Raw genomic sequence first — 192948 nt, forward strand, 5'->3', positions numbered from 1 at the left:
AGCCATGTCGTTCTGTGAGCCAAGGAGTTGAGTGTTATAGTTGTCTTCCTAAGACCGCTTGGCCTCCGACTTGTTCGGATTTGGCATCAACGGATTCTGGACCAATCCGGCGATCTACGACTATTTCAACCAGAACCACGGCTGGGTGCTCGACAATTATCACAACGGCTATATCGCCATTCTCGTCGAGACCGGATTCCTAGGCTATTTCCTGTTCACGGCGAGCGTGTTCCTGTTTTCCTACAAGGTGCTCTGCCTGATCGCAGGGCGGGCGATCGACCGTCTGCACTGCGCGTTGATCATCGGGTTCGTCTTCCTCAACTGCCAAACCAATTTCACCGAGACGGTCTTCCTTCGCTCGACGATGTTCACGTCGGTGCTGCTGATCGCCTTCTTCCTCGCCATTTGCCGGCCGGTGCCGTCATCGCGCGTAGAGCCGCGCGAGTTGGAGCAGCCATGACCGCGTTCCGATTGCTTCTGCAAAGAGCCTTCGTCATGCTGGCGGCGGCACTTGCTCTCCCGCTGATCGCGCCGGCGAACGCTGCGGGGCAGGGGGCATCGCCGGTCGCCGCGGCATTGGGGCGCGGCATCAATATTCTCGGCTATGACGGCATCTGGGAAGGCTACCGGAACGCGCCGTTCCGCCTGGAAAACCTCGCCGCGATTCGCAGGGCTGGCTTTTCCCATGTCCGGATCAACTTCTTCGGCTTCAGGCATATGGAGTCCGGCAACATCCTCGATGATGCCGTCCTGCGGCGCCTCGATGCCGTGATCGAGCAGGTGCTGGCAAACAGGCTGGTTCCGATCCTCGATGAGCACGACACCGATCTCTGCCAGCGCGACGTGGCGGAATGCGGCGTGAAGCTCAAGGCATTCTGGCGCCAGATCGCATCGCGCTATGCGGGGAAATACCCGGCGCTGGTGTTCGAGATACTGAACGAGCCCGGCGGCAACATGACCTCGGCCGAATGGAATGCGCTGCTCGGCGATTGCCTTGCCATCATCCGGGATACCAACCCGAAGCGCAATGTCGTGGTCGCGATCCTGAACATCGAGGAGCTGCCGATCGATCAGCTGGTGCTGCCGGCCGGCGACCGAAACCTCATCGTCACATTCCACTATTACCTGCCGCTGCAATTCACCCATCAGGGCGCGCCGTGGTCGCCGACCTTCTCGAAGATCGGTCCGTTGCGCTGGGGCTCTGCGGAAGACGAAGCCAGGGCCTCGGCCGATTTCGACAAGATCCGCTCCTGGTCCGAGAAGGAACAGCGCCCGATCTATCTTGGCGAGTTCGGTGTCTATGAACGTGCGCCCGCGGAGAGCCGCGCGACGTATCTGTCGTTCATGGCGCGACACGCGGAACGCAATGGCTGGGCGTGGGCGTACTGGCAGTTCGACCACGATTTTGCGGCATTCGACGGCGCCCGGCAACGCTGGAAGGCGGACATCCTCCGCGCGATCATCCCTCCGGGCCGCTAAGCCGTTCGATTGGACGCAGCGTTCGATTCAGGATTGGCCGGCGGCCTTGACGACGCGATTGTCCCGCGCAACGAGCACGCCACCCTTGTAGACTGAACGCCCGGACGGCCGCGCCACCACGGCCTCCTGGATATGCACGGCGTTCAAGGTTACGAAATCGGCCTTGGCGCCCACATGCAGGCCGTAGTCCTCGAGCCTGAGCGCCTTGGCGCCGGCCACGGTGATCATGTCGAACGCGATCGCGAGCTCCTCATCGGTGTAGAAGCCCGAGCGGTATCCGATCATCATGGCACGGCCCAGCATGTCGCCGTCGCCATAGGGCCACCAGGAGTCGCGGATGTTGTCGTTGCCGCTGAACACCGTGACGCCGGCTTTCCGCAACAGCGCGACCGGCGGGAACGGCCGGCTGCCCGGGGCATTCGTCATGATCGCCACGCCCGAACGCGCCAGACTGTCGGCGGTCTTCTTCAGCGCATCGGCAGGAATGTCGCCGAGCCCGTAAGCGTGGCTGACGGTGACGCGGCCCGCCATGCCGAGCGCGCGCGTTCGCGCCGCGATCTGCTCGACCTCGAAGGCACCGAGCATGCCGCCGTCATGAAGATGGATATCGACATCGACGCCGTGCTTTTGCGCAACGCCGAACACGACGTCGAGATGGCCCTCGACATCCCGGTCGAAGCTTGCGGGATCGAGCCCGCCGACGGCGTTGGCGCCGAGCTTGACGGCCTCGTCGAGCAGTTGCGGCGTGCGGGGGCTGGTGAGGATCCCGTTCTGCGGGAACGCCACGAGCTGGATATCGATCAAGTCGCTGTATTCCTCGCGAACCCCGAGGATGGTCTCCAGCGACTTCAGTCCCACTGAGCCGTCGACCATGACGTGGCTGCGCATCTGCGTCGTGCCATGGCCGATGCAGAGGTCGAGCTGGTTCCGCGCGCGCACGTCCATCGGCGCGGCGGCGGCAAGGTTCTTGGCCTGAAACGCCACCCGCTCATGGACGTCGAATCCGTCGGTGCAGGGACGGTGTGGCCGCCAGGTATCGCCGTAAAAACTGGTGTCGAGATGGATGTGGCCTTCGACGAAGCCGGGCACGACCAGCGCATTGCCGAGATCGACGATCTCGACCCCGCTGGGGCGTTCGCCCTTCGCCTCAATCGCAACGATGCGGCCGCCACGAACCAGCATATCGCGGCTGGCGCCGTCACCGAACCTGGCATTGATGAAGAGTTTGTCGGCTGGCATCGGATCTGTTCCTCTTGTCGCTTGCGTCGCATGCAGATCGCGCGGCTCTCCATGCCTTGCCTAACATGGTCGGAGGAATAATACTCCGCTCGCATAAGCAGACAAGGAACCGAGAGCGTTGCCGGAGATTGCAAGCGGGGAACAGTTCGATGTCAAGCGCGCAGCCCTTGCCGCGACCATCGGCAACATGCTGGAGTTCTACGACTTCATCACGTACAGCTTCTTTGCGACCGAGATCGGCCGCACCTTCTTTCCCGCGCACAGCGAATACGGCAGCCTCATGCTGTCGCTTGCGACCTTCGGCGCCGGTTTCCTGACGCGGCCGATCGGCGGCATCGTGCTCGGCGTCTTCTCCGACCGGGTCGGACGGCGGCCGGCGATGCTGCTGAGTTTCGCGCTGATGGGCGGCGCGATCCTGACCATCGCGCTGACGCCGTCCTATGCCGCGATCGGCATTGTGGCGCCGATCATCGTGATCCTGGCGCGGATGGTGCAAGGATTTGCGCTGGGCGGCGAGGTCGGGCCGACCACGGCCTATCTGATCGAGATCGCTGCACCGAGGAACCGCGGCCTCGTGGTCGCCTGGCAGCCTGCCAGCCAGGAGATCGCGGCGACGGTGGGCGCGCTTGTCGGTGTCATCCTGAGCAGCGCGATGGCGCCCGACATGCTGCAGGCCTATGGATGGCGCATCGCGTTCCTGCTAGGCGCCGTCTGCCTGCCGTTCGGCATCTGGATGCGCCGCACGCTGCCGGAAACCGTCTCGCACGGCGAGCACGTCGCCGGGCAGATCGAACGCTCGAGCCATGTGGCGCTGGCGCGGCGGCATCTTCGCGTCATCGTGCTGGCGGTGATGATCCTGGCCAGCGGCACGATCTCGACTTATGTGACGCAATACATGACGACCTACGCCAAGAATACGCTGCATGTGTCGCCGTCTCTGGCGTTCACGGTATCGCTGGTCAGCAACGGACTGCAGATCATCGGCGCGGTGCTGGGCGGCTGGCTTGCCGACCGGCTCGGGCGCAAGCCGATCATGATCTGGCCGCAGCTGGTCGTGCTGGTGCTGACCTATCCGGCCTTCCTGTGGATCGTCCAGGACCCCGGCGCGTGGTCGCTGCTGTTCGGCTTCGGCATCCTGTCGTTCATCGGATCGCTGCCGTTCACCGCGTTCTATGCCGCCTTCACCGAAGCGCTGCCGCAGAGCATTCGCGGCGGCGTGTTCGCCACGATCTACGCGGTCGCCATCGCGACGTTCGGCGGCACCGCGCAACTCGTGGTCACGTGGCTGCTGCACGTGTCAGGCGATCCGCTGGCGCCGTCCTGGTATCTTCTGCTCGCGGCGGCGGTCGGCATCGTGGCCATGAGCCTGATGCCCGAGACCGCCCCGGTGAAGGTCGGCGAGAAATAACGCCGGCAGACGCGCTCAATCCATGTCGCGAAAGGCGTGGCCGTTGGCCTCGATTTCCTTCACGAGCTGCGGCGGCAGATTGGCCTGCGCCGAGGTGCCGTCGAACACCCAGTCCTTGGCGTCGGCAAGGTCGGGAAGGCCGGCGCCCTTGCGGACGTAGAGACCGACCGATGCCTTCTTCGGATTGATGTAGAGATCGTAGTCCATTGCGCGCCTCCTCTCCGTTTCACGTTTGGCGGAAGCTCCGGCAACGGCCGGAGACTTCCCGGATAGGTCAACGCCGGCAAGACTAGGCGGGTTTCTTCGCCTCCGGCGCAAGCACCACCGACGCTTCGCTCGTCAGCATCAGGAAGGTGATGGTCTCCTGGAAATACAGCTGAACCGATTTCGCCGAGTGGCTGAGATAGCCGATCGAAAGATCCTGGCCGATCGAGAGCTGGAAATCGCCGCCGCGGGTGGTCAGCAGGACGCCACCCTCGATCGCGGGCGCCCAGATGATCTTGCCGTCGATCAGGCGCTGGATGTGCTGCAGCACCGGATAGCCGTCGTCGGTCGCCCCGCCGATGGCGGTATAGGGCTCGGTGCCGAGCAGCAGCGTATAGGGACCGTTGACGCCGGCAAGCCGCAACTGGCTGACCGCCTGCGCGACCACGGCGGGATAGTTCTTGACGCTCGGCGGCAGCGTCAGCACCGGGTTGCTGGTGCCCTGACGGATACCTTCGATGCCGGCGGCCGCGTAGCCGTCGAACACCGTGCGATCCTCGGCGAAGGCAATCTTGCGCGCCGCTTCCTTGAGCGGATCCCAGTCGGAATCATTCGCGCCGCGCTCGACATCGTCGATCGCCTGGCGCGAGAGCTCGAACGGCACGCGCAGTTCGACCAGCGCGCGAACGTCGCGTTGCGTCGCCTCGACCCCGTCGCCGGGCGCCGCAATCTTCTTGAGATGACCGGTGCCGACCGCGGAGAAATCCGTTCCCTTCGGACCGTCGACGTCGACGACACGGCGCGCCGCCAGATGGCGCTTCAACGTGCGCGAGGCCTCCTCTTCGATCTGGGCCCATGCCGCGTCCGAGATAGGGGCGAGTCCCCGATGAAGATTATTCATGTCCAGCCTCTCCTTTCAGTGAGCCGATCCCGAGCGAGCCGTCGGACGGCGGTATTCCTGGTGCAGGTGTGTCGCGAGCCCCGGCGTCATCCGGAGACGGCTCGGCGGGCGAAGGTGCCGGCGCCTCGCTCGCGACATCCTCCAGGAAGGTCGCCGACGGGACGAAGAACAGCATGCCGGTGACGGCGCGGCTGAAGTCGAGCAGGCGGTCGTAATTGCCCGGCGGCTTGCCGACGAACATGTTCTCGAGCATCTGCTCGATCCGCTGCGGGGACTTGGCATAGCCGATGAAATAGGTGCCGAACTCGCCCTCGCTGATATTGCCGAACGGCATGTTGTCGCGGACGATATCGAGCTCCTCGCCATTCTCGACGATCGTGGTCAGCGCGTTATGCGCGTAGCTCGGCTTCACCGCATCGTCGAGCTCGATGTCGGACAGCTTGGTTCGGCCGATGATCTTTTCCTGCATCTCGACCGGCAGCTCGTTCCACTTCTTCAGATCGTGCAGGTATTTTTGCACGATCACATAGCTGCCGCCGGCGAACGCCGCGTCCTCGTCGCCGATGATGGTGGCGTCGGCGGCCGCCTGGTCCTCCGGATTCTCCGTGCCGTCGACGAAGCCGAGCAGGTCGCGTTCGTCGAAATATTTGAAGCCGTGCACCTCGTCGGAGGTCGCAACCGCATCGCCGAGCCGCGTCATGATCTGGGTCGCCAGCTCGAAGCACAGGTCCATCGGCACGGCGCGGATGTGAAACAGCAGGTCGCCCGGCGTTGCGACGGCGTGGTGGACGCCGTCGATCTCGCGGAACGGATGCAGGCCTTTCGGCTTCGGCGCGCCGAACAGCCGGTCCCATGCGTCGGAGCCGATGCCCATGACGCATGACAGCCGGCCCTCGAGATCGCGGAAGCCCACCGCACGCAGCAGCGCGCCCAGATCGGCGCACAGCGACCGCACCACCGCGTCATATTCCGGATTGGGCTTGATCGTGACCGCAAGGAAGATGGCCGCGCGCGTCAGCTTCGCAGCGACCGGTTGCGGAACGGCTGATGGCACGCATGTCTCCTTGACTAAACGGCACTTCCACGAGGACAAAAGGCAGGCGCTGGACGCCGGATCGGCGTCCAGACAGGGTCAGAGGAGCATGCCGCTGGAACCTTTACAAGGGCTCGAATGGCTTACGCTCTTGCAGAGGTGCCTGTCTCAATCGACGGGCTTGCCGGACTTCTCTTCCTCGAGGGTCACCGCGATCGCGGCGTTGGCCGAGAGCCGAACCTTGGAGCCTTCGACACCCGCCACGAAGCCGAGCTCGATGAAGTGGTGATGGCCCTTGTGGAAGCCGTCGCTCTCGCTCTTCTTGAGCTTGATGCGGTTGCCCTCGACGTGATCGACGGTGCCGACATGCACGCCATCGGCGCCGATGACCTCCATGTTGTCCTTGATCTTGTGCTGCGTCATGGCGCTCTCCTGGTTGCAGGTCAGCTTGTATATTCGGCTTGCATATGATGCCGGCAGACGACGCGGCGATGACAGCGCGTCGTTGGCGATCCGGCCTGTCTCACACCGGTTCGAATTCGTCCGCCGCCGCGTTCTCCGGCTTCTTGCCGTTGAAGGTGAGGCCGGCCTTGGTGGCCGAGAGTTTTACCTCTGAGCCGTCGCGCACATCGCCGGAAAGGATCATCTCCGCCAGCGGATCCTGCACGCTGCGCTGGATCACCCGCTTCAGCGGGCGGGCGCCGTAAGCCGGATCCCAACCCTTCTCGGCGAGCCAGTCCCGCGCCTTCGGGTCGAGCTCCAGCTCGATCTTGCGATCCTCGAGCAGCTTGCGCAGCCGCGAGAACTGGATCTCGACGATGCGGCCCATGTCGCTCTTCTGCAGCCGGTGAAACAGGATGATCTCGTCGATCCGGTTGAGGAATTCGGGCCGGAAGTGCGCCCGTACCATGTTCATCACCTGCTCGCGCACCGCGCTCGTGCTCTGGCCTTCCGGCTGGTTGACCAGATACTCGGCGCCGATGTTCGAGGTCATGATGATCAGCGTGTTGCGGAAATCGACGGTGCGGCCCTGGCCGTCGGTGAGACGGCCGTCGTCGAGCACCTGCAGCAGTACGTTGAAGACGTCGGGATGCGCCTTCTCGATCTCGTCGAACAGCACCACCTGATAAGGCCGCCGCCGCACCGCTTCGGTCAGGGCACCGCCCTCGTCATAGCCGACATAACCGGGAGGCGCGCCGATCAGCCGCGAGACCGAATGCTTTTCCATGTATTCGGACATGTCGAGGCGGATCATCGCGGTCTCGTCATCGAACAGATATTCGGCAAGCGCTTTCGCAAGCTCGGTCTTGCCGACGCCGGTGGGACCTAAGAACATGAACGAGCCGATCGGCCGGTTGGGGTCCTGCAGGCCGGCGCGGGCGCGGCGCACCGCGGTCGACACCGCGCGGACCGCCTCGGCCTGGCCGACGACGCGCTTGCCGAGCATCTCCTCCATGCGCAGCAGCTTGTCCTTCTCGCCTTCCAGCATCTTGTCGACCGGCACGCCGGTCCAGCGCGACACCACCTGCGCGATGTTGTCGGCGGTCACGGTCTCGCTGGCGGACGAGGTCTCGCTGGCTTCGACCGCCGCGAGCTTCTTCTCGAGCTCGGGAATCCGGCCATAGGCCAGCTCACCGGCCTTCTGGAATTCTCCCTTGCGCTGCGCATTGGCAAGCTCGGTACGCAACTGCTCGAGTTCGCCCTTCATCTTCTGCGCATCGGAGAGCTTGCTCTTTTCCGACCGCCATTTCGAAGTCATGTCCGCCGATTTCTTTTCCAGGTCGGTGAGATCCTTCTCGAGCGTCTGCAGGCGGCTCTTGGAGCCGAGATCGGTCTCCTTCTTCAGCGCCTCCTGCTCGATCTTCAGCCGGATGATCTCGCGGTCGAGCGAGTCGAGTTCTTCCGGCTTGGAATCGACCTGCATCTTCAGCCGGGCGGCCGCTTCGTCCATCAGGTCGATGGCCTTGTCGGGCAGGAAGCGGTCGGTGATGTAGCGGTTCGACAGCGTCGCGGCTGCAACCAGCGCCGAATCCGCGATGCGCACGCCGTGATGTTGCTCGTATTTGTCCTTCAAGCCGCGCAGGATCGAGATGGTGTCCTCGACCGTCGGCTCGGAGACGAACACCGGCTGGAAGCGCCGCGCCAGCGCTGCATCCTTCTCGACATGCTTGCGGTATTCGTCGAGCGTGGTGGCGCCGATGCAATGCAGCTCGCCGCGAGCGAGCGCGGGCTTCAACAGGTTGGATGCGTCCATCGCGCCGTCGCCCTTGCCGGCGCCGATCAGCGTGTGCATCTCGTCGATGAACAGGATGATGCCGCCCTCGGCCGAGGTCACTTCCTGCAGCACTGCCTTGAGCCGTTCCTCGAACTCGCCGCGATACTTTGCGCCGGCGATCAGCGCGCCGAGATCGAGCGCGAGCAGCGCCTTGTCCTGCAGGCTTTCCGGCACGTCGCCGTTGACGATGCGCAGCGCGAGGCCCTCGACGATCGCGGTCTTGCCGACACCGGGCTCGCCGATCAGCACAGGATTGTTCTTGGTCCGCCGCGACAGCACCTGGATGGTGCGGCGGATCTCCTCGTCGCGGCCGATCACCGGGTCGAGCTTGCCGTCGCGCGCGGCCTGGGTGAGGTCGCGGGCGTATTTCTTCAGCGCGTCATAGGCGTTCTCGGCCGATGCGCTGTGGGCGGTGCGGCCCTTGCGCAGCGCGTTGATGGCCGCATTCAGGTTCTGCGGATTGACACCGCCCTTGGCGAGCAGTTTGCCGGCCTCGCTGTCCTTGTCGGCTGCGAGCGCCTGCAGCAGGCGCTCGACGGAGACGAAACTGTCGCCGGCCTTGTCGGCGGCCTGTTCCGCCGCCGCGAAGGCGCGCGCGGTCTCGGGCGCCAGATAGATCTGTCCGGAGCCGGCGCCGCTGACCTTCGGTATCTTCGCCAGCGCGTCTTCGGTCGCCTTGAGGATCGCGCGCGAATTGCCGCCGGCGCGGTCGATCAGGCCGGCCGCGAGGCCCTCATTGTCGTCGAGCAGCACCTTCAGGATGTGCAGCGTCGAGAACTGCTGATGCCCCTCGCGCATCGCGAGCGATTGCGCCGACTGAATGAAACCGCGAACGCGATCGGTATATTTTTCTATGTTCATCGTGGCACCTCAAGGCAACGCAGGCTCGTCGAGATCCATTATGCCACGCAGTTCCGTCGGCGACAGATGGCGGAACGATGACATCCATCATGCAACAGCCCCGTGCAATTGCGCCGGCGGAAAACCGCGGGCCAAAGGCTGCCGCATCTCGCATCGTGTGGTCCTTTCAGGGGAGTGTCAATCGCGCAGCGCGCTCGCTGGGATGCTTCGGTTAAGCCGTTGTGAGGGCTGATGTTCGTCGCTGGCACTCATCCGGGGGCACTGCTACGGCCGCGCGGGCAAGCCGGGTGCACGCGTCGCGCTGATTGCGGTTCGATGGATCGGCGGGCTCGCGAAGCGAGTGCTGGATGAGCATGGATCGCCGTGATCGTACAAAGGCCAAAGGCATGATCGGGACACGCTATCGGAATCGATCACGTCGCGTTTCGCGTAGCTCGCCCGATGATGCAGAGAAGCAACGCGCGATGTTCCACTGCATCGCGCAACGTTGCATCACGGCGCGCTCTGAACCGACCATGAATAGCCGGATGAGCGCGTTTCCGTTTGCGTCGATGCGTTTCAGCCTGGTGTAAGGTCAAGGCGCTAGCGATGAAGTGTGTCGGTGCATTGCCGATGCACGGAACCTTTGTTCCGTCTCACGTTGAACGTGCTCATCGAAGAGGCTCCCAATGACAACTCGTCTCCTTTCGACCGCGTCGTGTGCAGCGATTGCCACGGCGCTGTTCTATGCGACCGCGGTGCCCGCAATCGCGCAGGATGCGGCATGCGCGCCGGTCTCTGCCGTCGAGACCGCGCCGCCGCCGTTGCCGACCTACGATCAGCCGCCGGTGCCTGGTCCCGGCTATATGTGGTCGCCGGGCAACTGGTCGTGGGATGAGGATCGCGGCGATTACTACTGGGTGCCGGGCACCTGGGTGCAGCCGCCGCGGGTCGGGCTGCTGTGGACACCTGGTTATTGGGGCGCGTTCGGCGGCGGCTTCATCTTCCATCAGGGCTACTGGGGTGATCGCGTCGGCTTCTACGGTGGCATCAATTACGGCTTCGGCTACGGCGGGTCGGGCTATGAAGGCGGCCGCTGGGATCACGGCAACTTCTTCTACAATCGGACCGTGAACAATCTGCAGGGTGCGCGGATCACCAACGTCTACGAGAAGAACGTCACGATCAATCAGACCACCGTCAACAACGTCAGCTACAATGGCGGCCGCGGCGGCATCGAGGTGCGGCCGACGCCGGCCGAGCGCGCGGTCGCCAAGGAGCAGCACTTCGCGGCGACGCCGTTGCAACGCAAGCAGGTCGAGACCGCAAGCCAGGATCCGAGCCTGTTCAAGCGGACCAACAATGGCGTGCCCGCAGTCGCCGCAACGGCGCGTCCTGGCGAATTGAAGGGACCGGGCGTGGTTCGCGCGCGGCCGCTCGGCGAGGCGGTGCCTGCCAACGCCGCACGGCCGGCGGCCGGGGAGCCGGGGCACCCGGGAGCCGCACCCGCACCCGCAGCAGCACCGGCTGCCTCCCATGCGCTCTCGGTCCCGGGAAAGGAGCTTCCGGCGGCGCATCCGCCCGCCGAGGCGAACAAGCCCGCGGCGGAGGAGAAGCGCGCGGCACCTGCTCCCGAGACCAAGGCCGAGCCGCATCCTGCCGCGCCGGCGCCTGCCGGATCCCACGCGCTTCCGGTTCCCGAGAAGGGCGTTGCGGCGCATCCGCCCGCCGAAGCGAACAGGCCCACGGTCGAAGAGAAGCGCGCGGCGCCTGCCGCCGAGCCGAAGCTTGAGCCGCATCCTGCAGAAGCGACGCGGCCTGCCGTGCAGGAGAAGCGGCCCGAAGAGGTGCGCAAGGAAGAGCCGCGTCCCGAGCCTGCCGCGAAGCCCGTCGCGCGGCCCGAGCCAGCGAGGCCCGAAGCGCGACCGGAGCCAGCAGCGAAGCCGCAAGCGCACCCGGAGACGATGGCGCGCCCTGAGCCGCATCCGCAGCCGCAGGCCGCCCATCCCCAGCCGGCGGCACGGCCGGAGCCGCACGCCGCTCCGCACGCCGCTCCGCATGCTGCGCCTGCGGCAGGTCATCCCGCAGAGGAGAAGCGGCAGGAGCAACACTAAGGCACGTCCGCGCTCCGCTGGCTCGTTCCGGCGGAGCGCGGTATTGTTCCGCCTGTGCAAGCGATCATCACGGGAGGTTGGTCATGGCACAGAGTCATGGCGGCGATGGACAGCTCGACGATGGCAAGCCGCGTTTGAGCGAGGACGATATGCAGCGCGCCCTGCTCGGTCCGCGGGGCGTGCCAGGCAAGGCGGATACCGCCAAGATGACGCCGCAGCAGCAAAAGAACATGCCCACTTATCTGGACCCCGGACATACATCCTAACTTGTCATGTCACGTGAGCGCATGCTGCGTCGGCCGCTTCCGGGCGGCGCGCCTGCGCACTTGCAAATCGCCTGCTTTTGCGCCCTCATGATTGCAGGTGCACTCACGGTGTTGCGGAGCAGGTTGTGAGAAATCCGTACGAGGTTCTTGGCGTTGCCCCGACGGCGTCTGCGGCCGATATCCAGAAGGCCTATCGCAAGCTGGCGAAGAAGCTGCACCCGGACCTCAATCCGGGTGACAAGGCGGCCGAAGACAAATTCAAGGAAGTCGCTGCTGCGAACGATCTGCTCTCGGATGCCGAGAAGCGCAAGCGCTTCGATGCCGGCGAGATCGATGCTGATGGCGTCGAGCGGCCGCAGCATCGCTACTACAGGGATTTCGCCACCGCGGATGCGGGGCATCCCTATGCCGACAGTTCCGGCTATGCCGACTACATGGACCAGGACGACGCCTTCGCCGAATTGCTCCGGCGCAGCGAGCAGGCGCGCGCCAACCGGCGCGGCCGCGATTTGCATTACGCTCTCGCGATCGACTTCGCGGAATCGATCACCGGTGCGAGCAAGCGGCTGACGCTTCCCGACGGCGGTACGCTCGATGTGACGATCCCACCGGGGCTCGTCGATGGCCAGATCATTCGTCTGCGCGGCAAGGGCATGCCCGGCAGCGGCAAGGGCGGTCCCGGCGATGCGCTGATCGAGGTGGAAGTTCGCCCCGACCCGCGCTTCACCCGCGAGGGTGACGACATTACGCTGGAACTGCCGATCTCGCTGTCCGAGGCGGTGCTCGGCGGAAAAGTCCGCGTTCCGACGCCGACCGGTGCCGTGACCATGACGATTCCGAAGGGATCGAACACCGGCACGACCATGCGGTTGCGCGGCAAGGGTGCGCCCCGCGTCGGCGGAGGCCATGGCGACGAGCTCGTCAAGCTCAAGGTGGTCCTGCCCAAGGGACCCGATCCCGAGCTCGAGGCGTTTGTGTCGAACTGGGATCGAAAGGCATTCGATCCGCGCGAGGATGGTTCATCATGAACAAGCAGCAGTTCCTCATCGATGCGGGTCTGGAGGTGCAGACCCTGGAGTTCTGGATCGAGCAGCAATGGCTGGTGCCGGACGAGACCGCCAGCGAGATCAGCTTCTCCGACACCGACGTGGCGCGCGCGCATCTGATCCGCGACCTGAAGGGCGACTTCGGCGTCAACGACGAGGGCATCGACGTCATCCTTCATCTGGTCGATCAGCTGCACGGCCTGCGCCGCGCGTTCGAACAATTGCACAAGGACATGGCGTCACCACCGCGCTAGGCGCCTCACTTGCGATGAACCTCAGCCTTGGGACTCAGCCTTGGGATCAGCCTGGGAGACGATCATGACGGACAAGCCGACGCCGCTGGCGCATGGCGAGATCGACGTTCTTATCCTGCAGGCGCTGGTGCGCAAGCTGATCGCGAAAGGCGTGCTGACGCCGGACGACGTCCGGTCGATGCTGTTCGAGGCCGCCAAGAATCTTGACCTGGTCGGCAGCGAACTGACGACGGAAGCCGCCAACATCATCGTGCAGGAGGATCTCGCGCCGGCATTCCTTGGCGGCTAGTGTCCCGAATCCGAAGTTCGCATCATTTGCCGCACCTTCGGGGCGAACTTCGGATTCGATAAGGACACTAGCAAACTTCTGATTCTAGTGTGCTTTATGAATGCGAAGTTCGTGAAAGTGGCTGCCGCGAAGTTGCACGAACTTCGCATTCAGCACACTAGCGCATGATCCGGAAAAGTGGAAGCCGGTTTTCCCTCGCGACAGACGCAAAGCGTTTGCGCGGTGATCACGCTCAAACAAAGAGCTCAAATAATGAGGCTTCAGGTCTGGCCGCCGCGGGTGGAGACCAGTCGGATCCGGGTGACCTGGCCGGCGTTGCCGGCGAGATAGGCTTGTGCGTCACGCACCAGCCGCTCCACGGCGGCCGCGTCATAGCTCGGATGACGGGTGTTCAGATGCAAGTCGGTCTCGATCTGCATGACGTTTGTCGTGTCCGCGGCGCCGATCTCGACCGAGAACGACACCAGCGATACGTGCGGGCTCTTGAAGGCCATCGCTCGATCTCCCTCATCGCGTGACGCGCGGCGCGCATCTGTACGGTGGGTGCAGTCTATCTCAAGCTGCCGAATCCTGCTCGGCCGTTCGCATAGCAGCCGGAGGCGCCCTGTCGAGCTCCTCGATCATGCCGCGGGCGATCTCGCGCTCGCCCATGATCACGATGTCGGCGCCAAGTGCTTTGAGATGATCGACCTCGGCGTCGGAATGTGCACGGGCGATGATCTGGATATCGGCATTCGCGGCGCGCGCCTGTTCGACGATCTGGCCGGCCTCGAAGGCTTCGGGAATGGCGATGACCAGCGATCGCGCGCCGGCCGGATTGGTCGCGCGCAGCACGCTGGCGCGCGCGGCGTTGCCCATCAGCGCTTCGATGCCACGCTCCTTGAGCTTGGCGACCATGTCGTCGGACGCCTCGACCGCGAGAAACGGCGCGCTGCGTTGATGCAGCGCATCGCCGACGATGCTGCCGACCCGGCCGTAGCCGACCAGGATGGTGTGATCCTGCAATTCAGTGACCGGGATTGGTTCAGAAGCTGCGGCAGTTGGCGAGGAGGTCTGCGGCTTCTCGAGCCGCGACGTCAGCCAGTCGACGACCGCGAACACCAGCGGGTTGAGCATGATCGAGAAGATCGCGCCCGCCAGGATCAGGTCGCGGCCGGCCTTCGGCAGCAGATTGAGCGCAACGCCGAGTTCGGCCAGGATGAAGGAGAATTCGCCGATCTGGGCGAGGCTCGCCGAGATCATCAGGGCGGTTGCCATCGGATGACGGAACAGCACGACGATCAGAAGGGCTGCGATCGACTTGCCGACCACGATGACGAACAGCGTCGCGACGAATGGCCAGGGCTCGCGGACCACGCTCATCGGGTCGAACAGCATGCCGACGGAGACGAAGAACAGCACCGCGAACGCATCGCGCAGCGGCAAGGTCTCCTGGGCCGCGCGCTGGCTGAGCGGCGATTCCCGCAGCATCATTCCGGCGAAGAAGGCGCCGAGCGCCAGCGAGACGCCGAACAGCTTGGTCGCGCCGAACGCGATGCAGAGCGCGATCGCGAGCACGGTCAGCCGGAACAGCTCGCGCGAGCCGGTATGCGCGATGTAGTGCAGGACCCACGGGATCAGCCGGCGTCCGACCACCAGCATCAGCGCGATAAACACGGCGATCTTGATCAGCGTCAGCACCAGCACGCCGGTGAGCCCGAGACCGAAACGGGCGGCGAGGGGGTCGGAGGTGAGCGCCGCGCCATCGCCGCCCTGCAAGCTCGCCACCGCCGGGAACAGCACCAGCGCCAGCACCATGGCGAGGTCTTCAACGATCAGCCAGCCGACCGCGATCTTGCCGCGTTCGGTGTCCATCAGGCGGCGCTCCTGCAGCGCGCGCAACAGCACGACGGTACTTGCGACCGACAGCGCGAGGCCGAACACCAGACCCGCGCCGACGGTCCAGCCCATCAAGAGCGCGAGGCCGAGGCCCATCAATGTGGCGACCGCAATCTGCGCAATCGCGCCGGGCACCGCGATCGCCCGCACCGACAACAGATCGTTTAGCGAGAAATGCAGGCCGACGCCGAACATCAGGAGAATGATACCGAGCTCCGCCAGCTCGGTTGCCAGCGCCTGATCGGCAACGAAGCCGGGCGTGAAGGGACCGACGGCCACGCCCGCGAGCAGATAACCGACCAGTGGCGGAACCCGAAAGCGCTGGGCGATGGTTCCGAAGACAAAAGCGAGGCCGAGGCCCGCGACGACGGTCGCGATCAGAGGTGTGTCATGCGGCATTTCGCCTTGTCGCACAGCATCCCTGGCGGTGCACCGCGACCATTTGAGGCGCGGCATTCCGCGCGGAAACCGTGATCTATTGCTCATGGCGTGAGCATATGATCTCATGTCGGGATGGATCCGCGGCTTCCCGAGACTGATCTCGTCATCTTCGACTGCGACGGCGTGCTCGTCGACAGCGAGGAACTGAGCTGCCGCTGTCTTGCCGAGGCGATGGTTCGGGCCGGCATCGGGATGAGCACCGAGCGGGCGCTCGAGCTCTTCCTCGGCCGCAGCACCGCGGCCCTGGTCGACTACTGCCGGGGCGTGGGAAAGCCGTTGCCCGAGACGTTTCTGCCTGACCTTGCGCTGCAGGTCCGTGAGACCTTCCGCTCCCGGCTGAAGCCGATCGCCGGCATCGCGGCGGTGCTCAAGGAATTGCGGCTGCCATATTGTGTCGCCTCATCGAGCGATCTCGAGCGGGTGAAGTTTTCGCTGGAGCTGACCGGCCTCGCTGCCAGCTTCGGGCCGCGGCTCTACACCGCGCAGATGGTCAAGCGCGGCAAGCCGGCCCCGGATCTGTTCTTGCATGCGGCAAGCGCAATGGGCGCCGCGTCGCGCCGCACGCTCGTGATCGAGGACAGCGTCAGCGGTGTGATGGCCGCGAAGGCGGCGGGCATGAAAGTGTGGGGATTTGTCGGCGGCGCCCACTATCGGTTGGCGGATGGCAGTGCTCTGCTGCGGCAAGCGGGGGCGGATCGAATCTTCGCCGCGATGACGGATTTCTGGATGGAAGGCTGACGCAAGACGATGGCTGCGCCCGACAACGAAAAGTCTCGCCTCGACGATGCGGCGCGCGCCGGCTGGCTGTATTTCATCGCGGGCCACACCCAGGATGAGATTGCGAAAATGCTGCAGGTGTCGCGCGCCTCCGCGCAGCGTCTGGTGTCGCTGTGCCTGGCGGAGCGGCTGATCACGTTTCGCCTCGAACACCCCATCGCGGCCTGCATGGAGCTGGCCTCCCGGCTGAAGGCGCGGTTCGATCTGGTGCATTGCGACGTCGTGCCGACCGATCCGGCGGCGCCGCTGTCCAATGCAGGGATCGCCGAGCGCAGCGCCAATCTGCTGGAGACGACGCTGCGCTCGGAGACGCCTGTGATCGTGGCGCTCGGCACCGGCCGCGCGGTGCGCGCCGCGGTCGAGCGGGTCTCGCCGATCGAGCGGCCCGATCACCAGATCGTCTCGCTGGTCGGCAACATCTCCGCCGACGGCTCGGCGAGCTTCTACGACACGGTGGGACGGCTCGCCGACCGCACCGGCGCGCGCCATTACCCGATGCCGCTGCCGTTCCTGATGTCGAGCGAGGACGAGCGCAACCGCATGGTGCGCATCGACCCGATCGCGCGGGTGAGGGCGGTCGCCGCCAAGGCCGATCTGCGGCTGATCGGCATCGGCCAGATGGACCAGAAGGCCCAGGTCCATGTCGACGGCTTCGTCACCCGCGAGGAGCTGCTGGAGATGATGCGGCTCGGCGCGGTCGGCGAGGTGACCGGCTGGGCCTATGACGCCAAGGGCCGCCTGATCAAGGGCGGCACCAACAAGCGGCTGACCAGCATCCCGCCGCAGATCCCCGCGGAAGCGACCACGATCGCCGCGGCGGTCGGCGCCGCCAAGGTGCCCTCGATCAAGGCCGCATTGGCGGGCCGGGTGATCAACGGCCTCATCACCGATGAGGCCACCGCGCGCGCGGTGCTGGATCGTTAGGCGCCACGAGTCGTACTTCACCTCGCCCCGCTTGCGGGGAGAGGTCGGATCGCATCGGAGATGCGATCCGGGTGAGGGGGAGTCTCCGCGCATTCGTCCGCTTCGTATGCGCGGAAAGAGCCCCTCACCCCAACCCTCTCCCCGTAAGAACGGGGCGAGGGAGCGCAGTCCCGCTGTGGCCGCAAATCAAGTTGCCTTCTGGGTCTCAGCGCCCTTCTTCATCTCCGCAAACACCTCCATTCCAGCGTGCAGTGGAACCCGCAAACGCGCGGGACGGCGCTCCCGCGTGCTTGACAAAGTTTGGCGACGGAGTGAACATACGCTCAACACGTGGGCATATGCTCAACGTGACATAAGGGAGGTCACCTTGAAAAACGTCCTTTGCGCCGTTGCGGGCGCGGCTGCTGTTTTGATCTCTGCCCCCTCGATCGCCCAGACCACGCTGACGGTGGCGACCGTCAACAATGGCGACATGATCCGCATGCAGGGGCTCACCAGCGAATTCACCGCGAAGAATCCCGACATCACCGTCAAATGGGTGACGCTCGAGGAGAACGTGCTGCGCCAGCGCGTGACCACCGACATCGCCACCAAGGGCGGCCAGTTCGACGTGCTCACCATCGGCACCTATGAGGTGCCGATCTGGGCCAAGAAGAACTGGCTGGTGCCGCTCGACAAGCTCGGCGCCGATTACGACGTCGGCGACCTCCTGCCCAAGATCAAGGATGCGGTCTCGGTCGACGGCAAGCTCTATGCCGCGCCGTTCTACGGCGAAAGCTCGATGGTGATGTATCGCACCGACCTGTTCGACAAGGCCGGCCTGAAGATGCCGGAGAGCCCGACCTGGGACTTCGTGGTCGACGCCGCCAAGAAGTTGACCGACAAGTCGGGCGGCGTCTATGGCATCTGCCTGCGCGGCAAGGCCGGCTGGGGCGAGAACATGGCGTTCCTGACCGCGATGGCCAATTCCTACGGTGCGCGCTGGTTCGACGAGAAGTGGGAGCCGCAATTCACCTCGCCGGAATGGAAGAAGACGCTGACGACCTATGTCGACCTGATGAAGCAGGCCGGCCCTCCCGGCGCCTCTTCCAACGGCTTCAACGAGAACCTCGCACTGTTCAACGCCGGCAAATGCGCGATGTGGATCGATGCCACCGTGGCGGCGTCGTTCGTCAGCAATCCGAAGGAATCCACGGTCGCCGACAAGGTCGGCTTTGCGCTGGCGCCGAACACCGGGCTCGGCAAGAACGCTAACTGGCTGTGGGCGTGGAGTCTCGCGGTCCCCGCCGGCTCGAAGAAGGTCGAGGCGGCCGAGAAGTTCATCGCCTGGGCGACCAGCAAGGATTACACCAAGCTCGTCGCCGCGAAGGAAGGCTGGGCCAACGTGCCGCCGGGCACGCGCACCTCGCTGTACAAGAACCCCGACTATCTGAAGGTCGCCCCCTTCGCCAAGCTGACCTTGGCCTCGATCGATGCCGCCGATCCGAACAAGCCGACGGTGAAGCCGGTGCCTTACGTCGGCGTGCAGTACGCGGCGATCCCTGAATTCCAGGGTATCGGCACCCAGGTGGGCCAGCAGTTCTCCGCGGCGCTCTCAGGCTCGACCACCGTCGATGCGGCGCTCACCGCTGCCCAGTCCGTGACCGAGCGCGAAATGAAGCGCGCGGGCTACATCAAGTAGAGCACGCCTGAAACAAAGCCGGGGCGCGACAGCCGCCTTGGCCGCCCGACCAGCTTAGACCTCCCGAGCTGGGCCACTTGCGACCATCCTGTCCCGCAGCGGGATGGTCGCTCCTTTCCTTGAGAAGGAGGCGGGGATGGCGACCCAGCAGACCCAACTGCTTGCACGCACGCTGCTCACGCCCGCGGTGGCGCTGCTGTTCATCTGGATGATCGTGCCGCTGGCGCTCACGATCTATTTCGCGACCCTGCATTACAATCTGCTCGATCCCGGCTCTGAATCATTCGTTGGGCTGGAGAATTTCCGCTACTTCCTGACCGATCCGGCCTTCCTCGCCTCGTTGCAGAACACGTTGGTGCTGGTCGGCTCGGTGCTCGCGATCACGATCATCCTCGGCGTGCCGCTGGCGCTGCTGCTCGACCAGCAGGTGGTCGGGCTCTCGATCGTCCGCCTGATGGTGATCGCGCCGTTCTTCGTGATGCCGACGGTGAGCGCGCTGGTCTGGAAGAACCTGTTGATGCATCCGGTGTCGGGCCTGTTCGCCTGGATCGCGCATCTGTTCAGGCTGCCGGCGATCGACTGGTTCAACGACGCGCCGCTGTTTTCGGTGATCCTGATCATCTCCTGGCAATGGCTGCCGTTCGCAACCCTGATCCTGCTCACCGCGCTGCAATCGCTCGACGAGGAGCAGAAGGAGGCGGCCGAGATGGACGGCGCGAGCGCGATCTCGACCTTCATCTACATCACGCTGCCGCATTTGGCGCGCCCGATCACCGTGGTGATCCTGATCGAAACCATCTTCCTGCTCACGGTGTTCGCGGAGATCTTCGTCACCACCGGCGGCGGCCCCGGCCTGCAGACCACCAACATCGCCTTCCTGATCTATTCGCAGGCGCTGATCCAGTACGATGTCGGCAGCGCCTCGGCGGGTGGCCTGGTCGCGGTGGTCCTCGCCAACATCGTCGCCTTCTTCCTCGTTCGTATCGTCGGCCGGAATCTGGAGGCGTAACGTCATGGCGCGGATGGTCACGACACGGCGCAAGGTGATCTCGACGGCGGCGGCCTGGCTGGTCGGCTTCCTGATCTTCTTCCCGATCCTCTGGATGGTGCTGGCGAGCTTCAAGACCGAGCTCGAGGCGTTCGCGATCCCACCCTCGTTCCTGTTCTTTCACTGGACCACCGAGAACTATGCCACGGTGCAGGAGCGCAGCGACTATTTCCACCACGCGCTCAACTCGATCATCATTGCCGGCGGCTCGACCTTGATCGCGATGCTGATCGCGATCCCGGCGGCGTGGTCGATGGCGTTCTCGCCGACCAAGCGGACCAAGGACGTGCTGCTCTGGATGCTGTCTACCAAGATGATGCCGCCGGTCGGCGTGCTGGTGCCGATCTATCTGATCTACCGCACCTTCGGTCTGCTCGACACCCGCTCTGGCCTGATCTTCATCCTGTGCCTCGGCAATCTGCCGATCGTGATCTGGATGCTGTTCACCTATTTCAAGGAGATCCCGAAGGACATCCTCGAGGCGGCGCGAATGGACGGCGCCACGATCGGGCGCGAGCTGATCTATGTGCTGACGCCGATGGCGGTGCCGGGGCTGGCCTCGACGTTGCTGCTCAATCTGATCCTGGCGTGGAACGAGGCGTTCTGGACCCTCAATCTGTCGACGCTCGAGGCGGCGCCGCTCACCGTCTTCATCGCGTCCTATTCCAGCCCGGAAGGATTGTTCTGGGCGAAATTGTCGGCGGCGTCGACGCTCGCGATCGCGCCCATTCTCGTGCTCGGCTGGTTCAGTCAGCGGCAGCTCGTCCGCGGACTGACCTTCGGCGCGGTCAAGTAGCAGAAAGGCTTTTGCCATGGGTCAGATTACGCTGCAGGGTGTGCAAAAATCGTTCGGGCCGGTCCACATCATCAAGGGCGCCGATCTCGACATCGCCGACGGCTCCTTCGTCGTGTTCGTCGGTCCGTCCGGCTGCGGCAAGACCACGCTGCTGCGGCTGATCGCAGGGCTCGAGGATGTCACCGGCGGCGCCATCCTGATCGATGGACGCAACGTGGTCGACGTGCCGCCGGCCAAGCGCGGGCTGTCGATGGTGTTCCAGTCCTACGCGCTCTATCCGCATATGAGCGTGCGCGGCAACATCGCGTTCGGCCTGAAGATGGCCGGGATCGCCAGGGACGAGATCAACCGCAAGGTCGAGGCCGCCGCGGCGACGCTCAACCTGACGCCCTATCTCGACCGCAAGCCGCGCGAGCTCTCCGGCGGCCAGCGCCAGCGCGTCGCGATCGGGCGCGCCATCGTGCGCGAGCCGAAGGCGTTCCTGTTCGACGAGCCGCTGTCCAATCTCGATGCCGCGCTGCGCGTGCAGATGCGGCTCGAGGTGACGCGGTTGCAGAAGCAGCTCGGCACCACGGCGATCTACGTCACGCACGACCAGGTCGAGGCCATGACCATGGCGGACAAGATCGTGGTGCTGAACGGCGGCAAGATCGAGCAATACGGATCGCCGCTCGAGCTCTATGAGAAGCCTGCCAACCTGTTCGTCGCCGGCTTCATCGGCTCGCCGAAGATGAATTTCGTCACCGGTGAGATCGCCAAGCAGCAGGGCGCCGCGACCATCGGGGTACGGCCCGAGCATCTGAAGGTCGAGCGCGACGGGCAGGGCGGCTGGCACGGCACCGTCTCGGTCGCCGAGCATCTCGGCAGCGACACCTTCCTCTATGTCGACGCCGGACCGCTGGGAATGCTGACCGCGCGCTATGTCGGCGAGCTCGACCTGCATCCCGGCGACCGGGTGTCGCTGATCCCGGATCCGGCGCGCATCCACCGTTTCGACGACAGCGGAAAATCGATTCACGCGTAGAGCATGATCCGGACCCGGAGGGCCGCGTTAGTGCAAAGCGTGAAGCGGCTTTCCGAACAGATCATGCTCAAAGAGAAGCTAAGGAAGAAGAAAATGTATCTCGAAAAATTCAGGCTCGGCGGCAAGACCGCCATCATCACCGGCGCGGGTCAGGGCATCGGGCTCGCCTGCGCCGAGGCGCTCGCCGAAGCCGGCGCCAAGGTCATCATCGGCGATCGCGACGCCAAGGTTGCCAATGACGCGCAGGCGGCGCTGAAGGCCAAGGGCTTTGACGCCGACATCGCGCTGATGGACGTGACGGATTCCGGTCGCGTCGCTGCGGTCGCCGACGAACTGGTCGGCAAGTACGGCAAGGTCGACATTCTCGTCAACAATGCAGGCATCGCCCGCAGCGAGACGCCGGCGGAAACCGTGACCGACGAGCACTGGCTCAACGTCATCGACGTCAACCTGAACGGCACCTTCTGGTGCTGCCGCGCCTTCGGCAATCACATGCTGAAGGCGAAGTCCGGCACCATCGTCAATGTCGGCTCGATGTCCGGTTTCATCGTCAACAAGCCGCAGGAACAGTGCTTCTACAACGCTTCCAAGGCCGCGGTGCATCACCTGACCAAATCGCTCGCCGCCGAATGGGGCGCGCGCGGGGTTCGCGTCAACGCCGTGGCGCCGACCTATATCGAGACGCCGCTGAACGCCTTCGTGAAGAACAGCCCCAGAATGTACGACGCCTGGATCGGTGGAACCCCGATGGCGCGGATGGGGCAGGTTGACGAGATCGCCTCCGTGGTGCTGTTCCTGGCGTCCGAGGCGGCGAGCCTGATGACCGGAAGCATCGTTCTGGTCGATGGCGGCTACACTTGCTGGTAGGCTTGCGCCCGGGGATCGTGCTCAACGGAAGATAGAGCGGTCATGCGGCAAGCCTTTATTGGGGTGGACGTCGGCAGCACCAGCGCCCGGGCGGGCGTGTTCGACGAGTCGGGGAAGCTGCTCGGGTCGGCCCGGCATCCGATCCGAGTCTGGCACGAGCCCGGCGATATCGTGGAGCAATCGTCCGATGACATCTGGGCGGCCTGCGTCGCCTCCGTGCGCGGTGCGATGCGGGAGGCTGCGGTTGCCGCCGAACACGTCAAAGGCATCGGCTTCGACGCGACCTGTTCGCTGGTTGTGCTGGATGGGGAAGGCCGGCCGCTCACCGTCAGCCCGTCGGGCGATCCCGTACGCAATGTCGTGGTCTGGATGGACCACCGCGCGATGGACGAAACCGAATTCGTCAACGCGACCGGCGACAAGGTGCTGCGCTATGTCGGCGGCGCCATCTCGCCGGAGATGGAGATCCCGAAGATCCTCTGGCTGAAGCGGCATCTGCCCGCGACCTTCGAGGCCGCCGGGCATTTCTTCGATCTTGCCGACTATCTCTCATTCCGCGCGTCCGGCTCGCTGGGGCGCTCGACCTGCACGGTCACCTGCAAATGGACCTATGTCGCCGGCGAGGGCGGCTGGAGCGAATCCTTTTTCAAGCGGGTCGGGCTCGAGGCGCTCGCGGCCGACCGTTTTGGGCGGATCGGCAGCGAGATCGTGCCGCCCGGCTCGCCGCTCGGTCGCGGGCTGTCCGAGGATGCCGCGCGCGATCTCGGCCTGCTGCCGGGAACCGCGGTCGGTGCCTCCCTGATCGATGCCCATGCCGGCGGCGTCGGCGCGATCGGCGGCCGCGATGGCTCCGGCGCCGAGGTCGATGTCTGCCAACGGCTCGCCTACATCATGGGAACGTCGGCCTGCATCATGGCGACGACGGTCGATCCCTGCTTCGTGCCCGGCGTCTGGGGCCCGTATTTCGAAGGCATGGTGCCGGGCTTCTGGCTGAACGAGGGCGGCCAATCGGCGGCGGGCGCCGCGATCGATCACCTGCTCAAGTCGCATCCGGCGCATGCCGAGGTTGCGCTCGCGGCGAAGACCGACGGCGTCGACGTCATCGAATATCTCGAGAGGCGCATCCTGGCGCGCAGCGGCAATGCCGGTGCTGCGGCGTTGCTCGCGCGCAACGTTCACGTTCTGCCGGAGTTCCTCGGCAACCGTTCGCCCTATGCCGATCCCGGCTCGCGCGCGGTGATCGCGGGGCTCGATCTCGACACCGACGTGTCGGCGCTGGAGCGGCTGTTCATCGCCGGTCTGTGCGGGCTGGCCTATGGCCTTGCCGACGTCATCGACGCCTTGCAGGCGCATGGCCTCAACGGCAAGACCATCGTGATCGGCGGCGGCGCGAGTCGCAGCCCCCTGGTGCGCCAGATCATGGCCGACACGACAGGCTACACGGTGGCACTGCCGCAGACCCAAGAACCCGTCTTGCTCGGCGCCGCGATGCTGGGCGCGGTCGCCAGCGGCGCGCACAACTCGATCAATGCGGCGATGGCCGGCATGTCGGCGCTTGGACGGTTGAGCGAGCCGACCAGGCCGGAGCTCGCCGAGTTCCACCGCAAGAAGCGCGGCGTGCACAAGATGCTGCGAGAGCTTGACCGCGACAGCCGCGAGGCGATGAGGCGGGTGCCCGGCGAAGCGCCGACGTAAGGTTTGCCCCATGCTGCTGAGTTGCGGAGATGCGCTGATCGATTTCCTGCCGTCGAAGACGGCGGACGGACGTGAGGCCTTGACGCCCGCCGTCGGCGGCTCCTGCCTCAACATCGCGATTGGCAGCGCCCGGCTCGATGTTCCCACCGGCTTTGTCGGCGGCATCTCGACCGACATCTTCGGCAGGATGATCGCCGATCATGCCGCGGCGTCCGGCGTCGATCTTCGTCGCGCCACGCGGAGCAATCGCCAGGCCACGCTGGCCTTTGCGCGCGTTACCGGCACCGAGACGCAATACGCCTTCTATGACGCCGACACCGCGTCGCGGAACTGGACCTATCGGCGCGATGCGGTCGCTCTTGACGGCGTCACCTGCGTGCACACCGGCTCGACCACGCTGGTCCATGACAAGGGTGCGGCGGAGACGCTGGCCTTGATCGAGGATGCGCGTCCGAACGTGACGATCTCGCTCGATCCGAACTGCCGACCGAACCTCGTCAAGGACAAGGACGCCTATCGCGCGCGCATGCTGGCGTTCTGCGGCAAGGCCGACATCGTAAAGATGTCCGACGTCGACTTCGCCTATCTGTTCGGTGACGAGGCCCATGCTGCGCGGGCCGAGACGCTGCTGTCGGGCGGCGCATCGCTCGTCGTCATTACGCGCGGCAATGATGGCGCTTGCGCCTGGCATCGCAAGGCAGGACCGATCGCGGCCGAAGCGCCGGTGGTCAACGTCGTCGATACGATCGGCGCCGGGGACAGCTTTCAGGCGGCGCTGCTCGCCGCGTTGCATCGGTTGGACCGGATCGCGCAGCCGCAGTTGCGCGACGTCTCCGCAGCCGAGCTGACCCGTGCGTTGTCCTTTGCCTGCAAATGCGCCGCTTTCACCTGCACGCGGCCCGGCGCCGATCCGCCGCGCAGCCGGGAGTTGCCGGCCGACTATTGGTAAGCCATGCAGGGCCTCAGCCGGCGCGGCCTCCCGCGCGATGCCGTCGCTTGACGCTTAGTCTCATTTTGCGTGCTGCGCCTGCGAAGGCAAATCTGCCCGGCGATGCGTGAAAGCGTCCGAAGCACCCGATATCGCTCGGATTTGATGCCAACCCGCGATCGCTGCATTTCGATCGTGCGAAGTCATGCTGCTTCGGCTTCGCATTGAGCGCATCGGTTGTCTTTGTGAAAGACCGCGCTAACATGGAATCCATCCATCGATACCTGTCTTCGTCCTTTTTTGATCGTCTATTGCAGCGCAACCAGGCCACGCAACGGGTTGCGGGCTCGCCAGGGCGACCGGGCCTCGAAGGGAAGTAGCAGACACGCATCCCTAATATTGCCAAGAAACAACGGGGGAAGATATGTATGTGAGAGGGATTGCGGCATTCGCCGCCGCGCTCGGCGTTGGCCTGTTGTCGGGCGCCGCCATCGCGCAGGAAGTCAAGCAGGAGAAGCAGTCGGTCCTCGGCAACGCCAATGTTTCTCCGGTAACCCAGGAGCAGCTCAACGCCGCCGACAAGAACAGCAGGGATTTCCTGCTCACCAACGGCAACTATGCCCAGACGCGATTCTATCCGGGCAAGCAGATCAGCCGGGACAATGTGAAGGACCTGCACGTCGCATGGATCTTCCAGACCGACGTCAAGGAATCGCTTGAGACATCTCCAATCGTCGTCGATGGCGTGATGTTCGTCACGACGTCGTTCAGCCATGTCTATGCGCTCGACGCCAAGACCGGTCAGCAGCTCTGGCACTACGCCCACAAGATGGGCCCGATCACGGTTTATTGCTGCGGTCCCAACAATCGCGGCGTCCAGGTGCTCGGCGACCGGGTCTATCTGGCGACGCTCGATTCCAAGCTGATGGCGCTGAACGCCAAGACCGGCGAGGTGGTCTGGACCACCAACATCGCCGATCCCGAGCTCGGCTACAGCGAGACGATGGCGCCGACCGTGGTTAAGGACAAGGTGCTGATCGGAACCAATGGCGGCGAATACGGCATCCGCGGCTTCGTGCGCGCCTATGACGCCAAGACCGGCAAGCAGCTCTGGAATTTCCACACCATTCCGGAGAACTCCGTCGGTGTCTGGGCGACCAAGGATGCCACCGGCCGTGACATGCATCGCAATATCCAGGCCGAGAAGGACATGCTCGCCAAGATCGGCGATCCCTATGCCAAGCTCGGTGGCGGCGTGTGGCAGAACCCGTCGGTCGATCTCGCGACCAACCGGATCTACTTCGTCGTCGGCAACCCGTCGCCCGACCTCGACGGGTCGAACCGGCCCGGCGACAACCTCTACACCAATTCGCTGGTCTCGCTCGATCTCGACACCGGCAAGTATGTCTGCCACTTCCAGTACATCGCCCATGACGTCTGGGACCTCGACGCGGTCAGCCCGACGGTGCTGGTCAACGTCAAGGACAAGAGCGGCAAGACGATTCCCGGCGTCATCCATGCCGGCAAGACCGGGCACATCTATGTGCACGATCGCAAGGATTGCAGCCTGATCCGCTTCTCCGAGGCGATGGTGCCGCAGGAGAACATGTGGGTGCTGCCGACCAAGGAAGGCGCGCGCATGCTGCCCGGCGCCAATGGCGGCGTCGAATGGTCGCCGATCGCAACCGATCCGGGACAGGAGCTGGCCTACGCGATCAATCTGCACCAGCCGATGACCTACCACGTCGAAAGCTCGGCCTATCCGAACGGCAAGCTTTGGCTGGGCGGCGCCTTCAAGGTGATCCCGGGCGAGAAGCAGGCAGGCAACATCACCGCGGTGAACTACAACAACGGCAAGATCAAATGGCAGGTCAACACGCCCGAGCCGATGATCGGCGGCATCCTCGCCACCGCCGGCGGCCTGGTCTTCACCGGCGAAGGCAACGGCAAGTTCGCGGCCTACAATTCGTCGAACGGCAAGGAGCTGTGGAGCTTCCGCGCCGGCGCCGGCGTCAACGCGCCGCCGTCGAGCTACATGGTCGGCGGCAAGCAATATATCGTGGTCGGCGCGGGCGGTAACACCCAGCTCGACTACAAGCGTGGCAACAACATCATCGCCTTCACGCTCGACTGAGCCGGGCCTGATGCATCATCACGCGTGCAAACATTGACGGCGAGGCGGGACCGGTTCGGTCCCGCCTCTGTTTTGGTCGGATAAAAGGTCCAGCCACGTCATTGCGAGCGAAGCGAAGCAATCCATTGTGCCGCGTTTGTGGAAGCATGGATTGCTTCGTCGCTCCAGCGCAAAATTGCTTTGCAATTTTGTCGCGAGCTCCTCGCAATGACGGAGGTGGACCGATACTGCGCCTCAGGATCAGCCAATGTTCGGTAAATTGATGATTTGCGGCGTCGCGCTGTTGCTGATGGCAGCGCAGGCGCGCGCAGAGACGATTGAGGAAAAAGTACAGGTCTGCGCCGGCTGCCATGGCGAGAACGGCAAGCCCGTCGACAAGACCATTCCGACGATCTGGGGCCAGCAGGCCGGCTATCTCTACATCCAGCTGCGCGATTTCAAGCGCGGTGATCGCAAGAACGAGATCATGCAGCCGATCGCGGCGCAGTTCGAGCGCGACGATATGCTGGCGATCGCGGAATATTTTTCGCAGAAGCCGTGGCCTGACCTCGGCCAGCCGCGCGCGCCCAAGGACGTGGCGGAGAAGGCGGTCAGCGCCAGCCGCTCGGTCGGTTGCCCGGCTTGCCATCTCGATCGCTTCCAGGGCGACGGCACGGTGCCGCGGCTTGCCGGCATGGGACGGGATTATCTCGCCAAGACCATCGCCGATTTCCGCACCCGTGCGCGCGGCAACAATCCCGGCATGTCCGACCTGATGCTGGCAACGTCGCGCGACGACCTTGCCGCATTGGTGGACTATCTGGCGGGGCTGTGAGCGGCGGGCACTCGTCATGCCCAGGCTTGTCCCGGGCATCCGCGTCTTGGTATCCAGGCAAAAGAAGACGTGGATGGCCGGGACAAGCCCGGCCATGACGTCCGAGCAAGTCGCCTCAACGCGGCGTCAGCTCTTCGCGCAGCACTGAGAGGATGGTGAGATCGGCGGCGTGCTTGCCGGCCTTGTCGGCCAGCGCAGGGTCGGCACCGTGCGCCAGCAGTGTCCTGGCAATCGCCGGATGATTGCCTTCGGCGGCGATCATCAGCGCGGTGCGGCCGCGCGCATCGCGGTCGTCGACCTTGGCGCCGCCTTCCAGCAGGTACGAGACGACCTCCAGTGCTTGCGCCTCCGGCACGGTCTCGTCAGGGCCGGCGGCCCACATCAGGAGCGTCAGATCGTTGGCGTAGCGCGCGTTGATGTCGATCTCGTGCGCGAGCAGCTGCTTGACGATGCCGAGCTGGCCGCCCGCCGCGGCGTAGACGACCGGCGGCTTGCCGGTGTCGTCTGCCTTGCGGCCGTCGGCGCCGTGCGCCAGCAGCATGCGCACCACCATGTCCCTGCCGGCATAGGCGGCGGCCGCGACCGGGGAGGCGCCGCTACGTCCGGTGAGATTGACGTCGGCGCCGCGGTCGATCAGCCGCTGCACGATCGCGACATGGCCGCGCTCGGCGGCAAAATACAGCGCGGTCGATCCCGCGAGGTTGCGTGCATCGAGCGGCGCGCCGCGTGCCAGCAGCAGGTCGACCATGGCAAGATGGCCGGAGCGGGCGGCGTGGCTCAGCGGCCTTGCGCCCAGCCGGTCCCGCGCGTCGACCGAGGCGCCGTGATCGAGCAGCTCGGTGGCAAGGTTGATGCAATCGGCATTGGCGGCCGCAAATAGCGACAGCGAGATCTCGATCGCGCTGAGCTGGGCCTTGTCGGTTTCGTATTTGCGGATCAGCTCGCGGCATCGCGCCGGATCGAGCGCCGCGAGGCTGCCGTGCACGCTGCCGGCAACGATCAGCGCGGCGAGGGGGATGCGGCGATACAAGGCGTGGTCCTCCGTCATGCTGACAGCAGCGCCATTCGGTCGAGCGTCGCATGATCCTCCGTCGCTGCCAAGCCGCGCGGCCGGGAAGGGCCCGCCGCGCCGGCAGGCCATGCGCCGTCGCGGCTCCGTGGCCTTTCGCCATGCGTCCGAGCCGATGGACTTGCCGCTTGCAGCGCGGCACGATGCGGGCGTCGACCCTATCTGACGCGAGTCCTTGCCCAAATGAGCGACGATCTGTGTCTGCTGTCTGCCGTTGAGCTTCGTGGGCGCATCGCCCGCAAGGAGGTTTCGCCTGTCGAGGTTACGCGCGCGGTGCTCGCCCGTGCCGAGCGGCTGCAACCCGAATTGAACTGCTTCATCACGCTGTGCGGTGACGCGGCGATGGCGCAGGCGAAAGCTGCCGAGCGGCAAATCACGGCTGGCGAGCCGGCCGGTCTGCTCCACGGCATCCCCTTCACCGTGAAGGACATCGTCAACACCAAAGACGTCCGGACGACCTTCGGCGCGGTGCCGTACCGGGACAACGTGCCCGACAATGACGCCGTCGCGGTGGCCCGCCTCCGTGCCCAGGGCGGCATATTGATCGGCAAGACCACGACGCCGGAGTTCGGCAGCAAGTGCCTGACCGACTCGCCGCTGTTCGGGCGGACCCGCAATGCATGGAGTGCCGAGCGGTCCAGTGGCGGCTCCAGCGGCGGCGCGGCGGTGGCCGTCGCGAGCGGCATCGCGCCGCTGGCGGTTGCGACCGATGGCGGCGGCTCCACCCGGATTCCCGCCGCCTGCAACGGTGTGGTCGGAATCAAGCAGAGCAACGGGGTGATCCCGCATAGCCAGGTGCAGGACGCTTTCGGCAACCAGACCTATGTCACGCCGACCACGCGCACCGTTGCGGATACGGCGCTGATGATGCAGGCGATGGCGGGAGAGGATCCGTCGGACCCCTGGTCGATCGGGGTGCCGGTGCCTGACTATCTCGGGCTTGCCGCCCCGCGCGGCGACCTCAAGGGCCGGCGGGTGCTGTTCTGCGTGTCGCCGCCGCGGCGTCCGGTCACGTCCGATGTGGCTGACGCGTTCAAGGCAAGCCTCGACCGTCTGGCGAGCCTCGGCGCCGAGCTCGAAGAGTTTTCCGGCGACGGCTTTGACATCGAGCCGATCTGGCGTGCGATCAATCACACCGTCTGGCGCACCCGCTTCGAGAAGCTCGCGGCCGATCATCCGGATGATCTCAGCGCAACCTTCCTGAAGCAGCTCGCGCTGGCGGCCCAGGTCAGCGGTGTCGACTACCAGCGGGCGATGTTCGAGCGCACCGCGCTCTTCCGCCGGGTGCAGTCGCTGTTCGCGCGCGGCGATCTCCTGGCGATGCCGACCTTGACCCGGTCGGCGCTGCCGATCGACCAGGACCTGTTCGGCACGATCGAGATCGACGGCCGGAGTTTCGACAGCGTGCGGCCGCACTGGTTTCCCTGGACCATGCTGTTCAACATGACCGGGCATCCCGCCGTCAGCATCCCCGCAGGTTTCGGCCGCGACGGCCTGCCGATCGGACTGCACCTGGTCGGCCGCTTCCGGGCCGATGCCGAACTATTGCGCGTTGCAGCGTTGTTCGAGGCGGCGAGCGACTTGCTTGGTCGCTGGCCGGCCTGATGTTGTCGGCGCCGCCGGTCGCGGCGTCGCCGGTTTAGCCGGTCTGCCCGGTGCTCGCATTGGCGACGGCGCGCGCGACATTGGCGATCACCTCGTTGCACTTCTCGATGGGAGCACTTGCCCCGGTCAGGTAAGCCGTCACCACGATCGGCTTGCGGCCGGGCGGCCAGAACACGCCGATGTCGTTGTAGGTGCCGCGCTCGCCGGTGCCGGTCTTGTCGGCAACCCGCCAGTCGCGGGGCACGCCGGCACGCAGCCTTGCGTCGCCGGTTTTGTTGGCGACCATCCAATCGATCAGTTTCTGGCGCGAGGCCGCGGACAGGACATCGCCGAGCACGACGCGCTGCAAGTCCTTCAGCATCGCCACCGGGCTCGTGGTGTCGCGCGGATCGCCTGATACCGCCTCGTTCAGCGCCAGCTCCCAGCGATCGAGCCGGCTCACATTGTCGCCGATGGTGCGGAAGAAGCCGGTCAGGCCGGCTGGCCCGCCGATCTCGCGGAGGATCATGTTGCCCGCAGTGTTGTCGCTCCCTGTGATGGCGGCCTCGCAAAGCTCGGCAAGCGTCATGCCCGAGGCGACGTGCTCCTTGGTGACGGGCGAGTTGGCCAAGATATCCTTGGCCTCGAACCGGATTTGCTGATCGAGGCTGGATTCGCCGCGGTCGATCCGGTGCAGCACCGCGGCCGAGGCCAACGCCTTGAAGGTGCTGCACATCGGGAACCGCTCGTCGCCGCGCCGGCTCGCGCGCAATCCCGTCTCCATGTCGAGCGCGGCGACGCCGAGCCGGCCGCTGGTTGCCAGCTCGATGCGCGCAAACTCCTGCTGCAGCCGCTGCGCCGGCTCGCCTGGTCCTGCCGCTGCGCCTTGCCGCGGCAAAGTGCAGGACACCGCAAGGCCCAGCGCGCGCAATCCAAATGTCCGTCTCGTCAGCATGTCGAGTCTCCCGTTGGCGGCGCGAACCTGCCGGGCGGCGTGACGGCGCACAAACAATCATTTATACAGCGAGACATGAGGAAAACTTGGTCATGACGCCGTGCGCCGGCATCTCCCGCTGAACGCGCTGCGCGCCTTCGAGGCCTCCGCGCGGCTGCTCAGCTTCACCCGCGCCGGGCTGGAGCTGCGCGTGACGCAGACTGCGATCAGCCATCAGGTCAAGCAGCTCGAGGATCTCCTGGGCACGAGCCTGTTCCGCCGGCTGCCGCGCGGGCTGGTGCTCACCGACGAGGGGCTGGCGCTGCTGCCGGTGCTGTCAGACGCGCTCGACCGGATCGGCGCCGCGATCGACCGCATCGAGGCCAAGGGCACGCGCGAGGTCGTGACCGTCGGCTGCGTCACGACGTTCGCGACCGGATGGCTCTTGCAAAGGGTCGACCGCTTCAAGCGCGCGCATCCCTATATCGATTTGCGTCTGCTCACCAACAACAACCGCGTCGACATCGCGGGCGACGGGCTCGATCTCGCGCTGCGCTTCGGCGACGGCTCGTGGCACGGCACCGAGGCGATCCATCTGTTGTCCGCACCGCTCTCGCCGGTGTGCTGCCCCGACGCGGCGGACCGGCTGCGCAAGCCGTCCGATCTCGCGCAGGAATTCCTGCTGCGGTCCTACCGCGCCGAGGAATGGCCGCTATGGTTTGCGGTCGCCGGCGCGCCGTGTCCGAAAATCCAGGGGCCGATCTTCGACAGTTCGGTCGCGATGGCCGAGGCCGCCGCGCGCGGCGTCGGCGTCGGGCTGGTGCCGATCGCGATGTTCGAAAATGAGCTGGCCACCGGCCGGCTCAAGCGTCCGTTCGCGGCCGAGGTCCCGGCGGGATCCTATTGGCTGACCTGGCTGAAGTCGCGCGAGGTGACGCCGGGCATGCGCGCGTTTCGCGACTGGCTGCTCGAGACGCTGCGGACGGAGGTGAATGAGGTGGAGGACGCCGTCGCGCCTGCACCGCGGCGGAAGATCAAGACAAAGGCCGGACCGAAGCCGCGGACCAAGACCAAGCGGCGTTAACGTCTGACGACGTGATTCAACTATCGTCGCCATTATTTCGGAATTATCGAATGATGCCGCTGATTTGCCCGACATGTCAAGTGCCGTGTCGAACGCCCGCAGCCGCCGGCTACTTTGCATGGGGTTGTTTTCGATATTTTAGGCGGTGCGCTCCCGCGCCGGCTGGCTATCGCATCTGGCGCGCGACCTACGCCAGATGGCACGCCACGGAATGCCCGTTCCTGCCTTCCAGCAACTCCGGCGCGCTCTGCCGGCAGCGCTCCTCGGCGATTGGACACCTCGTGTGGAAGTGGCAGCCCTTGGGCGGATTCATCGGGCTCGGCACGTCGCCCTTCAGGCGGATGCGGTCGCGCTTCGCCTTGGGATCCGGCACCGGCACCGCCGAGAGCAGTGCCTTGGTGTAGGGGTGCTGCGGGTTGCGGTAGAGATCGCTGGCCTTGGCGAGTTCGACGATGCGGCCGAGATACATCACCGCGACTCGGTCGGAGATGTGCTCCACGACCGAGAGATCGTGGGCGACGAACAGATAGGTCAGGTTCAGCTCGGCCTGCAGATCCTCGAGCAGGTTGATGACCTGGGCCTGGATCGAGACGTCGAGCGCGGAGACCGGCTCGTCGCACACGATCAGCTTCGGCTCCAGCGTCAGCGCGCGGGCGATCGCGATGCGCTGGCGCTGGCCGCCGGAGAATTCGTGCGGGTAGCGGCGCATGTGCTCGGCCTTCAGCCCGACCTTGACCAGGAGGCTCGCGACGCGGTCCTCGCGCTCGCTGGCCGAGCTCACGAGGTTATGGATGATGAAGGGCTCGCCGAGGATCGCGCCGACCGTCATGCGCGGATTGAGCGAGGCGAACGGGTCCTGGAACACGAGCTGCATGTTCCGCCGCATGGCGCGCAGGTCGCCGCCGCCGAGGCCGGTGACGCTCCGGCCGTCGAACACGACCTCGCCCGAGGTCGGCTCGATCAGCCGCAGCACGCAGCGGCCGGTGGTCGACTTGCCGCAGCCGGATTCACCGACCAGCCCCAGTGTCTCGCCGCGATTGACCGAGAACGACACGCCGTCGACCGCATAGACCTGGCCGACCTCGCGCGAGAGCAGGCCGCCCAGCACCGGAAAATGCTTCTTCAGATTGGAAACGCGCAGCAGCGGCTCGGTCATGACGCGTCTCCGAGGTGGCAGGCCATGCGGTGGCCGGGCGCGATCTCGCGCAGCCGCGGCTCCTTTTCGGTGCAGATGCTCATGGCGTATTTGCAGCGGGCGGCAAAGCGGCAGCCGGGCAGCGGATTGATCAGGATCGGCACCGAGCCGCCGATCGCCTCCAGCCGCGTCTTGTGCGCGGCGTCGAGATCGATGCGCGGGATCGAGCGGATCAGGCCCTGAGTGTAGGGATGGCCGGGATTGCCGAACAGTTCGTCGACCGGCGCCTCCTCCACCACCTTGCCGGCGTACATCACGACGACGCGCTGCGCGGTCTCGGCGACGACGCCCATCGCGTGCGTGATCAGCATCACCGCCATGCCGAAGCGTTCCTTCATGTCCTGCAACAAGTCGAGGATCTGCGCCTGGATGGTGACGTCGAGCGCGGTGGTCGGCTCGTCTGCGATCACAAGCTTGGGCCGGCAGGCCAGCGCCATCGCGATCATCACGCGCTGGCGCATGCCGCCGGAGAACTGGTGCGGATAATGATGCACGCGGCCCGCGGCGTTGGGGATCTGCACCAGCTTCAGCATCTCGATGGTGCGCTCGAGCGCCTGCTTCTTGGTCACCGCCTCGTGGCGGCGCAGGCTCTCGGCGATCTGCTCGCCGATGGTCAGCACCGGATTGAGCGAGGTCATCGGCTCCTGGAAGATGAAGCCGATCTCCTTGGCCCTGATGTCGTCGAGCTGGTGGCTGGTCAGCGGCACCAGGTCGCGGCCCTCGAAGATGATCTCGCCTTCGACGATCTTGCCCGGCGGCATGGCGATCAGCTTCAGGATCGACATCGCGGTGACGGTCTTGCCGCAGCCGGATTCGCCGACCACGCACAGCGTCTCGCCGCGGTTGATGCTGATGTCGACGCCGTCGACCGCCTGCAGGATGCCGTCGTCGGTGGTGAAATGGGTTTTCAGGCCCTTGATGTCGAGCAGCGCCATCAGATCACCTTGCGCGCGTCGAGCGCGTCGCGCAGCCCGTCGCCGATGAAGTTGATGGCGACCACCGCGATGAAGATCGCGCCGCCCGGAAACAGCGCCCAATGCGGGCCGATGTCGAGAAAGTCCTTGGCGTCATAGAGGATGCGGCCCCAGGTCGGCGTATCCGGCGGGAAGCCGAGGCCGAGGAACGACAGCGTCGATTCGGCGATGATGGCGGCGGCGACGTCGATCGTGCCGGCGATGATTACGGGGCCCAGCGCGTTGGGCAGGATGTGGCGCACCACCTGGCGCACCGGGCTTGCGCCGAGTGCGCGCGCCGCCTCGACGAATTCCTTCTCGCGCAGCGACAGGAACTGGGCGCGCACCAGGCGCGCGACCGGCATCCAGCGCAAGCCGCCGATCACCAGCACGATCAGGATGAAGATGCCGCCCTCCGGGCCGAACATCGCCTTCAGCCCGTCGCGGAACAGATAGATCAGCATCAACAGCAGCGGCAATTGCGGCAGCGACAGGAACAAGTCGGTCAGCCACATCAGCGCGTAGCCGAGCGCGCCGCGCGACATGCCGGCGAGCGCGCCGATCAGCGTGCCGACGAACACCGAGACCAGCATCGCGGCGAGACCGACCGCGAGCGAGATGCGCCCGCCATAGATCATGCGGGCGAGCAGGTCCTGGCCGAGATCGTCGGTGCCGAACGGGTGCGCCAGCGAGGGGCCCTGCAGGCCGGCCACGACGTCCATGTCGCTGATCGAGACGCGCCAGACGAACGGGCCGATCACGACGGCTGCGATCAGCAGCAGCAGCAGCACGGCGCTGACCACGGCGGGCCGGTGCCGGCGGTAGCGCCGCCAGGTTTCGCGCCAGGGCGAATAGCCGCGCCGCTCAGCGGAAGGAGATGCGAGGGTCAAGCCAGCCATAGAGGACATCTGCGATCAGGTTGAACAGCACCACGAGACACGCGAAGACGAAGGTCACGGCCATCACGACCGGCGTGTCATTGGCGAGGATGGAGGAAATCAGCAGCGAGCCGATGCCGGGAATCCGGAAGATCTGCTCGGTGACGATGGCGCCGCCGAACACGGCAGGCATTTGCAGCGCAATCAGCGTGACGACCGGGATCATCGCGTTGCGCATCACGTGCTTGACGATCACCTTGGCCTGCCCGAGTCCCTTGGCGCGGGCCGTGGTGACATAGTCGAGCCGGATCACGTCGAGCATCGCCGAGCGCACGAAGCGGGTCATCGACGCCGCCTGGAACAGGCCGAGCACCATCACCGGCATGATCGCCTGCCGGATCATCTCAAGCAGCCAGGGAATGCCGCTGCCCGGCACGTCGGTGTAGACGAAGGGCAGCCAGTCCAGCTTCACCGAGAACACCAGGATGAACAGGATGCCGGTGAAGAAGGTTGGCAGCGAGAAGCCAATGAAGGCGAAGGTGTTGGCGAGCTGGTCGAAGATCGAATACGGCCGGGTGGCGGCATAGACGCCGACCGGGATCGCGATCAGCAGCGCCAGCAGCTGCGCCGAGCCGATCACGTAGAGCGTGGTCGGCAGCCGCTGTAGGATCAGCGTGTCGACATTGATCCGGCTGACAAAGGAAAAGCCCCAGTCACCTTGCGCCATCGCCGCGAGCCAGTGCAGGTAGCGAAGATAGATCGGGTCGTCGAGGCCGAACTTGGCTCGCAGCGCGGCCTGCACCTCGGGCGGCACGTTCGGATTGGTCGCGAGCTCGCTGAACGGATCGCCCGGCGCGAGCGCCAGCACGACGAACAGCACGAGCGAGATCCCGAGCAGGCTCGGGATCGCGATCATCAGGCGACGCAGGATATATTGACTCATCGAGAGATCATCTAACTAACGCTCGCACCTTGAGCACGTTGATCTTGCTTCCAGTCGAAAGGCGAGCTTCACCTCGCCCCGCGTGCGGGGAGAGGTCGGAATTCAAGCACGGCTTGAATTCCGGGTGAGGGGGAGTCTCCACGAACTCATCTTTCACGGTGTTTGCTGCGAAAGCCCCTCACCCCAACCCTCCAAGAGCGAGCTCCGCTCGTCTCGACCCCGTAAGAACGGGGAGAGGGAGAAGATGCACCTACTCAAACTCCGAACCTGTCCCCGTGTCTCAGGTTTCACGATACCAGTCTTGCAGATTGTCGGTCTGGTTGGCCCAGCCGGAGAGCGCGGGCCGCACCGTGTTGGAGCAGGCTTCCACCGCGAGGCGGTGCATCACCGGGATCACCACCGTGTCCTGCCACATCAGATCGTTGCACTTGATGTAGAGCTCGGCCCGCTTGATCGGATCGGTCTCGGTATCGGCCGCCTCGATCGCGGCGTCGAAATCCTTGTTGACCCAGCGCGGGAAGTTCTGCCCTTGCCACTTGTTCTCCTTGGTCGCGACATTGCGCGACAGATAGCGGCGCATGTGCAGGCCCGGGTCGGGTTGTGTCATCGGGATCTGGAACATCTCGATGTCGGCGTAGAACTTGGAATAGGTGTCGGGGTTGGCGACGTCGGAGGAGAAGAACACCGAGGCCACCACCGACTTCAGCTCGACGTCGATGCCGGCCTTCTGGCAGGCCTGCTTGACGATCGCCTGGGTCTTCTGCCGCGGGCCGTTGATCGAGGTCTGGTACAGCAGCTTCAGCTTCTTGCCGTCCTTCTCGCGGATGCCGTCGGAGCCGACCTTCCAGCCGGCCTGTTCGAGCAGCGCGCTCGCCTTCTCGACCGAGAACTCCCATCTGGTGTTCTTGGAAACGAACTCCTCGGGGCCGTTGAGATAATTGGCGGTGGCGCGGCCGGCGCGGCCGTAGATCACCTTCTTGACGGAGTCGCGGTCGACCAGCAGCGCCAGCGCCTTGCGCACCGCCGGATCCGACAGGATCGGATGCTTGGTCTTGATCGACGAGCGTTCACCGTCGACCTCGGTGTTCGGGTCGGTGAAGTTGATGGCGATGAATTCGATGTCGCCGCCGACGGCATAGAGCGTCTTGCCCTTGCCGCCCTTTTCCAGCCGCAGCAGCACCTCGTCCTCGACCTGGATGTTCCAGGCGAAATCATATTCGCCGGTCTGGATCACCGCGCGCGCCGCCGACACCGCATCGCCGCCGCCCTTCATTTCGATCGTGTCGAAATAGGGCCGGTTCGGCATATGGTAATCGGGATTAATTTCGCCGCGCACCAGATCGCCCGGCTTGAACTCGACGAACTTGTAGGGGCTGGTGCCGACCGGCTTCAGATTGTTCGGCGCCTCGCGCGACTTGCTGCCCTTGTACTCCGCGAAGAGATGTTTTGGGATGATGCAGCCATAGGCGCCGACGAACGCATTGGCCCAGAACGGCGTCGGATCCTTGAACTTGATGCGGACCGTGAGGTCGTCGACCTTCTCCACGGTCACGCCGGAATAGGTCCCGCTCGAGACGGCTGCGGTCGCGGGGTCGGTAGCATATTCCCAGTTGAACACGACGTCGTCGGCGGTGAAGGGTTTGCCGTCATGCCATTTGACGCCGGGCTTGAGTTTCCAGACCACCGACATGGCGTCTTTGGAAAGCCCGCCGTTCTGTATCGAGGGGATTTCGGCGGCGAGGATCGGGTTGAGATGGCCGTCGACGTCCCAGCTTGCCAGCGGTTCGTAGAACAGCCGCGAGCCGTCCTGGTCCTTGGTGCCGGTGGCGAAGTGCGGATTGAGCAGGGTGGGGCCCTGCCACCACAACAGCTTCAGCGGACCGCCGCCGCCGCGCTTGGTCGGCTTGTAGGGATTCGGGCTCTGCGCCATCGCGACGCCGCCGATCGCAAGGATCTGGTTGGCCATCGGCGCGGTGAGGCCGACGGCAATCATTCGCTTGACGAAGGCGCGGCGATCCATCCGCCCGTCCTTCACGTCGTCGATCATGCCACGCAGATTCCTGTCGAACATTGTCCCCTCGGTCCGGCTCAATTGGTTATTGCGGCGGGCCGTGGAACCGGCCGCCGTGTTGGCGGCAGGATGGCACACCGAATGACCGCGAAGGTCAACGCCTCCCGCCCTTCAGCGCCTAGGTCTTTTGGCTATCGCTTGTGCAGAACCTCCCCTTGCCGCACACCGGTTCAGCAGATCGACGCCAAAGCACGCCCTTGCGCGCCTCGCAGTGCGGAAAATTTGTTCGTTATCCTTTGTTCCGAGATGCTTTTTTGCCACGCAGGCCGGAGTTCGCGTCTGAAGCGATCCGTCCACAAACTCGTCATGCCCGGCCTTCTGCCGGGCATCCACGTCTCCGTTTTCGCGTGAGAAAGTCGTGGTTGGCCGGGACAAGCCCGGCCATGACGATGGGGATATGCGATCGCTTGATCCCGGAGAGCAGGTCCGGCCCGCACACGCGGTTCTCAGGCGATCGACATGTCCAACGGCGGTGCAACATTCGCCGGCAGCGGACTGACATAGGGCGTTCTTGTGGTCCGCTTCTTGAGGTCGGCCTTGGCGGCCGCGATCAGCTCCGGCTCCATCAGCGCCTTGACGCCGAGGCCGGCCATCGCCTTGGCGGCCTGCACCATCGCCTTGTGCGCGGCCGGCGTCTTGCCCTGCGCCACAACCTGCCAGGTGTGGAACGGCGTGCCGATTGCAACCGTCGGTGCATGGACCTGCACGGTCGGCACCACCCAGCTGACGTCGCCGACGTCGGTCGAGCCGATCAGCGGATTGCGCTTGGCGTCGATCGGCACCAGGAAGTCGGCGAGCGGCCGGTCGGTCGGCTCCATGCCGATCGCGTAATAGACCGAGGCGATGTCCTTGTCGGTCAGGGTTGCGCGGATCCTGCCGGCGAAATCCTTGTCGGCATCGTCGAAATGCGGCGGGCCGAGCTCTTCCATGATCCGGTGCAGCGTCTGTTCCAGCGGCGTGTTGGGCAGGATGTTGGAGACCGCGGAGATGATCTTCATCTCCACCTTGGTCTCGGTCATCAGCGCCGCGCCCTGCGCGATCTTGTGCACGCGCTCGACCAGCTCGTTCATGCCGGGCAGGTCGCGGGCGCGGATCGAATAGCGCACCCGGGCATGGGCCTGCACCACGTTGGGCGCGATGCCGCCGGTGTCGAGCAGCGCGTAGTGCACCCGCGCGTCGCTCGGCATGTGCTCGCGCATGTAGTTGACGCCGACATTCATCAATTCCACCGCATCGAGCGCGCTGCGGCCGAGATGAGGCGAGGCTGCCGCATGCGAGGTGCGCCCGGTGAAGATGAAATCGGCGCGGGTGTTGGCGAGCGACGGCGTCACCGCCACCTCCCAGAAGCTGTGCGGATGCCAGGTGATGGCGATGTCGGCGTCCTCGAACGCGCCACAGCGCACCATGAAGGCCTTTGCCGCGCCGCCTTCCTCGGCAGGACATCCGTAATAGCGCACGCGGCCCGGCACCTTGTTGGCCGCAAGCCAGTCCTTCACCGCGGTCGCGGCGAGCAGCGCGGAGGAGCCGAGCAGATTATGTCCGCAGCCATGGCCGTGGCCGCCGCTCTCGACCGGGCGATGCTCGGCGATTCCGGCCTCCTGGCTGAGACCGGGCAGGGCGTCATACTCGCCGAGGAAGGCAATCACCGGGCCGCCTTCGCCCCATTCGCCCATCACCGCGGTCGGGATGTCGGCGACGTTCTCGGTGATGCGAAAACCCTGATGGCGCAGTTCGGCCAGATGTTCGGCGGATGAGCGCGCCTCTGTGTAGCAGACCTCGGGCATCGCCCAGACCCGGTCGCTCAATTCGATGAAACGCGGCTTGATCGCGTCGACGCCGCGCCAAACATCACTACGGTTGTCCATTTGCTCCGATCCCTTAACGCTAGAGCATGATCCGGAAAAGTGTGAAGCGGTTTTCCGAAAAGATCATGCTCAGACAATGAGCCGAAGCGCGATGATCTCATCGCGCTTTGGGCAATCTGAAGCGCGAAACGCTAGCAGCTTGTCGCGACGCCGCCTAGCGCGCGCCGGCAGACCTGCATTTCCGAATGTCACGTCTTGGTGTGCAGAAATGTTTCTGCGTCAGGCGACGCTGAGCCGCTGAAGGCCTTTCCAGTCGAAGGCGATGCCGTGCCCCGGGCGATGATCGGGCGCGATCGCCATGCCCTGCTCCAGAACCAGCGGGTGCTCGATATAGCGGTCGAGGCCGAAGCCGTGCGCCTCGAGATACGACCGGTTCGGGCACGCAGCCAGCAGATGCACGGTGATGTCATGCGCGCCATGGCTGGTGACGGGAATATTGAAGGCCTCGGCGAGCCGGGCGATCTTCATGAAGCTGGTCACGCCGCCGCAATTGGTGACGTCGGGCTCGGCATAGGACAGCGCGCCGCCGGCGATATACGGCTTGAACTCCCACAGGCTGCGCAGGTTCTCGCCGGCCGCGATCGGCACGCCGCCGGCCTGCACGATGCGGGCGTGTCCCGCGACGTCGTCCGGAATCGTCGGCTCCTCGATCCAGGTCAGGTCGAAGGGTTGCAGGGCGCGCGCGGCGCGGATCGCTTCTTCGACGGTCCATTTCATGTTGGCGTCGGCCATCAGCGGAAACTCGTCGCCGAGATGGCCGCGCATCGCCTTCACGCGCGCCACGTCGGACGCAAGGCTCGGCCGGCCGACCTTCATCTTGATGGCGCGAAAGCCCTTGGCCAGATTGTCGTCGGTCTGCTTGAGCAGGCCATCGAGCGGCAGATCGAGATCGATGCCGCCGGCATAGCAGGGCACGCGGCGGTCGAAGCCACCGAGCAGCCGCCACAGCGGCAGCGATGCCCGCCGCGCCTTGAGGTCCCACAACGCGATGTCGAGCGCGGACAGCGCCAGCACCGCCGGGCCGCCGCGGCCGCCATAATGCAGCGCCCACCACACCTTGTGCCAAAGCTGCTCGGTGTCGTCGGCCTCCATCTCGCGCGAGATCTCGGTGATTTCGCGGCCCAGGATATCGGCGATGGCGCCGCCATTGCGGCCGACCGTGTAGGTGTAGCCGGTGCCTTCCGCGCCGTCGGCATCGCGGGCGCGGATCGTGACGAGCTCGAACGCCTTGATCTCGCCATGCGTGCTGTCGCTCAGCACCACCGGGAGCGGGATCTTGTAGAATCCGATGCTGAGGTCCTTGAGGATGGCCACGCCGGAACTCCTTGTCATGGGACGAATGCAATGCGTGACACACGATCTCAAAAGCCCCGGCTGCCTGCAACCTTGCGCCTGCGAATGTCTGCCTTGAGCGATTAGTCTGCCTTCCTTTATGATGTGGCTCGCGAGGACGTGGTCCGACCATGGATGATGCAATTCCGGCTCTGTTACCGAGATATTCGGGCCACCAGTTCGTGATCTATGCCGATGCCTGCTCGGGCGTTCCGGGCGCGCTGCATGAGCGCACCTTCGCATCGGTGAACGATGTGGTGCGCCGGCTGCATCCTGCGCCCGAATTCATTCTGTTCCCCGGCGACGAGATCATCGGCCTCACCGCCGATGCCGACGCGCTGCGCGCGCAATGGCGGCATTGGTTCGAGGTCGAGATGTCTTGGTTCGACCGGCGCGCGGTGCCGCTGTGGCACACGACCGGCAACCACACCACCTATGACGAGATGAGCGAGGCGGTGTTCCGCGAGGTGCTGCAGCTGCCGCGCAACGGCCCGCCCGGTCAGGAGGGGCTGTCCTACTGGGTTCGCCGCGACGATCTCGTGATGGTGTTCGTGCACACGCTGTGGAGCGGCCTCGGCGGCGAGGGGCATGTCGAGACCGACTGGCTGCAAGCGGTCCTCGCACAGCACAAGGACGCCAGGCACAAGCTGGTGCTGGGCCATCATCCCGTGTACCCCATCAACGGCTACAGCGGCAGCTATCAGCGCGAGATCGGCCACGAATACCGCGAGCGCTTCTGGGATATCCTCGTCCGCGCCGATGTCACCGCCTATCTGTGCAGCCACATTCTCGCATTCGACGTCCAGGTTCATCGTGGTGTGCTGCAGGTCTGCACGGCGGGCGCCGGCACTGCGCACCGGATGCCCGAAGGCGTCGAGTATCTGCATTGCGTGCAGGCCGCGCTCGATCAGGATGGGTTCCGCTATCAGGTGCTCGATACCGAAGGTGTGGCGCGCGAGCAGCTGGCATGGCCGCTGCCATCGCTGGACCAGGCCGCGTGGTCGCCGCTGCCGCGCGGGACCAGCCCTGCACCGCTGTCGGGGACATTGGCGCCCGCGGCGGTCATCGCGCTGAAACTGGCGGGCCGCACCGCCGCGGGAACCGCCGCGCCACAAACGCTGCTCTGCACGCCCGCGCCCGGCGTGATCGCACCGCTCTGGCTTGGCTTGCGCGGGCCGAATCAGACGCTCACCTTGATCCTTGGACGCGAGCGTGGACGCAGTCCCTATTACTGGATCGGTCCCGATCTCGGTGCCAACAGCGATTTCAACCTCGACATCGCCTTCTATCCGGACATGGGACCGGGCGGCGTGCTGTGGCGACGCAGCGGTGACACGCGCTGGACGTCGTGCGCGGCGATATCGGCAACGGGGCTGGAGCGGTTCGCATGGCCGGCGGTCTGGAACGTCGGGTGCGGCGAGGGTGGGCCGGATGACAGGCGCTATGCCGGACCACGGTTCGAGATCGCTATTTCCGTCATCGCATTGTAGTTAATCGCGCCCGGGGCCGACGCGCTGGACGTCGGCGCTGCGGCTGATGCGGGCTTCGACGCCCGCATTGCGGTCGCATTGGCTCCAATGAATGGCCATGGAAAAATCAGACGTCAGCCAAACTTCGCGCGTAGGTTTTATCGCTTGCTGACCTCGAAAAGGAATCGACCATGCGCAATCTCACAGCATTCGTCACTGTTGCCGCGCTCGTCCTCGGAACGCCCGCCTTGGTGCAAGCGCAAGGCACGCAACCCAATGCGCCGCCGCAGTCATCTGATCAGTCCACCGTCATCCGGAGCATACAGGTCGTCGACATCAAGGACCTCAAGCCCGAGATGCGATCGAAGATCGAGGATGCGATGGCAAAGACCAAGGAAGACGACATCCAGTCGCTTCGGAAGTCGATTGACGCGACACCGCAGGCGGTCTCCGCGCTCAAGGCCAAGGGCCTGACTTCGTCGCAGGTCGTCGCTATCAACATTGCCGATGGCGTGCTGACGATGTTCGCCAAAACAGCCTGACCAGGGTCAGCGAATGTCGGTATCGGTGGTTGGACCTCCCCGCGGCCATTGATGCCAACAACTCCCGCAGCCGACGCTGCGGGAGTTTTCATTTCTGATAGGCGCGGCCTGTCCAATGGACGTTCACCGGGGAGAGCGATCAGTCAGGCTCGTTGGGCCTGGTACGTTCCGCGCGTTTCAATTCGCGATCGATCAGCGTGCAGACGCGCCGCCGCGCCAGCAGGTCGAGCCGCGCGCGCGTGGTGCCTTGCCTGGTCTTGCCGTTGATGTCGAACGACCAGGCCCAGAGGTCGGGTTCGATGTTGGTGAGTGTGTATTGAATGTCCCGATGACGACCGATCAGCTTCTTCATGCCGTTTCTTCTTGTTGGCTGAAGATTGCATAGCCAGATCGTGAAGGCGTCTGTATCCGGTCGAATACTGAGTCGGGTGTCCGCAGGGCGGAATTTTCCAAATCACTGATTTGGGGTCGCTGTGCAGTGGCTGCGTGCAACTGACGAGTGCGCACGAAGATTCGCAGTCGTCCTGGCGAAGGCCAGGACCCATTACCCCAAGTGCGCAATGTTGCGCGACGCTAGGGCCACGATCTCGTTCACTGTCAAATGCGGTGGTTATGGTCCTGGCTTTCGCCAGGACGACAATGACGAGTCCTGCCTGCAACATCCGCCGCAGCGTACGGGTCCCTGCTTTCGCAGGAACGACGGGTGGAGAAATCTCAGCTCAGCGTCACTGCAACAGTCATCCCACCCCTCACAAATTTATCACCCCGCGCCGCGCGGCATGGGCGACGGCGTCGGTGCGGCCGGTGGCGTCGAGCTTGTCGAGCAGCGAGCCGACATGAAACTTGGCGGTGTGGACGGAAATCCCGAGCCGCTGTGCGATCATCTTGTTGGACGCGCCTTCCGCCAGCAGCGCCAGCACGTCGAGCTCGCGCGGCGTCAGCTCGAAGTCGCCGCCCGCGGCCTCGCGGTTGCGTGCGACGACCGCAGCCGTGGCCTGTTCGCCCGGCGCGGCGAGCCGCAGGCCGGCGACGCTGCCGAGCAGGGTCGCCAGCCGGTCGGCGAGGACGGCGTCGTCGACCTCGAGCGCGATGACGATGTCGTTGGCCGGCTCACCGCTCACGTCTCGGGCCTCTCGCCGACTGTCACCTTGAAGTTCAGCGGCTCGCCGCCGCGATGCATGGTGAGCTCGACCACCGTGCCGACGCTCTGCGGTCCGAGGCCGCGCGACAGCGCGCGCACGCCGTACAGCTTCTCGCCATTCACGGCAATGATCACGTCGCCTTGCCGGATGCCGGCGGCGGCCGAGGGGCCGGCCTTGTCGACGTTCATCACCATCGCGCCGAGGCCGTCGTCGAGACGGACCGGCTGCAATCCGACGCCAAGATATCCGCGTGCGATGCGGCCGCTCTTCTCGAGCTGGCCTGCGACCCGCTCGATGGTCGTCGCCGGGATCGTCAGCACGCGGCGCGGGCCGAGCACGGCCATGCCGAACGGCTCGCCCGCGGCGTTCAGCGCGAGGCCACCCTGCTGGCTGTGCCGCAGCCGGACGTCGAGCTCGATCCGTGCATCGATTTCGCCGCCGCGCAGGCTGCGCCAGGCCGGGCCGGACAGTGCGACCATGCCGAGCCGCGCGGTCGGCGCGCCGCGGTCGGCGGCGACGATCACCGCGAGCGATCCCAACGCGGGGTTCTCGGTCGAGAGCTTGACGGGGGCAACGTCGCCTTCGACGCGCAGCAGCGCGACGTCGGTGGTGTGGTCGCGTCCGACGACGGTCGCTGGCCCGCGGCTGCCGTCGGCGAACTGGATTTCGATCTCGCCCTCGTCGGCCAGCGCTTCGTCGGCGGTGACGACGAGGCCTACCTTCCAGACAAAGCCGGAGGCGCGCGCGCGATGCGAATGCACGGAGACGATGGCGGGCGCAGCGCGTGCAATGGTCTCCGCAAGGGCAGATGACAGCGATGACAGGATATTCGGTTCGGTCATGGGAAACTCCGTTGGCTTCCCTCAATCTGGGATGTCGCGGCTGACGGCGATACTGGCCGGATGGGCAGGGCGTGGCCGGGCCGCCCGGAACTGCCGCTCAGCTCAGCCGCTGCAGGGTCGCCTTCGGGCTCTCGCCGAACTTAGCGCGGTAGGCGCTCGCCATCCGGCTCAGATGGGTAAAGCCGAGGTCGAATGCAATATCGACGATGCGCTCGCCCGGCCGCGCCGTCTTGAGGCGGGCGTTGAGATGGGCGAGGCGGATGTCGAGCAGCATCTCGGACACGGTGGTGCCGAAGTGACGGCGGAAGCCGAGTTGCAGCGCGCGGATGCCGGTGCCCGCGATCTCCGCGAGCTCGGCGAGGTCCATCGGCTCGGTCGCGCGGCTCTCCAGATAGGCGCGCACGCGTTTCAAGGCGGCCGGCTGGGCCTCGGTGCGGCCGTTGAAGACATCGATCGCCGAACTCAGGCTGTGCCGCTGCTCGTTGAGCAGCACATTGAGAAACGACTCGCGCCAATCGGCCGCCGCGACCGCCGACAAAGCCTTGCGCGGCCCGAGCTGCTCGGCGGCCGTGACAAGCTGCTCGATCTTGGCCGAGAGCGTCTGCCCGAGTGGCCCGCTCAGCGCGACGGCCGGATCGAACTCGACCGGCCTCACCGCCACGCCGCCAAGCGCCGCGGCGCGATGCTCGACCAGCTTGCGGTCGAGCAGCAAGATCAGCTGAGCGCAGTCGCCGCGCCAGGTCATCTCGGTCGGAATGGTCGGCGACAGCAGCGAGGCCGTGTGCCGTGGTCCGGTGGTGAGCTCGCGCGCGGCGGTCCGCACCGCGGCCGAGCCGGACAGCGGCATCTGCAGCAGGAAGAAGCGGTCGAGGCAGCCGGGATTGATCGCGACCGATCCGCCATAGGCGACATAGTTGATGGAGAAGCCGTCGAAGTCGGCGCAATTGTGATGCGCGGAGAAATCGCTCGCGGAATGATCGACCGGCGTCAGATCGTGCGGACAGAAGATGCGGCCGATCGCTTCCGCCGCGTCATCGACGCGCGCCGTCGCGACGCGTGCGAAATCCTTGAGCCTTGCGCTTGCCGGATTTGCGCTTGCCGAAACCTCGTTGCCAACAGCAGTCACGCCGGCCGTCCGGAGTTGTTTGAGGTCTAAAACATCAGGCAGCCTAGAGCATCCCGCGGCAAAGGGGAACGCCGTTTCGTCGTGCAATCTGCCTGATCGGCGGTCAGGACGATGCGACGGCATTGGGCAGCAGCCGGCCGGCGCAATGCTCCCGCATTGCAGCATGAAGGTGCCGGGTGTGGATTCGTTTATCGGCTAGACAGCCTCACCGGCCGGCGACAGGCTCCGTGCCGGCACTGCGCATCAAAACTGGAGAGGCTGACATGGGCACGCTCGAAAAAGGCATTACCCGAACCGGCACCGGCTACGGCGGCAAGACCTGGAATATCCTGGGCCAAATCTACTATCCGAAGGCGGTCACCGACTCGACCTTCGCGTTCGAAACCAACAGCGATCCCGGCCAGTTCGTGCCGGTGCACATCCACCCGACCCAGGACGAGTTCATCCTGGTGCAGGAAGGCGTGCTCGACCTCAAGCTCGACGGCGTCTGGGTGCAGGCCAAGGCCGGCGACCTCGTGCGCATGCCGCGCGGCATCCCGCACGGCTATTTCAACAAGTCGGACAAGCCGGCGCGGGCGCTGTTCTGGGTGTCGCCGATGCAGAAGCTCGAGGCGCTGTTCGAGAAGCTGCACAATCTGCAGGACCCCGCCGAAGTGGTGCGTATCTCCGCCGAGCACGAGGTGGACTTCCTGCCGCCGGAAGCCAACGACTAGCCCGGCGGTCAAACAGACAATACGCACACGAGGCGGCAATCGCCGGAGCTGGACTCCGGCGATGACGGGGACGCGTGCGCTTAACGAAATTGGACCTGTTCATTCAATTCGGAGCGGTTTCATGGTCAAGCAGAAGCATGTGTGCGTCATCGGCGCCGGCATTTCCGGGCTCGCAGCCGGCAAGGCCTTTGCCGGTCGCGGCCACAAGGTGACCATCATCGAGCGCAGCGGCGATCTCGGCGGCGTTTGGGAGCCGGCGCGCTCCTATCCCGACGTGCAGACCCAGAGCCCGAAGGAGCTCTATCGCTACACCGACAAGGCGATGCCGGAGTCCTATCCGGAATGGCCGAAGGGTCCGCAGGTTCATGCCTACTTGCGCGACTATGCCCGCAGCCACGGGCTCGACGGCGCGATGCGGTTCGACACCAAGGTCGAGACCATGACGCGTCGCACTGACGGCAGGCCGGGCTGGACGCTGGCGCTGCGCTCGACCGACGGCGCCACCGGCCACGAGGATTTCGACTTCGTCGCGGTCTGCACCGGGCAATTCAACGAGCCGCAGGCCCTGCCGCTGGCCGGCGAGGACGGCTTCAAGGCGCAGGGCGGGCAGATCCTGCATTCATCGCAATACGGCGATCCAACGCTTGCCAAGGGCCGCAAGGTGGTGGTGCTCGGCGGCTCCAAATCGGCGACCGACATCGCGGTGAATGCGGTCAATTCCGGCGCCAGCGAAGTCACCATCGTGTTTCGCGAGCCGGTCTGGCGGATTCCCTATTTCGTCGGCGGCCTCGTCAACTTCAAGCGCATCCTCTACATCCGCGCGCAGGAGCAGATGTTTGCCAGCTGGGGCATCGGGCCGATGGCGCGCCTTGCGCATGTCGTGGCAAAGCCGTTCGTGTGGGCGAACTGGCGCGGGCTCGAAAGCATGCTGAAGATGCAGCTCAAGCTGAAGCAATGCGGCATGGTGCCGAAGGAGCGGATCGAGGATGGCGTCAACTGCTCGGTGCCGATCGCAACCCCCGGCTTCTATCCGATGGTCGCCGACGGCCGGATCAAGGCAGTGCGCGGCACCTTTGACCATTACGACGGCAAGACCATCGTGATGAGCGGCGGCCAGCGCGTCGCGGCCGACGTCGCGGTGCTCGCGATCGGCTACAAGCTCGGCGTGCCGTTCCTGCCCGAGGAGTATCAGAACAAGCTGGTCGAGCCCGACGGGCAGTACCGGCTGTACCGGCTGATCGCCAATCCCGATCTGCCCGACATGGGCTTCGTCGGTTTCAATTCGAGCTTCTGCACCGTGCTGTGCGCCGATCTCGCCGCGAACTGGCTGGTGCGCTACGCCGACGGCCAGCTGGCACGGCAGCCGAGCGCGGCCGAGATGAATAGCAACATCGCGATGATGCTGAACTTCAAGCGCGTCGAGCGTCCGGCAGCGGGCGTCTATGGCGGGCTGTGCGTCGCGCCGTACCACTTCAAGCATTTCGACGAACTGCTGGCGGATATCGGCACCAAGGCGTCGCGCCGCAACCCGCTCGTCGAAAAGTTCATGCCGCCGGACGCCGACGCCTATGCCCGCTTCCTCGCGACTGCGCCAGCATACAGAGCGGTGGCGTAGAGCATCACGGGATTGGGGCGAGCAGCAAGGGCGCTGCGCTCCCTCTCCCCGTTCTTACGGGGAGAGGGTTGGGGTGAGGGGCCGTCCCCGCATCTGCGGTGATGGCTGCGTTTGTGGAGACTCCCCCTCACCCGGAACGCATCTAATGATGCGTTCCGACCTCTCCCCGCACGCGGGGCGAGGTGAAGCGGAGGCCGCTAATCGCGGCCGGCGTCGAGGAAGGCCTGCGCCAGCCGCTCGGGGTTGGAGAAGCACAGCTCGTGGCTGCCCGGCACCTGGACCAGGCGGAACAGTCCGAGCTTCTCCGACAACCGTGGATACCAGGGCAGGCTGTGCGGCATCGCGGTGTCCTCCGTGCAGTTCACGTAGGACTTTGCGATCGGCATCTCGGCCGGATTGGTGCGCAGCGCGATCTTGTCCTGGAAGGTCTTCAACGGGTGCGGGTTGAGCTTGTCATAGGTGCGCTGCGCCGTCTCGAGATCGGCGTCGTTGATGAAGGCCTCGCGCCAGATCGGGAACGGCAGCACCACCGAGCCGTCGCCCCGCTCGGCATGAATGGCGTCGAACAGGCCGCGATAGTGCGGCGGCACCATGTCGTTGAGGCATTCGCCATTGTTCGGGACAAAGGCGTTCCAGTAGACGAGGCGGCGGATGCGGTTCGCGGCGGCGTCGGCAACGCCGGTGATGACCATGCCGCCATAGCTGTGGCCGACCAGGACGATGTCCTTGAGGTCATGCTCGGCGAGATAATCCACGATCGACTGGATCGCCTCGGCGAGCCCGGAGTCCTTCCGGTCGCCGGGCCGGTTGCCCCTGATGGTCGGGGTGTGGACGACATGGCCGGCCTTGCGGATGGCAGCCGCAACCGGCTCAAACTCGGCGCCGGTATGCCAGGCGCCATGGACGAGAACATAGGTCGACATGTTGTACCTCCCTGTCTGGATTGCCGCGTCCGGACGGCCCGGAATACGCGCAAGTTTCATCCGCTTCCTGATGGATATTGACCTGGATATTGACCTGGACCCGCGGAACGCGCTTGGCTGTGAGCGAACCGGACTGGGCTCGGAGTGAACTGATGCAGCAAATCGCCGCCGCGGATCGCTCGCGCAGGCTGAGCTGGAATACCGCGGACACGAGGCCCGGCGAGCAGTTCGCGTATTACCGCGAGGCGATCTGCCAGGCCTTCATGAACCTGACGCCGGAGCCGCCGGCGACGCCGGGCTTCCTCGCCCGCGTCGAGACCGTTGGGCTCGGGGATGGCGCGGTCAACCGGGTCAGCTTCCCGGAGCATGTCGTGCGGCGCTCCGCTGCCGACATCGCCGCGTCCAGCCGGCGCTGCTACTACCTCAATCTGAAGCTTGCCGGCCGCTGCCGCATCCAGCAGGCGGGACGCGAGATCAGCCTGTCGCCGGGGCAGGTCGGAATCTTCGACAGCGGCCAGCGCTTCGCGCTGCTGCACGACCGCGGCCCGGCGCTGCAGGTCGCCTCGTTCTGGGTGCCGGCCGAGGCGCTCGATGAACGGCTGCCGTCGGCGCCCGAGGTCGCGCCGGCGCGGGTTTCGGATGATCCCTTCGTCGGCCATCTCATCGCCGAGACGGCGCAGGTTCTGAACACATCCGCCCTCCGTGCTTCGGATGCGGACAACGCGCGGCTGTTTGGCGTGCTGCTCGATCTGGTCGCGCTCAGCCTGTCGCGCAGTGGTCGCGCAGGCGTCGGGGAGAGCGCAAGCCTTGCCGATGCGACCTGGCTTGCGCTGCGCCGTGCCGTGGACCGCAGGCTGCGCGAGCCCGGCCTCGGCGTTGCCGCCATTGCGGCTGCGATCGGCATCAGCGAGCGCTATGTCCACAAACTGTTCAAGCGCGCCGGCACGACATTCGCCAGCCATGTGATGGACCGCCGTCTCGACGGCGCCGCGCGCGATCTGAGGGATCCCGCGGTCGCCGGGCGCGCGATCGGCGACATCGCGTTCGACTGGGGCTTCTCCGACCTGTCGCATTTCACGCGGCGCTTCAGGCACCGCTTCGGCTGCACGCCGCGCGACTGGCGCCGCGGCTGACCAACGCTTCGGAAATCGCCATGGCGCAGCCGTTCACCTACCAGGTCAGCCCGATGCGGGTCGTGTTTGGGGTCGGCACCGTCGCGCAGCTGGCGGACGAGCTCGACCGGCTCGGCATCAATCGCGCGCTGGTGCTGGCGAGCCGGCGGCAGCAGGCCGAGCTCGGCGATCTTGCTGACCTGACCGGCGGCCGTGTGGCCGGATTGTTCGACGGTGCAGTGGTGCACACGCCGGTCGCGGTGACCGAACATGCGATGGAGATCGTCCGCGAGCTCAAGCCGGACGGCGTGGTTGCGATCGGCGCCGGTGCCGCGACCGGCCTCAGCAAGGCGATTGCGCTGCGCACTGACCTGCCGCAACTGATCGTGCCGACCAGTTATGCCGGCTCCGAGATGACGCCGGTACTCGGCGAGACCGTCGACGGCGTCAAGACCACGCAATCATCGCCGAAGATCCTGCCCGAGGCCGTGATCTACGACGTCAACCTGACCGTCTCGATGCCGGCCAAATTCTCGGCGATCTCCGGCCTCAACGCGATCGCGCATGCGGCCGAGGCGCTGTACGCGCGGGACGGCAACCCGATCACCTCGCTGATGGCGGAAGAGGCGATCGCAAAGCTCGCATCGTCGCTGCCGGACGTGAACGCACGGCCGCGCGATCTCGATGCGCGCGCGGACGCGCTCTATGGCGCGTGGCTGTGCGCGGTCTGTCTCGGCACCGTCGGCATGGCGCTGCATCACAAGCTCTGCCACACCGTCGGCGCGCTGTTCGACCCGCCGCATGCCGAGACCCATGCGGTGCTGCTGCCGCACACCATCGCCTACAACACGCCGGCCGCGCGCGATCCAGTCAGCCGCGCGGCGAGGGCGCTTGGGGCTGCTGACGCCGCCGATGGCCTGTTCGATCTGTCGGCAAGGCTCGGCGCGCCGCGCTCGCTCGCCGAGATCGGCATGCCCGACGACGGCATCGCAAAGGCCGCCGCGCTCGCCAGCAAGAACCCTTACTGGAATCCGCGGCCGATCGAGGAGAGCGGCATCCGCGACCTGCTGAAGCGCGCGTGGTCCGGCGCGCGCCCGCAGGCCGGATAGATCAGACGCCGATCGCGTTGCGCGCGATCACGTCGCGATAGAACGCCGCGCTCAATTTCGGCACCCGGGCCTGGGTCTCGAAATCCACCCGGTAGAGGCCAAAGCGCTTCTCGTAGCCGAAGATCCATTCGAAATTGTCCATCAGGCTCCACAGGAAATAGCCGTGGACCGGGACCCCGTCGGCGGTCGCGCGCTGCAATTGGGCGAGATAGTTGCGCAGGAACATGATGCGGTCGAGATCGTAGATCTGCCCGTCCGGATGCACCTTGTCCTCACCGGACGTGCCGTTCTCGCTGATATAGATGCTCTTGATGTTCCACAGCTTGGCGGCGATCCGCGGCGCCCAATAGATCGTCTCTGGCGCGATCCGCAGCCATTCCGAGCTCATGTGCGGGAAGGAGGCCGGCATCGGCAGCGGCTTCCAGCCGGGGGCATGGTCGGTGGCAAGGATGTAGCATTGCGGCGCGTAGATGTTCAGGCCGACGAAATCATTGGGCTGCGAGATGATCTTCAGTTCGTCAGCGGTAAATTTGGGCGCATCCGCGTCGGCATATTGCAGGAAGCCTTCGGTGTACCTGCCTTCGAGGACGACACCGAGAAAACCTGCATTGAGCTCGCGCGTCGCGATCTCGGTAGCGCGGATGTTCTCCGGCGTGTTGAAGGCGGGCACGCAGGCGGTGATGTTCTCGGCCGGCCCGACCCGCGTGCCGGCACGGCCTTTGGCGCGGATCGCCTGCACTGCAAGGCCATGCGCAAGCGCCACATGATGGCGCGCCTGGTTCACCTCGCCAGCCGGCAGCTTCAGCCCCGGGGCGTCGACGCCGAGCGCATAGCCGAACGGGAGGAAACGTCCGACCTCGTTGAGGGTGAAGACGTTCTTCACGCGGTCGGTCAGTCGCTGCGCCACGTAGCCGGCATAGTCGCCGAACGCCTTCGAAGTGTCCCGCGAGCGCCAGCCGCCGACGCGGTCCTGCAGCGCCTGGGGCAGGTCCCAGTGATAGAGCGTGGCGTAGGGCTCGATGCCGTTCGCCAGCAGCTCGTCGACCAGGCGGTTGTAGAAGTCGAGGCCCTTCGGGTTCGGCGTGCCGGTGCCATCGGGAAATACCCGAGGCCAGGCGATCGAGAAGCGATAGGCCTTGGCGCCGAGATCCTTGATGAGGCGGACGTCCTCCTTGTAGCGGTGATAGTGATCGTTGGCGCGGTCGCCGGTCGAGCCGTCCTCGATCTTGCCCGATGTATGGGTGAAAGTGTCCCAGATCGATGGGCCGCGGCCGTCCTCATTGACCGCGCCCTCGACCTGGTAGGACGAGGTTGCTGTGCCCCAGACGAAGCCGGTGGGAAAGTTCGTGCCGTCCGGCCGTGACGCACGGTTTGCAGCCTCGGCAGGGCCGGTCAAACCGAGCGCCGAGAGGCCTGCAAGGCCCGCAAACTGCCGGCGCGAGAACTTTCCGAACATTGCTGTCTCCCGTCGCCGAACGTTGCGGCTGGAATGCGGGCCGTAGGTTAACCTTCCATCCCGCCGTTGAGCAACAAGGGCCGGCGGGCCAAAGCGCCGTGGCGAGCGGCGTACCAATCAATGCGAACCATTGTGATGTCAATGTCGCGGAGTTGTCAGTTTTGTGGCGACATTTTCTCTACTAGATTGCCTGCTACGTCATTCCGCAATGACATCCGAATATCCCCGAGATTCCCGTGAGCTGCGCGCGATGAACAAGCCTGCAACCCATGTCCGAACGGCGCTGCTGCGTCGTCTTGCCACTGCGATCGGCTTGGCTTTGGCGATGGCCGCAAGCGCGCAGGCCGAGCAGACATTTTCGTTCGACCGCACGCCCGGAAAGCTACCGAAGACGGTCGTCCCGTTGCATTACGCGATCGAGCTGACGCCTGATATCACGAGCCTCGCTCTGCCAGGCGTCGAGACCGTCGACATCGAGGTACGCGAGGCGACCGCGCAGCTGACGCTGAACGCGGTCAACACGACATTCGCAGAGGTTACGATCGATGACGGCGCCCAGCGCGCGGAGATCGCGACCGACGCCACCGCGCAGACCGCAACGCTGACCTTCGCCAGGCCGCTTGCGGCCGGCCGCCACAAGCTACGCATCGCCTTCACAGCGCAGATCAACAAATTCGGCACCGGCCTGTTCTCGGTCGACTACCCGACCAGGACCGGGATCAAGCGGATGATCTCCAGCAAGCTGGAGCCGGCCGATGCCAGGCGGATCTTCCCGTGCTGGGACGAGCCGTCGTTCAAGGCGAGCTTCGCGCTGACCGTCGTCATTCCGCGCAATCTGCTCGCGGTCGGCAACATGCCCGTGACCAGCGAAGAGCCGGTCGCCGGCGATCTCAAGAAGGTTGCGTTCGCGCCGACGCCGAAGATGTCGAGCTATCTGTTCGTGCTCACGGTCGGCGAGCTCGAGCACGTCACAGCGGATGCCGGCGGCGTCACGGTCGGCGTGGTGACGACGGAGGGCAAGGGCGGCCAGGGCCGGTTCGCGCTCGACAGCGCGGTGAAGCTGCTCGCCTATTACAACGACTATTTCGGCGTCAAATATCCGTTGCCGAAGCTCGACCTGATCGCCGTTCCCGGCGGGTTCGGCGGCGCGATGGAGAATTGGGGCGGCATCACCTTCTTCGAGAGCCGGCTGCTGTTCGATCCCGCGACGTCCGCCGAGACCGCGCGGCGTGGCATCTTCGCCATCATCGCGCACGAGATGGCGCATATGTGGTTCGGCGATCTCGTCACCATGGCGTGGTGGGACAATCTCTGGCTCAACGAGGGCTTTGCCAGCTGGATGGCAACCAAGGCCTCGGAGCAGTTCTATCCGCAATGGCAGGGCTGGCTGAACGGCTACGGCGCGAAGCAGTTCGCCATGGCGCTCGATGCGCGGCGCACCTCGCATCCCGTGCAGCAGCCGATTGCCGATCACAGCGAAGCGGTCACGGCATTCGACGCCATCACCTACAACAAGGGGCAGGCGCTGATCCGCATGCTCGAGACCTATCTCGGCGAACCGGCGTTCCGCGACGGCATCCGCAGATACATGGCCGCGCATGCCTACAGCAACGCGACGACCGCTGATCTCTGGCAGGCGCTCGAGAGTAGCGCCGGCAAGACCATCACCGGTATCGCCGCCTCCTTCTCCGAGCAGGACGGCGTGCCGCTGGTCGTGGCCGAGGCGGCCTGCGATGGCGTGGCGCAACGTCTGACCCTGCGGCAGGATCGCTTCGTGGTCGCGCCGGCCAACAATCCGCCGCTGCCGGCCCGCAACTGGCAGATTCCCGTTGCGGTCGGACCGGCGCATGGCAAGCCGTTTGACGAGATATTGCTGAAGGGGAGCACCGATATCCCGGCCGGTGCCTGCGGCGATGCGATCAAGGTCAACCTCGGCGACGTCGGCTACTTCAGGGTCGAGTACGGCCCGAAGAACCGTGCGGCGTTGCTGAACGCATTCCCGCAAATGCAGGTCGCCGACCGTCTCAATGTCGTTACCGACAGCTGGGCGCTGGTGCAGGCGGGCCGCGCGGAGGCGCCGTCCTATCTCGCGCTGCTCGATGCCCTCGATGCCGGTGACCATCGCGCGGTGTGGGACCAGGTGATCTCGACATTCGCGGCGCTGAACCGGCTGTCGCGCGGCCGCACCGAGCGGCCGGTGATCCAGGCCTATGCCCGCGCCAAGCTGCGCCCGGTGTTCGATCGGGTCGGATGGGACGGCGCCGGTTCAGGCGACGATGACACTGCGTTGTTGCGTGCAAGCCTGATCTCGACGCTTGGCGATCTCGGGGATGCAGCTATTGTGGCGGAAGCGAGGCGGCGCTTTGCGGGATTCGTCGATGATCCCAATTCGCTTCCGACCGCATTGCGCGATGCCGTCACGCATGTTGTCGGTGTGACCGCCGATCGGGCGACCTACGACCAGCTGCTGGCGCTCGCGCGCAACAGCACGGCGACCAATGAACGGCTGCGCTATTATCTCGCGGCGGCAAGCGCCCGCGATGCCGAACTGGCGCGGGCGACGCTGGCGTTGACGCTGACCAACGAATTGCCCGACACGATCGTGACGGGGATGATCAACGCGGTTGCGTCTTCAGGCGAGCAGCCGCAGCTCGCCTGGGACTTCGTCCGGACTAATTTCGATACGTTGCTGGCAAGGCAGGGGCCGAACTTCCGCGACCAGTTCGTGCCGAACTTCATGACCAATTTTACCGATGAGGACCATGCGGCGGAACTGGCCGCGTTTGCTCCGTCGCAATCGACCACCGGCGGACGGGTGATGGTGGCGCGATCCGTGCAGGCGATCGCGATCTCGGCCGATCTCGCCGCGCGCGTGCTGCCCGCCGCCGACGGCTGGATCAGGGCGCGCAAACCGTGAGATCGCGAAGCAGTTTCCGGCGGCGCGCGATGCGGCTATGCTCCGTGCGCGGCATGCAATCAACGATGCGAGGCTGAGATGGTCAAAGGTTCCGATTTGCTGGTCGCGGCCCTCGAGAATGAGGGCGTGGAGCGGGTATTCGGCGTCCCCGGCGAGGAGAACCTCGACGTGGTCGAGAGCCTGCGCAAATCCTCGATCAAACTGATCGTGACCCGCCACGAGCAGGCCGCGGCGTTCATGGCGGCGACCTATGGCCGGCTGACCGGAAGGCCCGGCGTCTGCATGACGACGCTTGGCCCCGGCGCGCTCAACCTCACGACAGGCGCCGCCTATGCGCTGCTCGGCGCGATGCCGATGGTGATGCTGACCGGACAGAAGGGCATCTTGAGCAGTCGGCAGGCCAAGTTCCAGATTGTCGACATCGTCAACACGTTTCGCCCGCTGACCAAATTGTCGCTGCAGATCGTCAGCGGCGCGACCATTCCGACCCTGGTCCGTGACGCCTTCCGCATTGCGACGCAGGAACGGCCGGGGCCGGTACTGCTCGAACTGCCGGAAGATATCGCTGGCGAGGAGATTGCGCCGGTCGAAATGATACCGCCGCATCCGATCGAGATTCCCATCGCGCACGCCGCCGCGCTCGACCGCGCCGCCGACATGATCCTGAAGGCGCAGCGCCCGCTGATCATGCTTGGTGCTGCGGCATCGCGTCCGCGTTCGACTGCCGGGATCGGCGATTTCGTGCGGCGCACGAAAATCCCGTTCATCACCACGCAGATGGGCAAGGGCACGGTGTCGGGCGGCACCAATCAGTATATGGGAACCGCCGCGCTGAGCGAGCGCGACTACGTGCACGAGGCGATCGACCGCGCCGACCTCATCATCGCGATCGGTCACGACACGGTCGAGAAGCCGCCTTTCATCATGGGCCCGAAGGGGCCGCAGGTGATCCATGTCAGCTACATGCCGGCAACGGTCGAGCAGGTCTATTTCCCGCAATGCGAGGTGATCGGCGACGTCGGTCCGAGCCTTGAATTGCTGGCCGATCGGGTCGAGGGAAAGCTGCCGCATGCCAGCGCGCTGCTCAGCCTGCGCCAAAGCATTCTGGCCAAGATCACCGATCGCGCCACCGAGGGCCGCTGGCCGCCGACGCCGCAGCGCATCGTGCACGATGTGCGGCAGGTCATTCCCGAGGACGGCATCGTCGCGCTCGACAACGGCATGTACAAGATCTGGTTCGCGCGCAATTACCGCACGCTGCTCGCGAACTCGCTGCTGCTCGACAACGCGCTCGCGACCATGGGCGCCGGCCTGCCGTCGGCGATGATGGCGGCGATGCTGTATCCGAAGAACCGCGTGCTCGCGGTCTGTGGCGATGGCGGCTTCATGATGAACTCGCAGGAGCTCGAGACCGCCGTCCGCCTCAATCTCAATCTGGTAATCCTGATCCTGGAGGATTCCGCCTACGGCATGATCCGCTGGAAGCAGGCGGTCGACAATTTCCCGGATTTCGGCCTGACCTTCGGCAATCCGGATTTCGTCAAATACGCCGAAAGCTACGGCGCCAAGGGTTCGCGGATCGCGAGCACGGATGCGATCGTTCCGACCCTGGAACGGGCGTTTTCCGGCGGCGGCGTGCATCTTGTCGTGGTGCCGATCGACTATACCGAGAACAAGCGGGTGCTGGTCGACGAATTGCGCGAGAAGGTGCAGCAGATCGATGTGTCGTAGAGCATGATCCGGACCCGAAGGGCCGCGTTAGCGCAAAGTGCGAAGCGGCTTTCCTCGCGACAAACGCAAAGCGTTTGCGCGGAGATCATGCTCAAACAAGACGCTAAAGCACGGTTGCGGTGGGCAAGGAACGAAAAGCCCTCGGCTTGATTGAACGTAAGCCGCCATGGTAGCACGCCACTGCATCACCATTGCGCAGATGGTCGGCGATACCAGATCTGAGAGGTCACGTGACTGCACCAAATCCTGCCGCCGGCAAACCCATCGATCCCGCCGCGCTCGCCAATGTGCCGCGGCTGGTCACGGCCTATTTTGCCGGCAAGCCCGACGCCGGCGATCCCGCCCAGCGGGTTGCGTTCGGCACCTCGGGCCATCGCGGCTCGTCGCTGAAGAATTCCTTCAACGAGGACCATATCCTCGCCACCACGCAGGCGATCTGCGATTACCGGCGCGAGAAGGGCCTCACCGGACCGCTGTTCATCGGCATCGACACCCATGCGCTGGCTGAGCCGGCGCTGGCCAGCGCGGTCGAGGTGTTCGCGGCCAACGGCGTCGAGATCATGATCGACGCGCAGGCCGGCTACACCCCGACGCCGGTGATCTCGCATGCGATTCTGAGCTACAACAAGGGCCGTAGCGCGGGCCTCGCCGACGGCGTCGTCATCACGCCGTCACACAACCCGCCGGAGGACGGCGGCTACAAGTACAATCCACCGCATGGTGGTCCGGCCGACACCGACGTCACCGCCGTGGTCGAGAAGAACGCCAACCGCTACATCGAGGCCGGCCTCAAGGGCGTCGCGCGGCTGTCCTATGATCGCGCGCGCAAGGCGGCGACCACGCATCTGCACGATTATATCACGCCCTATGTCGCCGATCTCGGCAACACCGTCGATCTCGCGCTGATCAAGTCTGCCGGCGTCAAGATCGGCATCGACCCGCTCGGCGGCGCGGCGGTGCACTACTGGCAGCCGATCATCGCGCGCTACGGCATCAACGCGTCAGTCGTCAACGAGGCGGTCGATCCGACCTTCCGCTTCATGACCGCGGACTGGGACGGCAAGATCCGGATGGACTGCTCGTCGCCTTATGCGATGGCGAGCCTGATCGGGATGCGCGACCGTTTCGACGTCGCTTTCGCCAACGACACCGACGCCGACCGCCACGGCATCGTGATCCGCTCGAACGGGCTGATGAACCCGAACCACTTCCTTGCCACCGCGATCGCCTATCTGTTCGCGCACCGGCCGCAATGGAGCAAGGACGCCGCGATCGGCAAGACCATCGTGTCGAGCTCGATCATCGATCGCGTGGCGAAGAAGCTGGGCCGCAAGCTGGTCGAGACGCCGGTCGGCTTCAAATGGTTCGTCGACGGGCTCGGCAGCGGCGGCTTCGGCTTTGCCGGCGAGGAGAGCGCGGGCGCTTCGTTCCTGAAGCGCGACGGCTCGGTGTGGACCACCGACAAGGACGGCATCATCCTCGGCCTCTTGGCAGCCGAGATCATCGCCAGGACCGGCCGCGATCCGAGCGAATTGTTCGGCGAGCTGACCGCCGAACTCGGCGTTCCCTATTACGAGCGCATCGATGTGGCGGCGACGCCGAAGCAGAAGAACGCGCTGAAGGCGCTCGGGCCCGAGCAGCTCAACATGACGCAGCTCGCCGGCGATGCCGTGCGCGCGGTCAGGACCAAGGCGCCGGGCAACGACCAGCCGTTCGGCGGCATCAAGGTCGAGAGCGAGGCGGGCTGGTTCGCCGCGCGTCCCTCCGGCACCGAGGATGTCTACAAGATCTACGCCGAGAGCTTCCGCGGGCCGGATCATCTGAAGCAGATCCAGGGCGATGCGCAGGCCGCGATCGCCAAGGTGTTCTGAAAGGCGCGGGCCGGGCAGAATTCATGCGAATATTGTTGACCGGCTCCTCCGGCTGGCTCGGCCGTTTCCTCGCGCCGCGGCTTCGACAGGCCGGCCATGACGTGGTCGGCCTCGACGTCGTCCCGGGTGAGGCGACCGATGTCACAGGCTCGGTAGCCGAACGGTCGGTGGTCGAGCGTGTGTTCGCCGATCACGGCATCGAGGCCGTGATCCATGGCGGGGCGCTGCACAAGCCTGATATCGCGCGGTTCGCGCCGCTGGCCTTTGTCGACGTCAACGTCACAGGCACGCTCAATTTGCTGCAGGCGGCAGTGGCTGCCGGCCACGACCGTTTCGTCTTCACCTCGACGACCTCGCTGATGATTTCGCAGGCGATCCGCGACGAGGAAGGCCATGCTGCGGTATGGCTCGACGAGACGACAGGACCGCTCGAGCCGCGCAACATTTACGGAGTGACAAAACTTGCCGCTGAAGGGCTGTGCCGTCTGTACAGCCGCGAGCACGGGCTGAACTGCGCGGTGCTGCGCACCAGCCGCTTCTTCCCCGAGGATGACGACACCATCCGTGACATCCACGGCGAGAACCTGAAGGCGACCGAGCTGTTGTACCGCCGCCTCACGGTCGAGGACGCCGCCGATGCCCATGTCGTGGCGCTCGACAAGATCCGCGGCTTCGAGGTCTTCGTGATCAGCGCGCCGACGCCGTTCAAGCGTGGCGATGTCGCCGACCTGAAGACGGACGCGGCCGGGGTCATCGCGCGCACATTCCCCGATGCGCCGGCGCTGTTCGCGCGGCGTGGCTGGCGCCTGCCGAAATCGATCGGCCGGATCTACGATGCCGGCAAGGCCGAACGGCTGCTCGGCTTCCGCGCCGGCACGGATTTCGCAGCGGTGCTCGGCGCCTTGCGCAGCGGCGCGCCGCTTCCCTTTGCGCACGATCCCGATTATGTCTCGCCGTCAACGAGGCTCGCAAATGGCTGATTTCCACGGCGTCTTTCCGTACCTGGTGTCCCCGGTCGACCCTGCCGGCCATGTCCGCACCGAGGTGCTGGGCCGGCTCTGCGACGATCTGGTCAAGGCCGGCGTCCACGGCCTGACGCCGCTCGGCTCGACCGGCGAATTCGCCTATCTCAACAATGCGCAGCGCATGCAGGTGGTGGCGACCACGATCGAGGCCGCGCAGGGCCGCGTGCCGGTGGTCGCCGGCGTCGCCTCGACCTCGACGGCGGATGCGGTGGCGCAGGCCAAGGCCTACCAGAAGCGCGGCGCGACCGGCATCCTCGCTATCCTGGAGGCCTATTTCCCGGTCGCCGATGCGCAGGTCGAATCCTATTTCCGCGCCATCGCCGATGCCGTCGACATTCCGGTCGTGATCTACACCAATTCGAATTTCCAGCGCTCCGACCTCACGCTCGACGTCATCGCGCGGCTCGCCGGGCATCCGCGCATCGGCTACATCAAGGACGCCTCGACCAACACCGGGCGGCTGCTGTCGATCATGAACCGCTGCGGCGACGGCCTGAAAGTGTTCTCGGCCTCCGCCCATATTCCGGCCGCGGTGATGCTGATCGGCGGCCACGGCTGGATGGCGGGCCCGGCCTGCATCATCCCGCGGCAGAGCGTCGAGCTCTACAATCTGTGCCGCCGCACCCGCTGGGATGAGGCGATGGCCCTGCAGCGCAAGCTGTGGCGCATCAACGAGGCGTTTGCCCGCTTCAACCTCGCCGCCTGCATCAAGGCCGGGCTCGCGAGCCAGGGCTACGACGTCGGCGATCCCGTGCCGCCGCAGGCGCCGCTCACGGCCGAGCAGCGCAAGGTGGTCGAGGCGGCGTTGCGCGATCTGGGCTGAGGCCGTCGGGGGGCTGCGCGGCAAAATGCCGGGCAATCCGCCTTGGCCATGCCGGAAACCTCCGCTTGGTCAGCGCGTTTGTTGCGTGGAGCACACCAATGAATCGGCGTACCGTCCTTGTCCTGGCCGTGATCGCGGCCATTCTGCTGATCTTCGCGGCCGGCAGCATCCGTCAGGCGCCGTGGAGCGGCCCGGCTGCCCGCGCGGTCACCGAGCGCGGCGCGCTGTCGGATGCCGAAAAGGCCAATGTCGAGATCTTCGAGAAGGTCTCGCCGTCGGTCGTGCAGGTGGTGACGCAAACCGCCGCCAATCCGTTGAGCGAGGAGCAGGAGGGCGGCGCGGCGTCGGGCACCGGCATTGTCTGGGACAATGACGGCCACGTCGTCACCAACAACCACGTGGTGCAGAACGCAAGCCAGGTCGCCATCCGCTTTGCCTCCGGCGAAGCGGTGCGAGCCGAAATCGTCGGCACGGCGCCGAACTACGATCTGGCGGTGCTGCGCATCCGCAGCGCGCGCAAGCTGCCGCCGTCACTGGCGCTCGGCAGCTCGGCCGATCTCAAGGTCGGCCAGTTTGCCTATGCGATCGGCAACCCGTTCGGGCTCGATCAATCGATGTCCAGCGGCATCATCAGCGCGCTCAAGCGCCGGCTGCCGACCTCGAGCGGGCGCGAGATCTCCAATGTGATCCAGACCGACACCGCGATCAATCCGGGCAATTCGGGCGGCCCGTTGCTCGATTCCGCCGGCCGGCTGATCGGCGTGACCACGGCGATCCTGTCGCCGTCGGGCTCGAATGCCGGCATCGGCTTTGCGATCCCGGTCGACATCGTCAATCGCGTGGTGCCAGACCTGATCCGCAACGGCCGCGTGCCGACGCCGGGGATCGGCATCGTGACCGCGAATGAGGCGGTCGCCACGCGTATCGGTGCCGAAGGATTGATCGTGGTGCGCACGACACCGGGGTCGCCGGCCGAGCGCGCCGGGATACGCGGGGTCGACATGTCGACCGGTGAGCTCGGCGACGTGATCACCGCGGTCGACGGCAAGCCGGTGCACCGGCTCTCCGATCTGGCCGACCAGCTCGAGCAGATCGGGGTCGGCAAGAAAGTGCGGCTCAGCGTGAACCGCGACGGCTCGGCGCGCGATGTCGAGGTCGCCATCGTCGATATCGGCCGGGCGCAATGATGTCGTCACTGGCCTGACGCGTGCCACCGGATTGTGCTTCCGCGCGCCGCGCGACGACACGCCTGTCCTCTGGCCGGCGCTGTGGTTGTCAGGCCGCCAAAATCCGCTAAAACCCCCGCCAAATTCTCTGGAAATTCTTGGAAGCTCGAAGGACCCTCTGATGAACATTCTTCCCGGCAGTATGCGTTTTGGTGCGGGCCAGCCAGTCAAGCGTCTGGAGGACCAGCGGCTGGTCACCGGGAAGGGGCATTTCATCGACGACAAGCCGCAGGACGGCGCGCTCTGGCTGCACGTGCTGCGCTCGCCGCACGCCCATGCCAACATCAAGTCGATCGACGCCAGGGCGGCGCTGGAGATGCCGGGCGTCAAGGCCGTCTATACCGGCGCCGACCTCGTCAAGGACGATATCGGCACGCTGCCGACGCTTGCGATCTTCAAGCGGCCCGACGGCTCGCCGATGACCGTGCCGCCACGGCGCCTGCTGGCGCATGATGTGGTGCGTTACGCGGGCGAGGGCGTCGCGGCTGTGGTCGCGACCTCGCGGGTGCTGGCGCAGACCGCGGCCGAGGCGATCGAGATCGATTACGAGGTGCTGCCCTCGGTGGTTGATCCGGTCGAGGCGATCAAGCCCGGTGCGCCGGCGGTCTGGCCGGAGGCGCCCGACAACATCGTGGCCGCGATGAGCTATGGCGATGCCGCCAAGGTCGAGGAAGCCTTCGCCAACGCCGCGCACAAGGTGTCGCTCGACCTGGTCAGCCAGCGCCTGGTGCCGTCGGCGATGGAGCCGCGCTCGACCATTGCCGAGATCGAGAAGAAGACCGGCCGGCTGATTCTGCACGTGCAGTCGCAGGCTCCGGGTTCGACCCGCGACCTCTTGGCGGAATCGATCCTGAAGCGGCCGAAGGACAGCGTGCGCGTGCTGGTCGGCGACATCGGCGGCGGCTTCGGCCAGAAGACCAGCCTGTATCCGGAAGACGGCATCGTCGCCTATGCCGCGACCAAGCTGAACGAGAAGATCCGCTGGCGCGGCGACCGCACCGACGAGTTCGTCGGCGGCACCCATGGCCGCGACCTGACCTCGACCGGCGAGTTCGCGCTCGATGCCAAGGGCCGCGTGCTAGCCTACCGGGTGCGCTCGATAGGCGGCACCGGGGCCTATTCGTCGGGCACCGCCAACATCATTCCGCTGGTGCTCGGCCCGTTCGTGCAGACCGGCGTCTACGACCTGCCGCTGGTGCATTTCGAGGTGAAGTCGGTGATGACCCACACCGCGCCGGTCGGCGCCTATCGCGGCGCCGGCAGGCCCGAGGCGGTGTTCATCGTCGAGCGGCTGTTCGACGCCGCCGCGCGCCAGATCGGCATGGACCCGCGCACCATCCGCAAGGTCAACTACATCAAGCCGGCACAGCTGCCCTACACCAACGCGGTTGGGCAGGTGTACGATTCCGGTGCCTTCGCGCACATGCTGGAGCGCGCGTCTGATTTGGCCGACTGGAACGGCTTTGCCGCACGCAAGAAGGCGGCGAAGAAGAAGGGCCTGCTCTACGGCCGCGGTCTCACCAGCTACATCGAATGGACCGGCGGCCGCGCCCACACCGAGAACGTCTCGCTGCACGCGACCGCCGAGGGCCGCGTCATCCTGCATTCCGGCACGATGGCGATGGGGCAGGGCCTCGCCACCACCTACACCCAGATGATCGCTGATACGCTCGGCATCGCGATGGACAAGATCGACGTGATCCAGGGCGACACGGACCTCGCCACCGGCTTCGGCAGCGTCGGCTCGCGTTCGCTGTTCGTCGGCGGCACCGCGGTTGCGGTCTCCAGCAACGATATGATCAACAAGGCGCGCGACAAGGCCTCCAATTTGCTGGAGGCCTCCGTCGAGGACATCGAATATCGCGACGGCTTCCTCACCGTGGTCGGCACCGACAGGCGCATCAGCCTGTTCGAGATCGCGGCGAAGGAAAACGGCGCAAAGCTCTCGGTCGAGAGCGAGGGCAATGTCGACGGGCCGAGCTGGCCGAACGGCACGCATATCTGCGAGGTCGAGATCGATCCGGAGACCGGCGTCACGCGGGTGGTGCGCTACACCACGGTCGACGACGTCGGCGTCGCCGTCAATCCGATGCTGGTGACCGGGCAGGTGCATGGCGGCGTTGTCCAGGGCATCGGCCAGGCGCTGTACGAAGGTGTGGCCTATAGCGAGGAAGGCCAGCTGCTGACCGCGAGCTATCAGGACTATTGCATCCCGCGCGCGGATGACGTTCCGCCGATCACGGTGACGCTCGATGGCTCCGCGCCGTGCAAGACCAACCCGCTAGGCGCCAAGGGCTGCGGCGAGTCCGGCGCGATCGGCGGGCCGCCCTGCATCACCAACGGCGTGATGGATGCGCTGAGCGAGGTCGGAATCAAGCAGCTGAACACGCCGCTGACGCCGTCGAAGATCTGGCAGGCGATCCGCGACGCCAAGGCGACGGCCGTTTAGCCGTCATTCCGGGGCGACGCGCAGCGTCGAACCCGGAAGCTCGCGCCACAACATCGAGGTTCCCCGGTGCGCAATTGCGCACCTGAGGTTCATCGCTTTGCGATGCCCCGGAACGAGGTGCCCTACAGTCCCAGCACCATCTTCGCGATGATGTCGCGCTGGATCTCGGATGATCCGCCGAAGATCGTATAGGCGCGGCCGTTGAGATATTCCGGTACCACCGGCAGCAGTTCTTCGGGGATCGCCGGCTCGTGGTTGAGCCGGTAGAACGGCCGCGCCGGCTCGACGGCAAGTCCGTCCTGGCCGATCACGTCGACGCCGAGCCGCGTCACCGCCTGGCGGATCTCGCTGACGCGGAGCTTGATCAGCGACGACACCGCGCCCGGATTCTGCCCGGTCTGCAGCGCCGACAGCACCCTGAGCTCGGTCATCTCGAGCGCGTCGATATCGACCTCGACCTCCGACATCCGGATCGCGATGTCGGGATCCTCGATGGCGCGGCCGGTGACCTCGGAGTCTGCGAGATCGGTGATCGTCTTCAGCGCCTCGCGCAGCTTGGCCGACGCGATGCCGGAGCCGCGCTCGAATTCGAGCAGATATTTGCCGTAGGTCCAGCCCTTGCCTTCCTCGCCGACGCGGTTGACGACGGGCACGCGGACGTCGTCGAAGAACACCTGGTTGACCTCGTGGTCGCCGCCGATGGTCAGGATCGGGCGCGTGGCGATGCCCGGCGTCTTCATGTCGATCAGGATGAAGCTGATGCCGTCCTGCTGCCGCTCGCCGTCATTGGTGCGCACCAGCGCGAACATGCGGTTGGCGTGGTGCGCATGCGTGGTCCAGATCTTGGTGCCGTTGATGATGTATTCGTCGCCGTCGCGCACCGCGCGGGTCTTCAGCGAGGCGAGGTCGGAGCCCGAGCCCGGCTCGGAATAGCCCTGGCACCAGTAATCCTCGCCGGAGAGAATCCGCGGCAGATAGAAATTCTGCTGCTCGGGCGAGCCGAACCCGATGATGACGGGGCCGACCATCTTCACGCCCATCACGTTGACATTGGGCACGCCGGCGCGCGCGCATTCGGCCTCGAAGATCCAGCGCTGTGCCGGTGTCCAGTCCGGTCCGCCATGCTCCACCGGCCAGCCCGGCGCACCCCAGCCCTTCTTGTGCAGCGCGCGCTGCCAGGCCATGCCGATGTCGGGGTCGGAGAACACCGACGGCGTCAGCGCGGTGGCGCGCTTCATCTCCGGCGTCAGGCTGCCGGCAATGAAATCGCGGACTTCCTGCTCGAACGCGCGTTCCTCGGCACTGAAGGTGAGATCCATGGTGCGCTCTCCGTTAGGTGTGGGCGCGGCCGCTGAGCGCGGCGTGGCGGCGATAATGATGGGCGCTGTTGCCGAACAGCGTGTCGAAGGCGAGCAGCCGCTTGAAATAGGCGCCGATGTCGAGCTCCTCAGTGACGCCCATGGCGCCGTGCAGCTGCACCGCCTGCTCGGCGACGAAGCGCGCGCATTTGCCGATCTTCGCCTTGGCGCCGGACGCCGCACGGCTGCGGGCCACAGGCTCGGCATTGGCCATCAGCGCGGCGCGCAACGCCATCGAGCGCGCCTCGTCGACCTGCATCGCCACGTCGGCGAGGCGATGGCGGATCACCTGGTTGCTCGATAGCGGCCGGCCGAACTGCTTGCGGATCTTGGTATATTCGAGCGTGGTGTCGAGCAGCGTCTGCATGATGCCGACCGCCTCCGCGCCGAGCGCGGCCATCGCGCGGTCGACCACGGTTTCGATCGCGGGTAGCGCATCGCTGCCGTCGCCGAGCAGCGCATCGGCGGGCAATTGCACATCCCTGAGATCAAGATTACAGCCGCGCCCGCCGCCGAGCCGCGCGTAGTCGCGCAGCGTGAGCCCGGGCGTTTTCGCCGGCACCAGGAACAGGCCAAGCTTGCCCGATGCACCATTGGCGTTGGCGATACGGGCCGAGACGATGATCTGGTTGGCTGAAGCGCCGTCGAGTACGGCGATCTTGCTGCCGTTCAGGCGCCACCCGTCGGCGGTCTTGCTGGCCGTGGTGTCGACATGGGCGAGATCGAAGCGCGCGGCGCGCTCCGAATGCGCGAAGGTGAGCGTAAGCTTGCCCTCGGCAACATCAGGCAGGATCGCCTGCTTCTGCGCCTCGGTGCCGCACTCGGCGACCAGCGCGGCGCCGATCACGACCGTGGAGAGGAACGGCTCGGACACCAGTCCGCGGCCGAACGCTTCCATCAGCAGTCCGATCTCGATCGCGCCGCCGCCGAGCCCGCCATTGGCTTCACTGATCGGCAGCGCCAGCCAGCCGAGCTCGGCGAACTGTTTCCAGATCGCGGGCGAATAGCCCAGCGGATCGTTCGCCGCTTTCCTGCGATGCTCGGGGCTGAAGGTTTCCGCCACGAAGCGGTCGGCACTTTCGCGCAGCAGGCGCTGCTCGTCGCTGAGGGTGAGGTCCATCTGGCTTGCTACACGTTGGCGGTTTTCTTGACGGAGGGATGCAGACCCGCGGGGTCCACCACCATGCCGAATTCCTGAAGGTTGTGGGCGTGGCAGAGCTGATGCAGCGCGAAGGCCTGATCGATCGCGGCAGGCTGCCCCATGATGTCTATCGAGCGGTTCACCGCCTCCTTGGAAAGCTTCAGCGCAAAGGCGGGCTTTGCGGCAATCCGCCGCGCCAGCGCCAGCGTGAACGACGAGAGATCGCCGCGCGCCACCACGTGATTGACCATGCCGAGGCGATGCGCCTCGTCGGCGTTCCAGACGTCGGCGGTGAACAGCATCTCCTTGGCCTTGCGCGCGCCGAGCTCCCAGGGATGCACGAACCACTCGACGCCACAGACGCCCATCGTCACCACGGGGTCGCAGAACTCGGCATCGTTGCTGGCAACGATCAGGTCGCAGGCCCAGGCCAGCATCAGTCCGCCGGCGATGCACTTGCCGTGCACCTCGGCGATCGTCGGCTTTGCCAGATTGCGCCAGCGCCTTGTGATCTGCAGGTAGATCTCCTGCTCGCGCGCGAAGCGGCCATGGGCGTTCGGCTCGGCGAAGCCGCCCCAATTTCCGACTGGCGGGAAATCGGCACCGGCCTGGTTCTTGGCCCCTGGCCGCAGATCGTGACCGGCCGAGAAATGCGGGCCGTTGCCGGCGAGGATGATGACCTTGACCGCGTCGTCCTGCACCGCTCGGTCGAAGGCGGCGTTGAGGTCGTAGGTCATTTGCAGGTTCTGGGCGTTGCGGGCCTCGGGGCGGTTCATCACGATCCGCGCGATCGCGGGCTCGGGCCGTTCGACAACAATCGTCTCGAATTGTTCAGACGCCAATGGATCCTCCCGCGATCGATTTTTTTGCCATGATGAACGGCGCGGGCAGGGATAGGCAAGCGTCATCATCCGCAAAAGAAGCCGCGAAATCCGCCGCACGGGATTATCCGGCGAAAATCTGTTACGCTGACGCAGAATCCACCCGGGGAGGACCATCTTCATGCGCAAGCTTTGGACCGTGCTCGCAGCGCTGGCGACATTGAGCCTGACCAACTGCGGCTACAACGCGATCCAGACCAGTGACGAGCAGGTCAAGTCGAGCTGGTCGGAGGTGGTGAACCAGTACCAGCGGCGCGCCGATCTCGTGCCCAACCTGGTCAACTCCGTGAAGGGCTTTGCGCAGCAGGAGAAGGACGTGCTGCTCGGCGTCACCAACGCGCGCGCCAAGGTCGGCAGCATCCAGGCAACCCCCGAGGTGCTCAACGACCCGGCCGCGTTCCAGAAGTTCACGCAGGCGCAGGGCGAACTGACCAGCGCGCTGTCGCGGCTGCTGGTCGTCACCGAAAACTATCCGCAGCTGAAATCGGACGCGCTGTTCCGCGACCTGATGGCGCAACTCGAGGGCACCGAGAACCGCATCACGGTGGCGCGCAATCGCTACATCAAGGCAGTGCAGGACTACAACGTCGGCATCCGCACCTTCCCGAACAATCTGACCGCGATGGCGTTCGGCTACAAGGAGAAGCCCAACTTCACGGTCGACAATGAAAAGGAAATATCGACTGCGCCGAAGGTCGATTTCAATAATCCGTCGCCGGCCCCTGCGCCGTCGAAATAGCGCCGGCGTGCGCACATCGCGATGACCGCCGCACGCGTCATCCTGCTCGGCTTCCTGCTGGGCTTCGTGTGCCCGGCGTGGGCCGAGGTCGCGGTGCCTCCGCTCACCGGCCGCGTCGTCGACCAGACCGGGACGCTGTCGGCGAGCGATGTCGCGACGCTGACCGACCGGCTGAAGGATCTGGAGGCCCGCAAGGGCAGCCAGATCGCGGTCTTGATCGTGCCGACCACGGGCGAGGAAACCATCGAGCAGTTCTCGATGCGCGTGGCCGAGGCCTGGAAGATCGGGCGCAAGAAGGTCGACGACGGTGCGCTCCTTGTCGTCGCCAAGAACGACCGGCACTTGCGCATCGAGGTCGGCTATGGCCTCGAAGGCGTGCTGAGCGATGCCGTCACCCACCGCATCATCGACGAAGACATCACGCCGAAATTCAAGGCCGGCGATTTCGCTGGCGGCATCTCGGCCGGCGTCGACCGGATGATCCGCCTGATCAATGGCGAGAAATTGCCGGCGCCGGAGCCCGAGCATTGGCAAGGGCCGAACCTGGTCGACTTCGCCAATCCGGTGACGATCTTTATCGTCATCATCGTGGCCGGCGTGTTGCGCGGGATACTGGGGCGGTTGCTGGGCTCGGTCGCGACCGGCGGTGTTGTCGGCGTCTTCACCTGGATGGTGGCCGGCTCGCTCGCCACTGCGCTGGTGGTCGGCCTGTTCGCCGCCGTCGCGGCGCTGATCTTCGGCGGATTGAACTTCGGCGGTCCGACGGCAGGCTCGGGACCGTACCGGCGCGGCGGCGGTTATTCCGGCGGCTGGTCCGGCGGCGGGGGCTGGAGCAGCGGTTCGAGCTCGAGCGACAGCGGCGGCTTCAGCGGCGGAGGCGGCAGCTTCGGCGGCGGCGGCGCCTCGGGGAGCTGGTAGGCATGGGCATCAAGCGCATCGGCAAGCATCTGCTCGAGCACCGCTGGCGGGTGCGGCGTGATTTTCCGCCGCGCGTGCTCGACGCCATCGAGCGGGCGATCAAGGCCGGTGAGGCCACTCATTCCGGCCAGATCCGTTTCGTCGTCGAGGGCGCGCTCGACGGCGTGCCGCTGTTCCGCAATCAGCCTGCGCGGGAGCGCGCGCTCGACGTGTTCTCGCATTTGCGGATCTGGGACACCGATCACAACAATGGCGTCCTGATCTATCTGTTGCTCGCCGACCGCGACGTCGAGATCGTCGCCGATCGCGGCATCGACGCGAAGGTCGGCCATGCCGGCTGGGAGGCGATCTGCCGCACGATGGAAACGGATTTCCGGGCCGGCCGGTTCGAGCAGGGCGTGATCAAGGGGATCGAGGCGGTGTCGCGCGAGCTGGCAAAGCATTTCCCGCCACCGGCCGGCCCGAACGAGCTGCCGGACAAGCCGGTGGTGATTTAGGGACTGAGTGGTCGGGTGCTCTTCATCCTCCCCTGGAGGGGGAGGATCGACGCGAATGCAATGAGCGGCGAGGTGGGTGAAGGTCTCTCCGCGTGAACGCTACCCGAGGGGAGAGATCACCCCACCTCGGTTCGCATTGCGCTACGCTTCATGCGAACCGATCCTCCCCCTCGAGGGGAGGATAAGACGACCGCCTTTTACGCCTTCACCGATGGCCGCGCGCCGACGCGGTTGAACCAGGCGACGATGTTGGCGTTCGACTGGTCCAGCGGCTGGCCGACCTGGTTGCCGAAATCGAGCCAGCAATAGAGCAGCATGTCGGCGAGCGTGAAGCGCTTGCCGCAGATGTAGTCGCGGCCGTCGGCCATCTGGTCATTCAGCCATTTGATGCGGTTGGCGGCGATCATCTTCAGGCCGGGCGAGGCTTCGGGCGCAACGGGAATGCGCTTCTCGAAGAATTTCAGCGCTTCGCCGAAGCGGTAGCCGTTGGCGAGCGGCTCGGCGATGTTGAGATCGACGCGGCGCGTCCACATCCGGCATTCCGCGCGCTCTTCCGGCGTGGTGCCGATCATCGCGGGCGAGGGATGCTTCTCCTCGAGATATTCGCAGATCGCCGTGATCTCGGAGAGGTAGTTGCCGCAGTCGAGCTCGAGCGCCGGCATCTGGCCGTGCGGATTGCGCTTCAGGTGTTCCGTCTCGCGGTTCTCGCCCTTGCGCAGGTCGACGGCCTGTTTGGGTATCTCGATGCCCTTCTCCGCCATGAACATGCGCACGATGCGCGGATTGGGTCCGATCGAGTCGTAAAGCTTCATGATCCTCGCTCCCTGTTTCTTCAACGTTGTTGTTGCCGCTGTTGAACAGACCGGGCGCGGATTTGTCAAATGTGAAGGCGCTCGGTCGCCCGAACGTCATTGCGACCCGTTGGCTCGCAACGACGGGGAGGAACTGAGCTCAATCGTCGAGCTTGTTGAGGTCGCGCACCGACTGCATGATCGGCTCGAAATTCGAGCGCGCATCGAGTGCATCGAACAGTTGCGCGGTGTCCTCGAGCAGGCCGTGCGAGCGCTGCAGCGCGATCCGCACATCGTCCTGCGGCGTGTCGGACAGCCGGCCATGTCCCGACAGCAGGATCTTCGAGTTGAGGCCCTTCAGCCGCTCCAGCGACTGGATATAGTCGGCGATCGAGCCGGAGCCGAACACGCCGCCCATCACGCCGCCGGGCATCAGCGTGTCGGCGGCGAACAGCAGGCCCTTGTCCTGGTCGAACAGCGTGATGCAGGCCGAGGTGTGGCCGGGCGTGTACATCACGTTGAGGCGAAAATTGCCGAGGTCGATCAGGTTGCCTTCCTCGAGCCAGATGTCGATATCGATCGGCACGTTCGGCTCGTTGAACATCTTGCGCAGCATCGAGAAATCGTCGCGCAGCATGATCTTGTTGGCGGCGAGCCGGTGCGCGGCGACGTAGGCGCTGCCGTGGAAATGGTACGCCGCGCCGATGTGGTCGAGATGCTCATGGCTCAGCACCACCATGTCGACCATCTCGGGCGTCACCCCGAGATGGTTGAGACAGGCGACGAGCGACGGATAATTGCTCGACAGTCCGACGTCGATCATGATGGTCCGTTTGCTGCCGCGCACCAGATAGGCGTTCGCCGCACGGTTCTTGAAGCGGATCTGATAGACGTCGTCGGCGGCCTGGATCAGCGTTGCGACCTCGGCGTCGAACAGCGTCTTGAACGGGCTTGGCTTGCGGTCGCTCATGGGGTTGCCGCCGTCCGGTAAGTGACCGCGTTGGATGCGCGCAGGCGCTTCGAGAGCGCATCCATCACCATCAGCGCGAACGCCGGCTGCTGGCTGACCAGATAGACGAAGCGGGCGTGGTTGATCCGCATCACCCGCGTTGCGGGCGCGGAGGCGATGGCGGTCGCCGAGCGCGCCGAGCCGTCGATCACGGCCATCTCGCCGAAGAACTCGCCCTTGCCAAGGCTGACGATAACAGTCTTGTTTCCGCGATCGATCTTGGCGATGTCGACCTTGCCGTCGAGCACGACAAACAGCTCGCGGCCGGTCGAGCCTTCCTCAAAGATGACGTCATCGACACCAAATTCCTTGATGCATTTCTCGATCGTCATGGCGCTCTCCTGCCTTCTGGCTGAAGATGGCGGTATGTTAATCGGGAAAGCGCCGCGCGCAAACGGAAGCGGCGCAGATTGCCGCAGGGCAGCATCGCCCAAATCCGGCCCGGAAAACTCCCTAAAATTTAGGTAATGGCGGAGCGGGGTAACCATTTCGCAAGCAATAAAAGTTACCGAATTGTCAACCTAGTCTGGAGACTTTGAACGTGAGTGAGCAGCAGAGCGAGCCGGTCAGCGGTCAAACTGGTGCCGAAATGGCGGCGAAAAGCGAGCCCGTGATGGCCGCGACCGGTGTCGAAGCTCCCCGGCTTGCGCCCGAGCAGGAAGAGACGTCGCCAAAGGCGGACGCGCCCCGTATGGACGCGCCCAAGGTTGAACCCTCAAAGGTTGAACCCTCAAAGGTTGAACCGCCCAAGATCGAGTCCATGATCGAGCCGAAGGTCGAGGCCAAGGTCGAGCCGACCAATATGGACGTGCCCAGGGTCGCGACCGGCAAGCGGGAAGAGCCGCATTTTCCGGGCAAGCTGATGATCATGGCGCCGGGTGACCGCACCTGGGACCATGAGGCGACCGCATCCAGGCCAGGCGCCGAACAGGCGGCCAAGGCGGCAGGCAAGCCGGCCGGCACGCGCCGGATCGGCGCGATGGCCGCGGTGATCGCGCTGGCGACCGTGGCCGGCGCCATCGGCGGTGCGCTCGCGACCGCGGGGCTCGGCCATCTCGCCGCCCCCGCTGCTGCCTCCGTCAGGGATGTGGCTGCCAAGGACGCCACCGCCAACAAGGAGGCGGCCGATGCCGCGCTCGCCCGGATCGAATCCGAGGTCGCCGCGCTGAAGGCCAGCGTCGAGCAGACCGCCAAGGCCGGCCAGGCCCAGTTCAGCAAGACCAATGACCGGATCGAGAAGGTCGAGAAGGCCCAGGCCGAGCCGATGGCCAAGCTCAACAAGCTCAGCGAGGCGGTCGACAAGCTCCGCGCCGCGCCGCAGACCGCCGTCGCCGCGGCGACGCCCGCCCGCGAGGTCACGGGCTCGATCACCCCGGCGACTGCCGCGGCGGCGCCGGCCGCCCCCAGGCCAGAGGTCGGCCGCCTGCCGGTGGTCGACGGCTGGTCGCTGCGCGACGTCGGCAATGGCGGCGCGCTGATCGAAGGCCGCGGCGGCATCTACGAGGTTTACGCGGGCGACCCCGTCCCCGGTCTCGGCCGCGTCGATGCCATCCGCAAGCAGGACGGCCGTTGGGTGGTCGTCACCAGCAAGGGCCTGATCGTTTCGCGCTGATCTCCGCAACCCGACAACACCAAGGCGCTTCACCACGATGTGAAGCGCCTTTTTTCTTGAATAGGGTTTGCCGCGCGGTGTTAGTGGGGGCATGAGCCGCGCGCTGAAATGCCTTCTGGTGATGTACGTTCTGCTCTGCGGCGCCGCGCCTGGACGTGCCGCCGAGGATCGCGCGCTCGAGCGCGGCGCGGCGGCGATCGATCCCGCTATCCTGCGCGAGCTCGATCACGGCCGCTTCAGCCTCGGCCGGATGCTCGCGCCGGAGCGTTCCGCCGACACGCCGCTGTCCAACCGCGATCTGTTCGCCTTGCCTGCGATGGTTCCGGTGCGCGAGACGCTGGATCGCGAGTTCGATCGTTATGTCGCAAAGCATAAGGCAAGCCTGCCGAATGAGAGCATTGGCGTCGGCGACGGCTTTGCGTTTCAGCTGTTCGACCGCGCGCTGCTCGAGTCCCCCGATGTTCGGTTCGTGCTTGCCGGCATCGTCAACCGCATGGACCGCGCCTATGTGGCGCCGAAAGATTGCGGCGAGATCCGGTTGATCTACCGGCTGACCCGTACCGATGTGTCGCCGATCGGCGAGAACGCGGTGTCGCAGAGGCTGCCGATGACGCTGAACCTCGTGCTGAAGGCGAAAGGCGACGGCAACGACGCATCGCTCGGCTGCCGCGAAATCGCGCGGCGCTGGCTCGCGACCGGCAGCGCGCCGCCGGCGATGGAGAAGTTGCTCGGCAAGGATGGTCCGCTCGACCTGATCGATGCGCGCAATATCGATCGTATCGAGACCAATCTGCAGATCGCGCACGCGCCGAAATCCGCGGTGCGCGATTTCCGCACCGACTATCTGCTCAAAGTGTTCGATTATGACGGCGTGGCAAAACGGTTTGCCGAAGCACCGCTGGAGAACCAGATCGATCGCGACCGCATTCTGGCGGACGGGGCACTGAGGCGCGACTTCAAGGCGTGGTTGCTCGATCCCAAACATCTTGCCGAGCTCGATCGCGGCACCTTGCTGATCCCCGATCGCTTCCTCGCGACCGTAGCGGTCGCGCCGACGCCGACTGGTTTCGATGTCAGCGAGCTGGAGCCCGAATTCGGCATGGTGCAGGGTGAGGGCACGGCCGGCAATGCGGTGTTCTCCGATGGTGACGTCGTCGGCGCCCTGCAGAAGGCTGCGGCCGACGGAACGAAGCTGCAAAACATCCAGTCGCTGGCCGGCTTCGAGCGGCGCCTCAACGATGTCACCTGCGCGGGCTGTCACCAGACCCGCGGCATCGGCGGCTTCCATTTCCCCGGCGTCGACTGGATGGCGGCAAAGCCGTCGAACTCCACCGTGGTGCCGGCCTCGCCGCATTTCTTCGGCGACCAGCCTCGCCGCCGCGATATCCTCGCAAGCTTCCGCGACGGCAAGGCGCCGGACTTTTCGCGCGGCTTCTCCAACCGGCCGCAGCTGCGCGGCAGCGCGGAACTTGCCGGCACCGAATACAGCGACGGCTGGGGCGCGCATTGCTATCTGCCGGGCGCGAGGCCCGCCGAGACCGACCGCAGCTTCCGCGGCTGGACCTGCGCCGACGGCCTTGCCTGCCAGGTGGCCGGGAAGGCCTCGCGCATCGGCATGTGCTTCGTGAAGGGCCGGTGATTTCCGCCGGAACCGGAGCGGCTGCGCGTCATTATTCGATGCTACATTCCACGTCGCGACCATGCCCCGAACAGCCAGCCTTGAGCGGAGACCGGCCGATGAGTGCTCCCGAGGACGACAAGCAGCGCGACCGCGAGATCGCGGCCAACGAGGCCGAGCATCAGGCGGTCAGCGCCGTCCGCGTCAGCAGCTGGGCGATCGGGCTCGCGGTCATCCTCGGCATCATCGTTGTGGCCATCGTCTGGGCCTGGATGAAAAGATAGCTTCCTAGGCGTCGGATGCCTGCGATGGAATGCCCGCTGACCTCGTAGCCCGGATGGAGCGAAGCGAAATCCGGGATTGCGTGATCCGATTGCGAGACTTGTCCCGGATTTCGCTTCGCTCCATCCGGGCTACTCACGAAGGTGGTTAGTTCGCTACGCCACCGCGCCCGACGCGCGCAGCTTCTGGATCGTGGCCTCGTCGTAGCCGGCCTGGCGCAGGATCTCGTCGGAATGCTCGCCGACCTCGGGCGGTTTGCGCGGCTGCACCTTCCTCGCGCCGTCGATGAAGATCGGGCTGTTGACGGTCAGCATGGTGTCGTTCTCGAAGCGCACCAGCACCTCGTTCTCGATCATCTGCTTGTCGTTCGGGATGTCGTCGAGGATGCCGACGACGCCGAACACGAGACCGTTGCCGTCGAGGATCTTGCGCCATTCGGCGAGGTCCTTGCCGGCGAACACCTCGTCGAAGATCTTGATCAGCTCGACCGAGCGCGCATGGCGGTCCGCCTTGGTGGCGAAGCGCGGATCGGCGACGAGATCCTCGCGGCCCATGCAGCGCGCCAGCGTTGGCCATTGCCGGTCTTCGTTGAGCAGCGACAGGATCAGCCAGCGGCCGTCCTTGCACTTATAGTGGTTGGTGACCGCGTTCAGCGCCTCCTCGCGCGGCTTGCGCTTCTTGAACTTGGCGCCGGCGAGCTTGGCCTGCGCCAGCACGCCATTGGCCCAGACGCCGTTGGCCATCAGATTGGTCGAGACGTGCGAGCCCTTGCCGGTCTTCTCGCGCTGGAACAGCGCGGTGACGATCGCGCCGTAGAACGCCATCGCGCAGGGGTGATCGCCCATGCCGGCGACCGAACGGGCCGGAGTGGTCTCCTCGTCGGCGCGCACCAGATCCATCAGGCCGGAGCGGGCCCAATAGGCGTTGGAGTCGAAGCCGGGCTTGTTGGCCTCTTCGCCCTTCTCGCCATAGCCGGTGAAGGACGCGTAGATCAGCCGGTCGTTGAGATGGGCAAGATGGTCGTAGGTGATGCCGAGCTTTGCGCGCACCTGCGGCGGCATGTTGGTGATGAACACGTCGGCCTCGGCGACGAGCTTGTACAGCACCTGCTGCGCGTCAGGCTTGGTGAGGTCGAGCGCGAGGCTCTTCTTGTTGCGGGCCTCCAGCATCCACGCGAAATTGTGCTCGCTCGATGGATAGCCGGGCAGATTGGGCAGATTGCGATAGGGATCGCCGGCGCCGGGCGGCTCGATCTTGATGACGTCGGCGCCGAAGTCGGACAGCACGGTGGCGGCCGCGGGTGCCGCGATGAAGCTCGCGCAGTCCAGGACCTTGAGCCCGTCAAAAATGCCTTTTTCCATCGTGCCGTCGCTCCCGTGGCGCTTGTTGGTGTTTTTCCGGTAGCTGGAATTATCGCAAGCAATGATCCCGATCGGACCGCCATTTGACCCATCTGGGGGGCACGATGCAACCAAGTCATTCCGGACCTGGCGCCCATGCACCATGCCGGAATGACATGTCGGTGATGAGTATTACTCCACCCCCGCCATCAGCGCCGCATTGCCGCCCGCGGCGGCGGTGTTGATGGTGATCGTCTGCTCGGTGGCGAAGCGCGCGAGGTAATGCGGGCCGCCGGCCTTGGGGCCGGTGCCGGACAGGCCGCTGCCGCCGAACGGCTGCACGCCGACCACCGCGCCGATCATGTTGCGGTTGACATAGATATTGCCGACCTGGAGGCGGTCGATCACGTGCTCGATCGTGTCGTCGATGCGGGAATGGATGCCGAGCGTCAGCCCGAACCCGGTCGCCTCGATCGCACTCAGCACCTCGCCGAGCTTGTCGGCGCGGTAGCGCACCACATGCAGGATCGGGCCGAACACCTCTTCCTTCAATTGCCCGGCCGCCGACAGTTCGAAGATGTGCGGCGCGACGAAATTGCCTGATGGCGCCTCGCCGGCGAGATGCACGCGCGCCTCCTGCTTCATTTGCGCGATATGCGCATCGAGCCGCTGCTTGGCGTCGGCATCGATCACCGGTCCGATATGCGTCGACGGTTCGGAGGGATCGCCGATCTTCAATTCGCGCGCGGCGCCCGCGATCATCTCGATCATGCGGTCGGCGACGTCGTCCTGCACGAACAGCAGCCGCAGCGCCGAGCAGCGCTGGCCGGCGGAGCGGAACGCCGAGGTCACGACGTCATCCGCGACCTGCTCGGGCAGCGCGGTGGCGTCGACGATCATGGCATTGATGCCGCCGGTTTCGGCGATCAGCGGCACGATCGGGCCGTCCTTGGCGGCGAGCGTGCGGTTGATCGACCGCGCGACCTCCGTCGAGCCGGTGAAGACGACCCCGGCGATGGTGGGATGCGCCACCAGCGCGGCGCCGACCGCGCCGTCGCCCTGGATCAGATGCAGCGCCGATGGCGGCACGCCGGCCTGATGCAGCATGGCAACGGCTTCGGCTGCGATGCGCGGCGTCTGCTCGGCCGGCTTTGCGATCACCGCATTGCCCGCCATCAATGCCGCCGTCACCTGGCCGAGGAAGATCGCGAGCGGGAAATTCCACGGCGAGATCGCGACGAACGCGCCGCGGCCGTGCAGCTCCAGCACATTGCTTTCGCCGGTCGGGCCCGGCATCGTCTCGCCTTCGCCGAACAGCTTTTGCCCCAGCGCGGCATAGTAGCGGCAGAAGTCGATCGCCTCGCGTACTTCCGATAGCGCATCATCGAGCGTCTTGCCGCCCTCGCTTTGCAGCAGAGCGAGGAAGTGGGCGCGGCGCTGCTCGAGCAGCTCCGCGGCCTTGTCCAGGATCGCCGCACGCTTTATGGCCGGCGTGGCGTTCCAGGCCTTGAAGCCGCGGCGCGCCGCGGCAACGGCGGCATTCGCCTGCTCGGTGGTTGATGGCGTGACGGAAGGCGAAGCCTTCCGTTCGGCCGCGATCGCCGACGTCAGCGCGCCGAGCGCCTTGCGTTCGCCGAATTCGATGCCGTGCGAGTTCTCGCGCTGCGGCCAATAAAGCTCGGCCGGCAACGGAATCGCGGAGTGCGACGCCTTGTCGTCGGTGCCGACGATCTCGGCCGGGCGGCGCAGCAGGTCCACGATGGACACGCGATTGTCGGCGGCCAGCGCCACGAAGGACGAGTTGGCGCCGTTCTCGAGCAGCCGCCGCACCAGATAGGCGAGCAGGTCGCGGTGGCTGCCGACCGGCGCATAGGTGCGGTGGGCGATCTCGGGCCTGTCCTCGCCGAGCTGGGCGTAGAGCGCTTCGCCCATGCCGTGCAGCCGCTGGAATTCGAAGCTTGAGGGATCGTCGGCGAGTTCGAGGATGGTTGCGATCGTCAGCGCGTTGTGGGTGGCGAATTGCGGAAACAGCCGAGGCCGCAGCGCCAGCAGCTTGCGCGCGCAGGCGACGTAGTTCAGGTCGGTCATCGCCTTGCGGGTGAACACCGGATAGCCGTCGAGCCCACGCTCCTGCGCGCGCTTGATCTCGGTGTCCCAATAGGCGCCCTTGACCAGGCGCACCATCATCCTGCGATCCAGCGCACGCGTCAGCGCATCGACATAGTCGATGACGTCGGCGGCGCGCTTCTGATAGGCCTGGATCGCGAGGCCAAAGCCGCTCCAGCCGGCGAGCGAGGGGTCGGCGAATGCGGCGGCGATGACGTCGAGCGACAGCTCCAGCCGGTCGGCCTCCTCGGCATCGACGGTGAAGTTGAGGTCGAACGCCTTGGCGCGGCGCGCGAGATCGATCAGCTGCGGCACCAGCTCGGTCATCACCCGCGCGTGGCTCACCGCCTCGAAGCGCGGATGCAGCGCGGAGAGTTTCACCGAGATGCCGGGCCGGTCGGGCAGGGGCTGATCGCCGGCCGCCTTGCCGATCGCATCGATGGCGCGGGCGTAGGATTCGAAATAGCGATGGGCATCGTCGGCGGTGCGCGCACCCTCGCCGAGCATGTCGAACGAATAGCGCGAGCCGCGCGCCGTGTGCGATTGCGCGCGCGACAGCGCCGCCTCGATGGTCTCGCCGAGCACGAAATGGCTGCCCATCAGCCGCATCGCCTGCCGTGTCGCGGCGCGCACCGCCGGCGCACCGAGTCGCTTCGTCAGCCGCCCGATCGTGCCCTGCGGCGTCTCGCCGGGCTGGATCACGCGCGCCGACATGCCGAGCGCCCAGGCCGAGGCGTTGACCAGGAACGCGCTCGATCTGGTCTCGTGGTTGACGAAGTCGCCCTGACCGAGCTTGTCCTCGATGAACTGGTCGGCGGTACGCGCGTCCGGCACCCGCAGCAGCGCCTCCGCCAGCACCATCAGCGCCAGCCCTTCCTTGGTCGACAGCGCGAACTCCCGCAACATGTCCTCGATCCCGCCGAGCGGATCGTCATTGGCCCGGATCGCCTCGATCAGGCGCGTCGCGGTGCGGTCGATCCGTGCCTCCGCCTCCGCGCCGAGCGTCGCGTCCTGGCGCAGGCGGGCGGCGATGGCGCTGTCGTCTGGCGCATACGGCGCGCTGAACGGGGGCGGGAGCGGCAACGGGTCTGGCATGGCGGTTCCTTGAGATTGTGTGGGAACACGTACGCGCTAGTGAACCGTAGTTCGATAGACAAATTAGCAGATTTGCCTTAAAAAATCAGGATCAATTCGAGAATTACCGTAGATATGACAGAAATCGACAAGACTGACCGCAAAATCCTCTCGATCCTGCAAGGGGATGGCCGGATTGCCAATGTGGAGTTGGCGGAAAGGATCGGCCTGTCGCCGACCTCGGTCGGCGAACGGTTGAAGCGGCTGCAGCGCGACGGCTTCGTCGAGGGCTATGGCGCCCGGCTCAATCCGCACCGGCTCGGGCTTGGTCTGCTGGTGTTTGTCGAGGTGTTGCTCGACAAGACCACGCCCGATGTATTCGAGAAGTTCGCCAGGGCGGTCCAGACCGCGCCGGAAGTGCTCGAGTGTCACATGGTGGCCGGCGGCTTCGACTATCTGGTCAAGGCGCGGGTCGCCAACATGACCGCCTATCGCAGGTTTCTCGGCGAGACCCTGCTGGCGCTGCCGGGCGTGCGGGAAACGCGAACCTACGCGGTGATGGAGGAAGTCAAGCGCGACGCGCCGCTGCCGGTCTGATCCACAGCCATGCGCCGGATGTCTTGGCATCGCGACACGCCCGCGATAATCCTTTGGTCGAGTTGGGGCGGTGGTTCATGAAAGACGCTGATCAGCCGATACGAATGAAGCGGGCCGGATTTGCCGGCGCGCTTGCTGTGCTCATGCTGTCGTTGCCGTCGGCCATGCCGGCCCGCGCGGCCGAGCTCAGCTCCGGCATCCTGCAGCTCTACACCTCGGTCTCGATCTATCCGCCGTCGGCGACGGGGATGACCGTCTGTTACGGCTTCGTCTGCCGGCGTCGCGAGATGCTCGACTTCAGCGCAGCCGACCGGGCGGCTCTGGCCAAGATCATGGCCACGGGCCGCGCCAATGCCGCCGCCGAACGCGCGGCCGTGCAAAAGGCCGTGATCTGGTTCGACCGGCGCATGGGGCCGATCCTCGGCACCGACAAGCGCGTGGCGAAAGCGGATTTCCGCGCCAACGACGACAAACACAATTATGATTGCTGGGACACGACGCGGAACACGACCAGCCTGATGCTGGTGATGCAGGCGTGGAACCTGTTCAGGTTTCATGACGTTGGGGATCCCCACTACCGCGGATTTTCGTTGGCGCAAACACCGCACAACACCGCCGTTCTCGTCGAGCGCGCGACCAAGGTGGAATGGGCGGTCGATCTCTGGCCCCGCGGCTATCTGCAACCGCCTGATGTCATGACCGTCGCCAAATGGGTGACGGAAGATTGAACGGCTGAGCGTCGCAGCTGCGCGTTTCGCGCTGTTCCATCATTGATCGCAGGGATAGCGTCCGCGCGACGCTGGGAACCGAATGCCAGGATTCGAACAATAGCTTCGCACGATATGGTTCCAAAAAATACGTTCAGTGCCGATCACCATAAGAACCAAGTGACGCGTTAACACCGGCAGCATTCGGTCAACCCGAGGCTACCACATGCGTTCACGTTCGATCTGCATTGATGCCGCCACCCGCGGCGTTCGTTTCCCACAGCTGCTGGCGCTTGCGCTGCTACTTTGGCCCGTGCTCGCCGGTCCGGCCCGCGCGGGCGATGTCGAGGATTGCAGCGGGCCGCCGACGGACAAGGCCGAGGCGGCGTGCTCGGGCATCATCAACGATACCGCACGCTCCACGGAGGACCGCACCAAGGCCTTCACCGGCCGCTCGCGATTTGGCATCGCGCGCGGCAAGATCGATCAGGCGCTCAGCGATGCCGATGCAGCGGTGCAGCTGAATGGACAATTCGTGCCGGCGCTGATCGCGCGCGGCTATGTCCAGCAACGCAAGGGCAGCTTGGATGAGGCCCGCGCCGATTTCGATCGCGCGATCGAGCTCGAGCCGAAGAACCCGTTCGGCTTCCTGGCGCGCGGCAATCTGCGCGCCGACCAGCACGCCTGGAGCGATGCGATCTCGGATTACGACCAGGCGATCACGTTGCGGCAGGATCTTCCCGCTGCCCGTGTCGGGCGCGCGCGGGCCTATGTCGAAACCGGACAGCCCGATGCGGCGGTGGCCGACGCCAACACCGCGATTGCCGTCAACGCCGGCACGCCGAATGCATTCTACTGGCGAGGTCAGGCCCATCGCCGCAAGGGCGACATGGATAAAGCGATCGAGGATTTCTCGCGTGCGATCGCGCAGGCGCCGCAGGCCGAGCGCAACGCCTATTTCGCCCGTGCCCAGCTCTACAGCGCCAAGGGTGACTATGCCCGCGCGATTGCCGACTTCGACCGGTTGTTGGCGGTGCTTCCCGACAACAAGGAGATACAGCAGCAGCGCCAGCAGGCGGTCACGATGCAGGCCGAACTCGCCAAGGCAGCAGGCGGCGCCGCGCCGCCGCAGGCCGCACCGGCTCCAGGCGCGCCGCCGGCGCGGCCAGCCGGGCCGGCGGCGGGTAACCAGCAGGTCGAGCAGGCCAAGCAGCTCGTCGCACAGGGCAACTACGCGGGCGCCGTTGCCAATCTCACCCAGGTGCTGGGCGGCGATCCCCGCAACGAGGCTGCGCTGCGCCTGCGTGCACTGGCCTATTCAAAGCTCGGCCGGTCGGCGGACGCGCGCAACGATCTCAATGCCCTGCTCAAGGTCAAGCCGGACGATCCGCAGCTGCTGGCGGCCCGCGCGCTCAATGCCGCCGGCACGCGGCAGTTCGATCAAGCGATGGCCGACGCCGGCCGTGCCATCACGCTCGATCAGAACAATTCGTTGGCGTATCTGGCGCGTGGCCTCGTCAAGGCCGGCACCGGCAAGGTGCAGGACGCGCTCGCCGACTACGATCATTCGATCTCGCTCAATCCCAAGGAGACGCTCGCTTTCACCGAACGTGGGCTCGCCCATATCGGCCTCAATCAGCTCGACAAGGCGCTGCTGGATTTCGATCAGGCCCTGGCGCTGGTGCCGACCAATCTGATCGCCAAATCGTGGCGCGGCCTCGCGTTGATGCTCAAGGGCCGCGCAGATGAGGGACTGGTCGATATCGACGCTGTGCTGGAGCGAAGCCCGAACAATCCGACGGCACAGCTCGGCCGCGGGCTCGCGATGCTGACTTCCTCCCAGTACGACCGCGCCATCGCCGCCTTCGACCAGATCATCACGCGGGCGCCCAACGATGCTTTCCCGCATGTGCTGCGCGCCCGGGCCTATCTCGGGCTGAAGAAGCCGGACAACGCGATGAAGGATCTCAACTTCATCCTCTCTGCGCGGCCCGATTATCAGCCGGCGCTGACATTGCGCGGCATCACCTGGTCGGCGTTGCGCAACTACGACAAGGCGGTCGAGGATCTCGACCGGGCGATCGCGCAGAAGGAGACGGTTGAGGGCCTGTTCGCCCGCGCCAAGGCGCATGAGGCGCTCAACCATGTCGACAAGGCGACCGAGGACTTCCGCAAGGCCACGCAGCTCACCCCGTCAAGCGTGTTCGACGTGCTGGCGCAGGCCGAGTCGAAGCGCAAGGTTCAGCAGCTGTCGAAGCGGGTGCCGTGCGGCAACGGCCAGAGCGGCACGTGCCTGTGATGCTGCAATGCGCAGCCGCGCGCTTCCCGGCGCAAAAGGCAGTCGTCGGCGCGCGAGCGGTGGCCGCCGAAATAGTTCAACGCCATATAGTTCAACGCCATGGCGCGCGGGCATCGTGCCCGCCCCGCCGAACGTCACGTTGTCTGGTGTGTGGATCGGCCCCCACTCCCGGATGGCGTCCGAGAGTGCGCCGCCGGATCTGGCGCTGTGACGCTAGACCTTGAGATTTTCGGCTGACGTCTTGCCGCGATTTGCAATCTCTTCGTATTCAACCGACTGACCTTCGTTGAGGGTCTGAAGGCCAGCCTTCTGAACTGCTGAAATATGAACGAAAATGTCCTTGCCGCCCGATGCGGGCTGGATGAATCCATAACCCTTGGTCGGGTTGAACCACTTCACTGTACCTTTGGGCATTCCAGTCGTCTCCGCGGAATCAATCGAAAACAGACCAGTCGGTCCCCGCAAAAACCGGCTTGTCCGCAACGACAGGATAGCAGTTTGAAAAAAGCTGGGTAGATCAAACGACGGTGTGTTTTTGACCGGAAACAACCCGCTTTGCGGGGGTTTTACGCCGGATTGCCCGTTTCGTGGTCAATTGATGCGCTGCAAAAACGGATCGGTTCCGGTGTACCGAACTGGATCGATCGTCCCGCGCGCTGCCTTTTCGGCCGGCGCGCGGGGATCGATCGGCGGCGTCTCAATAGGTCGCGGAGAGGTATTCGACGATCTTGCCGACGTCGGCTTCGTCGATCGGCGCACCGTAGACCTTGATCATCTTGGTCACCTCGGCCTGCCAAAAATCCTTCTTGAACTTCTCGCCCTGCGGTTGGGTCTTGATGTAGTCGGCCGAGTGGCAGGCGGTGCAGTTGTTTTGCACCACCTCGAGGTTGGGACCTGGCTTGAAGGCCGCGGTTTCCTCGGGGACCGTGTAGTTCACGGGCGCGGCGATGGCGGCGCCGATCGACAGCGCGGCGATCGCGGCGAGGGATGGAAGCAGCTTGCTGGTCATGATGCTTCTCCTCACGCTGCGGTGACGCGCACGGTTTCGACGACGTTGCGCAGATAGCCGGCCGGATTCCACAACGGATCCACCGGCTGGGTGTCGCCGGCATTGTTGGTGGCGCGCACCTTCAGCTCTGCGGGACCGGCCGCGAGCTTCACCGGCAACTTCCATTCGCGGAAGGCGTATTTGCCGAGGTCCTTGCCGAGCTTGGCCGGCGTCCAGCTCTTGCCGCCGTCGGTCGAGACCATCACCTCCTTGATGCCTTTACCGCCGTCGAAGGCAATGCCGCGCAGCATGGTGCGGTCGGCCTTCAGCTTGGCGCCGTCGGCAACGCTGGTGATGAACGAGCGCACCGTGAAGCGATTGATCGGGATCGTCGCCTTCGGTGCGGTGCCGGGCTCGACCGCATTGTTCGGCGTATCCGGTATCCGGTAGGCGGACTTCATCCAGAAGCCCTCGAACACGTTGTCGATCACGGTGATCTCGTTGAGGTGCTTCACCCAATAGGTGCCGTAATAGCCGGGCACCACGAGGCGGAGCGGGAAGCCGTTGAGGAAGGGCAGGTCCTCGCCGTTCATGCCCCAGGCCAGCATCACCTCGCCGTCGCGTGCGTGGTCGATGTCGAGTGCCTTGACGAAATCCGGCGTCTTGTCGCTGACTGGACCATCCATGCCGTTGAAGGTGACCTGCTTGGCTCCGGCCTGCACGCCGGCCATGTCGAGCACGGTCTTCAGCGGCACGCCGTGCCAGCGCGCGCAGCCCATCGCGCCGTTGCCGAGCTGGCCGCCGGCGACGCGCGGACTGAAGAAGCCGCGGCTGTTGCCGGAGCACTGGTTGACGGCAACGATATCGGTCGCCTTCAGCTTCCTGATGTCCTTCAGCGACAGCTTCAGCGGCTTGTCGACCTTGCCCTTGATCTCCAGCGTGAACTTGTCCGGATCGAGATTGTAGGGGAGGTCTGCCAGATGATAGCGCACGAAGAACGCATTGTTCGGCGTGATCGGGCCGTCGTTGAAGACCGCAAACGGCGTTTCCAGCTGCGGCGGGCGGGCGGTCAGGCCGATCATCGGGCGCTTTTGCGGGTAGCGCACCAGCGGGCGCTCGCCATTGCCAAAGGGCAGCGTCACGGTGTCGAGGGCGAATGCACCCCTTGATCCCAGCCCCGTCACCAAAGCGGCCAATCCGGCGCGCTTCATCAAGTCTCGTCGATCGAGCATTCCGCTTCCTCCGAAGCTGTTCTGTCGTGAGCCGGTCATCACCAGGCCCAGATTGCCTTGCGCGCCTTCGCATCGCGGAATGCGCGCTGTCCAAATGTCGCACCGGGGAACGGCAAGTCAATTGAGCTTTCGCAGCGTTGCGTCGCAACAACGAAAAGCCCCGGTCGCGTGGACGACCGGGGCGTTTCCATCCAAGTAGAACGTTCGATCAGTAGCAGACGTTCACGGTGCGATAGCGATAGCCATAGGGCGTCAGCACCAGGCGGGTGGCGTAGCAGCCGGAGTCGACGAAGCCGACGGCAATGCCCGGGCCACCCCAGAAGTGATGGTGATGCGGATGCCAGAAGAACGGCTTGGCGGAAGCTGCGGTCGGCGCCAGCGCGGCGGCGCCGAGGGTTGCGGCAGTGGCGAGAGCGAGCGTGACTTTGTGAAACATGGTCTTCTCCTTCAGGTGCGCGTTGAGCTCTGTCGCGGCGCGGTTGCAGTGTTACCCATCGCCAGTCAGTCGCATCCGGCACCGGGCACGTTCGAGCATCTCTGCTGAACGCACCGGCGGGTGTGCGGCAGGTCACATTGGGCTGAAGCGGAGATGAACCGGTCAGGCCGCGACGGCACGCCGGTCGTCGACCAGCGTCGATAGGAGCTGCGTCTTTTCGACCGTGCGCACGGTCATCGGCTCGTTGCGGCCGCGGATCGCGACCTCCTGCGCCGGCAGGGCATCGTCGGCGAGCCCGGCGGTGACGCGCACCTCGTCCGAGATGATCGCCTCGCAGGCCAGCGCCTTGGTCATGTCCTGCAGCCGTGCCGCGACGTTGACGGCATCGCCGAGCGCGGTGAACACCATGTGGTCGCGATAGCCGATATCGCCGACGATCACCTCGCCGCCATGGATGCCAATGCCGAAGCGGATCGGCTCACGCAGATCGTGGCTCAGGAATTGATTCAGCTCGTCGATATGGGTTGCGATCAGCGCCGCCGCGCGCAACGCCTGGCGGCAGGCCACCTGCCGGTCGGTGGCAAGCCCGAACAGCGCCAGCATGCCGTCGCCGATGAACTGGTTGGGCCGCCCGCCGGCCTCCAGCACCGCCTGCGACACCGCGCCGAGGAAGCGGTTGACGATGAACACGGTGTCGAACGGCAGCCGCTTCTCGGCAAGCTGGGTCGAGCCGCGCATGTCGACGAACATGCTGACCAGATAGCGCTCCTGGCCGACCCGTGCCGGATTGGCGGCGTGGGCGTTGGCCGACGTCGTGCTCGGCAGGAACAGCTGGAAGAAATTCAGGTCGGCGGTCGGCCGCAACTGGCAGGCCAGCCGGATCGACGGATCGTCATTGCCGACCCGGTGCAGCACGAAGGCTTCGCGCGGCGAGGGCTCGGGCAATCCGGCGTGGTCGCCGATGATGCGGATGCGGCAGGTCGAGCAGCGTGCGCGGCCGCCGCAGACGCTCGCATGCGGCACGTTGTAGCGCAGGCTTGCTTCCAGCACGCTCAATCCCTTCGGTACCCGCAGCGTGCGGCCGTTGCCGTAGGACAATGCGATCATGCCGCCGCGACGCTCCAGCAGGGCCCGCGCGCCGCGCGCCAGCAGCACGAGGCCGAGCAGGCCGAGATAGCCGATGGTCAGGCCGTCGGTGATCTTCTCGAGCGTGCTCCCCTGCGCCGCTGTGCCGAGCTTCTGCACCGACAGCTCCTCGCGCCGCCAGTCGGGATCTTGATAATCCGCGACCGTGGCGCGGCCGCCCTGGTAGACGCCGAGCATCGCCAGGGTCGGGATCAGCACGGCTCCGGCGAGCAGGAACGGCGCGGCGCGCTTGAAGAACGGACGCAGCCGCAGCCAGAAATACAGGCCGATGCAGCCATGCACCCAGGCGATCACCAGCACCGCCAGCATCTGCCACAGCCGGTTCGGCGAGGCGATGAAGAAGGTGTACAGCTCCTGGGGGTAGAGCTTCTCGTGCCCGTACAGGGTCTGGCCGAGCCGTACGCCGACGACGTGGGCGACGATCAGCATCGGGATGCTGAGGCCGAGCGTGAGTTGCAGCGGCTCGATCGCCTTCCAGTGGAACTCGCGGCGCTGATAGAGTGCCCAGATGCCGAGCCCGGTATGCACCAGGCAGGCGCTGTAGAACACGATCGCGACCGGCAGGAACTGCCAGAACTCGGTGTGGTAGTAGACCCCGATCGCCAGCGCCTGCGTCGAGATATTGCCGAGCGCGTGGTTGAGGAAATGGCTGGTCAGGTAGGCGAACATGATCGCCCCCGTGACGATGCGGACCTGCCGCAGGCCGATACCGCGGGCCATGTCCTGCAAGTGCTCGCGCGAGGGGGAGGCCATGTGATTCATGATCGGCAAGTCTAGTGGTTAATTCCCGCGCTGAACACCACCGCGGGTCCGGACCAGCCGTGAGAGCGGGCCGCGCGGCACGTTGACACTCCGTTAAGAGTCGAACAAAAAGCGCGCCGTGACGATAGCCCAAGCCGAACCTGGAGCCGATAACAACAGCGTTAAGCCGGCCCGTTCGCGCGCGCCGGACTGGCGGGGCGTCATCGCCGTGATCGTTGCCATGACCGCGATGCGGTTGGTCTACGCCCATGCGCTCGATCTGCGCACCGACGAGGCCTATTACTGGACCTGGTCGAAGGAAAACGTGCTGTCGTTCCTCGACCATCCGCCGATGGTCGCCTGGTTCATCCGCTTCGGCACCGCGATCCTCGGCGACACCAATCTCGGCGTCCGCCTCGGCGGCATCGTCGCGATGCTGGCCACCCAGCTCCTGCTCGCCGACATCGTCCGCCGCGTGACGGCCAACAACGTCCGCGCCGTGATGCTGGCGCTGCTGCTGCCGGAGGCGGCGCTGTATTACGGCCTCTTGATGGCCAAGGTCGCGCCGGATACGGCGCTGATCCCGTTTTCGGTGGCGATGCTGTGGTCGCTGGTGCGGCTTGCGCAAAGCGGTGACGGGCGCTGGTGGCTCGCCGCGGGGCTATTTGCCGGGCTGGCGCTGCTGTCGAAATTCACCGCGATCATGTTCGCGCCGGCGGTGCTCGCCTTTGCGCTGGTGCCGGATTGGCGCTGGCGCTGGCTGCGCAGCCCGTATCCGTATCTTGCCGTGCTGATCGCGATCGTTGTGTTCTCGCCGGTGCTGATCTGGAATGCCGAGCACGACTGGGCCTCGTTCCGCTTCCAGGCGGTGCGCGCCACCGCCGAGCGCGCCTTCACGCTGCGCACCGTCGGCGAATTCGTCGGCATGCAGTTCGGCCTGGTCGGCTTCGTGCTGCTGCCGGTGACGCTGTTCGGCACCGCGCTGACGGCATGGCGTGGCTATCGCAAGCGCGAGCCGGTTGCGATCCTGCTGGCGACCGCGGTCTTGGTGCCGTTCATCTACTTCCTCTGGAAGTCCTTGACGCTGCGGGTCGGCGACACCTGGCCGATGTTTTTGTGGCCAGCCGGATTTGCGGCGGTCGCGATCAACGTCACGCGGATGCCGTTCGAGGGCTGGTCGGTCGAGCTCGTCAAATCGACGGTATATTGGGCGCGGACCGCGATCACATCAGGCATCGTGTTCGTCGTCTGCGTCTTCCTCTACTACATGTTCGCGCCGTGGAATCTGATCGGCCGCACCGATCCGATCGGCACCGAGGCGGGCTACGATGTGGTGGCTGCGCGCACGCTGGCGCAGGTTGAGGCGACCGGCGCGACCTGGGTCGCGACCACGGATTATCGCACCTATGCGATGCTGCGCTGGTTGCTGCGCGGGAAGGTGACGGTCATCGAAATCAACGAACGCGGCCGCTTCCAGGGCTTTGCCGATCCCGGCATGAGCAAGATCCGCGATCACGCCGGCATTTATGTCGGGCGCGAGTCCGAGAACAATCTGCCGCTGTGGAGCGAGACATCAGCGGTGCGCCAGCCGCTGGAGCGCGTGACGCGCAGCTGGCGCGGCATGGTGATGGACACCTATGCGCTGGAGAAGATCAGCGGCTGGACCCCCGATCTGTCGCCGCCGCCGGACACCACCTTCTTCCGCTGGCGCGTGCTGGCCTCCTCCTTCTCCCCGCTTGCGGGGACGAGACGATCAGAGCTCGCTCTGCGAAGGTCGGGATGAGGGGGAGTCTCCACGGGGACGGCGAGAGTTGGTCTCGCGGAGACTCCCCCTCACCCGAAATTTGCGCTTCGCGAAAATTCCGGCCTCTCCCCGCAAGCGGGGCGAGGCAAGCACCTCATTCCTCTTCCTCGCGCTTGCGGATCAGGTCTTTCGCGAGATCCGTCAGCGCCGGGCGCGGCAGGGCGTTGAAGGGAAGCGGGCGGGTGACGTCGATCGCGGCGAGGCCGAGCCGGGCGGTCAACAGGCCGTTGAGCATGCCTTCGCCGAGGCGTTGTGACAGTTTTGCCGCGATGCCGTGACCGAGCATCTGCTGGATCAGGCTGTCGCTGGCCGCCATGCCGCCGGTGATCGCGAGATGCGCGATGACGTGGCGCAGCAGTCGGATCATGCCGAGCGCGCCGGGCCGGCCGCCATAGAGCCGCGCCAGTTGGCGGATCATCCGCAAGCTCGCCACGAACACGAACAGCACGTCGAACAGCGCGCGCGGGCTGACCGCGGTGACGACCGAGACGCGCTGCGCGGCCGTCGACACCAGCCGTCGCGCTTCCTCATCGAGCGGTGTCATCAGCTCGCGCTCGGCGAGGCGGATCATGTCGGCGCCGTCGATGATGTCGTCGGTGTGGCTCTGCAGCTCGCTGCGGGCGCGAGCGAGCTGCGGGGTCTGGTGCGCGAGCTTGAGCAAATCGGCAACGATCGCGCGGCTCGCGGCCCGGTCGTCGCTGATCAGCACCTCGGCGGCGCGCAGATGCAGCTTCTCGATCGTCGCAAGCCTTGCCAGGCCGACGAGCTCGCGCGTGGTCACGACGGCGAGCGCAACCGCGGCGATGACGGCGAGTCCCAGCCCGAGGACGCCGAGGCCTTCATTGCGTGCGAACAGGTCCTCGACCAGGTTGAGGACGCCAAGCCCGGTGCCGAGCACCACGAGGCCCGCGACCGCGCTCCAGAACAGTGTGCCCCAGCGGAAGCCGCGGCGCGCCGGCACCAGCGGCGTATCGACCGGGACCGGGAGCTGCGCGGGCTCGGCCTCGGGCACGATCTGGATCGTGCCGCGGGTGAGGCGGCTGCCGTCGTCCGGATCCATCACGACCACGCCGGGATCGTCGAGCTTGAACGTCGCCGGCCGCCGCGGGGGCGTCTTCTCGTTCATTGCAGTTTGTCTCCGATCAGGAACTGAAGGGCGCGGTCAAGGCGGATGTGAGGCAGCACCGGCTCTGCATCGCCGTTTCGTTCCAGCTTTGGCGGACGGAAGCGCAGGAAGCGGTAGTCTACGGCCTCGGTGTCCGAGCTTGAGAGGCCGCGGAAACCGCCGTTGAACAGCTCCTCCGGATTATCGGGCAGGTCGCCCGGAAAGGTCGCAACTTCCGTCTCGCCGTCGAGCCGCTCGCCATTGGCGACCTCGCCCGGCGCCGGCGTGCCGAGGATCGACGGCAGCCGGTCGCGCCCGCGCTGGACCTGCGCCTCGCGCGTGGCGCGCACCGCGGCGAGCGCGACGACGTCGATATCGGCGCCGGCATATTCGGCGCGCTCGGCGGCCTTGGCCACGATCCGCCGCAGCACGGCCTCCAGCCGGTCGTGGCTCTGGTGGTGCAGATGGTCGGCCTTGGTGGCCGCGAACAGGATGCGGTCGATGCGCGGCCGGAACAGCGCGCTCAGGATCGTGCTGCGGCCGATCCGGAAGCAGTCGAGAATGCCGGCGAGTGCGGCCTCGAGATCGTGCAGCGCCTCGGGGCCGGCATTGAATGCGGCGAGCGCATCGGCCAGCACGATCTGGCGGTCGAGCCGCGCGAAATGGTCGCGGAAGAACGGCCGCACCACGACGTCCTTGTAGGCTTCAAAGCGCCGCCGCATCATCGCCCATAGCGAGCCGTCACCCGCGCTGCCGCCTGCGGGCACGTCGAGCGGCGCAAAGGTGAGTGCCGGCGTGTCGGCGAGATTGCCGGGCATCAGGAAGCGGCCGGGCGGCAACAGGCTCATCGCGAAGCGCTCGTCGCGGCAGGCGCGCAGATAGTCGGTGAACAGGCGTGCTTCGGTGAGCGCGGCCTGCTCGTCCTCTTTGGCTTCGGGCTTCAGCGTCGCGAGATGCGCGTGCCAGGACGTCGCGAGTTTTGCGCGCAGCGGCTCGCGCGACAGCGCAAGGCTCTCCGCCGACCATTGCTCGTAGCTCTTGTTGAGCAGCGGCAGGTCGAGCAGCCACTCGCCGGGATAGTCGACGATATCGAGGGTCAGCGTGCGGTCCGCGCCATTTTGCCGCTGATACTCGATCACGAGACGGAGCTCGGAGATGTCGGTGGTCGAGCTCGGCCAGCGTCGCTCCTCGACCAATGTCCGGACATGGTTCTCATAGGCGAAGCGCGGCACCGCATCGTCGGGCTGCGGGGCGAGATAGGCGCTCGCGATCCGCCCCGAGGCATAGGCCTCGAACACCGGGAAGCGGCCGCCGCGGGTCAGGCCGTGCACCAGCGCGGTGATGAACACGGTCTTGCCGGCGCGCGACAGGCCGGTGACCCCGAGCCGCACCGTCGGGTTGAAGAAGCCCTCGCCATAGTCGAGCAGCGCCCGCGCCGAGAGACGGGCTTCCTCGACGATATCAGTGAAGCTGGGGGGCATGGAGGGTTAACGAAAACCCGGCAGGAGGGACCAAAAGGGGCGGGCGATCACCCGCAAGGTGGCGATTATCGGGCCAAAATCAAGCTTCACATTTCCGGCGCCTTTGCAGGCGAGGGGTTGTCGGGGGGCAGGGGAATTGAACGCGTCAGACCACCCGCGCTACCCATCGTCCATCGGCCCACGGGAAAGCCTGCATGACGGTCTTCCGCCTGAAGCAACTTGCCTCGACCTCGATCCACGCGGCCGGCGCCGCGCTGTGGAACTACGACCGTGCCGAGCTGATCGCCGACGGCGTCGTCCATCTCGTCGGCGTCGCTTTCGGGCTGGTCGCCGCCACCGCGCTGATCGTGCTGACCGCGGTCTATGCCGGCCCGTTCGACATCGCCGTGGTGTCGGTCTATGTCGCCGGCCTGCTCGCGATGCTGGTGCTGTCGGCGACCTATAATCTGTGGCCGGTGTCGCGCGCCAAATGGGTGCTGCGGCGCTTCGATCATTCCGCGATCTATCTGCTGATCGCCGCGACCTACACGCCGTTCATCGTGGAACTGAAGGACAGCACCTTCGCGATCGCGCTGCTGGTCGGGGTGTGGTGCGTGGCGATCGTCGGGATCTGGCTGAAGTTGCGCTATCCCGGCCGCTTCGACCGGCTCTCGATCGGGCTTTATCTCGCGATGGGCTGGAGCGGCATCATGCTCTACGACCGCGTCGTGAAGGCACTGCCGGCGATGGCGCTCGGCTTCGTGCTGGCCGGCGGCATCCTCTACAGCCTGGGCGTGATCTTCCACTCCTGGCGGCGGCTGCGCTTCCAGAACGCGATCTGGCACTGCTTCGTGCTGCTCGGGGCCGCCTGCCACTACACGGCCGTGTTCGACGTCGTGTTGGCGAGCTGAGCGGTCCGCCAGCGTTACGCACAGGGCCGGGCCGGCCTCGCGAAAAGATCATGCATCGGCAAAAGATGGGATATCATGATCCCTCTGTTTGAACATGAGACCGGCTCTCCGGATCATGCGCTGAAATCAAGATATCGGGAGGATGGCCATGCAGGTGGCAGGTAAGGTTGTGGTGGTCACCGGCGGTGGCAATGGCATCGGCAAGGCGCTGTGCGAGGCGTTCCATGCCGCGGGCACATCGAAGGTCGTGGTCGTCGACCTCGATCATGGCGCGGCCGAGAAGGTCGCGGCCACGGTCGGTGGTGCCGCCTTCAAATGCGACGTCGGGCAGGAGAAGAACATCCTGCATGTGATCGACGAGACCGAGCGCATGTTCGGCCCGATCGCGCTGTTCTGCTCCAATGCCGGCATCGGCGGCGGCTTCGATCCGCTGTCGGTGAACGCCGGCGGCACCTCGGACGAGCCGTGGTCGCGGAGCTGGGCGATCCATGTGATGGCGCATGTCTATGCCGCGCGGCATCTGGTGCCGCGCATGAAGACGCGCGGCGGCGGCTATTTCCTCAACACGATCTCGGCCGCGGGCCTCTTGTCGCAGGTCGGCAGCCCGGCCTATTCGACCACCAAGCACGCCGCGGTCGGCTTTGCGGAAAACCTCGCGATCTCGCACCGCGCCGACAACATCAAGGTCTCGATCCTCTGCCCGCAGGGCGTCGACACCAACATGCTGCGCTCGATCCCGAAGGGCCCGCAATCCGGCGACGGCGATCTTTCCGCCGAGCAGGTCGCGCAGGATGCACTCAAGGGCATCGAGCAGGAGACCTTCCTGATCCTGCCGCATCCGCAGGTGCTCGGCTACATGCGCAAGAAGACCGAGAATTACGACCGCTGGATCGGCGGCATGGCCAAGATCCAGGCCAAGATGCGGGAAGCGCACGGGAAGTGAGACCTGTAGCCCGGATGGTGCGAAACGTAATCCGGGTCGAACGTGCGCGCGTGAATCCCGGATTTCGCTGCGCTTCATCCGAGCTACGATATCGGCCGCGCAACTGAGGCGCCTCACTCCTTTGCGATCTGTGCGATCCTGTCGCGCAGATAGGCATCCATCAAATCGGGTGCCGAGGCGCCGAACATCCTGATGCGGCCGGTGTGCAATAGCAGCAGGAGGCCGGTCGCATGCGCGAAGCAGTCCACCATCACCGTGTTCGCCTTCGACCTGGAGGCGCCGAGCGCCTCTGCGGCTTCGGCGATCGGATGCAGCGCCGCCTCCAGCGCGGCGTTCAGCGCGTGATCGCGGTCATGGCCGAGCCCGGCCGGCTTCATGCCGCCGCGGAACAAGTAGAAGCCGAGATCGAGGTCGCGCGGGTTCTCCGCGTAATAGCGGAAGAAGCCCATGCCTGCTGCGTGCAGCTTCTGCTTGGCGCCGCGCGTCGTCGCGACCGCCGCACTGACGGCTTCGCCGAGCGAGGCCAGCGATTGCCGCAGCACCTCGGCGTAGATCGCCTCCTTGGAATCGAAATGGAAATACAGCGCCGCCGGCGTGTAGCCGGCCCGCGTCGCGATCGCCCGCAGGCTCGCGCCCTCGAGGCCTTCCTCCGCGAACACGCTGCGCGCCGCGTCGAGGATCAGTTCCCGCTTGTGGCGGCTGACCGCTTCCTTCCTGCTCTCGCGCATCTGCATGGCCCGGCAAATCCGTTCTTGACTCAATTCTAACAGCGTTAGATAATTTAACAGTGTTAGAATAAATGAGCAAGGGAGAAGCGCCATGCTGATGACGGCTGCGGACTACCGGGAATCCCTGCGCCGCTACAAACCGCGTGTGTTCATCAACGGCGCGGCCGTTGCGAGCGTCGCGGACGAGCCGTTGCTGGCGCCCGGCGTGGCAGGCGTCGGCGTGACCTATGATTTCGCGCTACAGCCCGAGCATGTGCCGATCATGACGGCGCGGCAGGGTACCTCGGGCAAGACCGTCAACCGCATGCTCCACATCGATCGGAGCTCGCAGGACCTGCTCGACAAGCTCGAGGCGGTGCGGCTGGTGTGCAAGACGTCGGGCTGCGCGCAGCGCTACCTGACCCATGATGCGCTGAACGGTCTCTTTCAGGCGACCAGGCTGACCGACGATCGCCACGGCACCGATTACAGCCAGCGCTTCCTCAACTATCTGCACGAGGTTCAGGACCAGGATCTGACGCTCGGCATCGCCATGACCGATGCGAAGGGCGACCGCTCCAAGCGTCCCGGCCTGCAGGCCAATGCGGACGTCTACGTCCATATCAAGGAGCGCCGGCCCGACGGCATCGTGATCCGCGGCACCAAGGCGATCGTGACCGGCGCGCCTTACATGCACGAATTCCTTGTCATGCCGTGCCGCACCCATGTGCCTGTCGACAAGGATTTTGCCGTCTGTTGCGCCGTGCCGGTCGATGCGCCCGGCGTCACCATCGTCGCGCGTCCGGCCGGCCGGCCCGGCGATGCCGCGGCGAAATTCTCGGCGAAGTACGGTCAGTCGGTCGGCGTCGTGATGTTCGACGACGTGTTCGTGCCGCATGACCGCGTGTTCCTCGCCGGCGAGACCGAGGAGGGCGGCTTCCTCACCACCTCCTACGCGACGCATCACCGGCATTCCTGCATCGGCGCCCGCGCCGGCTTCGGCGATCTCCTGATCGGCGCCGGCGCGCTGATGATCGAGGCCAACGGGCTCGATGCCGAGAAGCATGCGCATATCCGCGAGGCGATGGTCGAGCTGATCACCATCACCGAGAGTTTCTATGCCTGCGGCGTCGCCTCCTCGGTCTACTGCACGAAGGATCCGGCGGGCTCGGTGATGCCGGATGCGGTGTTCTCCAACATCGGCAAGCTGCTGCTGGCGACCAAGATCTACGACATGCACCGCGTCGCGCATTACGTCTCCGGCGGGCTGATCGTCGCGCTGCCGGGTCCCGACGAGGATCACAATCCGGAAACGCGCGCCTCGCTTGCCGCTGTCATGGGCGGACGTCCCGATATCCCGGCCGAGCAGCGCGCCGAGGTGGCGCGGCTGATCGAGGACCTCACCGTCTCGCACGAAGCCGGCTGGTATTCAGTGATCTCGTTGCACGGCGGCGGCTCGCCGGAGGCGATGAAGCGCGAGATCTGGCGCAACTATCCGGTGATGGAGAAGGCCGAGCTGGTCGAGAATTTGCTCGGCCGCGACCTCGTCGACCAGGGACAACGGGTGTCGAAGCAGCCCGGACGCTGCTGCGCCTCCGGCTGCGAGGTGCCGACGCCGTCAGCGGCGCCCATGCTCGGCGATCCAATGCCCTCGTAATAAGGTTGCGAATATATGTCCAGCCGTCATTGCGAGGAGCGGCAGCGACGAAGCAATCCATATCTCCACTTGCCGAAAGATGGATTGCTTCGCTTCGCTCGCAATGACGTGGCGAGATTGCCGCTCAGCTCTTCTGCGTGTAGAGCAGCGGCACCGCGGAATCGACCATCACCTCGATCAGGCTGGTGCCTTGATGCGACAGCGCGCGCTGGTAGGCGCCGGCGAGCTCGGCTGATTTCGTCACCCGCACGGCGTCGCAGCCCAGGCCTTCGGCGAGCTTGACGAAATCGATGCCGGGCAGATCGAGGCCCGGCACGTTGCGCACCTGCATCACCTGGCTGAATGAGCGCATCGCGCCGTAGCCGGAATTGTTCAGCACGACGACCGTCAGCGGCAGCTTGCGCTGCGCCGATGTCCACAGCGCCTGGATCGAATACATCGCCGAGCCGTCGCCGATCAGGCAAACCGTGCGTCCCTGACGTCGACCGAGCGCCATGCCGACCGCTGCCGGCAGGCTGTAGCCGAGGCCGCCGCTCGCCATGGTGTAGAAGCTGTCCTGGCCGTGCATCGGCATCGCCTTCTGCATCAGCGGGCGATGCGACGGTATTTCCTCGACCAGCGCATCATACGGCCCCATCGCGGCCGAGAGCGCATGCAGCGCGTATTCGGCAGGGATCGGGTCGCCGGCGGCCGGAGCCGGCGGCAGGACACGGCCAGCCGGCGCGGTGCGTTTCGTCTCAAGCAGCATCTCGAGCAGCGCTGTCAGCGCGGGCTTCATGGTCGCGACGATGCTGTGGCCGGTCGGCGTCATCGCCGCGGCGTCCGGATCGTCGGTGATCTGGAAGATCGTGGTCGAACCGTCGAAGATCGCGGCATGGCCCTCGACATGGAAGGTGAAGACCGGCGCGCCGACCACGACGACGAGATCGTGATCGCGCAGCGCATCGGAGAGCTGGCCCGGCGCGGCATGCAGGAAGCCGGCAAACTGCGGATGCCGTTCGGGGAACGAGCAGCGCGCCGAGAACGGGCTGGCCCAGACCGCGGCTTTTGATTTCTCGGCGACCTTCACCATGAGATCGACTGCCTCGGCCCGATCGACGGCCGGGCCGACGACGAGGGCAGGGCGCTTGGCCTCGCCGAGCGCGGCCGCCAATGCCTGCATCGCCGACAGGTCGGGGCCGATCTCGCGGCTGACTTGGCGCGCGTCGAGCGGCTGCGTCGCATGCGCCCAGTCGTCGATCGGCACCGAGACGAAGGTCGGCCCGCAGGGCGGCTGCATCGCGACATAATAGGCGCGCGCGATCGCGGCAGGCACGTCCTCGGCGCGCGCCGGCTCGACCGCGAATTTCACGTAAGGCCGCGGGAATTCCGAGGCCCGCTCGGCATAGAGGAAGGCCTGCAGCGGCATGATCGAGCGCGCCTGCTGGCCCGCGGTGATCACCAGCGGGGTCTGGTTGCGATAGGCGTTGTAGATGTTGCCGAGCGCGTTGCCGACGCCGGCCGCCGAATGCAGATTGACGAAACCGGCATTGCGCGTCGCCAGCGCGTAGCCGTCGGCCATGCCGACGACGGATGCCTCCTGCAGGCCGAGCACGTAGTCGATGTCGTCGGGCCAGTCGCTCAGGAACGGCAGCTCGGTCGAGCCGGGATTGCCGAACACCTTCTTGATGCCCCACGCGCGCAGCAGGCCGAAGGTGGCGTCCTTGACGGTGACGGTCGTGCCTTTGCTGGCGGCGGGTTTGCGCGAGGACATCGGGCGGCTCCCATTTCTGTCTTGTTACGTTCCGTCATTGCGGGCGGCAAAAACGGAAAGGCAATCCACCTGTCGATGGATTGCCTGACGATGTCAAGCCGCTGCGCCCATAGTTGCCGCGGCAACGGCTGCAAATTTGCGTAGGCGGCTATCCCGTCATCCTGAGGAGCGCGTAGCGCGCGTCTCGAAGGATCGACGGCCACGGCGGGGCCGTTCATCCTTCGAGACGCGCGCTACGCGCTCCTCAGGATGACGGGGTGACTACCTAATTGGCCTTCTGCAGCGCAGCGGTCTGCTTGGCGAGCTGCTTGTCGAAATCCTGCTCCAGCCCGGCCACGTAGGTGGCATTTTCGCCCGGCTTGACGAACGGGTTCGGCGCGCCGTCCTTCATCTGCGCCCGCTTGGCCTGCATGGCGTAGACCTCCGGATGCGGCCCGAGCAGCACGTCGACCTTCATCGCCTTGACCTTGGTGAAGGTCGAGCGGTAGTCGTCGACGATGCCGGGATAGGTCGGACGGCCGACCAGCCGGTTCAGCGCCACCGTTCCGCTGCAGAAGAACAGCACGTTGCGCGCCTGGCTGCCATCCTTGACCGTGATCTCCCAGCTGGTGCAGCCGGGCGAATGGCCGGGGGTGGTGTGCGCTGTCAGCGTGACATCGCCGAGCGTCACCTTGTCGCCTTCCTTGACGGTGCGGTCGACCTTCACCGGCGTAAAGGCGAGATCGGCGTTGTTCTCGTCGCCCGGATAATAGCCGCCCTCGAGCAGGGGCTTGTCGCGCTCGCCGGCGATCAGTTGCGCGCCGGTCTCCTTCTTGATCTCGGCAAAGCCGCCGGTGTGGTCGAGATGGGCGTGGGTGTTGAGGATGATCTTGATGTCGCCCTCCTTGAAGCCGAGCTTGGCGATGTTGTCCTTGATCATGCCGGTCGACTGCTGCATCGCCGTGTCCATCAGGATCAGCCCTTGCGACGTCTTGATGATGTAGACCGCGATCCCGTCAGTGCCCACGTAGTAGATATTGTCGATGAGCTGGAACGGCTCGAACGGCGCGGTCCATTTCTTCATGACAACAGCCATGAAGTCCTTGAGCGTCTGTGCCTGCGCACCGGTTGCGATCAGCGTGAGCGCGCACAGCGCGGCTGCGATCGTCCTCATGGTTGCCTCCCTGTTTGTTGTTGTTCGTGCACGGGCGGCACTATGCGTGCTGGCGACGCCGGCCGCAAGCTGCGGACGGCAAGCCGCAGGGCTGACGGCCGTCCGTCCGGCGCATTCCTGTTCTGCGTTCAGCTTGCGTATTGGGCGATGCCGTGACCGAACGACCAGTTCTCCTTGGCGACCTCGACGAGGTTGATGACAACATCGTCCGGCCGTCCCTGCAGCTGGCTCTGATAGTCGTCCACGATCCGCTTGTAGAACGCCTTCTTCATCTCGACGGTACGCCCGGCATTCATGGTGATCTGGATGAAGATGAGATCGTCGCTGTAGGTATTGCCGAGATAGTTGTCGGCGTAGTTCAGGTCGCCACGGTCGTGCTCGGTGATGACCTGAAACTTGTCATTCTCGGGCACGTTGATCACCTCGCGCATCGCCTTGTAGACGATCTCGCCCAGCGTCTTGCGATATTCGGCGGACTTGCCGCGCTTCAGGTCGATGCGAACGAATGGCATGGTGGTCTCCTGTGTTGTGCGAGGCTCGGCCGGATCCGGCCCCGTGTGATCGAGACGCTGCGGCGGTGCGAAGGCTCTCGCGTCGTCCGCTTGCGCCGGCGGCGTCGGGGAATTCAGCGGGTCGCCTTGAAGGCCTCCCAGCGCGCATCTCGCTCTCTTTGGTATTTGGGAGTTCGCTCGCCCACCATGTCGGCGCGATGAACCGGCTCGCCGCAGGACTCGCAGACCGGACCGAGCCCGGCCGGCTTGCCGCAGACGCGATGGGTGTAGTTTATTGCGCGGCCTTCCCGCGGTGACTTGCACCAGGTCTCGCCCCAGGCGCGCAGCGCCATCAGCACCGGAAAGAACGCGTCGCCCTTCTCGGTGAGGTGATATTCGTGGCGCAACGGGCGTTTGTTGTAGACGCGCCGCGTCACCAGGCCGTCCGCTTCCAGCTTTTTCAGCCGTGCCGTGATCATCTGCGGCGTGCCGCCGGACTGCGCCTGAATCTCCTCGAAGCGATGATTGCGCGCGAACAGTTCGCGCAGAACCAGTACTGTCCAGCGGTCGCCCACGACGGTTTCGGCGCGAGCGACAGGACAGAGCGTTTGGTCAGCCGTGTTGTCCTTCATTTTCGTCATCACGTTTTCTTCATCAGGCTTGAGACTATGATTTTCATAGTAATATGACCCGACATCATCGCAAATGCAATGGGCCTTCGATGGCCCGATCTGTCATCGCCAAGGAGTGAGCCATGACCACCGAACCGGGGCCGACAGCGGCCAAAGTCGATTTGAAGCTCGAGGTCGTCGTCATCCCCGTCTCGGATGTCGATCGCGCCAAGCGCTTCTATCAGGACCTGGGCTGGCGGCTTGATGCCGACTTCGTCAGGCCCGACGGCTCGCGCGCCGTGCAGCTAACGCCGCCGGGTTCGCCGACGTCGATCCATCTCGGCTCGGGACCCGCGCTGCCGCGCTTCCTGATCGTCAATGATATCGAAGCGGCGCGCGCCGAGCTGATCGCGCGTGGCGCCGATGTCAGCGAGGTGTTTCACCGCGGCGCGGAAGGCCGCATCAAGGGGCCGGACCCGGAGCGGCCGAGTTACGGGTCGCTCGCCACGTTCAATGATCCCGACGGAAACGTCTGGCTGCTGCAGCAGGTGACGCAACGCCTGCCCGGGCGATTCGACGGCAACAGTACGAATTTCTCCTCATCGGCTGATCTTGCTGCCGCGCTGCGCCGCGCGGCTATGGCCCATGGCGAGCACGAGAAGCGAACCGGCGGCCACGAAGCGAACTGGCCCGATTGGTACGCCGAGTACATGGTCCGCGAACAGGCCGGCAAGCCGCTGCCCGAGTGAACGGAGCTCGTCATTGAAGCAAATCCAACCGGCCGCCTGATAGCCAAGGAGCGATCGATGTCCCAGATCACCTATCCACGCGAGCGGACCGCGCTGCTCCTCGTCGATCCTTACAATGATTTCCTCTCCGAGGGCGGCATGGTCTTTCCGCGCATCAAGCCTATCGCCGACGAGGTCGGGCTGCTCGACAATCTGCGCCAGCTCGACGGCGCGGTCCGGGCCGCCGGCATCCAGGTGGTGATCGTCCCGCACCGTCGCTGGGAGCCGGGCGATTATGAGGATTGGGATCATCCCAATCCGACTCAACGCTTGATCATGCAGCGCCATAGCTTTGCGCGCGGCGAATGGGGCGGGGAATGGCATCCGGACCTTGCGCCCAAGCCTGGCGACCTGATCGCCCAAGAGCATTGGGGGCAGAGCGGGTTCGCCAACACCAATCTCGATTTCCTGCTGGAGCAGAAGGGCGTCACGCATGTGATCGTGGTCGGACTGCTGGCCAACACCTGCATCGAATCGACCGCCCGCTTCGCGATGGAGCTCGGCTACCACGTGACGCTGGTGCGCGATGCCACCGCCGCCTTCTCGCACGACATGATGCACGCCGCTCACGAGCTGAATGGCCCGACCTACGCCCATTCCATCCTGACAACCAAGGAGGTGATCGCGGCGTTGCCGGCGGCCTCTCATTCCAAGGAGACTGTCAAATGAGCGCGCCATCGAAGACGCCCGTTGCAATTGCGATAAGCCAATCGACCCAGGAAGCGATCGACCAGGACCGGCGCAGGCTGCTGACGGGCGCGGCGTTGGGCCTGGCTGCTGCCGGTGCTGCCAGCCTGTTCCCCGCGCATCCCGCCGCAGCGGCCACCAGCGATGCGATCCGCCCGTTCCGCGTCGACATTCCCGAGGAAGACCTTGTCGATCTTCGCCGCCGTTTGGCCGCAACCCGATGGTCCGACAAGGAAACCGTCAATGACGACTCCCAGGGCGTCCCGCAGGCGATGCTGCGCGATCTCGTCCGCTACTGGCAGACCGACTACGACTGGCGGAAGGTGGAGGCGCGGCTCAACGCCCTGCCGCAGTTCAACACCGAAATCGACGGGGTGAACATTCACTTCATTCACGTCCGCTCGAAACATGACAATGCGCTGCCGCTGATCGTCACGCATGGCTGGCCGGGTTCGGTCATCGAGCAGATGAAGATCATCGACCCGCTGACCAATCCCACCGCGCATGGCGGCAGTGCGTCGGACGCGTTCCATCTCGTGATCCCGTCGATGCCGGGCTACGGCTTCTCCGGCAAGCCGACCACGGTCGGCTGGGATCCCCAGCGCATCGCACGGGCCTGGGTGCAATTGATGAAACGGCTCGGTTACAGCAAGTTCGTGGCGCAGGGCGGTGACTGGGGTTCGCCGGTCTCCAATGAGATGGCCAAGCTTGGTGCGCCGGAGCTGCTCGGCATCCACGTCAATCTGCCCGGTGTCGTTCCGCCCGAGGTCTTCAAGGCGGTCATCACCGGCGGCCCTGCGCCGGACAATATGTCGGCGGAGGAGCAGCACGCCTTCGACCAGATCAAGCTTCAATTCGCGAAACGGCGGGCCTACGCGCAGATCATGGGCACGCGCCCGCAGACGCTTGCGGCCTTTGCGGATTCGCCGGCCGGCCTCGCCGCCTGGCTGCTCGATCACGGCGACGGCTATGCCCAGCCGGCCTCCGCGATGCAATCAGCTGTGCTCGGGCGCGAGGTCAACGGGCATTCCGCCGGCGCACTGACCCGCGACGACGTGCTCGACAACATCACGCTCTACTGGCTGACCAACACGGCGATCTCTTCGGGCCGCCTGTACTGGGAAAACAAGACCAACCTTTATCTGCCTGCCAATGTCGCGATCCCCGCCGCGGTGACCGCATTTCCCGGCGAGAGCTTCGTGGCGCCGCGGAGCTGGGCGGAGAAGGCCTATCACAAGCTGATCTACTTCCATCAGGCTGAAGCCGGCGGCCACTTCGCCGCATGGGAGCAGCCCGACATCTTCAGCAGGGAAATTCGCGACGCGTTTCGGCCGCTCCGCAGCTGATCTGAACGTGCACAAGAACCGAAGACGGATTCGTCATGTCGAAACTTGCACTGATCGCCACCGTCGAGGTGGCGCCAGAGAAGCGGGAGCAGGCGCTGTCGCTGCTGTCAGCGCATGGCGCCCGGTCGCTCAGGGATGAACCGGGCACACTGAATTTTGAGATCCTGGTGCCGCGCGAGGATGCCGCCAAGCTCTTGATCTACGAGGTCTATCAGGATGACGCCGCGTTCGAGGCGCACCGCAATGCGCGGTCGATCGCGCAGTTCCGCGAGGAGAGCGCAGGGCTCGGCATCAAGATATCAGCGATGCGGTGCACGCCTGCCGCCTAGGGAGCTGCCGCGAGCGGCGTCACGCCTTGAGGCTGGCGCCGCGCTCGGACAAAACCTTCTCGGCCTTCGGCGTCAGCTCGTAGAGGTCGCCGTCCTTGGCGACGTATCCCTCCCTGATGAGCCGGTCGACTTCGCCTTGCACGTCGTCAGCGAAGGCAATGGATTGGGCGATGTCGCAGAGAACCGCGACCTGTTCATCTCTAAGCATGGCGTCCTCCGTCAGGGCGGGGAACGCGCAAGCCGGCATTCGGTTCCAAGGGGCCGGATGATACACCCGGCTTTCACCCGGTGAGCTGTGGCTCCGGGTGTTGCATCTTACCCATGCCGCGCATCGAGTACCGGCGCGTAGCCACCGCCGTCCCGACGAACATGAGCACAGCGCGGGCCGCGGAAGTGGGCGGGTATGACGAGGCGGCCGCTGTCCGCAGCCTCTTCCAGGATCTTCGTCCTCGTCTCGCGCGCGAGCTGCGGGTCGGCACAGGATGATGTCGACAGATCGGGCTGGAAGATCTGCACCGGATTGTGCACGGCATCGCCGCAAAAGATCGCGCGATGTTGTGCGTAGTCTACCATCAGCCCCATCTGGCCGCTGGTGTGGCCCGGCAGCGGTACCAGCCGCAGGCCCGGTCCCAACTGATGGCCATCGTCGACCAGATCGACACGGCCTGCCTCGACGATCGGGATGACGCTCTGCTCCAGGGCGCGGGCGTGGATCGGCGGGGCACGCCCGGCATCATGCTGTGTCATCCAGTCGGCAAGCTCGCGGCGGCCGAACAGATACCGCGCGTTAGGAAAGGTCGGCTGCCAGCGGCCGTTGTCCTGGCGCGTATTCCAGCCGACGTGATCGACATGCAGATGGGTGCAGAATACGACGTCGATGCCGGCCGGGTCGATGCCGGTCGCGCGCAGCCGATCAAGGAAGCCGCTGCCGCGCCGCCGATGCCAGGCGGGAATCTCGGGGATGTCCTTCCGCTCGCCGATGCAAGCGTCGATCAGCAGCGTTCGGCCGCCGGTTCGCACCACAAAACTCTGGATCGCGTGTTTCGCGAGCCCGCGGGCGAGGTCGATGAACACCGGCTCCAGCGTGGCACGATGCGCTTCGATCAAGCCGCGATCGTATCCGGGCAGGAATTCGGCGAGCGGAAGGCCGAAATCGTCGTCGTCGACGATGACGTCGACGGTTGCGTCGCCGATCGCAAATCGCATGACCGCTCCTTCCCGGAGAACCGTGCATCCCAACGCGCGGTCACTATGCAGGGTGGCGCCGTCGATCGCAAGTTGGTGAACGGCTATCAGACCATGCCGCGCAGCAGGCCGAGCAGGCGGCCGCATTCATCGTCGGTGCCGACCGTGATGCGCAAAAAGTCCTCGATCCGCGGCTTCTGGAAATGCCGCACCAGCACGCCGCGCTCGCGCAACCTCGCGGCGAGATCGGCGCCGCGATGGCTGGGATGGCGGGCGAACACAAGTCGGATCGTAGCCATGTCGTTCTGTGAGCCAAGGAGTTGAGTGTTATAGTTGTCTTCCTAAGACCGCTTGGCCTCCGACTTGTCTCCTCGAACCACGCCTCGTCCTCGATGGCGGCGACCGCGCCGGCGATCGCGAAGCAGTCCAGCGGATAGGAGTTGAAGCTGTCCTTGACGCGCTCCAGCGCCTCGATCAGCGGGCGTTGGCCGATGGCGAAGCCGACGCGCAAGCCGGCCAGCGCGCGCGATTTGGAGAGCGTCTGGATGACGAGCAGATTGTCGCGGCGCGCGACCAGCGGTACCGCGCTCTCGGCGCCGAAGTCGACATAGGCCTCGTCGACCACCACGAGCCGGTCGGGATGCTCGGCGAGCAGCGCCTCGATCGCGGCGCGCGGCAGCGCGGTGCCGGTCGGTGCGTTGGGGTTGCACAGCAGGATTGCGCTGCCGGGCCGCCGGTAGTCGGCAAGCTGCACGCGCATCGCGGCGTCGAGCGGCACTTGCTCGCAGCTGACGCCATAGAGGCGGCAATAGACCGGGTAGAAGCTGTAGGTGATGTCGGGAAACAGCAGCGGCGCGTCGTGCTTCAGCAGCGCCGGGAAAGCGTGGGCCAGCACCTCGTCCGAGCCATTGCCGACGAACACCTCGTCCGCCGTGACGCCGTAACGCCTCGCGATCGCCTCGCGCAGCGCGGTTGCGCGTGGGTCCGGATAGAGCCGCAGGCGATCCGTGTTCGCTGTGATCGCCGCCACCGCGCGCGGCGACGGCGGGTAGGGGTTTTCGTTGGTATTGAGCTTGATGAGGCCGTCGATCTTCGGCTGCTCGCCGGGCACGTATGGCGACAGATTGTGGACGACCGAACTCCAGAAGCGACTCATGATCTGCGACCCAGGATTGAACGCGATCAGAATAAGGAATACGAGGCGCTGATGAAAGCGCCTCTTTATTCCCTCGCATTATGACAGGCGTCGTGCTCGCGCGTTACCAGGTCGCCGTGCCCTTCATGGTCGGCTGGCCTTCGGCATTCGCGGTCCACAGCTCCAAGCCGCCGTCCTTGTCGCTGGCATTGATCGAGAACTCGCTGCCCTCGAACAGCGGCTGCACGCCGCGATAGGCGAGCTTCTTCGGCGGCTTGCCGCCGCGCAGCTTGGCGGCGAACTCGACGATGAAGGAAGCCTGCAGCGGGCCGTGGAAGATCAGGCCAGGATAGCCCTCGACCTTGGTGACGTAGTCGCGGTCGTAATGAATGCGATGGCCGTTGAAAGTCAGCGCCGAGTAGCGGAACAAGAGCACCGGGTCGGAGACGTGGCTTTCGCGATGCTGCGCGACCGGGGGAGGCGGCGGCGCCTTGGCGGGCGCTGCGCCTTGTGTGCTCGTCATCTCGCGATAGACGATGTCCTGCCGCTCGCGCACCGCAAGCCCGCGCGAGGTCGTCACCTCGTGATTGACCGAGACGAAGCACAGCGTGCCGGTCGAGCCCGATTTGACCGTGACGTCGACGATCTTCGAGGTGCGTTTGGCCTCATCGCCGATGCGCAAGCTGTCGAAGAATTCGAGCTCGCCGCCGGCCCACATCCGGCGCGGCAGCGGCACCGGCGGCAGGAAGCCGCCGCGGGTCGGGTGGCCGTCGGGGCCGAGCTGCGACATCGGAAACACCGGCTGCGCTAGGCACCAATGCGTGGTCCACGGCGCGGCGTCACCGGCCTTCGGCTCGCCGATCTCCTGGAACAGCGTCGCGCGCAGCCCCATCACGAGATATTTGGTGACGAGGTCGGAGGCCTCCGTGGTCTTGCCGATCCATTGGCGGAGATGATCGAGGTCGAGTTTGTCGCTCATGATTGTGTTGCCCGGGCAGGAGGGATTTCAGGAACGTCTGGTGCGCTCGCCGATCGCGGGCACCTTGCCGTAGTGCCTGTCCTCGCCGACCACGATCGCGGCCGGCGCCGGATAGCTGACCTTGCCGTTCTGCGTGTCGACCTCGATGCGGCGCAGATGCGGATGTTTCGCGAGGTCGTCCATGCTGTTGACCTCGGCAAAGGCGATGTCGGCCTCGGCGAGCTTCGCCAGCAATTCCTCGCGCGTCAATTTACCGAAGCTGTCGTTGACGATTCCGTCGGTCAGCACCCGGTTGCGCACGCGCTCGACCATGTTGGCAAAGCGCGGATCGTCTGGCAGGCCGGGCTGGCCCAGCACCTTGGCGCACAGCGTCTTCCACTCGCGCTCGCTCTGGATCGAGATCAGGATCTCCTTGCCGTCCTTCGAGCGGAACACGCCATAGGGCGCGATCGAGGGGTGGGCGAGGCCGATCCGCTTCGGCGACTTGCCGTCCTCGGCATTGAGCAGCGGCACGGTGAGCCAGTCGGCCATCACGTCGAACATCGAGATCCGGATGTCGGCACCGTCTCCGGTGCGACCGCGGCCGATCAGCGCCTCGAGGATCGCGGCATGCGCGGTGGCGCCGGTTGCGACGTCGACGATCGACATGCCGACGCGCGAGGCGCCTTCCGGGCCGCCGGTGATCGAGGCAAGGCCGCTTTCGGCCTGGATCAACAGGTCATAGGCCTTGCGGTCGGCATAGGGACCGGTGTCGCCATAACCCGTGATCGTGCACATGATCAGCTTCGGGTAATCCTTGCGCAGCCGCTCGCGCGCGAAGCCGAGCTTGTCCATCGAGCCGGGCTTGAGGTTCTGCAGCAGCACGTCGGCGCCCGCAATGAGCTCCTCGAGCTGCGCGCGGCCATGCTTGGTGGCAAGGTCGACCACGGCGGAATCCTTGCCGCGGTTCAGCCAGACGAAGTAGCTGCTCTGGCCCTTCGCCGCGGCGTCGTAGCCGCGGGCGAAATCGCCCTCGGGTCGCTCGATCTTGATGACATGGGCGCCGGCGTCGGCGAGGCGTGACGAGCAGAACGGCGCGGCAACCGCCTGTTCGACGGCGATGACGGTCAATCCCTCAAGCGGCAGCATGATCAAGCAACTCAGTAGGAGCGGGGCATGCCGAGCACGTGCTCGGCGACGTAGGACAGGATCAGATTGGTCGAGATCGGCGCCACTTGGTAGAGCCGGGTCTCGCGGAACTTGCGCTCGACGTCGTATTCCTCGGCAAAGCCGAAGCCGCCATGGGTCTGCACGCAGGCATTGGCCGCTTCCCAGGAGGCATCCGCCGCCAGCATCTTGGCCATGTTGGCCTCGGCGCCGCAATCGAGACCGGCTTCATATTTGCGGGTGGCTTCCTTCACCATCAATTCGGCCGCGCGCATCGAAGCGTAGGCCTTTGCGACCGGGAACTGGATGCCTTGATTCTGCCCGATCGGCCGGCCGAACACGCTGCGCTCCTTGGCGTAATTGGTGGCCTTGGCGATGAACCACTTCGCGTCGCCGACGCATTCGGCGGCGATCAGGATGCGCTCGGCATTCATGCCGGACAGGATGTAGCGAAAACCCTTGCCTTCCTCGCCGATCAGATTCTCCGCCGGCACCTTCATGTCGGTGAAGAACACTTCGGTCGTGGCGTGGTTCATCATGGTGCGGATCGGGCGGATCTCCAGCCCCTTGCCCTTCACCTCCCGCATATCGACGATGAACACCGAGAGACCGTCGGTGCGCTTCTTCGACTGCTCCTTCGGCGTGGTGCGCGCCAGCAGGACCATCAGGTCGGAATATTCGGCGCGGCTGGTCCAGATCTTCTGGCCGTTGACGACGTAATGGTCGCCCTCGCGGCGCGCGAAGGTTTTCAGCGACGAGGTATCGGTGCCGCTGGTCGGCTCGGTGACGCCGAACGCCTGCAGCCGCAACTCGCCGGTCGCGACCTTCGGCAGATACTTCGCCTTTTGCGCGTCATTGCCGTGCCGCAGCACGGTGCCCATCGTGTACATCTGAGCGTGGCAGCCGCCACCATTGCAGCCGGCGCGCTGGATCTCTTCCAGGATCGCCGCCGCCGCCGACAGCTTCAGGCCCGCGCCGCCATATTCCTCGGGGATCAAGACCGAGAGATAGCCGGCCTCCGTCAGCGCATCGACGAACTCCTTCGGATAGGCCATCTGGCGATCGAGCTTGCGCCAGTATTCGCCGGGAAACTGCGCGCAGAGTTTTGCCACCGCGTCGCGGATGTCGGAATGGTCATCGGTGTGTTGTTCGTGTGCGGTCATTGTTTCGTCTTGCCGAGAGGTTGCGCCAGAGCGTGTTCGAGCGAAGCGGAAATCGGTTCGCGTGAAGAAAACGCCCGCTGTTGTGGGGCCCCGGTAAACTCCCTATGCTGTTTTGTTATAGCGTATGAACCTGCCTTCCAGGATTGGCAAGTATGGATTTCCGCCAGCTTAGGACCTTTGCGTGCGTCGCGGAACTCGGGAGCCTGAGCAAGGCATCCGATACCTTGCGGGTCGCGCAGCCGGCGCTGAGCCGGCAGATCAAGCTGCTGGAACACGAGCTGCGCACCGAATTGTTCACGCGCAACGGTCGCGGCATGGTGCTGACCGATGCCGGCCGGCTGCTGCTTGTGCGCACCAGCGGTATCGTGCGGCAGATCGACCAGATCCGCGACGACATCCAGTCCGCCGGCGGTGCACCGTCCGGGCGCGTCGTGCTCGGGCTGGTGCCGACGGTGAGTTGCGTGCTGTCGGCGCGGCTGGCGCGGCGCACGGTGGAGCGCTATCCCGGCATCTCCCTCTGCATCGTCGAGAGCTACAGCGGCCATCTGATCGAGTGGCTGCATCGCGGCGAGATGGACCTTGCCGTGATCTATGGCCCGTCGATCGATCTGCATCTGGCGGTGCAGAGCCTCGGCCGCGACAGCATCGTCGCGGTCGGCCCGCGCGGCAGCGGGCTGAAGCCGAAGAAGCAAGTCGACTTCGGCTGGCTGATGCGCCAGCGCCTGGTGCTGCCAAGTCATTCGCACGGCCTCCGTGCGCTGCTCGAACATGCCGCGGCGAAGAAGAAGATCGATCTCGACGTCAAGCTCGAGGCGGATTCGTTTCGCGTGCTGACCAGCCTGGTCGAGGAGGGGCTCGGATATACCTTGCTGCCGCCGTCCTCGGTGCGCGCCGAGGTGGCGGAGGGCCGGCTCGAGACCGCCGCCATCGCGCGGCCGGCGCCGCGGCGCGAGCTGACCCTGGCCTCGCCGGTCGAGCATCCCGGCTCCAACGCGATGACGCTGATCGCGAAGCTGTTGCGCGACGAGGTCGCCGCGCTGCGCGCCGAGGGGCTCTGGGATATCCAGCTCGCCTGAGCGCGGCTTCGCATCAGCTCACCTTGAAGCCGAGATGGCCGCGGAAGCGGTTCTTCAGGTAGGTGCCGTCGCGCGGCGGCAGCGCGCGCTCGACTTCGCCGGCGGCGATGCGAACGCGCGCCAGCCGCGGGCCGCCGCCGAGATCGCGCAGGCTGGTGCGGAAGTTCTCGATGCCGGCCATGTCGGCGATCTCACAGACATTGCCGATGCCCGCGCCATCAGCGATCACTTCGAGCCGGGCGCCGAGGCCGGAGTGACTCGGCTGCATGCCGGTCTCGCCGAAATGGCCGTTGTCGAGCACCGCGATCGAGAGATTGCCGGGCTGCTTGGCCGCGATCGTCAGCAGGCTGCCGATCCCCATCAGCTGCTCGCCGTCGCCGGTGATCACGAGCACCGGGCGCTTCGGCTGCGCCAGCGCGAGGCCGAGCCCGACCATCGCCGCGCCGCCCATCGCGCCCCACAGATAGAAATTGCCGGGATGCTCGCCGGCGTCGAACACGTCGTAGGACGAGGAGCCGAGCCCGGAGATCGCGAGCAAATCGCCGCGGTCGGCGAGCAGCGCCTTCACGGCGGCGCGGCGGTCGAGAGTGCCTGTTGATGCCGACATCAGTGCGTCTCCCTGGTCCACTTCTTGCGGCCGATCATCCGCTGCGAGATCAGCACCGCGACCTGCTGGTCGCCGTCATAGGCGAGCGAGGCGGCGGCCGAGATCACCTCCTCGGCGTCATCAGGGTTCTCCAGCCGCAGCACCGTGGTGCCCATGATCTCGAACGCCTGCGGCGTCGCCCGGCCCATCGGGATCTGCCAGGGATTGAACTCGGCCCATTCGCCGCGCATGGTCACCAAGGTCAGCAGCGGGAAGCGGCAGCTCGCCATCAGCGACAGCATGTTGACGCAGTTGCCGACGCCGCTCGATTGCATCAACAGCACCGCGCGATCGCCGCCGAGCCAGGCGCCGGCCGAAAGCGCCACGCCCTCTTCCTCTGTCGTCAGCACCGTGGTCTTGATGTCGGCATCCGCGTGCGACAGCTTGATCAACTTGGAATGTCCCGCATCGGGAACGTAGGACACCTGCGTCACGCCAAAGCTCTTCAGCGTGCGGTAGATCGCAACCGGCCAGTCCCGGCTGGTCGCGCTGTCCTGGTGAATGGCAATCTGGTCCATCATGGCCTCGGCGGTAGCGTTTTCGAACGAACCGGGTACCGGTTCGCGAAGAAAAACGCGTCAATACACGGGACACGCATTAGCGCGTCCTCACACCGCTGGCTTTAAGCCAGGTCAGGGGTTTATTCTCTTCGCATCTGGCTCGCCCAGCTATGCCGGAATTTTATAGGGCCAGGGTTTCGTAGGGCCGACGCAAGCGAAATGGCGGCCGGGGCCGACTGCGTCTTTTGGTCGGGTCGAGCAACAGCCCCATTACGGCCAAAAACGACGCTCTATGCTAGAAGATGCCGGTTGGCGGCAGCGCCGGGCTTCATTTTCAAGGCTTCATTTCGCATATCGATATATCCGTCGCATTTTCAGGGATCAGGGCATGATTGTCCGAGATCGGTTTCGCGGCCTCTTCCCAAAGTATTTTCTCGCACTGTTCCTGGCCGTCGCGCTTCCGCTCGTGATCAACGGGTCGATCGAAGCCTGGTTCGGTTACCGCGATCAGCGCGCAAGGCTGGACCAGTTGCTTGGTGTTCAGGCGACTTCCGCGGCCGCTGAAATTCATAACTTCATCTCCGACATCGCAAGCCAGCTTGGCTGGCTGGTCCAGCTTCCGTGGACCGACGAGGCCGATGAGGGGCGCCGAGCCGATGCGTTGCGTCTGTTTCGCCAAGCGCCGGCCGTCGTCAGCCTGACACTCATCGACAACAATGGGTTGGAGCGTCTCTACGTCTCACGGGTCGGCCTCAATCGAATTGAAAGTCGTATCGACCGATCGGCTGAACCTGCGCTGGTCGGCGCCCACGCGCGCCAGGTTTGGTTCAGCGATGTCAGCTACAACAGAGGCTCAGAGCCGTATTTGACCATCGCGCTCGTGGGTAACCGATCCGCGGTCGGCGCAGTCATCGCCGAAGTCAATCTCAAGCTGATCTGGGATGTCGTATCGGCGATCAAGGTGGGAGAGACCGGCCTCGCCTTCGTGCTGGACCGGCCGGGCCGTCTCATTGCCCATCCCGACATCAGCCTTGTCCTCCGCGGGCTGGAGGAAACAACCTCCCAGCCGTTTCGCACCATACGCGATGCGATCGGCCCGGGAGCGGGCTTTGCAACGGGCCGCGACGGACAGGGACGTCCGGTTGCCGCCCGCGCGGCTCCGGTGGCGGGTCCCGATTGGACCGTCGTGGTGGCGCAGCCGCTCTCCGAGGCTTACGCCCCGATCTATGCCGCGTTGCGACGGACCACAGTGCTTCTCGCAGGCAGCACCGTATTTGCAGGGCTGCTCGCCTATGCATTCGCGCACCGGATGACCGAGCCGATCAGGCTGCTCGAGGAGGGGACGGAGCGGATCGGCGCCGGATCGTTCGAGCACCGCATTTCGATCCAGACCGGGGACGAATTTCAGCGTCTGGCAAGCAGCTTCAACAGGATGGCCGGCGAGCTTGCGCTGGCGCAGCAGCACCAGGAGCGGATCGCGAAGCTCAAGCGGTTTCTCGCGCCTCAAGTCGCCGATCTCGTCGATCGTGCCGGCGACGACAGCGTGCTGGATGGCCGCCGCACCGACGTCGTCGTTGTGTTCTGTGACTTGCGCGGGTTCACCGCGTTTTCCGCAGGCGTCGCTCCCGAGGAGGTCATGAGCGTGCTGTCCGAATACTATGAGGTTCTGGGCAGGGTCATTGCGCGGTTCGAAGCAACACTCATCAGCTTCTCGGGAGACGGGCTGATGGTGCTGGTGAACGCACCCGTGCCGGTCGAGGAGCCGGCGCTGAGAGCTGTCGACCTTGCGACCGAAATGCAGAAGCGCGTGCAAGGCTTGATCGGCGGTTGGCGGTCGCGGGGTTACCAGGTTGGCTTTGGAATAGGGCTTGCCAGTGGATCGGCGACGGTTGGGCGGATCGGCTACGAAGACCGGCTCGATTACACGGCCATCGGCAGTGTCGTGAATCTCGCCGCTCGCCTGTGCGCATCTGCCGCAGATCGGGAAATCCTGATGGACGCAGGGACCGCCGCAAGCGTCAGAGGCAAGCGCTCCCTGGAGGATATCGGGAGTCGCCAAATCAAGGGCTTCGATGACGCCATTCCGGTGTTCGGAATATCTTTTTGATGTGCGTTGGCCGATGTAGACCGGAGCGGTTCGGTGCAGTCCATTGGCGACTGGTTTCGGATCGTGGGATATACTTCCGCCGACGGCGAACGCCAGCGGGTCGATAGAGCATGAGTTGCGCTCACTCTCGTGCAGCAACATCCCACGGACGCGGCAGCCGGCGTGAGGTCCTGTTGTTGATGGCCGCCGCCGCGGCCTGGACCACATCCTCGCGGGCGCAGAAGCCGTCGATGCCTGTGATCGGCTATCTTTGTCCGGAATCGCCGGAGTTGTTTGGCAGCCGGCTGAAGGCTTTCCACCAGGGACTTCGTGAAGCCGGCTTTGTCGAGGGCCGCGACGTTGCGATCGAATATCGATGGGCCAATGGGCAATATGCCCGGTTACCTGCACTGGCCGGCGAATTGATCGCGCGCGACGTCGATGTGGTGGTTGCGCCCGGCGGCGCCCCCGTCGCGCTTGCCGCCAAAGCTGCCGGCGTCACCAAGACGATCGTTTTCGAGATGGGCGGCGACCCCGTTCAGCTGGGTGTGGTGGACAGCCTGTCGCGGCCGGGAGGCAACATCACGGGAATCTCGAGCCTGAGCGTCGACGTGTCGCCGAAGCGGCTCGAGTTGATGCACGAACTTCTGCCGGCGGCGAAAACGCTGGGGGTCGTGACCAACCCGACAAGTCCAACGGCCAGCTCGCAACTGCAAAGGCTTCAGGCCGCTGCCGAAACTTTGGGGGTCCATCTGCAGATATCGAGGGCAAGCAAGGAGGAGGAGTTCGAAGCCGTATTCGCTTCCGTAGCGAGAGAGTCGACAAGCGCGCTTGTTTTCACCTCCGATCCCTATTTTGCATTTCGCAGCCGCCGATTGGCCGATCTCGCACTGAAGTATCGTGTTCCCGCAATCACGCAAACCCGGGATTTCCCGACAGCCGGAGGCTTGATGAGCTATGGCGGAGATTTCGTGCAGTCGCATCGACGCGCGGGCGTCTACGCCGGCCGGGTTCTGAAGGGTGAGAAGCCTGCTGATCTTCCGGTCCAGCTGGTCACCAAGGTCGAGTTCGTCATCAACCTGAAGACCGCCAAACTGCTCGGCCACGAGTTCTCTCCTTCAGTTGTCAGCGGCGCAGACGAAGTGATCGAGTGACTAATTCGTTCATGAACCTGGTAGTCCGGCCGGCGTGGACTGAGCGGTCCGGCCGGACCGTGGCATCGCGTGCGCTCACGGGCTCAACTGTTGGGCTGTAGAAACGCGCCGTATTGCTTGCTCGTGGCGACCGCGGCGGCCGCCTGTCCGATGACACGCATTGCCGCCATCATCGGCCACGGTCCAAGGCTCACCCTGCGAACACCGGCACGGGCGAGCTCGCCGATTTCGGGCACGCCTTGCGTCACCATGATGTTGACGGGCAGCGGCGTCAGTTGAACGAACCTCTCGATCAGCGCAAGGTCGGTGAGCCCCGGCACGAAAATTCCGTCAGCGCCGGCATCGGCATAAGCTTCCGCCCGCCTTGCCGCCTCATTCAGGCATTGCTCCGGCGAGCCGAACTTCAGCAGAAACGGATCGGTTCGCGCATTGATGAAGAGGTGAACGCCGAGTTCTTGCGCGGCGTCCCGCACCGCCCTGATCTTCGCGGCATGCTGCTCCGGAGCGACGAGCTGCCGCTTTCCGCCAACAAGCCCGTCCTCGATATTGATGCCGATCGCGCCGGCCTTCAGGATCCTTGCCGCCGAATGCGCGGCGGCATCCGGCGTGTTGCCATATCCCGCCTCCAGATCGATCGACACCGGAACCGGCACCGACGCGGACATCCGCGAGACCAGGCCTTCCACGATGTCGAGCGGGGCATTTTCGCCGTCGGCGTAGCCGAGTGCGGATGCGACCGCGCCGCTGCTGGTCGCCACTGCCGGCGAGGCCTTCGCGATCGCTTTGGCGGTGGCGACGTCCCAGGCGTTGAACAGGACGAGCGGATCGCCCGTCCTGTGCAGAGCGTGAAATGCCTCGGCGTAGTGCTGCTGTGTCGTGGCGTCCATTGCGCGCACTCCTGGTCAGAGAATTCGAAAGATGGTGTGGCCGACGCGGCCGCAGGTGGCGGCGTCAGTTCAGTCGGCAGCATGCGTTGTGAACCAGTCCATGATCAGACCGGTGACCTCGGCCTCACGCTCGAGATGCGGGAAGTGTCCGACATCGGGCAGGACGATGCGCCGATGTGGTCCCTTGAAGAGCGGCTCTTCCTTGATCGAATACCGCGCCGTCGGATCGTTGCCGCCATAGATTGTCAGCGTCGGTGTATGCATGTCGTTGATCGGTAGCCGGCCCGCAACTCCCGCATCGACCAGGCCATTGTAGTATTTCAGCGCCGCCTTCATGGTGCCGGGAGAGCTGAGCGTCTCCTTGACCGAGCGGAGATGCTCGTCGTTCTGCAGGGTTGGCGACCACAGCTTCCAAAGGTAGTCGACGAAGGGAAGTCCCTCGATGTTGACCGCCGAGTGAGCGCCAGGCACCGTGAAGAAATAGACATGGAAAACCGATCGAACGGCATCGGGGTCGCTCCGGAGGCTTGGGATTGTGATCGGGTGCGCGGTGTTCATGACCACCGCGGCCTTGATCGCCGACGGCGCCGTGGCCAGTGCCTGGAAGGTTGACGTACCGCCCCAATCCATGCCGACGACGTATGCTCGTTCGTCGTCGCTCAGCGCCGCGATCAGCGCTTCGAGATCCTGGCCCAGCGCGATTGGATCGAAAATGCCGTCGGCCGGAATCTCGGTCGGCGCATAGCCGCGCAGGAACGGCGCGACCGCGCGATAGCCGGCATCCGCGAACACCTGCAGCTGCTTTCGGTACGACCAGGCGTTGTCGGGAAAGCCATGCATGAACATGACGAGCGGTCCGCTGCCTTGTTCGAGATAGGCAAATCGCACGCCGTTGGCCTGCACGTATTTCAGGGCGGGTTCGCTGCCGGCGGCGTCACGCGTTGCCAGTGCGGTGCTTCGGGTCGTCATCGCTGCTCTCCATTTGTGTCGTCGTTGCGCTCCCGGGCAAATATGTGCGCAGCGCACATATATGGTCAAGTTGTTTTTTGTGCGCAGCGCACATATTGTTCCCGGCATGGAAAACGGAATCGCTAATCTGCTGGGCGCGCTGTCGCTCGCTGTCATGGATCGTATCGAGCAAGGCGCGCGCGAGGTCGTCGGTCGCGGCGGCGAAACGCCCGCGGCGCTGATCGTCATCGGCTATGGCCAGGGCATGACCAACGACAAGCTGAGGCGGATCCTTGGCCTGTCGCACTCCGGAACGGTCCGCCTGGTCGATCGGCTGGTTTCGGATCGGCTTGTCGAACGCCGGGCCGGCAAGGACGGCCGCGAAGTCGCCTTGCACCTGACGGCATCGGGCGCCGCGTCCCGCAACGAACTGCTGGCGTCGCGGATTTCGGCCGTGACGTCGCTGCTGGACGTGCTGTCGGTCGCTGAGCGGAAGCAGCTCGCAACGCTGATCCGCGAGCTGCTGGCAAGGCAGGATACATCAGAGATGGATCGCTTCACGATCTGCCGGATGTGCGACGACCGGGTCTGCACCAATTGCCCGTTGCCGACCAGCAAGGGTCAGCACGCCCGCTAGAGAGGTTACTCTGAATCGAGCGGCCAACTCCGCTCACCTCGCCCCGCGTGCGGGGAGAGGTCGGAACGCATCGCTAGATTCGTTCCGGGTGAGGGGGAGTTTCCGCAAACACAGCTATCACCGCTTATGCGGAGAGTGCCCCTCACCCCAACGCTCTCCCCGTAAGAACGGGGAGAGGGAGCGCGGTGCCATCGCGGCCGCTATTCGACCTCATCTCCTCACGCTCCAGCAGCTTGCCGTCAGCGCGCGTTCTTGCCCGCCATGAACACGTACATGTCCCAGAAAGTCTCGGGATGATCGACCTCGAAGCGGTGCCACTGATCGAGATTGGTCTCGTCGGCCGTGCCCTGAAACTGCTTGCGGAATCGGTCGAGGACCGCCGGATCGTCAAACGGCTCGAACCCCTCGAACGACAGGCCATGCTCGTTCAGGAATGCCGCGATCGCCGGAATCGTCAGGCGGTGTTCCATGACGTTGAACAGCAGATCGCGGCAGCCGCTCATGCTGTAGAAATCCTTGGCGCCGATCAGCGGCTTCCATTTGTCGGCTTCGCGGAAGATGTCCTGCCGGCAGCGTCTGATGTCGTCGGCGGTGGCGCGATAATTGCGCGCCGCGATGCGATCGCGGGCCTCGACGATGACGCGGCGCGCCAGATCGCTGTAGAGCCCGATGCGCATCGTGCCGCCCGGCCGCAGCAGCGAGACCAGCACGCGCCAGCCGGCCAAGGGGTCGGCAAGATGATGCAGCACGCCGACCGACTCGATGCTGTCGAAGCTGCGATCGATCGAGGCCAATTCCAGGATGTCCGCCTGCGCATACTCGATGTTGCGCAAGCCGAGCTCCCGCGTCTTGCGGCGCGCATAGGCAAGGCTGGTCCTGCTGATGTCGACCGCGAGCAGGCGGGCGTTGGGATAGACCTGCGCGATCTGGATCGCGTGCGAGCCGGTGCCGCAGCCGGCAATCAGGATATCCCGTTCGGCTCGCTGGTCCGCGGTTGCGACGGTCCTTCCCCGCGCCCGATCGGCCGCGAAGGCCGTCAACGGGTTGACGGTCCAGCGCGGATAGGGATTTTCCTCGTATTGGCGCATCACCTCGACGGATATGTCGTTCCTGATCGGAGTGAGCGCTGCAATAGCGCTGCGCTCTTCGATCTCCTCGCGCGGCTCGCGAAGCTGCACCCGCAACAGGCCGGCGACGGCCGCGGGCCAATCCCGGCGCAGCAGCGCGTCCGCCGTCGGCAAGGCATGAAGCGGGAAGTAAGCGGCGACAGCGGCGAGCGTGAGCGGCATGATCGCAGCGCCTGATGCCAGGTCCTGCAGCAACCGGTCGCGCAGCGCGCCCGCGCCTTCGCTTTCCGCCCCGGTCTGCGCATAGACATGTTCGTTGATGAAGCACTGCCGCGCGAGCGCGCAGGCAAAGGCTACGATATCGTCGTCGACGTCATCCTGATCCGGCTTGCTCGCGAGCCGCAACAGCTCGGCCCGCGCATATCCGAACAGCACCTCAAGCTGCATGCTCGCCAGCGTGGTGGTTTCCATCGCGCAGCGCAGGAACAGGTCGTTCGCGAGCGGGGCGACACCCTCGCTGCCGAACAATTCGACGCTTGTGACCGGTAGCGGCCACTTGCTTGCAATCCGCCCGGCATAGGTGGTGACGGTCGGGCTCTGCAGGATGAAGCCGACCGCCTTCGCGTCCATGCCGAGCGCCAGCGCCTTGCTGAAATGCGCGGCCGCCTTGCTGCGATTGCTCAGTGCCTGGTAGGAGTTGCCGGCGTTGTAATGGCAGGCGGCATTGACCTCGTCCGAGGCAATCGCCTTGGTGAACATCTTTGCTGCAGCCCGGTGATCGCCGGCAGCCTGCGCCATCAGGCCGAGAAGATTGAGGCTCTGCACATGGCCAGGCTCGCGCGCGAGAAGCTGCCGGCAGATCTCCTGCGCTTCGTTGAAGCGGCGCATCGCGTAGAAGCGGCTGGCCTCGGCGGCGAGGCCGTCAATGCTGACACCCGTGGAACCGAAGGCAGGTGCGTTTTTGCTGGACGCGTCCCGTTGCTTCCCGGCCGCACGCCGCTCTTTTCGGTTCATGTTCCGTCAACTGGCCCAAGCTGCAAGACGCGGTGCATCAACTACCACGCCCGGGAAGACATAGGGCCGATCGTCTTTGTGGCCAAGGACAATCTGGCTTCAGCCCGGGATCCGCACCGGCAGGTTCTCGATGCCGCGGACGAAGCTGGAATAGACCCGCTTCGGCTCGCCGACCACCTCGATGCGGTCGAAGCGCTTCAGCATCTCTTCCCAGACGATCCGAAGCTGCAGCTCGGCGAGCCGCATGCCGACGCAGCGGTGGATGCCGAAGCCGAACGACAGGTGGATGCGCGGCCGCGGGCGGTCGATGATGAACTCGTTCGGACGATCGATCACCTCGTCGTCGCGGTTGCCGGAGACATACCACATCACGACGCGGTCGCCCTTCCTGATCGTCTTGCCGCCGATCTCGGTGTCGACAAGCGCGGTGCGCCGCATATGCGCCAGCGGCGTCTGCCAGCGGATCACCTCCGGCACCATGGTGTCGATCAGTGCGGGATTCTCCTTCAGCTTCCTGAACTGGTCGGGATGCTCGTGCAGCGCCAGCACCGAGCCGCTCATGGTGTTGCGCGTGGTGTCGTTGCCGCCGACGATGAGCAGGATGATGTTGCCCATCAGATTGTCGGGGTCCATGTGCCGCGTGGCGTCGCTATGCGCCATCATCGACAAAAGGTCGTTTCGCGGCGGGGCGTTGACGCGCTCGTTCCAGAGCTTCGAGAAATAGGCGTAGCACTCGTCCATCTCCTGCCGCCGCTGCTCCGGCGAGTTGACGATGCCGCTCTTCGGCAGCGCGGTGGAGACGTCGGACCAGCGCGTCAGCTTGCGCCGCTCCTCCCAGGGGAAGTCGAACAGCGTCGCCAGCATCTGGGTGGTCAATTCGATCGAGACGCGCTCGACGAAGTTGAAGGTCTCGTTGCGCGGCAGATTGTCGAGCACGCTGGCCGAGCGCTGCCGGATCAGCTTTGCCAGCTCGTCGAGATGCGTGGGTGTGAACATCGGCGACACGGTCTTGCGCTGATGGGCGTGCCTCGGCTGGTCCATCGCGATGAAGCTCGGATAGTCGTAGCCGGGCGGCACGTCGCGGATCGAGATGCCGCCGAGCGTGGAGTCCGAGGAGAAGATGCCGTGGGTGGTGTCGACATGCATGATGTCGTTGTACTTCACCACCGACCAGTACGGCTCGATCGGCGCATTGGTGCAGTAGTGCACCGGCTCTTCCTTGCGCAGCCGCTCGAACCACGGCCACAGCGTGTCGTTCTGGAACAGCTTTGGCGCGCCGGGATGAAAATCCCTGAGCGGTGTCGAATACGCTTCCTCGCGGGCCTGGCGCAGCAGCTCGGCCCGGTCGGCACGGATGGCGGTCTGGACGTTCATGTTCCTTGATCCCGGTTGGCTCGCGACGCGTCAGGCGGCGATGCGCACTGGCAGCGTCTCGTAGCCCTTGATGAAGCTGGAATACACCCGCTGCGGCTCCTCCACCACCTCGATGGTGTCGAAGCGCTTGAGGATCTCCTCCCAGATGATCTTGAGCTGCAACTCGGCAAGCCGCAGGCCGACGCAGCGGTGGATGCCGAAGCCGAACGAGATATGGGTGCGCGGCCGGGCGCGGTCGATCAGGAACTCGTAGGGCTTCTCGATCGCTTCCTCGTCGCGGTTGCCCGAGACGTACCACATCACCACCTTGTCGCCCTTCTTGATCTGGCGTCCGCGGAACTCGTAGTCGGCGAGCGCGGTGCGCCGCATATGGGCGAGCGGCGTCTGCCAGCGGATCACCTCGGGCACGAAGCTGTCGATCAGCGCCGGGTTCTCCCGCAGCTTGCGGTACTGCTCCGGATGCTTGCTCAGCGCATAGATGCTGCCGGACAGCGTGTTGCGCGTGGTGTCGTTGCCGCCGACGATCAGCAGGATCAGATTGCCGAGGAAGTTCTTCGGGTCCATGTTCCGCGTGGCGTCGCTGTGCGCCATCATCGAGAGCAGATCGCTCTTCGGCGGCTGGCTCGCGCGCTCCTTCCACAGCCTTGCGAAATAGCTCGCGCATTCCATCAGCTCAGCCTGCCGCTCGTCTTCGGTGGCGACGAGGCCGCCGGCGCCGGGCAGGGTGGTCGCGACGTCGGACCAGCGCGTCAGCTTGCGGCGGTCTTCCCACGGGAAGTCGAACAGCACCGCGAGCATCTGGGTCGTGAGCTCGATCGAGACCTTGTCGACCCAGTCGAACACCTCGCCGCGCGGCAGATTGTCGAGGCACTCGGTCGAGCGCTTGCGGATGTTGGTGGCGAGCTCGTCGAGGTGCGTCGGCGTGAACATCGGCGCCACGGTCTTGCGCTGCGCCGAATGGCGCGGCTGGTCCATCGCGATGAAGCTTTCGCGGCGCAGATCCGGCGGTACGTCGCGGATGGTGATGCCGCCGAGCGAGGCGGCCGAGGAGAACACCGAGTGGTTGGTCTCGATGGCCATGATGTCGTTGTAGCGGGTGATCGACCAGTACGGACCGAACATCGAGTCCTTGCAGTAGTGCACCGGATCCTCGCGGCGCAGCCGGTCGAAATACGGCCAGAAGGTATCGGTCTTGAACAGCTCGGGATTGCCGGGATCGTAGTCCGAAAGCGCAAGCGAATTGGCGCGTTCGCGTGCGGCGTCCAGATTCGTGTTGTCGACGAGATCGATGGTCCCGTGCATGAGCGGCTCCTCAACCGTTTGAGCTGCCGGGGCATGGCCGGCGCGGCATGTTTTACCGAATTACATTCTCATTCCGCGGTTTGCGCAAGGGCTCTCGACGCGCATTTGGCCGCATTGATGTCAGGCCAAAGCGGCCGAATCCGGGCTTTTCCGGCGGGGAGGGGCTGCGGCCGCGACCACGCCCGTTTGAAACGGCGTTTGATTTGGCCGGGCGGCGGCGTGCGAACGGTGCCGGCGCCGTTTATTGACTGCCGGTCTTCTCGCCGGCGGGCTTTTCGCAGGGGTAGGTGTCCTGCATCCCCCACAGCAGCAGGAGAGCGATCACCATCTCACCTTTCGCCGACCGCTTGTCGGCGGACTTGAGCATGATCTCTTCGGTCTGCTCGCTGCTCAGTGCGAGGTCGTCGGGCATGCAGAACAACAATTGGCCGCCATGCCGTTTCAGCCAGGCATTGGACGCCATCAGGCCGCCCCTGACGCCGTCGAGGTACATGTGATTGAAGATGCGCAAATTCTCACTCTTTGGATTGCGATAGGAATCGAGCCGCACGTCGACGGCAGCGGCCGGAGCTGCCGTGAGCGTCAGGAGGCATGCTGACAGGATCCATCTGTTCATCGCTGCGGTTTCCTCGCTTTGCGGCGGCGGCTTCGCCTCCATCGCCTGATCGTTAAGTATGTCATTGCCGCCCGGGGGTTCGACGCCGGCGGTCGATCGAGGACTGCGCGCTTTCCGGCATTGCCGTTAAGGCATGGCCAACCGCATCCCGCCAAAAATCGGCCGGCGATCTCGACCTTGTGTGAAACCTGGATCACACTCGCGACGACAAATCTGTGCTTTTGATACCCAGAGATTGTCCCGCCAGGAGCCATCCCGTGAACGACATGAGCTGGACCCCGCTGGGTCCGCCGCAGCCGCCTCCGCAACCGGCCCCGCCGCCGATGCCGGTGGCGTTTTCAGGGAACCGGAAGGAGTTCTTCCGCCTGGTCGCGCGCGGCGCCGGGCTCGAACTGGTCACGGTCGGCTTCTACCGGTTCTGGCTCACCACCGACATCCGCCGTCATCTGTGGTCGAACAGCCAGATCGATGGCGACGCGCCGGAATATACTGGCCGCGGCAAGGAGCTCCTGATCGGCTTCCTGGTCGCGCTCGCGATCCTGGTGCCGATCTATCTCGGCTATTTCCTGATCGGCATCGAGGCGGAGCATCTCAAGGCGTTCGCCTCGCTGCCGCTGGTCGCCTTCTTCTATTTGTTCGGCCAGTTCGCGATCTATCGCGCGAGGCGTTACCGCCTGACCCGCACGGTGTGGCGCGGCGTCCGCTTCTGGATGAGCGGCTCGGGCTGGGTCTATGCGCTCAAGGCCTCGCTCTGGGGCGTGCTGGTCGTGATCACGCTCGGCCTCGCGCTGCCGTGGCGCGAGGCGGCGCTCGAACGCTACAAGATGCGGCACTCCTATTACGGCGACCTTCAAGGCTCGTTCGACGGCCGCGGCTGGGAGTTCTTCGCGCGGGGCTGGTGGCTCTGGGTCCTGATGCCGTTCGCGCTCTACAGCACGATCTTCGCCCCGTTCGCCTATGCCGCGTTCAAGGCGGTCGAGTGGCGCTGGTGGCTGTCGGGAATCCGCTTCGGCGACGTGAGGCTGGAATCCACGCTCCGCCGCGGCGCGCTGATCGGCCTGTACTGGAAGGTGATCGGCTGGGTCGTGCTGCTCGGCATGGTGTTCGCGGCCTATCTCGCGCTCTGCACCTTGCTGGTCGCCAGCATGGACGGCTCCTCGATCGCGGACTTCTTCAGGACCGAGGCGTTCGCCAAGAGCATTCCGCTGATCGTGCTGCTCGGCATCGGCTACCTCGCGTTTGCGCTGGCGCTGAACGTGGTGTTGCGCGTTTATCTGATGCGCGATCTCTGGGTCCGGGTGCTGTCCTCGACCATCGTGCACAACATCGGCGCGGCCGCCAACGTCACCGCGCGCGGCGAGCTCGCCAACGCGCTCGGCGAAGGCTTTGCCGACGGCCTCGACGTCGGGGGCTTCTAGCTCCATGGAATCCGATTCCGGTCAGACCAATTCCGCGGCGCCGGCTCCCGGCGGCGTCTTCTTCGACGGCCTGTCAAACCGGCGGCGCATCGTCGCACTCAGACTGTCCGACGCACTGGAGATCCGCGAAGACGGCGCACTGCTCGCGCGCTGGGTGTTTCACGACATCCGCCGCGCCGACAGCCCGTCCGGCCTGTTGCGGCTGAGCTGCCTGACCGCACCGCCTTTGGCGCGGCTCGACATCCGCGACGCCGGGCTGATCGCCGCGCTGGTCGCGCGCTGCGATACGCTCGAGGAAGGGCTGCCGAACCGCAGGGGCGTCGCCGCGATCGTCGGCTGGTCGCTCGCGGCCGCGGTGTCGATCGTGCTGGTGGTGCTGTTCGGCGTGCCGCTGGCCGCCGAGCGGCTGACGCCACTGGTGCCCGACTCGTTCGAGCGTCGCATCGGCGATGTCGCGGAGGCGCAGGTCAAGGTGCTGTTCGACGGCAAGCCCTGCAGCAACCCGGCCGGCCAGGCGGCGTTCGCGAAGCTGGTCGGCAAGTTGCGGCAGTCCGCAGGCTTCGATACGTCGGTGCAGTCGGGCGTGCTGGCGACGTCGGTGCCGAACGCCTTCGCGCTGCCCGGCGGCAAGGTCTATCTGTTCGACGGACTCTTGGAGAAAGCCGAGAACCCCGACGAGATCGCCGGCGTGCTGGCGCATGAGCTCGGCCATCTCCGGCACCGCGACAGCATGCGCGAATTGATCCACAACGGCGGCACCTCGTTCCTGATCGGGCTGTTGTTCGGTGACGTCACCGGCTCCGGCGCGCTGATCTTCGCCTCGCGCTCGCTGGTGACGTCGTCCTATTCGCGCGACGCCGAGACCAACGCCGACAGCTTCGCGATCGAGACCATGCACAAGCTCGGCCGTCCGGCCAAGCCGATGGGCGAACTGATGTTCCGCGTCACCGGCAAGGAGGGCGGCAAGGGGCTCTCGCTCGTCTCCAGCCATCCCTTGACCGAGGACCGCCTCGCGCGCATGGACAAGGCCGATGCCGCCAGCCGCCCCGATGGTCCGCCGCTGCTGTCATCGGCCGAATGGCAGGCGCTAAAGGGCATCTGCAGCGGCGCCGGCAAGGTGTGACGGCGCAGCCGCCGACGCTCCCTCGCTACTTCACCAGCCTGAACTTGCCGCCTTCGACCTTGATCAGGAACGCCGAACGCTCGTCATAGCCGTTGTGATCGGTCGGGCTCATGGTCGAGAGGCCGTTGTTCAGGTAGACGTCCTTGCCGCGCTCGAGCTCGTCGCGCAGCGCGGCGCGGAATTCCGCCGTGCCGGGCTTTGCGGTCTTGAGCGCATTCGCCGCCGGCCGCTTGAACAGCGTGACGGCGTCCCACAGATGCGCGCCGAAGATGTTCGGCCTCGAGCCGTTGGCCTTCTCGTAGGACGACACGAACTCGTCGCGCACCTGGCGGAACGGATCGGTCGCCGGCAGATCGTCGGCGATGGTGAAGGCTTCGCCGGTGAAGATCGCGCCCTCGACATTGGCGCCGCCGAGCTTGATGAACTCTTCCGAGGCAACGCCATGGGTCTGGAAGATCTTGCCGGCATAGCCGCGGCTGCGCAGCGCCTCCTGCGGCAGTACGGCGGGCGTGCCGGCGGAGGCGATGAACACCGCTTCCGGATTGGTCGCGATCACCTTGAGCGCCTGGCCCATCGCGCTGGTGTCGGCCCGCGCATAGACCTCATGCGTCGTCACGGTGAGGCCGAGCTGCGGGGCGAGCCGCGACACCTCCTTGTAGTAGCCTTCGCCATAGCCGTCGGAGACGCCGATATAGCCGAGCGTCTTGATGCCGGACTTGGCGATGTATTTCAGGATTGCCGCCGCCATCAGGTCGTCATTGGGCACCACCTTGAACGCCCAGCGGCGGCGGTCGTCCATCGGCTGCACGATCGCGGTCGCCGCCGCGAGCGAGATGATCGGCGTCTTGCTCTCCACGGCGACGTCGAGCATCGGCATGGTCACCGGGGTGAGCGAGGAGCCGATCAGGATATCGACGCCGTCCTGGATCACGAGGCGCCGCGCATTCTGCGTGCCCTTGGTCGGATCGGACTCGTCGTCGAGCGCGATATAGGTCACCTTCTCGCCGCCGATCTCCTTCGGCAGCGCGGCGATGGTGCGCATCTGCGGCTGGCCGAGCGCCGAGCCCGGTCCGGATCCGGACACCACGACGCCGACCTTGATGTCGGCACGCGCGCCCGGCGCAATCAGGATCGCGCTCGCAAATGTCAACAGTCCGGCCATGGCCAGCTTCATTGCAAATCCTCCCAGCAGGTTCTTTTTATCTGCGGCCGATGATAGCCGACCGCCGTCCGGTCGCGCATCATATTGATTCCGCCCGATCCGTCTGTCCCCCTGATTGGGGACACCGGACTGCGCTCGGGCAAGGTTCGCGCGCTCTGCGGCCCGAGGCCTCAAATTGTCCGCGATCGGTTGGGTCGACGGCGCCCGGCCAAATTTCTGACCCAGCTTCGGTTCGGTCCTGAAACTTCGCGTTTACCACTCCCTTAAAGGCCGCGGGAACCAGTTTCCCTAATCGGGCGGCAACGTCTCGCTGTTATTGAAGGATCAGAAAAGGGAGTACGAACATGTCCAGTATTGTTCGGATCCTCGTCTTGATCGCATGTGCACATGCGGGATCCGTGGTTGCGGAAGTGCAGTTGGACGGCGCGCGGTCATCGCCGGCGGTCCACGTCCATGATTGAGCCTCATCCGATTGCGTCCGAGCACGCGCGCGCCATCTGCGAAGAGATTGGCGAACGGCTGCGCCATGCCCTGCGCGGCGATTACGCCGATCTGCCGCCAAGGCTGCGCGAACTGGTCAACGAGCTCGCTCTGCAGGACTGTGAAGCGCCGTCGCTGGTGCCCACGATGGCTGACATGACGAGGCCGCTGGTCGCCGCGGCCTAGGTCATCGCCTCACGACGATCTGCCGATCCGCCGGCGTGCCCTTCAAGAGCGATAATCAATGCACGGAGATCGGACTGAATAACGGTTGGAGAAGCGGTGAAGTCTCCGCTTATTGCACCAGCCTTGCTTTGAAGTAGGGAACAGAAGCCCGCTTACACGTTCTTCGCGACCTTCCGCGTCCGCGTCGGTCCGGCGCCGGCGATCGTCGGCTTGATATTCCATACCGCGCGCACGCTTGCGAAGGCGTGGGCGATCACCGGCTCCTGGCGGCGGGCGGCGAGGCTGGCGAAGGAGAGATCGCAGGTCAGCTTCACCTTGTCGGCGACCACGAACTGATGCGGCCGCGCCATCCGCGGCGCCAGCACGTTGTCGCGTGCGAGGCTGAGGCAGAGGCCGGATTCGACGAAGTCGATCATCGCCTCTTCCTGGTCGGTGTAGCCGATCCGCTTCGGCAATGCGCCGAGCGGACGGAAGATGTCGTCGAGCAGCCGCCGGTGGCCGGAGTGCGGCGGTGTCGCGAGCCAGGGCAGCTCGGCGAGCTCGGCCCAGCCCTTGCCCATCACCCGGTCGCGCCAGGCGATCGGTGCGATTACCCGGTAGTCGTAGCAAAGCAGCGGGGCGAGCTGGTAGCGGCCGTCGACGATGGTCCGTTCGGTGAAGCTGTGATGGACGAGCTGGTCCTGCGGCGTGGCGTCGACATAGTAGCCGACGTCGAGTTCGCCGCGGCCGATCTGCGCCAGCACGTCGTCGCTCACGCCATGACGCAGGAAGACTTCGGTGCGCTGCGAGGACATCGCAAGGCTGCGCACGAACGGCCCGAGCCGGGTGAATTCGGGGTCGAGGATGGTGCCGACGCGCAGCGTGCCGCGCTGTGCCTCGTTCAGCGAGTCCGCCATCGCCTTGAAGTCGGACGCGGCCGCCACTGCCCGGTGCGCCAGCGGCAGCAGCGCGGCGCCGGCCTCGGTCAGGGTGAATCCGGCAGGTGTGCGGTTGAACAGCTGCAGCCCGGTGCTTTCCTCGAGTGCCTTCAGCTGCAGGCTGACCGCGGGCTGGGTCAGCTTCAGCATCGCCGCTGCGCGCGATACCGTGCCTTCACGGGCAACCGTGATGAAGCAACGCAAGGCCTGGGTACGGGGAAGCTCGATCATCGCACGTGCTTATAGCACACTTTTTTGGCGCGCATCCGACCTGAGTCGTGCATTGTCATGCGATTATAATACAACCAATGCGAGAATTCAGGACCGCCACCACGCAACCATGCCTTCGTGCGCGCGGTTCAACAATGACTGTCTCTGGAATACTGGATCGCCCGGTCAAAGCCGGGCGAGGACTACGCAATGACGCTACGTTACGTCGCGCGAGAACCATCCTCGTCGTCCTGGCGAAAGCCGGGACCCATTACCCCAAATGTCAATTGTTGCGCGATGCTGTGGCCGCGATCTCGTTCATCATCAAGTGCGGTGGTCCTGGCTTTCGCCAGGACGACGATTGGGGAGATCGCGCGCTCATTCCATCACCGTCATGCTGAGGAGGCCGCGCAGCGGCCGTCTCGAACCACGACGGCCTGACTGTGGCCGTGTATCCTTCGAGATGCGCGAGTGCGCCTCAGGATGAGGGGACCTGGACTGCTTTCCGACTTCATCGTCGTCCCGGCGAAGGCCGGGACCCATTGCCACCGAAGTTCATTGTTGCGCGATGTCGGAACGACGAGTCCCATCCACAACACCCGCTGCGGCGTATGGGTCCCGGCCTTCGCCGGGACGACGGCTGTGAATGCCGCGAGCGTGTGCGCCGATCGACGGAGGCCGCCACCCTCACTCCAGATGGTTCACCTTCGCCACCCAGGCGCGGACGTCGGCGAGGACGGCGGGCAGCACGGCCTTGACCTCCTGCACGGTCATGCCGGGCTTGATGCGGGGGTCGTAGAGCAGGTTGAGCAGATATTGGTCGTAGACGTCGAAATAGCCCATCGAGACGTTGTCGTTGAACATGGTCCAGGGCACGGTGGCGGTGTCGTTGATCGGGCCGAGCGACTGCAACAGCTCCTCATAGGCGCAGTCGAGGAAGACGAAATCGCCGTTGTCGACGGTGAGGATCACGTCGGAATGCTCGATTTCGTAGTTCTCGTTCTTGCGGAAGCCGGACAGGCATTGCGGGTCGAGCGAGGAGCGGATCTCCCTGGCGCGCTCCTGGCCGTAGAAAGTCGCGATCGTGCGGTACAGCTCGCGGTCGCGCACCAGCTTGACCACGACATTGGCCGCTTCGTTGTTCTCGGTCATCGCGATGTCGAGATGCTGCACCTTGCTGCGGATGTCGGCGACGACCCTGGCGAGCTGGGCCTTGCGGTCGGCGCGGCTGCCGTCGGCGAACACGCGCACCGGACTGTCGTACTTGCGGATCCGGTCGACCCGCCCGGCGAGATGATATTCGGCGCCGAACGCGGTTTTCAGAAAGCCCTCGACGATCTCGGCGTCGGTGAAGACCTTCTTCTCGTTGCGCTGGCGCGCGGCGATCGCCGCCGGTACCTCGGTGGCGGCCGCGGGCACCGCGGCATCTGCGAGGCAAGCGGCGAGCGTTGCGGCGAGAAGGACGAGGATCGAAGGACGGTGCTGGGGCATTGTGACAACGCTGCCGCAAGGTTTGCGGCAGCGCAAGGAGGGATCAAGGCGGCGGGATCAGCGATCTTGCCGAATGGCGGCGCCTGGTTCCGTTGAAATCGACGCGATCAGTTGTTCTTCACCACCACGGTGGTGCCGACCGAGACCCGACCATAGAGATCGGTGACGTCGTCGTTGGTCATGCGGAAGCAGCCCGACGAGACGGCCTGGCCGATCGTCTCCGGCTCGTTCGAGCCGTGGATGCGGTAGAGCGTCGAGCCGAGATACATCGCGCGCGCGCCGAGCGGATTCTCGATGCCGCCGTTCATGTGGCGCGGCAGATCGGGGCGGCGGCGCAGCATCTGCGACGGCGGCGTCCACGACGGCCATTCCTTCTTTGCGGAGATGCGGTGGACACCGCTCCAGCGGAAGCCGTCGCGGCCGACGCCGATGCCGTAGCGCAGCGCCTGGCCGTTCGCCAGCACCAGATAGAGCCGGCGCTCGGCGGTGTTCACCACGATGGTGCCGGGGGCGTAGTTGGTCGGGTAGTTGACGGTGGTGCGCGGGATCGGGCTTGCGCCGCCGCCGCCGAAGAAGCTCGGGGCTTCGGACTGATAGCCGCGGGAGTCGAAGAACTGGGCGTGGGCCTGGCCGGCACCTGCCAGGATCGTGAGCGCGGCAAACATCAAGGCAATCGGGCGCATGGTCGTCGTCCTCGCGAACATATGTAGTCAGAGAGGCCACAATTGCCGGCGTTTCGCAAGCGACGAAGCCGTGACCTCAGGCATTTTCGAACAACACGGTTTAAAAAGGCAACAGATCGGAAGCGATACCTGCATTGTCCGGCCAAGCCTTTGACGAAGCGGCTGAAGAATGGTTGATCTGGAGCGTTTTCGAGCGAAGTGGGTACCGGTTCGCGTCAAGAAAGCGCGACCAAACAAAAGCTGGAGCGTTTTCAAGCGAAGTGGGCACCGGTTCGCGTGAAGAAAATGCGACCAAACAAAAGGATACGAGCATGATCCGATTCAATCGGATCGGATCATACTCTGAGCGACCTCAAGAACATCTCGAAACGGGAGCGAGAGCATGAATGGTGCGGAAAGTCTGGTGCGGACATTGGTCGCAGGCGGCGTGGATGTCTGCTTTACCAATCCCGGCACCTCGGAGATGCATTTCGTCGCGGCGCTGGACAAGGTCCCGGGCATGCGCTGCGTGCTCGGTCTGTTCGAAGGCGTGGTGACCGGTGCGGCCGACGGCTATTTCCGCATGAAGGGAACGCCGGCCTCGACGCTGCTGCATCTCGGGCCCGGCCTCGCCAACGGCCTTGCCAATCTGCACAACGCCAAGAAGGCGCATTCCGGGATCGTCAACATCGTCGGTCAGCATGCCACCTACCACATCGGTTACAATGCGCCGCTGACGTCCGACATCGAGGGCCTGGCGCGGCCGATGTCGTCCTGGGTGCGCACCTCGCCGGATGCCAAGTCGGTTGCGGCCGACGGCGCGGCCGCGATCGCCGCCGCCAGGAGCGCGCCGCCGCAGATCGCAACCCTGATCCTGCCGGCCGACACCGCCTGGAACGAAGCCGACGGCATCGCCGAGGTGCCCGTGGACACGCAGCGCCCGAGCTATTCGCCGCAGGCGGTCGATGCCGCGGCGAAGATCCTGCATGGCGATGCCGCGCATACGCTGCTGCTCGTCACCGGCAGCGCGCTGACCGAGCACGGGCTGGCGCTCGCCGAGCGCATCGCCGGCAAGACCGGCTGCACGGTGATGGGCCAGACCTATCACCCGCGCATGGCGCGCGGCCGCGGCCGCTTCTCGATCAACCGCATTCCCTATGTGATCGAGCAGGCGTTGCCGATCCTGAAGAAATTCCGTCACATCGTGCTGGTCGAGGCCAACGATCCCGTGGCGTTCTTCGCCTATCCGAACAAGCCGAGCATGCTGAAGGCGGAAGGCTGCGAGGTGCATCGCATGACCGCCTGGGGCGAGAATTCGGTCGCGGCGCTCGAGGCGCTCGCGGGCGCGCTGCATGCGACCGCGCAGGACGTCAAGCCGCAGCAATTGCAGGAACTGGTCAAGCCGACCGGTGCGCTCGACCACGCCACGATCGCGCAGGCGATTGCGTGCGCGATCCCCGAGCACGCCATCATGGTCGATGAATCCGTCACCACGGGCCGCGGCTTCTTCCCGCCGACCGCGGCGGCCGCGCCGCATGACTGGCTGCAGAACATGGGCGGCTCGATCGGCTTCTCGACGCCGGTGGCAACCGGCGCGGCGGTCGCCTGTCCGGACCGCAAGGTGATCTGCATGGTCGGCGACGGCAGCGCGATGTACACGATCCAGTCGCTGTGGACCCAGGCGCGCGAAGGGCTCAACGTCGTGACCATTGTGTTCGCCAACCGCATCTATCAGATCCTGCGCGGCGAGTTCGACGGCGTCGGCGCCGGCGAGCCGGGCAAGCGGGCTCAGGACATGCTGAAGATCGACCGGCCGACGCTCGACTTCGTCGCGCTCGCCAGGGGCATGGGGGTACCGGGCAGGGCGGTGACGACGGCCGACGAGTTCAACAAGGCGCTCGCGGAAGCCGTCGCCGAACCGGGACCGCGGCTGATCGAAGTGCAGATGTAGGGGCGTAGCTGAAGGGCCGCGGCGGCGGCCCAGTCCAGTCGGAGGCGTCGATGCAGACCGAGCTGAACAAGGTGATCGCCGCCGTGGAGGAATTCTATGCGCAGGAGATGTTCCTGCTGGAGCGCGATCTTGGCGAGCGAACGCTCACTCACCGGCTGGCGGTCTATGTCGAGCGGCAATTTTCCGGCTGGCAGGTCGATTGCAACTACGACCGGCTCGGCGAGCGCACGCTGCGGCTGCCGCGCGGCTCGGGGAGCTCGACCGACGACCATCTTGGCAAGTCGATCTATCCCGATATCGTCGTGCATCAGCGCGACATCCCGAACAATCTCCTGGCCATCGAACTGCGCAAGGACAGCAATCACCAGCCGATCGAGCACGATCAGCGCAAGCTGCAGGCGCTGACCGATCCGAATGTCTGGTTTGCCTATGCGATGGGCGTGCTGGTGATCGTCGGACAAGGCGGGGTGAGCTTTACCGAGGTCTATGCCGGCGGAGCCATCGATAGCGCGACTTCGCTCTGGTTTGCCGAGCGGCTACGCGAGAGCGGGCTCGCGAACAGGGGCGACGATGGCGCTCCGCATTAAGTCTATCGGTGAATCTTTCCTCGCGTTTGCAGTGATAGCCCGTTTGGATCATGCGTCGCCCCTGCACGCGCGGCACAACAGAAGGTGCGGGAGGTGGAGCAATTCCTGGAGCTGGTGGTCAATTTTCAGAACGATCCGATGGCGGTGCGGATTATCAGCTCCGCAACTCTTTCGCTCCCCCTCCCGCACTTGAATTCGTTGGTCCGACTTTCGCTGGTCCAGCTTGCCCTGATCAAACTTCCACTGCCCCAGCTTCCAACGCGCCAACTTCCACTACCCGAGGTGGTCGGCGCACTTGATTGCGACGCGACGGGCCGAAGCAGCACCCGCACCGACACAGTAAAAAAGGCCGCCTTCGGGCGGCCTTTTCCGTGATCGCCAAGTCCGCGATCGCCAAGTACGTGATCGCCAAGTAGATCACCGAGCGCGATTGTTTCTGTTTATTGCTTGGTGGCATCGCTGCCGGTCGTGGCGGCGCCGGTCTTGGCACCGGTCTTGGCGCTCGATTTCTTGGCGGTCTTCTTCGCTTTCTTCGGCGCCTTGGCCGCCTCGCCCTTGGTCGCGGTGTCGCCGCTTTGCGCAGCGGGGGCCGGGCTCCCGCCCGCCTTGTCCTGCGCGAGCGCGGTGGACGAGACGAAGGCAAGGGCGGTGGCGGCGAGGATCAGTGTTCGCATCGGATGTTCTCCCAAGTTGGTTTCCGGCGAGCCTCAACGGGACAGAATGTCGCAGGGTTCCGCGGCACCGATCAGCAATCCGTGAGCTCTGCGTGAACGGTATGGCCGCCGCGGAACCGGGAACCGGGCGCCGCGTTATCTGGCCCGGCAGGAGTTCCGAGGAGAGACGCCATGCGCTGGCGGTCAATGACGGAAACCACCAATACGGTGCTCGACACCGCCCCCGAGGACACCTTCTACGCGGCGGGCTGGACCATCAGCGGCGTGGCAACGCTGGCCACCATCGTCGCGATCTGGATGTTCGGGATCTGAGAGCGAACGATCGACGACAAGGCAACCGGTGCGCTATCGCCGGCGGCCGGGCCACGGCCTGGGTCGTCCGCTATTTCCGCAGAATTGCCAGCGCTTCCCGATAGAGCTGCGAGAAACAGACCAAGAGCGCGCTCGACAGCAGGAACATCGCCAGGCTGTCATAGTCGCCGGCCGTCGGCCAGCCGAACTCGAAATAGGGCGGCATGAACGCCCACCAGACGATCGGTACCGTGATGATGGTCGCAAACGCGCCGGCGGGCGCGCCGCCCATCAGGCCGGCGATCAGGATCGCCGGCACGAAGCCCGCGAAATAGAACTGCATGCCGAAGCTCGAGAACATCTCCTGGGTCGCGGTGGCCAGCACCACCGCAAGCAGGGCGACGACGAATGTCGACAACGACCAAGGCCGCAGCTTCAAAATGTAGTCGTTGCCCTTGCGCATCCAGACTCCGGCCCCCGCGAGTTCCGGGAAGGTAGCCGAGGAGGCCTGCAAACAAAACCCGTACGATTCCGAGGGGCAGGGTTGTGCTCGATACAGTGAAAAGGAACCGGCCCGGTCAAGCCGCCGCCGCATTGTCGCGCATATTGCATTGCGGCACGGTGATTGGGGGCAACACGATGCTTGAGCTTCTGATTGTCGCTCTCGTCGCCGGGATCGGTTTCATCTCGGGGTACGGCGCACGCGAGCTGATCTCGCGCCGGCGGCGGGGATCCGCCTCGCGCGCTCACGTTCGTGCGCCGCAGGTTCGCGCCGCGAATGACGACAGCTCCGCCTCCGGCTGGTATCGGCGGGCCGGCACGCAGCACGCCGATCACGCCATCCCACCACCCGACGAACTCGACGGCGCCGTTCGCGACCTGCTCGGCGAGCTCAGCCGGCGCAACGCCAAGCCGTCATCCGCACCGCAGCGCCGCCGGCAGTGAGCCGGAATGCCGGGCCGCATCGCCGAGATCGGCGCCGCTGGCCTGCCGGTGTTTTGCGCGACGAGTTAATCAAAATTCGGAAATGGCGTAACCCGTTGATCCGGCTCGCCTCGGCTACTTTGCATGGGGTTGTTTTCGACATTTTTGTGAGGCGGTCCCGGAGGACAGCAGAATGTCGACAATCGTTCGCATCTGGCAGAGTTCAGGAGGCAGGATGGTGGACGCACAAGGGATCGAACCTTGGACCTCTCCCGTGTGAAGGGAACGCTCTCCCGCTGAGCTATGCGTCCGGGATGTGACGTGCCAAAGGCCGCTGGTCGGCGGCCGGTCGATTAAGGCGCTTCGTCAGAGCGTGCGATTTACGAAGTGCCGGGTAGGGGTGTCAAGCCAAACCCTGCGGGAATCAGGCGCCTTGCTGGCGGGCGCGGGAGGCGTGTGACTGCAGCGCCCGGATGCGCTCGGCGAGCGTGCCGCCGCCCTCGGGTAACCCGCTGCCCGGCGAGACGCCGTTGGCGGGCTTGGCAGCCGCCTTGGCCGGCACCGTCGGCTCCGCCGCCAGCATGGCCTCGATCGCCGAATTCGGGCCCTCGAGTTGGATCGCGAGCTTGGCCACCTCGGCGGCAATGTCGTTGATGCGCTCGCGCAACAGCGCATTCTCCATCCGCTCGGTCGCCCAGGAGCTCTCGGCCTGCTGCTGGATCGCGTTGATGTCGCGCTGCAGCTTGCCGCGCTCGTCGCTGACGGTGCGCAGCTGCTCCTCGACTTGAGCCTTCTCCTGCCGCAGCTTGTCGAGCGCGGAGGATTTGCCGCCGCCCGCTGCCGCGATCTCCTCGCGCAGCTCCTGCACGGTCCGCTCGGCGGCGGCGTTGGCCTGCTTCAACTGGCCGTTCTCGAATTCGCGCTCGGCAAGCAGCTTGCCCTGGGTCGCAAGCCGCGTCTCAAGGTCGTTGACCCGGTTGCCGAGCATCTCGGCTTCCTTGACCTGGGCGACGAGCTGGCGGTCGAGATCGGTGACGCGCTGGCTCAGATTTTCGACCCGGCCGCGCGCGTCGGTGAGGTCGCGCGTCGCGGTTTCCGACTGGCTGCGCTCCTGGGCGAGGCGGGCTTCGGTTGCCGCGAATTCCCTGGCGGCATCGCCGACCCGGTTCTTCAGCTCCTCGACCTGGGTCCGCACCGCGACCAGTTCGATCTGGCGGCTGTCGGCGGTCATCGCGCGGTCGTTGAGCTCGGCGTTGATCTTGCCGAGCTCGCCCTGCTTGTCGGTCAGCGCCTGCTCGGCGTTGCGCAACAGCTCGGTCTTGGCCGAGAACTCTTCCTCGGTGGCGCGAAGCTGATCCTTCATCGCCTTTTCGCGCGCTTCCAGCGCGAAGATCGCGGCGTTCTTCTCGCCGAGCTCGATCTTCATGCGGTTGATCGCATCGGTCTTCTTGCCGAGTTCGGCGAGCTGGCTCGTGGTCTTGCTCTTGAGCTGGTCGACGCTCATCTCGAGCCGGCGAGCCGACATGGCGAATTCGGCGCGGAGCTGGTCCTTGTCGGCCTGGATCTCGGCCATCGACAGCGGGGTGGCCGCCTCCATGCGGCGCGTGGTCAGCCGCACCGCCCGGTTGTGCACCAGCGGAACGATCATCAGGCCGCACAGCATCGAGATCAGGAAACCGATCGCCGCGTACATGATCGGCTCGATCATGAAGGGTCACTCCAAGAAAAGAAGGAATTTGTTAATCACAATGCCACGGCGGGCCGGCCAAAGGCCAGCCCGATTGCCGCGTTAACCTGAATTGCTAACCGTGCCGGAGCGCCGGCCTCATCGCCCGATCAGGGCTGCGACCTCGTGCTTCGTTCCGATTGAATCGGAACGAGGCTCTGGATTCTGTCCTGACGCGTTTTCTTGATGCGAACCGGCGTCCGCTTGGCTGGAAACGCTCTAGAACGGGTTCCAGGTCGCGCGCGGGGTGAATTTGAGATAGCCGACGCTGGCGCCGAGCCGCAAGCCGATGCCCGAGCGAATCGGGACCAGCACGATGTTGTTGGCGGTCAGCGCCGTCATGCCGAAGCCGCCGACGATATAGGCCGAGCCGTCGATGCCGACGAAGCGCTGATAGATCGCCTGGGTCGAAGGCAGGTTGTAGACCAGCGTCATGGTCCTCGCGCCGTCGCCGCCCCAGTCGAAGCCGACCGAGGGACCCTGCCAGTAGACCCTGAGGTCGCCGGCGTTCTTGGTGTAGAGCGTGCCTTCGCCATAGCGCAGCCCGGCCACGAAGGCGCCGGAGCCTTCCTCGCCGAGCACATAACCATTGGGCAGGCCCCACTGGCTGACGGCGCGCTCGATGACCGAGGCGAGTCCGCGCGAGACATTGCCGAAGAACTTGTGTCCGGCATTGACCAATTCGTCGGGCCCGTAAGTATACGGGGTCGGCTCACGCTGTGGCGGCGGATATTGCGGTGGCGGGCCCTGCTGCGCGGACGCCCCTGCGCTCCAGCACATCAGCGCGGCAAACGCGACCGCGGCAAGGCGTGATGCGAAAGTCATTAAGAACCCCTGCTATCGAAATCCGGGCGCTGCCCTTTAACCTGATGCCAACAGGCACGGCTCTAGGTTGCGCCCGGTGTCCCCTCGACTCGGATGTTATCGGTATCAACTATGACGGCACAACGGCAGGAAAGATATGGATCGTGCCGGGGGATGGCGTTTTTCGGCCTGTTGGCGGGCATTTTGGCGGCCATCTGGCCGTCCTTGCCTGTTCAGGCCACCACAACCGAGCGCGTGGTGACGAACCGCTACTCCGGATTGGCGATCGAGGGATTCGATCCCGTCGCCTATTTCACCGACGCCGCCGCCACCCAGGGGCGGCCGGAATTCGAGGCGGCGGAGAACGGCGTGGTCTGGCGTTTCCGCAACGAGGGCAACCGCGCTTCGTTCGTGGCGCATCCCGAAATCTATGGCCCGCAATTCGGCGGTTACGATCCGACCGATCTGGTGCGGGGCGTCACCTGCGCGGGCAATCCGCGATTCTGGGCCGTCGTCGGGAACAGGCTTTACCTGTTCAACCGGGAACGCAGCCGTGACGTGTTCGCCGCCGATCCCGCGCGCTTTTTGAAGGAAGCCGCGGCGCGTTGGCCGGAGCTGGAAGACAATCTCGCGCAGTGATCACGGCGCCGCGGCCGGATCGCCCGAGGCAATGAATTCCGGCACCAGGAAGTCTTCGCGGCCGAGCCCGAAATGCAACGGGCTGCCGTTCGAATCGGTGACCTTGCCGCCGGCCGCTACGACGACCGCGTGACCTGCCGCAACATCCCACTCCGATGTCGGCGACAGGCGGGGATAGATATCGACTTCGCCCTCGGCGACACGGCCGAATTTGACCGCCGAGCCCAGCACGGCGCGGACCGCGTTGCCGCGCGCGTCGATGAAGGCTTCGGTGCGCGCATCGCCATGCGAGCGGCTCACTGCCACCGTCCATGGCGCGCCGCGCGGCGGGCAGGGACGGGTCTTGATCGGCACCGCCTGCGAAACCGCGCCGCCCTGCAGCGTCAACCGCTCCGCGCCCTTGCCGACGATGCCGCGCCAGATCAGCCCGAGCGCCGGTGCGCCGACGATGCCGAGCAGCGGCACGCCTTGCGTGACCAGCGCCACATTGACGGTGAATTCATTGCGGCCGGCAACGAACTCCTTGGTGCCGTCGAGCGGATCGATCAGGAAGAAACTGTCTTTATAGGGCGGCGTCGCCAGATGGACGCGCTCCTCGGACAGCAGCGACACCTGCGGCGCGAGCCGCGTCAGCCCTTCGACGATGATGTGGTCGGCGGCGAGATCGGCCTCGGTGACCGGCGACCCATCGTCCTTGCCGGCAACATTCATCGTCGAACGATTGACCGCAAGAATCGCGTCGCCGGCGCGGATCACCAGTTCGGTCAGTGATTCGAGCAGCGTCGCGGCGGCCTCGCAGCCGATCAGGGACGGCTTTGCCTTATTCATGTGCGGGTCTCATGTCAGCGGGTCGCATATCCTGTTTGTGTTCCCTGAGATCATGATGCGATGACGGAGCATCGCATCATGATCTCATCTCCTTGTTTGAGCATGATCTTTTCGGAAAACCGGTTTCCACTTTTCCGGATCATGCTTTATCAGTCCCGCCGCAAGCTGGCAGCATCCGTCTGCGCGGTGTATCAAGCCGACAGGCATGCGTGATTCGCACTCCTCGGTCGGCGTGCGGCTTTCCAGGAAACAATTGATGTCTGGCACTTCGTCTCCCGGTCCCGCTCCCGATGCGCTCGAACTCGCGGCGCTCTTGTGCTCGCGGGTCTGTCACGATCTCATCAGTCCGGTCGGCGCGATCGTCAATGGGCTTGAGGTCCTTGACGACAATCCCAAGCCCGAAGATCGCGACTTCGCGCTCGATCTGATTCGCAAGAGCGCCAAGACCGCTTCGGCGCGGCTGCAGTTCTGCCGGCTGGCGTTCGGCGCGGCCGGTTCCTCCGGCGCGCAGATCGACCTCGGCGATGCCCAGAACATGGCGAAGGGGCATATCGAGGACGGCAAGGTGACGCTGACCTGGAATTTGCCGCGGCTGCTGTTGCCCAAGAACCGGGTCAAGCTGCTCTTGAACATGCTGGTCATCGCGCAGCAGACCATTCCGCGCGGCGGCACGCTCACCATCGACCCGGTCGGCGAAGGCGAGGCGATGAGCTTCCGCATCACGGCTGCGGGCCTCAATGCGCGCGTGCCGCAGAACATCGTCGATCTCCTGAATGCGACCTCGTCGAACACGGTCGATGCGCATGCGGTGCAACCGCACTACACCCGCCTGCTGGCGGAAGCCTGCGGGCTGAAAGTGACGCTCGCGCTCGACGGCGACAAGGTCATCATTGCCGCGTCCTGACCGCGGCCGCGCCGATATCATTAATCAAAGGTTACGACCGGCCGCGCGATTCGATCGCGCGGCCTTATCTCTTTGTTGATCCCGTTCCTTTCCATTTGCTCAACCAAACTTAAACGCTTTGCGGAGAAGCTGACTTGAGTTCCGTCAGGCGCGTCGATGTTGCGCGCCGCTGCGTTTTCGGCGTTTTTCGAAGGTTGGTTTCATGGACGATCTGTTGCGCGAGTTCCTGACGGAGAGCAGCGAGAGCCTGGATACGGTCGACAACCAGCTGGTGCAGTTCGAGCAGGATCCGAACAACGCGAAGATCCTGGATAACATCTTCCGGCTGGTGCACACCATCAAGGGCACCTGCGGCTTCCTCGGGCTGCCGCGGCTCGAGGCGCTGGCGCATGCCGGCGAGACCTTGATGGGCAAATTCCGCGACGGCATGCCGGTGAAGGCGGAAGCCGTGACGCTGATCCTGTCCTCGATCGACCGCATCAAGGAGATCCTCGGCGGCCTCGAGGCAACCGAGGCCGAGCCCGAGGGCAACGACCGTGACCTGATCGATCAGCTGGAAGCGATGGTCGAGCACGGCATGGCGGCGATGTCCGATTCGACGCAGTCGATGCCGGTTGCTGCTGATGAAGATGTGCCTGTCGTCGAAGCTCCGTCGGTGCAGGCGGCAATGACCGAAGGCGCGCTGGTGGTGCAGACGCTGGAGCGTCCGCTGCGTCCGGGCGAGGTCTCGCTCGACGAGCTCGAGCGCGCCTTCCGCGAGACCGAGACCGAAGTCGCCGCACCGGCGCCGGCCGCGAAGCCTGCCGCTGCGGCTCCCGCCGCCGAGCCGGCTGAGGCTGCGAAGAAGCCGGCCCGCAAGGCGGCCGCTGAGGATGTCCAGGAAGGCGACAAGATCGCCAACCAGTCGATCCGGGTCAATGTCGACACCCTCGAACACCTCATGACCATGGTCTCCGAGCTGGTGCTGACCCGCAACCAGCTGCTGGAGATCTCCCGCCGCAACGAGGACACCGAGTTCAAGGTGCCGCTGCAGCGGCTCTCCAACGTCACCGCCGAGCTGCAGGAAGGCGTCATGAAGACGCGCATGCAGCCGATCGGCAATGCCTGGCAGAAGCTGCCGCGCATCGTCCGCGACCTCTCCGGCGAACTCGGCAAGCAGATCGAGCTCGAGATGCACGGTGCCGACACCGAGCTCGACCGCCAGGTGCTCGACCTGATCAAGGATCCGCTGACGCATATGGTGCGCAACTCCGCCGATCACGGGCTCGAGACCACCGCCGAGCGGGTCGCCGCCGGCAAGCCGGAGCAGGGCACCATTCGCCTGTCCGCCTATCACGAGGGCGGCCACATCATCATCTGCATCGCCGACAATGGCCGCGGGCTCAACACCGAGCGGATCAAGGCCAAGGCGCTCCAGAACGGTCTCGTCACCGAGGCCGAGCTGGAGAAGATGACCGAGGCCCAGATCCACAAGTTCATCTTCGCGCCGGGCTTCTCGACCGCCGCGCAAGTGACTTCGGTGTCCGGCCGCGGCGTCGGCATGGACGTGGTGCGCACCAATATCGACCAGATCGGCGGCACCATCGACATCAAGAGCGTGGCCGGCGAGGGCGCCTCGGTCACCATCAAGATCCCGCTGACCTTGGCGATCGTCTCCGCCCTGATCGTGGAAGCCGGCGGCGACCGCTTTGCGATTCCTCAATTGTCTGTCGTCGAGCTGGTGCGGGCCCGCGCCAACTCCGAGCACCGCATCGAGCGGATCAAGGACACCGCAGTCTTGCGCCTGCGCAACAAGCTGCTGCCGCTGATCCACCTCAAGAAGCTCTTGAAGATCGACGACGGCGCGACCACGTCAGACGCCGAGAACGGCTTCATCGTGGTCACGCAAGTCGGCAATCAGACCTTCGGCATCGTGGTCGACGGCGTGTTCCACACCGAGGAGATCGTGGTCAAGCCGATGTCCACAAAACTGCGGCACATCGACATGTTCTCCGGCAACACCATCCTTGGCGATGGCGCCGTCATCATGATCATCGACCCCAACGGGATTGCAAAAGCCCTCGGCGCGTCCGGCTCCTCGGCCCATGACCTCGCCGACGACAATGCGAACGCCCACGCCGCAAGCGGCGAGCAGCTGACCTCGCTCCTGGTGTTCCGCGCCGGCTCCTCGCAGCCCAAGGCGGTGCCGCTCGGCCTCGTCACCCGGCTGGAGGAGATCGCAACCGACAAGATCGAACTCTCGAACGGCCGCTACATGGTGCAGTACCGCGAGCAGCTGATGCCGCTGGTGCAGATGGCCGGCGTCGAGGTGCAGTCGCAGGGCTCGCAGCCGATCCTGGTGTTCGCCGACGACGGCCGCTCGATGGGGCTCGTGGTCGACGAGATCATCGACATCGTCGAGGAGCGGCTCAACATCGAGGTCGCGGGTTCGCAGGACGGCATTTTGGGTTCGGCCGTGATCAAGGGCCAGGCCACCGAGGTGATCGACGTCGGCCACTTCCTGCCGATGGCGTTCGCCGACTGGTTCTCGCGCAAGGAGATGCGGCCGTCGGCCTCGGCGCAGTCGGTGCTGCTGGTCGATGACTCAGCGTTCTTCCGCAACATGCTGGCGCCGGTGCTCAAAGCCGCCGGCTACAAGGTCAGGACCGCGGGCGGCGCGCAGGAGGGGCTCGCCGCGCTGCGTTCGGGACAGAGCTTCGACGTCGTGCTGACCGACATCGAGATGCCCGAGATGAACGGCTTTGAGTTCGCCGAGAACATCCGAAGCGACCACAATCTGATCGGGCTGCCGATCATCGCGCTGTCGGCGATGGTGTCGCCGGCGGCGATCGAGCGCGGCCGGCAGGCCGGCTTCCACGACTATGTCGCCAAGTTTGATCGTCCCGGGCTGATCGCGGCGCTGAAAGAGCAGACCGCCGAACTGCGCCGGGCGGCCTGACACGGGATAAGGACAGGGATCGATGACCAGCAAGACCGAGACAAGCGAAGGCGCGATGGCCGAATACGTCACCGCCGTGATCGGCGGGCAGCTGTTCGGCCTGCCGATCTCGCGGGTGCAGGACGTGTTCATGCCGGAGCGGCTGACGCGGGTGCCGCTGGCCTCCAGCGAGATCGCCGGCGTGCTCAATCTGCGCGGACGTATCGTCACCGTGGTCGACATGCGCGCCCGGCTCGGGCTGCCGAAGGCCGACGACGGTAAGCCTCCGATGGCGGTCGGCGTCGACCAGCGCGGCGAATCCTATGGCCTGCTGATCGACCAGATCGGCGAGGTGCTGCGGCTCTCCGAAAACAGCCGCGAGGACAATCCGGTCAACCTCGATCCCCGCATGGCCAAGCTCGCCGGCGGCGTCCATCGCCTCGACGGCCAGCTCATGGTCGTCCTCGATATCGATCGCGTGCTCGAACTGGTGCCCGATGCCAAAGCGGCGTGAACAGGGCCGCCCGAACTGAAGAACTGAAACATCCCACCGGGGATGAGGAAGTAGAGGTCGCAGATGAGAACCTGTCTTGTTGTCGATGACTCAAGCGTCATTCGCAAGGTCGCCCGCCGCATCCTGGAAGGGCTCGACTTCCAGATCGTCGAGGCCGAGGACGGCGCCAAGGCGCTCGAGGCCTGCAAGCGCGCGATGCCGGAAGCCGTGCTGCTCGACTGGAACATGCCGGTCATGGACGGCTACGAGTTTCTCGGCAATCTCCGCCGCATGCCCGGCGGCGATCAGCCCAAGGTCGTGTTCTGCACCACCGAGAATGACGTCGCGCATATCGCACGCGCGCTGCATGCCGGTGCCAACGAATACATCATGAAGCCGTTCGACCGGGACATCGTCACCGCGAAGTTCCAGGAAGTCGGACTCATTTAGAGCATGATCCGGAAAAGTGGGAACCGGTTTTCCGAGAAGATCATGCTGACTTAGATTCTTCGTTCGATCCGGCGGCAGAAGCCTTCGGCTCAACGGTTGTTGTGCGTCGTGTTGCGTCGCTGGTGAAGTCATGAGTGTTGCGTTGACAAGTACTGCGGTCCCGACATCGACCCGTTCCGACAAGGTGCGGGTGATGGTGGTCGACGATTCCGTGGTGATCCGCGGGATGATCTCGCGCTGGATCGGCGCCGAGCCCGACATGGAAGTCGTCGCCTCGCTGCGCACCGGCCTCGACGCCGTCAACCAGCTCGAACGCATCAACCCCGATGTCGCGGTGCTCGATATCGAGATGCCCGACCTCGACGGCATCTCGGCGCTGCCGCAGCTGCTGGCGAAGAAGCGCGATCTCGTCGTCATCATGGCCTCCACGCTGACCCGCCGCAACGCGGAGATCAGCCTGAAGGCTCTCTCGCTCGGTGCGTCCGACTACATTCCGAAACCGGAAAGCACGCGCGAGGCCACCGCCGCGGAAACCTTCCGCCACGACCTGATCCAGAAGATCCGTCATCTCGGCGCCAAGGCGCGGCGCAACCCGCTGCACTCGATGGCAAGCCCGCCGCTTGCGCCCGGTCATGACAGGCCGCGTCCGCTGGCGCCCGCTGCTGCGCACACAGCGCCGGCCCAGGCCACGCGCCGTTCGTTCGGCCTGCTGCCGCCCAAGGTGCTGCTGATCGGCTCGTCGACCGGCGGCCCGCAGGCGCTGATGACGCTGGTCGCCGAGATCGGCCCGGTGATCGATCGCTTCCCGGTGCTGATCACCCAGCACATGCCGCCGACCTTCACCACCATTCTCGCCGAGCATCTGGCGCGCACCAGCAAGCGGCCGGCGCATGAGGGGATCGACGGCGAGAGCATCAAGCCGGGCCAGATCTATCTGGCACCCGGCGGGCGCCACATGCGCGTCGCCCGCCACGGCGTCGATGCCACGATCGCGCTCGATGACGGGCCGCCGGTCAATTTCTGCAAGCCCGCGGTGGATCCGATGTTCACCTCCGCGATCGATGTCTGGCAGGGCAGCATCATGTCGGTGATCCTGACCGGCATGGGCTCCGACGGCATGCGCGGCGGCAAGGACATCGTCGCCGCCGGCGGCAGCGTGATCGCGCAGGACGAAGCGACCAGCGTGGTGTGGGGCATGCCCGGTGCTGCGGTCAATGCCGGCATCTGCGCCGCGGTGCTGCCGCTCAATCAGATCGCACCGAAGCTTGTTCGGGTATTTGCGGGAGACCGTTCGTGACGCCGCTGGACTACGAGTATCTGCGTAAGCTGCTGAAAGAGCGTTCCGGCCTCGATCTCTCCGCCGACAAGCAATATCTCGTCGAGAGCCGCCTGTTGCCCTTGGCGCGCCGGTCGAACCTCGCCGGGATTCCCGAGCTGGTGCAGCGGATGAAGGGTGGCGCGGAGCTGCTGACATCCGAGGTGGTCGAAGCGATGACCACCAACGAGACCTTCTTCTTTCGCGACAAGATCCCATTCGACCATCTGAAGGAAGCGGTGCTGCCCGCGCTCGCGCAGGCGCGCGCGGCGCGCCGCAGCTTGCGCATCTGGTGCGCGGCGTCGTCGACCGGGCAGGAGCCGTATTCGATCGCGATGCTGCTGAAGGAGATGACTGCGCTGTTTGCCGGCTGGCGGATCGAGATCATCGCCACCGACCTGTCGCAGGCGGTGCTCGAAAAGGCCAAGGCCGGCCTGTTCAGCCAGTTCGAGGTGCAGCGCGGCCTGCCGATCCAGCTGCTGGTCAAGTATTTCGTGCAGAAGGGCGAGCTCTGGCAGCTCAACGCCGATATCCGCGGCATGGTGCAGCACCGCCAGCTCAATCTGCTGCAGGACGTCTCGCATCTCGGCACCTTCGACGTGATCTTCTGCCGCAACGTGCTGATCTATTTCGATCAGCAGACCAAGGCCGGTATCTTCGGCAAGGTAGCCCGGATGCTCGAGCCCGACGGCGTGCTGGCGCTTGGCGCGGCGGAATCCGTGGTCGGCATCACCAATCTGTTAAGGCCCTATCCCGACCGGCGCGGACTGTATCAGCCGAGCGTCGCTCCGGTCGCGCGCGCCGGCGCCGCGCTGCATGTGCTGAAGGCGGTTGCGTCCGCTGCGCGGTGAGACGAGACATCTCGCTTTAACCCCGTCACGCTGAGGAGCCGCGAAGCGGCGTCTCAAAGGGTCGACGGCCACCAGCGGGGCCGTGCAGCCTTCGAGGCTCGCAAGCGCTCGCACCTCAGGATGACGGCGACAGAGCCGCGTTCTTTCAACGTTCATGAACTACAAAATCGCGTGCGGCAGGAAGCGCGAGGTGTTGCCGGTGATCGGATTCTCGTCTTCCCGAATCGAGAGTCCGCAGGGCGTGCCGTCAACCAGCCAGCTGCCGAGCACCGGATACTGCCCGGAAAAATTCGGCAGCGGCGCCAGCGCCTGGCGGATGAAGCCTTCGGCGCCGTAGGGGCCTTGCTCGGCGACCAGCGTGACGCCGGCGCTGACCAGCTCGACATTGGCGCCCTCGCGCGAATAGATCGGCTTGCGCACGAACGACGTGCCGAGCTGGGCGGCCTGCGGGTCGTCCTCGAAATAGGCCGGCAGCAGATTGGGGTGGTTCGGGAACATCTCCCAGAGCAGCGGCAGGATGCCCTTGTTGGAGAGGATCGCCTTCCATGGCGGCTCGATCCACTGCGTCGGCGCGGTCGCGAGGTTCTTGCCGAATGCGTCATGGAACATCCATTCCCACGGATAGAGCTTGAACGCGAGCGCGATCGGGCGTTCGTCGAGGTCGACGAACTGACCGTCGTCGCGCAGCCCGATCTCCTCGATGTCGAGCAGCGTGGTCTTCAGCCCGGCCTGCGCCGCGGTGTCCTCGAGATAGGCGAGCGTGCCGGCGTCCTCGGGATTTCCGGTCAGTCCGGTGAGATGCAGCGGGTGGGTCGCGCCGATCCTTTTCCAGGCCTCGATCAGCCGGTCGTGGATCGAGTTGAACTGGTCGGCGCGCTTCGGGATGATGTTGCGTTGGATTGCCTGTTCGAGCCAGGTCCATTGAAACACCGCGGCCTCGAAGATCGAGGTCGGCGTATCGGCATTGTATTCGAGCAGCCTGGCCGGGCCGCGGCCGTCGAAGGTGAGATCGAGCCGGCCGTACAGGCTCGGATTCCTGCGGCGCCAGCTTGCCGCGATCAGATCCCAGAACGCCTCCGGTATCTTCAGCCGGCGCAGATAGCGCTCATCCCTGACCGCGCGTCCGGCCAGCTCGAGACACATCGCGTCGATTTCGCCGGTCGGCGCCTCGATCGCGCGCTCGATCTCGTCCAGCGTGAAGGCGTAATAGGCGCGCTCGTCCCAGTACCGTTCGCCGTCGATGGTGTGGAAGGTGAAGCCGGCGTTCTCGGCAGTCGTCCGCCAATCGTCGCGTTCGGGACATGCGATGCGTTGCATGAGGGGAAACCGCGCTCGCTCGTCAGCCTGGTGTCAGCTTCCGCCATGCGACGGATCGTCGTCGCCGTAGCGGGCGATGGTGCGCGGCGCGCCGCCGAAGCCGCCGGAGGGCGACCGTTCCGCCGATTTTCCCTTCCTTCCGTGTCCTGCATGGTGGTGGCTGCGGGCATGGCTTGGCGTCAGGCCGATCGACGCCGCGCCGATCGCGATACTTCCCATCAATTTCAGCCATACCCGGCGCGAGCGTTTCATGAACGCAATCCCTGCCTTGCCGTCTGCGGAGCCATGGCGAGTTTCCATCAGCTGCGTTCGCCGGGCAAGCGAAAGCGCGATGACACGGCGATGACACGGCAACATGCATCAGCTGCCGCTGAAGCCGAACGCATGCGCGAATGAACCGAAGCCGCCGCGGCTCACCGACAAGCTAGACGACGAGCTCGAGGAAGAGGAGGTGCCGCTCGACGACGAGCTGCCGCTGTAGAAGCTGCTGCGCGACGAGCCGCTGCTGCCGCCCGATCCGGACGATGAGCTGCGCGTTGTGCAGTCGACGCCTGGTTGTGGCGGGACCGGTGTGACGACGCCCGGTGCGGTGACGCCCGGCGGCGTCGGCGGCATCGGCTGGCAATTCGGCCGCGGCATCAGCGCGTAGGCGCTGCCGCCGACCGCGAGCGTGCCCATCAAGAGCAGCGCGACGTGATTGGAGCGCTTGGATGGCGCATCCGGCCGCGGCGGCGTCGGCACCGCCGGCACGACCGGTCGCCGTTTGCCGAAGTCCGCGTTCGGTTTGCGCGCCATGATTTGGCTCAACGGCTCAGTAGATCATGCAGGCCGCGTTCAGCGCGCCTGCGGCCAGCGAGGACAGCCCGAGCCAGATCGCCGGCGCCATTTCGCCGGAGGCGATCCGCCCCGACAGGTTCGGCACCGGGATCTTCACGATGTAATAGACGATGATCTGCACGATCAGCGCGATGATGCTCCAGATCAGGCAGTCCACCACATTGGCGGAGTGGGCGATCGCGCTGACCACCGGCAGCACGAAGCCGAGCAGGCTTAAGCCCAGCGCAATCGCCGCCGCCGGATCGTTGTCGCGGATCAGCTGGAATTCGTCATGCGGGGTGACGCGCGTGTAGACGAAGAGGTAGGCGACCACGGCGATCAGCGCCGTGCAGAAATAGACCAGGAACGCCGGCAGGCCGGCGAGGGATTGCAGGATCATGTCGGGGCGGTCCGGGAGTTCGTCGGGATTCGCGCGAGGCAGGATTGCACGTTCCCTTGGTCGGCGCATGCCGACAGCCGGTTCAATCCCAAACAAAAACCCCGCCATTTGCGGCGGGGTTCAGGTCGAAAGGAGCGAACCTTGCGGTTCTCTGCGGGCCCGGAAGGTCAGGCGGGAATGCGCTCGTCGGCCTCGTGCGGCTCGCGCAGCACGTAGCCGCGGCCCCACACGGTCTCGATGAAGTTGCGGCCTTCGGAGGCGTTGGCGAGCTTCTTGCGGAGCTTGCAGATGAAGACGTCGATGATCTTCAGCTCCGGCTCGTCCATGCCGCCGTAGAGATGGTTGAGGAACATTTCCTTGGTGAGCGTGGTGCCCTTGCGGAGCGAGAGCAGCTCCAGCATCTGGTATTCCTTGCCGGTCAGGTGCACGCGCTGGCCGCCGACCTCGACCGTCTTGGTGTCGAGATTGACCACGAGATCGCCGGTCTGGATGACCGACTGGGCGTGACCCTTGGAGCGGCGCACGATCGCGTGGATGCGGGCGACCAGCTCGTCCTTGTGGAAGGGCTTGGTCATGTAGTCGTCGGCGCCGACGCCGAGACCCTTGACCTTATCCTCGATGCCGGCGAGGCCGGAGAGGATCAGAATGGGAGTTTTGATCTTCGACACCCGCAGCTGCTTGAGCACGTCGTAGCCGGACATGTCGGGCAGGTTGAGGTCGAGAAGGATGATGTCGTAGTCGTAAAGCTTGCCGAGATCGACGCCCTCTTCGCCGAGGTCCGTCGTGTAGACGTTGAAACTCTCGGACTTGAGCATCAATTCGATCGACTGCGCGACGGCGCTGTCATCTTCAATCAGCAAAACGCGCATGCCAGTCCCCTATAGTCGCCGCTCCGGGCGTCAGGTCGGCCGCACTTGCGGCACTCACAAAACGCCTTTGAACAACTGATTCGGATCCTGACGAGATATGGTTAACAAAAACTGATTCCTCCGCGCAAGCTCTAACCGTGCAATTTTTGTCGAATCGCCCTAAGATATTGCGTAGAAGAAGCTTTTCCTAACCGCGTCCGTTCAGTTTCCACATTAAGAGACGGGCCTAACCGACTCTTGCGACTCGCCCTTCTTCTGATGGGCAAGCGACCTCAGTCACCAAAGACAGTGACGCAATGATTAATGATGCGGGTAAACACGAAGTTAAGCGGCCGGAGCAAAAAAGCGGAAACTTAAGGTTTTCGCAATGAAGGCGCTCGCGGAGCAGATCGGCGACATCGACGGCGTCAATATTTATGGCCGCGTGGTCGGCGTCCGCGGGCTGATGGTCGAGATCGCGGGCCCCATTCACGCGATGTCGGTCGGCGCCCGCATCGTGATCGACGTCGGCGCGGGCCGCTTCATCCCCGCCGAGGTGATCGGCTTCTCCGGCGAGAACGCGGTGGTGATGCCGTTCGGCGGGCTCGATGGCGTGAGGCGCGGTTGCCGCGCGGTGATCGCCAATGCGGCGAGCCAGGTGCGGCCGTCGCCGGCCTGGCTCGGCCGCGTCGTCAACGCGATGGGCGAGCCGATCGACGGCAAGGGCCCGCTGGTGCAGGGCGCCTCGCCGATGTCCTACCGCAACTCGCCGCCGCCGGCGCATTCGCGCAAGCGGGTCGGCCCGCCGCTCGATCTCGGCGTGCGCGGTCTCAATACGTTCCTGACCTGCTGCCGCGGCCAGCGGCTCGGCATCTTCGCCGGCTCCGGCGTCGGCAAGTCGGTGCTGCTGTCGATGCTGGCGCGCAACGTCGATGCCGCGATCTCGGTGATCGGGCTGATCGGCGAACGCGGCCGCGAGGTGCAGGAATTCCTCCAGGAGGATCTCGGCGAGGAGGGGCTGGCGCGCTCGGTCGTGGTGGTCGCGACCTCGGACGAGCCGGCGCTGATGCGGCGCCAGGCGGCGTATCTGACGCTCGCCATCGCGGAATATTTCCGCGACGAGGACCAGGATGTGCTGTGCCTGATGGATTCGGTGACGCGCTTTGCGATGGCGCAGCGCGAGATCGGCCTCTCGGCGGGCGAGCCGCCGACCGCCAAGGGCTACACGCCGACCGTGTTCACCGAATTGCCGAAGCTGCTCGAGCGGGCAGGGCCGGGCACCGGCGACGGCACCATCACCGCGATTTTCACGGTGCTGGTCGACGGCGACGATCACAACGAGCCGATCGCGGATGCGGTGCGCGGCATTCTCGACGGTCATATCGTGATGCAGCGGGCGATCGCCGAGCGCGGCCGCTATCCCGCGGTCAACATCCTCAAGTCGGTGTCGCGCACCATGCCGCGGTCGGCCGACCCCAACTTCCTGCCTTACATCAACAAGGCGCGGCAGGTGATGGCGACCTATGCCGACATGGAGGAATTGATCCGGCTCGGGGCCTACCGGCCGGGTTCCAGCGCGGAGGTCGACGAGGCGATCCGGCTGCATGAGCCGCTCGAGGCCTACCTGCGCCAGGCCAAGGACGAGTCCACCAGCCTTCCCGACGGCTACCGGCAACTGGCTCAAATCCTGTCGGGTTTGGAAACGGAACGCTAACTTTGTCAGGCCATCATCGCCGGCACACCATAGCTATGCCGGCGGGGCCCAGCGGGGAGCCGGCTCTGTCCCGCGTTCAGATTTGGGACTTCTGGGGAGTATGAGTCGATGAAGTCACGTGAAACGCTGATCCGCCTGAAGAAATTTCAGGTCGACGAAAAGCGCCGTCGGGTTACCCAGATCGAAGGCATGATCGCCGACTTCCAGCGCATGTCGGTCGAGCTCGAGCGCGAGATCCAGACCGAGCAGGAGCGCGCCGGGATCAACGACCCCACGCACTTCGCCTATCCGACCTATGCCAAGGCCGCGATCCAGCGCCGCGAGAACCTGACCCGTTCGGCCGACGAACTGCGCGCCCAGCTCGACGACGCCAAGGCGCTGCTGTCGGAGGCATTCGAGGAATTGAAGAAGGTCGAACTGCTCGACGAGCGCGACCAGGCGCGCGAACGCGCGGAGGAGAGCGCTCGCGAACAAGCCGACATGGATTCGATCGGCCTGATGCGGGCCCGTCTCGGCGTCATCGCCTGAACCCTCGCTCCCTCCGCTGACCAGATTGAGAGCCCGGGCCGATCGCCCGGGCTTTTTGCTGGGCGCTGTCCACAAGCCGCCGACTTGCCGGCCACTTGTTAGCCCCTTGGCGGATCGTGGTGTCCCAAAATATGCTACCACCGGTCAGGACGGATGATCGGCAGCACGGTGGCAATGACGCGATGGGGGATCGGGGCTTGGAGGGCGCAAGATGCTGACGCCGGCTGAGCTGGTCTGGCTGATCGCCGCCGTCGCCAAGGGGGATGAGGCAGCCTTCGAGCGGCTGTACGCCGCGACCCGCGCGAAACTCTTCGGCGTCGTGCTCCGTATCTTGCGGCGACAGGACCTCGCCGAGGAGGTCATTCAGGAGGCTTACGTCAAGATCTGGAACAGCGCCGGGCAGTTCAACCCAGCCCTGTCGTCCCCGATCACGTGGATGACGTCGATCGCGCGCAACCGCGCCATCGACGTGGTGCGCAAGCGCGGCGAGGCCTCGCTGGAGGAAGAGCCGGCGGCGATGGAGGTCGCAGCCGACCAGCCCGATCCGCTGGCGCGACGGGAGATGACGGAAGAGTTGAAGCGATTGCTGGAGTGCGTCGGTCGTCTGGAGCCGGATCGTCAGAAGCTCGTGCTGCTCGCCTATTACAACGGCTGGAGCCGCGAGCAACTCGCCGCAAAGTTCGAGACGCCGGTGAACACGGTGAAGACCTGGCTGCGCCGCAGCCTGATGGATATCCGGGAGTGTCTTGGACTCTGATTGATGGCCTATAGCGAAGACCATATCGCGCTCGCCGCGGAATATGCGCTCGGTACGCTCGATGCCGAGGAGCGCGCGCAGGTCGAGACCATGATGGCCGTCGACAGCGAGTTCGCAGCGCTGGTGCAGGGCTGGCAGTTCAGGCTCGGGCCGCTGAATCAGATGGTCGGCCTGGTCGAGCCGCGTCCGGTGGTCTGGGACAACATCAAGGCGGCGATCGGCCCCACGAGCGCGCCGCAGGCGCCGCTGGTGCTGCCCGAGACGCCGGCCACGACGGAGACGCCGCCGCCTTCGCCAATCACGGACGATCCCGAATTCGGCTCGGCGTTCGATCCGGAGCCTGCGCAGTCGCCCGAGCCCCGGAGGCTGCCCGAGGCCCGACCGCCGCGGGTCATCTTCGACGAGCGCAACGTGACCGCGCTGACGGGCCGCGTGAAGCGCTGGCGCGGTATCGCGTCGGCCGCGACCGCGATCGCGGCCGCGCTGCTGGTGACGCTCGGCCTGCAGATCTACAAGCCCGACGCTCTGCCGAATGCGATCCGGCCGAAGCCGCGCATCCAGACCGTCGAAGTGAAGACGCCGGCGCCGGCATTGACGCCGTCCGCGCAGTATGTCGCGCTGCTGCAGGGGCAGAATGGCGGGCCGGCCTTCATCATGACCATCGACGGCGCCACCAAGAATTTTACCGTCCGCAAGGTCGGCGCCCCGTCGGAGCCCGGCAAGAGTTTCGAGCTCTGGCTGATCTCCGACAAGCTGCCGCAGCCGCGCTCGCTCGGCGTGATCGGCGCCGATGATTTCACCGCGCGGCCGGTGCTGTCGGGCTACGATTCCGACGTGATCAACGGCGCCACCTATGCGGTGACCGTCGAGCAGGCCGGCGGTTCACCGAACGGCCAGCCGACCTCGGCGCCGATCTTCACCGGCAAGCTGATCGAGACCGTGCCGGGCGCGTCGGCTTCGCCGCCGCGATAGGCCAGCCGCCCATCGTCAGAGGTTGCCGATGGTGGCCGTCCGTCATTGCGAGCGCAGCGAAGCAATCCATGCTTCCGAGCGAGCGGTGACAGTGGATTGCTTCGCTTCGCTCGCAATGACGTGGATAAGACGTCGCGTCGGCCACCCGCACAAAAAAGAAAACGCCCGTGGGGAGCGGGCGTTTTCGATAGTCAACTTGGGGGTAGTTGGGGGTCTTAAATATCCACGCAGCGACTTTGGGGGGCTGTAAAGAACACTACGTGAATTCGTGAAACTCTCCTGTTAGCGGACCAGCGAGTTGCTGGAGCTGGTGATCGCGACGGGCTTGCCGGCCTTCATGACCCGCGCCGTCTGCGTGTATCCCTCATCCGACGAATTATGTGCCGCGATGCCGAAACCCGCGACCAAGATACCGGCGAACAACGCCACGACCACAATCTTCAGGTGCGTCATACGATCGGCGCTGTAGATCGAGTGGTTCATGGAAGTCTCCTGCCGCCTTCCTGCTCTCAGTAAATCTGTCGGTTCGGTCTGTTGTCCGGTTCAACGTCTCGTGCCCCGCTAACGTAGGATTTGCCGATTCCGTTCCCTAGAGGCCATCACAAGGCCGTGATGAGACGTGATCGTGCGCGATCAAAAATGACCCTTTGGTAATCCAAAGCGCATTAAAGCGATTTAATATCAGTGTCTTGGGATTGTGCTGGGATGCTGCATCCCAGATAGGGCCGTTCCGGACCTGTCTGCATAAATCAGTTGCCTGTGGCGAGAAAGCACAGACGAAAACCCAAGTGATTTGCGGCCGCTAGCGCGTTTTCGCGCGAGCTGGACGCCCGTCCCGCGTGCAGAAAACGCTCCGGAACAACAGGCTCTAGACGCTGCCGACCGTCTTCAGCCGGGCCCTGGGATGGATCTCGGCTTGCGACAGGACGGTGGTCTGCGAGCGGAACCGTTCCACCAGTGAGCGAACGAACGGCCGGATCGCGGCCGACGTCACCAGGACCGGCGCCTCGCCCTCGCGCGCCGCCTGCTCGAAGGCGTTGCGCACGGCGGTCATGAACTCCGACAGTTTCGAGGGCTGCATCGCCAGGTTGCGGTCGTCGCCGGTGCCTACGATCGACTCCGCAAACGCCTGCTCCCAGCGCGCCGACAGCGCGATCAGCGGCAAATAGCCGTTCGGCGAGGTGTTTTGCGCGCAGATCTGGCGGGCCAGCCGGGCACGGACGTGCTCGACCATGGTGGCCGGATTGCGCGAGAACGCCAGCGCATCGGCGATGCCTTCGAGGATGGTCGAGAGATCGCGGATCGAGATGCGCTCGGCGAGCAGCAATTGCAGTACGCGCTGGATGCCCGACACCGTGACCTGGCCCGGCACGATGTCCTTGATCAGCTCGCCTTGCTCCTTCGGCAGGTCCTTCAAGAGCTTCTGCACCTCGCCGTAGGACAACAGGTCCGCCATGTTGGTCTTGAGCAGCTCGGTCAGATGCGTCGACAGCACCGTGGCGGCGTCGACCACGGTGTAGCCCTTCAGCGCGGCCTCTTCCTTCAGGCCGGCGTCGACCCAGGTCGCCGGCAGGCCGAAGGTCGGCTCGATGGTGTGGATGCCGGGCAGTTGCACCTGGTTGCCGGCCGGGTCCATGACCATGAACTGGCTCGGCCAGATCTTGCCGGTGCCGGCGTCGACTTCCTTGATCTTGATGACGTAGCTGTTGGCTTCGAGCTGGACGTTGTCGAGGATGCGCACCGCCGGCATCACGAAACCCATCTCGATGGCCAGTGAGCGGCGCAGCGCCTTGATCTGCTCGGTCAGGCGGTCGGTGCCGTCGGGGCCGTTGACCAGCGGCAGCAGCGCGTAGCCGAGCTCGATCTTGAGGTCGTCGATCTTGAGCGCGGCGGCGATCGGCTCCTCCGCGGCCGCAGCGGCGGCGGCCGCGGCTGCAGCAGGGGCGGCGGCGGCTGCCGTTTCGGCCGCCTTCGCAGCCCGCTTCTGCTTGCGTGCGTTCCAGGCTAGCACCGCGGCGCCGGAGCCCAGCGCCAGGAACGGCAGCGTCGGAATGCCCGGCAGCAGCGCCAGCACCAGCATCACGCCGGCCGACATGCCGAGCGCCTGCGGATAGCCGGAGAGCTGGCGCATCAGCGCCTTGTCGGCGGCGCCGGTGATGCCGGCCTTGGAGACCAGGAGGCCGGCGGCGGTCGACACGATCAGCGCGGGCACCTGGGTGACGAGGCCGTCGCCGACCGTCAGCACGGTGTAGGTGCGGGCGGCTTCGCTGAAGGAGAGGCCCTGCTGGGCGACGCCGATGATGATGCCGCCGACGATGTTGATGCCGACGATCAAAAGACCGGCGATGGCATCGCCGCGGACGAATTTCGAGGCACCGTCCATGGCGCCGAAGAAACCGCTCTCGTCTTCCAGCGCCTTGCGGCGCTCCTTGGCGGCCTTCTCGTCGATCAGGCCGGCGGAGAGGTCGGCGTCGATCGCCATCTGCTTGCCGGGCATCGAGTCCAGCTGGAAGCGTGCGGCGACTTCGGCGATGCGGCCCGAACCTTTGGTGATGACCACGAAGTTCACGATCACCAGGATCGCGAACACGATGATGCCGATCACGAAGTTGCCGCCCATCACGAAGTTGCCGAACGCCTCGATGACGTGGCCGGCGGCCGCCGTGCCCTCATGGCCGTGGCTCAGGATCAGCCGGGTCGAGGCCATGTTCAGCGACAGCCGCAGCATGGTCGAGATCAGCAGGATGGTCGGAAACGACGAGAATTCCAGCGGCGCCTGGATGAACAGCGAGGTCATCAGGATCAGGATCGAGACCGTGATCGAGACCGCCAGGAAAAGGTCGAGCACGATCGAGGGCAGCGGCAGGATCAGCACCACCAGGATGGTGAGGACGCCGATCGCCAGCGCGATATCGCCGCGCTTCAGGATGTCGCCGATCTCGCCGAGGCTCGGCAATCCGCTCTTGCCTGCCGTGCCCTGACCCGCCGTGACGTCGACCATGGTAGCCGCTCTCCCCCGCGACTGGCGGCTGCGGCCGCCAAGCGTCTGCGCGACGGCCGCAGGGCCGCCGTTCCGAAAGTGAGGCACCGCGCTGGCGTTCACGGGGATCTCCGCCCGTTAGACGCGTTCGACGACACTCGACTTCACTCGGCAATTCTTGCCGGGTGTATGGTTAGCAAAGGGTTAATAAGGGCTTTCGCGCGACCGCACGGGTCGTCGCAGGCGCCGGCAGGGGGATTCGCGGCCGGAAGTAGGGGTGAGAGGGCCTCGTGGTCAAGATGCGCCGCCCTCACCGGTCCAGACCAGGATTTTGCCCCGCAACAACGCGTCATCCTGATGAGGAGCCCGCCAAAGGCGGGCGTCTCGAAGGATGGCCACGGATGAGGCCGCAGGCCTTGCGGCCTCTATCTGAGCGCACCGAGCACGACGCCCGATGCGGCGATGATGCCGAGCGTGATGACACTGGCGCGCCACAAGAACTGCTGCCGGGCGGCGCGCCGGTCATGAAAGGCCAGCCAGTCGTGGACAAAGCCCGCGGGGATGTCGAACACCACCGCCGACTTGTTGCGACGGTGCGTTTCATGCTCGCAGTACATCGTCCGGACCGTCGGCACGCCCAGCCGCTCGAGCTCGCAGTGCCACTCCCAGGCATGCTTGCCGTTGGTCCAGCGATTTTCAAAGGGGATCACGTGTGATTCCATGACGAGCCTCCTGGCCCACCCTTGAACCTCACGCGACAAGTCTAGCCGATTTCATGGGCTGGCGCGAGATTGACGCCGCACCGGGGCTCGTGCCCGTGCGGCGCGATGGCGGTAACTCGTCCGGGCGCCATGGAGCGTCCCCGGCGGCCCTGCGCCGGGTCCGCCCGGCGGTGCAGAGGCCCGCTTTAGGCGGGCTCAGTCCAACTGCGCCAATGCGTCGGTTGAACATGGACGTGGTCATTTGAACCAACGACCCAGTCGGCGCCGTCCTTGTGGCAGGGGAACACGAGCGCATGGACCATTCCATCATAGTCCAGGACACAGACTTCGAGATCCCGGTCTGCTGGCGCAGTTGAAACGGGTAGCCATTCTGCGGGCAAGGTATGCATGATGTACCTCCGATGAAATGCATGCGGTTCTCTCGGTGCGACGGCCGGGGGCGTGGGGCATCTGGCTTGACGCCAGCACGCGAGCGTCTGTCGCTCGTCAGTTCCGTCACAAGCAGCGCTGCCGGCCTGCGACGCACAATCCACCGTCCGAACGATCTTGGCACGGATGACGATTGGCAAGTGTGAACCAGCTCGCACTGCTTTCGATCTTCTTCGACAGGATGATCGCCGTCGCGCGATCGATATTCCTACACGTCCGGACACTTTCTCAAGTCGTATGCACGAGCACGATCAGTCCCGCCACAATCAACGCGGCGCCGGCGGCATAGCTGAGGCGGTGGCCGACCGGGAGCAGCTTCTCGCAGGCGACGTAGACGGTGATGCCGACGATCCAGAGCAGGTTCATCACGCCGCCGACGAACAGCAATGCCATCAGGAACCAGCAGCAGCCGAGGCAATAAAGGCCGTGCCGCAGCCCCATGCGCAGCGCACCGGCCGTGCCCGGTCGCCAGTGCCGGCTCAGGAACAGCACCGGGCTCTGGCAGTAGCGCAGGCAGGCGCGCTTGAGCGGCGTGAACTGGTAGAGCCCGGCCAGCAGCAGGACGCCGCTGGCGAGCGTCGCGCTGGTAGCAGCCATCGCCATCGACAAGAGGCCGGCGAGGTCGAGTTGCCATTGCGCCAGCGTCGCGGCGAGGCTAAAGCCGGCCCAGATCACGAGATAGCCGCACAGGAAGATCCAGGCCTCAGCGAAGGGAGAGGGCGTTGCCGATTGCTTGCGCTTCAGGGCGGCGAACAGCAGCACCATCGGCGCGACGCTCGAGATCATCATGGCGACCATCATCGTCAACCACATGACGAACACCAGCACGGCATAGGAAGGCGTCCATGGCGTCGGATCCATCGGCATATCAGCCATGCTCATGTCGATGCCGGCGCCGGCCAGGAGATAGGCCCAGGCCAGCGCCATCACCGCGGCGATGCCGCCTGCAAAGATCAGGCGGTCATGCCGCAGGACGTTTTCGAGCGCCGATGTCTCGCTCATGTTGGGATCCCAGCAGCCAAACGGCCGATCCGCGCCCGGCTGTGTCAGGCCGCGACGCCGTCCGGCGTCTGCACGACGTTGGCGAGCGAACTGTGCGAGCCCTTGGTCTCGTACTTGATCGCCCCCGTCGAGCGGATGTTGGAGGAGGCCACCTCGGCCCCCCTATGCTCGAACCCCTCCGGCATCACGACCTGGATGCGATGCGGCGTGCCGGTGACAGGATTCTTGATCGGCTCGACCTCGGTCTCCAGCACGCCCTTGGCGACGAGCTTGGCGACGCGCCCGTTCTTGTCGAAGGAGAACTCGATCGGCACGAACACCGGATCATGGATCTTGGTCACGATCAGGCTGAAGATCTGGAACAGCGTGCCTTCGGCCGAATTCTTGCCGGACAGGATGTTGAACAGCGCTTCGCGCTGTTCCGCCGTGGCGCGCTCGTCGACGATCGGCTGCATCTGCCCGTTGCCCTCGTGAAGCGCGCCGGGAAAGTCGACGGTTGCCGCGAACACCAGGCCGTCGAGCTTGGTGCTGCCGAAATGCCCCTTGGTGATCCGCATGCCGACCATGCCTTTGCAGGAACCATGCGTCGGCAGCGCATTGAAATCGCAGGGGCAGCCAAATGCACAATTGCAGTTCTTGATCCATTCGCCTTCGAGACGCCAGTCAGAAGCCATGGCAAACCTCCATATGACTGTCGGTGATCAATGCAGGCGCTTCAGAATGCTTTCCGCTTCAAAAAAACCGGATCAGTTCAAGTAGGCCGGGATCATAGCAGCAACCGGTCCGGCGGTACAGGAAGCGCTGACGCCCGATCGCCCAAACATCGCCGCGGCGGCGCACGGAGGCGCCGATCGGGGAGGGAGGACGGACCGGGATTTGAACGTCCAAGCCTCGACGTCAGACGAAATACCGAGCAAGTCGCTTCGTGTCGGGGGATCCATGACAAGCCAAGGAGACCGTGCGGCGGCAACGACCGGCAAACCCTGGATTGGTGGTTTCGGGGCTGTCGCGGCTGTCACCCTTTCCGTCGCGACGGGCGCTGCCGCAAAGCCTCCGGGCCAGGACGCCGCCATGATGCGCATGCTGGCGTGCGACGGCGAAGGCGTCAGGATGGAGGTCTATCTACCGCTATCGGTTGCATTGGCAGGCCAAGGCCTGCGCGCCGGCCAGACGGTGATCGGCTACTACGCGCTCGACCTGACCGAGGCCAACAAGGGCAAGCCGCTTGAGCCGGTTCGCGTCACGATGAGCGCGGACAAGAAGACGGTGACCGTCGACCAGTACACAAGGGGACTGCCGCCGACACAGATTCCGGTGGGCGGAGGCACGGTCGATTTCGATCAGCGGTTTGCGAAACGCGCCAAATGCGGCCCGTTCCAGTCGCAGGACCCGAACTTCGGGAATTGATGCGACGCTAGCCGCGCGCGAATCCGCCGCGGAGCGTGCCGTTTCAAGGGGCGGCGTCCCCTTGCTGGCGCATGCCTAATCTCTCGGCAATGTGGCTTGACCCGGAGGCAAATGCCGACGAAGTTCCGCCTGCCGTGGTAATTTCTTCTGAATTTTCCCCTGAAGTCGCTACGTTCATTCCCGACTCGCGCCGGGCATGGCTGCGCCTTGTCGTGGCCGTGGTGATCGGCTCGCTCGGCAGCGTCGGCATGTGGTCGGTCGTGGTGGCGTTGCCGGTGGTGCAGACCGACTTCGGCGCGACCCGCGGAACGGCCTCGCTCGCCTTCACCATGGTGATGCTCGGCTTCGGCCTCGGCCAGGTCGTGACCGGCAAGATCAGCGACCGCTACGGCATCGTCGCGGCGATCGGCGCCGGGATCGGCATCCTCGGCCTCGGCTATGTCGGCGCCGGCTACGCGCCGTCGATCTGGGCCTTCATCCTGCTGCATTTTGCCATCGGCCTGTCGTCGGCGGCGACCTTCGGCCCGTTGATGGCGGAGGCGTCGCACTGGTTCGAGCGCTACCGCGGCCTCGCGGTCGCGATCGCCGCGAGCGGCAATTACGTCGGCGGTACGGTGTGGCCGCCGCTGGTCAATTTCGGCATGCAGAGTGTGGGCTGGCGCACCACCCATATTGCAATCGGCATCTTCACCGCGATCGCGATGTTGCTGGCACTCATGGTGCTGCGCGTGTTGATGGGCGCGGCGACCAGGCGCAGCCATGGCAACGCGGCGCCACCCCGGGTCGACCTCAAGCTTTCCACCAACGCGCTGACCGCGATACTGTCGCTCGCGTCGATTTCCTGCTGCGTGGCGATGTCGATGCCGCAGGTCCATATCGTCGCCTATTGCGGCGATCTCGGCTACGGCGTGGCGCGCGGCGCCGAGATGCTGTCGCTGATGCTCGGCTTCGGCATCATCAGCCGGATCGGCTCCGGCTTCCTCGCCGACCGGATCGGCGGCATCCGCACCCTGCTGATCGGCTCGATCGCGCAAGGCGCGGCGCTGTTGTTCTATCTGTTCTTCGACAGCCTGACCTCGCTCTACATCATCTCGGCGATGTTCGGCCTGTTCCAGGGCGGCATCGTGCCGAGCTACGCGATCATCGTGCGCGAGGCGATGCCGGCGTCGGAGGCCGCGACGCGGATCGGCATCGTGATCTTCGCCTCGGTGTTCGGTATGTCCTTTGGCGGCTGGATTTCGGGCGTGATCTTCGACGCCACCGGCTCTTATGCCGCCGCCTTCGCCAACGGCCTCGCCTGGAACCTGCTCAATGTCAGCATCATCCTGCTGCTCATGATGCGCTCGCGGCAGCGGGTGGCGCTGCGTAATTCTCGATCACACCGACTGGCCGGCCCTGAGCAATGAGCAGCCGGTGATCTTCAGGCTGCCGTCGGCCTGCCGCTCCAGCGTGTAGAGCGCCTCCCACGCCTCGCCATTGGCGTCGACGATATGGACGCGCTGCGCGATCCGGTCGCCGTCGCTGCGCGCCTCGCCGAACTCGAAGCTCCTGTGCCGATAGACCGGCGCGTATTGGTTCTGCACCATCGACATGAAGATGTCGGCTTGCGGAAAGATCTGCCGGATCGCCGGCGCGGCATGCGAATAGGCCGCCGCGGCGTCGTCGCGGCCGAACGCCTGCTCCTGCGCGCGGATCACGGCCTGCGCGGCGCCGACGTCGTCGGCCGCTGCGGGAGCGAGCGAGCCGAGCAGAATAGCGACGAACATCAGGATGATGCGCATGCGGTGGCACCGTCGACAGTCGACCTTCCAGCCGCCGCAAGGCTACTCCCGCACGACCACGGCGGCAACGGAGCAGGCGCATTCGGCGGCTGGCTCCGAACGGCCACGCAGCGCGATGTCAGTTGACGCGCCGATGGTGCCGCAGCGCCTCGGCAGTCGGGCATCCGGCGTGCCGCGCATGACGCGTTGCGAATGGCTGCTCGATGGTGACGATCTGGCAACCGTATTGCGCCGAAACCTCGGCGATGACGTTCGACACCGCGTCGTCGATGCGCGAGCCGGGCAGATGCGCGACGATCAGGTCGCCGATGCTGAGCCGCTTGCGGACGCGCAGGTCGTTGTCGATGCGGTAACTGAACAGGGCATGGATCACGCCGCGGCGATCGCGAATCGCGATCAGCCCGGTCTCGGGCGAGCTGCCGCGGCAGCGCCGGCGCACGAACCGCAGCCACTGATCCGTGGTAATACTGGCATCATGCATGAACACCAGCGGATAGGCCACGATCGCATGCTGATGGTCGATCGGAAGTGCCTGGAATTGCTCGTTCATCGCCGGATTCCCCGATGATGGCGAAACTGCTGGGGAAAGCGCGGCGCAGCATTGATCTGCATCAATGCCGCCGGCGGTTGATCCAGATCAAATCGGGGTTGATAGTGCCACGCACCCAACCAAGCGGACACCCGAAGCCATGAGCATTGCCGAGCCACTGCAGGATTCCTGTGCAGGCGCGACGCGTTCCGACTGCAGGCACGGCCGCGCCACGAATGGTTGCGAGGACTGCAAGGTCAGGCTGTTCAGCGTCTGCGCTGCGCTGGAGCCGTCCGAACTCGAGGAGCTCGACCGGATCAGCCAGGCAAAGCAGGTTCCGGCACGAACGACGCTGTTCGAGCAGAGTGCGCTGGCGGGCAGCGTGTTCAATGTCACCGACGGGGTCGTGCGGCTCTACAAATCATTGCCCGACGGCCGCCGCCAGATCGTGGGTTTCGCGCTGCCGGGCGACTTCCTCGGACTTGCGCTTCAGGACCGCTACGGCGTCACCGCGGAGGCGGTCAACGACGTCGCGGTTTGCCGTTTCGTGCGATCGGCGTTCCTCGCCTATGTCGACGGCAAGCCGCATCTGTTGCGCCGCCTGCATGAGTTCGCGGGGCACGAGTTGAGCCTGGCGCAGGACCAGATGTTGCTGCTCGGACGGCGCAGTGCCGAGGAAAAGATCGCTGCATTCTTGCTCCACATGCAGACGCGATACGCCCGGATCGGAAGCGTGTCCGTTACCGTGCCGCTGCCGATGAGCCGGCAGGACATCGCCGACTATCTCGGTCTCACCATCGAGACGGTGAGCCGCACGCTGACCCGCCTTGCGCGCGAGAAGGTGGTGTTGATCGTGCCCGATGGCGTGCGGCTGCTCGACCTCGAACGGCTTAAGCTGAGCGGCGCGAGTTGACGCTTCGGCGTCGGCTTTTTGATCCAGCACAAGGCGATGCGCGCGCAGGCGCGCTAGGTCTCTCCATCACATGCAGGAGACGACCCATGCCTCTCGACACCATCCTCGTCATGATCGCGGTCACAGCGATGTTCGCCACCATTGCCGCCGTCATTGCGTGGGGCGACCGGCAGACGCGCGATCTGTGATACTGTCGTGTGATCAGAGCCATTCCGGTCCGATTGAATCGGAATGGCTCTCTGGATCGTTGTCTTGACGCGTTTTCGTCACGCGAACCGGTATCCACTTCGCCTGAAGACGCTCTATCTGATCGAGCCCTTGAAATTATCGATGTCCGGCGAGGGGCGGGCGGGAAACAGCCGCGCGGTCGAGGAGTTGTCGAGCCGGCGCTTGCATTTCGCTTCGTCGGCGTCCTTGCTCTCGGTGCCGTCCTTGTTCGAGTAGCGCTTCTTCGCGAACAGATCGTCCTGCCGGTTGACGATCAGCATGGCGTGGTCGCGCTCGAGCGTGTCGGGGTTCTTGCGCTGCTCGTCGGAGCGGAACGTGCCGCCGACGATCTTGCCCGTCATCTCGTAGTCGCAGCCGGCCTTCCAGTCGCCCTGGTCCCACTTCCATCCGGTCGCCTTCAAGGTACCGTTGCTCTCGGTGGTGATCTTGATGATGGCGTTATGAGCGAGCCAGATGCCGGCAAGCCCGCTGCGCTTGTCGTCAAAGCCTTCGAGCAGCGCAAGGCGTTCGCGCTGCAATTCGTCGACGTGGTCGCGCCCATCGACGGTGAAGTGAACCTGGGAGCTCTGCTTGTTCCAGGCCGGGTGCAGGAATTCGGGATATTGCTGCGTCTGGCTCTTCACCCAGCTGCGCTGATCGTCGATCAGCGCGCGCCGCGTCGCCTCGTCGAGGTGCGGCTGCAATGCCTTCCAGGCGCGGTTCAGCCGCCGGTCGTTGTCGGCCAGATCAGGGTCGGCGCAGATTTCCTCGTCGGTCGCCGTCTCCGGCCTGGTGCAGTCGAAGGTCGGGACGACGAAGGCGGTGTCCGCCCGGTCGGATGCCGTATCCTTGCCGGCGGCAAAATAGCTGCCGGTGACCTGCCACATCGACGAGCAGTCGGCGAAGCCGTCCCACTCCTCGTCGTCGATGCTGCCGACGATCCGCAAGGTCTCGCCCTGGCGGCGGAGTTTGAGTGACGGCGGCCTGGCGGGAGCGGCCGCAGCGTCGGCTTTCGGCTTGTCGGCCGCCGTGTCCGTATTGATCACCACGGTGCCGGCGAGCCAGCCACTCCCCGCAGGCTTCAGGTCGGCGGTGAGCTTGCAGCTTCGCCTGCGGTCGCCGCCATAGTCGCCGCGCAGATCGGCGGCGAGGCGATAGGCGCCGCCGTCGGCAGGCGTCAGCGTGATGTTGCCGAAAGCATTGACCCAGTTGCCGGCGATGCCGGAACGGCCGGATGCCATTCCCTCAAGTGCGGCGGCGCGGCGCCGCAGGGCTTCCGCAAAGCTCTCCTTCAATTCGTCCGCGTCGCTATCGGCCAGCACCTCGGCGGCGTCGATGATCATCTCGTTGAACCAGGCCTGGTCGCGCTTCAAGAGCGGCTTGACGTTCGCCGGGATCTTGCCGAGCGCCACGTCGAACGCCCTGTCGATCTGCGTCACCAGCCTGTCGGTGCCGGCCTTCCTGCAGTCCGCGGTCTTGATCGTGCTGTCGCCGCTATCGCCGCACAGCCTGATCGCGGTCGGCCCGCTGCTTGATGCCCGCAGATCATCGTCCAACGCAACGGACGGGCCGGATGCAAGGACCGCGATGGCCGCGACGGCGGCCGCAAACCGTGGAGAGCAAGGCATCGACGTCACCCGCACGGCCGCGCCATGCGGCCCCTGCGGCTTGGGTCGCCCGCCGCGCGCGCCGGGTTCAAAATGTCGGCGGCGTGCAGGCCGAGATCACTTCGCACGGCTTGGCGCCGATGCAGCGGAAGCGGTGCGGGCGGCGGCTTTCGAAGTAATAGGCGTCGCCGGCGTTGAGCACCCGCCGCTCGTCGTCGACCGTGACCTCGAGCCGGCCCGAGACCACGATGCCGCCTTCCTCGCCCTCATGCACCAGCGGCACGCGGCCGGTGTCGCTGCCGGGCTCGTAGCGCTCCTTCAGGATCTGCAACGCCCGGCCGAACAGACTGTCGCCGATTTGCAGATAGGAGATCGGCTTCTTGCCGATCTCGGTCAGTTCGTCGGCGCGATAGAACGCCTTGCGCGGCCGCTCCGGCTCGATCGCGAAGAATTCGGCGAGCCCCATCGGGATCCCGTCGAGGATGCGCTTGAGGGCGCCGACCGACGGGTTCATCTGGTTGGATTCGATCAGCGAAATCGTCGAATTGGTCACGCCGGAGCGTTTGGCGAGCTCGCGCTGCGACAGCTTGTGGCGCGCGCGGATGAATCGAAGCCGACCGCCGATGTCGACGCTCATGGCAGTCCCCTTGGCAAATCCCTGTTGCAGGTGTTGCGGATCGAACAAACCTTGGCAGACCGCCTCAACAAGATCAATGGCTTGCGGTGCGGCAGAAAAGGACTTGTTGAGTGCCTGGAAGAGTGGTCCGACTAGCATCAGTCAGCAATGGAGCGCCGCCGTGACCGTTCATCAGATTCCGAACACCATCAAGACCGACTCGTTTTGGATGCCGTTCACGGCCAACCGGCAGTTCAAGAAGGCGCCGCGGCTGTTCTCCTCCGCCAAGGGCATGTACTACACCTCGGTCGACGGCCGGCAGGTGATCGACGGCTCCGCCGGTCTGTGGTGCGTCAACGCCGGTCACGGCCGCCCGCAGATCGCGGCCGCGGTCGAGCGGCAGCTGTCGACCCTGGACTTCGCGCCCTCGTTCAACATGGGCCACCCGCTGGCGTTCGATTTCGCCGAGCGGCTCGCCGAGATCGCCCCGAAGGGGCTGGATCGCGTCTTCTTCACCAATTCGGGCTCTGAATCGGTCGATACCGCGCTGAAGATCGCGCTGGCCTATCATCGTGCCGCCGGCCAGCCGAGCCGCACCCGCTTGATCGGCCGCGAGCGCGGCTATCACGGCGTCGGCTTCGGCGGCATGTCGGTCGGCGGCATGGTCGCCAACCGCCGCCAGTTCGCGACCCATCTGCCCGGCGTCGACCACATCCGTCATACCCACGATCTCGCCCGCAACGCCTTCGCCAAGGATCAGCCGGAGCACGGCGCCGAACTCGCCGACGATGTCGAGCGGATGGTGGCGCTGCATGGCGCCGACACCATCGCGGCGGTGATCGTCGAGCCGGTGCCGGGTTCGACCGCGGTGCTGCCGGCGCCGAAGGGCTATCTGCAGCGCCTGCGCGAGCTCTGCACCAAGCACGGCATCCTGCTGATCTTCGACGAGGTCATCACCGGCTTCGGCCGCCTCGGCACCCCGTTCGCCGCCAACTTCTACGGCGTGACGCCCGACATGATGACGACCGCGAAGGGTATCACCAACGGCACCGTGCCGTGCGGCGCGGTGTTCACCAGCCGTCAGATCCACGACGGGCTGATGGTCGGCCCGGACAACGCCATGGAGCTGTTCCACGGCTACACCTATTCGGCGCATCCGGTGGCCTGCGCGGCGGGTCTTGCCACGCTCGACATCTACAAGGACGAAGCTCTGCTGACCCGCGGCGCCTCGCTCGCCGACTACTGGCGCGATGCCCTGCATTCGCTGAAGGGCCTGCCGAACGTGGTCGACATCCGCAACCAGGGCCTGATGGGTGCGGTCGAAGTCGCGCCGCGCGATGGTGTCGTCGGCGCGCGCGGCTACGACATCATGGTCGATTGCTTCAACCGCGGCCTCTACTTCCGCATGAGCGGCGACTCGCTGGCGTTGTCGCCGCCTTTGATCGTTGAGAAGTCGCACATCGACGACATCGTCTCGATCCTCGGCGACTCCATCAAGCGCGTGGCCTGATAATTGCTAGCTAGATATTAGCTAGCTCCACAAATTGCTGTCGCCGTTGCGAAGCAGACTGGTTTCGCAGCGGCGATTGCGTTTTCGCTGCAGGATGTGAGGAAAAGTGAAGGTCCTTGTTCTCGGCAGTGGCGTGATCGGCGTCACCTCTGCCTATTACCTTGCACGCGCAGGCCACGAGGTGACGGTGATCGACCGTCAGCCGAAGCCCGCGCTGGAAACCTCCTTTGCCAATGCCGGCGAAGTGTCGCCCGGATACTCATCGCCGTGGGCCGGCCCCGGCGTGCCGGTCAAGGCGGTGAAGTGGCTGTTGATGAAGCACGGCCCGCTGGTGATCCGCCCCAAGCTCGATCCTGTGATGTGGCTCTGGCTCTTGAAGATGCTGCGCAACTGCACGACTGCGCGCTACGCGGTGAACAAGAGCCGGATGATCCCGATCGCGGAATACAGCCGCGACTGCCTGCAGGCGCTGCGCACCGAGATCGGCATCCGCTATGACGAGCGTGCGCGCGGCACGCTGCAGCTGTTTCGCGAGCAGGCCCAGCTCGATCACACCGGCGACGACATCGCGGTGCTGAAGCAGTACGGCGTGCCGTTCGAGGTGCTCGGCCGCGAGGGCTGCATCGCCGCCGAGCCCGCGCTGGCCGGCGTGAAGGAAAAGTTCGCCGGCGGGCTGCGGCTGCCGCGTGATGAGACCGGCGACTGCCACATGTTCACGCAGGCCCTGGTGCTGGAAGCCGAGAAGCTCGGCGTTCGCTTCAACTTCAATGTCGGCATCGACGGACTGAATGCGGACGCGACCCGGATCACCGGCGTCGCGACCAGCGCCGGGATGATGACGGCGGACGCCTATGTGCTGGCGCTCGGCAGCTATTCGCCGATCCTGCTGCGGCCGCTCGGCATCTCGCTGCCGGTCTATCCGGTCAAGGGCTACTCGATCACCGTGCCGATCAGGGACGCGTCCGGCGCGCCTGAATCGACCGTGATGGACGAGAGCTACAAGGTCGCGATCACCCGGCTCGGCGATCGCATCCGGGTCGGCGGCACCGCCGAGATCTCGGGCTATTCGACCAAGCTCTACGCCGCGCGGCGCGCGACGCTGGATCATTCGCTGACCGACCTGTTTCCGCGCGGCGGCGACCTTCCCAGGGCCACCTTCTGGTGCGGGCTGCGCCCGATGACGCCGGACGGCCCGCCGGTGATCGGCGCCACGCGCTTTGCCAATCTGCACCTCAACACCGGTCATGGCACGCTCGGCTGGACCATGGCCTGCGGCTCGGGCCGGGTGCTGGCGGACATGCTCTCGGGGAAGAAGCCCGAGATCGACACCAAGGAGCTGTCGATCAAGCGCTACGATGTCAGGTTCGGGTAAGCCCCATTGCCGCACGCGAGTCACTATTCGGCGGCGTTCCTGGTCACGGACGGTTCGACATCGTCGTCGCGCTTCGTTGCCGTCCAGCTCGACAGCGCATTCGAGAATCGGTCGAGATAGAGATACACGACCGGCGTCGTGAACAGCGTGAGCGCCTGGCTCACGATCAGGCCGCCGACCATCGCATAGCCGAGCGGCTGACGGATTTGCGATCCCGTTCCGGTGCCCAGCATCAGCGGGACGCCGCCGAGCAGCGCCGCCATCGTCGTCATCACGATCGGGCGGAAGCGCAGCAGGGCCGCTTTCCGGATCGATTCACGCGGCGACCGATGCTCCTCGCGTTCGGCGGCGATCGCGAAGTCGACCATCATGATGCCGTTCTTCTTCACGATCCCGATCAGGAGGATGATGCCGATCAGCGCGATCAGGCTGAAATCGAACCCGAACGCCATCAGGATCGCCAGCGCGCCGACCCCCGGCCGATGGCAGCGTGGACAGGATCGTGAGCGGATGGATGTAGCTCTCATAGAGCACGCCGAGGATCAGGTAGACCACGACCAGCGCGGCCAGGATCAGCAGCGGCACCGAGCTCAGTGACTGCTGGAAGGCCTGCGCGGTGCCCTGGAAACTCGAGCTGAGCGTGGCTGGAGCACCGAGATCGGCGACGGCGTTCTGGATCGCATCGGTGGCCTGGCCGAGCGCCACCCCTTGCGCGAGGTTGAACCTGATCGTGGTCGCAGGAAACTGTCCCTGGTGCGCGATCGCGAGCGGGCGCACCGGAATAGTGGTCCACTTGCAGAACACGGAGAGCGGCACCTCGTCCCCCGTGGTCGGCGACTTGATGTAGAGCTTGTTGAGCGTGTCGAGCTTGCCCTGCAATTCGGGGAGGATCTCCAGGATGACGTGATAGCTGTTGAGCTGGGTGAAGTATTGGGTCACCTGGCGCTGGCCGAACGCGTCGTACAGCGTGTCGTCGATCAATTGCGGCTGGATACCGAAGCGCGACGCGGTGTCGCGATCGATGGTCAGCGTCAGCGTCGTTCCCTCGGTCTGCTGGTCGGTGGCGACGTCGCGCAGTTCCGGTAGCGTCTTCATCCTGGCCAGAATCTTCGGCGCCCATTCGTTCAGCTCGTCGAGCTTTGCATCCTGCAGCGTGTATTCGAACTGCGTCCGCGTGGCGCGGCCGCCCAGCCGGACGTCCTGGGACGCCTGCATGTAGAGACGTGCTCCCTCGACCGCCTCGAGCTTCGGCCGCAGCCGCGCGATGATCTGCTGCGCATTCGCGTCGCGCTCCTCGCGCGGCTTCAGCGTGATGTACATGCGACCCGAATTCAGCGCGGTGCCGCCGCCGCCGATGAACTCGGCCATGCTCTCCACCGCGGGATCGGCCCGAACGATCCTGCTGAGTTCTTCCTGGTGCTGCTCCATGTCGGCGAAAGAGATATCCTGGGCCATCTCCGACACCGCGTTCAGGAAGCCATTGTCCTGTTGCGGGAAGAATCCCTTCGGAATGATCAGGAACAGATAGACCGACAGTGCGACCGTCGCGAAGAAGATGCAGAGCGTGGTCCGGCTCCAGCTCAGCGCCCGATCAAGCCCTCGCTCATAGGCATGCAGCATCCTGTCGAATGCCGCCTCGCTCCATTGGTAGAGCCGGCCGTGCCTGGTTTCGCCATGCGCGCGCAGGAAGCGCGATGCCATCATCGGCGTCAGCGTCAGCGACACCACCAGGGAGACGAAGATCGCCATCGCCAGGGTCACCGCGAATTCGCGGAACAGTCGGCCGATCACGCCACCCATCAGCAGCAGCGGGATCAGCACCGCGATCAACGAGATACTGATGGACAGGATGGTAAACCCGATCTCGCCGGCGCCCTGCAATGCCGCGGCGAGCGGCAGCGCGCCCTGCTCGACGTATCGCGTGATGTTTTCCAGCATCACGATGGCATCGTCGACCACGAAGCCGACGGCGATCGTCAGTGCCATCAGCGAAAGGTTGTCGAGCGTGTAGCCGAACACCCACATCAGCGCGCAGGCGCCGAGCAGCGCGAGCGGCACGGTCACGGCGGGAATCACCGTCGCCCAGAAGCTGCGCAGGAACAGGAAGATTACCATGACGACCAGAACGATGGTGATGAGCAGCGTGATCTGCACGTCCTCGACCGCGGCGCGGATCGTCAATGTCCGGTCGCTGATGATCTTGATCTTGATGGCGGGCGGAATCGCGGCGACGAGCCTTGGAAGCTGCTCCTTGATCCTGTCGACCGTTCCGATGACGTTGGCGCCGGGTTGCTTGAAGATGACGAGGAACACGCCGCGTTTGCCGTCCGCCCAGGCGACCCGCTTCATGTCCTCCGACCCGGCGACGGCCTGGCCGATGTCGCGAATCCGCAACGGGCCGCCGTTGCGGTAGGCGATGATCACGCCATTCCAGTCCTTGGCATCCAGCAACTGATCGTTGGCGTAGATCGTGTAGGCACGGCTCGTGCCGTCGATGTTGCCCTTCGGACTGTCGACCGTCGTGATCGCGACCTGGCCGCGGATATCTTCCAGCGAGCGCCCCTTGGCGACCAGCTTGGCGGGATCGATCTGCACGCGGATCGAAGGCTTCTGCTGCCCGCCGATGAACACCTGGGCGACGCCCGAGATCTGACTGATCTGCTGCCCGAGCTGGGCGTCGACCGCGTCGCTCACGGTGATGAGGGGCAGGGTGTCCGAGGTCGCCGACAGCAGCAGGATCGGCGAGTCCGCCGGGTTGACCTTGCGATAGGTCGGCGGCGTCGGCAGGTTCTTGGGCAACTGGCCACCTGCGGCATTCATCGCCGCCTGGATGTCATTGGCGGCGCCGTCGATGCTGCGGTTCAGATCGAACTGAATGGTGACTGCGGTCGACCCGAGCGAACTCGTCGAGGTCATCTGGGCAATGCCCGGAATCTGCGCGAATTGCCGCTCCAGCGGCTGCGCAACCGAGGAGGCCATGGTCTCCGGGCTGGCGCCGGGCAGACTTGCGGAGATCTGGATGGTCGGAAAGTCGACTTGCGGCAGCGGCGCGACCGGCAACAGGGGATAGGCGACCATTCCGACGAACAGAATGCCGGCCATCAGCAGCGAGGTGCCGATCGGGTAGCGGATAAACCGAGATGAGATGCTCTCGTTCATTTCTGCGATCCAAATGAACGGCAGGCGCATCTTTTCCCGAAGGTCGGGAGTCGTCCTCGAAAGCTCGAGCGCGAACGCGCGTTTTCCTCGCCATGGCCAATCGGCAGATCGCGGAGCTGCCTCCGCGTCTACCTGTTTTTTGCCAGCATAATCATTCCGGGGCATGCCGCGCGAATGGAAACGTCGGATCGCACATTCGACGTTCGTTCAATGGCCGGAATTCGCGTGCCGTTATCGCCGTTTGGGAAGCGTCAAAAATGTCGCTGGCGCAGAATATGTCGTGGGACGACATATTATTGCGCGCGCGGTTGGCTCGACGCCACGAGGGGGCGTTATGATTGTTCAGCCGCGGCTTGTCCAATGCAACTTGCTCGTGCAGCGGTCCTAGGCGATGTCGAACTCGTCCTGCATCCTGGTCACGATGTCGCGAAGTTCCTTTTCCTTCGCCTCGTCCAGGGCGGTCTCGCGGGTGCCGCCGAGATCCCAGCTCGGCGTATAGCCCTTGAGCCGGATCAGCTTCAGGCCAGTGACACCGGATCGTCTTTCCAGCTCGGCCGTGATCTCGTGCTGCATTTGAAGCGTCTTCATCGCGCACCTCCGGGAACGCTATTCCGCTCAACAGGACAGCCAGCATCATGTTCCTCGCGAGCCCGCGCCGGATGTGTGTCCCGCCGTGCAGGAACGTGCGCCTTGCGGTCCACGTTGCTTCCGGTCGAACCAGGAAAGGACCTCACATGAAGAAACTGGCAACGATCGGATTGGCTGCGGCCGTGATGCTGTCGACATCGCTCGCCTTCGCGCAGGGTGGCGGCGGCGGTGGGGGCGGCGCCGGTGGCGGATCGGCCGGCGGTGCGAGTGCAGGCGCGGGGACCGGAAGCTCCGGCACAGGAACCGGCACCGGCGGCACCACCGGGATGGGAACCGGCTCGGGAATGAGCAATCCGCCCGGCAGCACGACCGGGAACATGAACAACCCAGGCACCTCGACGCCGAACTACTGGACCGACCCAAACAACAATTCCGCGACCGGGACCGGGACCTCAAACCTTCCCGGCAACAACAGCGGAACGCGGACCAATCCGCGATGATCGCGAAAGCCTCGCCTCAGCGCGGGGTTTTTCATTACGGTCGCGTTCGGCGACGAAAGAGCCCGGCGCGATGGCCGGGCTGGATCGCGAATATGAACAGATATGTATGTACCAGGCTTGGCAATGCGACGATCTAACCGAATGCCAACCTGATCGTCTGTGCACTTTAGCACACTTGCGCGGCCACCGTGCTCAGCGACCGCAGCCATCGCATCCGGCGCGGGCTTATGCGGCTCATATGCCGTAGAGCCCGCGGCGCTCTCGAATTCATATCCCGCCCTGAAGATATTGAGCCCGACGCAGACGCTCTCGCGTGCAGGCCAGACCGTTGAGGTTCGGCCGCGAGCGCGGCAGCGAACCGAAAGGTGATGTCATGTCTTCGCTTCAGATTGCTATCGGCGACCGGATCATCGAGCCGATGATCGCGCTTGCCGGCTGCACGACGCAACAGCGCATCGTCGTGGCCGGCACGAGGAGCATGGAATTGATGTTCGAGCTGCAGCGGCGCGGCTACGCGCGCGCGGCGGCGTCGGGCAATTGCGGCCGCCCCGCCGGTCAGTACGACGTTGCGCTGGTCGATTGGCGGCGGCGCACGCTTCTCTCGCTCGAGCCGGCGCTGGACTGGTTGACGAATGTCCTTAGCGCCCGTGCGGTGCTGGTGGTGTGGGTCGATGCCCAGAAGCCCTCGGCCAACCAAAGCCTGCGGGCGTCGCTGGAGCGGCGCGGCTTCGTCGTCGAGCAGGGCATCGTGCATCAGTACGGCTGCGCGCTGTCGGCACGGAGGTCGCAAGCCCATCCGCTGCAGCTTGCGGCCTGACGCGCTGAACGCGGCTTATCGCGAGGGGAAATCACCATGTCCAAGGTGCGACGCGCCGTGATCCGCGAATGGATGTTGCTGGCGCGCGAGAAACGGCAATCCAGCGAGCAGGCGGCCGCCTTTGCAACGGCGTCGCTGCAGCGGCACGACCTGCCGCGCAGCAGCCGTCGAACACCGCATGAAATCATCATGCGGTGGCTGCGGCCACGCACCGGACGTCCTTGAGCGGTGGCCGCCGCCATCGTGGGGCGGGCGGCAATCAACAGCAGAGCGATCGATGCGTGCCCATGAGTTTGAGCTGCCCCCGCATGCGCCTCGCGGCGCGGAGGATCTTGTTGCCGAAATCGCGAGGTCAACGTCCGACGCTGCGGCCCGCAGCGCCGCGGCGCTCGCGCTGGTGTATTGCGACATCATCGCGGGCGAGGGACCCACGGTGGCCGGCCGGGCGCATTTCTCGCGAACGATCGACGCCGCCGACGCCGCGCTATGTGCGCGCATCCTCTGTGCCGCCGGTCGCGCCGGACATTCGGTCAGTCGCGCCGAAGCCGACGCGCTGTTCGCAATCGATGCGGTCGGGAGCGAACGGGTCGATGACGGACGTTTCGACGACCTGCTTGCCAAGGCGGTGCTGCATCATCTGATGGGCGCCGCCGGCACAACCATTCCCGGCCGCGAGCAGGCGCTGGCCCGCGACAATCCGCTGGATGACTGGGGGGCGGCGATCGTGCTGGCTGCGGAACCGCGATCCTGGCTCGCCGGTCATCTTGACTGGATGAAGCCGTCATCCCCCGCCGCGCGCACCATCGATGCGGTGCTTCATGTCAATCCGGCAGGACCCCGGCTGCCGCTCGGCATCCTCTTCAACATGGAGGCCTGAACAAGCATAGCCCGTTGAGCCAACGGGTCGCGTGATGGCCCGCCGATGACAGGCTCCGCGACATCCGGGGCAGTCGGTCCCGCATGTCGCTGCGCGCATGCGGGCTACGATGGGTAAGGTCAGCGCGACGGCTTTGGGTTGGCTTTCTTCGCAGGCTTTGCCGTTGTGCCGACCGGCTGCACCCGCAAGCCGTCCACGAATACGTCCAACAGCCGGAGCGCAGTGGTCTGCCAGCCGGGCTGGTCGTGCATGTAGCACATGCCGATCAGCGCCCGCAGCACGTCCTCGGCGCTGATGTCGCCACGGATCGCACCGGCCGCGACCGCGCGCGCGAGCAGGGTGCCGATCGCCTTGGTCAGGCGGTCGAACGAATAGGCGTGCAGCTCGGTCGAGCCGTGAGCGACCAGCGCCAGTGCTGCGACCATGCCCTTCTTGGTGGCGACGAATTCCACGTTAGCGCGCAGCCAGCGCCGCAGCGCCTCGACCGGCTCGGGCGCGCATTGCAGTTGCTCGGCCAGATCGCCGAGCTGCTCGACCTCGCGGCGGTAGACCGCCTCATAGAGCGCTTCGCGCGTCGGGAAGTGGCGATAGAGCGTGCCGATGCCGACGCCGGCATGGCGCGCCACCGCCTCGAGACTCGCCTCGCTGCCGCCGGCCGAGAACACGGCCTTGGCCGCTTCCAGCACGCGCTCGCGATTGCGCACGGCGTCGGCGCGGGGCTTGCGTGCAATTTCTGGTGATCGAGCGGCCATCGCTTTTTCTTTTCACCCTCCCTTGTAAACGGAGGATGCCTCCGTATATGGCGACCAGCAACGGGCCTGACAAGGCGCGCCGATCCTGCATCGGCGGCCACGGGCTTCCGTTGCCTCGATTCAAACCGACCATACACGGATCGGAGCCCTGCATGAATCTCCCACTCAGCCTCACTATCAACGGTGTCCGCCGGGAAATTGCCCTCGACGACCCCCGCGTAACCCTGCTCGACCTGTTGCGCGAGCGGCTCGACCTCACCGGTACCAAGAAGGGATGCGACCGCGGCCAGTGCGGCGCGTGCACCGTCCTGGTCGACGGCCGCCGCATCAATTCCTGCCTCGCGCTTGCCGTCAGCCATGACGGCGCCGAGATCACAACCATCGAAGGCGTCGCGCGCGGCGACCAGCTGCATCCGGTGCAGGCCGCCTTCATCGCCCATGACGGCTTCCAGTGCGGCTTCTGCACGCCGGGCCAGATCATGAGCGGCATCGGCCTGATCCAGGAAGGCCAGGCCGGCGACGATCCGGAGCGCGTGCGCGAATGCATGAGCGGCAATCTGTGCCGCTGCGGGGCCTATCAAGGAATCACCGAGGCCGTGCTCGAGGCGCAGGCCGACATCAACGCGACCAAGCAGAGGCGCTCCGCATGATGAACTTCGATTATGTCAGGCCGGCCAGCGTCGCGGACGCGATCGCGGCGGCATCCGAGAAGGGCGCGAGCTATTTCGCCTCCGGCACCAATCTGCTCGACCTGATGAAGGGCGGCGTCAGCCGGCCGAGCCTTCTCGTCGACGTCACGCGTCTGCCGGGGCTCGACCGCATCGAGCATCTGGCCGACGGCGGCTTGCGGATCGGCGCGCTAGTGCGCAATGCCGATCTCGCGCATGACGCGGAGTTTGCGCGCGACCATCCGGCGGTCGCCGAGGCGTTGCTGTCTGGCGCGTCGGCCCAGCTGCGCAATGCCGCGACCGTCGGCGGCAACCTGATGCAGCGAACGCGCTGCGCCTATTTCTACGACGCCGGCAGCGCCTGCAACCGGCGCTGGCCGGGCGCCGGCTGCGACGCGCTGAAGGGCGAGAACCGCCTGCACGCGGTGCTCGGCTGGAGCGAGGGCTGCATCGCAACCCATCCGTCGGATTTCTGCGTGCCGCTGGTCGCGTTCGACGCCGTCGTCGAGATCGAGGGCAAGACCGGCCGGCGCGAGCTGCCGCTCGAGGCGCTGCACCGTCTGCCGGGCGAGACGCCGGAGCGCGAGACCGCGCTGGAGCGCGGCGACCTGATCGTCGCGCTGCGGCTACCGGCCGAAGCGCAAGGCTTCTCCGGGCATGCCCGCTACATCAAGGTGCGCGAGCGCACGTCCTACGCGTTCGCGGTGGTCTCGGCCGCGGCCGGCTTGCGCATCGAGGATGGAAAGATCCGCGAGGCGCGGCTGGCGCTCGGCGGCGTCGCGGCAAAGCCGTGGCGAGCGCGCGAGGCCGAGCAGGTGCTCGCGGGCGCCGCGCCGGATGCGGCGACCTATCGCGAGGCGGCGCGCGCCGCGCTCGCGGGCGCAAAACCGTCCGGCGACAACGCCTTCAAGATCGAGCTCGCGCAGCGCATCGTCGTGCGCGCGCTCACCCTTGCTGCTGCAGGCACGCCGGATCGCATTCCCGCGCTGCCGGGCTCTCCCTTCTCATCCGTTGCAGGAGCGTAACGCATGACGGCTGAACTCAATCTGACCCGCGACCCCGCCCATCTCAGGCACGGCTCGAATATCGGCCAGCCGCTGACCCGCACCGACGGCACGCTGAAGGTGACCGGCAAGGCCCGCTATGCCGCCGACAATCATCCGCCCGGCATGGTCTATGCCGTGATCGCGACCAGCTGCATCGCGCGCGGCCGCGTCACCGCGCTCGACGTCGCCGCCGCCAAGCGCCACCCCGGCGTCATCGACGTGATGACGCCGGCGCACAAGCCGGAGCTCGCCGAAGACCCCGACGCCAAGGGCAATCCGTTCGCCTTCCGCATGGAGCTCTTGCAGAGCGACGAGGTGCGCTACGCCAACCAGGCGATCGCGGTCGTGATCGCCGAGACGCTGGAGGCCGCCACCGAAGGCGCCGCGCTGCTGTCGCCGCGCTATCAGGTCGAGATCGCGCGTGTCGGTCTCGACGCCGGCGAAGCCTACGCGCCGCCGGTGGTCGGCATCGGTAATCCCGCCGAAGTCCGGCACGGCGATATCGATGCTGGCCTTGCCGCTGCGTCGAAGCGGATCGACGCAACTTACGAGACGCCCGCGCAGTACCACAACGCGATGGAGCCGCACGCGATCGTCGCGGTGTGGGACGGCGACCGCCTGTTCCTCGACACGCCGAGCCAGGGCATGGCGATGGCGCAGATGCGGATCGGCGGCCTGTTCGGCGTTCCGCCCGGCAACATCCACATCAACAGCCCGTTCCTGGGCGGCGGCTTCGGCTCCAAGGGCCTGGTCTCCGGGCCGCAGGTGCTTGGCATCATGGCGGCGAAGCTTGTCGGGCGTCCGGTTAAGCTGGTGCTGCGGCGGAGCCAGATGTACGGCCCGGTCGGCCATCGTCCGCAGACCCGCCAGCGCATCCGGATCGGCACCGGTGACGACGGCCTGCTGACCGCGCTCGATCACGAGGCGCGCGTCACGACGTCGAGCTTCGACGATTTCTACGAGCCGGCGGCGGACGCCTCGCACACGCTCTATGCCAGCCCGGCGATCCGCACCGCGCATGAGGCGGTGCGCGTCGACACCGGCACGCCGCTGTTCATGCGCGCGCCGGGCGAGGCTACCGGATCGATCGCGCTGGAAAGCGCGATCGACGAGGCGGCGTTCGCCTGCGGCATCGATCCCCTGGAATTCCGGCTGAAGAATTATGCCGAGGTCGAGCCGACCACCGGCAAGCCGTTTTCCTCCAAGGCGCTGCGGCAGTGCTACGCCAAGGCCGCCGACCGTTTCGGCTGGGCGCGGCGTCCGCTGCAGCCGCGGCAGATGCGCGACGAGAACGGCTTTCTGGTCGGCTGGGGCATGGGCTCCGCGACCTTCCCGGCGCTGATGTTCCAGGGCAATGCCCGGGCCGTGATCCGCGCCGACGGACGCGGCGTGATGGAGAGCGGCGCGCATGACATGGGGCAGGGCGCCTGGACCGCGCTCACGCAAATCTCGGCCGATGCGCTCGCGCTCGATCTCGGGCAGATCTCGTTCCTGTCGGGCACGTCGGACCTGCCGGATGCCGGCATCGCCGGCGGCTCCGCGCACACCGCAACGGTCGGTGCCGCGATCCACAATGCCGGTGCGGCGGTGATCGCAAAACTCGCCGAGCTTGCGACCTCCGATGAGCGCTCGCCGCTGTTCGGCGCCGGCAATGCCGGCGTGGTGGCGCGGGCCGGGCGGCTCCATCGCCGCGACGATGACGCGCGCAGCGAAAGCTACGCCGAGATCTTGGCGCGCGCTGGCGTTGCCGAGGTCGAGGCCTCCGGCACGGGTGCGGCCGATCCGGCGGCGCAATCGCAATATGCGATGCACGCGCATGGCGCTGTCTTTGCTGAGGTGAAGGTCGATCCGGAGCTCGGCCAGATCCGCGCCACGCGGCTGGTCGGCGCGTTCGCCGCAGGGCGCATCATCAATCCGTTGATGGTGCAGAGCCAGCTGCGCGGCGGCATGATCTGGGGCCTCTCGTTCGCGCTGCACGAGGAGGCGGTGATGGACAAGAGGTCCGGCCGCATCCTGAATGCGAACCTTGCCGAGTATCATGTGCCCGTGAATGCCGACGTGCCGCCGATGGAGGTGATCACGGTCGACGAGCACGATCCCCATGTGAACCCGCTCGGCATCAAGGGCGTCGGCGAGATCGGCATCACCGGCAGCGCCGGCGCCGTTGCCAACGCCGTCTTCCACGCCACCGGCATCCGCGTGCGGAATTTCCCGATCAAGATCGAGGAAGTGGCGATGGGGTTGAGGTGATGCGGCTCGACGTGAGGGCTCCATAATAACAGGTGTCGTCCCGGCGAAAGCCGGGACCCATTACCACGAATGTGAGTTATGGCAGGACGCTGGGGCCGCTTCCCCTTCGACAATCAAGATTGGTGGTAATGGGTCCCGGCCCCCGTGCGCAATTGCGCACTAGGCCGCGACGACGCTGGATGGTTTTCGCCGGGACGACGGCGGAGGGAGATGGGCCGTCACCCCGCCGCCGTCACGCAATTCACCCACAGCACCACGGCCTTCGCATCGCGCGCGGGATTGGAGAACCGGTGCGGCCTTCGGCTCGCGAATCTGAAGCTGTCGCCCTGCTTTAGCGTCCAGGTCTCCGTGTCCACCGTCAGCGTCATCTCGCCCTGGAGCACGAGGCCGGCCTCTTCGCCGTCATGGGTATAGAACTCGTCGCCGGTGTTGCCGCCGGGCTCGAGATGCACCAGGAACAAGTTGAGCCGGCTCTCGCTGCCGGCCGGGCTCAGCAGCTGCTTTGAAATTCCGGTGCGCCACAGCTTCAGCTCGGCGCGCTGGACCTCGCGGGTCACGACGCCGCCGGCGCTGTCATCCTTCGGCGTCGCGCCGAACAGCGCGGCGATGCCGACGCCGAGTACGTCGGCCAATGTCGCCAGCACGCGCAGCGAGGGCGACGACAGGCCGCGCTCGATCTGGCTGATGAAGCCGATCGACAAATCGGTGCGCGCGGCGACCACCTCCAGCGACATTTCCTTGCTGCGGCGCACGTCGCGGATGCGGCGTCCGACCGCGAGATCCATCGCCGGCTCCGCCGGCTTGCCGGCCGGTTTCTTCACCGGTTTCCTGGCCGGTTTCTTGGCCGCGCGGCGTGCCGTCGCGGGCCCTGCTGCCGCGCCTTTACGCATTCTGTTGCCGCCGCTCACGTCAGTTCGCTTCCTTCATGTGCATGAAAACCGCTTGCATTGGCCGCGGTTTCGTGACCACAATTTCATATTGGTGAAAATAGGCCGGAACGGCGTCGACCGCAACCAAAAGCCCGAAACCGCGCGGGCGATGCGGCGCCAAGGCCAGCTTCGGGAGGTGTTGCGATGTCGTTTCAGCGTCTCGTCCAGGCCGCGGTGGCGGCGCTTGCCCTTGCCTTGATCGCGCCGTCAGGGGCGCAGCAGGTGCTGAAGGTCGGCTCGACCCCGACCGGCATTCCCTTCACCTTCCTCGACACCAAGTCCAACTCGATCCAGGGCATCATGGTCGATCTCGCCACCGAGATCGGCAAGGACGCCGGCTTTACCGTGCAGATCGAGCCGATGCAGTTCTCGGCGCTGATTCCCTCGCTGACCGCGAACAAGATCGACATCATTGCGGCCGCGATGTTCGCCACCGCCGCGCGCAAGGAGGTGATCGACTTCTCCGAGCCGGTCTACACCTACGGTGAAGGTTTGGTGGTGCCGAAGGCCGACACCAAGGCCTATGCCTCGCAGGAGGATCTGAAGGGCACCGTGGTCGGCGCCCAGGTCGGTACTGCCTTTGTCGACGCGCTGAAGAAGACCGGGCTGTTCAGCGAGGTCAAGGTCTACGATACCATTCCCGACATCCTGCGCGACGTAAATGCCGGCCGCCTCAAGGCCGGCTTCGCCGACTATCCGATCCTCGCCTACAATCTGCAGCAGGGCAATTTCGCCGACGTCCGTTTGGTCGACGGCTACAAGCCGGTCACCGTCGGCACCGTCGCGATCGGTGTCCGCAAGAGCGACACGGAGCTGCTCGCGAAGATCAATGCCTCGCTCGCCAAGCTGAAGGCGAACGGCACGATCGCAAAGACCCTGGAAAAGTGGGGCCAGAAGGCCGGCGGGTCGTGAAAGCCATTGCGTCGAGGGGCCTTTAGGTGACCCGTCATCCTGAGGAGCGGCGTCTTCGCCGCGTCTCGAAGGATGCACGGCCCGGCTGGTGGCCGTCGACCCTTCGAGACGCGCTCCTCGGGAACAATATTCGAGCGTGTGTCGGGACGGGATAAATTTAGCCGATGCAAAAATTCTTTCATGACGCCGTCGAGTTCGTGCCGATCCTGCTGCAGGGTGTCTGGCTGACCATCGTCGTCACCGTCGGCTCGCTCGTCCTTTCGACCGTGCTCGGGCTGGTGTGGGCCTTGATGCGGGTGTCCGGCATCGGCGTCCTGGTCGGGCTCAGCGCCTCGTTGATCAACGTGATCCGCGGCATCCCGATCATCGTGCTGCTGTTCTACATCTACTTCGTGATGCCAGATTTCGGCATCGCGCTGTCGGCGTTGCAGGCCGCGATCATCGGGCTCGGTATCGCCTATTCGGCCTATCAGGCGGAAAATTTCCGCGCCGGCATCGAGGCGATCGACAAGGGGCAGATCGAGGCGGCGCAGACCATCGGGATGGGCTGGTGGCTCACCATGCGCCGCGTGGTGCTGCCGCAGGCGGTCAGGATCATCCTGCCGCCCTACGGCAATATCATGATCATGATGCTGAAGGATTCCTCGCAGGCGTCCACCATCACGGTGGCCGAGCTGGCGCTGCAGGGCAAGCTGATCGCCTCCTCGACCTTCAAGAACACCAGCGTGTTCACGCTGGTGGCGCTGATGTACCTCACCATGAGCATCCCGCTCATCCTGCTGGTTCGGCACTTCGAGAACAAGGCGAACCGCAAATGATCGAGCTCCGCGACGTCCACAAGAGCTTTGGCAAGGTCGAGGTGCTGAAGGGCATCACCGCCTCCGTCGCCAGGAGCGAGGTGGTCTGCATCATCGGCCCGTCCGGCTCCGGCAAGTCGACCATCCTGCGCTGCATCAACGGGCTCGAGAGCTACGATCGCGGCGAGATCAGCGTCGAGGGTGCGCGCGTCGACAGCAATGACCGCTCGATCGTGGCGATCCGCACCCAGGTTTCGATGGTGTTCCAGCGCTTCAACCTGTTCCCGCATCGCACCGCCCTCGAGAACGTCATCGAGGGACCGCTTTATGTGAAGAAGGAGCCGCACGAGCAGGCGATTGCCCGCGGCCGCGCGCTGCTCGCGCAGGTCGGGCTCGCCGACAAGGCCGAGGTGCACCCGCCAAAACTCTCCGGCGGACAGCAGCAGCGCGTCGCGATTGCGCGGGCGCTGGCGATGCAGCCGAAGGCGATCCTGTTCGACGAGCCGACCTCCGCGCTCGATCCGGAGCTGGTCGGCGAGGTGCTGTCGGTGATGCGCAAGCTCGCCGACGACGGCATGACCATGGTCGTCGTCACCCACGAGATGGGTTTTGCCCGCGACGTCGCCGACCGCGTGCTGTTCATCGACGGCGGCGTCATCGTCGAGCAGGGCGCCGCCAAATCCGTCCTCAACCAACCCCAGCACCCGCGCACCCAGGATTTCCTGCGCCGCGTGCTGCATCCGCTGTGATCAGGTCACTTGAAATGAACGCGCCAATCCGCCTGCCGCTGCCACCGAGCCTCTATGCCGACGCCGCGGTGCAGGCGACGCCGACGCCTCCGCTGACGTCGGACAAGAGCGTGTCGGTCGCGATCATCGGCGGCGGCTTCACCGGCCTGTCGACCGCGCTGCACCTCGCCGAGCAGGGCGTGCTGGCGATCGTGCTCGAAGCGCAGGAGCCGGGCTGGGGCGCCTCCGGCAACAATGGCGGGCAGACCAATCCGGGACTGAAGCACGACCCGGATCAGATCGAACGGGATTTCGGCGCCGATCTCGGCCGCCGCATGATCGAATTCTCCTACGGCACCACCAACTTCACGCATGACTTGATCCGCCGCTACCAGATCCCCTGCGAGGCCAGGCAGAACGGCACGCTGCGCGCCGCCTACAACGAGGCCAGCGCAGCGGCGATCGCGACCACGGCGAAGCAGTGCATCCGGCGTGGCATGCCGGTGAAGCTGCTCGACGCCGCCGAGATGCGCCAGATGACCGGCAGCGACCGTTACCTCTGCGCCATGCTGGATGCGCGCGGCGGCGACCTGCATCCGCTGAGCTATGCCCGCGGGCTTGCGCGCGCCGCGATCGGGGCCGGCGTCGCCGTCCATGGCGAGACCCCGGCGCTGCGGCTGCGCCGCGACGGCGGCCGCTGGCGGATCGAGACGCCGCGCGCGGTCGTGCTCGCCGACAAGGTGCTGCTCGCGACCAACGGCTTTACCGATGATCTCTGGCCGGCGCTTCGCCGCAGCATCGTGCCGGTGTTCTCGTCGATCGCGGCGACCGCGCCGCTGTCCGAGGCGATCGCGCGCGCGATCATGCCGACCCGGCCGGTGCTCTACGAAAGCGGTCACATCACGGTCTATTACCGCATCGACCAGCACAATCGGCTCTTGATGGGCGGCCGCGGCCCGATGCGCTGGATCAGCAAGCCGACCGACGTCGCCTATCTGATCCGTTACGCCGAGCGGCTATGGCCGCAGCTCAAGGGCGTCAGCTGGACCCACGGCTGGAACAGCCGTCTTGCCATCACTGCCGATCACTACCCGCATGTCCATGAGCCCGCGGAGAATTTGCTGATCTCGCTCGGCTGCAACGGCCGCGGCGTCGCGCTCTCGACCGCGATGGGCGCACAGCTGGCGCGCCGGCTGATCGGCGGCCCCAAGGCCGAGATCGACATGCCCGTGACCGGCATCAAGCCGATCCCGATGCACGCCTTCTGGCGGGTCGGCGTCATCACGGCCGTGCTGACCGGCCGGGTGCGGGACCGCCTTGGTGTGTGAGGCATTTAACACAATTACAGAATGTGCTGGGCTAATCTCGCGCGTCGGATATATTCGCAGTCTTTACTGAAAGGCTGTTCATGCAGTGCGAGCGATGCGGCCGCGCAAACCGGGCTGGCAACGATTATTGTGAAGATTGCGGTGCGCCATTAGGCCTCAAATGTGACTCCTGTCAGCATGTGAACGGGCCCTCCAGCCGCTTCTGCGGCCGCTGCGGCACCGCGCTCGCCGCGGGCAGCGTCCGTCCCGACGCGCCCTCGCAGCGGCTGCTGCGTTCGCTGAGCACCAAGGGCGGCGAACGCAAGAACCTCACTCTGCTGTTTGCCGATATCCGCAACTCGACCAATCTGATCGACAGCCTCGGCGATCCCGAACTCGGAATGCGGCGGCTGGAGCCGGTGCTCGACCTGATGAAGGAAGCCGTCCACCGCTACGACGGCATCGTCAACAAGATCCAGGGTGACGGCGTCATGGCGCTGTTCGGCGCGCCGCCGCGCCCGCATGAAGATCATGCGGTCCGCGGCTGTCTCGCCGCGCTCGCCATGCAGGATTCGGTGGCCAGGCTCGCCGATCCCGGCATGCAGATCCGGGTCGGGCTGCACACCGGCGAAGTCGTCGTTCAAACGGTGGAAAACACAATCTATCAGACCTACGACGCCGCCGGCGCCAACGTCCATATCGCCAACCGGATGGAGCAGATGGCCGATGAGGGGGCGATCCTCATCACGCGGGACACCTATCTCGGCGCCAGGCAATTCGTCGAGGTCATGCCGCTCGGCATGCAGACCATTCGCGGCATCTCCATGCCGGTGGAGGTCTTTCGGCTGACCGGGCTGCTCAGCGCGCCCGCCAGCGACGTTTTTCGCAGCGGCCGCCGCCTGACCTCGATGGTCAACCGGACCGAGCAGATGGCGGCGTTGGAGCATGAGCTGTCGCGTGCAGTTGGCGGCGACGGCCGGGTCGTCGGCATGGTCGGCGACGCCGGCATCGGCAAGAGCCGGCTCTGCTTCGAGTTCGCCGAAAACTGCCGCCGCAAGGGCATTCGCGTCTACGAGGCCCGCGTGCTGGCGCATGGCCGCGCAACACCGTTCCAGCCCGTGCTCGAGCTGTTGCGCGACATCTTCGGCATCCGCGCCAAGGAGCCGATCGAGACATCCCGGCGTCGCGTCATCGACCGTTTTGCCGAGATGGCCGCGTCGGAGCAGGAATTGCTGGTGCTGCTCGAATTCCTCGGGCTTGCCGATCCGGCGTATCCGGCACCGAAGCTCGATCCGCGCGCGCTGCGGCTGCAACTGCTCGATCTCGTTCGAACCTTGGTGCATGCGCGCCCCGGCGACACGCCGGCGGTCGTCATGATCGAGGACCTGCACTGGATCGACGCCGCGAGCGAAGAGTTCGTCGAGACGCTGGTCGATGCCATCGTCGGCACCGCGACGTTGCTGGTGGTCAATTTCAGGCCGGGCTTCACGGCACCTTTCATGCAGCGGTCGCACTACCGTCAGATCGCAATCCCGCCGCTGCCGTGGTCCGATTCGAACGAGCTGCTCCGCGAGCATTTCGGCAGGCATCCCTCGCTCGCCTCGCTGAGCAGCAACGTCATCGAACGCGCGCAGGGCAATCCGTTCTTCATCGAGGAGCTTGCCAACACCGTCGTGGAGCGCGGCAATGTCGAGGGCGAACGCGGCAACTACCGGCTCAAGCATGGCGTCGATGCGGTGCCGCTGCCCGCGACGGTGCAGGCCGTCGTGGCCGCCCGCATCGATCACCTCGAGGATATCGCCAAGCAGGTGCTGGAGACGGCGGCCGTGATCGGCCGGCTGGTCGCGATGTCGGTGCTGCGTCCGGTCGCGGCGTTGCCGAACGACGATTTGCAGAACGCCATCGCGCAGCTGCGCCAGGCTGAACTGCTGTACGACCTGCCGCCCTACGACAAGGGACTGCTGGCGTTTCGCCATCCATTGATCCAGGAGGTCGCCTACGCAACCCAGTTGCGGTCGCGGCTGACCACGCTGCATGCGACTGTCGCCAAGGCCATCGAGGGCTTCGACTGGGGCAAGCTCGACGAGTTTGCCGGGCTGCTCGCCTATCACTACGAGGCCGCGGGCCAGCCGCTGGAGGCGGTCACCCATTTGCAGCGTGCGGCGCGCTGGATCGGCAAGACCAACTCCGCCGAGGCAATGAAAAGCTGGAAAAAGGTTCGCGCCCTGCTGCAGGACCAGCCCCCGTCCGAATATGTCGATCGGTTGCGAGCGATGTCGAGCGGCCAGATCCTCAACTTCGGCTGGCGTGAGGGGATGTCCGCCGAAGAGGTCAAGCCCTACGCCGAAGAGGCTATCAAATACGCACGCGCGGCGGACCCGGTGCACGAGCCGATCCTGCTCGGCGCCTACGGCAGGATCCTGGCCGCGACCGCGGCCGCCGACGATTATGTCAATCTCGTGCAGGACGCCTTGAAGCTCACTTCCGGCACCGGGGACGTCGGACGGTTTGCGACGGTCAATGCGATGCTGAGCCAGGCGTTCTTCCTGTCGGGTCGTCTTGCCGAGGCGCTCGACGCCGGGCAGGTGGCGGTTGCCGCGATTGCCGAGCAGGGCGGTTTTCACAACAACGTCACACTCGGCCTCAACCCGAACCAGATTCTCGGCTTCGACGTCGAGCACTGGATCAGGTGTCTCGGCACCAGAATTCTGGTGCGGCTCGGCCGGTTCGACGAAGCCGAACGGCGGATCGCCGAGGTGCTGCGGGCCGAGCCGGAGCGCTTCGCCGCCGTCGTGCAGTTCATTCCGCATTTTGCGATGGTGGAGATGGGCTGGAGCCGCGGCCGGCCGGAACTGGCCAAGCCGCATGCGGCGAGGATCGCCGAACTGGCCGAGCAGTCCGGCACGCCCTATCTGCGGGTCGCGGCGCTCGCCAGCGCCGGCCTCGCCAGCGGCGCCGCGGGCGATTTCAAGGTTGCCGCCGCCCAGCTTCAGGAAGCGATCGACTTTGCGCGCTCTGCGCGAGCCGGCCTCGAATTCGAGGCGCGCATGCTGGCGGATCTGGCCGAGGCGCTCTATCGCGCCGCCGACCACCATGCGGCCCTGCAAGCGGTGGACGAGGCGCTAATGGTCGCGCGGCGAAGGACCGATCGCGTCGCCGAGTTGCACGCGACCGTGCTGCGCGGCCTGATCATTTGCGCCTTGGGCAGCACGTCACATGAGGAGCTTGACGAGATTGTCGGCGGCGCTCAGAATCTGCTCGATGTCTCGGGGGCAGTCTATTTCACACCACAACTCGATCAGCTTCGATTGCATCTTGAGCGACGCTAGACGCGACGATTTTTCATTTCTGGAAACAAGGTACTGAGGGGGTTTTAATGGGACGGATGATTCAAGACGATACGACGCGCGATGTCCTTGATCTGCTGAACAAGCGGTTTGGTCCCAGCGGGATCATGGAGATGGTGGAGCTGCAAAAGGAGTTCGACATCTTCTCTCCCAATCATCCCCTCGAACAGTCGTTCCGGCTGATCGGGATCGAGCCGGCCGACCGGGTCGAGCGGAAGCGCTGGTATACTTTCCTCGGCACGCTGAAGGACTATCCTTCCGATCAGCCCAATGTGAGTGGATACAAGCGGGTGGTCCAGGCGTTCCGACAGGCGCTCACGCAGGGTCCGTATCTGCCGGTGCTGGTTAGCGTTCACGCCATGAAGGAAAATCCGAAGGTGACGTTTGCAGCCGATGGCCATACGCCGCTGATCTACTCGACCCAGTCGTATCGGGTTCTGTCGATCCCGACCAAGCCAAGCCAGGTCGCCCGCAAGGAGCTTGCTGCGATGGCGAAGCAGCGGCGGGCCAAAGCCAAGAAATGAGCAAGACGTGAGCATCGCAGCGGAGACCGCAGGTGTCGGCGCCGAAGGCGACCGGGCGCGGTTCTCCGACCTCTATGCCGATGTCGAATCCTACTACAGCGCGCGGGTCGCCAAATACGGCGCCACCCCGCGCGGAGTGGACTGGTCCTGCCAGGCCACCCAGGACCTGCGCTTCGTCCAGTTGCTGAAGCTCTGCGACTTCTCCGCACCGTTCAGCCTGAACGACATCGGCTGCGGATACGGCGCGCTGTGCGCCTATGTCGCAAGGCGCCATCCGCAAGCGGAGATCGACTATCTCGGGATCGACCTGTCGCTCGCCATGGTCAGCCGCGCGCGCCGCCGTTTCTCGGCGCCGGGGCGCCGCTTCAAGGTCGGCAAGGGCGGCCTGCGTCGCGCGACCTATTCGGTCGCGAGCGGCGTCATGAATGTCGATGTCGGCGGCTGCCGCCGATCCTGGGAGGCATTTGTCGCCGGGATGCTGGCCGACCTGCGCCGCGCCAGCCTGCGCGGCTTCAGCGTCAACTTCGTTACCGGCGGGACGGAAGGCACGGCGGCCGCCGATGCGTCGCCGGTGCAGCTCTATTGCACCAGCCCCGAGGCGTGGATCGATTATTGCGAACGCGAGCTTGGCTGCACCGTCGAGACCGTCGACGGCTACGGACTGAACGAAGTCACCCTGCTGGCGCGATGTAGGGATTGCTGATCGGGCTGCGGACTATCGCTTGTCCAGAATCCGCAACTCGGCCGTGGCGCTGGCGACCGTCACATCGCTGGCGTCGATCAGATCGGCTTCGACGATCATGTCGCGGTCGGTCTGCGAGATGACCTTCGCCTTGGCCGTGATCGGGCCGACGCGCGCCGGTTTGAGAAACCGCGTGGTGAGGGTCCTCGTCACGACGGTCCGCGTTGCGGGCAGCGCTGCGAGGGCGCCGAGACCGGTGGCTGAATCCAGCATCGCGGCAAGGAAACCGCCCTGGATCGTTCCATGGCGGTTGGTGAACAAGGGTTGCGCCTCGAAACGGACTGTGGCGATTTCACCGTCGAAGCCAAGCCACTCGCGCCCAAGAAGTTGCGCGCCGGGCGGCACGTCTGCGCTTGCTTCACTCAAGCCGGTCACCGCAATTGTTGTCGGTCCAAAAGTATCAGCCCGTCTGGCTCATGCAATAAACTCGGTGTCGTCCCTGCCTAGTGCGCAATTGCGCACGGGAGCAGGGACGACGACCTCAATGAACCGCGCGACTTGCCGTCACCCCTCCGCGACCGCATCGCCCCAGGGCTGGAACGGCTCGGTGACGCCGCTGTTGGTGGCGCCGTCGCGCAGCACGACGCTCGGGCAGGCGAACTTCATCGGCAGGGTCTGGATGCGGGCTTCCTCGAAGTCGAAGCGGCCGCGCAGCGCCTCGCGCACGCTCGCGGGCAGGCGCTTGTCGCCGATCACCACGGCGCCTTCGCTGGCGTCGATCCGGGGCTGGTGGATCGCGGCGTCGAGATCCATGCCGAAATCCATCACGAAGGAGAGCAGTTGCGACACGGCCGGCAGGATGCGGCGGCCGCCCGATGCGCCGGCGGCAAGCGTGCGGCCGTCGGCGGCCTGCGCCACGACCGGCGTGTAGTTGGTCAGGCAGCGCTTGCCGGGCGCGAGCGAGTTCGGATTGCCTTGCGTCGGATCGAACCACATGATGCCGTTGTTCATGGTCAGCCCGGTGTTCGGCGTCACGAATTTGGAGCCGAAGGTCGACAGCAGCGTCTGCGTCACCGCGGCCATGTTGCCGTCGCGGTCGACCGCGGAGAAATGCGTGGTGCAGCTTGGCGCGATTGCTTCGGCGCCGAGCGCGCGCCGGCCATCGACGTCGCCCATGTCCTTCAGGCGCTCGCGATAGGCGGCTTGCAGCGCCTCGGCATAGGCTGCGTAGGCCGCCGCATCCGGACCGCCCTGCGCGGGCGCCAGCGCCTTTTGCAAAAGGCCGAGCGTGCGCGCCATGGTCGGACCCGCGGTCAGCTCCGGCGTCGCATAGACCGTGCCGCCGCGATACGGAATTTTCAACGGCTCGCGCAGATGGGCGCGGAAGGCGGCGAGGTCGCGCACCGACAGCGCGCCGCCGGCGGCCTGGATGTCGTCGGCGATGCTGCGCGCCAGATCGCCCTCGTAGAAATCGCGCGGGCCGGCCGCGGCGAGCTGCGCCATCGTGGCCTTCAGCCTGTCCTGCGGCATGCGGACCACCGACCTGATGCCCCATTGCGCATTCGGCGGCAGGCCATCTTGCAGATACGCCGCCGCGCTGGCGGGATAGCGCCGCAGATCGGCCGCGGAGCTTGCGATCATCGCGGTGGTCCACCAATCGACCAAAAGGCCGTCGCCGGCGAGCTTGACGCTCGGCGCCAGCAGATCCTTCCACGCCATTTTGGCGTGGCGGCGATGCGCTTCCTCCATGCCGGCAACGACGCCGGGCACAGCGATCGAGCCGGGGCCGTGCAGGTTGCGGTCGTCCTTGACCCGCGCCCAGGGGAACAGGTCGGAGGCCGCACCGCCAGTCAGCGGATAATCCTCGATGCGCAGGCCGTCGGGTGCGCGCATGCCGTAGTCGATCACCTCGACGCGGTTCTCCTTGGCGCGATAGAGCACCATCGCGCCGCCGCCGCCGGCGCCGCTCATCCAGGGCTCCACGACGCCAAGCGCGAAGGTGGTTGCGATCACGGCGTCGACGCAATCGCCGCCATCAGCCAATACCTCCGCGCCGACCTCGGCCGCCCGGCGCGACTGTGCGGCGACGATGCCACCCTTGGCGCTGACGGCCGGCTTGCGGATCACTTGCGAGTTGGAGAACTGGTCGGACATGGCGTTGCTTTCGCTGTTCTTGTTGCGGGTGGGACACGTTGGCGTAGCATGCCAAGCATGGCACTGTCAGTGCAACAACAAGAACCAATTTCAGGGAGCGGAAAATGACTGGTGTGAAGCGTGAACGGGACGGCAAGGTCGGCATCCTGACGCTCAACGATCCCGCGAGCCTGAACGCCATGACGCCGGAACTGCTCGGCGATCTCGCGCGCGCCGTCGGCGAGATGAGCCTCGATCCGGACATCCGCGCGCTGGTCCTGACCGGGGAGGGACGCGGCTTCTGCTCCGGGCAGAACCTCAAGGCGTTCCAGTCGCTCGGCGACAATATCTACACCGGCGTGATGAGGCATTATTGGCCGGCGATGCAGGCCTTGCGCGAATGCCGCGTGCCGGTGGTGGTCGCGGTCAACGGCGTCGCGGCCGGCGGCGGCTTCAGCCTCGCGATGTCCGGCGACATCATCCTGGCGGCGCGCTCGGCGAGCTTCATCCAGGTGTTCAGCCGGATCGGCCTGGTGCCCGATCTCGGCTCGACCTGGCTGTTGCCGCGCCTGATCGGCCGCCAACGCGCGCTCGACCTGATGCTGCTGAACGAGCCGCTGCCGGCCGAGCGGGCCAAGGAGTGGGGATTGGTGCGCGACGTGGTCGACGATGCCAAACTGCTCGACGAGGCGAAGGCGCTCGCCGGTCGTCTCGCGGACGGACCGACGCGCGCGCTGGTCGCGACGCGACAGCTGCTCGAGGAGAGCGAGCACGCCAGCTACGCCGATCAGTTTCGCCGCGAGATCGAGCTCCAGCAGGTGATCCGCGAGAGCGCCGACGCGAAGGAAGGCCGCCAGGCCTTCGTCGAGAAACGCAAGGCTCAGTTCACGGGACGCTAGTCTTACTGAGTCAGAAAGCCGCGATCTGGAGGGTTGAGAATCGCATATTAAGGGAGATTCAACGTGGTCGAGGAGGC

General features: G+C 65.4%; 178 protein-coding genes, 1 tRNA gene and 3 pseudogenes. 95 read left to right on the top strand and 87 right to left on the bottom strand.

Features of this window, described 5'->3' with window-relative positions; genetic code table 11:
• Nucleotides 1–70 precede the first annotated feature (70 nt).
• A pseudogene (locus Q2M23_RS07990) lies at nucleotides 71–460 on the top strand (O-antigen ligase family protein); the annotation flags it as partial.
• Entirely contained in the window at nucleotides 457–1479 is a 1023-nt protein-coding gene (locus Q2M23_RS07995; protein ID WP_410469702.1) for a glycoside hydrolase family 5 protein, read from the top strand. The pseudogene Q2M23_RS07990 and the gene Q2M23_RS07995, both read left to right, overlap by 4 nt.
• 27 nt (nucleotides 1480–1506) lie before the next feature.
• Here Q2M23_RS07995 and Q2M23_RS08000 read toward each other — a convergent pair whose 3' ends face one another.
• A complete protein-coding gene (locus Q2M23_RS08000; RefSeq protein WP_316395267.1) occupies nucleotides 1507–2718 on the bottom strand; it encodes an amidohydrolase family protein in 1212 nt (403 codons plus the stop codon).
• Nucleotides 2719–2836: 118 nt separating this feature from the next.
• Here Q2M23_RS08000 and Q2M23_RS08005 point away from each other — a divergent pair, with 118 nt between their 5' ends.
• Entirely contained in the window at nucleotides 2837–4126 is a 1290-nt protein-coding gene (locus tag Q2M23_RS08005; RefSeq protein WP_316395268.1) for an MFS transporter, read from the top strand.
• A gap of 15 nt (nucleotides 4127–4141) precedes the next feature.
• On the opposite strand, the gene Q2M23_RS08010 is transcribed toward Q2M23_RS08005, so the two are convergent.
• From Q2M23_RS08010 to clpB, 5 genes are all read right to left on the bottom strand, one after another.
• On the bottom strand, nucleotides 4142–4333 hold the full coding sequence (locus tag Q2M23_RS08010; RefSeq protein ID WP_057019217.1) for a hypothetical protein: 192 nt from the start codon (nucleotides 4331–4333) through the stop codon (nucleotides 4142–4144).
• A gap of 82 nt (nucleotides 4334–4415) precedes the next feature.
• The gene (locus tag Q2M23_RS08015; RefSeq protein ID WP_168855797.1) at nucleotides 4416–5231 is read right to left on the bottom strand and encodes a family 1 encapsulin nanocompartment shell protein; all 816 of its coding nucleotides are present in this window, start codon (nucleotides 5229–5231) and stop codon (nucleotides 4416–4418) included.
• Nucleotides 5224–6285 (bottom strand): Dyp-type peroxidase, encoded by a 1062-nt coding sequence (locus tag Q2M23_RS08020; RefSeq protein WP_316395269.1) that lies wholly within the window; start codon nucleotides 6283–6285, stop codon nucleotides 5224–5226. Before Q2M23_RS08020 ends, Q2M23_RS08015 begins: the two co-directional genes overlap by 8 nt.
• A 147-nt stretch (nucleotides 6286–6432) precedes the next feature.
• Nucleotides 6433–6687, bottom strand: a complete 255-nt coding sequence (locus Q2M23_RS08025; protein WP_057019219.1) for a DUF2171 domain-containing protein — start codon at nucleotides 6685–6687, stop codon at nucleotides 6433–6435.
• 100 nt (nucleotides 6688–6787) lie between these two features.
• Nucleotides 6788–9400 carry an ATP-dependent chaperone ClpB gene (gene clpB, locus Q2M23_RS08030; protein ID WP_316395270.1) on the bottom strand — a complete coding sequence of 871 codons (2613 nt, stop codon included), beginning with the start codon at nucleotides 9398–9400 and terminating at the stop codon, nucleotides 6788–6790.
• Nucleotides 9401–9747: 347 nt separating this feature from the next.
• Between clpB and Q2M23_RS08035 the strand changes: the two genes are divergently transcribed.
• The 6 genes from Q2M23_RS08035 (at nucleotide 9748) to Q2M23_RS08060 (ending at nucleotide 13348) form a co-directional block, all read left to right on the top strand.
• Nucleotides 9748–9972: a hypothetical protein gene (locus tag Q2M23_RS08035; protein WP_141340045.1), complete on the top strand. Its 225-nt coding sequence runs from the start codon at nucleotides 9748–9750 to the stop codon at nucleotides 9970–9972.
• Between the two features lie 96 nt (nucleotides 9973–10068).
• Nucleotides 10069–11493: a hypothetical protein gene (locus Q2M23_RS08040; protein ID WP_316395271.1), complete on the top strand. Its 1425-nt coding sequence runs from the start codon at nucleotides 10069–10071 to the stop codon at nucleotides 11491–11493.
• 83 nt (nucleotides 11494–11576) lie between these two features.
• Nucleotides 11577–11759: a hypothetical protein gene (locus Q2M23_RS08045; RefSeq protein WP_057019222.1), complete on the top strand. Its 183-nt coding sequence runs from the start codon at nucleotides 11577–11579 to the stop codon at nucleotides 11757–11759.
• A 125-nt stretch (nucleotides 11760–11884) separates the two neighbouring features.
• Nucleotides 11885–12787, top strand: a complete 903-nt coding sequence (locus Q2M23_RS08050; RefSeq protein ID WP_316395272.1) for a J domain-containing protein — start codon at nucleotides 11885–11887, stop codon at nucleotides 12785–12787.
• Nucleotides 12784–13059 carry a chaperone modulator CbpM gene (locus Q2M23_RS08055; protein WP_057019224.1) on the top strand — a complete coding sequence of 92 codons (276 nt, stop codon included), beginning with the start codon at nucleotides 12784–12786 and terminating at the stop codon, nucleotides 13057–13059. Before Q2M23_RS08050 ends, Q2M23_RS08055 begins: the two co-directional genes overlap by 4 nt.
• Before the next feature lie 64 nt (nucleotides 13060–13123).
• A complete protein-coding gene (locus tag Q2M23_RS08060) occupies nucleotides 13124–13348 on the top strand; it encodes a hypothetical protein (protein WP_016843345.1) in 225 nt (74 codons plus the stop codon).
• A 260-nt stretch (nucleotides 13349–13608) separates the two neighbouring features.
• Here Q2M23_RS08060 and Q2M23_RS08065 read toward each other — a convergent pair whose 3' ends face one another.
• Together Q2M23_RS08065 and ybaL are read right to left on the bottom strand one after the other, a co-directional pair.
• Entirely contained in the window at nucleotides 13609–13842 is a 234-nt protein-coding gene (locus Q2M23_RS08065) for a hypothetical protein (protein ID WP_028343292.1), read from the bottom strand.
• A gap of 61 nt (nucleotides 13843–13903) precedes the next feature.
• Nucleotides 13904–15625 (bottom strand): YbaL family putative K(+) efflux transporter, encoded by a 1722-nt coding sequence (ybaL, locus tag Q2M23_RS08070; RefSeq protein WP_316395273.1) that lies wholly within the window; start codon nucleotides 15623–15625, stop codon nucleotides 13904–13906.
• Nucleotides 15626–15739: 114 nt separating this feature from the next.
• On the opposite strand from ybaL, the gene Q2M23_RS08075 reads away from it, so the two are divergent.
• From Q2M23_RS08075 to Q2M23_RS08125, 11 genes are all read left to right on the top strand, one after another.
• Nucleotides 15740–16405 (top strand): HAD family hydrolase, encoded by a 666-nt coding sequence (locus Q2M23_RS08075; protein ID WP_229190986.1) that lies wholly within the window; start codon nucleotides 15740–15742, stop codon nucleotides 16403–16405.
• A 9-nt stretch (nucleotides 16406–16414) separates the two neighbouring features.
• Entirely contained in the window at nucleotides 16415–17368 is a 954-nt protein-coding gene (locus tag Q2M23_RS08080) for a sugar-binding transcriptional regulator (protein WP_076830623.1), read from the top strand.
• A gap of 367 nt (nucleotides 17369–17735) precedes the next feature.
• Nucleotides 17736–19049 (top strand): sugar ABC transporter substrate-binding protein, encoded by a 1314-nt coding sequence (locus Q2M23_RS08085; RefSeq protein WP_316395274.1) that lies wholly within the window; start codon nucleotides 17736–17738, stop codon nucleotides 19047–19049.
• 136 nt (nucleotides 19050–19185) lie between these two features.
• Nucleotides 19186–20058: a sugar ABC transporter permease gene (locus tag Q2M23_RS08090; RefSeq protein ID WP_316395275.1), complete on the top strand. Its 873-nt coding sequence runs from the start codon at nucleotides 19186–19188 to the stop codon at nucleotides 20056–20058.
• A gap of 4 nt (nucleotides 20059–20062) precedes the next feature.
• Nucleotides 20063–20893 carry a carbohydrate ABC transporter permease gene (locus Q2M23_RS08095; protein WP_028334898.1) on the top strand — a complete coding sequence of 277 codons (831 nt, stop codon included), beginning with the start codon at nucleotides 20063–20065 and terminating at the stop codon, nucleotides 20891–20893.
• A 16-nt stretch (nucleotides 20894–20909) separates the two neighbouring features.
• Nucleotides 20910–21917: an ABC transporter ATP-binding protein gene (locus Q2M23_RS08100; protein ID WP_057019230.1), complete on the top strand. Its 1008-nt coding sequence runs from the start codon at nucleotides 20910–20912 to the stop codon at nucleotides 21915–21917.
• A gap of 93 nt (nucleotides 21918–22010) precedes the next feature.
• Nucleotides 22011–22784, top strand: coding sequence for an SDR family NAD(P)-dependent oxidoreductase (locus Q2M23_RS08105; RefSeq protein ID WP_057019317.1), 774 nt, complete (start codon nucleotides 22011–22013; stop codon nucleotides 22782–22784).
• A 42-nt stretch (nucleotides 22785–22826) separates the two neighbouring features.
• The gene (locus tag Q2M23_RS08110; protein ID WP_316395276.1) at nucleotides 22827–24479 is read left to right on the top strand and encodes an FGGY-family carbohydrate kinase; all 1653 of its coding nucleotides are present in this window, start codon (nucleotides 22827–22829) and stop codon (nucleotides 24477–24479) included.
• 10 nt (nucleotides 24480–24489) lie between these two features.
• Nucleotides 24490–25428, top strand: a complete 939-nt coding sequence (locus Q2M23_RS08115; RefSeq protein ID WP_316395277.1) for a carbohydrate kinase — start codon at nucleotides 24490–24492, stop codon at nucleotides 25426–25428.
• 403 nt (nucleotides 25429–25831) lie between these two features.
• Complete coding sequence (locus tag Q2M23_RS08120) at nucleotides 25832–27541, top strand: pyrroloquinoline quinone-dependent dehydrogenase (RefSeq protein ID WP_168855785.1); 1710 nt, start codon at nucleotides 25832–25834, stop codon at nucleotides 27539–27541.
• Nucleotides 27542–27788: 247 nt separating this feature from the next.
• Nucleotides 27789–28355 carry a c-type cytochrome gene (locus Q2M23_RS08125; RefSeq protein ID WP_244558909.1) on the top strand — a complete coding sequence of 189 codons (567 nt, stop codon included), beginning with the start codon at nucleotides 27789–27791 and terminating at the stop codon, nucleotides 28353–28355.
• 115 nt (nucleotides 28356–28470) lie between these two features.
• Here Q2M23_RS08125 and Q2M23_RS08130 read toward each other — a convergent pair whose 3' ends face one another.
• Nucleotides 28471–29385, bottom strand: coding sequence for an ankyrin repeat domain-containing protein (locus Q2M23_RS08130; RefSeq protein ID WP_158074220.1), 915 nt, complete (start codon nucleotides 29383–29385; stop codon nucleotides 28471–28473).
• A gap of 222 nt (nucleotides 29386–29607) precedes the next feature.
• Between Q2M23_RS08130 and Q2M23_RS08135 the strand changes: the two genes are divergently transcribed.
• Nucleotides 29608–31029, top strand: coding sequence for an amidase (locus tag Q2M23_RS08135; RefSeq protein ID WP_076830648.1), 1422 nt, complete (start codon nucleotides 29608–29610; stop codon nucleotides 31027–31029).
• Between the two features lie 34 nt (nucleotides 31030–31063).
• Here the strand turns inward: Q2M23_RS08135 and bla are convergent, their stop codons facing one another.
• A complete protein-coding gene (gene bla, locus Q2M23_RS08140) occupies nucleotides 31064–31963 on the bottom strand; it encodes a class A beta-lactamase (protein ID WP_316395278.1) in 900 nt (299 codons plus the stop codon).
• Nucleotides 31964–32063: 100 nt separating this feature from the next.
• On the opposite strand from bla, the gene Q2M23_RS08145 reads away from it, so the two are divergent.
• Nucleotides 32064–33026: a LysR family transcriptional regulator gene (locus Q2M23_RS08145; protein WP_057019235.1), complete on the top strand. Its 963-nt coding sequence runs from the start codon at nucleotides 32064–32066 to the stop codon at nucleotides 33024–33026.
• A gap of 187 nt (nucleotides 33027–33213) precedes the next feature.
• Here the strand turns inward: Q2M23_RS08145 and Q2M23_RS08150 are convergent, their stop codons facing one another.
• The 7 genes from Q2M23_RS08150 to Q2M23_RS08180 form a co-directional block, all read right to left on the bottom strand.
• Nucleotides 33214–34182, bottom strand: coding sequence for an ABC transporter ATP-binding protein (locus Q2M23_RS08150; RefSeq protein ID WP_168855782.1), 969 nt, complete (start codon nucleotides 34180–34182; stop codon nucleotides 33214–33216).
• Nucleotides 34179–35159 (bottom strand): ABC transporter ATP-binding protein, encoded by a 981-nt coding sequence (locus Q2M23_RS08155; protein WP_229190991.1) that lies wholly within the window; start codon nucleotides 35157–35159, stop codon nucleotides 34179–34181. The genes Q2M23_RS08150 and Q2M23_RS08155 overlap by 4 nt, the downstream gene beginning before the upstream one ends.
• Entirely contained in the window at nucleotides 35156–36073 is a 918-nt protein-coding gene (locus Q2M23_RS08160; RefSeq protein WP_028334911.1) for an ABC transporter permease, read from the bottom strand. Before Q2M23_RS08160 ends, Q2M23_RS08155 begins: the two co-directional genes overlap by 4 nt.
• Nucleotides 36039–36995: an ABC transporter permease gene (locus tag Q2M23_RS08165; RefSeq protein ID WP_016842735.1), complete on the bottom strand. Its 957-nt coding sequence runs from the start codon at nucleotides 36993–36995 to the stop codon at nucleotides 36039–36041. The genes Q2M23_RS08160 and Q2M23_RS08165 overlap by 35 nt, the downstream gene beginning before the upstream one ends.
• Before the next feature lie 280 nt (nucleotides 36996–37275).
• Complete coding sequence (locus Q2M23_RS08170) at nucleotides 37276–39066, bottom strand: peptide ABC transporter substrate-binding protein (protein ID WP_316395279.1); 1791 nt, start codon at nucleotides 39064–39066, stop codon at nucleotides 37276–37278.
• A gap of 446 nt (nucleotides 39067–39512) precedes the next feature.
• Nucleotides 39513–40931, bottom strand: coding sequence for a M20 family metallopeptidase (locus Q2M23_RS08175; protein ID WP_057019239.1), 1419 nt, complete (start codon nucleotides 40929–40931; stop codon nucleotides 39513–39515).
• Between the two features lie 219 nt (nucleotides 40932–41150).
• Nucleotides 41151–42245, bottom strand: coding sequence for a mandelate racemase/muconate lactonizing enzyme family protein (locus Q2M23_RS08180; protein WP_316395280.1), 1095 nt, complete (start codon nucleotides 42243–42245; stop codon nucleotides 41151–41153).
• A 149-nt stretch (nucleotides 42246–42394) separates the two neighbouring features.
• Here Q2M23_RS08180 and Q2M23_RS08185 point away from each other — a divergent pair, with 149 nt between their 5' ends.
• Both Q2M23_RS08185 and Q2M23_RS08190 read left to right on the top strand, forming a co-directional pair.
• Nucleotides 42395–43753 carry a metallophosphoesterase family protein gene (locus Q2M23_RS08185; protein WP_316395281.1) on the top strand — a complete coding sequence of 453 codons (1359 nt, stop codon included), beginning with the start codon at nucleotides 42395–42397 and terminating at the stop codon, nucleotides 43751–43753.
• Nucleotides 43754–43923: 170 nt separating this feature from the next.
• The gene (locus Q2M23_RS08190; RefSeq protein WP_057019241.1) at nucleotides 43924–44274 is read left to right on the top strand and encodes a hypothetical protein; all 351 of its coding nucleotides are present in this window, start codon (nucleotides 43924–43926) and stop codon (nucleotides 44272–44274) included.
• 139 nt (nucleotides 44275–44413) lie between these two features.
• On the opposite strand, the gene Q2M23_RS08195 is transcribed toward Q2M23_RS08190, so the two are convergent.
• From Q2M23_RS08195 to Q2M23_RS08210, 4 genes are all read right to left on the bottom strand, one after another.
• Entirely contained in the window at nucleotides 44414–44626 is a 213-nt protein-coding gene (locus Q2M23_RS08195; protein WP_057019242.1) for a hypothetical protein, read from the bottom strand.
• A gap of 397 nt (nucleotides 44627–45023) precedes the next feature.
• Entirely contained in the window at nucleotides 45024–45395 is a 372-nt protein-coding gene (locus tag Q2M23_RS08200) for a response regulator transcription factor (RefSeq protein WP_057019243.1), read from the bottom strand.
• Nucleotides 45392–46258, bottom strand: coding sequence for a S1C family serine protease (locus Q2M23_RS08205; protein WP_316395282.1), 867 nt, complete (start codon nucleotides 46256–46258; stop codon nucleotides 45392–45394). The genes Q2M23_RS08200 and Q2M23_RS08205 overlap by 4 nt, the downstream gene beginning before the upstream one ends.
• A 97-nt stretch (nucleotides 46259–46355) precedes the next feature.
• Nucleotides 46356–47384 (bottom strand): AraC family transcriptional regulator, encoded by a 1029-nt coding sequence (locus tag Q2M23_RS08210; protein ID WP_316395283.1) that lies wholly within the window; start codon nucleotides 47382–47384, stop codon nucleotides 46356–46358.
• A 263-nt stretch (nucleotides 47385–47647) separates the two neighbouring features.
• Between Q2M23_RS08210 and Q2M23_RS08215 the strand changes: the two genes are divergently transcribed.
• Together Q2M23_RS08215 and Q2M23_RS08220 are read left to right on the top strand one after the other, a co-directional pair.
• Nucleotides 47648–48097, top strand: coding sequence for a cupin domain-containing protein (locus Q2M23_RS08215; RefSeq protein ID WP_057019245.1), 450 nt, complete (start codon nucleotides 47648–47650; stop codon nucleotides 48095–48097).
• A gap of 121 nt (nucleotides 48098–48218) precedes the next feature.
• The gene (locus Q2M23_RS08220) at nucleotides 48219–49712 is read left to right on the top strand and encodes an NAD(P)/FAD-dependent oxidoreductase (RefSeq protein ID WP_316395284.1); all 1494 of its coding nucleotides are present in this window, start codon (nucleotides 48219–48221) and stop codon (nucleotides 49710–49712) included.
• 197 nt (nucleotides 49713–49909) lie between these two features.
• On the opposite strand, the gene Q2M23_RS08225 is transcribed toward Q2M23_RS08220, so the two are convergent.
• A complete protein-coding gene (locus tag Q2M23_RS08225) occupies nucleotides 49910–50635 on the bottom strand; it encodes an alpha/beta hydrolase (RefSeq protein ID WP_316395285.1) in 726 nt (241 codons plus the stop codon).
• A gap of 152 nt (nucleotides 50636–50787) precedes the next feature.
• Between Q2M23_RS08225 and Q2M23_RS08230 the strand changes: the two genes are divergently transcribed.
• Nucleotides 50788–51768, top strand: coding sequence for a helix-turn-helix domain-containing protein (locus Q2M23_RS08230; RefSeq protein ID WP_316395286.1), 981 nt, complete (start codon nucleotides 50788–50790; stop codon nucleotides 51766–51768).
• A 20-nt stretch (nucleotides 51769–51788) separates the two neighbouring features.
• Complete coding sequence (locus tag Q2M23_RS08235; RefSeq protein WP_316395287.1) at nucleotides 51789–52856, top strand: maleylacetate reductase; 1068 nt, start codon at nucleotides 51789–51791, stop codon at nucleotides 52854–52856.
• A gap of 1 nt (nucleotide 52857) precedes the next feature.
• Here the strand turns inward: Q2M23_RS08235 and Q2M23_RS08240 are convergent, their stop codons facing one another.
• On the bottom strand, nucleotides 52858–54312 hold the full coding sequence (locus Q2M23_RS08240) for a GH1 family beta-glucosidase (protein WP_316395288.1): 1455 nt from the start codon (nucleotides 54310–54312) through the stop codon (nucleotides 52858–52860).
• 250 nt (nucleotides 54313–54562) lie between these two features.
• On the opposite strand from Q2M23_RS08240, the gene Q2M23_RS08245 reads away from it, so the two are divergent.
• From Q2M23_RS08245 to Q2M23_RS08275, 7 genes are all read left to right on the top strand, one after another.
• Entirely contained in the window at nucleotides 54563–57229 is a 2667-nt protein-coding gene (locus Q2M23_RS08245) for a M1 family metallopeptidase (RefSeq protein WP_316395289.1), read from the top strand.
• Nucleotides 57230–57307: 78 nt separating this feature from the next.
• The gene (locus Q2M23_RS08250) at nucleotides 57308–58960 is read left to right on the top strand and encodes an acetolactate synthase large subunit (RefSeq protein ID WP_316395290.1); all 1653 of its coding nucleotides are present in this window, start codon (nucleotides 57308–57310) and stop codon (nucleotides 58958–58960) included.
• 230 nt (nucleotides 58961–59190) lie between these two features.
• Nucleotides 59191–60831: a phosphoglucomutase (alpha-D-glucose-1,6-bisphosphate-dependent) gene (gene pgm / locus Q2M23_RS08255; RefSeq protein ID WP_316395291.1), complete on the top strand. Its 1641-nt coding sequence runs from the start codon at nucleotides 59191–59193 to the stop codon at nucleotides 60829–60831.
• Between the two features lie 23 nt (nucleotides 60832–60854).
• A complete protein-coding gene (locus tag Q2M23_RS08260) occupies nucleotides 60855–61811 on the top strand; it encodes an NAD(P)-dependent oxidoreductase (protein ID WP_316395292.1) in 957 nt (318 codons plus the stop codon).
• The gene (locus Q2M23_RS08265; protein WP_316395293.1) at nucleotides 61804–62679 is read left to right on the top strand and encodes a dihydrodipicolinate synthase family protein; all 876 of its coding nucleotides are present in this window, start codon (nucleotides 61804–61806) and stop codon (nucleotides 62677–62679) included. Before Q2M23_RS08260 ends, Q2M23_RS08265 begins: the two co-directional genes overlap by 8 nt.
• Before the next feature lie 98 nt (nucleotides 62680–62777).
• Nucleotides 62778–63866, top strand: coding sequence for a S1C family serine protease (locus Q2M23_RS08270; RefSeq protein ID WP_316395294.1), 1089 nt, complete (start codon nucleotides 62778–62780; stop codon nucleotides 63864–63866).
• Between the two features lie 160 nt (nucleotides 63867–64026).
• Nucleotides 64027–66354 (top strand): xanthine dehydrogenase family protein molybdopterin-binding subunit, encoded by a 2328-nt coding sequence (locus Q2M23_RS08275; RefSeq protein ID WP_316395295.1) that lies wholly within the window; start codon nucleotides 64027–64029, stop codon nucleotides 66352–66354.
• Nucleotides 66355–66476: 122 nt separating this feature from the next.
• On the opposite strand, the gene Q2M23_RS08280 is transcribed toward Q2M23_RS08275, so the two are convergent.
• Genes Q2M23_RS08280 through Q2M23_RS08290 form a run of 3 tightly spaced genes read right to left on the bottom strand, consistent with a single transcriptional unit; the run spans nucleotide 66477 to nucleotide 69695 of the window.
• Entirely contained in the window at nucleotides 66477–67673 is a 1197-nt protein-coding gene (locus tag Q2M23_RS08280) for an acyl-CoA dehydrogenase family protein (protein WP_316395296.1), read from the bottom strand.
• A gap of 13 nt (nucleotides 67674–67686) precedes the next feature.
• Nucleotides 67687–68832 carry an acyl-CoA dehydrogenase family protein gene (locus tag Q2M23_RS08285; protein ID WP_253625666.1) on the bottom strand — a complete coding sequence of 382 codons (1146 nt, stop codon included), beginning with the start codon at nucleotides 68830–68832 and terminating at the stop codon, nucleotides 67687–67689.
• A gap of 8 nt (nucleotides 68833–68840) precedes the next feature.
• Nucleotides 68841–69695, bottom strand: a complete 855-nt coding sequence (locus tag Q2M23_RS08290; protein ID WP_082653946.1) for an enoyl-CoA hydratase — start codon at nucleotides 69693–69695, stop codon at nucleotides 68841–68843.
• A gap of 160 nt (nucleotides 69696–69855) precedes the next feature.
• Between Q2M23_RS08290 and Q2M23_RS08295 the strand changes: the two genes are divergently transcribed.
• Genes Q2M23_RS08295 through Q2M23_RS08305 form a run of 3 tightly spaced genes read left to right on the top strand, consistent with a single transcriptional unit; the run spans nucleotide 69856 to nucleotide 71888 of the window.
• The gene (locus Q2M23_RS08295) at nucleotides 69856–70473 is read left to right on the top strand and encodes a LemA family protein (protein ID WP_028334935.1); all 618 of its coding nucleotides are present in this window, start codon (nucleotides 69856–69858) and stop codon (nucleotides 70471–70473) included.
• Between the two features lie 21 nt (nucleotides 70474–70494).
• Nucleotides 70495–71391 carry a YgcG family protein gene (locus tag Q2M23_RS08300; RefSeq protein WP_316395297.1) on the top strand — a complete coding sequence of 299 codons (897 nt, stop codon included), beginning with the start codon at nucleotides 70495–70497 and terminating at the stop codon, nucleotides 71389–71391.
• Nucleotides 71392–71393: 2 nt separating this feature from the next.
• Entirely contained in the window at nucleotides 71394–71888 is a 495-nt protein-coding gene (locus Q2M23_RS08305) for a TPM domain-containing protein (protein ID WP_057019261.1), read from the top strand.
• A gap of 197 nt (nucleotides 71889–72085) precedes the next feature.
• Here the strand turns inward: Q2M23_RS08305 and Q2M23_RS08310 are convergent, their stop codons facing one another.
• The 3 genes from Q2M23_RS08310 to Q2M23_RS08320 form a co-directional block, all read right to left on the bottom strand.
• Nucleotides 72086–72700, bottom strand: a complete 615-nt coding sequence (locus Q2M23_RS08310) for a glutathione S-transferase family protein (RefSeq protein WP_225646486.1) — start codon at nucleotides 72698–72700, stop codon at nucleotides 72086–72088.
• A 139-nt stretch (nucleotides 72701–72839) separates the two neighbouring features.
• Complete coding sequence (locus Q2M23_RS08315) at nucleotides 72840–73649, bottom strand: MBL fold metallo-hydrolase (protein ID WP_057019263.1); 810 nt, start codon at nucleotides 73647–73649, stop codon at nucleotides 72840–72842.
• Entirely contained in the window at nucleotides 73646–74020 is a 375-nt protein-coding gene (locus Q2M23_RS08320; RefSeq protein ID WP_018273297.1) for a Crp/Fnr family transcriptional regulator, read from the bottom strand. The genes Q2M23_RS08315 and Q2M23_RS08320 overlap by 4 nt, the downstream gene beginning before the upstream one ends.
• Before the next feature lie 203 nt (nucleotides 74021–74223).
• Between Q2M23_RS08320 and Q2M23_RS08325 the strand changes: the two genes are divergently transcribed.
• From Q2M23_RS08325 to Q2M23_RS08335, 3 genes are all read left to right on the top strand, one after another.
• The gene (locus tag Q2M23_RS08325; RefSeq protein ID WP_316395298.1) at nucleotides 74224–75300 is read left to right on the top strand and encodes a hypothetical protein; all 1077 of its coding nucleotides are present in this window, start codon (nucleotides 74224–74226) and stop codon (nucleotides 75298–75300) included.
• Between the two features lie 91 nt (nucleotides 75301–75391).
• A complete protein-coding gene (locus Q2M23_RS08330) occupies nucleotides 75392–76939 on the top strand; it encodes a hypothetical protein (protein WP_316395299.1) in 1548 nt (515 codons plus the stop codon).
• Between the two features lie 98 nt (nucleotides 76940–77037).
• On the top strand, nucleotides 77038–77202 hold the full coding sequence (locus tag Q2M23_RS08335; protein ID WP_316395300.1) for a hypothetical protein: 165 nt from the start codon (nucleotides 77038–77040) through the stop codon (nucleotides 77200–77202).
• Between the two features lie 153 nt (nucleotides 77203–77355).
• Here Q2M23_RS08335 and Q2M23_RS08340 read toward each other — a convergent pair whose 3' ends face one another.
• Nucleotides 77356–78561 carry a CaiB/BaiF CoA transferase family protein gene (locus Q2M23_RS08340; RefSeq protein ID WP_057019265.1) on the bottom strand — a complete coding sequence of 402 codons (1206 nt, stop codon included), beginning with the start codon at nucleotides 78559–78561 and terminating at the stop codon, nucleotides 77356–77358.
• A 171-nt stretch (nucleotides 78562–78732) separates the two neighbouring features.
• Nucleotides 78733–81741: a bifunctional proline dehydrogenase/L-glutamate gamma-semialdehyde dehydrogenase PutA gene (gene putA, locus Q2M23_RS08345; protein WP_316395301.1), complete on the bottom strand. Its 3009-nt coding sequence runs from the start codon at nucleotides 81739–81741 to the stop codon at nucleotides 78733–78735.
• Between the two features lie 114 nt (nucleotides 81742–81855).
• Between putA and Q2M23_RS08350 the strand changes: the two genes are divergently transcribed.
• The 3 genes from Q2M23_RS08350 to Q2M23_RS08360 all read left to right on the top strand — a co-directional run bounded on the left by Q2M23_RS08350 (nucleotide 81856) and on the right by Q2M23_RS08360 (nucleotide 85323).
• Nucleotides 81856–82317, top strand: coding sequence for an Lrp/AsnC ligand binding domain-containing protein (locus Q2M23_RS08350; protein ID WP_038386239.1), 462 nt, complete (start codon nucleotides 81856–81858; stop codon nucleotides 82315–82317).
• A gap of 104 nt (nucleotides 82318–82421) precedes the next feature.
• Nucleotides 82422–83045, top strand: a complete 624-nt coding sequence (locus Q2M23_RS08355) for a hypothetical protein (RefSeq protein WP_375166689.1) — start codon at nucleotides 82422–82424, stop codon at nucleotides 83043–83045.
• 205 nt (nucleotides 83046–83250) lie between these two features.
• Entirely contained in the window at nucleotides 83251–85323 is a 2073-nt protein-coding gene (locus Q2M23_RS08360; RefSeq protein WP_316395302.1) for a tetratricopeptide repeat protein, read from the top strand.
• A gap of 213 nt (nucleotides 85324–85536) precedes the next feature.
• Here the strand turns inward: Q2M23_RS08360 and Q2M23_RS08365 are convergent, their stop codons facing one another.
• The 5 genes from Q2M23_RS08365 to Q2M23_RS08385 all read right to left on the bottom strand — a co-directional run bounded on the left by Q2M23_RS08365 (nucleotide 85537) and on the right by Q2M23_RS08385 (nucleotide 89887).
• Nucleotides 85537–85737, bottom strand: coding sequence for a cold-shock protein (locus Q2M23_RS08365; RefSeq protein WP_057019268.1), 201 nt, complete (start codon nucleotides 85735–85737; stop codon nucleotides 85537–85539).
• 283 nt (nucleotides 85738–86020) lie between these two features.
• Nucleotides 86021–86332, bottom strand: a complete 312-nt coding sequence (locus tag Q2M23_RS08370; protein WP_050386875.1) for a c-type cytochrome — start codon at nucleotides 86330–86332, stop codon at nucleotides 86021–86023.
• Nucleotides 86333–86343: 11 nt separating this feature from the next.
• Nucleotides 86344–87543, bottom strand: a complete 1200-nt coding sequence (locus tag Q2M23_RS08375) for a molybdopterin-dependent oxidoreductase (protein WP_316395303.1) — start codon at nucleotides 87541–87543, stop codon at nucleotides 86344–86346.
• Nucleotides 87544–87751: 208 nt separating this feature from the next.
• On the bottom strand, nucleotides 87752–87979 hold the full coding sequence (locus tag Q2M23_RS08380; RefSeq protein ID WP_316395304.1) for a hypothetical protein: 228 nt from the start codon (nucleotides 87977–87979) through the stop codon (nucleotides 87752–87754).
• Between the two features lie 162 nt (nucleotides 87980–88141).
• Complete coding sequence (locus tag Q2M23_RS08385; RefSeq protein WP_410469703.1) at nucleotides 88142–89887, bottom strand: adenylate/guanylate cyclase domain-containing protein; 1746 nt, start codon at nucleotides 89885–89887, stop codon at nucleotides 88142–88144.
• A gap of 220 nt (nucleotides 89888–90107) precedes the next feature.
• Here Q2M23_RS08385 and Q2M23_RS08390 point away from each other — a divergent pair, with 220 nt between their 5' ends.
• Entirely contained in the window at nucleotides 90108–91649 is a 1542-nt protein-coding gene (locus tag Q2M23_RS08390) for a glycosyltransferase family 39 protein (protein WP_316395343.1), read from the top strand.
• Between the two features lie 115 nt (nucleotides 91650–91764).
• On the opposite strand, the gene Q2M23_RS08395 is transcribed toward Q2M23_RS08390, so the two are convergent.
• Both Q2M23_RS08395 and Q2M23_RS08400 read right to left on the bottom strand, forming a co-directional pair.
• The gene (locus Q2M23_RS08395) at nucleotides 91765–92796 is read right to left on the bottom strand and encodes a TIGR01620 family protein (RefSeq protein WP_316395305.1); all 1032 of its coding nucleotides are present in this window, start codon (nucleotides 92794–92796) and stop codon (nucleotides 91765–91767) included.
• Nucleotides 92793–94256: a YcjX family protein gene (locus Q2M23_RS08400; RefSeq protein WP_316395306.1), complete on the bottom strand. Its 1464-nt coding sequence runs from the start codon at nucleotides 94254–94256 to the stop codon at nucleotides 92793–92795. Before Q2M23_RS08400 ends, Q2M23_RS08395 begins: the two co-directional genes overlap by 4 nt.
• A gap of 194 nt (nucleotides 94257–94450) precedes the next feature.
• Between Q2M23_RS08400 and trhA the strand changes: the two genes are divergently transcribed.
• Nucleotides 94451–95146, top strand: coding sequence for a PAQR family membrane homeostasis protein TrhA (trhA, locus tag Q2M23_RS08405; RefSeq protein ID WP_057019273.1), 696 nt, complete (start codon nucleotides 94451–94453; stop codon nucleotides 95144–95146).
• A 148-nt stretch (nucleotides 95147–95294) separates the two neighbouring features.
• Nucleotides 95295–96089, top strand: coding sequence for an SDR family oxidoreductase (locus Q2M23_RS08410; protein ID WP_316395307.1), 795 nt, complete (start codon nucleotides 95295–95297; stop codon nucleotides 96087–96089).
• A gap of 113 nt (nucleotides 96090–96202) precedes the next feature.
• Here the strand turns inward: Q2M23_RS08410 and Q2M23_RS08415 are convergent, their stop codons facing one another.
• On the bottom strand, nucleotides 96203–96817 hold the full coding sequence (locus Q2M23_RS08415; RefSeq protein WP_229190944.1) for a TetR/AcrR family transcriptional regulator: 615 nt from the start codon (nucleotides 96815–96817) through the stop codon (nucleotides 96203–96205).
• 91 nt (nucleotides 96818–96908) lie between these two features.
• Here Q2M23_RS08415 and Q2M23_RS08420 point away from each other — a divergent pair, with 91 nt between their 5' ends.
• Nucleotides 96909–98453 carry a 4-hydroxyphenylacetate 3-hydroxylase family protein gene (locus tag Q2M23_RS08420; RefSeq protein WP_316395308.1) on the top strand — a complete coding sequence of 515 codons (1545 nt, stop codon included), beginning with the start codon at nucleotides 96909–96911 and terminating at the stop codon, nucleotides 98451–98453.
• A gap of 124 nt (nucleotides 98454–98577) precedes the next feature.
• On the opposite strand, the gene mdlC is transcribed toward Q2M23_RS08420, so the two are convergent.
• The 4 genes from mdlC to Q2M23_RS08440 all read right to left on the bottom strand — a co-directional run bounded on the left by mdlC (nucleotide 98578) and on the right by Q2M23_RS08440 (nucleotide 102482).
• Nucleotides 98578–100206: a benzoylformate decarboxylase gene (mdlC, locus tag Q2M23_RS08425; RefSeq protein WP_316395309.1), complete on the bottom strand. Its 1629-nt coding sequence runs from the start codon at nucleotides 100204–100206 to the stop codon at nucleotides 98578–98580.
• 265 nt (nucleotides 100207–100471) lie between these two features.
• Nucleotides 100472–101359, bottom strand: a complete 888-nt coding sequence (blaBJP, locus tag Q2M23_RS08430; RefSeq protein ID WP_225648158.1) for a BJP family subclass B3 metallo-beta-lactamase — start codon at nucleotides 101357–101359, stop codon at nucleotides 100472–100474.
• 128 nt (nucleotides 101360–101487) lie between these two features.
• On the bottom strand, nucleotides 101488–101871 hold the full coding sequence (locus tag Q2M23_RS08435) for a tautomerase family protein (RefSeq protein WP_016848571.1): 384 nt from the start codon (nucleotides 101869–101871) through the stop codon (nucleotides 101488–101490).
• Nucleotides 101872–101984: 113 nt separating this feature from the next.
• Nucleotides 101985–102482: a helix-turn-helix domain-containing protein gene (locus tag Q2M23_RS08440; protein ID WP_316395344.1), complete on the bottom strand. Its 498-nt coding sequence runs from the start codon at nucleotides 102480–102482 to the stop codon at nucleotides 101985–101987.
• A gap of 122 nt (nucleotides 102483–102604) precedes the next feature.
• Here Q2M23_RS08440 and Q2M23_RS08445 point away from each other — a divergent pair, with 122 nt between their 5' ends.
• The 4 genes from Q2M23_RS08445 to Q2M23_RS08460 are packed head-to-tail and all read left to right on the top strand — an operon-like array spanning nucleotide 102605 to nucleotide 105611.
• Nucleotides 102605–103210, top strand: a complete 606-nt coding sequence (locus Q2M23_RS08445; protein ID WP_316395310.1) for a VOC family protein — start codon at nucleotides 102605–102607, stop codon at nucleotides 103208–103210.
• A gap of 57 nt (nucleotides 103211–103267) precedes the next feature.
• Nucleotides 103268–103918 (top strand): isochorismatase family cysteine hydrolase, encoded by a 651-nt coding sequence (locus Q2M23_RS08450; RefSeq protein ID WP_168858541.1) that lies wholly within the window; start codon nucleotides 103268–103270, stop codon nucleotides 103916–103918.
• Nucleotides 103915–105282: an epoxide hydrolase family protein gene (locus Q2M23_RS08455; RefSeq protein ID WP_229190941.1), complete on the top strand. Its 1368-nt coding sequence runs from the start codon at nucleotides 103915–103917 to the stop codon at nucleotides 105280–105282. Before Q2M23_RS08450 ends, Q2M23_RS08455 begins: the two co-directional genes overlap by 4 nt.
• 35 nt (nucleotides 105283–105317) lie before the next feature.
• Nucleotides 105318–105611: a putative quinol monooxygenase gene (locus Q2M23_RS08460; protein ID WP_229190940.1), complete on the top strand. Its 294-nt coding sequence runs from the start codon at nucleotides 105318–105320 to the stop codon at nucleotides 105609–105611.
• A 19-nt stretch (nucleotides 105612–105630) separates the two neighbouring features.
• Here the strand turns inward: Q2M23_RS08460 and Q2M23_RS08465 are convergent, their stop codons facing one another.
• The 6 genes and pseudogenes from Q2M23_RS08465 to Q2M23_RS08490 form a co-directional block, all read right to left on the bottom strand.
• Complete coding sequence (locus Q2M23_RS08465; protein ID WP_028334959.1) at nucleotides 105631–105819, bottom strand: hypothetical protein; 189 nt, start codon at nucleotides 105817–105819, stop codon at nucleotides 105631–105633.
• A 107-nt stretch (nucleotides 105820–105926) separates the two neighbouring features.
• Nucleotides 105927–106817, bottom strand: coding sequence for an MBL fold metallo-hydrolase (locus tag Q2M23_RS08470; RefSeq protein ID WP_316395311.1), 891 nt, complete (start codon nucleotides 106815–106817; stop codon nucleotides 105927–105929).
• 86 nt (nucleotides 106818–106903) lie between these two features.
• Nucleotides 106904–107952, bottom strand: a pseudogene (locus tag Q2M23_RS08475) (pyridoxal phosphate-dependent aminotransferase).
• A gap of 103 nt (nucleotides 107953–108055) precedes the next feature.
• Entirely contained in the window at nucleotides 108056–108910 is an 855-nt protein-coding gene (locus Q2M23_RS08480; RefSeq protein ID WP_316395312.1) for a MaoC family dehydratase N-terminal domain-containing protein, read from the bottom strand.
• Between the two features lie 27 nt (nucleotides 108911–108937).
• Entirely contained in the window at nucleotides 108938–110038 is a 1101-nt protein-coding gene (locus Q2M23_RS08485; protein ID WP_316395313.1) for a CaiB/BaiF CoA-transferase family protein, read from the bottom strand.
• An 11-nt stretch (nucleotides 110039–110049) separates the two neighbouring features.
• Complete coding sequence (locus Q2M23_RS08490) at nucleotides 110050–111219, bottom strand: acyl-CoA dehydrogenase family protein (RefSeq protein WP_057019287.1); 1170 nt, start codon at nucleotides 111217–111219, stop codon at nucleotides 110050–110052.
• A gap of 152 nt (nucleotides 111220–111371) precedes the next feature.
• On the opposite strand from Q2M23_RS08490, the gene Q2M23_RS08495 reads away from it, so the two are divergent.
• The gene (locus tag Q2M23_RS08495; RefSeq protein WP_168858534.1) at nucleotides 111372–112295 is read left to right on the top strand and encodes a LysR substrate-binding domain-containing protein; all 924 of its coding nucleotides are present in this window, start codon (nucleotides 111372–111374) and stop codon (nucleotides 112293–112295) included.
• Nucleotides 112296–112308: 13 nt separating this feature from the next.
• On the opposite strand, the gene Q2M23_RS08500 is transcribed toward Q2M23_RS08495, so the two are convergent.
• Both Q2M23_RS08500 and Q2M23_RS08505 read right to left on the bottom strand, forming a co-directional pair.
• Entirely contained in the window at nucleotides 112309–112902 is a 594-nt protein-coding gene (locus Q2M23_RS08500; RefSeq protein ID WP_316395314.1) for a thiamine pyrophosphate-dependent enzyme, read from the bottom strand.
• The gene (locus Q2M23_RS08505) at nucleotides 112902–113462 is read right to left on the bottom strand and encodes a thiamine pyrophosphate-binding protein (protein WP_316395315.1); all 561 of its coding nucleotides are present in this window, start codon (nucleotides 113460–113462) and stop codon (nucleotides 112902–112904) included. Before Q2M23_RS08505 ends, Q2M23_RS08500 begins: the two co-directional genes overlap by 1 nt.
• Before the next feature lie 367 nt (nucleotides 113463–113829).
• Between Q2M23_RS08505 and Q2M23_RS08510 the strand changes: the two genes are divergently transcribed.
• On the top strand, nucleotides 113830–115548 hold the full coding sequence (locus Q2M23_RS08510) for an adenylate/guanylate cyclase domain-containing protein (RefSeq protein ID WP_316395345.1): 1719 nt from the start codon (nucleotides 113830–113832) through the stop codon (nucleotides 115546–115548).
• 179 nt (nucleotides 115549–115727) lie between these two features.
• The gene (locus Q2M23_RS08515; RefSeq protein WP_316395316.1) at nucleotides 115728–116681 is read left to right on the top strand and encodes an ABC transporter substrate-binding protein; all 954 of its coding nucleotides are present in this window, start codon (nucleotides 115728–115730) and stop codon (nucleotides 116679–116681) included.
• A gap of 83 nt (nucleotides 116682–116764) precedes the next feature.
• Here Q2M23_RS08515 and Q2M23_RS08520 read toward each other — a convergent pair whose 3' ends face one another.
• Complete coding sequence (locus Q2M23_RS08520) at nucleotides 116765–117568, bottom strand: isocitrate lyase/phosphoenolpyruvate mutase family protein (protein WP_316395317.1); 804 nt, start codon at nucleotides 117566–117568, stop codon at nucleotides 116765–116767.
• Between the two features lie 69 nt (nucleotides 117569–117637).
• Nucleotides 117638–118537 (bottom strand): alpha/beta hydrolase, encoded by a 900-nt coding sequence (locus Q2M23_RS08525; protein WP_316395318.1) that lies wholly within the window; start codon nucleotides 118535–118537, stop codon nucleotides 117638–117640.
• A gap of 106 nt (nucleotides 118538–118643) precedes the next feature.
• Here Q2M23_RS08525 and Q2M23_RS08530 point away from each other — a divergent pair, with 106 nt between their 5' ends.
• A complete protein-coding gene (locus Q2M23_RS08530) occupies nucleotides 118644–119153 on the top strand; it encodes a MarR family winged helix-turn-helix transcriptional regulator (RefSeq protein WP_057019292.1) in 510 nt (169 codons plus the stop codon).
• A gap of 239 nt (nucleotides 119154–119392) precedes the next feature.
• Here the strand turns inward: Q2M23_RS08530 and Q2M23_RS08535 are convergent, their stop codons facing one another.
• From Q2M23_RS08535 to Q2M23_RS08550, 4 genes are all read right to left on the bottom strand, one after another.
• Nucleotides 119393–121234 carry a class I SAM-dependent methyltransferase gene (locus Q2M23_RS08535; protein ID WP_316395319.1) on the bottom strand — a complete coding sequence of 614 codons (1842 nt, stop codon included), beginning with the start codon at nucleotides 121232–121234 and terminating at the stop codon, nucleotides 119393–119395.
• 99 nt (nucleotides 121235–121333) lie between these two features.
• Nucleotides 121334–122608 carry a cytochrome P450 gene (locus Q2M23_RS08540; RefSeq protein WP_316395320.1) on the bottom strand — a complete coding sequence of 425 codons (1275 nt, stop codon included), beginning with the start codon at nucleotides 122606–122608 and terminating at the stop codon, nucleotides 121334–121336.
• A gap of 30 nt (nucleotides 122609–122638) precedes the next feature.
• A complete protein-coding gene (locus Q2M23_RS08545; protein WP_316395321.1) occupies nucleotides 122639–123910 on the bottom strand; it encodes a cytochrome P450 in 1272 nt (423 codons plus the stop codon).
• Nucleotides 123911–124151: 241 nt separating this feature from the next.
• On the bottom strand, nucleotides 124152–124526 hold the full coding sequence (locus tag Q2M23_RS08550) for a hypothetical protein (protein WP_057019327.1): 375 nt from the start codon (nucleotides 124524–124526) through the stop codon (nucleotides 124152–124154).
• A 266-nt stretch (nucleotides 124527–124792) separates the two neighbouring features.
• On the opposite strand from Q2M23_RS08550, the gene Q2M23_RS08555 reads away from it, so the two are divergent.
• Together Q2M23_RS08555 and Q2M23_RS08560 are read left to right on the top strand one after the other, a co-directional pair.
• Nucleotides 124793–125944 carry a DUF898 family protein gene (locus tag Q2M23_RS08555; RefSeq protein ID WP_316395346.1) on the top strand — a complete coding sequence of 384 codons (1152 nt, stop codon included), beginning with the start codon at nucleotides 124793–124795 and terminating at the stop codon, nucleotides 125942–125944.
• 4 nt (nucleotides 125945–125948) lie between these two features.
• Entirely contained in the window at nucleotides 125949–127067 is a 1119-nt protein-coding gene (locus Q2M23_RS08560) for a M48 family metallopeptidase (protein ID WP_310880176.1), read from the top strand.
• Nucleotides 127068–127092: 25 nt separating this feature from the next.
• On the opposite strand, the gene Q2M23_RS08565 is transcribed toward Q2M23_RS08560, so the two are convergent.
• A complete protein-coding gene (locus tag Q2M23_RS08565) occupies nucleotides 127093–128241 on the bottom strand; it encodes an ABC transporter substrate-binding protein (protein WP_316395322.1) in 1149 nt (382 codons plus the stop codon).
• Nucleotides 128242–128682: 441 nt separating this feature from the next.
• Here Q2M23_RS08565 and Q2M23_RS08570 point away from each other — a divergent pair, with 441 nt between their 5' ends.
• On the top strand, nucleotides 128683–128895 hold the full coding sequence (locus Q2M23_RS08570; RefSeq protein ID WP_253625692.1) for a hypothetical protein: 213 nt from the start codon (nucleotides 128683–128685) through the stop codon (nucleotides 128893–128895).
• A 152-nt stretch (nucleotides 128896–129047) separates the two neighbouring features.
• On the opposite strand, the gene Q2M23_RS08575 is transcribed toward Q2M23_RS08570, so the two are convergent.
• The 3 genes from Q2M23_RS08575 to Q2M23_RS08585 form a co-directional block, all read right to left on the bottom strand.
• Nucleotides 129048–130043 carry a LysR family transcriptional regulator gene (locus Q2M23_RS08575; RefSeq protein WP_057019300.1) on the bottom strand — a complete coding sequence of 332 codons (996 nt, stop codon included), beginning with the start codon at nucleotides 130041–130043 and terminating at the stop codon, nucleotides 129048–129050.
• A 666-nt stretch (nucleotides 130044–130709) separates the two neighbouring features.
• Nucleotides 130710–131513: a DUF2927 domain-containing protein gene (locus Q2M23_RS08580; RefSeq protein ID WP_316395323.1), complete on the bottom strand. Its 804-nt coding sequence runs from the start codon at nucleotides 131511–131513 to the stop codon at nucleotides 130710–130712.
• 107 nt (nucleotides 131514–131620) lie between these two features.
• Nucleotides 131621–132196: a L,D-transpeptidase gene (locus tag Q2M23_RS08585; protein WP_038378145.1), complete on the bottom strand. Its 576-nt coding sequence runs from the start codon at nucleotides 132194–132196 to the stop codon at nucleotides 131621–131623.
• Nucleotides 132197–132578: 382 nt separating this feature from the next.
• Here Q2M23_RS08585 and Q2M23_RS08590 point away from each other — a divergent pair, with 382 nt between their 5' ends.
• The 3 genes from Q2M23_RS08590 to Q2M23_RS08600 all read left to right on the top strand — a co-directional run bounded on the left by Q2M23_RS08590 (nucleotide 132579) and on the right by Q2M23_RS08600 (nucleotide 135088).
• Nucleotides 132579–134126, top strand: coding sequence for an acetolactate synthase large subunit (locus Q2M23_RS08590; protein WP_316395324.1), 1548 nt, complete (start codon nucleotides 132579–132581; stop codon nucleotides 134124–134126).
• 50 nt (nucleotides 134127–134176) lie between these two features.
• Nucleotides 134177–134713, top strand: coding sequence for a hypothetical protein (locus Q2M23_RS08595; RefSeq protein ID WP_316395325.1), 537 nt, complete (start codon nucleotides 134177–134179; stop codon nucleotides 134711–134713).
• A 93-nt stretch (nucleotides 134714–134806) separates the two neighbouring features.
• Nucleotides 134807–135088, top strand: a complete 282-nt coding sequence (locus Q2M23_RS08600; protein ID WP_316395326.1) for a hypothetical protein — start codon at nucleotides 134807–134809, stop codon at nucleotides 135086–135088.
• Between the two features lie 65 nt (nucleotides 135089–135153).
• On the opposite strand, the gene Q2M23_RS08605 is transcribed toward Q2M23_RS08600, so the two are convergent.
• Nucleotides 135154–135387, bottom strand: a complete 234-nt coding sequence (locus Q2M23_RS08605) for a hypothetical protein (RefSeq protein ID WP_253607299.1) — start codon at nucleotides 135385–135387, stop codon at nucleotides 135154–135156.
• 171 nt (nucleotides 135388–135558) lie between these two features.
• Here Q2M23_RS08605 and Q2M23_RS08610 point away from each other — a divergent pair, with 171 nt between their 5' ends.
• The gene (locus Q2M23_RS08610; RefSeq protein ID WP_168858519.1) at nucleotides 135559–135699 is read left to right on the top strand and encodes a hypothetical protein; all 141 of its coding nucleotides are present in this window, start codon (nucleotides 135559–135561) and stop codon (nucleotides 135697–135699) included.
• Between the two features lie 70 nt (nucleotides 135700–135769).
• Here the strand turns inward: Q2M23_RS08610 and Q2M23_RS08615 are convergent, their stop codons facing one another.
• Complete coding sequence (locus tag Q2M23_RS08615; protein WP_057019306.1) at nucleotides 135770–136141, bottom strand: DUF4118 domain-containing protein; 372 nt, start codon at nucleotides 136139–136141, stop codon at nucleotides 135770–135772.
• A gap of 176 nt (nucleotides 136142–136317) precedes the next feature.
• On the opposite strand from Q2M23_RS08615, the gene Q2M23_RS08620 reads away from it, so the two are divergent.
• Nucleotides 136318–136623, top strand: a complete 306-nt coding sequence (locus Q2M23_RS08620; protein WP_057019307.1) for a hypothetical protein — start codon at nucleotides 136318–136320, stop codon at nucleotides 136621–136623.
• Between the two features lie 215 nt (nucleotides 136624–136838).
• Here the strand turns inward: Q2M23_RS08620 and Q2M23_RS08625 are convergent.
• The 3 genes from Q2M23_RS08625 to Q2M23_RS08635 form a co-directional block, all read right to left on the bottom strand.
• Nucleotides 136839–136913 (bottom strand) — tRNA-Val (locus Q2M23_RS08625).
• Between the two features lie 113 nt (nucleotides 136914–137026).
• Nucleotides 137027–138310, bottom strand: coding sequence for a hypothetical protein (locus Q2M23_RS08630; RefSeq protein ID WP_057019308.1), 1284 nt, complete (start codon nucleotides 138308–138310; stop codon nucleotides 137027–137029).
• 237 nt (nucleotides 138311–138547) lie between these two features.
• Nucleotides 138548–139153 carry a DUF1134 domain-containing protein gene (locus Q2M23_RS08635; RefSeq protein ID WP_016843676.1) on the bottom strand — a complete coding sequence of 202 codons (606 nt, stop codon included), beginning with the start codon at nucleotides 139151–139153 and terminating at the stop codon, nucleotides 138548–138550.
• A 153-nt stretch (nucleotides 139154–139306) separates the two neighbouring features.
• Between Q2M23_RS08635 and Q2M23_RS08640 the strand changes: the two genes are divergently transcribed.
• On the top strand, nucleotides 139307–139771 hold the full coding sequence (locus Q2M23_RS08640; RefSeq protein WP_057019309.1) for a YHS domain-containing (seleno)protein: 465 nt from the start codon (nucleotides 139307–139309) through the stop codon (nucleotides 139769–139771).
• Here Q2M23_RS08640 and cysQ read toward each other — a convergent pair whose 3' ends face one another.
• Nucleotides 139772–140599, bottom strand: coding sequence for a 3'(2'),5'-bisphosphate nucleotidase CysQ (gene cysQ / locus Q2M23_RS08645; RefSeq protein WP_253638925.1), 828 nt, complete (start codon nucleotides 140597–140599; stop codon nucleotides 139772–139774).
• 256 nt (nucleotides 140600–140855) lie between these two features.
• On the opposite strand from cysQ, the gene chpT reads away from it, so the two are divergent.
• The 6 genes from chpT (at nucleotide 140856) to Q2M23_RS08675 (ending at nucleotide 147529) form a co-directional block, all read left to right on the top strand.
• Nucleotides 140856–141503: a histidine phosphotransferase ChpT gene (gene chpT, locus Q2M23_RS08650; RefSeq protein ID WP_092090064.1), complete on the top strand. Its 648-nt coding sequence runs from the start codon at nucleotides 140856–140858 to the stop codon at nucleotides 141501–141503.
• Between the two features lie 202 nt (nucleotides 141504–141705).
• Nucleotides 141706–144441 (top strand): hybrid sensor histidine kinase/response regulator, encoded by a 2736-nt coding sequence (locus Q2M23_RS08655; protein ID WP_316395327.1) that lies wholly within the window; start codon nucleotides 141706–141708, stop codon nucleotides 144439–144441.
• Nucleotides 144442–144463: 22 nt separating this feature from the next.
• Nucleotides 144464–144934 (top strand): chemotaxis protein CheW, encoded by a 471-nt coding sequence (locus tag Q2M23_RS08660; RefSeq protein ID WP_076824388.1) that lies wholly within the window; start codon nucleotides 144464–144466, stop codon nucleotides 144932–144934.
• Nucleotides 144935–144997: 63 nt separating this feature from the next.
• Nucleotides 144998–145363 carry a PleD family two-component system response regulator gene (locus tag Q2M23_RS08665; protein ID WP_018273268.1) on the top strand — a complete coding sequence of 122 codons (366 nt, stop codon included), beginning with the start codon at nucleotides 144998–145000 and terminating at the stop codon, nucleotides 145361–145363.
• A 130-nt stretch (nucleotides 145364–145493) separates the two neighbouring features.
• On the top strand, nucleotides 145494–146660 hold the full coding sequence (locus Q2M23_RS08670; RefSeq protein WP_057015193.1) for a chemotaxis response regulator protein-glutamate methylesterase: 1167 nt from the start codon (nucleotides 145494–145496) through the stop codon (nucleotides 146658–146660).
• Nucleotides 146657–147529, top strand: coding sequence for a protein-glutamate O-methyltransferase CheR (locus tag Q2M23_RS08675; RefSeq protein WP_316395328.1), 873 nt, complete (start codon nucleotides 146657–146659; stop codon nucleotides 147527–147529). Before Q2M23_RS08670 ends, Q2M23_RS08675 begins: the two co-directional genes overlap by 4 nt.
• Before the next feature lie 159 nt (nucleotides 147530–147688).
• On the opposite strand, the gene Q2M23_RS08680 is transcribed toward Q2M23_RS08675, so the two are convergent.
• The 5 genes from Q2M23_RS08680 to ctrA all read right to left on the bottom strand — a co-directional run bounded on the left by Q2M23_RS08680 (nucleotide 147689) and on the right by ctrA (nucleotide 150931).
• Entirely contained in the window at nucleotides 147689–148846 is a 1158-nt protein-coding gene (locus Q2M23_RS08680; RefSeq protein WP_316395329.1) for a glutathionylspermidine synthase family protein, read from the bottom strand.
• A 33-nt stretch (nucleotides 148847–148879) separates the two neighbouring features.
• Nucleotides 148880–149098: a hypothetical protein gene (locus tag Q2M23_RS08685; RefSeq protein WP_168856231.1), complete on the bottom strand. Its 219-nt coding sequence runs from the start codon at nucleotides 149096–149098 to the stop codon at nucleotides 148880–148882.
• A gap of 108 nt (nucleotides 149099–149206) precedes the next feature.
• The gene (locus Q2M23_RS08690) at nucleotides 149207–149641 is read right to left on the bottom strand and encodes a hypothetical protein (protein ID WP_316395330.1); all 435 of its coding nucleotides are present in this window, start codon (nucleotides 149639–149641) and stop codon (nucleotides 149207–149209) included.
• Nucleotides 149642–149657: 16 nt separating this feature from the next.
• Nucleotides 149658–150062 carry a DUF350 domain-containing protein gene (locus Q2M23_RS08695; protein ID WP_057015189.1) on the bottom strand — a complete coding sequence of 135 codons (405 nt, stop codon included), beginning with the start codon at nucleotides 150060–150062 and terminating at the stop codon, nucleotides 149658–149660.
• A gap of 167 nt (nucleotides 150063–150229) precedes the next feature.
• On the bottom strand, nucleotides 150230–150931 hold the full coding sequence (gene ctrA / locus Q2M23_RS08700; RefSeq protein ID WP_016848562.1) for a response regulator transcription factor CtrA: 702 nt from the start codon (nucleotides 150929–150931) through the stop codon (nucleotides 150230–150232).
• A gap of 367 nt (nucleotides 150932–151298) precedes the next feature.
• Here ctrA and fliI point away from each other — a divergent pair, with 367 nt between their 5' ends.
• The 4 genes from fliI (at nucleotide 151299) to Q2M23_RS08720 (ending at nucleotide 154881) form a co-directional block, all read left to right on the top strand.
• A complete protein-coding gene (gene fliI, locus Q2M23_RS08705; RefSeq protein WP_028335735.1) occupies nucleotides 151299–152624 on the top strand; it encodes a flagellar protein export ATPase FliI in 1326 nt (441 codons plus the stop codon).
• 108 nt (nucleotides 152625–152732) lie between these two features.
• Nucleotides 152733–153152 carry a flagellar export protein FliJ gene (gene fliJ, locus Q2M23_RS08710; protein ID WP_016848565.1) on the top strand — a complete coding sequence of 140 codons (420 nt, stop codon included), beginning with the start codon at nucleotides 152733–152735 and terminating at the stop codon, nucleotides 153150–153152.
• A 211-nt stretch (nucleotides 153153–153363) separates the two neighbouring features.
• Entirely contained in the window at nucleotides 153364–153909 is a 546-nt protein-coding gene (locus Q2M23_RS08715; protein WP_028335734.1) for a sigma-70 family RNA polymerase sigma factor, read from the top strand.
• A 3-nt stretch (nucleotides 153910–153912) separates the two neighbouring features.
• The gene (locus Q2M23_RS08720) at nucleotides 153913–154881 is read left to right on the top strand and encodes an anti-sigma factor domain-containing protein (protein WP_253638931.1); all 969 of its coding nucleotides are present in this window, start codon (nucleotides 153913–153915) and stop codon (nucleotides 154879–154881) included.
• Nucleotides 154882–155163: 282 nt separating this feature from the next.
• Here the strand turns inward: Q2M23_RS08720 and Q2M23_RS08725 are convergent, their stop codons facing one another.
• The 5 genes from Q2M23_RS08725 to Q2M23_RS08745 form a co-directional block, all read right to left on the bottom strand.
• Complete coding sequence (locus Q2M23_RS08725; RefSeq protein ID WP_016848568.1) at nucleotides 155164–155364, bottom strand: hypothetical protein; 201 nt, start codon at nucleotides 155362–155364, stop codon at nucleotides 155164–155166.
• Between the two features lie 385 nt (nucleotides 155365–155749).
• The gene (gene flhA / locus Q2M23_RS08730) at nucleotides 155750–157882 is read right to left on the bottom strand and encodes a flagellar biosynthesis protein FlhA (protein ID WP_253638932.1); all 2133 of its coding nucleotides are present in this window, start codon (nucleotides 157880–157882) and stop codon (nucleotides 155750–155752) included.
• A 404-nt stretch (nucleotides 157883–158286) separates the two neighbouring features.
• Nucleotides 158287–158583 (bottom strand): hypothetical protein, encoded by a 297-nt coding sequence (locus Q2M23_RS08735; protein WP_028341258.1) that lies wholly within the window; start codon nucleotides 158581–158583, stop codon nucleotides 158287–158289.
• Nucleotides 158584–159240: 657 nt separating this feature from the next.
• Nucleotides 159241–160014 carry a DUF2182 domain-containing protein gene (locus Q2M23_RS08740; protein ID WP_168856235.1) on the bottom strand — a complete coding sequence of 258 codons (774 nt, stop codon included), beginning with the start codon at nucleotides 160012–160014 and terminating at the stop codon, nucleotides 159241–159243.
• Nucleotides 160015–160058: 44 nt separating this feature from the next.
• Complete coding sequence (locus Q2M23_RS08745) at nucleotides 160059–160688, bottom strand: DUF1326 domain-containing protein (protein ID WP_316395331.1); 630 nt, start codon at nucleotides 160686–160688, stop codon at nucleotides 160059–160061.
• Between the two features lie 265 nt (nucleotides 160689–160953).
• Between Q2M23_RS08745 and Q2M23_RS08750 the strand changes: the two genes are divergently transcribed.
• Nucleotides 160954–161421: a hypothetical protein gene (locus Q2M23_RS08750; protein WP_233475444.1), complete on the top strand. Its 468-nt coding sequence runs from the start codon at nucleotides 160954–160956 to the stop codon at nucleotides 161419–161421.
• Nucleotides 161422–161633: 212 nt separating this feature from the next.
• Entirely contained in the window at nucleotides 161634–162827 is a 1194-nt protein-coding gene (locus Q2M23_RS08755; RefSeq protein ID WP_410469704.1) for an MFS transporter, read from the top strand.
• On the opposite strand, the gene Q2M23_RS08760 is transcribed toward Q2M23_RS08755, so the two are convergent.
• On the bottom strand, nucleotides 162798–163202 hold the full coding sequence (locus tag Q2M23_RS08760) for a DUF4864 domain-containing protein (RefSeq protein ID WP_316395333.1): 405 nt from the start codon (nucleotides 163200–163202) through the stop codon (nucleotides 162798–162800). The two genes, Q2M23_RS08755 and Q2M23_RS08760, sit on opposite strands and share 30 nt — an antisense overlap.
• Nucleotides 163203–163320: 118 nt before the next feature.
• Nucleotides 163321–163704: a hypothetical protein gene (locus Q2M23_RS08765; RefSeq protein ID WP_141342804.1), complete on the bottom strand. Its 384-nt coding sequence runs from the start codon at nucleotides 163702–163704 to the stop codon at nucleotides 163321–163323.
• A gap of 187 nt (nucleotides 163705–163891) precedes the next feature.
• Here Q2M23_RS08765 and Q2M23_RS08770 point away from each other — a divergent pair, with 187 nt between their 5' ends.
• Nucleotides 163892–164644, top strand: a complete 753-nt coding sequence (locus Q2M23_RS08770; protein ID WP_057015183.1) for a Crp/Fnr family transcriptional regulator — start codon at nucleotides 163892–163894, stop codon at nucleotides 164642–164644.
• A 302-nt stretch (nucleotides 164645–164946) separates the two neighbouring features.
• Here Q2M23_RS08770 and Q2M23_RS08775 read toward each other — a convergent pair whose 3' ends face one another.
• Together Q2M23_RS08775 and Q2M23_RS08780 are read right to left on the bottom strand one after the other, a co-directional pair.
• Nucleotides 164947–166479: a lysozyme inhibitor LprI family protein gene (locus Q2M23_RS08775; protein ID WP_316395334.1), complete on the bottom strand. Its 1533-nt coding sequence runs from the start codon at nucleotides 166477–166479 to the stop codon at nucleotides 164947–164949.
• 67 nt (nucleotides 166480–166546) lie between these two features.
• Nucleotides 166547–167095 (bottom strand): cupin domain-containing protein, encoded by a 549-nt coding sequence (locus Q2M23_RS08780; protein ID WP_018273259.1) that lies wholly within the window; start codon nucleotides 167093–167095, stop codon nucleotides 166547–166549.
• Nucleotides 167096–167255: 160 nt separating this feature from the next.
• Between Q2M23_RS08780 and Q2M23_RS08785 the strand changes: the two genes are divergently transcribed.
• The gene (locus Q2M23_RS08785) at nucleotides 167256–168584 is read left to right on the top strand and encodes an aspartate aminotransferase family protein (RefSeq protein WP_035631725.1); all 1329 of its coding nucleotides are present in this window, start codon (nucleotides 167256–167258) and stop codon (nucleotides 168582–168584) included.
• 106 nt (nucleotides 168585–168690) lie between these two features.
• Entirely contained in the window at nucleotides 168691–169956 is a 1266-nt protein-coding gene (locus Q2M23_RS08790; protein ID WP_316395335.1) for a D-amino acid dehydrogenase, read from the top strand.
• 23 nt (nucleotides 169957–169979) lie between these two features.
• Here Q2M23_RS08790 and Q2M23_RS08795 read toward each other — a convergent pair.
• Both Q2M23_RS08795 and Q2M23_RS08800 read right to left on the bottom strand, forming a co-directional pair.
• Nucleotides 169980–173115: pseudogene (locus tag Q2M23_RS08795) on the bottom strand (efflux RND transporter permease subunit).
• A 384-nt stretch (nucleotides 173116–173499) separates the two neighbouring features.
• On the bottom strand, nucleotides 173500–173703 hold the full coding sequence (locus Q2M23_RS08800) for a hypothetical protein (RefSeq protein ID WP_016844551.1): 204 nt from the start codon (nucleotides 173701–173703) through the stop codon (nucleotides 173500–173502).
• Nucleotides 173704–173849: 146 nt separating this feature from the next.
• On the opposite strand from Q2M23_RS08800, the gene Q2M23_RS08805 reads away from it, so the two are divergent.
• The 4 genes from Q2M23_RS08805 (at nucleotide 173850) to Q2M23_RS08820 (ending at nucleotide 175897) form a co-directional block, all read left to right on the top strand.
• Complete coding sequence (locus Q2M23_RS08805) at nucleotides 173850–174203, top strand: hypothetical protein (RefSeq protein ID WP_057015179.1); 354 nt, start codon at nucleotides 173850–173852, stop codon at nucleotides 174201–174203.
• A gap of 373 nt (nucleotides 174204–174576) precedes the next feature.
• Nucleotides 174577–175020: a hypothetical protein gene (locus tag Q2M23_RS08810; RefSeq protein ID WP_253607315.1), complete on the top strand. Its 444-nt coding sequence runs from the start codon at nucleotides 174577–174579 to the stop codon at nucleotides 175018–175020.
• A gap of 36 nt (nucleotides 175021–175056) precedes the next feature.
• Nucleotides 175057–175245, top strand: a complete 189-nt coding sequence (locus tag Q2M23_RS08815) for a hypothetical protein (protein WP_057015177.1) — start codon at nucleotides 175057–175059, stop codon at nucleotides 175243–175245.
• A gap of 52 nt (nucleotides 175246–175297) precedes the next feature.
• Nucleotides 175298–175897, top strand: coding sequence for a hypothetical protein (locus Q2M23_RS08820; protein WP_253625707.1), 600 nt, complete (start codon nucleotides 175298–175300; stop codon nucleotides 175895–175897).
• Nucleotides 175898–176016: 119 nt separating this feature from the next.
• Here Q2M23_RS08820 and Q2M23_RS08825 read toward each other — a convergent pair whose 3' ends face one another.
• The gene (locus Q2M23_RS08825; RefSeq protein ID WP_076824361.1) at nucleotides 176017–176649 is read right to left on the bottom strand and encodes a TetR/AcrR family transcriptional regulator; all 633 of its coding nucleotides are present in this window, start codon (nucleotides 176647–176649) and stop codon (nucleotides 176017–176019) included.
• A 152-nt stretch (nucleotides 176650–176801) separates the two neighbouring features.
• On the opposite strand from Q2M23_RS08825, the gene Q2M23_RS08830 reads away from it, so the two are divergent.
• The 3 genes from Q2M23_RS08830 to Q2M23_RS08840 are packed head-to-tail and all read left to right on the top strand — an operon-like array spanning nucleotide 176802 to nucleotide 180613.
• A complete protein-coding gene (locus Q2M23_RS08830) occupies nucleotides 176802–177299 on the top strand; it encodes a (2Fe-2S)-binding protein (protein ID WP_057015174.1) in 498 nt (165 codons plus the stop codon).
• Entirely contained in the window at nucleotides 177296–178342 is a 1047-nt protein-coding gene (locus Q2M23_RS08835) for a xanthine dehydrogenase family protein subunit M (protein WP_316395336.1), read from the top strand. The genes Q2M23_RS08830 and Q2M23_RS08835 overlap by 4 nt, the downstream gene beginning before the upstream one ends.
• Nucleotides 178343–178345: 3 nt before the next feature.
• Nucleotides 178346–180613, top strand: coding sequence for a xanthine dehydrogenase family protein molybdopterin-binding subunit (locus tag Q2M23_RS08840; protein ID WP_316395337.1), 2268 nt, complete (start codon nucleotides 178346–178348; stop codon nucleotides 180611–180613).
• A 218-nt stretch (nucleotides 180614–180831) separates the two neighbouring features.
• Here the strand turns inward: Q2M23_RS08840 and Q2M23_RS08845 are convergent, their stop codons facing one another.
• Nucleotides 180832–181503, bottom strand: a complete 672-nt coding sequence (locus Q2M23_RS08845) for a cupin domain-containing protein (RefSeq protein WP_316395338.1) — start codon at nucleotides 181501–181503, stop codon at nucleotides 180832–180834.
• Nucleotides 181504–181686: 183 nt separating this feature from the next.
• Here Q2M23_RS08845 and Q2M23_RS08850 point away from each other — a divergent pair, with 183 nt between their 5' ends.
• The 7 genes from Q2M23_RS08850 (at nucleotide 181687) to Q2M23_RS08880 (ending at nucleotide 189860) form a co-directional block, all read left to right on the top strand.
• Complete coding sequence (locus tag Q2M23_RS08850; RefSeq protein WP_316395339.1) at nucleotides 181687–182454, top strand: ABC transporter substrate-binding protein; 768 nt, start codon at nucleotides 181687–181689, stop codon at nucleotides 182452–182454.
• A gap of 164 nt (nucleotides 182455–182618) precedes the next feature.
• The gene (locus Q2M23_RS08855) at nucleotides 182619–183272 is read left to right on the top strand and encodes an amino acid ABC transporter permease (RefSeq protein WP_057015170.1); all 654 of its coding nucleotides are present in this window, start codon (nucleotides 182619–182621) and stop codon (nucleotides 183270–183272) included.
• Nucleotides 183269–184000, top strand: a complete 732-nt coding sequence (locus Q2M23_RS08860; protein WP_168856247.1) for an amino acid ABC transporter ATP-binding protein — start codon at nucleotides 183269–183271, stop codon at nucleotides 183998–184000. The genes Q2M23_RS08855 and Q2M23_RS08860 overlap by 4 nt, the downstream gene beginning before the upstream one ends.
• A 14-nt stretch (nucleotides 184001–184014) precedes the next feature.
• On the top strand, nucleotides 184015–185307 hold the full coding sequence (locus Q2M23_RS08865) for an FAD-binding oxidoreductase (protein ID WP_316395340.1): 1293 nt from the start codon (nucleotides 184015–184017) through the stop codon (nucleotides 185305–185307).
• An 80-nt stretch (nucleotides 185308–185387) separates the two neighbouring features.
• Nucleotides 185388–188615 (top strand): adenylate/guanylate cyclase domain-containing protein, encoded by a 3228-nt coding sequence (locus Q2M23_RS08870; RefSeq protein ID WP_076823719.1) that lies wholly within the window; start codon nucleotides 185388–185390, stop codon nucleotides 188613–188615.
• Between the two features lie 47 nt (nucleotides 188616–188662).
• Nucleotides 188663–189157, top strand: coding sequence for a hypothetical protein (locus Q2M23_RS08875; RefSeq protein WP_253638941.1), 495 nt, complete (start codon nucleotides 188663–188665; stop codon nucleotides 189155–189157).
• A 7-nt stretch (nucleotides 189158–189164) separates the two neighbouring features.
• The gene (locus Q2M23_RS08880; RefSeq protein ID WP_316395341.1) at nucleotides 189165–189860 is read left to right on the top strand and encodes a class I SAM-dependent methyltransferase; all 696 of its coding nucleotides are present in this window, start codon (nucleotides 189165–189167) and stop codon (nucleotides 189858–189860) included.
• A gap of 12 nt (nucleotides 189861–189872) precedes the next feature.
• Here the strand turns inward: Q2M23_RS08880 and Q2M23_RS08885 are convergent, their stop codons facing one another.
• Nucleotides 189873–190244: a PaaI family thioesterase gene (locus Q2M23_RS08885; RefSeq protein ID WP_076823722.1), complete on the bottom strand. Its 372-nt coding sequence runs from the start codon at nucleotides 190242–190244 to the stop codon at nucleotides 189873–189875.
• A 159-nt stretch (nucleotides 190245–190403) separates the two neighbouring features.
• A complete protein-coding gene (locus tag Q2M23_RS08890; RefSeq protein WP_253638943.1) occupies nucleotides 190404–191993 on the bottom strand; it encodes a gamma-glutamyltransferase in 1590 nt (529 codons plus the stop codon).
• A 104-nt stretch (nucleotides 191994–192097) separates the two neighbouring features.
• On the opposite strand from Q2M23_RS08890, the gene Q2M23_RS08895 reads away from it, so the two are divergent.
• A complete protein-coding gene (locus Q2M23_RS08895) occupies nucleotides 192098–192871 on the top strand; it encodes an enoyl-CoA hydratase-related protein (RefSeq protein ID WP_026193208.1) in 774 nt (257 codons plus the stop codon).
• Nucleotides 192872–192948: the final 77 nt, after the last annotated feature.

The organism is Bradyrhizobium sp. 33ap4 (genome assembly GCF_032654765.1).
Lineage (GTDB): Bacteria > Pseudomonadota > Alphaproteobacteria > Rhizobiales > Xanthobacteraceae > Bradyrhizobium > Bradyrhizobium australafricanum.

Bases quoted from the DNA above. Each gene is read 5' to 3' on its own strand.
- Q2M23_RS08065 (WP_028343292.1), bottom strand. From the start codon at position 13,842: ATGGCCTTCAAGAGCCCGCACGTATCGCTGGTGTCGTTCTCGGTCGAG.
- Q2M23_RS08245 (WP_316395289.1), top strand. From the start codon at position 54,563: ATGAACAAGCCTGCAACCCATGTCCGAACGGCGCTGCTGCGTCGTCTT.
- Q2M23_RS08090 (WP_316395275.1), top strand. From the start codon at position 19,186: ATGGCGACCCAGCAGACCCAACTGCTTGCACGCACGCTGCTCACGCCC.
- mdlC (WP_316395309.1), bottom strand. From the start codon at position 100,206: ATGTCCTCGCGCAAACCCGCCGCCAGCAAAGGCACGACCGTCACCGTC.
- Q2M23_RS08350 (WP_038386239.1), top strand. From the start codon at position 81,856: ATGACAGAAATCGACAAGACTGACCGCAAAATCCTCTCGATCCTGCAA.
- Q2M23_RS08010 (WP_057019217.1), bottom strand. From the start codon at position 4,333: ATGGACTACGATCTCTACATCAATCCGAAGAAGGCATCGGTCGGTCTC.
- Q2M23_RS08590 (WP_316395324.1), top strand. From the start codon at position 132,579: ATGAATGGTGCGGAAAGTCTGGTGCGGACATTGGTCGCAGGCGGCGTG.
- Q2M23_RS08575 (WP_057019300.1), bottom strand. From the start codon at position 130,043: ATGATCGAGCTTCCCCGTACCCAGGCCTTGCGTTGCTTCATCACGGTT.
- Q2M23_RS08115 (WP_316395277.1), top strand. From the start codon at position 24,490: ATGCTGCTGAGTTGCGGAGATGCGCTGATCGATTTCCTGCCGTCGAAG.
- Q2M23_RS08355 (WP_375166689.1), top strand. From the start codon at position 82,422: ATGAAGCGGGCCGGATTTGCCGGCGCGCTTGCTGTGCTCATGCTGTCG.
- Q2M23_RS08035 (WP_141340045.1), top strand. From the start codon at position 9,748: ATGAGCATGGATCGCCGTGATCGTACAAAGGCCAAAGGCATGATCGGG.
- Q2M23_RS08735 (WP_028341258.1), bottom strand. From the start codon at position 158,583: ATGGAATCACACGTGATCCCCTTTGAAAATCGCTGGACCAACGGCAAG.
- Q2M23_RS08400 (WP_316395306.1), bottom strand. From the start codon at position 94,256: ATGCCCCCCAGCTTCACTGATATCGTCGAGGAAGCCCGTCTCTCGGCG.
- Q2M23_RS08620 (WP_057019307.1), top strand. From the start codon at position 136,318: ATGCTTGAGCTTCTGATTGTCGCTCTCGTCGCCGGGATCGGTTTCATC.
- Q2M23_RS08615 (WP_057019306.1), bottom strand. From the start codon at position 136,141: ATGCGCAAGGGCAACGACTACATTTTGAAGCTGCGGCCTTGGTCGTTG.
- Q2M23_RS08105 (WP_057019317.1), top strand. From the start codon at position 22,011: ATGTATCTCGAAAAATTCAGGCTCGGCGGCAAGACCGCCATCATCACC.
- Q2M23_RS08875 (WP_253638941.1), top strand. From the start codon at position 188,663: ATGGGACGGATGATTCAAGACGATACGACGCGCGATGTCCTTGATCTG.
- Q2M23_RS08810 (WP_253607315.1), top strand. From the start codon at position 174,577: ATGTCTTCGCTTCAGATTGCTATCGGCGACCGGATCATCGAGCCGATG.
- Q2M23_RS08150 (WP_168855782.1), bottom strand. From the start codon at position 34,182: ATGACCGAGCCGCTGCTGCGCGTTTCCAATCTGAAGAAGCATTTTCCG.
- Q2M23_RS08455 (WP_229190941.1), top strand. From the start codon at position 103,915: ATGAGCGCGCCATCGAAGACGCCCGTTGCAATTGCGATAAGCCAATCG.
- Q2M23_RS08460 (WP_229190940.1), top strand. From the start codon at position 105,318: ATGTCGAAACTTGCACTGATCGCCACCGTCGAGGTGGCGCCAGAGAAG.
- bla (WP_316395278.1), bottom strand. From the start codon at position 31,963: ATGCTGACGAGACGGACATTTGGATTGCGCGCGCTGGGCCTTGCGGTG.
- Q2M23_RS08850 (WP_316395339.1), top strand. From the start codon at position 181,687: ATGTCGTTTCAGCGTCTCGTCCAGGCCGCGGTGGCGGCGCTTGCCCTT.
- ybaL (WP_316395273.1), bottom strand. From the start codon at position 15,625: ATGCCGCATGACACACCTCTGATCGCGACCGTCGTCGCGGGCCTCGGC.
- Q2M23_RS08285 (WP_253625666.1), bottom strand. From the start codon at position 68,832: ATGGACCTCACCCTCAGCGACGAGCAGCGCCTGCTGCGCGAAAGTGCC.
- Q2M23_RS08310 (WP_225646486.1), bottom strand. From the start codon at position 72,700: ATGAAGCTTTACGACTCGATCGGACCCAATCCGCGCATCGTGCGCATG.
- Q2M23_RS08690 (WP_316395330.1), bottom strand. From the start codon at position 149,641: ATGGCGCGCAAACCGAACGCGGACTTCGGCAAACGGCGACCGGTCGTG.
- Q2M23_RS08250 (WP_316395290.1), top strand. From the start codon at position 57,308: ATGGTCAAAGGTTCCGATTTGCTGGTCGCGGCCCTCGAGAATGAGGGC.
- Q2M23_RS08490 (WP_057019287.1), bottom strand. From the start codon at position 111,219: ATGACCGCACACGAACAACACACCGATGACCATTCCGACATCCGCGAC.
- Q2M23_RS08380 (WP_316395304.1), bottom strand. From the start codon at position 87,979: ATGTTTCACAAAGTCACGCTCGCTCTCGCCACTGCCGCAACCCTCGGC.
- Q2M23_RS08385 (WP_410469703.1), bottom strand. From the start codon at position 89,887: ATGAATCACATGGCCTCCCCCTCGCGCGAGCACTTGCAGGACATGGCC.
- Q2M23_RS08470 (WP_316395311.1), bottom strand. From the start codon at position 106,817: ATGCGATTTGCGATCGGCGACGCAACCGTCGACGTCATCGTCGACGAC.
- Q2M23_RS08305 (WP_057019261.1), top strand. From the start codon at position 71,394: ATGGGCATCAAGCGCATCGGCAAGCATCTGCTCGAGCACCGCTGGCGG.
- Q2M23_RS08670 (WP_057015193.1), top strand. From the start codon at position 145,494: ATGAGTGTTGCGTTGACAAGTACTGCGGTCCCGACATCGACCCGTTCC.
- Q2M23_RS08570 (WP_253625692.1), top strand. From the start codon at position 128,683: ATGATTGAGCCTCATCCGATTGCGTCCGAGCACGCGCGCGCCATCTGC.
- Q2M23_RS08845 (WP_316395338.1), bottom strand. From the start codon at position 181,503: ATGCGTAAAGGCGCGGCAGCAGGGCCCGCGACGGCACGCCGCGCGGCC.
- Q2M23_RS07995 (WP_410469702.1), top strand. From the start codon at position 457: ATGACCGCGTTCCGATTGCTTCTGCAAAGAGCCTTCGTCATGCTGGCG.
- Q2M23_RS08805 (WP_057015179.1), top strand. From the start codon at position 173,850: ATGAAGAAACTGGCAACGATCGGATTGGCTGCGGCCGTGATGCTGTCG.
- Q2M23_RS08450 (WP_168858541.1), top strand. From the start codon at position 103,268: ATGTCCCAGATCACCTATCCACGCGAGCGGACCGCGCTGCTCCTCGTC.
- Q2M23_RS08555 (WP_316395346.1), top strand. From the start codon at position 124,793: ATGAGCTGGACCCCGCTGGGTCCGCCGCAGCCGCCTCCGCAACCGGCC.
- Q2M23_RS08270 (WP_316395294.1), top strand. From the start codon at position 62,778: ATGAATCGGCGTACCGTCCTTGTCCTGGCCGTGATCGCGGCCATTCTG.
- Q2M23_RS08335 (WP_316395300.1), top strand. From the start codon at position 77,038: ATGAGTGCTCCCGAGGACGACAAGCAGCGCGACCGCGAGATCGCGGCC.
- cysQ (WP_253638925.1), bottom strand. From the start codon at position 140,599: ATGAATAAGGCAAAGCCGTCCCTGATCGGCTGCGAGGCCGCCGCGACG.
- Q2M23_RS08630 (WP_057019308.1), bottom strand. From the start codon at position 138,310: ATGATCGAGCCGATCATGTACGCGGCGATCGGTTTCCTGATCTCGATG.
- Q2M23_RS08000 (WP_316395267.1), bottom strand. From the start codon at position 2,718: ATGCCAGCCGACAAACTCTTCATCAATGCCAGGTTCGGTGACGGCGCC.
- Q2M23_RS08235 (WP_316395287.1), top strand. From the start codon at position 51,789: ATGGCGCAGCCGTTCACCTACCAGGTCAGCCCGATGCGGGTCGTGTTT.
- Q2M23_RS08420 (WP_316395308.1), top strand. From the start codon at position 96,909: ATGCTGATGACGGCTGCGGACTACCGGGAATCCCTGCGCCGCTACAAA.
- Q2M23_RS08540 (WP_316395320.1), bottom strand. From the start codon at position 122,608: ATGAACGTCCAGACCGCCATCCGTGCCGACCGGGCCGAGCTGCTGCGC.
- blaBJP (WP_225648158.1), bottom strand. From the start codon at position 101,359: ATGAGGACGATCGCAGCCGCGCTGTGCGCGCTCACGCTGATCGCAACC.
- Q2M23_RS08390 (WP_316395343.1), top strand. From the start codon at position 90,108: ATGACCGCGATGCGGTTGGTCTACGCCCATGCGCTCGATCTGCGCACC.
- Q2M23_RS08095 (WP_028334898.1), top strand. From the start codon at position 20,063: ATGGCGCGGATGGTCACGACACGGCGCAAGGTGATCTCGACGGCGGCG.
- Q2M23_RS08480 (WP_316395312.1), bottom strand. From the start codon at position 108,910: ATGAGCGACAAACTCGACCTCGATCATCTCCGCCAATGGATCGGCAAG.
- Q2M23_RS08295 (WP_028334935.1), top strand. From the start codon at position 69,856: ATGCGCAAGCTTTGGACCGTGCTCGCAGCGCTGGCGACATTGAGCCTG.
- Q2M23_RS08160 (WP_028334911.1), bottom strand. From the start codon at position 36,073: ATGGCTGGCTTGACCCTCGCATCTCCTTCCGCTGAGCGGCGCGGCTAT.
- Q2M23_RS08415 (WP_229190944.1), bottom strand. From the start codon at position 96,817: ATGCGCGAGAGCAGGAAGGAAGCGGTCAGCCGCCACAAGCGGGAACTG.
- Q2M23_RS08185 (WP_316395281.1), top strand. From the start codon at position 42,395: ATGGATGATGCAATTCCGGCTCTGTTACCGAGATATTCGGGCCACCAG.
- Q2M23_RS08815 (WP_057015177.1), top strand. From the start codon at position 175,057: ATGTCCAAGGTGCGACGCGCCGTGATCCGCGAATGGATGTTGCTGGCG.
- Q2M23_RS08485 (WP_316395313.1), bottom strand. From the start codon at position 110,038: ATGCTGCCGCTTGAGGGATTGACCGTCATCGCCGTCGAACAGGCGGTT.
- Q2M23_RS08535 (WP_316395319.1), bottom strand. From the start codon at position 121,234: ATGAACCGAAAAGAGCGGCGTGCGGCCGGGAAGCAACGGGACGCGTCC.
- Q2M23_RS08605 (WP_253607299.1), bottom strand. From the start codon at position 135,387: ATGCGAACACTGATCCTCGCCGCCACCGCCCTTGCCTTCGTCTCGTCC.
- Q2M23_RS08135 (WP_076830648.1), top strand. From the start codon at position 29,608: ATGAGCGACGATCTGTGTCTGCTGTCTGCCGTTGAGCTTCGTGGGCGC.
- chpT (WP_092090064.1), top strand. From the start codon at position 140,856: ATGTCTGGCACTTCGTCTCCCGGTCCCGCTCCCGATGCGCTCGAACTC.
- fliI (WP_028335735.1), top strand. From the start codon at position 151,299: ATGAAGGCGCTCGCGGAGCAGATCGGCGACATCGACGGCGTCAATATT.
- Q2M23_RS08640 (WP_057019309.1), top strand. From the start codon at position 139,307: ATGGCGTTTTTCGGCCTGTTGGCGGGCATTTTGGCGGCCATCTGGCCG.
- Q2M23_RS08515 (WP_316395316.1), top strand. From the start codon at position 115,728: ATGGCCGCCGCCGCGGCCTGGACCACATCCTCGCGGGCGCAGAAGCCG.
- Q2M23_RS08225 (WP_316395285.1), bottom strand. From the start codon at position 50,635: ATGTCGACCTATGTTCTCGTCCATGGCGCCTGGCATACCGGCGCCGAG.
- Q2M23_RS08260 (WP_316395292.1), top strand. From the start codon at position 60,855: ATGCGAATATTGTTGACCGGCTCCTCCGGCTGGCTCGGCCGTTTCCTC.
- Q2M23_RS08580 (WP_316395323.1), bottom strand. From the start codon at position 131,513: ATGCCCCAGCACCGTCCTTCGATCCTCGTCCTTCTCGCCGCAACGCTC.
- Q2M23_RS08680 (WP_316395329.1), bottom strand. From the start codon at position 148,846: ATGCAACGCATCGCATGTCCCGAACGCGACGATTGGCGGACGACTGCC.
- Q2M23_RS08120 (WP_168855785.1), top strand. From the start codon at position 25,832: ATGTATGTGAGAGGGATTGCGGCATTCGCCGCCGCGCTCGGCGTTGGC.
- Q2M23_RS08560 (WP_310880176.1), top strand. From the start codon at position 125,949: ATGGAATCCGATTCCGGTCAGACCAATTCCGCGGCGCCGGCTCCCGGC.
- Q2M23_RS08510 (WP_316395345.1), top strand. From the start codon at position 113,830: ATGATTGTCCGAGATCGGTTTCGCGGCCTCTTCCCAAAGTATTTTCTC.
- Q2M23_RS08895 (WP_026193208.1), top strand. From the start codon at position 192,098: ATGACTGGTGTGAAGCGTGAACGGGACGGCAAGGTCGGCATCCTGACG.
- Q2M23_RS08015 (WP_168855797.1), bottom strand. From the start codon at position 5,231: ATGAATAATCTTCATCGGGGACTCGCCCCTATCTCGGACGCGGCATGG.
- Q2M23_RS08865 (WP_316395340.1), top strand. From the start codon at position 184,015: ATGAACGCGCCAATCCGCCTGCCGCTGCCACCGAGCCTCTATGCCGAC.
- Q2M23_RS08240 (WP_316395288.1), bottom strand. From the start codon at position 54,312: ATGTTCGGAAAGTTCTCGCGCCGGCAGTTTGCGGGCCTTGCAGGCCTC.
- Q2M23_RS08315 (WP_057019263.1), bottom strand. From the start codon at position 73,649: ATGAGCGACCGCAAGCCAAGCCCGTTCAAGACGCTGTTCGACGCCGAG.
- Q2M23_RS08495 (WP_168858534.1), top strand. From the start codon at position 111,372: ATGGATTTCCGCCAGCTTAGGACCTTTGCGTGCGTCGCGGAACTCGGG.
- Q2M23_RS08215 (WP_057019245.1), top strand. From the start codon at position 47,648: ATGGGCACGCTCGAAAAAGGCATTACCCGAACCGGCACCGGCTACGGC.
- Q2M23_RS08025 (WP_057019219.1), bottom strand. From the start codon at position 6,687: ATGACGCAGCACAAGATCAAGGACAACATGGAGGTCATCGGCGCCGAT.
- Q2M23_RS08825 (WP_076824361.1), bottom strand. From the start codon at position 176,649: ATGGCCGCTCGATCACCAGAAATTGCACGCAAGCCCCGCGCCGACGCC.
- Q2M23_RS08100 (WP_057019230.1), top strand. From the start codon at position 20,910: ATGGGTCAGATTACGCTGCAGGGTGTGCAAAAATCGTTCGGGCCGGTC.
- Q2M23_RS08870 (WP_076823719.1), top strand. From the start codon at position 185,388: ATGCAGTGCGAGCGATGCGGCCGCGCAAACCGGGCTGGCAACGATTAT.
- fliJ (WP_016848565.1), top strand. From the start codon at position 152,733: ATGAAGTCACGTGAAACGCTGATCCGCCTGAAGAAATTTCAGGTCGAC.
- Q2M23_RS08750 (WP_233475444.1), top strand. From the start codon at position 160,954: ATGACAAGCCAAGGAGACCGTGCGGCGGCAACGACCGGCAAACCCTGG.
- Q2M23_RS08800 (WP_016844551.1), bottom strand. From the start codon at position 173,703: ATGAAGACGCTTCAAATGCAGCACGAGATCACGGCCGAGCTGGAAAGA.
- Q2M23_RS08125 (WP_244558909.1), top strand. From the start codon at position 27,789: ATGTTCGGTAAATTGATGATTTGCGGCGTCGCGCTGTTGCTGATGGCA.
- Q2M23_RS08820 (WP_253625707.1), top strand. From the start codon at position 175,298: ATGCGTGCCCATGAGTTTGAGCTGCCCCCGCATGCGCCTCGCGGCGCG.
- Q2M23_RS08175 (WP_057019239.1), bottom strand. From the start codon at position 40,931: ATGGACAACCGTAGTGATGTTTGGCGCGGCGTCGACGCGATCAAGCCG.
- Q2M23_RS08060 (WP_016843345.1), top strand. From the start codon at position 13,124: ATGACGGACAAGCCGACGCCGCTGGCGCATGGCGAGATCGACGTTCTT.
- Q2M23_RS08860 (WP_168856247.1), top strand. From the start codon at position 183,269: ATGATCGAGCTCCGCGACGTCCACAAGAGCTTTGGCAAGGTCGAGGTG.
- Q2M23_RS08635 (WP_016843676.1), bottom strand. From the start codon at position 139,153: ATGACTTTCGCATCACGCCTTGCCGCGGTCGCGTTTGCCGCGCTGATG.
- Q2M23_RS08280 (WP_316395296.1), bottom strand. From the start codon at position 67,673: ATGGATCTCACCTTCAGTGCCGAGGAACGCGCGTTCGAGCAGGAAGTC.
- Q2M23_RS08410 (WP_316395307.1), top strand. From the start codon at position 95,295: ATGCAGGTGGCAGGTAAGGTTGTGGTGGTCACCGGCGGTGGCAATGGC.
- Q2M23_RS08500 (WP_316395314.1), bottom strand. From the start codon at position 112,902: ATGTCGGCATCAACAGGCACTCTCGACCGCCGCGCCGCCGTGAAGGCG.
- Q2M23_RS08340 (WP_057019265.1), bottom strand. From the start codon at position 78,561: ATGGAAAAAGGCATTTTTGACGGGCTCAAGGTCCTGGACTGCGCGAGC.
- Q2M23_RS08375 (WP_316395303.1), bottom strand. From the start codon at position 87,543: ATGCTCGATCGACGAGACTTGATGAAGCGCGCCGGATTGGCCGCTTTG.
- Q2M23_RS08830 (WP_057015174.1), top strand. From the start codon at position 176,802: ATGAATCTCCCACTCAGCCTCACTATCAACGGTGTCCGCCGGGAAATT.
- Q2M23_RS08465 (WP_028334959.1), bottom strand. From the start codon at position 105,819: ATGCTTAGAGATGAACAGGTCGCGGTTCTCTGCGACATCGCCCAATCC.
- Q2M23_RS08585 (WP_038378145.1), bottom strand. From the start codon at position 132,196: ATGCGCCCGATTGCCTTGATGTTTGCCGCGCTCACGATCCTGGCAGGT.
- putA (WP_316395301.1), bottom strand. From the start codon at position 81,741: ATGCCAGACCCGTTGCCGCTCCCGCCCCCGTTCAGCGCGCCGTATGCG.
- Q2M23_RS08360 (WP_316395302.1), top strand. From the start codon at position 83,251: ATGCGTTCACGTTCGATCTGCATTGATGCCGCCACCCGCGGCGTTCGT.
- Q2M23_RS08195 (WP_057019242.1), bottom strand. From the start codon at position 44,626: ATGAAGAAGCTGATCGGTCGTCATCGGGACATTCAATACACACTCACC.
- Q2M23_RS08530 (WP_057019292.1), top strand. From the start codon at position 118,644: ATGGAAAACGGAATCGCTAATCTGCTGGGCGCGCTGTCGCTCGCTGTC.
- Q2M23_RS08040 (WP_316395271.1), top strand. From the start codon at position 10,069: ATGACAACTCGTCTCCTTTCGACCGCGTCGTGTGCAGCGATTGCCACG.
- Q2M23_RS08660 (WP_076824388.1), top strand. From the start codon at position 144,464: ATGACCAGCAAGACCGAGACAAGCGAAGGCGCGATGGCCGAATACGTC.
- Q2M23_RS08775 (WP_316395334.1), bottom strand. From the start codon at position 166,479: ATGCCTTGCTCTCCACGGTTTGCGGCCGCCGTCGCGGCCATCGCGGTC.
- Q2M23_RS08695 (WP_057015189.1), bottom strand. From the start codon at position 150,062: ATGATCCTGCAATCCCTCGCCGGCCTGCCGGCGTTCCTGGTCTATTTC.
- Q2M23_RS08275 (WP_316395295.1), top strand. From the start codon at position 64,027: ATGAACATTCTTCCCGGCAGTATGCGTTTTGGTGCGGGCCAGCCAGTC.
- Q2M23_RS08655 (WP_316395327.1), top strand. From the start codon at position 141,706: ATGGACGATCTGTTGCGCGAGTTCCTGACGGAGAGCAGCGAGAGCCTG.
- Q2M23_RS08525 (WP_316395318.1), bottom strand. From the start codon at position 118,537: ATGACGACCCGAAGCACCGCACTGGCAACGCGTGACGCCGCCGGCAGC.
- Q2M23_RS08075 (WP_229190986.1), top strand. From the start codon at position 15,740: ATGGATCCGCGGCTTCCCGAGACTGATCTCGTCATCTTCGACTGCGAC.
- Q2M23_RS08565 (WP_316395322.1), bottom strand. From the start codon at position 128,241: ATGAAGCTGGCCATGGCCGGACTGTTGACATTTGCGAGCGCGATCCTG.
- Q2M23_RS08170 (WP_316395279.1), bottom strand. From the start codon at position 39,066: ATGTTCGACAGGAATCTGCGTGGCATGATCGACGACGTGAAGGACGGG.
- Q2M23_RS08725 (WP_016848568.1), bottom strand. From the start codon at position 155,364: ATGAACCACTCGATCTACAGCGCCGATCGTATGACGCACCTGAAGATT.
- trhA (WP_057019273.1), top strand. From the start codon at position 94,451: ATGACGGTCTTCCGCCTGAAGCAACTTGCCTCGACCTCGATCCACGCG.
- Q2M23_RS08265 (WP_316395293.1), top strand. From the start codon at position 61,804: ATGGCTGATTTCCACGGCGTCTTTCCGTACCTGGTGTCCCCGGTCGAC.
- Q2M23_RS08720 (WP_253638931.1), top strand. From the start codon at position 153,913: ATGGCCTATAGCGAAGACCATATCGCGCTCGCCGCGGAATATGCGCTC.
- Q2M23_RS08445 (WP_316395310.1), top strand. From the start codon at position 102,605: ATGACCACCGAACCGGGGCCGACAGCGGCCAAAGTCGATTTGAAGCTC.
- Q2M23_RS08320 (WP_018273297.1), bottom strand. From the start codon at position 74,020: ATGACGATCGAGAAATGCATCAAGGAATTTGGTGTCGATGACGTCATC.
- Q2M23_RS08230 (WP_316395286.1), top strand. From the start codon at position 50,788: ATGCAGCAAATCGCCGCCGCGGATCGCTCGCGCAGGCTGAGCTGGAAT.
- Q2M23_RS08665 (WP_018273268.1), top strand. From the start codon at position 144,998: ATGAGAACCTGTCTTGTTGTCGATGACTCAAGCGTCATTCGCAAGGTC.
- Q2M23_RS08545 (WP_316395321.1), bottom strand. From the start codon at position 123,910: ATGCACGGGACCATCGATCTCGTCGACAACACGAATCTGGACGCCGCA.
- Q2M23_RS08550 (WP_057019327.1), bottom strand. From the start codon at position 124,526: ATGAACAGATGGATCCTGTCAGCATGCCTCCTGACGCTCACGGCAGCT.
- Q2M23_RS08190 (WP_057019241.1), top strand. From the start codon at position 43,924: ATGCGCAATCTCACAGCATTCGTCACTGTTGCCGCGCTCGTCCTCGGA.
- Q2M23_RS08595 (WP_316395325.1), top strand. From the start codon at position 134,177: ATGCAGACCGAGCTGAACAAGGTGATCGCCGCCGTGGAGGAATTCTAT.
- Q2M23_RS08840 (WP_316395337.1), top strand. From the start codon at position 178,346: ATGACGGCTGAACTCAATCTGACCCGCGACCCCGCCCATCTCAGGCAC.
- Q2M23_RS08370 (WP_050386875.1), bottom strand. From the start codon at position 86,332: ATGACCAGCAAGCTGCTTCCATCCCTCGCCGCGATCGCCGCGCTGTCG.
- Q2M23_RS08045 (WP_057019222.1), top strand. From the start codon at position 11,577: ATGGCACAGAGTCATGGCGGCGATGGACAGCTCGACGATGGCAAGCCG.
- Q2M23_RS08365 (WP_057019268.1), bottom strand. From the start codon at position 85,737: ATGCCCAAAGGTACAGTGAAGTGGTTCAACCCGACCAAGGGTTATGGA.
- flhA (WP_253638932.1), bottom strand. From the start codon at position 157,882: ATGGTCGACGTCACGGCGGGTCAGGGCACGGCAGGCAAGAGCGGATTG.
- Q2M23_RS08855 (WP_057015170.1), top strand. From the start codon at position 182,619: ATGCAAAAATTCTTTCATGACGCCGTCGAGTTCGTGCCGATCCTGCTG.
- Q2M23_RS08890 (WP_253638943.1), bottom strand. From the start codon at position 191,993: ATGTCCGACCAGTTCTCCAACTCGCAAGTGATCCGCAAGCCGGCCGTC.
- Q2M23_RS08165 (WP_016842735.1), bottom strand. From the start codon at position 36,995: ATGAGTCAATATATCCTGCGTCGCCTGATGATCGCGATCCCGAGCCTG.
- Q2M23_RS08505 (WP_316395315.1), bottom strand. From the start codon at position 113,462: ATGATGGACCAGATTGCCATTCACCAGGACAGCGCGACCAGCCGGGAC.
- Q2M23_RS08220 (WP_316395284.1), top strand. From the start codon at position 48,219: ATGGTCAAGCAGAAGCATGTGTGCGTCATCGGCGCCGGCATTTCCGGG.
- Q2M23_RS08395 (WP_316395305.1), bottom strand. From the start codon at position 92,796: ATGAACGAGAAGACGCCCCCGCGGCGGCCGGCGACGTTCAAGCTCGAC.
- Q2M23_RS08770 (WP_057015183.1), top strand. From the start codon at position 163,892: ATGAGCATTGCCGAGCCACTGCAGGATTCCTGTGCAGGCGCGACGCGT.
- Q2M23_RS08520 (WP_316395317.1), bottom strand. From the start codon at position 117,568: ATGGACGCCACGACACAGCAGCACTACGCCGAGGCATTTCACGCTCTG.
- Q2M23_RS08835 (WP_316395336.1), top strand. From the start codon at position 177,296: ATGATGAACTTCGATTATGTCAGGCCGGCCAGCGTCGCGGACGCGATC.
- Q2M23_RS08760 (WP_316395333.1), bottom strand. From the start codon at position 163,202: ATGCGCATCATCCTGATGTTCGTCGCTATTCTGCTCGGCTCGCTCGCT.
- Q2M23_RS08205 (WP_316395282.1), bottom strand. From the start codon at position 46,258: ATGACCGAACCGAATATCCTGTCATCGCTGTCATCTGCCCTTGCGGAG.
- Q2M23_RS08745 (WP_316395331.1), bottom strand. From the start codon at position 160,688: ATGGCTTCTGACTGGCGTCTCGAAGGCGAATGGATCAAGAACTGCAAT.
- clpB (WP_316395270.1), bottom strand. From the start codon at position 9,400: ATGAACATAGAAAAATATACCGATCGCGTTCGCGGTTTCATTCAGTCG.
- Q2M23_RS08440 (WP_316395344.1), bottom strand. From the start codon at position 102,482: ATGAAGGACAACACGGCTGACCAAACGCTCTGTCCTGTCGCTCGCGCC.
- Q2M23_RS08715 (WP_028335734.1), top strand. From the start codon at position 153,364: ATGCTGACGCCGGCTGAGCTGGTCTGGCTGATCGCCGCCGTCGCCAAG.
- Q2M23_RS08300 (WP_316395297.1), top strand. From the start codon at position 70,495: ATGACCGCCGCACGCGTCATCCTGCTCGGCTTCCTGCTGGGCTTCGTG.
- ctrA (WP_016848562.1), bottom strand. From the start codon at position 150,931: ATGCGCGTTTTGCTGATTGAAGATGACAGCGCCGTCGCGCAGTCGATC.
- Q2M23_RS08435 (WP_016848571.1), bottom strand. From the start codon at position 101,871: ATGCCATTCGTTCGCATCGACCTGAAGCGCGGCAAGTCCGCCGAATAT.
- Q2M23_RS08780 (WP_018273259.1), bottom strand. From the start codon at position 167,095: ATGAGCGTCGACATCGGCGGTCGGCTTCGATTCATCCGCGCGCGCCAC.
- Q2M23_RS08080 (WP_076830623.1), top strand. From the start codon at position 16,415: ATGGCTGCGCCCGACAACGAAAAGTCTCGCCTCGACGATGCGGCGCGC.
- Q2M23_RS08740 (WP_168856235.1), bottom strand. From the start codon at position 160,014: ATGAGCGAGACATCGGCGCTCGAAAACGTCCTGCGGCATGACCGCCTG.
- Q2M23_RS08685 (WP_168856231.1), bottom strand. From the start codon at position 149,098: ATGAAACGCTCGCGCCGGGTATGGCTGAAATTGATGGGAAGTATCGCG.
- Q2M23_RS08110 (WP_316395276.1), top strand. From the start codon at position 22,827: ATGCGGCAAGCCTTTATTGGGGTGGACGTCGGCAGCACCAGCGCCCGG.
- Q2M23_RS08610 (WP_168858519.1), top strand. From the start codon at position 135,559: ATGCGCTGGCGGTCAATGACGGAAACCACCAATACGGTGCTCGACACC.
- Q2M23_RS08055 (WP_057019224.1), top strand. From the start codon at position 12,784: ATGAACAAGCAGCAGTTCCTCATCGATGCGGGTCTGGAGGTGCAGACC.
- Q2M23_RS08330 (WP_316395299.1), top strand. From the start codon at position 75,392: ATGAGCCGCGCGCTGAAATGCCTTCTGGTGATGTACGTTCTGCTCTGC.